The organism is Verrucosispora sp. WMMA2044, assembly GCF_027497155.1.
In the GTDB taxonomy this organism is placed as follows: domain Bacteria; phylum Actinomycetota; class Actinomycetes; order Mycobacteriales; family Micromonosporaceae; genus Micromonospora; species Micromonospora palythoicola.
Genome location: NZ_CP114913.1, coordinates 1,721,160 through 1,951,845 on the forward strand (window position 1 = coordinate 1,721,160; position 230,686 = coordinate 1,951,845).

Genomic DNA, 230,686 nt, shown 5'->3' on the forward strand with positions numbered 1-230,686 from the left:
GGACATCGTCATGGACGCCACTCTCGACTGGGCCCGGATCGAGTGGCTGCGCGAGACGACCAGGCTGCCCATCGTGCTGAAGGGGATCCTGCACCCCGCCGACGCCCGCCTCGCGGTCACGCACGGCGTGGACGCCGTACTGGTCTCCAACCACGGTGGGCGGCAGCTCGACGGGGTACCGGCGAGCATCGACGCGCTGCCGGCGGTCGTGGCGGCGGTCGGGGGACGCATCCCCGTCCTGCTCGACGGCGGGATCCGCCGGGGGACCGACATCCTCACCGCGCTGGCGCTCGGGGCGGTCGCGGTCGGGATCGGCCGACCGGTGGTCTGGGCGCTGGCGGCCCGCGGCGAGCCCGGAGTGCGGCAGCTGCTCGACCTGCTCCGTGCCGAGCTGACCCGGGCCATGACGCTTGCCGGCGCGGTCCGCCCCGCAGACCTGACCCGCGAGATGGTCCTCGACCGGGTACCGGTATGACCCGGCCGCTGGTGCTGTGGTGCGGGCTGGCCGGTCTGCTGACCGTGGGGTGGCTGCTGCCGCGCCGGTTGCCGCCGGCGGTGGTCCGGCTCCGAGAGTGGATCTTCAGGCGGGTCAACGGTGTCGAGGGGATCCCGGTGCCCGGTCCCCGGATCGGGCCCGAGCACTTCGCACGGATCTACGCCCATCCGGCGGCCAGCGGGCGTAGTCGGGGGGCCGGTCTGTCCGACCTGTTCTGGTACTGGCTGGCACCCGGTCCGCAGATGCACCAGGAACACCTGGAGCCGGGGGAGCGCTACCGCACGGTCGCCCGGACGACCAGACGTGTGGTCGCGGTGTCGCAGCGGCGTTCGACCGAGCTGGCCGGTGCGGCGACCCGACGGATTCTCGACGAGTTGCCGGCCGGCCGGACCCGCCGCGTCCGGCTGCGGGACCTGATGATGCCGATCTGGGCGGAGGTCTACTACGAACTCGTCTTCGAGGCGGCGTGCCCGCCGGAGGTACGGGCGCTGATCGTGGCCAACGCCGACGACGTGGTCACCGCGCTCAAGTGCTGCGGGCTGCGACACCTGGATCGGCGCGACCGGCTCACCCGCTATCTGCGCGCCCGGGTCGAGGCCGGCACGGCACCGGTGACGCTGCCGGAACCGTTCACCGCCGAGGAGACCGCCTGGTACCTGCAGGGCACCTTCTTCAACACCGCCGTGGTGCAGATGTCGGAGGCGATGGCACACCTCCTGCTCGCCGTGGCGCAGCATCCGGCGGTGCGGCGTGACCTGGTCGCCGCCCTCGACGACCCCGACGGTGACGCGGCCCTGGACCGGGTGATCGACGAGACACTGCGGGTACATCCGCTCTTCGGGGTGGCGCACCGGATCACGTCCGGCCCGATCGAGGTCGACCCGGAACTCACCATCCCCGCCGGTTCGGTGCTGCTGTTCAACTACCTCGCCTACCAGCGCAGCGGACCGGCGGCCGACGACACGTTCGAGCCGGCCCGCTGGCTGACCCTGGAGCGCGGTGCCGCACACTTCGTCCCGTTCGGCGTCACCGCCAACCGGGCCTGCCCGGCACGCGGCGTGGCGCCGGTGATGATGCGTGCGGTGACCCGGGAGGTGCTGCGCCGGTACGCCCTGGTCTCCACCGTGCGGCACACCCGGTCGTTGCCGAACCGCGGACCGTGTTTCCTCGTCCCGACCGGGGCCAGCCCGCCCGCCCGGTTCCGGCTGGCGGTGATGCGTTGGGGTGACCGCTGGTCCGACGTGTGGCGCAGCCTCGTCCAACTCGTGCTCGGTACCTGGATGGTGCTCGACGCCCGGCGCCAGCGCCTGTGTGCGAGCTACTTCGAGGAGATCCGGCGATGACCACGGCGGACCGACCGGAATGATCTCCGGCGCAACAACATAGAGACATTGGTCACGATCAATACCACGGACGGGTGTGGGATTCTCGACATGTGCTACAGGTAAGCGAGGTATCACCAGGCGTACACCGGCTGCTTCTGGTCGAGGACGACGCGGAACTCGCGGACATGCTCACCGAGGTACTCGCCGACGAGGGCTACCAGGTCGACGTGGCGCGAGACGGACAACGGGGCCTGCACCTCGGCCTCACCCGGCCCTACGACGTGATGGTGATCGACCGGCTGCTGCCGGCGCTCGACGGGCTCAACCTGCTGACCCGGTTGCGTTCCCGCGCGATCGGTGCCCGCGCGTTGCTGCTCACCGCGCTCGGCACCGTCGACGACCGGGTCGCCGGCCTGAACGCGGGCGCCGACGACTACCTGATCAAGCCGTTCGACCTGGACGAACTGAGCGCCCGGATCCGGGCGTTGTGCAGACGCACGTCGGACGGTGCCGAGGCGCTGCCGATCGGTACCGGCCGACTCGACCTCGGCCTGCGCGACGTGGTGCTCGCCGACGGCCGCCGGGTGGCGCTCTCCGCCCGGGAGTTCGAACTGCTCCGCGTGCTCGCCGTCCGACCCCGGTCGGTGCACACCCGCGCCGAGCTGCGCCGCCGGGTCTTCGACGCGGCGGAGGCCACCTCCATCGTCGACACCTACGTGTACTACCTGCGCCGCAAACTCGGCCGGACGGCGGTCCGCACGGTGCACGGCCTCGGCTACCGGCTCGGTGAGTTGTGACACCGTGGCGAAGGGCACGGACGGCGCCCGCCGGCCTCTCCTGGCTGGCGGCCGAGCGGATCGTGGTGGCCCGGGCCCGTCGCCGGGTCGGCCTGCTGGTCGGGCTCGCGGTGACCGTCCTGGTCACGGCGGTCGGCGTGCTCTCCTACGGCATGCTGATCCGTGGCCAGGAGCGCCAGATCAAGCGGGAACTCGCCTACACGGCCAGCCGGGGCGACCCGTCCGGTCCACCCGGTTGCACCTGGCTCTTCCTGCTCCACGACGGTGAGATCTCCGGCGGCGCGGTGCCGGCACCGTCCGGGTTCCCGCTCGCGGCGGCGATGAGCACCACGGCCCGCACCGGAATCCCGTCCGAGACGACGATCGAGCGCCACGGCACGGTCTACTTCGTGCTGACCCAGACCCGTGGCGAGGACGTCGTGCAGGCGATCTTCGACGCCCGGTACCAGCTCGCCGACCGGCGTCACCTGCTCGTCGCGCTCGCCGTCGCGGAACTGCTCGGGCTGGTCGTGGCCGTCGCCAGCGGGGCGGTGGTGGGCCGGCTCGCCGTCGCGCCGCTGGCCGACTCCCTCGCCCGGCAGCGCCGGTTCATCGCCGACGTCAGCCACGAACTGCGTACGCCCATCGCGCAGGTGCACACCCGGGCCCAGTTGCTGGCGCGGCGGGCCCGCGCGGCCGGTGTGCCCGTGGAGTACCAGTCGGAGCTGAACCGCCTGACCGGCACCACCAGACGGCTCGGCGAGGTCGTCAACGACCTGCTGCTCTCCGCCCGGCTGGCCGCGGCGCCGGGTGACGGTGCGGTCGCCGATCCGGTGGACCTGGCGGCCGTCGCCGAGGCCGCGGTGCTCGCCGAGAACGACCGGGCCGGCGAGCAGAGTGTGCTGCTCACCTTCAGCCGCCCGGACGTGCCGGTCCCGGTCTCCGGGGTGGAATCGGCGCTGCGGCGGGTGATCAGTGAGCTGCTGACCAACGCCCTGACCCACACGCCGGCCGGCGGGCGGATCGACGTGACCGTGCGGCTGCCCGCCCACGACGTGGCGGAGCTGATCGTCGCCGACACCGGCAACGGCTTCGATCCGGCCGACCGGATCTTCGACCGGTTCCACAGCGGTGCGGGCCCGGACAAACGGCATACCGGGCTCGGGTTGGCGCTGCTGCGGGAGGTGGTCACCGGGCACGGGGGCACCATCGACGCCCGCAGCCACCCCGGTCGGGGTGCCCGGTTCGCCGTTCGGCTGCCGGTCCGGACGAGCCCGCGACCGGCCGCGTCGACGCCGACGCCCGCATCGGTCTCCGGCGACGCCTGAGCAGGAAGAAAGGGCGTCTGCTCACCGTCCTCGGCCGGGTGCGGCATCCAGGCCGTGGCGACCTCACCGGGGCTGGTCGGGACCGAGCGGTCCAGGACCGGGACGGTCCACCCGTCGGGGCGGCGGCCGGCTGGTATGCCGCGGGAGGCTACGGGTAACGACCGGGAATGAATCGGCTGCATCTGAGCTACGCCCTGGTGGGGGTCCTGGCGCTGTTGCTGGCCTTCTGGTCCAGTGCCGTGCGACGGGCACCGGTCAGTGAGCCGCTGCTCGCGCTGTCGTTGGGTGTCCTCGCCGGTCCGGTGCTCGGCCTGATCGACCTGCCCGCCGACCAGATGACGGCGCTGATGGTGGAGTCCAGTCGGATACTGCTGGCCATCTCGCTGATGGCGGTCGCGTTGCGGTTTCCGCTGTCGGACTACCGGTCGGTGATCCGTCCGGTCGGCGTGCTGCTCGCCGTCGCGATGGTCGGCATGGCGGTGGTCAGCGCCGGTTTGGCCTGGCTCGTCCTCGGCCTTCCGCTGGCCCTCGCGATGCTGCTGGGCGCCTGCGTGACGCCGACGGACCCGGTTCTGGCGTCCAGCATCGTCTCCGGTCGGCCCGCCGAGCGGGAACTCCCGGTGCGGTTGCGGCAGGTCATCAGCGGCGAATCCGGCGCCAACGACGGCCTCGCCTTCGCCTTCGTCGTGCTCGCCCTGTCCGCCGTCACGTCCGGGTCGTCGAGTGGTGCTCTCGTCGAGGTGATCTGGGCGGTCGCCGGCGCGCTGCTGATCGGCGTGGCCGTCGGCTGGAGCGCCGGCCGGGCCATCCTGGCCGCAGAGAAGCGGGAGGACGTGGACCGGGGCTCGCTGCTGGTCTTCACGATCGTGCTCGGCGTCGCCGCGCTGGGACTCGCCCGGCTGGCGTACACGGACGGGATTCTCGCGGTCTTCGTCGCCGGTCTCGCGTACAACGCGATGGTCGGTGGCCGCTCCCGAGCGTCGCAGCAGCGGCTCGACGACGCCCTGACCCGCTACCTGGTGTTGCCGCTGTTCTTCCTGCTCGGCGTCGAGGTGCCGTGGCACGACTGGGTCGAGCTCGGGTGGCCGGTCGTCGCCTTCGCCGTCGCGCTGCTGCTGCGCAGACTGCCGGTGGTGCTGGCCCTGAAACCGGCGCTGGGATTGTCCTGGCGGAGCACGGTGTTTCTCGGCTGGTTCGGCCCGGTCGGGGTGTCGGCGCTGTTCTATCTCACTCACAGTCAGCAGAACGGGGTCGCCGACCCCCGGTTGTGGGCTGCCGGGAGCCTGGCGGTGGTGGCGAGCACGGTGGTGCACGGTGTCACCGCCGCCCCGGGCCGTCGCTGGTACGTCCGGCGGCCGCCGGCTTCCACGCGGTGAACCTGGGTCGGTGGTCGCCGCGACCGCAGCGCCGATGGCCCCGGCCGTCGGGCCGGGGCCATCGGGAACCGCCCCACGCTGGGCGGTCGAACAGGTGCTCAGCCCGCGCTGAGGTCACGCCGGCGGAAACCGGCGACCGCCAGGGCCAGCAACGCGGCGGCGGCCACGCCGAGACCCGCCAGGTGCGCGGGATCGAGGGGCGCGTTCGGGTAGCTGCCGACCCACCAGAACGGCGAGAGGGCCTTGACCGCCGTGGGTAGCTGCAGGACCGATCCGAAGAACCGCTCCACCACGATGATCCCGCAGAACACCCACGCGAGCGCGCTCGCCCGGGGAACCCAGGCGTAGAGCACCGCGGTGAAGGCGATCAGGACCGCGATGCCGAGCGCGAACGCACCGGCACTCTTCAGCAGGATCAGCAGGCTGGTGTCGCCGCCGGAGAGGGAGGCGCCGGCCCACAGCGGCAGGGCACCGCCGGCGACGAGCAGCACGAGCGCGCCGATCCCGGCGACGGCCAGGTGCGCGAGCAGCGCGTTGGTCCTCGACGTGGGCCGGGACAGGCCCAGCCCGAGCCGGCCCTCGTCCTCCTCGGTCCGCACGCGCAGCACCGACGCGGTGGTGAACACAGCCACGGCGAGCGCGTTGTGCAGCATCATGATGGCCAGGAACGCCAGGATCGGGTCGTCGCCGAAGATGGTCTCGGTGAGTTCGTTCTGTTCGGCGATCCGCTGGAGGGCGTCACCGGAGTCCGCGCCGAGGAACAGCCCGGCCGGGCCGAACATCGCCACACACCCCACGAGCCACCACAGCAACGCCGCGCGCTGCTGGCGGACGACGAGCGCGAACGGGCTGGCCAGCGACGGCGCGGCGGCGGCGGGGCCGGGCCTACCGTGCAGGAGGGCACCCCCGAGGTCACGCCGGGATGCCAGGACGGCCCCGACAACCAGCGCCACGACGATCGCCAGCACGCTCAGCCCGAGCGGCCAGAGCCGGACGTCGGCGTACGGTCTGGTCTGCTGCGTCCAGGCGATCGGGGACAGCCAGGACAGCCAGCTGCCGTGTTCCTGCTGGATGTCGCCGATGCCCCGGATCAGCACTGCGGCGGCGAGTGCCGCGAAGGCGAGGCCGGAGGCGCCGCGGCTGTGCACGGTCAGCTGGCTGGTCACCGTCGTGACGGCGGCGAAGACCAGGGCGGTGAGCGCCACCCCGGTCAGGAGGGTGAAGGTGTCCGCCGCGGCGAGTTGCCCGGCGCTGATCATGAGCGCGCTGCCGAACAGGGCGAAGGCGGCGTCGGCGATCATCACCATGAGGAACGCCGCCACGGTGCCCGCGTGTCGCCCGATGGGCAGGGCCCGGACGAGTTCGGTGCGGCCGCTCGCCTCCTCGGCGCGCGTGTTGCGGGCGATCAGCAGGATGTTCATCGTCGCCAGGAGCGCCATCAACCACAGCGCCATCTCGTTGGCGAACATCCTGCCGATGGTGTAGTCCTCCAGCCCGTAACCCGGTCCGGCCAGCAGCGTGCCACCGGCGTTCGCGATCGAGTCGGCCCGGTTCTGCCGGTCGGCGGCGGTGGGGTAGACCGCCGCGATGGCGACCACGTAGTAACCGCAGAACGCCACCAGGGAACCCGTCCAGACCGCCAGTCGGACCCGGTTGCGCCGCAACATGAACCGCAGGAGGTAGCCGGTGCCCGCCAGGGCGGCGGTGGATGCCGGAGTCCGCGCCGTCGCGGGGCGGGCGGGCGGCGCCTGCCGAGCGACGTCGGCGGTCGGCGTGCTCATCGGGTCACCGCCTCGACGTCTCGGGGTGCCGCAGCGGTCGGGTCCGCGCCGTAGTGCCGCATGAACAGTTCCTCCAGCGACGGCGGGGTGGCCGTGAGACCGCGTACGTCCAGCCGCGACAGCGCGGCCAGGACCGCGCCGATCTGGGCGTTGTCGACGGAGAGGTCGACCTTGGTGACGTCACCGCTCGCGGCGGTGGTGACGTCGTGGACACCGGCGAGTCCGGTGATGGCCGCCGGGTCGTCGACCACCAGCGCGCTGACGGTGGTACGGGTCAGGTGTCGCAGCTCGGCGAGGGTGCCGGACTCGACCGTGCGACCGTTCCTGATGATCGTGACGGTGTCGCAGACCTTCTCCACCTCGCTCAGGATGTGCGAGGAGAGCAGCACCGCCCGCCCCGCGTCCTTGACCCGCTGGACGTGCTCGGTGAAGACCGCCTCCATCAGGGGGTCCAGGCCGGAGGTCGGCTCGTCGAAGATGTAGAGCTCGGGGTCGATGAGGAAGGCGGCCACGAGCGCCACCTTCTGGCGGTTGCCCTTCGAGTAGGTGCGTGCCTTCTTGGTCGGGTCGAGCTCGAAGCTGTCCAGCAGGGCGGCTTTGCGCTTTCGGCGCTCCGCCCGGTCGGACGTGTCGTGCAGCCGGGTCAGGTAGTCGATGGCCTCGCCACCGGTGAGGTTGGGCCACAGGCTCACGTCACCGGGGACGTAGGCGAGCCGGCGGTGCAGGGCCACGGCGTCGCGCCAGGCGTCGCCACCGAAGAGCCGGGCGGTACCGGAGTCGCGGCGCTGCAGGCCGAGCAGCACCCGGATCGTGGTCGACTTCCCGGCGCCGTTGGGGCCGAGGAATCCGGCGATCTCACCGGGACGGACGGTCAGGTGCAGGCCGTCGAGCGCTTTGACGGAGCCGAACGACTTGCGCAGGTCGGCGATTTCGACGGGGTTCGCTGTCATTGTCACTCCCAGGGAGAGAGGCGGGTGCCGCGGTGGTGAGCGTTGGCCGGTCGGTGCGGCAGGTGGACCGTGCGGCACCGGCTCGGCGATCAACGTTCGTCGAGCCGGCGCCACGGGGCCGAGGTACCGGAGGTGTTTCGCTCCGGTGGTGCCCGAGCCCAACTACATTGTCGAGGCTCGGTGTGTCACGCCCGCTTGTTGAAGGTGGAGACCGACCACAGGTATCCGATGAACGCCAGCCCGAGACACCAGGCGACGGCTGCCAACGCGCTACCGGTCGAGGGTTGGCCCATCAACAGTCCGCGCAGCGTCTCGATGATCGGGGTGAACGGCTGGTACTCCGCGAACTGCCGCATGCCGGCTCCCATCGAGTCCGCTGGCACGAACGCGCTGCTCAGGAACGGCAGCATGATCAGCGGTACGGTGGCGATGCCGGCCGACTCCACGGTCTTCGCGGCAAGCCCCAACGCCACGGTGAGCCATCCGGCCGCGAAGCCGAGCAGCACGATCACGCCGATCGCGGCGAGCCAGTCGACGGGACCGGCACTGGGGCGGAAGCCCAACCCGAAGGCAACCCCGATGATGGCGGCGCAGGCCACCAGGCAGCGCAGGGTGGTCATGATCACGTGCCCGGTCAGCACGGAACCCCGAGAGACGTCCATGACCTTGAAACGATTGATGATGCCTTTGGTCATGTCGGAGTTCACCTCCGTCGCGGTGGCCCCCAGCCCGTAGCTGACCGCCATCACGAGCAGGCCCGGGGTCGCGTAGTCGATGTAGCTGGAGCCGACGTCGAACGCGCCGCCGAACACCTTGACGAACATCAGCATGATCACGATCGGGAAGAGGATCGCGTTGAACACGGTGGTCGGGTTGCGCAGGGTGTGCCGGAGGTTGCGGCGCAGCATGACGGTCGAGTCACCGAACGCGGTCGCGACAGTGCTCATCGTACGATCGCCTCCTCACGCGGGCGGCTGGTGGCGGAGTGCTCGGTCAGGGACAGGAAGACGTCGTCGAGGTCGGGGGTCCGTACGGCGAACTCCCGGAGATTGATCGACTGCTCGTCGAGGCGGTTGAGCAGGGCCAGCAGCGACCGCGGCTCACCGTCGTGTGGCACCTGCAGGGTCAGTTCGTCGTCGTCCCGGGTGACGGTGCCCAGGATCCGGGCCGCCGCGTCGAGGTCGTGCACCTCGGCGAACCGCAGTTGCAGGTGTGCGCCGGGGACCTGGCGCTTGAGCTGCTCGGGGGTGCCCTGGGCGACCAGCCGGCCCTCGTTGAGGACCGCCACCTGGTCGGCGAGCTGATCGGCTTCCTCCAGGTACTGGGTGGTCAGGAAGATGGTGGTGCCGTCGGCGACCAGCTCGCGGACGATGCTCCACATCGTGCGCCGGCTACGCGGGTCGAGGCCGGTCGTCGGCTCGTCCAGGAAGATGATGTCCGGGTTGCCGACGAGCGTCATCGCCAGGTCGAGCTTGCGTCGCATGCCGCCCGAGTAGGTCGAGGCCAGCTTGTCCGCCGCCGCCACCAGGTCGAAGCGTTCCAGCAACCGCGTGACGACCGTGTCACCGGTGCGCAGGTGCTTGAGGTCGGCGACCAGGCGTAGGTTCTCCCGGCCCGACAGCAGCTCGTCCACCGCGGCGAACTGGCCGGTCACGCCGATGGCCGAGCGCACCTGCCTGGTCGCGGTCGTCACGTCGTGTCCGGCGACGTGCACCGTACCGGCGTCGGCTCGCAGCAGGGTCGTCAGGATGTTCACGGTCGTGGTCTTGCCCGCCCCGTTCGGGCCGAGCAGGGAGAAGACCGATCCCGCGGGGACGTCGAAGTCGATGCCGTCGAGGACCACCTTGTCGCCGTAGCTCTTGCGCAGTCCTGAAACAGAAACCGCTGAACGTCTCACTTCTCCACCGTCCTCGTCGTGTCCGAAACGCAGCGCGTCCGCCGTGATCGGGCACCGGCGTCCCTCTCAGGATGGTTCGGCTCAGCGTCTGCCGAGTAGTAAGCGTATTTGTCGCCAATGCGGTGTCTACGTCCCGAAGCCACCTATAGGGGTTGCCGGCCGAGAATAGGGGCCCGGCCCGGCGGGACCGTTTCTGCGACAGGGGCCCCGTAAATGGTTGGGGGAGAGCCCTCCGGAACAGGGGTATCACCATCCTTGACAGGTATCCGCGGCCGGCGCCTACGATGACCTGGCATTTATTCGGCGGCCGTTGAATGTCGGGCGTCATCTCGATTCGAACCCGAGTCATTTCGCGACGATCTCAAGGACGGTGGCACGTGAGCACGAACCCTTTCGATGACGAGAACGGCAGCTTCTACGTCCTGGTCAACGACGAGGACCAGCACTCCCTGTGGCCGGTCTTCGCCGAGGTGCCGGCTGGCTGGCGGGTCGTTTTCGGCGCGGACGTCAAGGCCGCCTGCCTGGAGTTCGTCGAGCAGAACTGGACCGACCTGCGCCCGCGGAGTCTGCGGGAGGCAATGGCGGCGAACTGACCGTCGTCGTATCTCGCGGAGGAGTGGAGCGTCATGTTTGTGCCCAGCATGTACCGGGAGCCGGACCCACAGTGGATCCGGGAGCTGGTTCGGCGGAATCCGCTGGCGTTGTTGATGACCAACGGTGCCGACGCGGACGGGCCGTTCGGCACTCACCTGCCGGTCATCGCGGATCCGGCCGCGGCCGCCCATGACTCGCCGGACCTGACCGGCACCACGCTGCTCGGTCACATGAACCGGGCGAATCCGCAGTGGAAGGCGCTGCGCACCGGCACGCCCGCGGTGCTCAGCTTCGCCGGCCCGCACGGATACGTCTCGCCGACGCTGTACCCGTTCACGCCCGCGGCGCCGACCTGGAACTACACCGCGGTGCAGTTGCGCGGCGTGATCGAGCCGATCGAGTCCGCGGAGGAGACGCTGTCGGTGGTGCGGGCGACCGCGGGGACTCTGGAGGCCGACTTCGGAAACGGTTGGGACATGACCGATTCGATGGGCCACTTCCGCCGGATTCTTCCCGGGGTTGGCGCCTTTCGTTTCACCGTCACCCGCTCCGAGGCGATTTTCAAGCTCAGTCAGGAACAGAACCGTGAGACACAGGGCCAGGTGTGCCGACACTTCCAGGAAGCAGCCGGGGGGCAGCGCGAGGTGGCGGAATACATGACCAGGATGGCCGAGCGCGGCTGAGACGTCCGGGCGGCGGGAAGTTCGATCGGATGAATTCGCGCCGCCCACCTCTGGTTTCGACAAGGAATGGGGGAAATCAGTGAAGACCGTGGACGAATGCCGAACCAGACCGGTGGGCGCCGGCGGACCCATGCAGCACGATCTCGTGGTCTCGTTCGTCGGCAACCAGGCAACGGTACGGAAGTCGGGAATGGTCTTCCCGCAGGGTCTGTCCGAGCGATCCTGGGAACAGATCGGCAGCAGTCTCCGCGAGCTGGCGAACTCGTCGGCCTGGTGGCTCGCCGACTGGCTGATCTTCGGAGAGGTCACGTACGGGTGGCGGCGGTACCGGGAGGCCATCGAGCGGACCGGCCTGGACTACCAGACTCTGCGCAACTACGCGTGGGTGGCCCGGCGGTTCGAGCAGGGCCGGCGGCGGGACACGCTCAGCTTCGCCCACCATGCCGAGCTGGCCCGCCTGGCACCGGCGGAGCAGGACTACTGGCTCCGCAAGGCCGAGCAGCAGAAGTGGTCGCGCAACGAACTCCGCAAGGCGGTTCGGGCCAGCCTGGCCGAGCGCGGCGCGAACGCCGCACCTCCGGTCGCCGACGGCGACCAGAGTCAGGGCGTCGTGCAGCTGGCAGAGGCGAGCGACGCCGGGAAGCGCAAGGGCTCGACCACCAAGATCACCATTGAGCTGTCCGCGAACCAACTGGACTGCTACTCGAAGTTGGCCGCCGCGCGCGGTCTCTCCGTCGACGAATGGGTCACCCGTGTCCTCGACGCCGTCGATCGGCGCGTCGCCTGACGACGCCGCACCGTCCCCCTCGTGGTGATCCGGCAACCAGGCCGGCCGGCCACCCGTCACATCGGAGTAGGTTGATGATTCTTCCGGGTAAACGAGTACCGCTGCCCTCGGTGCCGGTGGTCCACCATCGATTCGAGGCACACGCCGCGGACACCCCCGACGCCATCGCGGTCCACTGTGCCGGGCAGCGCGTGTCGTACCGGGACCTGAACGCCAGAGCCAACCAGTTCGCGCACCTGCTCGCCGGGCGCGGGCACGGACCTGGCGCCAAGGTCGGTGTCTGCCTCGACTATTCGATCGACATGCTGGTCGCCATCCTGGGCACCCTCAAGGCGGGTGCGGCCTACGTACCGCTGGACCCGGCCTACCCGGCCGCCCGCCTGCGACTGCTGTTGGGGCAGATACCGCAGCTCGCCGCGATCGTCGCCGCGCCCGCCACGATCGAGCTGGTGGAATGCGCGAACGCCCCGGTCATCGACCTGACGCAGGCGTCCGACGAGCTGGCGGCGATGCCGGCGGTCAACCCCGACGTGCCACTCACCGGCGAGGATCTCTGCTATGCGGTCTTCACCTCGGGCTCGACCGGTACGCCGAAGCTGACCGCCGTCCGGCACGAGAACTGGTTCAACCTCCTGAACTGGCTGACCTTCGAGTTCGACCTGCATCGCGAGTCGCACAACCTCGTGGTCAGCGCGTTCGGATTCGACCTCTCGCAGCGCAGCCTGATGATGCCGTTGTTCTGCGGCGCCACCCAGTACCTCATGGCCAGCCGGAACTTCGACGCCGCGATGGCGTACCGGATGTTGTCCGAGCACGAGATCCGGACGGTGAACTGCGCCTCGTCCACTCTCTACGTCCTGGTGGACTGGGAGGTCGCGAGCGGCGGAGACGCCCTCACCCGGCTGGACTACGTGCTGTTCGGCGGGGAGCCGCTGCACGTCGAGCGCGTCCTGGACTGGGCCAGGGCCGAGGGAAACACCTGCACCCTGCTGCACCAGTACGGCGTCGCCGAGTGCGCGGACGTCGCGACCTCGTACGACCTCGCCGACTATCGCAGCGACGAGCACGACATCGCGCCGGTCGGCCGGCCCGGCTACAACACCGACATCCACATCCTCGACGAGCAACTGCGCGGGATACCCACCGGGAAACCGGGCGAGATCTGCATCGCCGGCCGCAGCGTCGGCGCGGGTTACCTGAACGGCTCGGGTCCCGAGTCGGCGCGATTCACCACGATCCAGGTCCACGGCGCTCCGGTGCGCATCTACCGCACCGGCGACCGCGGATACGTCACCGACACCGGTCAGCTCATCGTCCTGGGCCGGATGGACACGCAGGTGAAGGTGCGCGGCATGCGCATCGATCCGCACGAGATCGAACGGGCGTTGGGCCGGCTGACGGGAGTCCGGCAGGCCGCCGTCGTGGTGAGCCCCGACGGCTCCGGCGAGCTGACCGCATTCCTGGTGCCGACCGGTGCCGAGCTGGCCGACAACGACGTGCGTGCCCGCCTGCTGGAGTCCCTGCCGCGGAACATGGTCCCGGCCCGATTCCGCACCATCGCCCGACTGCCGTTGACGCCGCACGGGAAGGTCGACCGCGCGGCGCTGCTCGACGAGCTGCGGACCGGCTCACCGGCCCGATGACCGACGAAGGGAACGTGATGATTACCGAAAGAGTGCACGCGATCTGGCGCCGCGAACTCGGGCGGGACGACGTGGCTGTCGACGACGACTTCTTCGCCCTCGGTGGCCAGTCGGTGATAATGGCCCGAATTCAGCGGTCCCTCATCGTCGAACTGGGTGTCGAGGTGCCCGTGGACCAGCTGTTCCGCAACCCGACGGTGGCATCCATCTCGGCGTACATCGAATCCGCGCAGGCCACTACCGGATAGCGGCACACACCGGCCTGCCGACGCTCGACAGCGACTTTTTCCGCGCTGTGTGAACGCTTACCTCATCCGGCCCCATCCGGGGCCGTGTCAATCGTGAAGCCTGGTTAAGAGAGGCGCCATGTACGACGTCATTGTCATAGGTGCCCGTTGCGCGGGTTCGCCGACGGCCATGCTGTTCGCGCGGCAGGGGTACCGGGTCCTGCTCCTGGAGAAGGCGAAGTTCCCGCAGGACACCCTCTCCTCGCACTACCTGCACTCGCAGGGCGTGGCGCTGCTGGACCGGTGGGGGCTGCTGGACGAGCTGCGGGCCACCGATGTCCAGCCCATCACCCACCAGGTGTACGAGGCACCCGGAGTGCGGGTGGAGGGGTTCTCCCTGCCGATCAACGGCCTGCGGACCACGTACGCGCCCCGGCGGTACGTCCTCGACCCCATCCTCGCGGCGGGTGCCGTGCGGGCCGGGGCGGAGTTCCAGCAGTCGTGCACGGTCAACGACCTGATCTACGAGGGCGACCGGGTCGTGGGGGTCAGGTACACCACGCCCGCCGGCGTGCAGACGACCGAACGGGCGCGGCTCGTGGTCGGCGCGGACGGCATGCGTTCGCTCGTCGCCCGCAAGGTCGGCGCGCCGAACGTGATCGAGCACGCCCGGCTGACCTGCGTCTACTACAGCTACTGGGCCGGGGTGCCGGCGAACTTCGAACTCTACGAGCGGCCCGGTCGCTGGATCGGCGTCGTACCCACGAACAACGACCTGACCCTGCTGATGACCTACTTCCCGCAGGCCGACTTCGGCGATGTCCGCAAGGCGGTGGAGCCCGCCTATCTGGAGGCGTTCCGCACGACGGCACCGGAGCTGTACGAGCGGATGCAGTCCGGCGAGCGGGTGGAGCAGCTGTACGGCACCGGGCACCAGGAGAACTACTTCCGCAAGGCGTACGGGCCCGGCTGGGTGCTGGTGGGCGACGCGGTCAACCACAAGGACTCGATCACCGCGCGGGGCATCACCGAGGCGTGGGTGCAGGCACAGACGCTCACCGATTACGTCGGCAAGGACCTGCACGACGAGCGGGCGCTGCGCTCGGCGCTGCGGCGTTACGAGCGCAGCCTGGGCAACGAGGCCCTCAACCACTACCAGGGCGCTCTCAACGTGGCCGAACTCAAGCCCGAGGGGCGCACGGACATGCTGCGCAAGCTGGTCGGTCACCAGGAGCACATCGATCGCTACTTCTCGACCCTGTCGGGGGCGATCTCCATCGACGACTTCTACAACGAGGAACTTCTGGCTCTGCTCGACCAGGACTGACTGACGTTCTGCTCCCCAGGTTCGCCGATTTGGAGAAACAATGATTCCGTTGTCGTTCGCGCAGCGCCGGTTGTGGTTTGTGGACCGGTTCGAGGGGCCGTCGCCGACCTATAACGGCGCTTTCGCCTTGCGGTTGACCGGTGAGCTGAACGTCGGTGCGCTGGAGTCAGCGCTCCGGGACGTCATCGACCGGCACGAGGTTCTCCGTACCGTGATCGTCGAAGGCGACGACGGGATCCCCTATCAGGAGGTGCTGCCGTCCGGGGCCAGGCCGTTCGACCTGCCGGCCGTGCAGGTCGCGGAGGCGGACCTGCCGGCGGAGGTCGACGCGGTGGCCAAGGAGACCTTCGACCTGGCCACCGACACACCGATCCGCGCCCGGCTGCTGCGCACCGGACCTGATGCGCACACCCTCGTCCTGGTGGTGCACCACATCGCCCTGGACGGGGAGTCGCTGGGGCCGCTGCTGCGCGATCTGAGCACCGCGTACGCGGCGCGTCGCCAGGCACGGGCACCGCAGTGGGAGCCGCTGCCGCTCCAGTACGCCGACTACACGCTGTGGCAGCAGGAGATGCTCGGTGACGAGTCGGACCCGGAGAGTGTGGCCGCGCGGCAGTTGGCGTACTGGCGTGCGGCGCTCGACGGTCTGGCGCAGCCTCTGGCGCTGCCGACGGACCGGCCCCGTCCGCGAGTGATGCGCTCGCACGGCGACCTGGTGGAGTTCCCGATCGAACCCGAGCTGCTCGCGGCCGTGCAGCGACTCGTGGCCGAGCAGGACGTCACGGTGTCGATGGTCATGCACTCCGCGCTGGCGGTGCTGCTGCGCCACCTGGGGTGCGGCGACGACGTGCCGATCGGCGCGCCCATCGCCGGCCGGGTCGACGAGGAGCTGCGTGACCTGGTCGGGTTCTTCGTCAACACCTGGGTGCTGCGGGTCGACCTCAGCGGCAACCCGAGCTTCCGTCAGCTGCTCGACCGGGTGCGTGATCGCTGCCTGGGCGCCTACGACAACCAGGACCTGCCGTTCGAACGGCTGGTGGAGCTGCTGAACCCGGACCGCTCCACCGCGTACCACCCGTTCTTCCAGGTGATGCTCGCCTGGCAGGAACCCCTGGGCGAGCTCAGCTTCGCCGGTCTGCGGACCGAGTCGGAGACCCTGGAGACGGGAACGGCCAAGTTCGACCTGTTCTTCAACATCATCCCGAACGGTTCCGGTGGCGCCGGCGTCCGCCTGGAGTACGCCACCGACCTGTTCGACCGGCACACGGTCGAGGGCGTCGCCGCCCGCTTCACGCGCGTGCTGCGCCAGCTCGTCGCCGACCCGGACCGCGACGTCGACCGGACCGACGTGCTCGCGCCGGCCGAACGCGACAGGTTGCTCACCCGGTTCAACGACACCGCCACGACCGTCGACGAGCAGACGATCCCGGAGCTGGTGGAGCGTCAGACGGCCCGCACCCCGGACGCGGTGGCGGTGGTCTGCGACGGCCGGACGCTCACCTACCGCGAACTCGACGACCGGGCCGACCGGCTCGCCCGGGAACTCCTGCGGCGCGGGGCCACTCCGGAGGACCTGGTCGTGTTGGCGGTGCCGCGCTCGGCGGACCTGGTGGTCGGCCTCCTCGGGATCCTCAGGTCCGGTGCCGGGTACCTGCCGATGGACACGCGGTATCTGGGCGCCCGGGCCGCGGGCGTACTGGCCGAGGCGCGTCCGCGTTTCGCCGTCACCGACACCGCGACCTTGGCGGAGCTGCCCCACGACGACATGTCGGTCGTCAACCTCGACGACCGCGACCAGTGGGCCGCGCCCGACGGGACCACAGCGGTGCGGCCGCCGGCCGCCGACAACCTCGCGTACGTCATGTACACCTCGGGCTCCAGCGGCAGGCCGAAGGGCGTCGCGATCACCCACCGCAACGTCGTCAACGGGGTGCGGGCGTTGACCCGCCGCCTGGACGCGCCACCCGGATGGCGGATGCTGGCCGGCACCTCGGTCAACTTCGACGTCTCGGTCTTCGAGCTGCTGACCACGTTGTCCACCGGCGGCACGGTCGAGGTGGTGTCCGACGCGCTGGCACTCGCCGAGCGTGACGGCTGGGACGGGCACGTGGTCAGCGCGGTGCCGTCGGTGCTCGGCGAACTGGCCGCCCACCTGGACCGGGCACCGAACGTCCGTACCGTCGTCCTCGCCGGTGAGGTGCTGCCCGGCCGCCTGATGCGGCAGATCCGCGAGGTCCGGCCCGACGTGCAGATCGTCAACTCGTACGGGCAGAGCGAGAGCTTCTACGCCACCACCTTCTCCCTGCCGGCGAACCAGGACTGGACGCACAGCGACGTCGCGCCCATCGGCACCCCGCTGGACAACGTGCGCGCCTACGTGCTGGGTCCGGGACTCGTGCCGGTACCGCAGGGGGTGCTCGGCGAGCTGTACGTCGCCGGCGCCTCGCTCGGGCGCGGCTACCACGGTCAACCGGGCCTGACCGCCGAGCGCTACGTGGCCAACCCGTTCGGTCCGGCCGGCGAGCGGATGTACCGCACCGGCGACCTGGTCCGCTGGCGGGCCGACGGCCAACTGGAGTGCGTCGGTCGCGACGACAGCCAGGTCAAGGTGCGCGGTTTCCGCATCGAGACGGCCGAGGTGGAGGCGGCCTGCACGCAGCATCCCGGGATCAGCGAGGCCGTCGTGATCACCCGCGAGGTCCCCGGCGGCGGGCGGCGGCTCGTCGCCTACGTGGTCCACACCGGCGACGGTGGGGTCGGCGACGACGGTGCCGGCGGCATCGGCGACGTCGACGTGCAGGCCGGCGCCTCCGCGGCCGAGCTGCGCGAGTTCGTCGCGGCACGGCTGCCCGACTACATGGTGCCGTCGGCCTTCGTCGCCCTGAGCCGACTTCCGGTCGGCCCGACCGGCAAGTTGGACCGCGCTGCCCTGCCCGAACCGGAGTTCTCCGGTGGAACCTACCGGGCGCCGCGCACCGAGGCCGAGTCCATCATCGCCACGGCGTACGCGGACGTGCTCGGGGTCGACCGGGTCGGTATCGACGACGACTTCTTCGGCATCGGCGGGGACAGCCTGCGCTCGATCCAGGTGGTCGCCCGGGCCCGGGCGCGTAACCTGCACCTGACCACCCGGGAGATCTTCGAGGGCCGCACCGTGGCCCGGCTCGCCGAGCTGGCGAGCGCCCGAAGTGACCGCACCCCCGCGCTCGTCGAGGACGCCGGTGGCGGGGTCGGCCCGATGGTGCTGCCCCCGGTGGCCCGGCAGGTGTTCGAACACGGCGGCGCGATCGACCGCTTCGCCATGGCGATGACGCTCGAGCTGCCGGTCGGCATCGACGCGGACGGGCTGACCGCGACGCTGGACGCCGTCCTCGACCGGCACGACCTGCTGCGTGCGCGGCTGGTCCGCGACGGCGACCTCAGCCTCGACGTCCGCCCACCGGGCAGCGTACGGGCGGGCGACCTGCTGCACCCGGTCGCCTGCGACGGCAACTGGGCGGAACCGTCCGCGCTGGAGCGGGCGCAGTCGGAGCTGCAGGTTGCGCTCGGTCGGCTCGACCCGGAAGCCGGGATCATGGCCGACTTCGTCTGGTTCGCCGCCACCGACGGCACCGGTCGACTGCTCGTCGTGCTGCACCACCTGGTCGTGGACGGTGTCTCCTGGCGCATCCTGATGTCGGACCTCGCCGAGGCGTGGCACCGAATCGGCTCCGGCCGCCCGGCCGACCTGCCCGCGGTCGGCACGTCGGCGCGCCGGTGGACCGCCGCCCTGGCCGACGAGGCGCTCTCCCCGCAGCGGGAGACCGAGTTGGCCTACTGGCGTGACCTGCTGGAGCTACCGAACCCGCCGCTGGGCCAGCGGATGTTCGACCCGACGGTGGACCTGATGGGCACCGTCGAGACCGTGCGACTGCGGCTGCCCGCCGAGGTCACCGACGTCGTGCTGACCGAGCTGCCGGCGGCCTTCCGGGCGACCGGGACCGACGTGCTGCTCGCCGCGCTGGCCCTGGCCCTCGACCGGTGGCGCGGTGCGCCGCTACCCACCGTGGTGCGGCTGGAGGGGCACGGCCGCGAGGAGGACGTCGTGCCCGGCGCGGACCTGTCCCGGACCCTGGGGTGGTTCACCAGCATGTACCCGGCCCGGGTGGCGGTACCCGGGGTCGACCTCGCCGACGTGCTGGTCGGCGGCCCGGCCGCCGGTACGGCGATCAAGCTGGTCAAGGAGCAGTTGCGTGAGGTGCCCGACAAGGGGCTGGGCTACGGACTGCTGCGCTACCTCAACCCGGAGACCGGCGAGCAGCTCGCCGACTACCCGCCACCGCAGATCGGCTTCAACTACCTCGGCCGGATCTCCGACACGGACGTGCCCGAACACCTGCGTGCCCACGGGTGGGTGCCGGCGTCCTGGTCCACCGAACTGATCGCGATGCCCGACCCGGACCTGCCCGCCCTGTCCGCACTGGAGGTCAACTCGGTCGCCGTGGACACCGCCGACGGCACCCAGCTACAGACGATCTTCATGTTCCCCTCCGGGGTGTTGTCCCGGGAGCGGGTCACCGAACTGGCCGACCTGTGGGCCGACGTGCTGCGGGGCATGGCCGCGTACGCCGCCCGTACGCCCATCGGTGGCCTCACCCCCTCGGACGCCCCGCTGGTCTCGGTCCGGCAGGACGAGATCGAGAGCTGGGAGCAGCGCTACGGCCGGCTGGCCGAGGTGTGGCCGCAGGCACCGGGCCAGTCCGGCATCCAGTTCCAGGCCGCGCTCGCCGACGACACCTTCGACGTCTACCACATGCAGTTCGTGCTGCACCTGTCCGGACCCGTCGAACCCACGAGGATTCGGTCGGCCGGACAGGCGTTGCTGCGCCGGTACCCGAACCTGCGCTCCGCGTTCCTCACCGCGACCGACGGCGATCCCGTCCAGGTCGTGCCGGAACACGTCGCCCTGCCCTGGCGGCACATGGACCTGACGGGGCAGGGCGACGCGGAACAGCACGCCGCGCTGGACCGCCTGCTGGCCGAGGACCGGGCCGACCGGCTCGACCCTACCCGGCCGCCGCTGCTGCGCCTGGCCCTGCTCACCTGCGGACCGCAGCGGGCCAAGCTGGTCATCACGGCACACCACACCCTGTTCGACGGCTGGTCGTCACCTCTGGTGATCAAGGATCTGGTCCAGCTCTACGCCGACAACCAGGCGCTGCCGCCGGTGCGCGACTACGGCGACTACCTGGCCTGGCTGTCCCGCCAGGACCGCCAGGAGTCGGCCGCCCGGTGGCAGGCCGAACTCGCCGGCTTCGACCAGCCGACCATCGTGGCACCGGACACCCCGATCGCCGAGGAGGCCTCCGCTCTCGGGCGCGTCGAGGTGCCGTTCTCGATCGACCAGGGACGCGAGCTCGCCGGGCGGGCCGCGCAACTCGGAGTCACCCTGAACACCCTGCTGCAGGGCGCGTGGGCGATCCTGCTGTCGAAGCTGACCGGCCGGCCGGACGTGGTGTTCGGCGCCGCGGTCAACGGTCGCCCGGCGGAGCTCACCGGTTCCGACGAGATGGTCGGCCTGTTCATCAACACCCTGCCGACCAGGGCGTACTGCCGGCCGTACGACAGCATCGGCGAGGTCGTCACCGAGCTGCAGAACCGGCAGGTCGCGCTGCTCGACCACCACTACTACGGGCTGGCCGACATCCAGCGGGGCACCGGGCTGCCCGCCCTGTTCGACACGATCGTCGTGTTCGAGAACTATCCGATCGACCGGGTCGGCATCGTCGAGGCGAACACCGCCGCCGGTTTCACCATCGACCGCATCCGGCCGCTCGCCGGCTCGCACTACCCGCTCACGCTCAACTCCTCCGACCCCTACCTGCGGCTCTCCCTCGACTACCAGACCAACCTGTTCGACCGGGACGCGGCCGAGGTGATCGCCGCGCGACTCGTCCGGGTGCTGGAGCAGATGCTCGACGATCCGACGACCGCCGTCGGCGCCGTGGACGTGCTCTCCGACCACGAGCGGGACTGGTTGCTGCGGAAGGTCAACGACACCGCACACCCGGTGCCCGCGGACACGCTACCCGGCGCGTTCGAGGCCCAGGTGGAGCGCGACCCGGACCGGCTGGCGCTGATCCACGAGCGGGAGAACCTGACGTACGGCGAGTTCAACCGGCGCGCCAACCAGTTGGCGCACTGGCTGGTCGACCAGGGCGCCGGACCCGAGCAGCTGGTCGCGGTGCGGATTCCCCGCTCGGTTGAGCTCCTGGTGGCGATCTACGCGGTGGTCAAGGCCGGCGCGGCCTACCTGCCGCTGGACACCGAGCTGCCGGCCGACCGGGTCCGCAAGGTGTTGGACAGCGCGCGGCCGCTGCTGGTGCTCGACCAGGACCTGCCCGACGTGTCCGGCCACCCGACGGAGAACCCACCGCGCACGCTGTCGCCGGACAACGCCGCGTACGTCATCTACACCTCCGGCTCGACCGGTCTGCCAAAGGGCGTGCAGGTGACGCACCGGGCGATCATGAACCGGCTCAGGTGGGGCCTGGCGCACTTCGACGTCGGCGCCGAGGACCGCGTGCTGCTGAGCACCACCGCGAGCTTCGACGTGTCGGTGCCGGAGCTGTTCGCACCGCTACAGGTCGGCGCCGCCGTGGTGATCGCCCGGCCGGACGGACGCCGCGACCCCGCCTACCTCAGTGACCTGATCCAGCGGGAACGGGTGACCGGCGCGGACTTCGTGCCCTCCCTGCTGGACGCCTTCCTCACCGAGCCCACGGCCAAGGAGTGCGACAGCCTGCGCTGGATGGAGGTCGCGGGGGAGGCGTTCCCCGCCGCCCTGGCCAACGCGGCGGTCGACCTGCTGCCCGGCTGCGAGGTGCACAACCTCTACGGCCCGACCGAGGCCGCGGTCGAGGTCACGGCGTGGCGGCACGTGCCGGGCGCGGACCGGGTGCCGATCGGCGCGCCGGTGTGGAACACCCAGGTCTACGTGCTCGACGGGTCGCTGTGCCCGGTCGCGCCCGGAGTGGTCGGCGAGTTGTACCTCGCCGGCGCCGGGCTGGCCCGCGGCTACCTGGGACAGACCGGGCTGACCGCCGGCCGGTTCGTCGCCTGTCCGTTCGGCGCGCCCGGATCCCGGATGTACCGCACCGGCGACCTGGTGCGCTGGAACCAGGACGGCCAGGTCGAGTACCTCGGTCGGTCCGACTTCCAGGTCAAGGTTCGCGGGTTCCGCATCGAACTGGGCGAGATCGAGCAGGTGCTCACCGCACTCCCGCAGGTCGGCACCGCGGTGGTGGTGCTGCGCGAGGACCGCCCCGGCGACCAACGACTCGTCGCGTACGTCGTACCGGCCGACGCGGCCGGGGACGCCGAGCGGCTGGACCTGACGGCGCTCACCGAGCAGGCCCGGCAGAGCCTGCCCGAGTACATGGTCCCCTCGGCGATCATCCCGTTGGACGGACTTCCCCTGACGTCGAGCGGGAAGCTCGACCGCAACGCGCTGCCCGCACCGGAACAGTCCACCACGGCGACCGGGCGGGGACCGCGTGACCACACCGAGGAGGTCCTCTGCCGGCTCTTCGCCGAGTTGCTCGGAGTGGACGAGGTCGGCATCGACGTCGACTTCTTCGAGCACGGCGGCCATTCCCTGCTGGCCACTCGCCTGATCGGCCGCATCCGCAGGGAACTCAAGGTCGACGTGAAGGTCACCATGGTCTTCCGCAGTCCGACTGTCGCCCAGCTGGCGGCGCAGATCGAGAAGCTCTCCACCTCAAGTCGCCCTCAGCTGCGCCCGATGAACGTGTAGGAGTGCGTCGATGATCCCGTTGTCCTTCGCCCAACGCCGGATGTGGTTCCTCCACCGCCTGGAGGGCGCGTCCGCGACGTACAACATCCCGTTCGTCCTGCGCCTGAGCGGGCCACTGGACACGGCGGCGCTGTGCGCGGCCTTCACCGATGTCATCGCCCGGCACGAGAGCCTGCGTACCCTCATCGTCGAGAACGCGGACGGCACCCCTGAACAGCGGGTGCTGTCACCAGAGGAGGCGGTCTTCCAGAGCCGGTTCCTCACCGTCGCCCGCGACGCCTCGCACGCCGCGGTGCAGGCCGCGGTACGCCAGGGGTTCGACCTGCAGACGCAGATTCCGCTGCGGGCCACGATCTTCCAGGAGGCTCCGCAGGAGCACCTGGTGGCGTTCGTGTTCCACCACATCGCCGCCGACGGGGCGTCGATGGGGCCGTTCCTGCGGGACCTGGTGACGGCGTACTCGACCCGGCTGCGGGGTGCCGCACCGCAGTGGGCCCCGCTGCCGGTGCAGTACAAGGACTACACGGTCTGGCAGCAACAGCTGCTCGGTGACGAGTCCGACCCGGACAGCATCGCCGCCGCGCAGGTCGGCTACTGGCGTACGGAGCTGGCCGACGTGCCGCAACCGGTGAACCTGCCGCTGGACCGGCCGCGTCCGACGGCGGCCAGCCACCAGGGCGGTCACGTCGACTTCGAGCTGGACGAGGAGCTGCTCACCGGCGTCGCCAAGATCGCCGCGCAGCACGGCGCCACGGCCCCGATGGTCGCCCAGGCCGCGCTGGCGGTGCTGCTGCACCATCTCGGCGCCGGCAACGACCTGACGATCGGCAGCCCGATCGAGGGGCGCGCCGACGAGCAACTCGACGACCTGATCGGCTTCTTCGCCAACACCTGGGTGCTGCGCGTCGACCTGTCCGGCAATCCGACGTTCGAGGACCTGCTCAGGCAGGTCCGGGACCGGGCCCTGGCCGCGTACGACAACCAGGACGTGCCGTTCGAGCGTCTGGTGGAGCTGCTGAGCCCGGACCGGACCACCGCCTACCAGCCGCTGTTCCAGGTGATGCTGGCCTGGCAGTTCGAATGGGCGCAGGTCGAGCTGCCGGGGCTGCGGGTCACCCCGGTCCCGGCGGGCACCGGGACCGCGAAGTTCGACCTCTTCTTCAACATCGTCCCGGCACCAGCCGGCGGTGCCTACGGGCGGCTGGAGTACGCGACCGAACTGTTCGACCCGGCCACGGCCGAGCACCTGGTCGACCGCTATCTGCGGGTGCTGCGGCAGGTGGTCGCCGATCCCGCGGCGCGACTCGCGGCGGTGGACCTGCTCACCGACGCCGAGCGGGACCGGCTGGTCCGGCTGAACCGGACGACGGCACCGGTGCCGGACGCCACGGTCGCGGAGCTGGTTGCCGCCCAGGTGGTCCGCACCCCGGACGCGACGGCGGTGGTGTGCGGACCGACCACGTTGTCGTACCGGGAACTCGACGTCCGCGCGAGCCGGCTGGCCGCGCTGCTGCGGCAGCGCGGTGTCGGGCCGGACGTCCTGGTCGCCGTGGCCCTGCCACGATCGGTGGACCTGGTGGTCACGCTGCTGGGCGTGCTCAAGGCCGGCGGTGCCTACCTGCCGGTCGACCCTGCCTACCCGGCCGGGCGGGTCGCCCTCCTGCTCGAGGCCGCCCGACCGGCCCTGGTGGTGACCGACGCCGCGACGGCGGCGGTGGTCGCCGGCGCGCCGTCGGTGCTGCGGCTCGACGACCTGTGCCTGGACGGCCCGGTGGCGCAGCTGCCGCAGACCGGGGTGCGGCCGGAGCATCTCGCGTACGTGATGTTCACGTCCGGGTCGACCGGCGTGCCCAAGGGGGTCGCGGTCACCCACGGCGGTGTGGTCAACGGCGTGTGGGACCTGCGCCGCCGGCTGCGGGTCGAGGCGGACTCCCGGATGCTGGCCGCGACGTCGGTGAACTTCGACGTCTCGGTGTCCGAGACCTTCACCGCGCTGACCACGGGCGCGAGCATCGAGATCGTCCGTGACGTGCTCGAACTCGCCGAACGTGGCGGCTGGTCGGGGACCACCGTGAGTGCCGTGCCCACAGTGTTCGCCGCCCTGCTGGACCAGCTCGGTTCGGACCCTGCGGCGCGCCCCGCACTCGACGTGGAAACCGTCGTGTTCGCGGGTGAGGCCCTCTCGGCGGATCTGGTCCACGAGGTGCGGCGCGCCCTGCCCGGCGTCCGCGTCGTCAACGCGTACGGGCAGACGGAGAGCTTCTACGCCACCACCTACCCGGTTCCGCAGCAGCTGGCCGGCTCCGAAGCGGTACCGATCGGAGCGCCCCTGGCCAACATGCGCGCCTACGTGCTGGGGCCCGAACTCGCTCCGGTCGCGCCCGGCGTGATCGGTGAGCTGTACGTCGGCGGCCGGCTCGCCCGCGGCTACCACCGCGACGGCGGGTCGACCGCCGAGCGGTTCGTCGCCTGCCCCTTCGGCCCGGCCGGTGCGCGCATGTACCGGACCGGCGACCTGGCCCGGTGGGACGACGACGGTCACCTGCGGTACGCGGGACGTGTCGACACGCAGGTGAAGGTGAACGGCATCCGGGTCGAGCCGACCGAGATCGAGACCGTCCTCACCCGACACCCCGAGGTCGGCCGGGCGGCGGTGACCGTGTGCGAGGACCACAGCGGCCGGGCCCGGCTCGTCGGCTACGTGGCGCCGCCGGACAGCGCCACCGGTGGCGGTCCGCAACGGGTGGCCGACGTGTCCCCGGCGCAGCTGCGCGCGTTCGCGGCCGAGCGGCTGCCGGACTACATGGTCCCGACCCAGTTCGTGGTGCTGGACCGGCTGCCGTTGACGGCGAGCGGAAAGCTGGACCGGGGCGCGTTGCCCGTGCCGGAGTTCGCCGGCACCGAGCATCGGGCGCCGCGCAGCGCGGTGGAGCAGCTGCTGGCCGAGGTGTACGCCGACGTCCTGGGCGGCGGGCCGGTGGGGATCGACGACGACTTCTTCACCAGCGGCGGCGACAGTATCCGTTCCATCCAGGTCGCCGCGCGGGCCAAGACGCGTGGGCTGGTCCTCAGCCCCCGGGAGATCTTCGAGCACCGCACCGTCGCCCGGCTCGCCGAACTGGTCGACGGCCGGGCGGACGAGGAGCCGGTGACCCTGGCCGAGCTTCCGGGTGGCGGCGTGGGCTGGGCGCCCCTGCCGCCGACGGCGGCGCACGTGCTCGCGCTGGGCGGGGGTGTCGGCCGGTTTTGCATGTCCGCGATGCTCACCCTGCCCGAGGGCATCGACCGGGCCGGACTCGTCGCGACGTTGCAGGCCGTGCTGGACCGGCACGACGTGCTGCGGTCCCGGCTCGACCGGGCCGGGTCGGGCATCGTCATGGCGGCCGTCGGCACCGTGGACGCCGACGTGTTGCTGCGCGACGTCGTCCTGGGCGACGCCGATGTGCGGGTGGAGTTGGACGCGGCCGCGGACCGGCTGGACCCGGACGCGGGTGTGATGGCGCAGTTCGTGCGATTCACCTCCGACACGGACGTGGACCGGCTGCTGATCGTGCTGCACCACCTGGTCGTCGACGGGGTGTCGTGGCGGATCCTGGTCCCGGACCTGGTGGCCGCCTGGCAGCGGGTCAGTGGCGGCCGGCCCACACCACCGGCGGCGGTGGGCACCTCGCTACGGCGGTGGTTGTCGGGGCTGGCCGATGCCGCGACCAGCCCGCAACGAGTGGCGGAACTGCCCGTCTGGCAGGAGATCCTGCGGGCCGACGAGCCGGTGCTGGGTGCACGTCCGCTCGATCCGGCCCGCGACGTCGCGGCCACCGTGGACACGTTGCGCGTCCAGGTGCCGCCGGAGGTCACGCAGACCCTGCTGACCACCGTGCCCACGGTGTTCCGGGCCGGTGTGGACGCCGGGCTGCTGGCCGGCCTGGCGCTGGCGCTGAGTCGCTGGCGTGCGACGCGGGGCGTATCGGGCGCCTCGACGCTGGTGCGGCTGGAAGGGCATGGCCGGGCCGAACACGTGGTCCCGGGCGCCGACCTGTCGAGCACCGTCGGATGGTTCACCGCGATGTTCCCGGTGCGGCTGGACCTGGCGGGCGTCGACGTGGTGGACGCGTTCGCCGGCGGTCCGGCCGCCGGCCGGGCGATCAAGGCGGTCAAGGAGCAGCTACGGGCCGTGCCGGACAGCGGCACGGGCTACGGCCTGCTGCGTCACCTCAACCCGAACACCGCAGGCGCGCTGGCCGGGACGCGTGAGCCGCAGATCGGTTTCAACTACCTGGGCCGCTCCTCCGGCGCGGACATCCCGGAGGACCTGCGCGGCCTGGGCTGGGCGCCGGACACCGCGTACCGGGATCTGATCGCCGCCCCGGACCCGGACATGCCGGCGTTGTCGGCGCTGGAGATCAACGCTGTCGCCGTGAGCACCGCCGACGGTGACGAGTTGACCGCCTACTTCGGTTTCCCCACCGGCGTGCTCGACCGTGACGAGGTGACCGAACTGGCGGGGCTGTGGGTCGACGCGCTGACCGCCCTGGCGCGCCACGCCACCACCCCCGACGCCGGTGGGCTGACCCCGAGCGACGCGCCCCTGGTCGAGGTGAGCCAGGCGGAGATCGACGCGTGGGAGAGCCGGTTCGGTGCGCTGGCCACCGTCTGGCCGACCACGCCGGTGCAGTCCGGGATGTTGTTCCACACCATGCTGGCCGGGTCGTCGTTCGACGCGTACCACATGCAGTTGGTCTTCCACCTGTCCGGCGCGGTCGATCCGGAGCGGATGCGCCGCGCCGCGCAGGCGCTGCTGGGGCAGCACGCCAGCCTCCGGGCCGCCTTCGTCGACCGCGCGGACGGCGGGGTGGTGCAGGTGGTGCCGCAGGAGGTGTCCCTGCCGTGGCAGTACCACGACCTGACCGCGGTCGACGAGGCGGAGCGGACCGAGAGGTTCGAGCGCTTCCTCGCCCAGGACCGGTCCGCGCACTTCGACGTGGGCAGCCCACCGCTGATCCGGATGGCCCTGGTCGTCACGACGCCCGGCCGCGCGGAACTGGTGCTGACCGCCCACCACGTGCTGATCGACGGTTGGTCCATGCCGCTGCTGATGCGGGATCTGCTGCTGCTCTACGCCTCCGGCGGCGATCCGGCCGGGTTGCCCGCCTCCGGTGACTTCGGTGAGTTCCTGCGCTGGCGCGCGCAGCAGGACGACGAGGAGTCCGCGCGGGTGTGGGCGGCCGAGCTGGCCGGAATCGAGGAGCCCACCCTGCTCGCTCCCGGCTCGGACCAGGTGGCCGTCGAGGGGGTGGGTCAGCTCGCCGTCGCGCTCGACCCGGACGAGGCGCAGGCCCTCGTCCGGCGGGCAGCCGAATGGGGCGTCACCGTCAACACCCTGGTCCAGGGCGCCTGGGCGCTGCTGCTCGGCCAGCTCACCGGCCGCCAGGACGTGCTGTTCGGCGCGACCGTCTCCGGGCGCCCGCCCGCGGTGTCCGGCGTCGACTCGACGGTCGGCATGTTCATCAACACCCTTCCGGTACGCGTCGAGTACGCGCCCGGCGACACCGTCGCGGCGGTCCTCACCCGGCTGCAGGGTCGGCAGGCCCGCCTGCTGGAGCACCACTACTACGGGTTGACCGAGATCCAGCAGGCGGTCGGCCTGTCGTCGCTGTTCGACACGCTCGTCGTCTTCGAGTCCTACCCGGTCGACCGGGACGCGCTCGACGCCGCCACCGACGCCGCGGACGGTGTCGCCTTCACCGGCCTGCGCCCGTCGACGGCCACCAACTATCCGCTGACCCTGATGGCGGCGGCGGATCCGCAGCTCCAACTGCTCCTGCAGTACGCACGGGGCGTCTTCGACCCGGACGCGGTGCAGGCGTTGGCAGCGCGTCTCGCCCGTGTCCTGCGGCACATCGTGGCCACCCCGGGCCTGACCGTCGCGCAGCTCGACATCCTGGACCCGGCCGAACGCAACCTGCTGCTCACCGAGGTCAACGACACGGCCATGCCGACTCCGCAGACCACGATCGTCGGGCTCGTCGAGGCCCAGGCGGCACGGACCCCGGACGAGGTCGCCGTGGTCGCCGCAGGTGAGTCGCTCACGTACCGTGAGCTGACCGCCCGGGCCGCCCGCCTGGCGGACGCACTGTCCGGCCGTGGCGTGGGTCCGGAGTCGGTGGTGGCGGTGTCGCTGCCGCGCTCGGCGGATCTGGTCGTCGCACTGCTGGCGATCCTGCGGGCGGGCGGCGCGTACCTGCCGGTCGACCCCCGGTATCCCAGCGCCCGCACCGCCGCCATCCTCGGCGAGGCCCGGCCGTGCCTCGTCCTGACCGATGCCGCGACGGTCGCGGTGCTGCCGGCGCACGACGCGCCGGACGTCCTGCTCGACACGCTCGACCTGTCCGGCGACCACACCGGCTCCGAACCGCGGGTCCAGGCCCAGCAGTTGGCGTACGTGATGTACACCTCCGGCTCCACGGGCCGGCCCAAGGGGGTGGCCATCACGCACGCGAACGTGGTCAACGGCGTGCTGCGGCTCGCGTCCCGGGTGGGCCTGGCGCCCGGCAAGCGGTTGCTCGCCGGCACCTCGGTGAACTTCGACGTCTCGGCGTTCGAGGTCTTCACGACGCTTGCCACCGGCGGCGTCGTCGAGGTGGTCCGGGACGTCCTGGCCCTGGCCGAGCCGGCGGGCTGGCACGGCAGCGTCATCTCCACCGTGCCGTCCGCCTTCGCCGAACTCGTCGCCGAGATCGCCGGCCGGACCAGTGTGGAGACCGTCGTCTTCGCCGGCGAGGCCCTCCCCGTCTCGCTCGTGGAGAAGACGCGGCAGGCCTTCCCCGGGGTACGTGTGGTGAACGCCTACGGGCAGAGCGAGTCGTTCTACGCCACCACCTGCATCGTCGCCGAGGACGCGTCGAACCCGGCGGGAAGCGTGCCGATCGGCACCCCGCTGGGCAACATGCGCGCCTACGTCCTGGGCCCCGGCCTGGCGCCGGTACCACCGGGGGTGGTCGGCGAACTGTACGTCGGCGGCAGCGTCGGTCGTGGCTACCACGGCCGGGCCGACCTGACCGCCGAGCGCTTCGTCGCCGACGCCTTCGGCCCGCCCGGCGCCCGGATGTACCGCACCGGCGACCTGGCCCGGTGGAACGACGACGGGCAGCTGGAGTACGCGGGCCGGGGCGACGCACAGGTCAAGGTGCGCGGATTCCGGATCGAGCCGGGCGAGGTCGAGACGGTTGTCGGCGCGCATCCGGCGGTCGACCAGGCCGTCGTGGTGTCCCGGCCGGGCGCGGGCACCGGTGCCCGGCTCGCCGCCTACGTCGTGGCCGTGGGCGAGGTCGACGCCGCGGAACTCAGCCGGTACACCGCCGAGCGGTTGCCGGAGTTCATGGTGCCCTCCGCCTTCGTGCTGCTGGACCGGCTGCCGTTGATGGCCAACGGCAAGCTGGACCGGTCCGCGCTTCCCGAGCCGGAGTTCAGCGGGGCCGACTACCGGGCGCCGCGCACCCCGCGGGAGGAGTGCCTGACCAGGCTCTTCGCCGAGGTACTGGGGCTGGAGCGGGTCGGCGTCGACGACGATTTCTTCGATCTGGGCGGGCATTCACTGCTCGCCACCCGGTTGATCAGCCGGGCCCGGGCGGAGACCGGAGCGGAGATCCCCATCCGCACGATCTTCGACCGGCCCACGGTGGCCGCGCTCGCCGACTGGCTGGACCGGGCGGGACCGGAAGCACCGGCAGCTCCGCGTCGCCCTCGCTTGCGCAAGATGACCGTAGAGGAGTAAGCACATGATTCCGTTGTCCTTCGCCCAGCGCCGCTACTGGTACCTGCACCAACTGGAGGGTGGCGAGACCTGGAACATGTCGGCGGCCCTGCGGCTGACCGGGGACCTGGACCTGTCCGCGATGGACGCGGCGATCAGGGACGTGGTCGAGCGGCACGAGATCCTGCGCACCACCTACGTGGTGGACGACCAGGGCGAGCCGTACCAGCGGATCCTGCCGGTGGCGGAGGCGCTGGCCCGGGTGGAGACGCCGGTGCTGGAGGTGCCACCGGAAGAGGTGTCCGGTGCGGTCGACCGCGCGGTCGCGCACACCTTCGACCTGGCGACCGAGGTTCCGTTCCGGACCACCCTGATCCGCTCCTCGCCCCGCGAGCACGTCCTGGTCCTGGCCATCCACCACATCGCCACCGACGGCAGCTCCAGTTTCCCGCTGGCCCGGGACCTGGCCACCGCCTACGGCGCCCGGCGGGCGGGCCGGGCCCCGGAGTTCGAGCCGCTGCCCGTGCAGTACAAGGACTTCACGCTGTGGCAGCGGGAGGTACTCGGTGACCTGAAGGATCCGAACAGCCTCGCCGCGGCGCAGCTGGAGTACTGGCGCAAGGAACTCACCGGGGTACCCCAGCCGCTGAACCTGCCGCTGGACCATCCACGTTCGGCGGACCTGAGCACCGACGGCGACGCGGTGGCCTTCGTGGTGCGGCCCGCCGTCACCGCCGGACTGGAACGCCTCGCCGCCGAGCGCGGCATGACCATGTCGATGATCGTGCAGGCCGCGTTGGCGGTGCTGCTGAGCAAGCTCGGTGGCGGCGAGGACGTGCCGATCGGGTCCCCGATCGCCGGGCGGACCGACGAGGCGCTGGCCGACCTGGTCGGCTGCTTCGTCAACAACCTGGTGCTGCGCGTCGACCTGTCCGGCAACCCGACCTTCCTGGACCTGCTCGCCCAGGTGCGCAACAAGGCACTCACCGCGTACGAGCACCAGGACGTGCCGTTCGACGTGCTGGTCGAGGAGATCAATCCGGACCGTTCGGCCACGTACCGGCCGATGTTCCAGGTGATGTGCGGCTGGCAGAACTTCGCCAAGCCGGTGCTCGACTTTCCGGGGCTCACCGCCGAGTTCCAGCAGGCCCTCACCACGAAGGCCATGGTCGACCTCTTCTTCAGCATGACCCTGGACGACGCGGCGGGCGTGCTCTACGGCGACATCCAGTACGGGACCAGGCTGTTCGACCGGGACACCGTCGAGGCCATGGCCGCGCGCTTCGTCCGCGTCCTGGAGCAGTTGGTCGCCGACCCGAGCCGGTGCGTCGGCGACGTCGACGTGCTCAGCGCGGCGGAGCGCGAGCGACTGCTGGTGGAGGTGAACGACACCGCCGAGCCGACGCTTGACGGCGGGCTGCTGGCGGCGGTGAGCCGCCGGGTCCAGGAGTCACCCCAGGCACTCGCGGTGCTCACCGAGGACGACTCGCTCACCTACCAGGAGCTGGACATCCGGTCGAACCGGCTGGCGCACTGGCTGGTGGAGCGCGGCGTGCGAGCCGAGTCGCTGGTCGCCGTGTGCCTGCCCCGGACGGTGAACCTGATGGTGGCGCTCCTGGCGGTTCTCAAGGCCGGCGGCGCCTACGTACCGCTGGACCCGGAGCACCCACGCTCCCGCCTCGACCACATCCTGGCGCAGGCGAAGCCGGTGCTGGTGCTCGACGACGACACGCTCGCCGGCGCCGACTGCTCGGGCTGTCCGGACCTGCCGCCGGCGGTGGTGGCGCACCCGGCGAACACCCAGTACGTGATCTACACCTCCGGTTCCACCGGCGCGCCGAAGGGCGTGACGATCCCGCGCGGTGCGGTCGCGAACTTCCTGGCCTCCGTCCAGCGGCGGTTCCCGCTGTCGCCGGGGGAACGGATGCTGTTCAGCACGACGGTCTCCTTCGACATGGCGAACACCGAGCTGTACCTGCCGTTCGTCACCGGCGCGACGATGGTGATGGCGGCCAAGGAGACCGTCACCGATCCGGCGGCGGTGCTGGCGTACATCCGCCGCAACGAGGTCAGCGTGGTGCAGGCCACGCCGGGTTTCTGGCAGATGCTGCTCGCCCACGACCCGGACGCCGCGCGGGGGCTGCGCATCATGACCGGGGCGGAGGCGGTGCCCGCCCGCCTCGCCGAGACGCTGGCCACGCAGGCCACCGAGGTGGGCAACTGGTACGGCCCGTCGGAGACGACGACCTGGTCGACCATGGCGCCGCTGACTCCGGGAGCGCCGGTGGCGATCGGCACCCCGATCGGCAACACCCAGGTGTACCTGCTCGACTCGCGCTTCTGCCCGGTGCCGCGCGGCGTCGCCGGGGAGGTGTACCTCGCCGGCGACGGCCTTGCCCGTGGCTACCAGGGCCGACCGGACCTGACCGCCGAGCGGTTCGTGCCCAACCCGTTCGGGCCGGCCGGATCGCGCATGTACCGGACCGGAGACCTGGCGCGGTGGAACCGGGCCGGGCAGTTGGAGTACATCGCGCGCACCGATTTCCAGGTGAAGGTCCGGGGCTTCCGGATCGAGCTGGGAGAGATCGATCACGTGCTGGCCGGGCACCCCGGCGTGGCGCAGGCCGCCGTCGTGGTGCGCGAGAACCAGCAGGGCGACAAGAGCATCGTCAGCTACGTGGTGCCGGCGCCCACCGCCGGTGTCGCGGCGGACCAGCTCCGCACCGAACTCACCACGTACCTGCGCGGACGCCTGCCGGACTACATGGTGCCGGCCACGGTGATCGCCCTCGCCAAGCTGCCGCTCACGCCGAACGGGAAGCTCGACCGTCGGGCGCTGCCCGAGGAGGACACCAGCAAGGCGACCGGTCGACAGGCACGTACCTCCCAGGAACAGCGGCTGTGCGCGATCTTCGGCGAGCTGCTCGGCCGGGAGACCGTCGGGGTCGACGAGGACTTCTTCGCCCTCGGTGGACACTCGCTGCTGGCCACCCGGCTCAGCGTGCGCATCCGCAAGGAGTTCGGCATCGAGTTCCCACTCCGTACGATCATCAAGTTCCCCACCGTGGCCGAGCTGGCGTCGCTGCTGCTGATCGGTCAGCCCGCCGGGGAGATCGCCGACCCGCTCGGCGTGGTGCTGCCGCTCAACATCGACCCCGGCACGGGCAAGCCGCCGCTGTGGTTCTTCCACGGGGGAGGCGGGCTGGGCTGGGCGTACTTCAGCTTCGTGGTGCACGTGCCGGACCGGCCGGCGTACGCCCTGCAGTCGCGCGGCTACAACGGCGTCGGTGAGCTGGTGTCGTCGGTCGAGGAGATGGTCGACGGCTACATCGAGGAGATGCTGAAGATCCAGCCGGACGGTCCCTTCCACCTGATCGGCTGGTCCTACGGTGGCACCGTGGCCCAGGCCGTCGCGGCCGGCCTCGCCCGGCGCGGGCACGAGATCGCCCTGACCGCCATCCTCGACTCGCAGCCCGGCGGGCACGGCTGGACCGAGATCCATGCCAACAAGACCGTCGAGGACTACCGGGACGAGCTGGAGGACTTCTTCGGCCAGTACATCGGCACCGACAACCAGCAGGACTCCATCGACGTCATGGCCCGGGTACTGGCCAACAACTCCCAGCTCATGATGACGTTCGAGTCGCCGGTCTACGACGGTGACGTGCTGTTCTTCAACGCGGTGCTCAAGGACGACCTGTACGCGAACCTGTGGCGGCCGTACGTCCTCGGCGCCATCGAGGAGTACGACGTGCACGCCACGCACCACGAGATGAACCTGCCCGGCCCGGTGGCCGAGATCTTCGAGGTCATCAACCGCAAGCTCGCGGCGCAGTGAACCGACAACCGGCGAAGGACAGGAGCTGATCTGAGATGACAGGGCAGGGCGCGACCGATGAGGCGCGGGAGCGCGGCACGCTGTTGTGCGTGCCGTTCGCGGGAGCGGGTGCTTCCTTCTTCCACCCGTGGCGCGAGCTGGCGGCCGGCCGGTGGCGCGTCACCTCCGTGGAGCTGCCGGGCCGGGAACGGCGATTCCTGGAGGAGCCGTACCGCAACGTGGTGGAAGCGGCCCGGACCGAGGTCGACACCATCGCCGCCGACCTCGGCGCCGGTACCCGGACCGTGCTGTTCGGACACAGCTTGGGCGCGGTGCTCGCGTACGAGCTGGTGCCCCTGCTGAGCAGCCGGGGCATCGTGGTGGAGCGGCTGATCGTCAGCGGTTCACCGGGGCCGTGGACGCAGCGGGAGAGGCGGGCGGCCGGGCTACCGGACGACGAGTTCCTCGCCCGGGTCGAGGAGTTCGCCGGCTTCCGGCACGAGGCGCTCGACCATCCGGAGATGCGGGAGCTGATCCTTCCCGCGTTGCAGGCCGACTGCGAGATGCACGAGGCCTACCTGCCGAGCTTCGACGGGCCGGTACCGGTGCCGATCTGCTCGCTGCGAGGTGACTCCGACGGCCTGGTGACCGCCGCGGAGGCTCGGCAGTGGCAGACGGCGACCACCGGCGAGTTCAGCTACGTGGAGTTTCCCGGCGACCACATGTACCTGGTGGATCAGGGCCGGGAGGTGCTCGACGTCATCGAGCAGGTGAGCACCGGCAGGAGCCCGGCACCGGTCTGAGGCGGACCGCGACCGACGAACGACAGGGCCCCGAGCGACGCTCGGGGCCCTGTACCGATGTCGGGTGCCTCGTCATCGACCAGGTCGGACCGGACCGAACCAGGTGGCGAGGGCGGCCCGTAGCGCCGCGGTGTCCAGCGGCTCGTCGGCGGAGGCCGCCCAGGCGACGTGACCGTCCGGGCGGACGAGCAGCGCGGCCGGGGCGGGCAGCTCGTCGAGGTCCGGGACGATCCAGTGGTCGTCCAGGCTGGTCGCCTCGACCAGGTCGACACGATCTGCCCAGCCGTCGGCCACCGCGGCCACCTCGGTGCTGCCCTGCAGATCGACGAGCACCGGTCGGGCGGCGTGCAGCAACTCGTACATCCGGATGGCGCCACCGGCTGACTTGAGGTCGACGTCGGGAACCCGACGGCCGGCCAGCGGGTGATCGCCGTCGACCGGGTAGCGGAGGTTGAGCGCGGTCAGCTTGCCGCACAGCTGCCGGTTGACGTCGTCGAACTGCAGCAGTTCGCCGAAGACGTCGCGCAGCGCGTCCGTGTGCGGGCCGGGGCGGGCCAGCGCCGACTGCGCCCGGGTGTTGTGCAGCACGCGCTCGCCGACCGGGTGGCGCTCGTGGTGATAGGTGTCCAGCAGGCTCTCCGGGGCCTGGCCGTTGACCACCGCGGCGAGCTTCCACCCGAGGTTGACCGCGTCCTGCACGCCCAGGTTCAGCCCCTGTCCGCCGGCCGGGAAATGGATGTGTGCGGCGTCGCCCGCCAGCAGCACCCGACCGGCCCGGTACCGGTCGGCCTGTCGCGCGGCGTCGCTGAACCGGGAGACCCACCGCGGGCTGCGCATTCCGAAGTCGGTTCCGGCGAGCCTGACCAGCGACTCGCGGAGCTGCTCGAACGTCACCGGCTCGTCGCGGTCGACGACGCGGTCGTACTCGGAGGCGATGACCCGGTACCAGCCCGGCTCGAAGGCGATCACCGAGTAGTCGCCGGTGGGGCAGCGCCGCACCCAGAAGTAGTCCTCGGTCAGCTCCGGGAGCTCGACGTCGCCGATCAGCGCCGTCATCGTCGCCGACGTGCCCACGAAGTCGATGCCCGACAGTTTGCGTACGGCGCTGCGTCCGCCGTCGCAGCCCACCAGATAGCGGGCGTGCAGCGTACGCGTCGGTCCTGCTGCGGTGCCCAGCTCGACGGCCACCCCGGCGCCGTCCTGGCTGATTCCGGTCACCTCGGACGACCGTTGGATACGTACACCGAGCGCGACGGCCCATTCCTCGAGCAGCCGTTCGATGTCGGTCTGCAGGATCATCAACGGATAGGGGTGCCGCGACTCCGCCTCGTCGAACTCCAGATAGAGGCCGGAGAAATGGCCTACGGGTTGCGGAGCGCCGATTTCCGTGAAGCGATCCAGGATCCCACGCTGGTCCAGTACCTCCAGGGTGCGCGAGTGCATTCCGCCGGCCCGCGACTCGCCGGTTCGTTGCGCGAGCCGCTCCACCACCAGCACATCGACACCCGCCAGGCGGAGTTCGCAGGCCAGCATCAGACCGGTGGGTCCGGCACCGGCGATCACCACGTCCGCATCCACGCCGCTGTCTTCCACGTCGTTCCCCTCACGTCCCTGCGCAATGTCGTCGAATTACCGCCACGGTCACCCGCCGATGGCCGTGAGGCAACCGGCGGCGGTGCCGACGCGGCCCGAGTTCGGTCCACCTTGTACTGTCCCGCCAGCGGGACGGCTACGCGTGGCTCACCTCGACCGCACCCTTGGTGAACCCCTGTATTCGCCTTTACCGGTGTTCCCGTACGAAGAATCGCGCCACACTCGAACCGGCCATCAAGGAATTGCCTCGTCGCACGAGGTGACGTCCGGAGTGGCACTTTCCGCACGCCGCATGGTGGTGTCGGCGGTGCTGGCCCGAATCGGGCCGAAAAGGATCGGAAAGGCAATCCCGACCGGCGGATCAAAGGGAGCTGAAGAATGGAATCGTCACCACGGACGGACCACCAGAATGGTGGCGGCGGCGCAGCCGTGGCGCGACCCGTCCCGCAGGCGCAGGCCATCGCGGACCTGTGGTCGGAGTATCTCGGCGCCGAGGCCAAGGAGGACGACGACTTCTTCGCGCTCGGTGGCACCTCGCTGGCCGGAATCAAGATCATCGACCGGATGGCCGACGACTACGGCGTACGGCTGTCCGTTCGGGCCTTCTACCTGGCGCAGACGCCGGCCCGGGTCGCCGAGCTGATCGCACAGGGCAGGGCCGGGACGTGAGGCTCACCCCGGGTCCCGCCCGCGACATCGACCTGGACACCGTCGATCTGTTCGACCTGGACCTCTACTCCCACGGCGACCCGCATCCCGTCTGGGACGTGATGCGGGCCAAGGCGCCGCTGCACCACCAGGTCCTGCCCGATGGTCGGGAGTTCTGGTCGGTGACCCGTTACGAGGACGTCTGCCGGGTGCTCGGCGACCACCGCGAGTTCACCTCCGAGCGGGGTACGGTCCCCACCCACCTGGGCACGGACGACCCGGCGGCGGGCAGGCTGCTCACCTCGACCGACCCGCCGCGCCACACTCGGGTACGCCGCGCCATCGGCGCCAAGCTCACCGCGCGGGCGGTGGCGCCCTGGGCCGAGAGCATCCGTACCACCGTCGTGGACTTCCTCGAGCCGGCGCTCGACGGGGAGGTCTTCGACCTGGCCGACCGGGCGCTGCTGTTGCCGGCGTTGGTCACCGGCCCCCTGCTCGGCATCCCCGAGCGGGACTGGCAGGAGCTGGTGGAGCTGACCGCGATGGTGACGGCCCCCGCCGACCCGCACTTCCAGCACGGCAGCGAGGCGGCGACCCTGGCGATCGCCCACCACGAGCTCATCACCTACGTCACCGAGTGGGTACGGCGGCGGCGGGCGGGCGGGGGCGACGACGGGAGTCTGCTCGACCATCTGATGAACCTCAGCGTGGAGGGCGCGCCGCTGACCGACGAGGAGATCGCCCTCGACGGGTACAGCATCCTGCTCGGCGCCAACGTGACCACACCGCACACCGTGTCCGGCACGGTCGAGGCGCTCATCGAGCGGCCGGAGCAGTTCGCCCGGGCACAGGCCGACCCGTCGCTGATCCCGAACCTGGTGGAGGAGGGACTGCGCTGGACGTCCGCGGCGTGCAACTTCATGCGGTACGCGGTGGACGACGTCCAGATCGGCGGCGGCACCATCCCGGCGCGCGCCGCGGTCGTCGCCTGGATCGGTTCGGCCAACCGCGACGAGTTGCAGTTCCCCGATCCGCACGTGTTCGACATCAACCGCGTTGGCGCGAAGCGTCAGGTGGCGTTCGGCTTCGGCCCGCACTTCTGCATCGGCGCGCCGCTGGCCCGGATGACGCTGCGCATCTTCTTCGAGGAGTTGCTCGACCGGTTCGGTGCCATCGAACTCGCCGGTGAGCCGCAGCACCTGCGGTCGTACTTCATCGCGGGGATGACCCACCTGCCCATCGTTGCCCAGAAACGGCCGACATCATGACCGTCAGCACCGTCTCGCCGTGGTTCATCCGGCAACCGTCCACCGCGCATCCGTCCCGGATCTTCTGCCTGCCCTTCTCCGGGGCCGGGGCCTCGGCCTTCAACGGTTGGCCCGCCGCACTCGGCGACGCCGAGATCTGCCCGGTGCAGTTCCCCGGGCGGGAGAACCGGCTGGCCCATCCGCACTACGGCACCTACGAGAACCTCGCCGACGGCCTGGTCGAGGCGCTGTCACCGACGCTCGACCGCCCGTTCGCGCTGTTCGGCCACTGTGCCGGCGCCCTGCCGGCCTTCGAGGCCGTGGTTCGGCTGGCCGCACGTGGCCTGCCCGGCCCGGAGTGCCTCTTCGTGTCGGGTCAGCCGGCCCCGCACGACGCGTCGCGCGACCGGATGCTCGCGATGAGCGAGCCGGAGCTGCGCCAGGAGGTGGAGACGTTCCTGCGTGGGCGGGGCATCGATCCCCGGCCGGACATGATCGACATGGGTCTGTCGGTGCTGCTCGACGACCACGCCGCCGCCGCGCGGTACCGGCGGTCGGAGCCGGTCAGGCTGGCCTGCCCGATCGTCGTCGTCCACTGGCGGGACGACCCCGAGGTGAGCCTCGGCGAGCTGGCCGGATGGCGCCACTACTCCGACTCGGTGCAGTTCCGGGTCGTCGCCGGCGGCCACTACGACTTCATGGACGCGCCCGACGAACTTCGAGATCTGTTGACCACCTGGCGGTGACGGCGGCACGGCGGGACGAGAGTCGTCCGCCACCCGGAGCGGAAGGAAATCGCATGGTTAGGGCAGGAGCGGACATCGCGGTGATCGGGATGTCGTGCCGCTTTCCCGGCGTGCCCGGCTTGACGGAGTTCTGGCGTCTGCTGGTCAACGGCGAGTCGACCGTCGCGACGTTCCCGGAACACCGGCTGACCGGTTCGACGGTCTCGTCCCACCCGGACGCCGCGACCCTGACGACCGGGTCGTTCCTCGACGCCATCGACGGATTCGACGCGGCGTTCTTCGGCACCGGCGGCGCGGAGGCCGCGGCCATGGACCCCACCCAGCGGCTGGGGCTGGAGCTGGCCTGGGAGGCGGTCGAGGACGCCCGCATTCCGGCGACCGCGCTCGCCGGTCGCGAGGTCGACGTCGTGGTGAGCACTGCGCCCTCCGGGTACGACCTGCTCCGTAAGCTGTCCGGCAGCGACCGCGACGACCACTACGCCGCGCTCGGGTCGAGTGGTGCGTTGATCGCCAACCGGATCTCCAGCCTCCTCGACGTCCGGGGCATGAGCTTCTGCGCGGACTCCGGCCAGTCCTCCTCCCTGGTGGCGCTGGCGTTGGCCTGCGACCGGATCCGCAGCGGCGCGGTCGAGTTGGCCATCGCCGGCGGCGTACACCTGATCACCGACCCTGAGGCGGGTATCAGCCTGGCCAATCTGGGCGCGTTGTCGCCCGACGGCCGCTGCTTCACCTTCGACGACCGGGCCAACGGTTTCGTCCGCGGCGAAGGCGGGGCGATCGTCGTGCTCAAGCGGTTGGATCTCGCCGTCGCCGACGGCGACCACATCTACGCGGTGGTCCGGGGCTGGGGCGTCGCCAGCGGCGGGGCCTCCAGCCGGATGCCGGACCCCAGCCCCGGCGGGCAGGCCGCGGCCACCCTCACCGCGCTGGAGCGTGCCGCCGTCGACTTCGGCGACGTCGACTACGTCGAGGCGCACGGTACCGGCACCCGGCTCGGTGACCCGGCGGAACTGGCCGGCCTGCGCGAGGTCTTCCGGCGGACCGGCCGCACCCGCCCGCTGGCCGTCGGGTCGGTGAAGACCAACGTGGGTCACCTGGAACCGGCCGCGGGGATCGTCGGCTTCGTCAAGACGGCGCTCTGCGTGGACCGGGGGCAACTGGTCCCGAGCCTGAACTTCCGGTCGCCGAACCCCGCCGTCGCCGACTTCGCGCGGGACTTCGAGGTCGCCCGCGTCGCCCAGCCCTGGCCGGGGCAGCCCGGCCGGCCGCGCCGGGCCGGGGTGTCGGCGTTCGGCATGGGTGGCACCACCGCACACGTGATCCTCGAACAGGCACCCGAGCAACCGCCCACGCCCACCGCCGCGCAGACCGCCGGGGTGCTGCCGTGGGTGCTCTCGGCCCGGTCGCCGGAGGCGCTCCGGGCGCAGGCGGGCCGGCTGCGGGAGTTCGTCGCCGCGGACCCGTCGCTGTCGGCGGCCGACGTGGCGTACTCGCTCGTGGCGACGCGGACCATGTTCGCGCACCGGGCGGTGGTGCTCGGTGACGGACGCGAGGCCGCGCTGGCCGGTCTCGACCTGGTGGCCGGCGGACAGAGCGCCGCCCAGGCCGTCCGCGGGGTGGTCGACGGCCCGGTCGGCCCGACCGTCTTCGTCTTCCCCGGCCAGGGATCCCAGTGGCAGGGCATGGGACGGCAGCTGTACGCGGAGTCCGAGGTCTTCGCCCGCGCCATCGACGAGTGCGCCCGGGCCTTCCAGCCGTGGCTCGACTGGTCCCTGGTGGACGTGGTGACCGGCGCCGAATCGGCGGCCTCGCTGGACCGGATCGACGTCATCCAGCCGGCGCTGTTCGCGATGATGGTCTCGCTGGCGCGGGTGTGGCGTTCGCTCGGGGTGGTGCCCGACGCGGTGGTGGGGCATTCGCAGGGTGAGATAGCCGCGGCGTACGACTGCGGGGCGATCTCGCTCGATGACGCCGCACGGATCGTCAGCGTGCGCAGCCAGGCCATGGCCGAGCTGACCGGCTGCGGTGGGATGACCGCGGTGGCGGCGTCGCCGGAGTGGGTCCGGGACCGGCTGGCGCGGTGGTCCGGACGGCTGTCGGTCGCCGCGGTCAACGGGCCCAGCTCCGTCGTGATCTCCGGCGAGGTGCCGGCCCTCGACGAGTTCGCCGAGCTGGCCGGCGCCGAGGGCGTCCGGGTACGCCGGGTCAAGGTCGACCTGGCCGGCCACTCCCACTACCTCGAACCCCTCCGGGACCGGTTGCTCGACGCCGTCGCGGACGTCACGTCCCGGGAGTCGGCGGTCAGGTTCTACTCGACCGTCACCGGCGGACCGTTCGACACCCGGGGGCTGGACAGCGCCCACTGGTACGCCAACCTGCGCTCGATGGTCCGGTTCGGCGAGGTCGTCGAGCAGCTGATGGCGGTGCCCGGGACCGTGTTCGTGGAGGTCAGCCCGCATCCGGTGCTCCAGCTGGCGATGGCCGAGACCGCTGACGCGCTGGCCGCCTCTCCGGTGCTGGTCAACACCCTGCACCGGGACGACGCTGGCCTGCTCAAGGTGTACGGCTCGCTGGCCGAGCTGCACGTGCGGGGCCTGCCCGTCGACTGGAGCGCGGCCTGCGGCGTCCACCCCGCCCGTCGGATCAGCCTGCCGACCTATCCGTTCCAGCGGCAGCGGTACTGGCTGACCGCCGACGACGCCGCCACGTCGCCCGGTGCTCCGGCACCGGCCGACGGCGTGCGCCCGGACAGCGAGTCATCCGCCCTGGGCCTGGTGTGCGCCGAGGCGGCGGCGATGCTGAGCACGACGAAACCGGGGCTGACGCCGGCCGTCCTCACGGCGCGGTCGGCACAGACCTTCCGGGACCTCGGCTTCGACTCCGCCATGGTGGTCGGACTCCGCAACCGGCTGGCCGCGGTCACCGGGCTGCGGCTCTCCGCCACCGTCGCCTTCACCTACCCCACGCCGCAGGCGCTGGCGGCACACGTCTTCGCTCTGGTCGAACCGCCGAAGCCGGACCCGCCGGCCGAGCCGGCGGAGCTCGACGACCGCGCCGACGACGAGCTGTACGCGCTCATCGACCGCGGATACCTGTAGTCACGTCCGTTCTCGTCCGTCCGTAAACGTTAGGGAGGGCCCGGTGGAGGATCTCGACAAGCTCCGGTCCTACTTGCGACGTGCCGTCAGCGACGCGCAGCAGCTGCGCGACCGGGTACGTCACCTGGAGGAGTCCGCTCGCGAGCCGATCGCGGTGGTGGGCGTGGGGTGTCGCTTCCCGGGCGGCGTCGCGTCTCCCGAGGACCTGTGGGACATCGTCTCCGACGGCGTGGACGCCCTGGGCGACCTGCCGTTGGATCGGGGGTGGAACCTGGCGTCGTTGTCCGGCCCGGAACCCGACGCGGCCGGAACGACGTACCCGCGGGCCGGCGGCTTCCTGGCCGACCTCGCCGGGTTCGACGCGCCGTTCTTCGGGATCAGCCCGCGCGAGGCGCTGGCCATGGACCCGCAGCAACGGTTGATGCTGGAGATCTCCTGGGAGGCGCTGGAACGGGCGGGCATCGATCCGACCGGACTGCGCGACACCGACACCGGTGTCTTCACCGGCCTCTACGCCGTCGACTACGGCCCCCGCATGGGCAGCGGCGCCGTCGGCGAGGTCCAGGGGTACACGCTCACCGGGACGTACCCCAGCGTGGCGTCGGGCCGGGTGGCCTACGTGCTGGGCCTGGCGGGTCCGGCGGTGTCGACCGACACGGCCTGCTCGTCGTCGCTGACCGCCATCCACCAGGCGGTGCGTTCCCTGCGCTCCGGGGAGTGCGCGCTCGCGCTGGCCGGCGGGGTGTCCACGATGCCGACGCCCGGCGTGCTCGTCGAGTTGGGCCGGCAGCGGGGTTTGTCGGTCGATGGGCGGTGTAAGGCGTTTGCGGATGCGGCGGATGGTACGGGTTTTTCGGAGGGTGCTGGGGTTTTGGTTTTGGAGCGGTTGTCGGATGCGCGGCGTCATGGTCGTCGGGTGTGGGCGGTGATTCGTGGTTCGGCGGTTAATCAGGATGGTGCGTCGAATGGTTTGACGGCGCCGAATGGGTTGGCGCAGCAGCGGGTGATTCGTGCGGCGTTGGTGGATGCGGGTTTGGGTGTTGGTGATGTGGATGTGGTGGAGGCGCATGGGACTGGTACGCGGTTGGGGGATCCGATTGAGGCGCAGGCGTTGTTGGCGACGTATGGGCAGGGTCGGGGTTCTGCTGGTCCGGTGTGGTTGGGGTCGTTGAAGTCGAATATTGGTCATACGCAGGCTGCGGCGGGTGTGGCTGGTGTGATCAAGATGGTGATGGCGTTGCGGTGTGGGGTGTTGCCGCGGACGTTGCATGTGGATCGGCCGTCGTCGCATGTGGATTGGTCGGCGGGTGCGGTGGAGTTGTTGACGCGGGTGCGGCCGTGGGTTGGTGGTGCGGGTCGGGTGCGGCGTGCGGGGGTGTCGGCGTTCGGCATCAGTGGGACGAATGCGCATGTGATTGTGGAGGAGGCGCCGGCGTTGGAGGGGCCGGTGGCTGGTGGTGGGGTGCCGGTTGTCGGTGGTGTGGTGCCGTGGGTGGTGTCGGGGCGTTCGGAGTCGGCGTTGCGGGCGCAGGCGTTGCGGTTGCGGGATTTTGTGGTGGGTGCGCCGGGTGTGGATGTGGCGGATGTGGCGCATTCGTTGTTGTCGACGCGGTCGTTGTTCGAGCACCGGGCGGTGGTGCTGGGCCGCACCCGCGACGAACTGATCGCCGGGCTCACCGCGACAGCCGACGGAGCCGACGGCCCGTCCGCACCGGCGACGCCGGGTGGCCGGACGGTGTTCGTCTTTCCCGGGCAGGGTTCGCAGTGGGTGGGCATGGGGCGCGAGTTGTGCGCCTCGTCGCCGGCCTTCGCGCGCCGCATGCAGGAATGCGCCGACGCACTGGCACCCCACGTGAGCTGGTCGCTGCTGGACGTCCTCGACGACGCCGAGGCGCTGCACCGGGTGGACGTCATCCAGCCGGTGCTGTGGGCCGTCATGGTGTCGCTGGCCGAGGCGTGGCGCTCCTACGGCGTCGAACCGGCCGCCGTGATCGGCCACTCGCAGGGCGAGATCGCCGCCGCCTGTGTCGCCGGCGCCCTGACCCTGCCGGACGCGGCCAAGGTGGTCGCACTGCGGTCGAGGGCGATTCTGGCGCTGTCGGGTCGCGGCGGAATGGTGTCGGTCGGGCTGCCGGTCGACGCGGTGCGGGCCCGCCTGACCGAAGGGCTGTCGGTGGCGGCGGTCAACGGGCCGTCGTCGGTCGTGGTCTCCGGTGAGGTGGCCGCGCTCGACGCGCTCCTGGCCCGGTGCGACGCGGAGGGGGTGCGGGCCCGTCGGATCCCGGTGGACTACGCCTCGCACTCCGCCCAGGTGGACGATGTGCGCGACGAGTTGGCCCGGGTGCTGGCGGGAATCACCCCGCGACCGTCCGAGGTGCCGTTCTTCTCCACGGTCACCGCCGACTGGCTGGACACCACCCGGCTCGACGCCGAGTACTGGTACACCAACCTGCGGCACACCGTCCGCTTCGAAGAAGCCACCCGGTCCCTCGCCGACCAGGGCTTCACCTTCTTCATCGAGGCGTCCGCCCACCCGGTGCTGACCGTCGGCATCACCCAGACGCTGGACAGCACGGACGTCACCGGCACGGTGGTGGGCACGTTGCGCCGCGACGAGGGCGGCCTCGAGCGCCTGCTCCGGTCGGCGGCCGAGGCGTTCGTGGCGGGCCTGCCGGTGTCCTGGGACGCCGCGCTGCCCGGCCGGGACGGTCGGTGGACGCCGTTGCCGACCTACCCGTTCCAACGACAGCGCTACTGGTTGAACACCCCGCACGACGGTGCCGTCGAACCCGGACCGGACCAGCGGACCGACCGGCTGTACCAGGTGGACTGGCTGCCCCGCGCCGTCGACACTGTCGAGCCGGTCGGGCGGCACGTGGTCCTGGAGCCGTCCGAGACCGCCCTCGCCGGCCTCGACGACCCACCTCCGGTCGTCATCGTCTCGGTCGCGGGTGCGCCCGAGGCGGGCCCGGACACACCGGCGACCGTCGAGGACCACCTGCACCGGCTGCTCCGCTGGTTGCCGCGCTGGCTCGGCGACGACCGGTTCGCCGACTCCCGACTGGCCATCGTGACGCGCGACGCGATCCAGGACGAGCAGGTCCTCGCCCCGGATCTCGTCGCGACCGCGATCTGGGGATTCGTGCGTAGCGCGCAGACCGAGAACCCGGACCGGATCACGCTCGTCGACGTTGACGACCAACCCGCTTCGTGGGAGCTGGTCCCGGCGGCCGTGGCGACCGGAGAGACCCAGATCAAGATCCGGGCCGGCGTGCCGAGCACCCCGCGACTGGCCCACGCCGACGCCCACCGCGCCGCGCCGCACCACCCAGGCCAGCCGCCGTCGTCCCCGGGCGACGCCACGCTCGGAGCCGGAACGGTGTTGATCACCGGCGGCACCAGTGGACTGGGCGCCATGCTGGCCCGCCACCTCGTACGGCGGCACGGCGTCCGTCGACTCCTGCTGACCAGTCGCCGCGGGCCGACGGCTCCGGCCGCGGCAGGTCTACGCCAGGCGCTGACCGAGGCGGGTGCCGAGGTCGAGGTGGTGGCCTGTGACATCACCGACCGGGCCTCGGTGGCCGAGCTGATCGCGGCGGTGCCGGCCGACCACCCGCTGACAGCGGTGATCCACTGTGCGGGGGTCCTGGACGACGGGGTCGTGGTGACCCTGACCGAGGACCAGATCGACACGGTGCTGGCGCCGAAGGTGCGCGGCGCGTGGCACCTGCACGAGCTGACCAGCCATTTGAACCTCTCCGCGTTCGTCCTGTTCTCGTCGATCGCGAGCGTGCTGGGCACCGCCGGGCAGGCGAACTACGCGGCGGCCAACGCCTTCCTCAACGGCCTGGCGGAGGTTCGCCGGGCGGCAGGGCTGCCCGCCAGCTCCCTGTGCTGGGGCTTCTGGGCCGAGCGCAGTGAGATGGTCGCCGAACTCGGCGACGCGGACCTGGTTCGGCTGCGTCGGCAGGGTGTGCTGCCGTTGTCCTCCCACCAGGGCCTCGCGCTCTTCGACGCGGCACTCGACCACGACCGGGCCGTGCTGGTGCCCGCCCGCCTGGCGCAGCCGTCGCCGCACACACCCGACGCCGAACGGCTGGCCTCGCCGCTGCTGCGGGGTCTGCTCGCGGCGTCGGTCGAGGGCACCGACCCGACCGCCGATGCCGCCGCGGAGCCGGCACTCGTGCAGCGACTCCGCACGCTGCCCCCGGACGAGGCGGAGACGGTGCTGCTGGACGCCGTCCGTACCCAGACGGCGATGGTGCTCGGGCACTCCGACATCAAGACGGCCGGTGCCACCACGGCCTTCAAGGAACTGGGCATCGACTCGCTGACCGCGTTGGAACTGCGGAACAAGCTGTCGGCGATCGTCGGCGGCAAGCTGCCCGCCACGATGGTCTTCGACCATCCGAACCCGCGCGCGCTCACCAAGTTCCTGCTCACCCGGATCGCTCCGGACGCCGGTACCGACACCGGCTCTGTCGTCGATCGGCTGACCAGGGAGATCGAGGCGCTGGGCAACCAGCTCGACGACGTGTACCTCGGTCTCGGGCCCGAGGAGCAGGCGAGCATCGCCGCGCTGCTGGGTGAGTTGCGCGGCCGGGTGACGGCGAAGGCGAGCGTTGGCGCACCGGTCGGCATCGTCGATCGGATCAGTTCGGCCTCGGCGGGAGAGCTGCTCTCGCTGCTGGACCACGAGCTCGGCTAGGGGAAGAGCGATGACCAACGACAACAATGCCGATGTCCTGGAATACCTCCGTCGGACGTCCATCGAGCTGATGGAGACGCGCAAGCGGTTGCGTGAGTTGACCGAGGCCGCCAGCGAGCCGATCGCGGTGGTCGGCCTGGCCTGCCGGTTCCCGGGCGGCGCGGTGTCTCCGGAGGCGTTGTGGGACCTTGTCGAGTCGGGCGCGGACGTCATGTCCGACTTCCCCACCGACCGGAACTGGGACCTCGACGAGCTGTACGACCCGACCGCCGGCCGACCCGGCACCTGCTACACCCGTACCGGCGGCTTCCTGAGCGACGCCGGAGACTTCGACGCCGAGTTCTTCGGCATCAACCCCCGGGAGGCGCTGGCCGCCGACCCGCAGCAGCGGCTCCTGCTCGAGGTGTCGTGGGAGTCGCTGGAACGTGCCGGCATCGACCCGCACTCGTTGCGTGGCAGCCGCACCGGCGTGTTCGCGGGCCTGGCCTACTTCGGATACGGAAACCACTTCGTCACCCCCGAGGTCATCTCGGGGTACGCGCAGACCGGATCGCTGGCGAGCGTGGCGTCGGGCCGGGTGTCGTACGTGCTGGGCCTGGAGGGCCCGGCGGTGTCGACCGACACGGCCTGCTCCTCGTCGCTGGTCACGGTGCACCAGGCGGTGCGTTCGCTGCGCCAGGGCGAGTGCGACCTCGCCCTGGCCGGCGGCGTGACGGTCACCGCGACGCCGCAGGTGTTCCGGGAATTTGCCCGGCAGCGGGGTTTGTCGGTCGATGGGCGGTGTAAGGCGTTTGCGGATGCGGCGGATGGTACGGGTTTTTCGGAGGGTGCTGGGGTTTTGGTTTTGGAGCGGTTGTCGGATGCGCGGCGTCATGGTCGTCGGGTGTGGGCGGTGATTCGTGGTTCGGCGGTTAATCAGGATGGTGCGTCGAATGGTTTGACGGCGCCGAATGGGTTGGCGCAGCAGCGGGTGATTCGTGCGGCGTTGGTGGATGCGGGTTTGCGTGCTGGTGATGTGGATGTGGTGGAGGCGCATGGGACTGGTACGCGGTTGGGGGATCCGATTGAGGCGCAGGCGTTGTTGGCGACGTATGGGCAGGGTCGGGATTCTGGTGTGCCGGTGTGGTTGGGGTCGTTGAAGTCGAATATTGGTCATACGCAGGCTGCGGCGGGTGTGGCTGGTGTGATCAAGATGGTGATGGCGTTGCGGTGTGGGGTGTTGCCGCGGACGTTGCATGTGGATCGGCCGTCGTCGCATGTGGATTGGTCGGCGGGTGCGGTGGAGTTGTTGACGCAGGCGCGGCCGTGGGTTGGTGGTGCGGGTCGGGTGCGGCGGGCGGGTGTGTCGGCGTTCGGCGCCAGTGGGACGAATGCGCATGTGATTGTGGAGGAGGCGCCGGCGCTGGAGGAGTCGGTGGCTGGTGGTGGGGTGCCGGTTGTCGGTGGTGTGGTGCCGTGGGTGGTGTCGGGGCGTTCGGAGTCGGCGTTGCGGGCGCAGGCGGTCCGGTTGCGGGATTTTGTGGTGGGTGCGCCGGGTGTGGATGTGGCGGATGTGGCGCATTCGTTGTTGTCGACGCGGTCGTTGTTCGAGCATCGGGCGGTGGTCCTCGGCCACACCCGCGACGAACTGATCGGCGCCCTGGACTCGTTGGCGGACGGTGCGGAGACCGCAGAAGTCGTGCGTGGCGTCGCCACCGAACTCGGCGGCACGGCCTTCATGTTCCCCGGCCAGGGAGCGCGCTGGAGCGCAGTGGCGCGGCAGTGGTACGACGCCTTCCCCGACTTCGCGCGGAGCCTGGACGAGATCTGCGCACGCTTCGACGCGCTCCTCCCGTTCGCCCTCAAGCCCATCCTGCTCGCCGAGCAGCCCGCGGACCACAACCGGACGGACATCGCCCAGCCGGCCCTGTTCGCCCTGCAGGTCAGCCTGTACCAGCTCATCACCCGCTACGGTCCGCGACCGAACTACCTGATCGGTCACTCCGTCGGCGAGATCGCCGCCGCGCACGTCTCCGGGGTGCTCAACCTCGACGACGCCACCAGACTGGTGGCCGCGCGGGGGCGGATCATGCAGACGGTCCGCGAACGCGGCGCCATGCTGGCGGTACGCGCCGACGAGGACACCGTGGGCGAACTGCTCGACCGGTACGACCGCGTCGCCATCGCCGCGGTGAACGGCCCGGACTCGGTGGTGGCCTCGGGCACCCGTGACGACGTGCACGACCTGCGGGACCGGCTCCTCGCCCGCGGCGTGTCGGCGAAGCTGCTCGACGTCGACCACGCGTTCCACTCCCCGCTGATGGACCCGGTCCTGGACGAGGTCGCCGACGCGATCGGCGAGCTGGCGCCGGGCACGATGACGGTGGCGATCGTGTCGACCCGGCTCGGCCGGGAAGCGACCCTGGCCGAGCTGACCTCCGTCGAACACTGGGTGAACCACGTGCGCGAACCGGTCCGCTTCTACGCCGCCGTGGAGCAGGCCCGCGCCGCCGGCGTCGACGTGTTCTTCGAGGTGGGGCCGGGCTCGACGCTCGCGAGCATCACCAAGGACGCCTTCGCCACCGCGAACGTGGACGACGCGCTGGTGGTGTCGTCGGCGCGGCGCGGTCGCGAGGCCGCGGCGGGACTGGCCGACGCGTTGGCGCGGCTGCATGTCCGGGGCGGCGTCGTGGGCTGGGCCGACCTGCTCGGTACGCGCCAGTGGGTCGACCTGCCGACGTACGCGTTCCAGCGTCGACGCTACTGGCTGGACTTCCGGGCCGGGACGACGGCGGACGTGGCGACCGCCGGCCTGGCGGCGCCGGACCATCCGCTGCTCGGTGCCGCCGTCGACCATCCCGACACCGGCGAGGTGATGTTCAGCGACCGGTGGTCGGTGCGGACCCACCAGTGGCTGGTCGACCACACGGTGTACGGCCAGGTGGTCGTGCCGGCGACCGCGTACCTGGACCTGGCGCTGTGGGTCGGCGACCAGGTCGGCTGCGCCGCGGTCGAGGACCTCTCCCTGGAGGTCCCGTTGATCCTTCCGGACGCCGGTGACGTGCGGGTGCGGCTGGTCGCCGGTGCACCGGACGAGACCGGACGTCGTTGCCTGACCGTCTACTCGTGCTCCGGCGACGACCAGCCGGCAGCGGCGTGGACCCGCCACGCCGTCGGCCGGCTGGCTCCGGTGACCGCGCCGCCGCCCGCCCGGACCGTCACGCAGTGGCCACCGGCCGGCGCCCGACGGCTGGAGTTGCGGGATCTGTACGACTCCCTGGCGGACGCGGGATTCGACTACGGTCCGGCGTTCCGCGGGTTGGCCGAGGTGTGGCAGGACGGTGACGACCTGTTCGCCGCCGCCACGCTGCCCGAGGCCGCGACGACCTCGTCCGGTGGCGGGTTCGCGCTGCACCCGGCGCTGCTGGACACGGTGCTGCACGCCCTGGTGGCCGGCGGTGCCATCGAGGTACGGGGCGGGCAGGGCTGGATGCCGTTCGCCTGGTCCGGCGTACGGCTGGCCGGTGACTGCGGACCGTCGGTCCGGGTCCGGCTGTCCCCGGTCGGGGAAGGCGCCTTCTCGGTGACCGTCGCCGACGAGCGCGGCCGTGCGGTCGCGCACGTCGACGCGTTGACGTTCCGGCGGGTCAGTGCGGAGCAGGTGCGCTCGGCCGCCGGCAGTCCGGAGCAGTCGCTGTTCGAGCTGCGATGGCGGCAGGTCGAGGCGCCCGAACGGGCACCCCACCGCGGGCAGTGGGCGGTGCTGGGTGCCGAGGACGGCCTGGCGGGCCGCCTCGGTGGCGCGGACGAGGGCGGCGACGTCACTCGTTACGAGTCCGTCGACGCGGCGATCGAGGCCGGTCCGCCGCGACACCTTGTGATCGGGGTGGACGACCTGCTCGTCGGCGGCGACCCGTTGGCCGAGGTGAGCCACGCGACCACCGGCGTCCTCACGCTGGTCCAGCGATTCCTGACCGAGGAGCGGCTGGCCGCCACGACGCTCGTGGTGATCACCCGGTCGGCCGTGGACACCGGCGACGGGGTCGACAGCCTGCCCGGCGCGTCGGTGTGGGGCCTGATCCGGTCCGCCCAGACGGAGCATCCCGGACGGTTCCGGATCGTGGACGTCGAGGACGAACCGGCCGCACGCGCCTGCTTCCCGGCCGTGCTCGCCGCGGGCGACGAACAACTGGCGGTGCGTGGCGGCGCGTACCTCGTTCCCCGGATGGTGCCGGTCACGCCCGCGGAGCACCAGCTCGCACCGCCACCGGACGACGCCCACCGGCTCGGTATGTCCAGCGCCGGAACGCTGGAGAACCTGACCTGGATCCCGGGCCCGCAGGCGCAGGCCCCCCTGACCAGTGGGCAGGTACGGGTCGCGGTGCAGGCCGCCGGCCTCAACTTCCGGGACGTCACGATAGCCCTCGGGCTGGTGGAGCGAACCGCCTTCGACGCCGGGCTCGGCAGCGAGGGTGCCGGCGTCGTGCTCGAGGTGGCCGACGACGTGACCGGTCTCGCGCCGGGCGACCGGGTGCTGGGCATCTTCCCCGGCGCGTTCGCGCCGGTGGCCGTGGCGGACCACCGCCTGGTCACCGCCATCCCCGACGGGTGGAGCTTCGCCGAGGCGGCGTCGATGCCGAGCGCCTTCCTGACCGCCTACCACGCCCTGTTCCAGGTGACCACGCTCGCGGCCGGACAGCGCATCCTGATCCACGCCGGTGCCGGCGGCGTGGGTATGGCCGCCGTCCAGTTGGCCAAGCACGTCGGGGCCGAGGTCTACGCCACCGCCAGCCCCGGCAAGTGGCCCGCGCTGCGGGCCTTGGGAATCGACGACGAACACCTGGCCTCGTCACGCGACCTGGAGTTCGCCACGAAGTTCTCGGCCACCACGGACGGTCGCGGGCTCGATGTCGTGCTGAACTCCCTCGCCCACGACTTCGTGGACGCCTCCCTGCGGCTGCTGCCCCGGGGCGGCACCTTCATCGAGATGGGCAAGACGGACATCCGGGACCCGCAACGGGTGGCGGCCGAGCATCCGGGCGTCGACTACACGGCCTTCGACCTCTACGAGGCGGGTCCGGACGCGCTCCGGGACATGTTCGAGAAGGTCATGGAGCTGTTCGCCGACGGACGGGTCCGGCTGAACCCGGTCTCGGTGCGCGACGTCCGGGACGCGCGTCGGACGTTCCGGGAGATGAGCCAGGGCCGCCACGTCGGCAAGCTGGTCCTCGACGTGGGCGGCGGCCTGGGCGGCGGCACCGTGCTGGTCACCGGTGGGACCGGGGGAGTGGGCTCGCTCGTGGCCCGGCATCTCGTCGCCGAGCACGGCGTACGTAGTCTGCTGCTGGCGAGCCGTAGCGGCCCGGCGACGCCCGGGGTGCGTGAGCTGGTCGCGGACCTGGAAGGCACCGGCGCGTCGGTCCGGGTCGTGGCCTGCGATGTCGCCGACCGGCAGGCCGTGGCGGAGCTGCTGGCCGCCGTGCCCGGCCGGTACCCGCTGACGGCGATCGTGCACGCGGCGGGTGTGCTGGCGGACGGCACCATCGAGTCGCTCAACCGGGAGAGCCTCGACCGGGTGCTCCGGGCCAAGGTCGGCGGTGCGGTGAACCTGCACGAGCTGACCAGGGATCGCCCCCTGTCGGCGTTCATCCAGTTCTCCGCGCTCGCCGGCACGCTGGGTACCGCGGGACAGGCCAACTACGCCGCGGCGAACGCGTTCCTGGACGGGCTGGCGTCACGACGCCGAGCCGGCGGCCTCGTCGCCACCTCGCTGTGCTGGGGGTGGTGGGAGCAGAGCAGCGGCATGACCGAGAACCTGGACCAGGCCGACCTGTCCCGGCTGCGGCGGATGGGTGTCGGTCCGTTGCCCACGTCCCAGGCGTTGGCCCTCTTCGACGCGGCGTGCGCGCTGGACACGCCGGTGCTGATCCCGGCGCGACTGGACTCCGCGGCGCTGCGCGGCAGGCCCGCCGACGAACTGCCGCCGGTGCTGCGCGAGCTCGCCGACAGCGGTCGACCGGTACGCTCCGGCTCCCGCCGGGCCTCCGACGGTGGCTCCCGTGGGTTGCGCGACCGGCTGGCGACGCTGCACGGCGACGAGGCGCAGGCGGCCGTACGGGAGTGGGTCTGCGAACAGGTCGCGGTCGTGCTCGGCTATCCGGCCGGTGCGGTGGTCGACGCCGAGCAGCCGTTCACCGTTCTCGGGTTCGACTCGCTGACCTCGGTGGAGCTGTGCAACCGCCTGGCGTCCGCGACCGGGCTGCGCCTGCCCTCCACGCTCGTCTTCAGCTATCCGACGCCGGACGAGTTGGGGCGGCACCTCAACGACCTGCTGCGTCCGGAGCCGCTGCCCGACCCGGCCGAGGACGAGGTCGAGGTCGGCGACGAGGCGATCCGTGAGGCGCTGCGCACGGTCTCCATCGACCGGCTGCGTGGCCTGGGCATTCTCGAACAGATTCTGGCCTGCGCCCAACCGGTGCAACCGGACAGTCCGGTTCCGGCGGCCGGTGCCGAGCCGGACGAACTGGCGGAGCTGGACCTGGAGGCGCTGCTGGACCTGGCTCTCGACGGGAGGAACAACTGACATGAGCGACGCCAATGACGGTCCGGCCGTGAGCGCGGGCGGAGACCGGGTGCAACAGGCCCTGCGCGCCCTGCTGGCCGAGCGTGACCGGCTCCGCCAGGAGAACGACGCCCTGAAGGCCGGCCGCGGTGAGCCGATCGCCGTGGTGGCGATGGCCTGTCGCTACCCGGGCGGTGTCTCGTCACCGGAGGAACTGTGGGAGGTGATCCGCGCCGGCCGGGACGTCGTGTCGGATTTCCCCGCCGATCGTGGCTGGCGCGACATCTACCACCCCGACCCCGACACCAAAGGAAGCTCGTACGTGCGGCAGGGCGGGTTCCTCACCGACATGGCCGGGTTCGACGCCGACTTCTTCGGCATCTCCCCGCGCGAGGCCCTGGCCGTCGATCCGCAGCAACGGCTGCTGCTGGAAACCTCGTGGGAGGCGTTCGAGCGGGCGGGCATCGTGCCTGCCGAGGTACGTGGTGCCGAGGTCGGCGTTTTCACCGGGGTGAGCTCGTCGGAGTACGGGACACGACTCCTGGACGGCCCCAGCGAACTGGAGGGTTATCTGCTGCAGGGCAGCACCCTGAGCGTCGCCTCCGGCCGGGTGGCGTACGAGCTGGGGCTGACCGGGCCGGCGGTGTCGATCGACACGGCGTGTTCCTCGTCGCTGGTGGCCCTGCACCTGGCCGCGCAGTCGCTGCGGGCGGGGGAGTGCTCGCTCGCGCTGGCTGGCGGGGCGTTGGTGATGTCGACGCCCTCCATCTTCGTGGAGTTCTCCCGACAGCGCGGGCTGGCGCCCGACGGCCGGTGCAAGTCCTTCGCGGACGGCGCCGACGGGACGGGTTGGGCCGAGGGGGTGGGCGTGCTGCTCCTCGAACGCCTGTCCGACGCCCACCGCAACGGCCATCCGGTGCTGGCCGTGCTGCGCGGATCCGCGGTGAACCAGGACGGCGCCAGCAACGGGTTGACCGCCCCCAACGGTCGGGCCCAGGAGGAGGTCATCCGGCGGGCGTTGGTCAACGCCGGCGTGTCGGCGTCCGAGGTGGACCTGGTCGAGGCGCACGGCACCGGGACGGTGCTGGGCGACCCGATCGAGGCCGGGGCCCTGCTCGCGACCTACGGCCGGGACCGGGCGGCGGGCCGTCCGGTCTGGCTCGGCTCCCTGAAGTCCAACATCGGCCACGCCCAGGCCGCGGCCGGCGTCGCCGGGGTCATCAAGGCCGTGCTGGCGATGCGGCACCGGTATCTGCCGAAGACGCTGCACGTGGGCGCCCCCTCCGGGCACGTGGACTGGTCCTCCGGTGCCGTCCAGCTCCTGGTCGAGGGACGCGAGTGGGAACCGGCGGACGGTCCGCGGCGGGCCGCGGTGTCGTCGTTCGGGGTCAGCGGCACCAACGCCCACGTCATCCTGGAGGAGCCGGCGGCGGCCGAGGCGGACGACCACCGCCCGCGTTCCGCCGTGCCCGGTGGGCTGGTGCCGTGGGTGGTGTCGGGTAAGAGCGCCGCCGCCGTGGCGCAGCAGGCCGCCAGGATGCACGACTTCGTCGCCGGTGATCCCGCCGTCGAAGTCGCCGACGTCGCCTCCTCGTTGATCTCGCACCGCACCCGGTTCCCGCACCGTGCGGTCGTGCTCGGCCGCGATCGGGACGAACTGCTCCAGGGCCTGACTGCGGTGCGCGACGGTGCTGACTCTCCCTCGGTGGTGCGCGGGGTCGCCGGCAACCTCGGCGGGGCCGTCTTCCTGTTCCCCGGGCAGGGCTCGCAGTGGGTCGGCATGGGCCGGCAGTTGTACGACTCCTTCCCGGCCTTCGCCACCAGGTTCGACGAGTGCGCCGCGGCGCTGGCCGAGTGGGTCGACTGGTCCCTGCTGGATGTCATGCGGGGTGTGCCCGGGGCGCCGACGCTGGACCGGGTCGACGTGGTGCAACCGGTGCTCTTCTCGGTGATGGTGTCCATGGCCGCCTTGTGGCAGTCATGGGGGGTCGTGCCGGCCGCGGTCATCGGGCACAGCCAGGGCGAGATCGCCGCGGCCCATGTCTGCGGCGCCCTGTCCCTGCGGGACGCCACCCGGATCGTGGCACTGCGTAGCCAGGCACTTGTGGACCTGATCGGACACGGTGGCATGGGTTCGGTGGTGGCCGGCGTCGACGTCGTGGCGCAGCGCCTGGCCCCGTGGCAGGGTCGGGTGAGCATCGGCGTCGTCAACGGACCTCGCTCGGTGGTGGTGTCCGGCGAGCCGGAGGCGCTCGACGAGTTCATCGACGCGATGAAGGCCGACGACATCCAGGCGCGCAGAATCTCCGTCGACTACGCGTCGCATTCCCACCAGGTGGCCCGGGTACGCGACAAGGTGATCGGTGCGCTGGACGGCGTGGCACCGGTCACCGCCCCGGTGCCCCTCTATTCGACGCTGCACGGCACGCGTCTGGACACCGCCGAACTCGACCGGGATTACTGGTACGACAATCTGCGTGAAAGGGTGCTGTTCGATTCCGCCGTGCGACGCTCGACCGAGGACGGATTCCGCCTTTTCATCGAGATGAGTCCGCATCCGGTGCTGACCGTTCCGGTGCAGGAGATCGTCGAGGACCTCGACGACGCGCTGGTGCTGTCGTCGACCCGCCGGGATCGGGGGGAGGTGGCGGCCTTGCTCGGCTCGCTCGCCCACCTGCATGCCCGAGGCGGACCGGTGGACTGGAGCGCCCTGATCGGGGCGGGCCGCCGGGTGGATCTGCCGACCTACGCCTTCCAGCGGCAACGCTACTGGGTGGACTCCGTACGCCGCGAGGCCGCACCGGAGCTGCCGTCGACGGTGCCGCCGCCGGTCGACGAGCCGCAGGCGCCACTGTCCGACCAGATCTCCGCCCTGCCGGCGGAGGATGCGACGGCACTCGTCCTCGCGCACGTCCTCGACAAGGTCGCCGTCGTGCTGGGCCGCAGCTGCGGCACGAGCATCAACCCGGACCAGCAGTTCAAGGAGATCGGGTTCGACTCACTGCTCTCCATGGAGCTGAGTAAGCGTCTGACCACCTCCACGGGTGTCAAACTCCGGGCGAACCTGGTGCTGCGCCATCCGTCACCACGAATGGTCGCCGGGCACATCGTGTCCACCCTTGCGGCCGGCGACCCGCAGTAAGGCAAAAAAGGGGCTTTCCGGGCTCCGCCGCCGATGCATTGTCCCGCCAGCGGGACGAGGCGGGTAAGGGCGGCGAGCATGCCGCCTCCGCTTTCCAAATGGCTTGTAAAGCTGAATCACCTCACCGAATGTGGGAGGTGGTTGGCGAATTTCTTCGATTCCCGCGCTATTGCTGAGGGGTGATTCGTGTGCGCTCGTTCGATGCGTCGCCCGCACACAAGGGACTGTGGCTGGCGGACGGCATGGCGTCCGCCACGCTCAACCACGCGCTGACGATGTGGGACGTGGCGGGTGAGCTGGACGGGTCAGCCATCGCGGCCGCGTTCCGGCACGTCCTCGACGAGGCGGAGATCCTTCGGGTCACCTTCGTCGACGACGGCGACGGACTGAGGTTGGTACCGCGGGAACTGGACGACTGGCAGCCGTTCTTCCTGGACCTCGCGGACGCGGACGATCCCGAGCAGGCCGCGCGGGACGCCCTGGCCGAAATGATCAGCAAGCCGTTCGACGTGTCGCGCGACCTGCTGTTCCGGCTGGGCGTGGTCAAGCTCGCCGCGAACCGGTCGCTGCTGGTGATCGCCTACCACCACCTCGTCGCCGACGGCTACGGCGCCGGCGGCCTGCTGTCGCGGCGCCTGGCCGAGGTGTACACGGCACTGGTACGGGGGCAGGACATCCCGACGCTGCCGCACCGCTGGGACGTCGAGTCGTTCGCGGCGATCGCCACCGAGTACCTCGCCTCGGATCAGTCCACGGCGGACGCCGAGTTCTGGCGCGACTACCTGAAGGAAGCACCCCCGCCGGCGCAGGTTCCCCGGATCGTCGTCCCCGATGCGCGGCGACCCGCGCTCGAAACCCCGATGAGCAGCGCGGACAGCTGGGCCGAGGTGGCCGGCGCGATCGGCATGGCCAGCCGGACGCTGACCGTCGCACGAGCCGAGGCCGACGCGTGGGCCGCTGCCGCGGAGTCGATGGGCGTGTGGATGTCGTCCATGCTGACCACCGCCGCGGCGGCGTTCCTGCGGCACCGCTGTGACCTGCCCGAGTTCCTGCTCTCCCTGGCCGCCGGCAACCGGAGCGGACCGGCGGGCACGACTCCCGGGCTGGCCGTCAACGTGGTGCCGATGCGGATCCGCGTCCCGATGAGCGCGACCGTCGCCGAGCTGGCCGACGCGATCGTCGAGGAGACCTACGAGATCTCCGGGCACACACTGCGCCACTACTCCGACATCCAACGCGCGATCGCGGTGACTCCCAGCGAACGCGGAAGCTTCGGCGTGGTCATGAACGTCATCGAGTTCGTCGACCAGATCCACTTCGCCGACCACCCGGCACGCTACTCCGGAGCGACGACCGGGAGCTTCAACGAACTCTCGATCGGCGTGTACCGCGACGGAACCCCCGACAGTGACCTGTTCATCCGGCTGGACGCGGCCGCGAGCCTGTACTCGCGGGCGGAGCTGCGCCTGATCGGCGAGGACCTGATCGCGTTCATCCGGGCCGTGGTCGCCGCCGGCGCACAGCCGATCGGCGCGTTGGACGTGGCCGGCGACACCGAGCGGGACCGGCTGCGGACGGCACCGGAGGAGACGACGTCCTCGGCTCCGACGATTTCGGAGCTGTTTGCGCAACGGGTGGCGCGGGATCCCGACGCGGTCGCCCTCGTGACCGGCGACTCGTCGATCTCCTATCGGCAACTGGACGAGCGATCCGCCCGGCTGGCCGCGGCGCTGCGCGGCCGCGGCATCGGACCCGGGACGGTCGTGGCGGTGGCGATGTCCCGCTCGGCGGACCTGGTCGTCGCGCTCCTGGGCGTGGTCCGGGCGGGTGCCGCCTACCTGCCGGTCGACCCGGGCCTGCCGGGCGACCAGCTCCGCTCGCAGCTCGACATGTCCGACGCCGGCATGCTGCTCGTCGACGCCGCGCCGGCCGTCGACCCGACGGTGCCGGTGGTGATGTGCCACGACCTCGAGGCGGCGGCCACCGATGACGCCGAGCCGGCCCGGGCACATCCCGACGGCGCAGTCGCCGTGCTGTACGGCTGCGCCTCGGCCGACCCGGACACGGGCGTCGTGGTCACCCAGCGGAACCTGGCCCGCTTCGTCCTGGACCGACACTGGCCACGCGACAGCCGCGACACCGTGCTGTGGCACACGTCGCCCGCCTCCGACGCACTCGCGCTCGAACTGTGGATGCCCCTGCTCACCGGCGGCCGGGTCATCGTGGCCGAGCAGACCGAGATGGACGGCGACGGGCTCACCGCGATCCGGTCGGCACACGAGATCTCCGTCGTCTGGCTGGGCGCGCGGCTGTTCTCCGCCGTCGCCGCCGAACGCCCCGACGCCCTGGCGGGACTGCGCCAGGTGTGGATCCCGGCCGACCAGGTGACCGCGACCGCCATGCAGCGGGTCCGCGCGGCCTGTCCTGGGCTGTCGATCGTCAACGGTCATGGTCCGGTCGGCGCCACCGCCCTGGTCCGGGGGCGCGGCGAGGCGACCGACGAGCAGCGGCCCGCTGCCGCCGCCGGACTGACCGACGGCGTGGCACGCCACGTGCTGGGCCCCGGGCTGACGCCGGTGCCGGACGGCGTGGTCGGTGAGCTGTACGTCGCCGGCCCGGCCGTCGCGCGCGGATACGCCCGGCGCCCCGGGCACACCGCACAACGGTTCGTGGCCTGCCCGTTCGGGCCGCCGGGCGGGCGCATGTACCGCACCGGGGACCGAGCCCGGTGGGGTGCCGACGGCCGGTTGGAGTACGTGGGCCGGGCCGGTGGTCAGGCGAGCCTCGGCGGTGCCCAGGTCGACACCGGCCACATCGAGGAGGTGCTCGCCGAGCATCCTCGGCTCGCACAGTCGTTCGTGGACGTCGGTGCCGACCCCGCCGGCCAGCAGCGCCTGGTGGCGTACGTGGTTCCGGTACCCGCCCAAGACACGACGGCCGCCGGTGCCCTGGATTCCGGCACCGAAGCCTTCCACGAGGAGCTGAGCCGCTTCGTGGCCGGGCGGGTGCCCGAGTCCCTGGTGCCCTCGGCCTTCATGGTGCTGGACCGGCTGCCGGTCACGGCCGGCGGCCGGGTGGACCGGACCGGGCTACCGGTGCCCGAGTTCCGCGACAGTTCGTACCGTGCGCCGCGCAACCATACCGAGCAGGTCCTGGCGAAGCTCTTCGCCGACGTTCTCGAACTGGACCGGATCGGGATCGACGAGGACTTCTTCGACCTCGGGGGCAACTCGCTGCGGGCGATCAGACTCGTCGGACTGATCCGCGCGGAGCTGCACCTGGAAGTTTCCATCCGCACGTTGTTCGCCGCGCGCACCGTCGCCGGCCTGTCTCAGCGTTGGGAGAACCTCAACAAGTCGAGCAGGCCCGCGCTGCGCCGGCGGACGAAAGGCGGAGCAATCGTCTGAGCGGGCAGCTGCTCGCTCAGCCGGATCACATCCCAGCGACATCGACATGGCGATGGCGCGAAAGTATAGGAGGACGTGGATGCCAATGAGGATTTCTTCGACAACAGCGGCCCTCACCGGCGTGGCGCTCGTTGCCGCGGCGGTGCTGAGCCCGGCCGTCGCCCAGGCCACCGGGTCGTTCGGCTCCTCAGCTCAGCGGGTGGCGCCGACCTCCGCGCTCCAGCCGCTGAAGAAGCTGACCGGTAAGTGGACCTGCACCGGGGCGACGACTCTGCCGGACGGCAGCCAGTTGGCGTTCGACACCCAGTCCACCGCCAAGTTCATCCTCGACGGGAACTTCATGCGGTGGCAGGAGACGAACACCATCGACGGCACGCCGATCGCCTCGGCCGAATACATCTGGGGCTGGGACGCCCAGCAGGGCCTCTTCACGGCGGACCGCTTCGACAACTCCGGTCAGCGTGGCGCGCAGACGACCCCCGGATGGGTCGACAACACGCTCACCTCGACCGGCGTGCTGATCCAGCCGGACGGCACCTCGCTGCCGCTGACCACCACGATCACCAAGACCGCCAGGGACGCCTTCACCGTGCAGGCGACGATCAGCCTGGGGGCGGAGCCGGGCGCAGCCAGCGTGGTGTCCGCATCGTCCTGCGTCCGGTGACGGGCGTGTCGTCACCACTCGACGGTTCCTACCAGGTACCGGGTTTCGCTCACTGACCCGGGGATCCCCGGCGGGCGAACGCTCGCCGGGGATCCCGCAGAGCCACTATTCCCGGCCGACATACGAACAGCGCGTCGTGCGGCCATGCCAGCGGGAGAGTATTCATGACGAATCGTGAACATGAGATCTACGACGTGGTCGGCATCGGGTTCGGACCGTCCAACCTGTCGCTTTCCATCGCCCTGGAGGAGCGCGCACGGGACGAGCCGGAACGTGCGCTCAGCAACCACTTCTTCGAGCGTCAGCCGCGATTCGGCTGGCACCGCGACATGTTGCTGCCCTCGGCGACCATGCAGATCTCCTTCCTCAAGGACCTGGTGACCTTCCGCAATCCGACGTCGAGCTTCAGCTTCATCTCCTTCCTGCACGCGGCGGGACGGCTCTCGCAGTTCGTCAACAACCAGGACTTCTTCCCGACCCGCCAGGAGTTCCACCAGTACCTCGAGTGGGCGCAGTCCCGGGTGGCCGGCCGCGTCTCGTACGGCTCCGCGGTGACCTCGCTCCGCCTGGCACCGGTCGACCCGACGGCGCGACCGGACCGGCTGCGGCTGACCGTCGCGGACGTCACCGGTCAGGTCAGCCGCGTGGTCGAGGCCCGCAACGTAGTGATCTCGACGGGTCTGGTGCCGAAGATGCTCGACGGGGTCACAAGTGACGAGCGGGTCTGGCACAGTTCGGAGTTCCTGCAGAAGTTCCGCCGCATGGACCCGCGCGAGCTGCGGCGGGTCGCGGTGGTCGGGGCCGGCCAGAGCGCCGCCGAGATCACCAGATTCCTGTACGACGAACTTCCGCACGCCCAAGTTTCGGCGATCATCCCGTCGTACGGCTACTCCATCGCCGACGCCACGCCGTTCGCCAACCAGATCTTCGATCCCCGGGCCGTCGACCACTACTACTTCGGCTCCGACCAGACGCGCGAGGCGTTCTGGCGGTACCACCGCAACACCAACTACGCGGTGGTCGACGACGAGGTGATCCGGGATCTCTACCGCAGGGCGTACGACGACGAGGTACGCGGCGTCGACCGGCTCCACTTCCTCAACCTGACCAGGGTGGACGCGGTGAAGCGCTCCGGCGCCGAGACCCGCGTTCTTCTCCGGGGCGGCCCCGGCGGCGAGAAGGACGAGCTCGACGTGGACGCCCTCGTCTGCGCGACCGGCTACGACTCGATGGAGCCCACGGGGCTGCTCTGTGCGCTCGACGAGCACTGTCTGCGTGACGAGGCTGGCCGGCTCCGGATGGAACGTGACTACCGCATCGTCACCACTCCGGACCTGCCCTGCGGCATCTACCTGCAGGGCGGCACCGAGCACACCCACGGCCTCAGTTCCTCGCTGCTGTCGAACATCGCCGTACGCAGCGGCGAGATCGTCGACTCGATCCTCGCCCGGAGTTCCGGACGAAACGACAAGCGCTCCATGTACGCCAGGGCCGCGGGCGGAGTCCGTTAGTCGTCGCGTGCGGCTCGGCGACCTGGAGAGGAGACGGTGTGATGAGAACCCTGACGAAGGACCGGTGGATCCGTCGCTTCCACGACGGCGAGGGGTGTGAGACGAAGCTCGTCTGTTTTCCCCACGCCGGCGGCTGGGCGAGCGCGTACCGCACCTGGCCGGCGAGCCTGCCGAAGGACATCGGCGTGCTCGGCATCCGGTACCCGGGCCGGGAGGACCGCCTCACCGAGCCGTTCCCGTCCAGTATCGAGGCCCTGGCGGACGACGTGACCGACGTGCTCGACGGGCTGGCCGGGCAGCGGCTCGTGCTGTTCGGGCACAGCATGGGCGCGTCGGTGGCGCACGAGGTGGCCGTGCGCCTGCACCGGCGAGGTCGTCCCCCGGCCGCGCTGTGCGTGTCGGCCCGGCTTCCTCCCGCGGCGCTGGTGGACCAGCCACGGCTCAGATACACCGATGACGAGATCATCGCCGAGATCGTCCGCCACGACGCGAGCCGTACCGAGGTCTTCGCCGACCTGGAACTGCGGGAGTTCGCGTTGCCCGCCATCCGCGCGGACCTGGAGCTGGTGAACGACTACCGCGGCGGGCATCGGCCGCTGCTCGACTGCCCGGTGTTCGGGTACCTGGGCGAGCAGGACACCGCGATCAGCCCGGAGACGATGCGGAGGTGGGCGGACGTCACGCGCGGACCCTTCCGGCTCCGGCTGTTTCCCGGTGGGCATTTCTATCTCAGGGACGAGGAGCGCAGGCTGCTGACCGACATGGCGCGGATCTGGGCGCCGTGATGGCGATCCGCGATGACGGCGGCGGCCGCAGAGCACTTACCGAGCGCTGGTCGCGCACGACGGTGAGCAGTTACGGCACGCCGGGTCTGGCGCTGGTCAAGGGCAGTGGCGCGGTGGTGACCGACGACGCGGGTCGGGAGTACCTAGACCTGATGGGCGGCGCCGCGACGAACGTGCTGGGGCATGCCCACCCGGCCGTCGTGAACGCGGTGTCCAGGCAGGCCGCGACGCTCGGCCACGTATCCAGCCGGGACGTGGCCGAGCCGACCGTGCTGCTCGGCGAACTGCTGCTGGCCCTGACCGGGCCGGGGCGGGTGGTGTTCACCGACTCGGGCGCCGAGGCGAACGAGACGGCGTTCCAGGTGGCGCGCCTCACCGGACGGTCCGAGGTGGTCGCGACGATCGGAGCCTTCCACGGCCGGACCATGGGGACGCTCGCGTTCAACGGTCAGCCGGGCAGGGCGCATCCGTTCCGAACGCTGCCGGACGTCGTCACCCATGTCCCGTTCGGTGATGTCGAGGCATTGCGCGGCGCGGTCAGTGACGCCACGGCGATGGTGATCCTGGAGGCGATTCAGGGCGAGAACGGCGTGCTGGTGCCGCCGCCGGGCTACCTCGCGGCGGCCCGCACGATCTGTACGGCGACCGGGGCGTTGCTGGTGCTGGACGAGGTACACACCGCCCTCGGGCGCACCGGGTACTGGTTCCACCACCAGAGCGAGGGGATCGCGCCGGACTTCGTCACCCTGGCCCAGGGCCTCGGTGGCGGCCTGCCGCTCGGGGCCTGCCTGGCGTTCGGGACGGCGGCGGACCTGCTGGCCACCGGTGCCCACGGGACCACGGTCGGTGGCAGCCCGCTCAGTTGCGCGGCGGGGCTGGCGGTGATCCGCACCATCGCCGGCATGGGCCTGCTCGACCACGTCAAGCGGGTCGGCGACCGGCTGCGCGCCGGCATCGAGGCGGTCGCGCACCCGCTGATCGCCGGGGTGCGTGGCGCCGGGCTGCTGCTCGGCATCGCGCTCACCGAACCGGTCGCCGTGCCGGTGACCGACTGGCTGCGGGCGGCCGGCTTCCTGGTCGACGCCGTTCAACCCGCCGTGATCCGGCTCGCGCCGCCCCTGGTGCTCACCGCGGCTCAGGCCGACGCCTTCGTCGACGCGCTCGCGCGGGCACTTGTCGCCGACCCGGGGCCGAGACCTCCGGCGCGGTTGCTGGTGCCGGAGGCGGCCTGAGCGGCACGACTCTTCTCGGCCGGACACCACCGCCCGGGCGGCGTACGCCGACGGTGGTGTCCGCGTACGCCGCCCGGGCGGGGGAGTGGAAAGCAGGGTGGTGGTGCGGGTGGCTCGGCTCGTCACCGCCGGGTCGGCCGTGGCCGGCGACCCCTACAGGCTGCGGGCGGCGATGTCACCGTAGGCGGTGGTCGCGTGGATGTTCAGGCCGGCGGCGGCACCGTCGGTGTTGCGCAGCTCGTTGCGGACGCGGCCGTACGTGGTGCCGGCGTCCAGGGTGGCCGAGCTGTCGCGGGCGGCGCCGATCGTGATGTTGCCCTGTTCGGTGCGCAGCGTGACGGTGCCGGCGACGGCCTCGGCGACGGTCAGGTCGCCCCGCTGGGTGCTGATTTGCCCGGGACCGCCGAGACGGCCGACGGTGATGTCGCCCGACTGCAGGGTCAGGCGGGCCTGCGCGGTCTCGTCGAGCTTCACCACGCCCTCCGCACCGTCGAAGGTGACGTCGCCGAGGCGGCCGACGCCACGGAACTCGACGCTGGCGGCCTCCGCCTCGACCCGTGAACCGGCGGGCAGCTGCACCGTGACCTCGACGGATCCGGACGAACCGAGGATCCGCCGCGCCGGCTCCGCCGCCTGGACGCGCAGGACATTGTCGTCGAAGGTGACCACGACGCGCTCGGCCGCGGTCACGTCGCGGGACTTGCCGGCGTCGGTGGGCAGGATCTCCACGGTCGTGTCGGTGCGGTCGGCGGCAATGATCTGGATGCGTCCCGCGGGGATGTCGAGCACGGCCGAGATTGCGGCGGGGGTGTCGAACCTCTGCATCATGGCTCCTCCTGAATGATGTTTCCGATGTAGGAAACACTACGTTGCTTTCAATAGGGTGGCAACAACTCCGTTGCAAAAGCTAGATAAACCAGCAGCTCAAGATGGCTATTTCGTTGCAATGGCATGGCATTCAATGCAACGCTGCGGGCGGGACCGTTGCAATAGAAGGCAGGTGAACGCTATGCTCGGGGCCGGTGCGGAGCACGGAAGGAGGCCATGATGCCGGGAGGTAGGCTCACTCAACCCGAGCGCCAGCAGATCGCCCTCGGGTTGGCCGACGGCCTCGCCTACGCGGCGATCGCCCGGCGTCTCAACCGGCCGACCTCGACGATCACTCGCGAGGTGATGCGCAACGGCGGCCCCACCGCCTACCGCGCCGACCTCGCTCACCACGCCACCGAGCGACGCGTCCGGCGCCGCCGAAAGGCCACCCCCGGGCGTGCCGACACACCACCACGGGCGCACGGTCGTGACGCCCAGGCCGTGCAGGAGTACGAGGAGACCTTCGCCACGGTCTTCATGCAGTCGGGACTGCCCCGGATGACGGCCCGGACGCTGGCCTGCCTCTACACGACCGACACCGGCAGCCTCAGCGCCTCGGAGCTGGTCGGGCGTCTGCGGGTGAGTCCGGCGTCGGTCTCCAAGGCGGTCGCCTTTCTCGACAGCCAGGGCCTGGTCCGCCGGGAACGTGACGAACGACGTCGGGAACGCTACGTCGTCGACGACGACGTGCTGTACGAGTCGGTGATGGCCAGCGCCCGAGCCACCGCCCACCTCGGCGAGATCGCCCGGCAGGGTGTGGGTGTCCTCGGCCGTGGCACACCGGCCGCCACCCGGCTGGAGAACATCGCCCGCTTCGTCGACTTCGTCTCGGAGAGCATCGCCCGGGCCGCGGGTCAGGCCCGCGAAATCCTGCACACGAAACTCGAGACCACCCGGGGCGACGCTTCCTGAGCGTCGTGGTGCCCGGCCCACCCGGCGTCGGACGGTCCGTGCCCGACCCACCCGGCGCATACCTGTGGCTTCAGCGGGGAGCGGTCGGCACCGCGACGAGCCGGCGCTCGATCTCGGACACGACCGCGTCCCGGTGGGTGGCCACGAAGAAGTGACGGCCCGGGAAGGTCAGACACTCGAAGCTACCGAGGGTGTGCCCCTGCCAGGCGGCCGCTTCGGCGGCGCTGACCACCGGGTCGTCGCGGCCGGTGAGCACGGTGATCGGGCAGTGCAGCGGCGGCCCGGCCGTGACCGGATAGGTCTCCACGGCGCGGTAGTCGGTACGCAGCGCGGGCAGCGCCATGGCGCGCACGTCGGGATCGTTGAGCGCCTCGGCGACGCCGGCGTCGCCGTCGAGTTCCTGCACGTGGGCGACCAGCCGGTTGTCGCTGAGCCGATGGACCGCCTCCGGCCGGCTCGTCGACGGGGCCCGCCGGCCGGAGGCGAACAGGTGTGTCGGCTGGTGGCCGGCCTGTTCCAGCAGCCGCGCGGTCTCGTAACCCACGAGCGCGCCCATGCTGTGGCCGAACAACGCGACCGGTCGCGGGCCGAAGACGGCCACCTGCTCGGCCACCGCCGCGGCGAGCGCCGCCAAGTTGTCGACCTGCGGCTCGTCGTGACGGTCCTGGCGGCCCGGGTACTGCACGGCCACCACGTCGACCGAGCGGGACAGGGCTGCCGAGAACGGGTAGAAGAAGTTGGCCGAGCCACCGGCGTGGGCCAGACAGACCAGGGTGACGGCGGCTTCCGGCCCGCGGTGGTACCGCCGGATCCAGCGCGGATCGGGACCGTTCATGCCGCGCACCCGGCCGGCGGCCGGAACCGGTTGATCGCCGTCAGATGCCGCTCCCGCAGTTCGGGGTCCTCGACGCCGCCGCCCTCGGCGGCTGCCAGGCAGAGCACGCCGACCTTGCCCTGGTGCCGGTTGCGGTGCAGGTCGTCGACGGCCTGTCCGACGTCGTCGAGGGGGTAGGTGACGGACAGCGTCGGATGGATGCGGCCCCGCACGACGAGCCGGTTGGCCTGCCATGCCTCGCGGTAGTTGGCGAAGTGCGTCCCGACGATCCGCTTGAGACTCATCCACAGATGGCGGTTGTCGAACTGGTGCTCGTACCCGCTGGTGGAGGCACAGGTCACCACTGTGCCGCCACGGCGGGCGACATAGACGGACGCGCCGAACGTCTCGCGCCCGGGGTGCTCGAAGACGATGTCGGGATCCTCTCCTCCGGTCAGCTCGCGGATGCGCTGGCCGAACCGGCGCCACTCGCGCGGGTCCTGGGTGGTGTCGTCGCGCCAGAATCGGTAGGCCTCGGCCTCCCGGTCGATGACCGCCTCGGCACCCATGCGCCGACACACCTCAGCCTTCTCGGAGCTGGAGACCACGCATATCGGAGTGGCACCCCCGCACAGCGCGTACTGCACGGCGAACGAGCCCAGCCCGCCGGCAGCACCCCAGATCAGCACGTTGTCGCCGAGGCGCATGCCCGCGCCGTGCGGTGACACCAACTGCCGATAGACGGTGGAGTTGACCAGCCCGGGCGACGCGGCCTCTTCCCAGGTCAAGTGGGTCGCCTTCGGCATGAGTTGGTTCGCCTTCACCAGCGCCAGGTCGGCGAGCCCACCGAAGTTCGTCTCGTACCCCCAGATGCGCTGCTCCGGGTCCAGCATGCTGTCGTCGTGGCCGTCCGGGTGCTGTAGCTGTACCGACAGGCAGTGCGCGACCACACGATCACCCGGGCGCCAACGCTGCACCCCGGGCCCGGTGCGCAGGACGATGCCGGCGAGGTCGGAGCCGATCACGTGGTACGGCTGGGCGTGCCGGGCGGCGAGATCGCCGGTGCGGGCGTAACGGCGCAGGAAGCTGAAGGTGGGCACCGGTGCGAACAGCGCGCTCCACACGGTGTTGTAGTTGACCGCGCTCGCCATCACGGCGATCAGCGCCTCACCGGGCCCTGGCTCCGGGGTCGGCACGTCGCGCACGTGCAACGCCTTGGCCGGTTCGCGCTCGGCGATCGGAATGTCGTCGAACATGTGCTGGTCATCCTCGAGCAGCACGGCCCCTCGGTAGTACTCCGGTACCGGTATGGCGGCCACCGCGGCGGCGTCGGGCGCGGCCACGACCGCCGCGGCGAAGTTCGGGTTCATCGGACACCTCCTGCTGCGGCGTTGCCGGCCATCGCCGTCTGCCGTGGCCGGGTTCGGGGTATCTCACTCAGGAAGCCGGTGCCGGTCTTGCGACCCAGTCGTCCGGCGGCGACCAGCGCGGACAGGACCGGCGCTGGGGCGAAGCAGGGCTCGCCGAACTCGTCGTGGAGCCGGCGCAGAATGGCCAACGACACGTCGAGTCCGATGGTGTCGAGCAGCGCGAACGGGCCCATCGGGTAGCCGAACTCGGCGCGGATGGTGGCGTCGAACTCCTCGGCCTGCACCTCACCGCGCTCCAGCGCGCTGATGGCGCGGTTGAGGTAGCCGAACAGCAGGTAGTTGACGATGAATCCGCACCGGTCGGCACTGTGCACGGAGACCTTGCCCAGGCGCCGCACCAGGGCGTGCGCCGTGGCCACCGTCCGCGCCGAGGTGGTCGCGGTAGCGGCGATCTCGACCAGCCGCATCGCCGGTGCCGGGTTGAAGAAGTGCAGACCGAGCACGTCGGCGGGGCGGCCGGCGGCGGCCGCGCACGCGGCGACGGACAGGCTCGAGGTGGTGGTGGCGAGCACCGTGTCGGTCGGGCAGGCGGCGGCCAGCGCGGCGAACACCCGCCGCTTGGTGTCGGCGTCCTCAGCCACCGCCTCGACGACGACGTCGCAACCGGCGAGGGTGGCCTGGTCGGCCGAGGTGGTCAGGCACTCTTCGGCGGTCATCCGGGTCGGCTCGTCGAGGCGGCCGCGCGACACCGCGGCGGTGAGCGAGCGGCCGATCTGCGCGCGAGCCAGGGCGGCCCGCTCGTCGGTCCGGGCCACCACCGTGGTGTGCAGGCCGGCGACGGCGCCGACCTGCGCGATGCCGCGTGCCATGGTGCCCGACCCGACGACGCCGAGTCGGCGCAGTGGACGCGGCTCACCCGACAGACCGGCATCCCGCGGGGCGCCGGTCTGGCCGGTGTCCGGTCGGTCGTACTCGTAGAAGCCGCGGCCGACGCGGCGGCCCAGCCGACCGTCGCACGCCATCCGGATGAGGATCGCCGCAGGCCGGACTCCGGCGTCGTCGAGCATGGCGATGGCGACGTCGATGCCGAGGTCGTCGAGGTGAGCGAGGGGACCCTGCGGCAGGCCGCAGCCGAGGCGCATGGCGGTGTCGACGTCGTCGCGGGTCACATGCCCCTCGCCGTGGTGAGCGGCGGCACGATTGAGATACTCCACCACGAGAGCTGTCGCCGTTTGATCCTGCATGCCCGCTACGCTAAGAGCGGGTCTGATGCCGGTGGCACCCCTTTTCTCCGCCTGACGAAAAATCCGGGGCTGCTAAGGGTTTGGCGGTGTCCATTCGGGTCGACTACCGCGAATCACCGAGCGGCACTGCGGCCCGTCACTACGCCCACACCGTGTGTCGTTGCACAATCGATTGAACGGACAGTCCTGATAGGACGAATGCTTCGGTAATCGGGTAGCGGCGGCCATGGATGCGTTCGTAATCTCTCAATGTGACACACGGTCGAGGAGTGCATTGTGGTGTGGTCACCGAAAATGGGGCAAATATGCTGATTCGCAGGGCAGGCGTCGACAAGTCGTGAGTATGGCTACCCCATCGGGCCCATCGGGACGAATACGTCACGGTGGCGCAGGGTAGGCGGGTCGATGGAGTTCCGGGTACTCGGTCCGCTGGAAGCGGTCGACGACGACGGCGGCCGGCTCGACCTGGGGGGTCATCGTCAGCAGATCGTCCTCGCCAGCCTGGCCCTGGAACCGCGCCGGGTGATCTCGGTCGGACGACTGGTGACCGCGGTCTACGGCGATCGGCTGCCCAACAGCGCCCGTGCCCAGGTGCAGATCTGTGTGTCCGCGCTCCGTCGGCTGCTGGCGGCCAACGGGCGCCCGGAGGCGATCGCCACGCGGCACCAGGGGTACGCCCTGGAGGTGCCCGACGACGATGTCGATCTGCAACGGTACGAGTCGTTGCTCACCCGGGCGGGCGCGACCGCCGACCGGGACGAGGCCGTGCGGCTCTACCGCGAGGCACTGCGCATGTGGCGCGGGGCGCCGCTGGAGGGCCTGGACAGCGAGCCACTGCGCGCGGCCGCCGACCGACTCGTCGAGCGCCGGCTGACCGCCGTCGAGGAGTGCATCGACTTCGAGCTCGCCCTGGGCCGACACGATGACGTGATCGCCGAGCTGACCGGGCTGGTCGCCGCCCACCCGCTGCGCGAGCGGCTGCGTGGGCAGTTGATGCTCGCGCTCTACCGGTCCGGCCGGCAGGCCGAGGCGCTGGAGTGCTATCGCTCGGCCCGCCGGATCCTGATCGAGGATCTCGGCCTGGAGCCCAGCGAGCGGTTGCAGCGGTTGGAGCGCTCGATCCTCGGCTCCGACATCGGGCTCAGCGCGCCGGTGCCCCCGGCGAGGATCGAGATCGGGCTGCCCGTCGCGGCCGAGCCGGTGGTCATCCCGCCGCCGGCCGCCATCGCCGAGCAGACGACGCACGACGGCGTCGGGCCGCCCCTGCCGGCCGCCGACGGCCCGATCCTGCCGGTCACCGGCGTCGGCGTGCCCCTGCCGGTCACCGGTGGCGGCCCGAGTCTGCTGCCCACCGACATCGCGGACTTCACCGGTCGCACCGAACAGGTCCAGGAAATTCAGGAAAGGCTCGCCGAGGCCGCGGAGAACCCAGCTCAGTTGGCGGTGCCGATCGTCGTGGTCGCCGGCAAGCCCGGCATCGGCAAGACCTCGCTGTGCGTACACGTCGCGCACCGGCTCACCTGGCGCTATCCGGACGGCCAGCTCTTCGCCGACCTGCACGGCGGTACGTCCCGGCAGGCCAGTCCGACCCAGGTGCTGGAACGCTTCCTGCGCGGCCTCGGCGTGCCGGGCAACGCGATCCCGGACGAGCTGGAGGAGCGCGCGGAGATGTACCGCGACCTGCTGGCCGACCGGCGCATCCTGGTCGTGCTGGACAACGCCGGCAGCGAGACGCAACTGCTGCCGCTGCTGCCGGGCAACCCCAGCTCCGCGGTGCTGGTCACCAGCCGGCGGCGCCTGGCCGGGCTCCCGGGCGCGGTGCACATCGAGGTGGACGTCTTCGACTCGGTCCAGTCGATCGCGCTGTTGTCGCGGATAGCCGGGGGCGACCGGGTGCAGGCCGAGGCGGACGCGGCGGCCGAGCTGGCCGAGCTGTGCGGGCAGCTGCCGCTGGCGTTGCGGATCGCCGGCGCGCGGCTGTCGGCGCGCCCGCACTGGACGGTGGAGCAGCTCGCCAGCCGTCTGGAGAACGAATCCCGCCGACTCGACGAGCTCAAGCACGGTGCCCTGGGGATCCGGGTGAGCATCTCGCTCACCTACGACAACCTGGCCGATGAGGCCCGCCGGCTGTTCCGCCGGCTGGCCCTGCTCGATTTCCCGGCCTTCGGTGGCTGGGTCAGCGCCGCGCTGCTCGACCAGCCGCTGGCCGACGCGCAGGACCTGCTCGATGAGCTGGTCGACGCGCAGCTGGTCGAGATCACCGGCACCGAGGGGGGTCCGCGCGCCCAGTACCGGCTTCACGATCTCATCCGGGTGTTCGCTCGGGAACGGCTGGCCGCGGAGGAGTGCGCCACCGACCACAGCGCGGCCTTGGCGCGGGTGCTCGGCGGGCTGCTCTTCCTCGCCGAGCAGGCGCACGAGCGGTTGCACGGTTGCGACACTCGGCAGGTGCACAGTCAGGCCGAGCGGTGGACGTTCGCCCCGAAGGTGGTGGCGCGGATCATCCGTGATCCGCTGGGCTGGCTGGAGCGCGAGCGCCTGAACCTGGTCGCCGCCGTGCGCCAGACGGTCAAGGTCGGCCTGGTCGAGCTGTGCTGGGACCTCGCGTTCACGTCGGTGACCCTGTTCGAGTCGCGGATCTATCTCGACGACTGGCGAGAGACCCACCGGGTGGCCCTGGCCGCGTGCCGATCCGTTGGCGATCAGCGCGGCGAGGCGGTGATGCTGTACTCCACCGGCTCGCTCGGCATCGTCGAGAAGCGCTTCACCGACGCGCGGGAGAATCTGGAGCAGTCCGAGCTGCTGTTCAAACAGCTCGGTGCCGAGCACGGGGTCGCCCTGGTCAGCCGCCAACTGGCCTATCTGGACCGGATCGCCAGCGACTTCGACAACGCGACGCGTCGCTACGAGAGTGCGTTGCACGTGCTGCTCGCCGCCGGTGACCTGACCGCGGCGGCCTACGTGCTGAACAGCATGGCGCAGACCGCGCTGGAACGCGGCAACCCGGAGGAGGCCAAGCGGATATTGCCGCGCGCGTTGGAGCTGAGTCGACAGGCTGGCAGCCGGCGCGTCGAGGCGCAGGTGATGCTCCGGCTGGCCGACGCGCACCTGAGCGCCGGGGACCACGCGGCGGCCGTGACGGCGTTCGACGAGACCCTGACCGTGGTGCGTGACCTGGGTGATCCGATCGGCCAGGCCTACGCGCTGCACGGACTGGGCCTGGCCCACCTGTGCTCCGGCGACCACGAGCAGGCGGGCCGCGCGCTCACCGAAGCGCGGAGGCTGGCGTCCAGCACGGGCGAGCGGATGATCGAGGCGCGGGTCGAACGCAGCCTGGGCGAGTTGGACCTGGCGGTCGGTAAGGCACCGCAGGCGGTGGTGCACCTGAACCGGGCCCTGAGCCTGTTCCGCAGCATCCAGGCGCCGACGTTCGAGGCGCGGGTGCTGGCCATGCTCAGCGAGGCGTACGCCGCCGCCGGTGGTGGCGACCAACGGTACGCCGAGCCGGCGGAGAGCGAGGCGACGGCCACGCCAGCCCACCACGAGATGACCGCGACGTAGCCGCCGCCACGGGCCGGGCGAATGGCCGGCGGTGTCGGCCTTTCCGCTCGGCGGGGCAACCGTGGTGCCGGTTGCGGCACCACAGTTGCAAAAAGACGGTGTGCGGGCGATGAGCCTGCACACCGTCTTTCTGCTGTGGCGGGTCGTTCGGCAGCACGAATCCGTGGTTGTGGGGCATTCCGTCCGGTGCGGCGTCGATCAGGTCCAGGGCCAGTTGTCCAGCGTGGTCGAGCTCACGGTCGTCTCGCCGGCGGAGAGCGTGGTGTCGGCGTGTGCGGCGGAGGCACCGGCCAGGGCGAGCCCGATACCGAACAAACCGGCGACAATGGCCTTGGCGATGTGAGCAGCAGTCGAACGCATGGTTAATCCTCGTTTCTTAGCGGATTACCGGCTGCCTAGAGGGCGGTGCGGCAGCGGTTCTGGAAACGAAGTTATGGCCCCGGTCCATTGGCGCACTATTGAAGTTCTTTCCTGCCTCCAATGGTCGGCATCAGCCGCGACGATAGGCATTCGAATGCATGGCGATAGCACCCCATTCGATGATCGCGGAAACCAGGCGCTCGCGCAGTCGCGGGCTGAACAGGAGCAAAAGTCGATGAAGGTCACTGCACAGGCCCTTGATGTGGTATACGGCCGGCCCGCAGCCGGAGTTCCGGCGCGGCTGGAACGACGTACACCCGAAGGCTGGAAGCCGGTGGCCGGCGTGGGGACCGACGACCACGGCCACATCCTCGACTGGTCGGGCAACCGTCTGGTCAAGGGCGACTACCGCGACGTTTTCGACAGCGGCTCCTACTTCGCCGATCTCGGAGTCGGCACCGTCTACCCCGAGATCGCGGTTGTCGTCGGGCTCCTCGACGACATGGACGTCTGCGACATCCAGGTGCTGCCGGCGCCGTACTCGTGCTCGATGTTCATCGGTGCTCGCAGCTGACATCGAAGGGCGCGCCGCGCGCGCCGTCGTGATGAACGCGCCGCGACGACCACACGCCGCGGCGATGATCAAGGAGGACATCATGCATTCCTTTCACAACGCGGTGAAGCGCTACCGGCCGGCCGTCCATGAGCCGTTGCCGGACCGCACCTGGCCGGATCGGGTCATCGCCGCGGCCCCCCGCTGGCTCTCGACCGACCTTCGCGACGGCAACCAGTCGCTCGTCAACCCGATGGACCCGGCCCGGAAGCTGAGCATGTTCCGGCTGCTGGTGACGATGGGTTACCGGGAGATCGAGGTCGGTTTTCCGTCGGCGAGCAGGGACGACCACGATTTCCTACGGCTGCTCATCGACAAGGACCTGATTCCCGACGACGTACGGATCACCGTGTTGGTCCAGGCGCGGGACGACCTGATCCGGCGCACCGTGCAGAGTCTGGTCGGCGCGCCGCGCGCCACCGTGCACCTCTACAACGCGACCTCGCCGCTGTTCCGCCGGATGGTGCTCGGCGTCGACCGGGACGGGTGCCGGCAGCTCGCCGTGCACGGCACGCAGCTGATGATGAAGTACGCCGAGGAGAGCCTCACCGACTGCGACCTGGGCTACCAGTACTCGCCCGAGCTGTTCAACGACACCGAGGCGGACTTCTCCCTGGAGGTCTGCGAGGCGGTGATGGACGTGTGGCAGCCGGAGCCCGGCCGGCCGATCATCCTGAACTTCCCGACCACCGTCGAACGCACCATGCCCAACGTCTTCGCCGACCGGATCGAGTGGATGGACCGGCATCTGAGCCGGCGCGAGCACCTGTGCCTGTCGGTGCATCCGCACAACGACCGGGGTACCGGGGTGGCCACCGCCGAGCTGGCCGTGCTCGCCGGCGCCGAGCGCATCGAGGGCTGCCTGTTCGGTAACGGCGAGCGGGCCGGCAACGTCGACCTGGTGACGCTGGGGCTGAACCTGTTCAGCCAGGGTGTCGACCCGGGCATCGACTTCTCTGGTCTGGACCGGATCCGGCGCACCGCCGAGCGGTGCACCGACCTGCCGGTGCACCCCCGGCACCCGTACGCCGGGGACCTGGCCTACACCGCCTTCTCCGGTTCCCACCAGGACGCCATCAACAAGGGTTTCGCCGAGCAGAGCCGGGTCGCGGCCGAGCAGGGCGTCCCGGTGGACGAGGTCGCCTGGGAGATTCCCTATCTGCCGATCGACCCTCAGGACGTGGGCCGCGCCTACGAGAGTGTGGTGCGGATCAACAGCCAGTCCGGCAAGGGCGGGGTGGCGTACGTGCTGAGTTCCCGGCTCGGGCTGCACCCGCCGCGGGATCTGCAGCTGGAGTTCGCCGGCCTGGTGCAGTCCTACGCCGATGCCGAGGGCGGCGAGATCGACCCCGAGCGGGTGTGTGCCCTGTTCCGCGACGAGTACGTGTCCGGGTCGCTGATGGTGGTGCCGGTGGCGACGGCCCGTCCGGTGTCCGCGTATCTGCACATCGACGGTGCCGCGTTCACCGTCGGTGGGCAACGCACCGACGAGCTGGAACGGATCGGGCGGGCGCTGGCCCGCTGGGGCGTCGAGGTGCGGGCGGTGCACCGCACCGGCACCGGGCTGGCCGACTCGACCGGCCTGGTCGTCTACGCGGAGCTGCGGGTGGGCGACGAGACCCTGTGGGGCGCCGGCATCGAGGCCGAGCTGCCGGCGGCGGTGTCGGCCGCGGTGCGCTCGGCGGTGGCCCGGGTCGGTCGGACCCCGCTGGCCTCGGTGCCGAGGCAGGACCAGGCGCCTGCGGTCGCACCCCGCTACGCCCGGGTCGGGTGAGCACGATCGACGGATGGCGCGGCGATAGGGGTACGACAGCGGCCGTCCGTAGCGTCTGGAGTACCGGCCGATCCCAGGTGAGCGAGCCGGAGCTGCGATCGTATCGAGAGGATGATCATGAAGTTGGTCGAGCGCGCGGACGCGATCGCCACGCTGGACGGCCTCCTTGCCTCGGCCGTCGCCGGCAAAGGACGGATCGCCGTCATAGCGGGCGCGGTAGCGTCCGGCAAAACCGAGTTGTTGAACACCTACGCCGACCGGGCGGTGGACCGCGACGCCCTGGCGATCACCGCGATCGGCGCGGACGCCGAGCGTGACCTGCCGCTCGGTGTGCTCACCCAGTTGCTGCTCGACGCGCCACTGGTTCCCGAGGAGCAGCGGCGCGCGATGAACCTGCTGTACGAAGGGGTCCGCGCCGACGACTGCGACAACCAGATCGACCCGCAGATCGTGCACGCCCTCTGCACGATCCTGTTGGAGCTGTCCCACCGCTATCCGCTGATCATCGCGGTCGACGACATCGACCGCGCCGACCGGCTGTCGATCGTCTGCCTGTCCTACCTGGCCCGGCGGGCGCGCTTCGCGCCGATGCTGCTGCTGTTCACCCAGACCGAGCAGGGCCGCCGGGACGACGTCGCATTCGACACCGAGGCGTTCTGGCGGCCACCGCACGGCTCGCGGGTCGTCCTGTCGGCCCTGTCGGCCGACGCGATGCGCGAACTGGCGGCCAGCTACGTCGGCGAAGCCGACGCCGAGCGGCTGGCGCCGGCCTGGCAGCAGGTCAGCGGTGGCAACCCGCTGCTGCTACGTGGCCTGCTCGACGATCACCGGGAGGCGTCGGCCGCCGGTGCCGGGGTCGGCGGCGAACCGGTGACCGGGGAGAACTTCGCCCGGGCGGTGGTCTCCTGCCTGCACCGCACCAGCGCCCGGGTGCTGCGGGTGGCCCAGGGGCTGGCGGTCTGCGGCGATCTCGCGCTGCTCGAACAGTTGGTCCCGGACGACGGCGGGCAGATCGGCCCGGCGGTACGCACGCTGACCACGATGGGCCTGCTGTCCGGTGCGGACTTCCGGCATCCGGCCGCTCGCGCGGCGGTGCTGGCCGACATCGACGAGCTGGACCGCGTCGACCTGTTCAGCCGGGCCGCGGTGCTCGCTCATCGCGGTGGCGCGTCCAGCGGCGTGGTGGCCGAGCATCTGCTCGGCGCCGGCGACGTCAACGAGGCGTGGGCCGTGCCGGTGCTCGAGGACGCCGCCCGGCAGTCGTTGCGGGAGGGCCAGGTGGCGGTGGCGGTGCGCTACCTGCAACTCGCGCTGCGCGCCTGCACCGACAGCCAGCGTCGCGCGCGGATCACCGCCGCCCTGGTACGCGCCGAGTGGCGGATCAACCCGAGCGCGCCGACCGGTTACCTGCCCGAGTTGGCCGCCGCCCTGCGTGGCGGGCACCTGCGCGGGGTGGACGCGCTGGTGCTGACCAAGGCGCTGCTCTGGCACGGCCAGTTCACCGAAGCCCGGGAGGCGTTCGAGCTGATCAGCGCGCACAGCGGCAAGGCCGACGCGGAGACCCTCGCCGAGTTGGTCATCACCCGGCCGCTGATGCTGGCGACGTACCCGTCCTTCCGGCCCCTGCTGCACCCGGGCATCCAGCCGCCGGTGGCGATGCCGACGGTGTCGGCCAGTCATCGGCTGTCGGCGGCCACCGCGCTGGCCGGGGTACTCAGCGACGGCCCGTCGGAGCGAGCGATCGCGGTGGCCGAACGGATCCTGGGCAACTCGCGCCTGGACGAGATGAGCCTGGACACCGTGGAGAGTGCGTTGCTGGCACTCACCTACGGTGGCTGCCCGGCCAACGCCGCGGTGTGGTGCGACGCGTTCGTCGACGAGGCGCGGATGCGACGCTCGCCGAGCCGGCAGGCGCGGCTGGCGGCCATCCGCGCGGAGATCTCGATGCGCCTGGGCGACCTGACCGGGGCGCGGCAGCACGCCACCGACGCGCTGACCGTGATGCCGTCGAGCAGTTGGGGCGTCGCGATCGGTGGTCCGCTGGCTGTTCTGATCATGGCGACCACCGCGATCGGTGACATCGGTGCGGTCCGCGACCACCTGGATCAGCCGGTGCCGGAGGAGATGTTCCAGACCCGGTTCGGATTGCACTACCTGTACGCTCGGGGCCGGTACAGTCTCGCCGTCGGTGAGTTGCCGCTGGCGTTGCGCGACTTCAGGCTCTGCGGCCAGCTGGCCGCGCAGTGGGGAATGGACACCCCCGGCCTGGTGCCGTGGCGGGTCGACGCGGCCGAGACGTTGCTGCGGATGAACGCGCCGGAGCAGGCCCAGCAGCTGATCGAGGACCAGCTGAAGCGCTGCGGCGACGGCCAGCCGCGGGTGCGCGCCATGGCCCTGCGCCTGTACGCCGCCTGCGGAGAGCTCCGGCACCGGCCGATGTTCCTGCGTCAGGCCGCCGACCTGCACAATGGCGGTGACGACTACGAGCTGGCCCGCACCCTCGTCGACCTGACCGAGGCGTTCCAGACGCTTGGTGAGTCGCGGCGGGTCCGCCTCATCGCCCGGCGGGCGCGTACCACGGCCGAGAAGGCAGGGGCGCTACCGCTGCTTCAGGCGCTGACCCTGGAGTCCGGCTGGGACGAGGGGGACACCGCGGATGCGATCAACCCGGTCGTGGCGGTGGCGGTCCTGAGCGAGGCCGAGCATCGCGTCGCCGCTTTGGCGGCGGCCGGTTACAGCAACCGGGAGATCTCCGCGAAGCTGTTCATCACGATCAGCACGGTCGAGCAGCATCTGACCCGTACGTACCGCAAGTTGAACGTCGCCCGCCGTGGCGACCTGCCGGCGAGTCTGAGCCCGGACTACTCCGCCAGCGTCTGAGCGACAGGCAGCAGGCCGCACCCATCGGGTGCGGCCTGCTGCCGTGGCGTCGCCAGTCGTGCGGTCCGACCAGCGGTTCAGACGACGGCGTACGCGGGTGCCACCACCGCGATGGCGGTCACGACCAGCCCGTGCCGGGCCAGCCAGCGGCCGTTGAAGCCGGTGAGCCGGCGCCCGTGCAGCTGCGCCCCCGTCACCAGTATCCGGGCCTCGAAGGTGCCGGCCAGCGGGTCGAAGGTGATGTCGGCGTCCTCGAAGTCCAGCCAGCGCCCGGTCAGCGGGAACCAGGCCTTGTAGACGGACTCCTTGGCGCTGAACAGCAACCGGTCCCAGCACACGTCGGGGTGCTCGCGCCGCAGCAGGCCGATCCGCTCCCGTTCCTCAGGCAGCGACACGGCCGGCAGGACGTCGTCGAGCAGCGGTGCGTTCGGCTCGGCGTCGATGCCGATGGTGGTGATGACCTCGGATTCGGCGAGCACCGCGGCGCGGTAGCCGTCGCAGTGCGTGATGCTGCCGATCAGGCCGGCCGGCCAGCGCGGTTCGCCGCGCGGCCCAGGCGGCACCGACGCCGGTGCGCGTCCGAGGCGGGCCATCGCCTGCCGGGCGCACCAGCGGCCGGTGGTGAACTCCCGCCGCCGTTTGTCCACCGCGACGCGGACGACCCTTTCCTCGTCCGGAAAGAGAAACGGGTCGGGCGCCTCGGTGAAGGTGTCGACGGCGACCGTGCCGGCGGGGAGAATCGCCTCGATCATGGCACGCTCCGAACCGGTGACTGTTTCTCCGTTCCCGCCGTCGATGGCGGCGGGGCGCTCTTGTCGACAGTGGGCATGTATCGAATGCTAAAGACCGCCACCGCGTACCGGAATGCGCGGCGGCGGTCTCTCGGGCTCGAGCCGGCACGGTTACGGGAGGACCAGGGCGAGTAGGGGAGGTGGGGTGCGATCCCGACGGGTGGTCAGCGGACCACCAGGCCCCGATCCGTGAACTGGGCACGGACCCGGTCGAGCAGGTCGGGCGTGGGCGGCTCGGTGTCGGCGCACGGGTAGGGCAGCCCCAGCTCACGGTACTTGTGCGCGCCGAGTCGGTGGAACGGCAGCACCTCCACCCGCTGCACCGTGGGTAGAGCGGCCACGAAGTCGGCGACCCCGGCCACGTTCGCCGGGTCGTCGGTGAGACCGGGCACGAGCACGAAGCGGATCCAGATCGGAATGCCCCGCTCGGCGACCCGGTGGGCGAAGCGCAGGGTCGGCGCGACCGCACCGGTTCGGGTGACCCGGCGGTAGGTCGCCGGATCCCAGCTCTTGATGTCCAGCAGCACCAGGTCGGTCGCGTCGAGCAGCTCCGGGGTGGCGCGGTCGCCGAGGAAACCGCTGGTGTCCAGCGCGGTGTGCAGACCCAGTTCCGCGCAGCGTCGCAGGACGGCCGCGGTGAACCGGGGCTGTTGCAGCGGCTCACCGCCGCTAAGGGTGACGCCACCACCGGCCACCTTGATGAATCGCTCGTACCGCCGGATCTCGGTGACCAGGTCGTCCACGGTCATGGCCCGTCCGCTGCGCTGGTACCAGGTGTCGGGGCTGTGGCAGAAGCGGCAGCGCAGCGGGCAGCCGGCGAGGAACGCCACGAAGCGGGTGCCGGGTCCGTCCACTCCGGTGGAGGTGTCGAAGGAGTGGACGGAACCGAGCACCGTACCGGCGGGCACGTAGGACGGGCGCGACGGCCAGGCCATGGCGGTCACAGCCGGCCGTGGACGGTACGGGAGATGACGTCGCGCTGCTGCTCGCGGGTCAACCGGACGAAGTTCACCGCGTACCCGGAGACCCGGATGGTCAGTTGCGGGTACCGCTCGGGGTGGGCCATGGCGTCTTCGAGGGTGGCCCGGTCGAGCACGTTGACGTTGAGGTGGAAACCGCCCGCGTCGGTGTAACCGTCGAGCACTCCCACGAGATTGTCGATCTGCTCGTCACGGGTACGACCGAGCCCGTCCGGGGTGACCGTGGTGGTGAGCGAGATGCCGTCGCGGGCGCTGGCGTACGGCAGCTTCGCCACCGACAGTGCCGCGGCGACCAGGCCGTGGGTGTCCCGGCCGTTCATCGGGTTCGCGCCCGGCGCGAACGGCTCGCCGGCTCGACGACCGTCCGGGGTGTTGCCGGTGTGCTTGCCGTAGACCACGTTCGAGGTGATGGTGAGCACCGACAGGCTCGGCTCGGCACCCCGGTACGTCGGCTGCGCCCGTACCTTCTCCATGAAGCGCTCCACCAGGTCCACGGCGATGGCGTCGGCCCGGTCGTCGTTGTTGCCGAAGGCGGGGTAGTCGCCGTCGACGGTGTAGTCGGTGACCAGGCCGGTGCCGTCACGCAGCACCTTCACCTGGGCGTGCCGGATCGCCGAGAGGCTGTCCACGGCCACCGAGAGCCCGGCGATCCCGGTGGCGAGGAAGCGGTGCACGGGGTGGTCGTGCAGCGCCATCTCCAGCCGCTCGTAGGCGTACCTGTCGTGCATGTAGTGGATGACGTTGAGCGCCCGGACGTAGGTGCGGGCCAGCCAGTCGAGGGTCCGGTCGAAGGCGGCCAGCACGGTGTCGTAGTCCAGCACGTCGTCGGTGACCGGCGGCGTCGCGGGCGCGACCTGCTCACCGGTGATCTCGTCCCGGCCGCCGTTGATCGCGTAGAGCAGGGCCTTGGCGAGGTTGGCGCGGGCGCCGAAGTACTGCATGTCCTTGCCGACGCGCATCGCCGACACGCAGCAGGCGATCGCGGTGTCGTCGGAGTACACCGGCCGGATCAGGTCGTCGTTCTCGTACTGGATGGCGCTGGTGTCCAGCGACACCTGCGCGCAGAAGCGTTTGAAGCCGGTGGGCAGGTCGGGCGACCAGAGCACGGTCAGGTTCGGCTCCGGCGCCGGACCGAGGTTGTACAGCGTCTGCAGGAAGCGGAAGCTGGTTCGGGTCACCAGCGGCCGGCCGCCCGCGTCGACGCCGCCGATCGCCTCGGTCACCCAGGTGGGGTCGCCGGAGAACAACTCGTCGTACTCGGGGGTGCGCAGGAACCGGATGATCCGCAGCTTGATCACGAAGTCGTCGATCAGTTCCTGGGCGGCGGACTCGGTGAGCCGGCCCTCGGCGATGTCGCGGTCCAGGTACACGTCGACGAACGTCGACGTGCGGCCCAGCGACATGGCGGCGCCGTTCTGTTCCTTGGTGGCGGCCAGGTAGGCGAAGTAGAGCCACTGGATCGCCTCGCGGCCGGTGGTGGCGGGCGCGCTGATGTCGTGGCCGTAGCCGGCGGCCATCTCCTTGAGTTCGCCGAGGGCGCGGATCTGCTCGGCCAGCTCCTCCCGGTCCCGGATGACCTCCTCGGTGCCGGGACGGTCGTCCAGGGAAGCCTTGATCGCCGCACGTTCGGCGACGAGGCGGTCGACGCCGTAGAGCGCGACCCGCCGGTAGTCGCCGATGATCCGGCCGCGGCCGTACGCGTCGGGCAGACCGGTGACGATGTGCGAGCGCCGCGCCGCCAGCACGTCGGCGGGGTAGGCGTCGAAGACCCCGGCGTTGTGGGTCTTGCGGTACGTGGTGAAGATGCGGCGCACCTGCGGGTCCATGGCGAAGCCGTACGCGGTGAGCCCGTTCTCCACCATCCGCAGCCCACCATTCGGCATGATCGCCCGGCGCAGCGGCGCGTCGGTCTGCAACCCGACGATCAGCTCGCGGTCCCGGTCGATCCAGCCGGGCGCGTGGGAGGTGATAGTGGCCGGGGTGTGCGGGTCGACGTCGTAGATGCCGCGCTCGCGTTCCACGGTGAACATGTCGCGTAGCCGGTCCCACAACCCGGTGGTGCGCGGGGTGGACCCGGCGAGGAACCGGGCGTCGCCACGGTACGGGGTGACGTTGTCACGGACGAACGCGGCCACGTCGACGGTGTCGCGCCAGGCGTCGCCGTGGAAGCCGCGCCACGGGTCGGACCCGACCGTCGGGTGCTGCTCGGGCCGGACCGCCGTGCTGTGCTGCTGGACCATGTCTCCTCCTGGAAGCTCTCCTCGAGCCTCTCCCGGAGGCGACCGGGCGGTCAGGGGCGAAAGACCCGGTCGATCCGGGCCGCTGGCCACCGGCGTGGCCGCGGGGCATCGGTGACGATCAGAGTGTGACCGGACGACGTGACCGGCACTGACGATCGGAGTATCCGGATGACCGCCGTGCCCGCGACGCGCCTCCTACCCGCCCCGGCCTCGCCGCCGGAGAACGGGACGGCCAGCATGCCCGCGACGCCGATCGACACCCTGGTCGGCAACGGACTGCGGGCCCTGGACGACTACGCCGCCTTCGACCAGGAGCGCGTCGACCGGATCGTGGCGAAGGCCTCGGTGGCGGCGCTGGGCCGGCACGCCGACCTGGCCCGGATGGCGGTGGCCGAGACCGGTCGCGGCGTCTTCGAGGACAAGGCCGTCAAGAACATCTTCGCGTGTGAGCACGTCACCAACCACATGGCGGGCCTGAAGACGGTCGGGGTCGTCTCCCGGGACGAGATCAACGGAATCGTCGAGATCGCCGAACCGGTCGGCGTGGTCTGCGCCGTCACCCCGGTCACCAACCCCACCTCGACGACCATCTTCAAGGCCCTGCTCGGCCTGAAGACCCGCAACCCGATGATCTTCGCCTTCCATCCGGCCGCCCAGCGGTGCAGTGTTGAGGCGGCCCGGGTGGTCCGGGACGCCGCCGTCGCGGCGGGCGCACCCGAGCACTGCATCCAGTGGATCGAGCAGCCCTCCGTCGAGGCCACCGGCGCGCTGATGAGGCACCCGGGCGTGTCCACGATCCTGGCCACCGGTGGCAACGGCATGGTGCGCGCGGCGTACTCGTCGGGCAAGCCCGCCCTCGGTGTCGGTGCCGGCAACGTGCCGGCGTACGTCCATCGCGGCGCGCGGCTGCGCCGGGCGGTGCACGACATCGTGCTGTCGAAGTCGTTCGACAACGGCATGGTCTGTGCCTCGGAGCAGGCGGTGATCATCGATGCCGAGGTGTACCCGGCGGCGCTCGCGGAGTTCCAGCGGCTGCACGCGTACGTGGCCACCCGGGACGAGAAGCGCCGGATCGAGGAGCTGATCTTCGGCGGCGCCGCCGGTGGCGCCGACTGTGCCGGCGGGCGACTCAACCCGCAGGTCGTCGGCCAGAGCGCGGCGTGGATCGCCGAGCGTGCCGGCCTGACCGTGCCGGCCGACACGTCGGTGCTCCTGGTCGAGGTGGACCACGTCGGTCCGGCCGAACCGCTCACCCGGGAGAAGCTCTGCCCCGTCCTGGCGGTGCTCCGCGCGGAGTCCACCGAGGACGGCATCCGGTACGCCGAGCAGATGGTCGAGCTGAACGGCCTCGGCCACAGCGCGGTGATCCACAGCGAGGACGAGCGGCTCGTCGAGGAGTACGGCCGGCGGGTCAAGGCGGTACGCGTCATCTGGAACGCTCCCGCGTCCCAGGGCGGCATCGGCGACATGTACAACGCGTTCCTGCCGTCGTTGACGCTCGGCTGCGGCAGCTACGGACGCAACTCGGTGTCGAACAACGTCACCGCGGTCGACCTGCTCAACGTCAAGCGGATCGGCCGCCGCACCAACAACCTGCAGTGGTTCAAGGTCCCGCCGAAGATCTACTTCGAGCCGAACGCGATCCGCTACCTGGCCGACCTGCCCGACGTGCACCGGGTCACCGTGGTCACCGACCACACGATGACCCGGCTGGGGTACGTCGACCGGCTGATCACGGTGCTGCAGCAGCGACCCGGACGGGTGGCGTTGCAGATCATCGACGACGTCGAACCGGAGCCGAGCGTCGGCACCGTGGATCGGGGCGCGGAGCTGATGCGGTCCTTCCAACCCGACACGATCATCGCGTTGGGCGGGGGGTCGGCGATGGACGCCGCCAAGGTGATGTGGCTGCGCTACGAGCATCCGGAGGTGGTCTTCGCCGACATGCGGGAGAAGTTCTTCGACATCCGCAAGCGGGCGTTCAAGTTCCCGACGCTGGGGGAGCGGGCCCGACTGGTCTGCATCCCCACCACCTCGGGTACGGGCGCCGAGGTGACGCCGTTCGCGGTCATAACCGACACCGCCACCGGCAAGAAGTTCCCCCTCGCGGACTACGCGCTGACGCCGAGCGTGGCCATCGTCGATCCGGTGCTCGCCGCGGACCTGCCGCCCAGAATCACGGCGGACAGCGGCTTCGACGCGCTGACCCACGCCACCGAGTCGTACGTCTCCGTCTACGCCAACGACTTCACCGACGGCCTCGCGTTGCAGGCCATCAAGTTGATCTTCAACTATCTGGAGCGGGCGGTACGCGACGGCGCGGCCGACGCCGAGGCCCGGGAGAAGATGCACAACGCGGGAACGATCGCCGGCATGGCCTTCGGCAGCGCCTTCCTGGGCATCGTGCACGCCATGTCGCACACCCTGGGCGCCACCTTCCACGTGGCGCACGGACGCACCAACGCGATCCTGATGCCGCACGTCATCCGCTACAACGGTGCGACGCCGGCGAAGCTGACCGGGTGGCCCAAGTACGAGCACTACCGGGCGCCGGAGCGGTTCCAGGACATCGCCCGGATGCTGGGTCTGCCGGCCGCCACCCCGCAGCAGGGCGTCGAGTCGTACGCCGCCGCGGTGGAGCGGCTGCGCGACGCCGTCGGCATCGAGCCGTCCTTCCAGGCCGTCGGTGTCGACGAGGAGGCGTTCCTCGCGGCCCTGCCGCAGCAGGCTCTCAACGCCTACGAGGACCAGTGCGCCCCGGCCAACCCGCGGATGCCGATGCTCGACGACATGCAGGACCTGATGCGCAACGCGTACTACGGCAAGTGATCACCGCCGCCGAGTCGCCGTTCGTCGCGGCCATGGGCGGCCGGCGGGGAACCCGCCGAGCGGTGGCGGCGCCCCCCGGTGTCGCCCCTGGCCGCGCCGGGCAAGCGCCCGGTACTCCGGCCGATGCCGTGGGCCACGACCGGTCCGGTCCGCCTACTGTGCGGGCTGGAACAGTTCGATGAGGTTGCCCGCCGGGTCGGAGAGCAGAATCTGCCGGCCGCCCGGCCCGCTGATGGCGTCGCTGCGAAACGTCAGTCCGGCGTCGCGCAGCCTACTGATCTCGGCGTCGAGGTTCTCGACGGGCAGGTGGATCCGGTTGCGTCCGGGGCCGCTGGCGTCAGCCGGCGTGGCGCGTGCACCGGAGCTGGGGGCGCCGGAGAGCAGCAGTCGCAGCCGGCCGCGGACCACGTCGGCGAAGGCGGGCGCGGCGCTCATGTTGACGGTGAAGCCGAGATGGGTGGTGTAGAAGTCGATGGCGGCCTGAACGTCATCGACGATGTACCGGACGCTGGCGTACTTGTCGTCTCCGGTCATGGGCGGGTTGCTCCTTCACATTCGTTGACCAAGTGGCGGCAGGCTCCGGCGTTGCGACGATTCTCTGCGCTACCAGGGCGTCGGATGGAGCCAGGCGCCGTGGCCGTCGGCACGCGCATCGCGATCCTCAAGCGGGCGTTCGACGCGAGCGACGGGCACTTGACTCGGCGGGGCCATGGGACGAACATACGCCAAGCAGGAAGATTACATCAAGCGCATTTGATGAGAATGTGCCAGGAGGTGGCGGATGAGCCCAGAGCGGCCAGTGGGGACAGGATCCGCCGCCGAGCCCGCCAGCCGGCCGTCCGGCCACCGTCCTGATGCGTCCCCGAACACCCTGGTCCGGCGGTTGAGCACGGCGGACGCGGTCGTGATCGGACTGGGGTCGATGATCGGCGCGGGAGTCTTCGCCGCCTTCGGTCCTGCGGCTCGCGCGGCAGGTAGCGGCTTGCTGATCGGCCTGCTGATCGCGGCGCTGATCGCGTACTGCAACGCGGTGGCCTCCGCGCAACTGGCCGCCGCCTCGCCGACCTCCGGCGGCACGTACATCTACGGACGCGAACGCATCGGACAGTGGGCCGGATTCACAGCCGGCTGGGGTTTCGTCGTCGGTAAGACCGCCTCCTGCGCCGCCATGGCACTCACCTTCGCCTCGTACGTCATACCTGAGCCAAGGTGGATCCAACGCGCGTTGGCGGTGGTGGCCGTCGTGGCGCTGGCGGCGCTCAACTACCGCGGTGTGACCAAGACCGTGTTTCTGACCCGGGTGCTGGTCGCCGCGAGCCTGAGCGCCCTGGCCGTCGTCGTGGTGGCGGTCGCTGTCTGGGGGAATGCCGCAGCGGCGAATCTGGGCGGTCGGTCGGCGCTGGACGACGGCGGAGCGTACGGCATCCTGCAGGCCGCCGGCCTGCTGTTCTTCGCCTTCGCCGGCTACGCCCGGATCGCCACGATGGCCGAGGAGGTCCGCGAGCCGGAGCGTGCCATCCCGCGTGCCATCCCGCTCGCCCTGTTCATCACCGTCGCCGTTTACCTGGCGGTGGCGATCACGGCTCTGCTGGCGGCCGGCCCTGACCGGCTTGCCGCCGCCGCGGCCCCACTGGTCAGCGCCGTGCAGTCCGCCGAGGTGCCCGTCGTTGCCCCCGTCGTTCGCGTCGGTGCGGCGCTCGCCTCCCTGGGTGCGCTGTTGGCCCTGATCGCCGGCATCGGCCGTACCAGCCTCGCGATGGCGCGGCACGGCGATCTTCCCCGGTGGTTGGGTGCCGTCCATCCGCGGTACCGCGTCCCGCACCATGCCGAGATCGCGCTCGCGGTCGTGGTCAGCGTGGTGGTCGCGACCGTTGACCTGCGCGGGGTCATCGGTTTCTCGTCCTTCGGCGTGTTGGTCTACTACGCCGTCGCGAACGTAGCGGCCTTCCGCCAGCCTCGGCGCGAGCGGCGCTGGCCACGCTGGCTCAACATGCTGGGCGCCGCCGGCTGTCTGGTTCTGGTGGCGACCCTGCCGTGGCAGTCGGTGATCGCCGGCCTGACCATGTTCGGCCTGGGGCTGGCCGGCCGCGCCACTGTGTTGGCTCGCCGTTCGTCGCGAATGGCCTGAATTGCTGGGCCGATTGAACCAAAACGGATTGATCTAACGAACTGGCTTGATGTAACCTCGGGCTGTGACATGCCGCACCGCCAGAGTTACTCGGCGTGCTGTAGCTGCGCGTCGAGCGGCGAGGCTCACTCACCACGCGCCGTCTCGGCCCGCTCGGGGCGACGTCGGTGCTTCAGGGTCGGCCGCCAGCCGGGGCGCGGCGTCCGGTTGCCGCCCCCTGCTGCCGTACGAGTGGGCTGAGCCAGAGCGGGAGGTGGCGGCGGCGGAGAAGCGCCGGGTGGCCGAGAGAGATGAAGGAGAACGATATGGGTGAGCAGGCAGCCCAGCGAGGTAGCCCCGATCACCAGGTGGGGACCCAGGCAGACCAGTGGTGGCTGGTGATTGCCGCGGGACTTGCTGTTTTCATGGCGTCTGTCGACATGAGCATCGTCAACGTGGCGCTGCCCGCAATCGAGCAGGACTTCGGCATCGCGACGAGCATGACCGAGTGGGTGGTGCTGGCCTACCTGCTGCCGCTCGCCGGACTGGCACTGCCCAGCGGTCGCTGGCTGGACAACGTCGGGCGGCGTCCGGCGCTCGTGTTCTCGTTGGCCGGATTCGCCCTCGCCAGCCTCGCAGCAGGGTTGGCACCCGACCTGACCTTCCTGATCGGTGCGCGACTGGTCCAGGGCACGTTTGGTGCGCTTCTCTTCTCCCTGGTCCCGGCGCTGGTGACGACGGCTGTTCGGCCGCAGGCACGCGGTCGCGCGATGGGTGTGATCACCACGCTCGGCCCGGTGGGGCTCATCAGCGGGCCAGGACTCGGGGGCCTGCTCGTCGATGCCATGGGATGGCCGTGGATCTTCTTCGTCAACCTGCCGGTGAGCGTTCTCGTCATGGCCGTCGGCTTGCGTCTGCTGCCGGCGGGGGCGCCCCTGCGTGCGCCCGACCGTCGGTGGTTCACCGAGGCGCTGCTACTCAGCGGAGCGGTCGCGGCCGTACTTCTCGCCCTGTCCTTCACGGCGAGCGAGGGCGTGGCGTGGATGCTCCTGGCGCTTCTCGCGGTGCCCCTGTTCCTGCTCTGGCTGCGGTTGCCCACGAGTGCGGCCCTGAAGGGCCTGTTCCGTACTCCGGGGGAGGTCGGTCCCCACCTTGCGCTCCTCCTGGCCGCCACTGCTATCGGCACCGTCTTCTTCATCTCTCCGTTCTTCCTCCAACAGGAGCTCGGTGCATCCCCGGCTGCCATCGGCCTTACCGTGCTGGCCTTCCCGGCGGGGATGGCGCTGATGGGGCCCATCGGTGGCTTCCTGGGTGACTGGTGGGGCTCCCGGCGGACCGCCCTGGTGGGAACCTCGCTGTTCACCGTCGGCCTGGTTCTGCTGCTGCCTCTGGACACGTCGTGGGGGTTGGGTGACCTGGCCTGGCGGCTGTTCCTGGCGGGCTGCGGCAACGGTCTGTTCAACGCCCCCAACATGGCCATGGCAATGACGCACGCCCCGCAGCGCCTGCTGGCGACCACGGGCTCCTCGACGAATCTCTCCCGCACCATGGGGTTCGCGTTGGGTCCGGCTCTGGCGACCCTGATGTGGTCGCTGTCCTCCTACGAGATCGGCGGGATGCGGGGCGCCATGATTCTGGCTGCGGTGCTCAGCGCGTTCTCTGTCGTCGCGCTCCTGCGGACCCGGATACCGAAGCAGCCGGCGGAGGCGGTCCGGGAGCAGTCGGGTGTACGCGACGCGGTGCCGTAGATCTGAGGCCACCATCCTCGCCGTCCCGCTACGGCGGGCTCGCTTCACCGTCCCGATCAAAAGCATCGTCACTTTCGACCCAGAGAGGAATCGCAATGAAGATCGAAGTCGACGAGGAGAAGTGCTGCGGCGCCGGGCAGTGCGCGTTGATCGCGCCGGAGGTGTTCGCGCAACGCGACGATCGCACTGTCCTGCTGCTGGTCCCGGTGCCCGACGAGACGCTGCACGCCACGGTTCGCGAGGCGGCCACGGCCTGCCCGATGTCCGCGATCACCCTGATGGAGGACGCCCCCGTCTCCGGCTAAGGCGTGTTGAAGCCGCTGGCCGTCGGCTGGACCCGGCGCGGCCCGGTGAACGCTTCTGAACACCGCACCACCTGCAGCCGTGGCTGGCTTCGATGAAGCCAGCCACGGCTGCAGGTTGCCGCGATGTCACCTCAGCGTCTCAGGCCAATGATCAGCTCCTTGGTCCGCGGCCAGCGTCGCCAGGCCAGGACGCAGACCACAATCAGCCAGGCCAGCGGAACCCAGGGCGGATCATTGACGATGAAGAGATTGGTGTAGACAGCCCCCACCAGCAACGCCGCCAGTCCTGAGGCGGCGATTCCGGCCAACGCGGGGATCAGCACACCGATCCCGCCCACCAGCTCCACCACGCCGATGAAGTACCGGAGCCCCTGACCGCCACCAATGCGGTCGAACAGGTCCACCATCGCCGGCAGGCCGAAAAGCTTCACCAGGCCGCCGATGATGAAATCGACGCCGACAATGGCCTGCACGACCCACAGCACGCGGTTCGCCACGCGCCCCTGGGAGGTGGCCTTGTTGACGGCAACATCGTCGCTCACGCTGTCCACCTCTTTTCCGAGCAATTAGCACCGAATTTCTCGACCAGCACACTCATGTCCCACCGCCCGATTCTGAAGTCGGTTCAGCACGACCCTAATGCGGGCTTGCCGCTCCTGGCACTACCCGGACGAGTGGTGCCACCTCATCCAGGTAATTACGCCAGGGTGGGCAGTCGGATCCCAGCAGGTTCACGCTGTTGTGGCGAACTGGGTGGGCAGCCGCGTCAGTGTTTTTTGCGGGACAATAGATGGTTCACGCCAATGCCTCTCGGTTCCGGCGCCGAGGGTGTTGCTTACTTAGGTAGTTGTCCAGCTTTCGCCGCCGCCGCAGGATCAACTGGGTATCCCCGAATCCATGCGCGTGAAAGGGGCCGGATGTGCTCGGGACGAACTTGGGTATGACAGATCCCGCTGACGTCCTGGCCGGTCTGGGTCAGGACGGATCTGCATTCGCCCTGCTGCACAGGCCGCACTCGCTCTCGGGTTCGTCGGTCGAGGTGCTCGTCGGCGACATCTCGACTGTGGATCGTCTGGCCGACCTTCCACTGCCCGAAACGCCAGGCACGTCAGACGGAGTGGCCGCAGGTCGCGCCGACCTCCTCACGGTGGTCCCCTACCGGCAGATCACCGAGCACGGGTTCGCGTGCCGTGACGACGGGGCCCCGCTGTTGGCCATGCGGATCCGTGACCGCACCGAAATCGACCTCGCCCAAGCCGTGGCGCTCCTGCCGGTGGAGGACGTGTCCGTCGTCGAGGCCGGTTTCGACATCGATGACCCGGAGTATGCGGAAATCGTACGCCGGATCATGCGCGACGAGATCGGCAACGGTGCCGGGTCCAACTTCGTCATCAGGCGCTCTTTCCTCGCACAGGTGCGTGACTACTCGGTCGCCAAAGAGTTGAGTGTCTTCCGGAGACTTGTCACCAGCGAGGCTGGGGCCTACTGGACCTTCCTGATCCACACCGGCTCCGGAACCTTCATCGGTGCGTCGCCGGAACTGCACGTGGGTCTGGTCGGCGGCGCGGTGACGATGAACCCGATCAGTGGCACGTACCGCCATCCGCCCGAGGGTCCCGACCTGCGAGGACTGCTGGAGTTCCTCGGGGACCCCAAGGAGTCGAATGAGCTCTACATGGTGGTCGACGAAGAGCTGAAGATGATGGCACGCATCTGCCCGTCGGGTGGCCGCGCCCGGGGTCCGTTCCTCAAGGAGATGGCGAGCCTGACCCACACCGAATACCTTCTGCAAGGTCCCAGCGACCTCGACGTGCGCGAGGTGCTGCGAACAACCTTGTTGGCTCCCACCGTCACCGGTAGCCCACTCGAGAACGCGTTCCGCGTCATCAGCCGCCACGAGACGACCGGACGCGGATACTACGGCGGGTTCCTCGCGCTGATCGGTCGGGATGGCCTGGGCCAGCGAACCCTTGACTCGGCGATCATGATCCGGACCGCGGAGATCGACGCAGGCGGCCGGCTTCGGCTGGGCGTCGGTGCCACACTGGTCCGGGATTCGGATCCCGACTCGGAGGTGGCCGAGACCCGAACCAAGGTGGCGGGAATGCTCAGGGCGTTCGGCCTGACACCTGGGACACCTGATCCGGTCGTCCGGTCCGTGACGCGGTCTCGCCCGCCGTTGTCCGCCGATCCGCGCGTTCGTCAGTCATTACAGGCCCGCAACAGCACGCTGTCCACCTTTTGGCTCGACGGCGCATATCGCATCGCACCGGACCCGGCGCTGCAGGGGCGGCGCGTGTTGGTCGTGGACGGCGAGGACAGGTTCACCGCCATGCTCGGCCACCAACTCCGGGCCCTCGGCCTGCACACCAGGATCGCCCGGTACGACGAGCCTGTGAGCACGGAGGCCTTCGAGATCATCGTGGTCGGCCCCGGTCCCGGGGATCCGCGTGACACCGACGATCGTCGAATCGGCGCGCTACGCGCGCTCACCCGGGAACTGCTCATCGGCAGCAAGCCCTTCCTCTCCATCTGTCTCGGGCACCAGGTGCTCGCTGCGGAACTCGGCCTCGAGATCGTCCGGCTGCCGGTGCCGAACCAGGGCGTCCAGCGTGTGATCGACTTGTTCGGTCGGCCCGAGCGGGTGGCGTTCTACAACACCTACAGCGCCCGATGCGAGCAGGACCAGGTCTTCCACGCCGGTCTCAGGCAGCGCGTCCAGGTCAGTCGGGACGGCTCGTCCGGGCAGGTGCACGCGCTGCGCGGCCCGCACTTCCGGTCCGTGCAGTTTCATCCCGAGTCGGTGCTGACCCAGCACGGACCGCAGATCCTCAGCGAGTTCCTCGGTGCGCTGGTGCCGGTGCCGGTGCCGCTGACGAGTTGACGCGCGGTCGACCTGTCAGGGGAGACCGGTGGCGGTCATCGCCCGACCGGGCCGGCAACGCGCGTGAGTCCGCAAGGGTGGACGTTTCGCGCTGACGACGTCACTGGCTCGCTCGGCTGTTGTGGCGGCCAGATCCAGGTGACGCAGGCTACCGCCACGGGTGGGTCAACGTTTCCATCGCACGCTCTGACCGATCGTCGCCTCGCTGCTGGGGAAGGTGGGCGAGAGCGTGACGGGCTGTGTAGACGAAGGCGGGCGGCATGTTGTGCCAGACCGCCTTGCTGACGTCCACCTGTCGGAAGCTGCCCCGTAGCAGGCGGTAGAAGCGGCGGGCCGGCGGCGTCCAGACCGCGTGAACGTAGGCGAATGCCGCGAACGTTCCGTTCGGTGCCAGGCTCTCCCGGACGGCGCTCATCATCCGATCCAGCTCACTCGCGGAGAACAGCGCGTAGGGCAGGCCGCTGATGACGGCGTCGGCGAAGCGCACCTGACGTTCGTCGAGGAGACGGCGGAGCTGCGCCGCATCGCCGACAGCCACGTCCACCGAGGGAAACCGGCCTTGCAACTGGGTGGCGAACCGGTCGTTGAGTTCCACGGCCAGGTGCCGGCCACGTGCTGCGAGCCGCCGTTGGATCTCGGCGGTGAAAGAGCCGGTCCCCGGCCCCAACTCGACGACGACGGGATCGTCCACCTCGGGTACGGCGGCGGCCATGCGTCTGCCGACTGCGGCCGCACTGGGGATGATCGACGCGGTACGGGCCGGATTTCTCAGGAACTCGCGAACGAAGAGACCGTAGTCAGTAGCCACGTCGAGCCGTCCTGTTCGTGTGGGGCAGACCGTGTGGAGGTCGCGGTGTCGACATAGTTCGATTCCGGGCGCTCAAGAGCCGAATTTGCGTGAGCCGGATGAACCGTTGGATCGAAACCGGCTCGTGCACGATAAAGATATCGACCACGAAATGGACCGATCTACTACCTGCTTCCGCTAATGACCACTACCCGAACGGGGGCACCGGTGATCGACTTGACGAATCAACGGGGCTCGTGTTCCGATGGCTGATCGTCGACCGAAATAACTCGCTCGACGGACTCGCCAATGGGAATCGTGAGCGGCGGTGCAGCCCGCTCACTATGGTGACGGATACGACTGCAGGACGTAGTTCTCGTGGTCGAAGCGACGTGTCCGTTGGCGGAAGGAACGGGTCATGCTTGGCCAGAGTGTCGTGTTGCGGCCGTTGTCATCGAGATACCAGCTCCGGCAACCAGACGCCCACACCGTACCGGTCATCTTGCTCTGCACCTCCGACACGAATGACGCCTGGGCTTCCGGCCGTACCTCCACCACCGCGACGCCGACCTGCTCCATGAAGCGCACGGCGTTGATCGCATAGTCGACCTGGGCCTCCATCGTCAGCAGCGACGAGTTCTGTCCGGAAACGGTGTTGGGTCCGAGGAGCATGAAGAGGTTCGGGTAGCCCGTGATGGCGGTGCCCAGGTAAGCCTGGGCACCTTGGCGCCACGCATCGGCGAGCAGGCGGCCGTCCCTGCCGCGTAGACGACGGGCTATGGGCATGTTGGCGGGCTCGAAGCCGGTGCCGAAGATGATCGTGTCGACGACCCGTTCAGTGCCGTCCACCGTGACGATCGAGTTGCGGCGCAGCTGCTGGATCGCGCTTCGCACAAGTTCGGTGTTGGCCCGTGTGACGGCGGGATAGAACGTGCTGGAGAGCACGACCCGTTTGCAACCGAACCGATGATCGGGCGTGAGCGCCGCGCGCAGCTCCGGGTCGCTCACCTGCCGGTGCAGGTGGCGCCGCCCCAACCACTCCGCGGGCCTGAGCATGTGCTGGTCGAACCGGAGGCCGAGGATGAAGGACTCGCGCCACAGATAGACAGCCGTCCTTGCGATTCGTTGCGTCTGGGGGAACTTCCGGTAGAGCTTCTTCTCCAGGCCCGTCTTCTTCCGATTCCAGCGGGGGATCACCCACGGAGGAGTGCGTTGGAAGACGTACAACTGGGAGACCGCGGGTTGGATCTCCGGGATGAACTGTACTGCGGAGGCGCCGGTGCCGATCACCGCCACGCGTTTCCCGCTCAGGTCGAAGGTGGGATCCCAGGTCGCCGTGTGGAAGGTCGTGCCGGCGAACTCGTCCAGGCCGGGGATACGCGGCGTGGCAGGCCTGCTGAGTGGACCCGTGGCCACGATGAGGACGTCGGCGGTGATCTTTCCCTGTGAGGTGTCGATGCACCACCGGTTGGCTTCGTCCTGCCATTCGGCGGACATGAGTTCGTGACGGAACCGGAGCTTTGCCTCGAGGCCGAAATCGTTCGCACACCGGCGGAGGTATCGCTGAATCTCGGGCTGTGAGGGGAAGGTACTAGTCCAGTCGGGATCAGGTGCGAACGAGTAGGAGTACAGGTTGGACGGTACGTCGCTGGCCGCGCCGGGGTAGACGTTGTCACGCCAGGTCCCACCGACATCGTCGGCCCGCTCGAGCACGAGGAAATCGTCGATACCCATCTGGGTGAGCCGCATCGCCATGCCCAGTCCCGCGAAACCGGCCCCGACGATCGCGATCCGGATGTGGCGTGTCGAGGCGGACCCGACCAACCCGGACGGTGCTGTCTGCGCCGCGTCGGGTGGGCCCGGCAGGGATTCGGTGACGACGGCGGGTGCGGGTCGGCGTACACGTCGCACCAGGCCCAGGGCCGGTCCCGACGACAGGTATGTGGCGGCCGCGAGTCCGAAGCCGATCCTCGGCCCGGCCATCAGCGCGGCCAGCGGGAGCGGCCAAACCCACCGGGGTAGTGCGACGAGCGGCCCGAACTTGGAGTACGGCAGGGTGGTGACCATCAGGACAGCCAGCGCCCCGGTCAGCCCGACATGGCCGGCGGTCGGTTCGATGCCCAACTGGATGGTGACGGCGAGGATGACGGCGGGCATCGCCGCCGGAAGCCCGGTGAAGTAGCGCCCGTCCTTGGGCAGCACGTTGAACCGGGCGAGCCGGATCATCGCGCAGACGGCCAGCCCTGCGCACGCGGCCGCCACCACGTAGAGCGGAGCGGCACCGCTGAGCCAGTGGTAGGCCAGTAGCGGTGTGGCCAGCCCGAACCCGCACAGATCCGCCAGCGAATCCATCTGTGCCCCGAACGGACTCGTGACGGCGAACCTTCGTGCGAGAGCTCCGTCGATACCGTCGAGGGTGAAGCAGCCGAGAAGGCAGAGGCTGGCCCAGCGCAACTCGCCGTTCGTGGCCAACAGGATGGCGCTCGCGCCGAGGAGCAGTGCGGTCACGGTGCAGGCGTTGACCAGGGCGAACCTCAGCAGCCGTCCAGGCTCCGGTTCGCCGGGCAGGAGTTCACCCAACCATCGTGACGGCGCCCGCGCCGCGAGGGCTACGGCCGTTCGAGACCGTCCTTTGACCGAAAGTTGTCTGCTGGACATGGCAATGCCTCCCAGGCGACAGCGGTCGCTACGGCAACCCGCACTCCGGTCATTCCTTGAATGCGTGTCGCCTGCTTCACGGCAACCTTGCTGAAGGATCTTTTCCAGCCATCGAACTCGTAGTCGAATGGCACTTTATCTTTGCCGGACCTTCGAGCTGTCAGGTGGTCGGGCGAACCCGGTGGACCTTTAGATTCTGCGGCGATGCGTCACCAGAAACAACTACTTGAGCAAGCAACGCTCAACCGGCGCCGGCGAACGCGATCTGGCGTGAACGCGCCATCGTCCGTGCCTAATGCGTCGGAGGTTCCGGTACTCGTTCGTGGGTGTCCGTGTGTCGTGGTCATGTCATGGCCGGGTGTGTGATCCGAGCCGACGTGGCGCGAACACCTGCATGGCCGGACACCACTTGGGTGGGTAGTGCCCAGAGCAGCATCGGCCGATTAATGTTAGGTCCAATCGCTCACAATTTTGAGGCGGTGATGGTGCGTGGACGTTCTTGTTCAGAAATATGGCGGGACCTCTCTGGAGACACTCGACCGCGTTCATCGCGCTGCCTTGCGGATAAGCCGGGAGTGGCGACGAGGGCGGTCGGTGGTCGTGGTCGTCTCAGCCCGTGGTGGCCGGACAGACGATCTGCTGCGGCTCGCGGCGGATGTCGGTCCGGTCGGTCCGTCTCGGGAACTGGACCAGTTACTGGCCGTCGGGGAGTCCGAGTCGGCAGCGCTGATGGCTCTCGCCCTCAACAGGCTCGGCACGCCGGCGACCTCGCTGACGGCGCATCAGGCTGGCCTGCTCACGACCGACCGGCACGGCGACGCGCTTATCGCCAGGATCGCGACGTCATCAGTGCGGTCGGTGTTGAGCTCAGGCAAGATCGCGGTCGTCACCGGGTTCCAGGGGGTCAGCCCGCACGGAGACGTAACCACGCTCGGACGTGGTGGATCCGACACGACCGCAGTGGCCATGGCGGCGCGCCTACTGGCGAACTGCGAGATATACACAGATGTCGACGGAGTGTTCTCCGCCGATCCTCGTGTCATTCCGGCTGCTCGGCGTCTGCCCTGGATCCATCCCACCGTTATGGCGGAAATGGCGTTCGCGGGCGCACGGATTCTGCACACCCGATGTGTCGAGCTGGCGGCTATGGAGGGAGTTGAGGTGTGCATCCGTAACGCACTGTCGGAAGGTCCCGGAACGATTATCAGCGAGCTTCAGGAGAGTCAGCCGCTGGAGACCCGGCAGGCGGTTGTGGCGGTGACACACGACGAGGACGTCGCGCGGGTGCTCGTGCACTGTCGGGACGGTCATGGCGACCTCGCCCCCGCCGTGTTCGCCGCACTGGCGGCGCAGGGGACAGTGGTCGACCTGGTAGCCAGATCCGGGCCGTACGAAAAAGAGTTCCGGATGGGTTTCACCATTCGTCGCAGCGAATCCGACCGGGTCCGAGCCGTCCTACACGAAATCGCGGTCTCGCACAACGGCGGCGTGCATTTCGACGAGAACGTCGGCAAGGTGTCGGTGATCGGCGTGGGGTTGCTCAGCCGCCCGGAGTATTCCGCCCGGCTCATGGCCGCCCTGGCCACTGCCGGGATCCCGACCAGTTGGATTTCCACTTCCCAGTCCCGGCTGTCGGTCATCGTGCCTCAGGAGCGCACGGTCGACACCGTGGACGTGCTGCACCGCGAGTTTCGCCTTGACCGATCCGAGGGGGACTCATCCAGCGCCAACGGCGCTTTGTCGACCGCCGGCCACCCGACCCCGGCCTGAAAGGCAGGAAACAATGGCCCCACCCCACGTCTCGTTCGCCCGTGGCCTCCGTGTGCGGCGCCTTTTCCGGCAGGGCGACGGACGTCTGCTCGTAGTCCCACTCGACCACTCCGTCACCGACGGGCCACTCGGTTGTGGCGGTCTGAATTCCCTCGTGGGTGAACTGGCGGGCACCGGCACCGACGCCGTGGTCCTGCACAAGGGCGTTCTCCGCCACGTCGACCACGCTCACTTCACCGACATGTCGCTGATCGTGCACTTGAGCGCGAGCACGCGACACGCTCCCGATCCGAACGCGAAGTACCTCGTCGCCGAGGTCGACGAGGCACTGCGAATGGGAGCCGACGCGGTCAGCGTCCACGTCAATCTCGGGTCCGACCAGGAGGCACGTCAGATCGCGGACCTGGCCGCCGTCTCGGACGCATGTGATCGATGGAACCTCCCACTGCTCGCCATGGTGTACGCCCGAGGTCCGAAGATCGGCGACTCACGGGCACCGGAGCTGGTCGCGCACGCCGCCTCGCTGGCTGCCGACCTCGGCGCGGACGTCGTGAAGACGGACTACGCCGGCTCACCCGAGCAGATGGCCGAGGTGGTGGCGAGCTGCCCGGTGCCGGTGATCGTGGCCGGTGGGCCGCCGCAGAAGGAGAGCGACCTGTTGGCCTACGTCTCCGACGCGCTTCGTGGTGGAGCCGCCGGCGTGGCCGTTGGTCGCAATGTGTTCCAGGCCGGACAACCCCGGCAAATGGCTGCTGCGATCGCGCGACTCGTCCACGGTGCGTGGTATCCGCCGGGCCCCGAGACGCTCGAGAAGCGGCTGTCCCTGACCAACTGACTGCTAGGGAGACGATCAGTGAAGCTGTGCTGGCTAGACATCCGCAAGGCGGACGGAGCCAAGGAAGCGATCATCGAGGAGGGCATCCACCAGCGGGTGGACGCCATCGTGGCGGCGGACCCGGCCGATCTTGCGGCGATTCCCCCGACCGTCAAGCGGGTGCTGATCCCACACACCGACGCACTGCCGGAGAAGCTCGACGACATCGACCTCGTGGTCGTGGACCCGGCCCGGCACGGGAACCCGGCCGAGCTGGCCCAGCGCCATCCCGACCTGGAGTTCGGCCGGTTCGTAGAGATCGTCGATGCTGCCAGTCTCGATGATGCGTGCCGGTCGGCACGCTTCGATCGATGGAGCGTCCTGTCCTTCCGCGATCCCACGAAGATCCCGTTGGAGATCGTGCTCGCCGCTGCCGCCGGCGCCAAGGGCTCGATCATCACCCAGGTCGCCGACGTCGAGGAGGCGCAGATCGTCTTCGGCGTGCTCGAACACGGCTCCGACGGCGTGATGCTCGCGCCCACCCGTGTCGGTGAGGCCACCAGCCTGAGCGCCGCGGCTGCGGGCGGTGCCGAAGACCTCACGCTGTCCGAGCTGGAGGTCGTCGGACTTCGGCGTGCTGGTCTGGGCGACCGGGTCTGCGTGGACACCTGCTCACAGTTCCGTCCCGACGAGGGCATCGTCGTCGGCTCGTACTCCCACGGCATGATCCTGTGCTGCAGCGAGACCCATCCGCTGCCCTACATGCCCACCCGACCGTTCCGCGTCAACGCTGGAGCGCTGCATTCGTACACCCTCTCGGAGCAGGGCCGCACCAGGTACCTCAGTGAACTCGAGGCCGGCGGCAAGGTGATGGCGGTTGATTCGGCGGGGCGGGTACGCGCCATCACGGTCGGTCGCGTCAAGATCGAGAGGCGGCCGATGCTGGCGATCGACGCGGTGTCCGCGTCCGGCGTTCAGGTGAACCTGATCGTCCAGGACGACTGGCACGTCCGGGTGCTCGGCCCGGGCGGTGCCGTACTCAACGTCACGGAGCTGACGGCGGGTACGAAGCTGCTCGGCTACCTGCCGGTGGAACAGCGACACGTCGGTTACCCGATCGACGAGTTCTGCATCGAGAAGTGAGCGGCCCGCGATGACCAGGCAACGCATCCTGGACTTCCACGTACGCCTTGCTCCGCGCCCCGGTGCCCGGGAGCGGATGCTGGAGACGCTGGACGGGTGTGGGCTGGATCGGGCGGTGGTCTGCGCCGGCGGGGTCATCGATCTCGACAGGTTGTCGCGCCAGCTCATTCTCGCCGGACACGTCGAGACGGACGCGGACAACGACGCGGTACTGGACGCCTGCACGGGCACCGACGGGCGTCTCGTACCGTTCTTCTTCGCGAACCCGCATCGAACGCCGGATACGTACCGTGCTGCGGCTGCGGACTTCCGTGGCCTGGAGATATCGCCCGCGGTGCACGGGGTCGGCCTGGACGATCCACGGGTCGTCGCCCTGGTCGACGTGGCGGCCTCGGTCAACCACAGCGTGTACGTGGTCTGCCTCGCCAGACCGGGCGCGGGCGTGGCGGAACTGGTCACTCTGGCACGCCGCTTTCCCGACGTGTGTTTCGTACTCGGTCACAGCGGCATCGGCAACATCGATCTCTACGCGCTCACCCTGATCGAGGATGTGCCCAACATCTTCCTCGAGACGTCCGGTGGCTACACGTGCGTGGCCGAGGCGGCGCTGCGCCGCTTGGGCGCCGAGCGGGTCGTCTTCGGCTCGGAATACCCGCTACAGCATCCCGCCGTGGAACTGGCCAAGTTCGAATCCCTACGGCTGCCGCCCGAGCTGTGGCGGCGGATCGCCTGGGACAACGCCCACCGACTGCTAGGAGAGGAGACTCCGTGAATCCCGATTCCCGCCTGCCTCAGCTAGGCCAGTGGGAGGGCCTCGAGGACGTGCGGCGCCTGCAGGAGAAGCAACTGCCCCAGACCGTCTCCTGGGCCGCCAACTCGCCGTTCTACCGGTCCCGGCTGGACCCGGCCAACCTGCCGACAAGCATCTCGGACCTCGCCTCGCTGCCGTTGACCACCAAGCAGGATCTACGGGAGAACTACCCGTGGGGGATGTTGGCCGTCCCGAAGGAACGGTTGGCGACCTACCACGAGTCAAGTGGTACCGCGGGCCAGCCGACGCCGTCCTATTACACGCCGGAGGACTGGGTCGACCTGGCAGAACGGTTCGCCCGGAAGTGGATCGGCCTTTCCGAGCGCGACGTCTTCCTGGTCCGTACGCCTTACGCCCTCATGCTGACGGGGCACCTCGCGCACGCCGCCGGACGGTTGCGGGGCGCCACCGTCGTGCCCGGTGACAACCGTTCGCTGGCGATGCCGTACGCCCGCGTGGTCCGGGTCCTGCACGACCTGGGCGTGACGTTGACGTGGGCGGTGGCCACGGAGTACCTGCTCTGGGCCGCTGCGGCTGCCGCTGCCGGGCACCGGCCGGGCGTCGATTTTCCCGCGCTCCGCGCGCTCTTCACCGGTGGCGAGCCGCTCACCGCCGTCCGTCGGCACCGCATCAGCAGGATCTGGGGAGTGCCGGTGATCGAGGAGTACGGATCGACCGAGACCGGCAGCCTGGCCGGCGAGTGCCCGGACGGCCGACTGCACCTGTGGGCAGACCGAGCGTTGTTCGAGGTGTACGACCCGAAGACCGGCACCGTCAAGAGCGAGGGTGACGGGCAACTCGTGGTCACGCCGTTGTTCCGCGAGGCCATGCCGCTGCTGCGTTACAACCTGGAGGACGACGTGTCGGTGTCCTACCGTGACTGCGCGTGTGGCTGGGACCTCCCCACCGTCAGGGTGTTCGGGCGGGCGGCCTTCGGTTACCGGGTCGGGTCGACGACGATCGCCCAGCACCAGCTCGAGGAACTGGTCTTCGTCCTTCCCGACTCGTACGGTGTGCTGTTCTGGCGGGCCCGGGTGGAACCGGATCGCCTGCGTATCGAGATCGAGGTGGCGGAGGAGCACCAGCAGGCTGCCTGCGCGGAGCTGGCCGCATCTGTGCGGTCCGTGATCGGTGTCGACGCCGAGGTCGTCGGACTACCGCCGGGCAGCCTGGTGCCAGCCACCGTGCTGACGTCGATGCCCGACGTGGTCAAACCACGCAGCTTGTTCGGCCCCGACGAAGACTGGGACAAGGCGCTTCTCTACTACTGACCGTCCGGATGGGGCCGACATGCCGCAGATGAACGTGGCCATCGTGGGGGCTGGTATCGCCGGCCTCACGCTCGCCGCCGCCCTCCGCCGTTCCGGCGTCGATGTCGTGGTCTACGAGCAGGCACCCAGGCTGTTCGAGGTCGGGGCCGGAGTGCAGCTGGCACCCAACGCCACCCGGCTGTTGCACCGGCTGGGGCTGGTGGAGCAGCTCAGGGCCGTCGCGGTGCAGCCGCAGGCGATCGTGATGCGTCGTTGGAACGACGGCGAGTTGCTGCGACGTACGCCGCTCGGCGAGTCCTGTCAGGACCGGTTCGGGGCGCCGTACTACACGCTGCACCGGGCCGACCTGCATGCCTGCCTGCTCGGGCTGTCACCACCCGAACAGGTACGCCTCGACGCCCGCTGTGTCGGCGTGACGCAGACCGCCGACAAGGCGCAGCTTCACTTCAGTGACGCCGAGAGCGTCACGGCCGACCTCGTGGTGGGTGCCGACGGCATCCATTCGATCATCCGGGAGCACCTGGCCCTCGACCGGCCGAGGTACTCCGGGCAGACCATCTACCGCGGCCTGGTGCCGGCCGAACGGGTGCCACACCTGGCCGCGGAGCCGGCGGTACGGCTGTGGTTCGGCCCGGACCAGCACTGTGTGTGTTATCCGGTGTCCTCGGGTCGGCAGGTGAGTTTCGGTGCGACCGTCCCGGCGGCTGACTGGCGGGAGGAGTCGTGGACCCTGCGGGGCACCGCAGGGGAGCTGGCGTCCCGGTACCGGGGCTGGCACGGGGACGTCACCCGGCTGTTCGACGCGGCGGACGCGGTGAGCAGGTGGGCTCTGCATGATCGGGAAAGCCTCCGCCAGCTGGTGCGCGGAAGAGTCGTCCTGATCGGTGACGCGGCCCATCCGATGCTGCCGTTCCAGGCTCAGGGCGCGAACCAGGCGATCGAGGACGCCGCCGTGCTCGCTCGGTGCCTCGAGATGGTACGCCGCGACGGGCTGCCTGCGGCGCTGCGGCGGTACGAGCAGGTTCGTCTTCCCCGGACCAACCGGATTCAACAGGAGTCGCGCGCCAACGCCGGCACCCTTCATCTGACCAACGGGACCGCGCAGCAGTTGCGGGACGTGGGCTCCCGCACCTCCTCGGAACTGGACCGGCAACAGTGGCTCTTCGGATACGACGCCGACCGCGCCGCCACCGCACCGGCCGGCACCGTCGATGGCGCAGGCTGACCGCACGAGTGGGAGAACCCAATGGAGCTGTCCGGAATTGAATCGAAGGTCGCGTTGGTGACGGGTGCGGCGCAGGGTATCGGTGCGGCGGTGGCGTTGACGCTGGCGCGTGCGGGGGCACATGTGTGCGCGGTCGACCGCAACGGCGATCAACTCGACGATGCCGTGACCAAGATCGAAGCCGAGAACCTGTCGGTCCGTGGCCACTCGCTCGACGTCCAGGACAGCGCGGCGGTGGAGGCGCTCGTCCGGCGGGTCGAGGACGAGCAGGGTCCGATCGGTATCGTCGTCAATGCCGCCGGTGTCCTGCGCACCGGCAGGGTGGTTGATTTCCCGGACCGACACTGGCGCGAGGTGCTGTCCGTCAATGTCGGCGGCGTCTTCAACGTGTGCCGCGCGGTCGCGCCTCGCATGATTCTTCGCCGCCACGGCGCCATCGTGACGGTGGCGTCCAACGCGGCCGGGGTGCCCCGCGTGGACATGGCGGCCTATGCCGCGTCCAAGGCGGCCTCTGCTCAGTTCACTCGGTGCCTGGGGCTGGAGTTGGCCGACTACGGCATCCGGTGCAACATCGTCTCGCCGGGCTCCACCGACACCCCGATGCTGCGCGCGATGCTCGGCAGCGGCGCCGATCCGGAGTTCGCGGTGGCGGGCTCGCTGGCCGCGTACCGCGTCGGTATTCCGCTGGGGAAGCTGGCTCAGCCCGAAGATGTGGCCGAAGCGGTCGCCTTCCTCGTGTCCGACCAGGCCGGGCACATCACGATGCAGGACCTGTACGTCGATGGCGGTGCCGCGCTGCGCAGTTGAGGTGGTTTTCCCGCAAGAACGCATTCCTGCCGAACTGGAGCCCCGTGATGGCGATGAAGACGATCCCGCCGTACCGTATGCCGGACGCTGCCGACGTGCCACCGGCCACCTTGCCCTGGCGTCCCCGTCCGGACCGGGCGGCGGTGCTGGTACACGACATGCAGCGATACTTCCTGCGGCCCTTCACCCGCGGGCGGTCCCCGTTCAACGAACTGATGACCAACACGCGGATACTGCTCACCGCGGCCCGCCGGGCGGAAGTGCCGGTGATGTACACAGCGCAGCCCGGCGGTATGACCCGTGAGGAGCGGGGACTGCTGTACGACCTGTGGGGCCCCGGGATGAGCGTGGCGGAGACCGACCGTGGCATCGCCGCGGAGATCGCCCCGCAGCCGGGCGAGACGGTGCTGACCAAGTGGCGCTACAGCGCGTTCTACCGCAGCGATCTGGAGGAGCGGCTGCGACGGAGCGGGCGTGACCAGCTCATCATCTGCGGCGTCTACGCCCACGTGGGGTGCCTGATGACGGTCTGCGAGGCGTTCACCCGCGACATCCAGCCGTTCCTGGTGGCCGACGCGCTGGCCGATTTCAGCCTCGAGGATCACGTCATGGCCCTGCGCTACGCCGCACGTCGGTGTGCGGTGCCGCTCTCCACGGCCGAAACGACCATGTGGTTGCAGACTCAACCGGCCACGTCGAGCGCGCCCTCGTCCGCTTCGGAAGCCGAGTAGTGCAGCAGGGTCAGCCGGGCCAGTTCGACCCGTGAACGGATGTCCAGCTTGCGGAAGATGCGGCGAAGGTGGTAGTTCACCGTGTGCGGCGAGCGGAACACGAGGCTGGCGATCTGCTGGTTGGTCAGCCCTTGGCTGACCAGACTCGCAACCATCCGTTCGATGTCACTGAGATCCTCCCACCCGGACGGCCCAGCGGTTGGTTCGGGGCGTCCGACGCGGAGCGGCGGAGAAGGGACACTGGGCGGGAGGTCCTTGCGCTCGGTGCCCTCGTCGACGACGTCGACGGCGAGGTCGAGACGCTCGACGGCGGCTTGATGTTCCACGGCGACCCGTGCGGCGGCGGGCAGCGAGGCGCGCACGCACTGCCAGAACAACGGCTGCCGGAAGGACAGCCAGTCGCCGTCGCAGATCAGGACGTCCGCGGCGATCGCCTCCTGCGCCGGCGCGAGCAGCTCCGCCACTGGCCGACGGAGCAACTTCGCCACGTCGCCCGGCAGGAAACGGATACCGAGCACCGCCCCCACCTCGACGAGCTGGCGACAGTGGACGCCGAGATCCGCCATACACCTGCGGACGCAGGCCTGGACCCGGGCCGGTGGCTCCCCGGGGCTCTGGTCCGGCGCCGCTGCGGGCGTACCGAGGGCCAGTTCGACGGCCATCAACGGGTTGCCGCCGATCGCCCGCAGCAGAGCGGGTCGGCCCGCCAGGGGACTGTTTGTGTGATCCGCCAGCAGCAACGCGACGACCTTGGTGGGTAGCGGCTGAAGATCGATCAGGTCGGCCGCCGGACAGGTCTCGCCGAAGAGCTGTTCTACTGCGGCACCGCCTGCCCGGCGCCGGCGGCTGAGCGCCCAGGCGATCGGCCGGTCTCGCAGCCGCCACAGTGCGGTGCGAAGATTGCGGACGGTCGTCGGATCCGCCTGGTGCAGGTCGTCCAGGGCCACCAGGACCGGCCCGGCAGACGCCGACACGGTCTGAAGAATGCTCGGTTCCGTCGCCGCGGACCAGTCGGCGACGACGTGGAACCCGGAGGCGGCGGCTGCGTCCGCCGCCGCACGCAGCAGACGGGTACGGCCGCTGCCCCACCCGCCCTCGACGTGCAGCACGGCCGCGGTGCCAACCTCCGCGGTCCGCAAGAACCGGTAGACCTGCCGCAGCTCCGCGTCCCGGCCGCGAAGTTCCCCCGTCATTGCTGCTCCGAATCGACTGTGGTGTCCACCTCGGCGGGCCGGTTCCGCCGCCGGATCGAGGAGCCGGCCCGGACGAACATCGTGAGCCGACCGGGCGCCCGCCGGTTTCGCCAGAACTCGCGAGCGACCGGGAGCGCGCCGAGCACCACGACGACCGAGGCCACCAGAAAGGCGTAGCGGATCCCGCCTGCTCCGTACCCGGACAGACCCCACACCAGGGTTGCCACGGCCGGGCCTAGGGCGAAGCCACCCTGCCGGGCGACGCTCGTCGCGGCACCCGCCGTACCCAGGAGAGCCTTCGGCGAGGCCGACATCGCCGCACTCATGTTCGGAGCGTTGAACAGGCCGATCCCGGCCCCGGCGACGGTCAGCCGCCACGCGACGTCTCCGGCGCTCCAGGCCGGACCGGCCGGCAGGAGCAACAGCAGCCCACTGGTCAGTACGACCAGGCCGAGCAGGGTGGTCCGCCGGGGGCCGTACCGGTCCGCCAGCAGTCCCGCGAGGGGACCCAGGGCCGCGGCGCCCAACGGAAAGGCCAGCATCGTGATGCCGGTGAGCGGGACCGACGTCGCCAGGATCGTGACGAGAAGAAACGGGACGATGAAGAAGATCAGTCCACTGGCCACCGCCGTGGCGGCCAGAGCGGCCAGCGGTGCCCGCATGTCGGGCAAGGTGAGCAGGGTGCGCACCGGGACGCTGGCGGGCAGCCGACGCCAGATCAGCAGCAGCGGCACCGCCACCAGTCCCAGGAACAGCCACTGCGGCTGGTTCCCGGTGGCCAGGGTCAGGGCCAGCATGATCGCGATCGTGGAGCCGGCGAGGAATCCCGCCTCCACCACGGCGGCCCGCCCGGGCGGACGAAGCCGTCCGGTGCGCGGGACGTGGACGAGGGCGAGCAGCACCAGGCCCACGCATGCCGGCACGTTCAGGTAGAAGATCCAGGGCCATCCCACGGATGCCACGATCACGCCACCGATCGCCGGCCCGCTGATCAGCCCGAGCATGCCGAGGGTGTCGACCACGCCCATCGCCCGGCCGCGTACGCCCGGCTCGACAGAGGTGGTTATCAGCACCGGAATCAATGCCATCAACGCGGCACCGAACAGTCCCTGAACCATCCGGGCCGCGATGAGCCAGCCGATCTTCGGGGCGAGGCCCGCCGCGAGACTGGCGATGGCAAACCCCGTGCTCGACCAGATGAACACGCTTCGGTGATCGACGTCGTCCAGCCAACGCCCGGTCGGCAGCGCCAGCGCGACCAGCGGGAGCAGGTACCCGAGCACGACCCACTGCGTGATGGCGGTCGGCGCGTCGAGCGCGTCGCGGACCGCCGGCAGCGCCACGTTGACGATGCTCATGTCGAGCGAGGCCAGAAAGACCGCCAGGCCCATTCCGCCGACGACCCACCAACGGTTGACCGGGGAGCGCTGGACCGTCCTGACGTGCTGTGCTGCGAACATCGCGCCTCTAATCGCCGCGGAGATACCGCCGCTACGGTGCGGGTAATGGCAATGCTGAGCCTCACGGTTGACAGCCGGTCGGGGCATCGCCCATTCACGTGGTTCAGCACGGTCGGGTCCGCCGCTCGTGGAGCCCCCCGCCGGCACCTCGCCGTACCAGGGACACCGTGAACACGTGACGAATCGGGGCCAGAGGTTCGGTACGGTCTGCCCGACCCACAAAGCGCAACCCCATGGGGAGGAACAGTGTCCGAGCCTGTCCACGTCGTGGTCGTCGGTGGGACTTCCGGGATCGGGCGGCACGTCGCCGCGTCGTTCGCCGAACGTGGCTGCGACGTGGTCGTCACCGGTCGAACGGACGACCGCGCGAAGAGCGTCGCGGGTGAGATCGGCGGCCGCACCCGTGGGCTGGCGGTGGACCTGGCGGAGCCCGAGTGGATCCCGGCCGCGCTGGCCGACGTGCACCGGGTCGACCGGCTGGTGATCACAGCGCTCGAGCGGGATCACAACACCGTGCGTGACTACCGGCCCGATGCCGCGGCCCGTACGCTGACGATGAAGCTGATCGGTTACACCACCGTCGTGCACGCCCTCTCGTCCCGGATGCCCGCCGACGCCGCGGCGGTACTGCTGGGCGGACTGGCCATGCATCGGCCCTATCCCGGGTCCACGACGGTGACGACCGCCAACGGAGGCATAAGTGCGCTGGTGCGGACGTTGGTGACGGAGCTGGCGCCGATCCGGTTCAACGCCCTGCACCCCAGTCTGGTGGTGGACACCCCGTACTGGCGCACGAAGGCCGACGTCCGCGCGGCCACCATGGCCCGCACTCCGACCAAGCGGCTCGTGACGATGCAGGACTGCACCGACGCGGTCATGTTCCTGTTGGAGAATCCCGCGGTCAACGGCGTCAATCTCAGCATCGACGGGGGAGAACTGCTCGTGTGACGTCGCCGTCGCCGTCGCCGGCTACCGTGCGCTCCGAACGGCTCAGCGGACCGTCGGAGCGCAACCGTCGATCGTCCAACCGCTCCAACGCGCCGTCGCTCCCTGTCCGTGCTCGCGCTCCGCCCGTGAGTAGCGGGCGAGATCACGGGCTGAGAAGAGCGCCATTCCCGCGTGGAAACCCGCTACCGGCACCGGGATCCGCGCCCAGTAGGCCCGCCTACCGTCGACGTACCAGGCCGCCTCGGAACTGTCGGAACGGTAGGTGATGGCGTAGTGGTGCTCGCGCCCGGGCTCGGTGGGTACATCCAGCACCACGCGATGGACGTAGTGCTCGTCCGATCGAACGATCCCCGGCAGGGCCAGCCGTTCGACGACGGCGTAGATGGTGTCGTTGGTTGCCGCCACGTTGAACACGACTCCGGTCTCGAGGTCGAACACATTTACCGTGCCGAATGCATCGAGTAGGTCGTAGGGCACCTGACCGTACGTGCGCACCGCCATGTTCACCTCGAACCGCAACTCACCCTGCGTCGGCACCAGAAAACGCTGAACGGAGCGGTACATCTGTTTGGCGTTGTTCTGGATCGGGCTGGTGTCGTGGAAGCGGCTGAATGGCACGATGCTCATCTCGAAGCCGCCGTCGCCGGAGTGCAGTCGGGCGTTACGGTCCTGGTACGTGTGCAGCACACCGTCGGGCCCTGGTACCCGGAGCAGCTCCCAGCGGTCGGAATCGATCACCGGTGCCGTGAAATCGTCGTAGGTCCAGGCCGTCGGTGCTGGGGTCGTGCTCACTCAACCTCCTCGAACGGGCCGTGTCCTGGCGGCTCTGCCGCACGTCCGGCGATCACACCCCCACCGGACGTGCACCACCTTGACGCGGCGTGGCCGTCGCCGTACATCGCACCATCGCGTGAATCAGGTGCAGCGGCCCACGCCATCTTCCGGCCCTATCCGGAATCCCGTGTATGGGGCATGCCCGTACGGGGCGACATGGCAGATGCTGCCTACCTGCCGTCACGTCACGAGGAGGAGGTGTCATGGCCAAAAGGAACTCCCCGTCGAACAGCGATCGCTATTCCGCGGTACATGACAGCGCTCAGTTCACGGTCCTGCGTCGCAACGCACAGACATTCACGCTGCGTGCGTGCGTGGCGTTCACGGGATGGTGGTTCCTCGCCATCCTGCTCGGCGCCTACGCGCCGGGCTTCTACCGCCGAACGATTGTCGGGTCGTTCAACGTCGGGCTGCTCTTCGTCCTCGTCACCTTCGCTCTCGTACTGGCGATCACGGTGGCTTATCTCAAGTACGCACGGACCCGGCTGGACCCCCTCGCCGACGAGATCCGCGCGGAATTCGAAGGGAACCTTCGATGACAAATGGAACTGCGGTCGCCGTGGGAGTCGCCATCTCCGCCGTCCTCGCGGTGGCACTGCTCGCCACGGTGGTTGCCGCGCGTCGCACCCACACCACGCCGACGGACTTCTACCTCGCGGGTCGTCGGATAGGCACCGGGCAGAACGCCCTGGCGCTGTTCGCCGGCTTCATCCTGTTCACCACGCTGTTCACGATGACAGGGCACATTGCGCTCGGCGGCTTCGACGCCTTCCTCTTCTCGGCGGCGTTCGCGATGTCCTGGCTGATCGCCCTGCTGATCTTCGCAGGCCCGCTGCGCAACATCGGCGGACAGACGATCGGTGACGTGTTCGCGTTGCGCGCGAAGGAGCGGACGGCCCGGGCGGCGTCGATCACCGTGACGCTCCTGCTCTTCGTCACGTACGCGATGGTGATGATGGAGGCTGGCGGCATCGTGGCTCGACTGCTGTTCGGGGTCGACTCGAGCACCGGGCGCGCCGTGATGGTGGCCGGCATGGGTGTGATCGCCACCGTGATCGTGCTCGTGGGCGGCATGCTCGGCACGACGCGCGTGATGGTGGCGAAAGCCCTGCTGGTCATCGCGGTGGTGGCGGTGCTGACCGTCGGCGTGCTGATGAAGTACCGGTTCAACCTGATGCAGCTGCTCGACGACGCGCAAGCCAAGGCGGCGCCCCATCCCGCCGGTTACGACCTGCTGGGCCCAGGCCGCGAGTTCAGCCTCGGCGGCACACCCCTCGGGCACCTGTCGAAGCTGTTCGTCGCGTTCGTCGGGCACGCGGCACTGCCGTACATGTTCATGCGTCACTTCACGGCTACCTCCGGGCCCGAGGCACGCCGGTCCGCCGGCTGGGCAGGCCTGCTGGTGGGCGGCTTCTACCTCTGCGTCGCCGTGCTCGCCTTCGGCGCTGTCGGGCTTATCGGCGGACAGAACATCGGCTTCATCCCGCCCACCCGGGACACCACGCTGCCAATCCTGGCCGACTTCATCGGCGGCTCGTGGTTGGTCGGGCTCCTCGCGGCGACCGCCCTGCTCATCGTGGTGGGGATGCTCGCCGCACTGCTGATCAGCGCGGTGACCTCGTTGACCCGGGACGTCTACGCGATGCGCCCGTCGGATCCGGCCGGTGAACTGCGAGCGGCCCGGCGCAACACGGTGATCGTCGGACTCGCCGCCACGGTCGTGGGCACCCTGTTGCTGCAGGTCAACATCCATGCGCTGCTTCCCGGAACGATCAGCTTCGCCGGTGCCGCCGTCCTGCCGGCGGTGGTCTACTCACTGTTCTGGAAGCGGTTCAACACCGCAGGGCTGCGATGGTCGGTCTTCGGCGGGCTCGGGGCGACCGCGCTGGTGTTCCTGTTCTCACCGCTCATGTCGGGCAGCCCTGTCGCACTTCTCTCCGGCGTGGACTTCCACCTCTTCAACATCGACCCCGCGCTGCTGGGAGTTCCGGCCGCCTTCCTACTGGGCTTCGTGGGCACGATCAGCAGTCGCGAACACAACGACGCCGGCTTCGCCGAACTTCAGGTCCGTGCCCTTACCGGCCTCGACGCAGCTGCCGGCCAGCCCAGTTCGGACTCCGCCCCGGGTAGTCCCGAATCCGACCCCGCCAGACCAGAGATCCGGCTGAGCACCTGAACGGTCCGACGGTGTGTGGGAGCGGCACGGCCGCTCCCACACCTCAGGAGGCAATTGTGGATCCGGCACCGGTTCTCGTGGTGGGCGCGGGCCCTGTGGGCATGGTCGCGGCCCTCACGCTCGCCCACCACGGCGTGTCCTGCGTCCTCGTCGACGCCGCTTTCGAAACCAGCAACCACCCGAAACTTGACTTCGTCAATCCCCGCAGCATGGAGCTGTTCCGACACCTGAACCTTGTCGACGACATTCGATCGGCCGGGGTGGGGGCAGCACACCCGGCCGATGTGGTGTGGTCGACCGGCCTTGCTGGACAGCCCATCACCACGTGGGCGATACCATCCGTCGCCGAGGAGCGGCGACGGATCGTCGAGCGAAACGACGGTACGCAGCCGGCCGAGCCGGGACAGCGGATCTCTCAGATCAACCTCGAACCGGTCCTACGTGACCGCTGTCTGAGTCACCCCTTGATCGACCTTCGTCGTGGCTGGTATCTCGACTCACTCGTGCAGGACGACGACGAGGTGCGCAGCGATCTGGTCAACGTGTTGACCGGCAGCCGCCGCGTGATCCGATCGCGGTACGTGCTCGGCTGTGACGGCGCGTCGAGTCAGGTCCGCAAGGCAGTGGGTGTCGGGCTCGCCGGGTTCGACGTGCCGCAACTTCCCAACGCCTACATGGTGCACTTCAAGAGCACAGATTTGTCCACCCTGCACCGGCACGGGCCGTTCTGGCATTACTTCGCGTTCCGCTACGTCATCATCTCCCAGGACGAGGTGGACACCTGGACCGTGCACGTCAACGGCACGGATCCCACGGAGTTCGATCCGCCACCAGCCGACCCGGCGGCATTTCTCCGCGAAACGATGCAGACGAACCTGACGATCGACAAGGTGCTGTTGACGTCCCGATGGCGTCCCAACTTCCTGCTCGCGGATCAGTACCGGTCCGCCCGGGTGTTACTCGCCGGTGACGCCGTACACCAGATGTTCCCGACCGGTGGGTACGGGATGAACAGCGGCATCGGGGACGCGGTCGACGTCGCCTGGAAACTCGCCGCTGTCCTGAAGGGCTACGGCGGTCCGGGCCTGCTCGACAGCTACGAGGCCGAGCGCCGCCCGGTGGGTCTGCGCAACATGCACACCTCGCATCGGCACCTGGGTGTGCACCTCAAGGCCGGCACGCTCCTGCGTGCCGGTGCCTCGCTGGAATCCGTGGCGTCCTTCCTGGAGGCGGAACGGGGCGAGAACGAGTATCGGGGGATCGAGCTCGGATACCGGTACGACGATTCTCCCGTCATCTGCTCGGACAACACCGTCGAGCCCGAGTGGAGCCCCTGGCGCTACACGCCGACGACCTGGCCGGGAAGTCGTCCACCCAGCCTTCGGCTGCACACCGGTGAGCTCATCTTCGACCACCTCGGCCAGCGCTTCACGCTCGTCGACTTCGCCGGAGACGGCCGGGCCGACGGGCTCCTCAATGCGGCGAGCGCCCAAGGCATGCCGCTGCACCACACGGTGGTGACCGACGACAGCGCGCGGCAGCGCTGGGAACGGGATCTGGTCCTGGTCCGGCCCGACCAGCACGTCGCCTGGCGTGGAAACAGGTCGCCGGTGGATGCGACAGCGGTGGTGCGGCGGATTCTCGGCGTCACTCCTGCCCAGTGAGAACGACATTCGGCGGCAGGCCGGGCGGCCGACGGCGCGTACTGCCCGAGTTTGACAGGAAGGGTGCGGCATGACTGGAGAACGGACACTTGAGCGATTCCGTGAATATCTGGTGGGCCCCGCGAGATTCATGAACGTGCTGGCCTGTTTCGAACTCGGAATCGTCGACGCCCTGCACCTCATCGGCAGCGGGACGGCCGACGAACTCGGCAAGGAGGTGGACGCCGCCCCAGAGGCGATCGAGCAACTGATGCAGCTGCTGGTGAAGGACGATCTCGTCGCGTACGACGAGGAGTCGGGACACTACTCTCTCGCCGGACTCGACGCGCTCGCCGACGACGATCTGCAGCGGGTGCTCGCCATCATGAACATGGTCAAGATGGTCGTGCTCCGGCAGTCCTTCCACCTGACCGAGAGCGTCCGCCGGGGCACGCCGGTCGGCCTCGAGAAGATCTACGGGTACCGAGGCAACCTTTACGGCGCCCTGGCCGAGCACGAGGAACTCCGCCGGTCGTGGAGCGCGATGATGGACGCCGTTACCGCCCACATCGATCCCTGGTTCTTCGACAACATCGACATGGCGGCCGACGCTCGAGTGTTGGACCTTGCCGGCAACACCGGTCTGGGGGCGATCCTGGCCTATCGAGCAAAGGGATCTCGCGATCTGCGGGTGACGACGTTCGACCTGCCCGAGAAGGAGGCGGAGTGCCTGCGGAACTTCGCGGCACACGGGGTCGAGGAGCACTGCTCGTTCATCGGCGGCGACGTCTTTCTTGAGGTGCCGCAGGGCTTCGATGTCGTATTGATCAAACACTTCCTCGACATGTTCGACAAGCCGCAGGTCATGCAGATCCTTCGCAACACCTACCAGGCGCTCAACGCGGGTGGACAGGTGAACATCCTGGGACCGGTCTACTCCGAAGACATCAAGAGCTCCTGCGCGGTGGACTTCTTCCCGACCTATTTCCTTGGCTGTTCGATGGGTCAGGGCGGGCCCCAGAAGCTGTCCACCTACGCCCGGTGGCTCGAGGAGGCCGGATTCACGGTCACGAAGGCGGTCTCCCAGGAACCGGCCGAAATGCCGGCGGATGCTCTTGTCGCGCACGGCATTCTCTGCGCGACGAAGAACCGCTAGAGGCGACGAAGCGCAACAGCGGCTGTCCGTAAGGTTCGTCCTTCTCCGGCGAGACCGGAAGGACGGCACGGAAGGAGAAAAGGTTGAGTGGTCCGAAGCGCCCCTGGCGCTGGCATCTGCGTTCGTGGGGAGCGGTCGCCGCCGCTGTGGTGTTGGCGGTGACGCTCGTCCCGACGACGGCCGTGTCGCAGCAGAAAGCGGCCGGGTTCGACTTCGACAACGGCAACGCCCTCACCGAGGTGATCTACCCCCGGTTCCAGAAGGCGGTCCGTTCGGTGACGCCGGGGGGAGACGACGCCACCCTGGTGGCCGACCACATTCTCATGGTGGAGGTGGCCTGGTTCGACGCCATCGCGCCCTACCATTCGACCGCGGTCGGCATCTACTCCAACCTTGGGCGGCAGCCGCGTAGCGAGGCCACGACGCGCAACCGCAACATCGCCGTGATCTACGCCGCCTACACCTCACTGAACGCCCTCTTTCCCGAGTTCCGGTCCGAGTTCCGGACCATGCTGGAGTCGGTCGGTCTTGACCCGGACGACCCGGCCGAGGATGTGAGCCGTCCGGCCGACATCGGCGTCCGTGCCAGCAAGGCCGTGCTGGAGGCGCGGAAGGACGACGGCTCCAACCGGGACGGCGACGCCGGCGGGCGCAAGTACAACCTGCAGCCCTATGCCGACTACACCGGATACCAGCCGGTGAACACGTCGACGAAGCTACGCAACCCCTCGCGTTGGCAGCCGCTGATCCGGAACTCGAACGGGATCCGACGAGCGCAGGAGTTCGTCACCCCGCACTGGGGTCGGGTGAAGCCGGTCTCGTACCGCACTCCGGCCGAGTTCCGGGTTGTCCCGCCGGTGGCGAGCAACCACCGGAACCGACTCGCGTACAAGCGTCAGGCCGACGAGGTCCTCCGCGCGTCGGCGAACCTGACCGATCGCCAGAAGATGACGGCGGAGTTCTTCAACGACAAGATCTACTCCCTTGGTCGCATCGCCGGCACCGCCGCCTTCCAGCAGGGCAACTTCGACATCGAAAAGGCGGTCCACTACGTCACCACCGTCGACCTTGCCATCTTCGACGTCTCCGTCGCCACCTGGTACTTCAAGCGGAAGTTCGACGCCGTCCGGCCGGTCACCGCTATCCGCTACCTGTACGGGAACAAGGAGCTGACGGCGTGGGGTGGCCCGGGCAGAGGCACTGTCGACGACATCACCGGAAACGAATGGCGCAGCTATCTGCAGACCGCGGACCATACCGAGTACCCGTCCGGATCGTCCTCGTTCTGCCTGGCCTACGCCCAGGCGGCGCGGCGCTTCCTCGGCACCGACCAGCTTGTCATGACCGTTCCCCTCGACAAGGGGTCGTCGAAGATCGAGCCGGGGATCACTCCGGCGAGCGATATGACTCTTCGTTGGGAGAATCTGACGGACATGGCTCAGGACTGCAGCCAGAGCAGGTTGTGGGGCGGAGTCCACTTCCGCGCCTCGACCGAGAACGCGGAGCAGTACGCGCCGAAGGTCGGCGACTCCGTCTACGAGTTCGTCCAGCGGAAGATCAACGGCCGCTGAACACCTTCCCCTAGCCGGCGGCGGCGCCCGATTCACGGGCGCCGCCGCCGGCTGTCGGTGCAGCCGATGTGATGTGTCGTCGGCGAGCAGTGACCCGCGCCGGTGTCGCCGGCGCGAGTGCGCAGGCAGGAGCGCCGTGCGGGTGGGCGGGTCGCGCAGACCGGACACGCCGGTGGACCGGTTCCGCCGTACGGGGAGCGGAACCGGTCCTGCGCCGTGACGTTACCGATCGAGGGGTGCCGGACGAGCCATGTCCGCCTGCGGTGCCAGTGCTGAGCGCACCGCTGCTGCCGTCACGGCACCGTAGTGTGTGGTGAGGTCGGCGATCAGGCGCTCCGGCGCGACCAGGTACTCCTGGGTGCCGTGCTCGGCGATCGCGTAGGCCGCCAGCTGGCAGCCGAGGGCGGCGGCCAGCTCCAGCCGTAGTCCGCGGGTGACTCCGGTGAGGAAGCCGGCACGGAAGGCGTCGCCGCCCCCGGTGGGGTCGACGACCGAGGAGACCGGCACGGCCGGCACCTGCGTGAGCCCATGGCGGGTGCGGAGCCGGACCCCGTCGGCCGCCAGGGTGCACACCACCGTGTCGACCATGTCGAGCAGGACGGCACCCGACACGGCCAGCTTGCTGAGCAGCAGCTCGTACTCGTACTCGTTCGTGAAGAGGTACCGCGCTCCGGTGATGAACGCCGCTATGTCGGATCCCGACATGTGCGCCAACTGCTGAGACGGGTCGGCGGCGAAGGGCGGGCCCATCCGTCGGCAGGTGTCTGCATGCCTGAGCATCGCGGCGGGATTGTCCGGGCCCACGAGGACCAGGTCGACCGGCCCGGTGCCGATGACCGTCGCCAGATCGATTGTTGCCGCCTGGGTCATGGCACCGGGATAGAAGGTGGCGATCTGGCAGTTGTCGCTGTCGGTGGTGCAGACGAATCGGGCGGTGTGCGCGGTGTCGCTGATCAGCACGAAGCCGCAGTCGACACCGTGGCGTTGCAACCACGAGCGGTAGTCGGTGAAGTCCGGGCCGGCCGCGCCGACCAGCACCGGACGCTGGCCGAGTAGTGCCATGCCGTAGGCGATGTTGGCGGCCACACCACCGCGACGGATGATCAGATCATCGACGAGGAATGACAGGGAGACCCGGTCCAGGGCTTCGGCGATGAGCTGGTCGGCGAAGCGACCGGGGAAACGCATGAGGTGGTCGGTGGCGATGGAGCCGGTGACGAGCGTGGTGGGCACGGGCCAGCTCCTCAGTAGCGGTAGTGGTCCGGCTTGAACGGGCCTTCCACGGCGACGCCGAGGTAGGCGGCCTGTTCCTTGGACAGCGTGGTCAGCTTGGCGCCGAGGGCGTCCAGGTGCAGCCGGGCGACCTTCTCGTCGAGGTGCTTGGGCAGCACGTACACGCCGATCGGGTACTCGTCGGTCTTGGTGTACAGCTCGATCTGGGCGATCGTCTGGTTGGCGAACGAGTTGGACATGACGAAGCTGGGGTGGCCGGTGGCGTTGCCCAGGTTCAGCAGGCGACCCTCGGACAGCACGATGATCGCGTGACCGTCGTCGAAGCGCCAGAGGTCGACCTGCGGCTTGATGTTCTCCCGGGTGACATCCGGGCGCTTGGCCAGACCGGCCATGTCGATCTCGTTGTCGAAGTGGCCGATGTTGCCGACGATGGCCTGGTGCTTCATCCGGGCCATGTGCTCGTTGGTGATGACGTCGTAGCAGCCGGTGGCGGTGATGAAGATGTCGGCGGTGGCGACCACGTCGTCCAACGTGGCGACCTGGTAGCCGTCCATCGCCGCCTGGAGCGCGCAGATCGGGTCGACCTCGGTCACCACGACCCGGGCGCCCTGGCCGCGCAGCGACTCGGCGCAGCCCTTGCCCACGTCGCCGTAGCCGAGTACGACGGCCATCTTGCCGCCGATGAGCGTGTCGGTGGCCCGGTTGATGCCGTCGATCAGCGAGTGGCGGCAGCCGTACTTGTTGTCGAACTTGCTCTTGGTCACCGAGTCGTTGACGTTGATCGCCGGAAAGAGCAGCGTGCCGGCGCGGTGCATCTCGTAGAGCCGGTGCACGCCGGTGGTGGTCTCCTCGGTGACGCCCTTGATACCGGCGGCGATCCGCGTCCACCGCTGACCGCTCGCGGCCACCGAGCGGTGCAGCAGGCCCAGGATGACCGCGTACTCCTCGGAGTCAGCCGAGGCGACCGGCGGCACGGCCCCGGCCTTCTCGAACTCGGCACCCTTGTGCACGAGCAGCGTGGCGTCGCCACCGTCGTCCAGGATCATGTTCGGGCCGTCCCCGTCGGGCCAGTCGAGCACCTGCTCGGTGCACCACCAGTACTCCTCCAGGCTCTCGCCCTTCCACGCGTACACCGGCACACCGGACGGGGCGTCGACGGTGCCCTCCGGACCGACCACGACCGCGGCGGCGGCGTGGTCCTGGGTGGAGAAGATGTTGCACGACGCCCAGCGGACCTGCGCGCCGAGGGCCACCAGGGTCTCGATCAGCACGGCGGTCTGGATCGTCATGTGCAGCGACCCGGTGATCCGCGCTCCGGCGAGCGGCTGCGCGTCGGCGAACTCGCGCCGGATCGCCATCAGACCGGGCATCTCATGCTCGGCGAGACGGATCTCCTTACGCCCGAACTCGGCGAGCGACAGATCCGCCACCTTGAAGTCGCCCTCGGTCATCCTCACACCGCCGACTTGAGGTCGGCGGCGCGGTCGGTGGACTCCCAGGTCAGCTCGGGCAGTTCGCGGCCGAAGTGGCCGTAGGCGGCGGTCTGGGCGTAGATCGGCCGCAGCAGGTGCAGATCCCGGATGATGGCGGCCGGACGCAGGTCGAAGATCTCGGTGACCGCCTTCTCGATCGAGGCCACCGGCACCGTCTCGGTACCGAACGTCTCCACGAACAGGCTCACCGGGTGCGCCTTACCGATCGCGTACGCCACCTGCACCTCACACCGCTCCGCCAGACCCGCGGCCACCACGTTCTTGGCCACCCACCGCATCGCGTACGCCGCCGACCGGTCGACCTTCGACGGGTCCTTACCCGAGAAGGCCCCACCACCGTGACGGGCGTAACCACCGTAGGTGTCCACAATGATCTTCCGCCCGGTCAGACCCGCGTCACCCATCGGACCACCGATCTCGAACCGACCGGTCGGATTCACCAGCAACCGGTAGCCCTCGGTGTCCAGACCCAGACTCTCCAACTCCGGAGCGATCACATGATCCCGCACGTCCGGCGTCAGCAGCGACTCCAACGAGATGTCCGCCGCGTGCTGGCTGGACACCACCACCGTGTCCAGACGCACCGGCCGCAGACCGTCGTACTCGATCGTCACCTGCGTCTTACCGTCCGGACGCAGATACGGCACCGTGCCGTCCTTACGCACCGCGGCGAGCCGACGCGCCAACCGGTGCGCCAACGCGATCGGCAACGGCATCAACTCAGGCGTCTCCGAACACGCGAACCCGAACATCATCCCCTGGTCACCGGCACCCTGCGCGTCCAACGCGCTCTCCGAAGACCCGGTACGCAACTCGAACGCGTTGTCCACACCCTGCGCGATGTCCGGCGACTGCGAACCGATCGAGACACTCACCCCACACGACGCCCCGTCGAAACCCTTCTTCGACGAGTCGTAACCAATACCCAGGATCGTCTCCCGCACGATCGTCGGAATATCGGCATACGCCTTCGTCGTCACCTCACCGGCAACATGCACCTGACCGGTGGTGATCAACGTCTCCACCGCCACACGACTGTGCGGATCCTGCGTCAACAAGGCATCGAGAATGCCATCACTGATCTGATCGGCGATCTTGTCCGGGTGGCCTTCCGTGACCGACTCGGAGGTGAATAGACGTCGCATGTTTCGCCTTTCGGTCTGGATGAGGTCAGCGCCGGGTACGGGCCGCGGCGGAGGTTCTCCGCTCGCGGCTCTGGCGCCAGGGCGGACACAGGAGGCGCTGCACGTGTGACGGCCGGCCATAAAGGCACGACGTGGCCGTCGCCGACGAGAAGGTGATCACCGGCTCACCACCCCCTTTGCCCAGGCCTCGATGAGATCGACGGCCTGTTCGAGGTTGAGCCTCGGATCGCACAGCGAGGTGTAGTGGCGAAGCAGATCCTCCTCGCTCTCCACGGAACTTCCGATGCACTCCGTGACGTCACCCGCTGCCAACTCCAGATGGAGCCCTGCGGCGCGCTGGCGGTTCGCTTCCACGATGTCGCGGAACATGAGCGCTTCGGTGATCATGTCGGTCAGGTGCCGCGTCTTGAGCCCGAGCTTGTCTGACAGCAGGGTGTTGCCGTGCATGGGGTCACTCAGCCAGACCACCGGATGACCGGAACTGCTGATCCGTCGGACGATGGGCGGCAGGACCTGTCGAATCGCTGACCGGCCCATTCTCGGTATCAAGATGAGCCGACCGGGTTCGCGCCGCGGGTCGAGGAGCTCGCAGAGCCGAGCGACCTCGTCCGGGGTGGCGCCCGGTCCGATCTTGCAGCCGACCGGATTGGTGACCGTCCTCAGCAGTGCGACGTGTGCGCCGTCCGGTCGACGGGTTCGATCTCCCACCCAGGGTAGGTGCGTCGATGCGAGGTACGGCTCGCCGGTCGCGATTGCCCGGCGGACGAGGCGGCTCTCGTAGTCGATGATCAACGCCTCGTGGCTGGACCACGGCCCCTCGACGGTGGGGCGGAGGCGCTGGCGCTGGCGATGGTCACGCATCGATCGTTGGACCCGCTCGCTCGCGTCGTAGGCCCACAGCATGCGGCGCGGGTTGGCCTGTCGATGTGAGAGCGTGGCGATCTCCGAATTCACCATGTGCCCGCGGAACGCGGGGATGTGGCCGTCGCCATGCCGCTCCGTTGGCCGTGATCTGGGCTTGGCGAACTGCCCGCCCATTCGTCCCACGCAGATGACTCGGGAGCTGGTGAGATCCCGCAGATGCTCGGCCACTTTGTCGAGAACGCGCAGCTTTTCGGCAATGTGTGGACCGCTGGATTCGTAGAAGCTCTCCGCGCAGTCGCCGGCTTGCAGGAGAAGGGCGTCCCCGCCCGGGAGTGTCGAGAGGGACGTACGCAGATTGTTAATTTCTTCGGATGTCACCAGCGGTGCTAGGCTGGCCAGTCTTGTGCATGCCTCGTGATGGTCGGTGTGGTTGTGCCAATCTGGCTGCTGTGTTGCCGGCATGCCCTCCCATGGCCAGGTCTGGACAAACTCCGCAGTAGCGCTGGGTGGTTGCATGTCTAATCCTGTCGCTCAATGTGTTGCTTTGCCCCAAACCAGTCGGTGAGTGGAGCGTGCCGGAGCGCGTCTTACGGGGTTATCGAAGAGCCTCACCCAACCGTCGGCGTCGCACATCACGTCTTCGCGTTGAACGCGCGGCCACCCGCCGGCGATCCCGCACGGTGACGGTCGGTGGCGCCTTCCGGGCACAAAGGCGAAGACGCTCAGGCTCGTCGCCTTAACGTTCGTTTGACTATTTCCGTCCCATTTTGTCCGTTGGCGGTCGGGTATCCCTCAGGGCCTGGTTGTGGGCGCCCTGTCGCCGCGTCTCAGGTCGGCCTCAGCGATGACATTTCCGTCTATTGTGAGCTTTTCCGCCGCATGCAGGGCGGCACGCATGGACTCCGTTGTGCACTAGTTGCGAGAGCGCCTGCGGCATGTCCGCAAGCCCTGCGCAGGTCCGCCGATCGTCACTGCGGCAGCCAGCAGGTCCCATCAGACTGGTTGTCGAAGGTTAAGCACCATGTTTGCGCCTTTTCACCATATGTAGTGAGACGCTTCGATGCTTGAACTGGCGGTCCGGTGGCCCGCTCTTGACCTACATCAATCTGGTTTGATATAACGCGATTACGCCATTGCGTGCGCGAATTGTTGACCATGGATCCATGGGCATGGTTGCGTCGCAGTTAAGGAATACGGCTTCGACCGGGGGGCAAGCATGCATCTGCTAGTCGGGCGCGAACGGAATTATTCGACGCTGGTCAGGCATGTGGAGGCCGTCGCGCAGGGTACGGGCGGATGCATTATCCTGGAGGGCCCGATCGGTATCGGCAAGACCCGCTTGCTGCGGGAAGCGAGCCTTGCCGGCGCCGAGCAGGGTGTCACGGTCAACTATGTGCGAGCGGGGCGAACTGACCGTCCGACGCCGGTGCGGGAATTGGTCAACTTCCTTCGGCACCTGATATCGGGCGGTTTCGGATTCGACGAACTCGTCCGTCCTGACGTCAATCCCTTCCTGCTCGCCGATCGTCTGGCCGAACTGTTCGACAAGGCGGCGTGCAGGCGTCCTCTCCTGGTGATCCTCGACGATATCCACCAAGCGGACGAGGTGAGCGCCCTGGCGTTGCAGAACCTCGTGCAGTCGCTCGCCTCGTCGCCCGTACTGTGGCTTCTCGCCCGTCGGCCAATCCCTGCTCACTCGCTCGCGCAGCAGGCCATCGGCTGGCTGATCGACCGTTCGGCGGTGTCGCTTCGCCTGGGGCCGCTGGACGAGGGCATGGTGGCGAAGCTGTGCGCCGACACCCTGGGGGCCGCACCGGACGAGTCGGTGCTCAGCTGGGCGGCTCGTTGCAGCGGTAACCCCCGACTCCTGCAGATGCTCCTCGATGCGTTGGTGGAAGCAGGTCAGATCGTCGTCGTCGAGGGCAGGGCCTGCACCTCCACCGATCGCCTGCCGGACGGCCTCGTCTCCGCGTTGGATCGCCTGCTGGGCGAGCTACCGGACCGGGTCCGACGTCTGCTCGTCCAGGGCAGGAGCCTCGGTCGGACATTCTCGCTGGCGGAGGTGGCGCCCCTGCTCGGTGACACCGGCCCTGACGTGTCCGCCACGGCTCACGAGGCGGTGCAGTCCGGGCTGCTGACCCGAAGCGGCACCACCATGGCCTTCGCGCACGACCTGGTCGCCGAGGCTCTTCAGCACTCTGCGTCGCGGTCAGCGGAGGATGTCCCAACGCTTGCCAAGAACGGTGTCAGGATGCGGCGCCCCGTGCGGTCGAGGGCGAGGAGCTTCCACGCGGAAGGACGTGCGGCCAAGCGCCCGGTCGCTCGGACAGCACCGTCGCACTCGCCGGTATGCGGCTGTGAAGAGATCCTGGTCCGGGTGGTGAGGTCGCTGATCGGGCAGTTCGACAATGCTCCGCAATCACTGGCTCGTGCCGTCAACCTGCTCGCCGGGGCCGGACGGGCGGTGGAGGCCGGCAGGCTGGCCGGGCCCGTCGTACGGGCCGGTATTCCCCCCGCGGCCCAGGTGCAACTGGTGCTCGATCTTGCCAGCGGGCTCACCGCCGCCGGATGCGCCGGGATGTCGGTCGAGTGGCTGCAGCGCACGTTGGGGCGGCGGGATCTCGACGAATCGGACCGGGTGGCGGTCAAGCGGGCGCTCGCCGACATCACCAGCGGGCCGACCCACCGACTCCCGACGGGTGTGCTCCTGCCCGTCGAGGGTAGATGGGCAGCAGCCGCGGGTCCGGTCCCTGCTGGCGGCGGTGATGGCCCGTCGACCGTCCGGACAGCTCCGGCAGGTGACGCAGGCAGCGCCGAAATCCGGTCGCGTCTCGGCGGCGAAAGGCTCTGTGCGACCTGCTCACAACCGCTTTGGACGTGGCTGATCCGCGCCCTGGTCGCGGCCGATCAGATGCACGCCGCCTCCGCCGCCTGCGCCGCGATCAAAGTGGAGGCACAGCGAGCGGGCCGGGCGTGGTCGGAGCCACGGTGGCACGGGCACCACGCCGAACTTCTGGTGACTGCCGGCCAGCTCAACGAAGCCCGCCTCGCCGCCGAGACCGGGCTTCGCGTCCTGGACCGGTCGGGACCGGAAGACTCGGTGCCGGCACGCGCGCTCCTGGCACGGATCAGCCTGCACCTGGGTGAACCGGACACGGCCAGTGAGCACCTGCGTAAAGCCGAACGACTTGTGCATCAGGACTCCGCCGACCAGCTCAGCTTCAACTGGGCGCTGGCACAGTTCCACGCCGCGAGCGGGCGTCCGAACCAGGGGGTGCAGGCGCTGCTCGGCGCCGGTGCGGCGGCAGGACCGGACAGACTTCTGTTCGCCGAGGCGCCGACCGCAGCTGCGCTGCTGGTGCGCATGGCCCGCAAGGCGGGACTCGCCGCCGAGGCGGAACGCGCGGTGAGGATCGCGCGCTCCCTCGCCGATCGGTATCCGGAGGCGGAGTCGTTGACCGCCGGTGCCGATCACGCGGAGGGACTGCTGCGCGGCGACTTCGCCGCCATGCACCGCGCCGTCGAGCACTATCGCCGCAGTGGCCGTCGGTTGGCGGCGGGTGTCGCGCTGGAGGACACCGCAAAGGAGGAACAGAACGCCCGGAACCAGCCGGAAGCGGCCCGGCTGCTCGAGTCTGCCTTCGACATCTACGAGCAGTGCGGCGCGCGGCGGGATGCGAGCCGGGTGCAGGCGAAGCTTCGTTACCTCGGCCTACCGGCACGCAGCCCGGGCGCCGATCGGCCCACGTCCGGCTGGGAGAGCCTGACGACTGCGGAACTGCGCGTCGTGCGTGCCATCGTGGACGGTCGGACCAACAGGGAGGCGGCCACCATGCTGTTCCTGTCGCCGCACACGGTTGACAGCCATCTGCGACGTGTCTTCGCGAAACTGGGCATCCGGACGCGAGTTGAGTTGACCAAACACTTCATCTCGCACGAGTCGTCGTGAGGCCTCGACGGGTGCTGGCGAGACGTTCCGTCCGGCAAGCATCGCGGCGGAGTGTCGCCCGCCGGGCCGTGGCCAGGAGGCATCACCCGTACAACTCGTACGAAACACCGAACCTCGCCTATTCAACTAACTGATTTGATGTAAAATCCCGCCTGTGTATCCCGTTCTCAATCCAGAGCCACCGGGAGTCCTCCGTCTCACGGCGCACCCGGTACGGTGGCGGTTGCTGACCGAGCTGGCGCGTAGTGACCGACAGGTCCGCGAGCTGATGGAGCTCATCGGCCAGCAGCAGAGCCTGACCTCGTACCACCTTGGGCAGCTGCGAGCAGGCGGATTGGTGACGGTTCGTCGCAGCTCGGCAGACAAGCGGGACAGCTACTACAGCCTCAACCTCCGCGCCTGCCGTGACCTGCTCGCCGAAGCGGGCGCTTCGTTGCACCCCGGTCTGCGGCTTGTTCCGGCCACTCTGGCGCCACCCGGACCGGATCCGGGTCGGCCGGACGGGTCGCCGGTGCGGGTGATCTTCCTTTGCACCGGCAACAGCTCCCGGTCGCAGATGGCCGAGGCGATACTGCAGCAGATGGGCGGCGCCCGGGTAGCCGTGGCCAGTGCTGGAGGCCAGCCTAAGCCGTTGCACCCGAACACGGTGCGGGTCATGGGTGAGAGTGGCATCGACATGACCAAGCGGCGTCCGAAGCACCTGAGCGATTTCCTGGACCAGCGCTTCGACTACGTGATCAGCCTCTGCGATCGCCTCCGCGAGGTCTGTCCCGATTTTCCGCGGGCGGGGACCGTGCTTCACTGGAGCGTGCCTGATCCGGCCGGCGAGGTCGAGACAGCCGAGGAGAGCTACGCACAGTTCCAGCGAACCGCGGAGGAACTCAGGACGCGAGTCGAGTTTCTCCTCCACGCGATCGACCACGCCGCGTCGGCTCCGGAGGGAGCCGACGTTGTCAAGTAGCCCTGCGGAACTGCTCTTCGCAGCCACCGGCTGAAGCCAGCGCACCTCTGTCGCTTCTGGCCTGATCAGTACCGGTGTCTCTGCCATGGCAGCCGCCGTCGTGACCGTGCAGGCACGCCCGGTACGCCCTCGGAGTCGGGCAGGGCGGGTCCGGCCGCAACCGCTTCGGCGGCACCGACGCCGGTCAGCGCCCGTACCTGCATCATGGCGTACTTGGCGTCGTCGCGCTCAGCGCTGATGACGGCGCCGAGGTAGCCCAGGAGGAAGGACACCGGAATGGTCACCAGGCCCACGTGCCGCCACGGCAGGTAGGCGAAATCGGCGTCCGGGAAGAGCGCCAGCGGGTCGCCCGACACGGCAGGGGAGAAGGTGACGAGGACCAGGGTGACCGCGATGCCTCCGTACAGGCAGCAGAGCGCACCCACCGTGTTGAATCTCCGCCAGAACCAGGCGAACAGCAGTGCGGGGAAGACCGACGACGCCGCGATGGTCACGTCGAGCGACATGAGGAACGCGAGGTTCGCGTCCACCAACAGGATGGCACCGCCGGCCAGCAGCAGGCAGATGACCATCACCGCGCGGCGGGACACGGCCACTTCGTGCTGTTCCCCGCCACGCAGGCTGTTGGCGAGGTTCAGATGGATGTCGCGGGTGAAACTGGCGGCGGCGACAAGTACGAGTCCGGCGGTCACCGCGACGATCGTGGTGAAGACGACGGACGCGATGAACACCCGCATCGGCACCCCACCGAGCTCGCCCGCCAGCAGGGACACCGTGGGTGAGCGTTGCCCGGAGGGCGCCACGAGCCCACCCAGGGGCACCAGAGCGGCGGCGCCGAAGCCGATCAGGACGATGAGCAGGTAGTACGGGGTGATCAGCCAGATCGACCAGGAGACTGAACGTCGGACGTCCCGGGTGTTAGGCACGGTCAGGAAGCGGATGAAGAGGTACGGCAGCACGGCGTGCCCCACCATGATGGTGAGTAGCTGGGAGGAAAGCTCCAGCGGCTGCGGCGTGCCGTCTCCAGCCAGGCTCGGCCCCGACAGATTTCTGCTGCTCGCTGTCGCACCGTTCACCGCGTCACCGAACAGCCTCGCCACGTCGAAGCGGTAGTCGGCCAGTAGCGCGCCCGCGAGCACGAGCACGGCCGCGAGCAGCAGGACCGCGTTGATGATCTGGGTCCAGGTCGTTCCCCGCATTCCGCCGTAGTACACGGTCATGGCCGTGAGGCCGGCGACGGTCAGGACGATCAGTGCCCGAGCCGCCCCTGTCTCCAGACCGAGTAGCAGCGCGAGCAGGTTGCTCGCAGCTACCAGTTGGATCGTCATGTAGAAGAAGGACACCACGAGCGTGACGGTCCCGGCAGCCACGCGGACCGGTCTCGCCCTCATGCGTAGGCTCAGGGTGTCACCGAGGGTGTAGCTGCCGGTGTTCCGCAGCGGCTCGGCGACCAGCAACAGTGTGACCAGCCACGACACGGCGAAGCCGGCGGCCAGCAGGACGCCGTGACGGCCGTGGAATGCGATCTGGTCGCTGAGCGCGACGAACGACGTCATCATCGTGAACGTGCCGAACAGGGCGAGACCGTTCTGTCGAGGGGTGAAGTTCCGGTCCCCGACGTAGAAGTCCGAGCAGGTGTCACGGGCGCGCCCCAGGCGCGAGACCACGAGCAGAATGATCAGGCTAAAGATCATCAGGACGGCCGCGCCCGATGTGACGGGCCGAGCGTCATCGTCGGCTCCTGTCGAACTGCGCCCGGACGATCTCGGCGAGGGGATCAAGACGACGGCCTGCGTAGCGCAGGTGGATGACGGCGACGACGCAGGGAAGTACGAGCAGGCCGGCGGCCAGCACAGTGGGCACATCGATGCCGACGCCCTGCCCATGGAGTGGTTCGGGCGTCCAGGTCATGAGCGCGATGATGGCGGTGAACACGCCGAGGAACAGGGCGGCCATCGCGGTGAGGTACCGACGCGATCGGGACCGCAGCCGGGTGAACGCGAGGCTTTGCTGCAGGTCGACGTAGGCCTGTGTGTCGTCCGACGAGACCGCGCTGCTGCCGTGCGGGTCCGCCGGGGTCGACCTGATGCCCTCCTGCGTGGCCATCGAGCTTCCCTTCGTCGGGGATGGGCAGGCGCCGGCCGTCCGCTAGGCCAGAGGCGTACGCGCCGCACGTGTTCGCTGTCCGACGGTGACGGTGGGAGTGACATCTGGAGGCAGATACACGTCGACTCGGGAGCCGAACCGGATCAGCCCCATGCGCTCGCCCCGCCGGACCGCCTCGCCGGCTGACCGGTAGGGCACGATCCGTCGCGCCACGGTGCCGGCGATCTGTACGAATTCCAGTTCGCCGAGCGTGGTGTCGAGACGCCACACGACGCGCTCGTTGCGCTCGCTGTCCTTGTTGAAGGCGGGAAGGTACCCGCCCGCCACCCGCTCGACCGAGACCACGAGGCCGTCGCACGGAGCGCGGTTGACGTGGACGTCCAGCGGGCTCATGAAGATGGAGATCCGGGTGCGGCCGTCCGGGCGGGAGTCGATGCGCTGTACGAAGCCGTCAGCGGGGGAGAGTACGAGGCCCTGGGCCGGCTCCCGCTCAGGATCGCGGAAGAACCACAGCATCAGGCCGGTCAACGTGGCAAGGGGAGGTGCGGCGAGGGCGCACGTCCGCGACCGCCGCGACGCGGCCACCGTGACAGCGGTCAACGCGACCGCCGGGACGAGCCAGGGACTCGATCCCTTCGCCAGTCGCGGCAGACCCCGCTCGACCATCGCACCGCCTCCGCCCCGAACACCAGGGCGGCCTGGCTGCCCGTCCGCTGTTTGGTCCGACGGGTTCATCCGCGCGCCTGCAACTCGACGATCGCCATCTCGGGCGGGATTCCGGCGCGCACCGGCGGACCGAAGAAGCCGGCGCCCCGGGTGACGAAAATCGAGGTGTCCTGCTTTTTCGCCAGGCCCGCGACGACCGGCTGTTGCAGCCCGACGAGCCGGTCGAAGGGCGCGGTCTGTCCACCATGGGTGTGCCCCGACAGTTGCAGGTCGACGCCGTACTTGACGGCCGTGTGCAGTTGCACGGGCTGATGTGCCAGCAGGAGCGAGAAGCGGGCCGGATCCCGGCCGTCCAGCGCGCTGGCGAAGTCCGGACCCTGCTTGTCGTACATCGGAGCCATGACGTCGTTGACGCCAGCAAGGTCGAAGGCGGCGCCTCCGGACGTGATCTCCACCCGCTCGTTGAGCAGAGGTCGTATCCCCAGTTCACGCACCTGATCGACCCACTCCTCGACGCCGGAGGAGTACTCGTGGTTGCCGGTCACGAAGTACGTGCCGTGGCGGGACCGCAGCTGCCGCAGTGGTTCGGTGTCGCGTCCGATCTCCGCTACCGTGCCATCGGCGAGGTCGCCCAGAATCACCACCATGTCGGGTTGTTCTCGATCGACGATGCGGACGATTCGTTCTGCCATCTCCCGATGGATGAATGGGCCGAAGTGGGTGTCACTCACCACTGCGATACGAAAACCGGAAAGGCGTGGATCGAGCGTGGCCAGCGGGATACGGACCCGCGTCGTACGCAGGTCGCTGAACGCGGTGCGTAGACCGTAGCCGGTGACGCCCGCCGCCACCGTGCACGCCGTGAGCGCGCAGACGCGAGAGAGCAACAATCGGCGCTCCGGGTTGGCGGGCCCGGAACGCCGATGCGCAGCTTCGGTCTCCTTGGTCTGCCGGGGACTCGTCGTCGCTCCTCCGACCGGGCGCTGCGGTGTTGGTGAACCTACCGTCGCGGTCGCCACCGAGGTCGACGGCGACGCGGACCGCGGCCGGGGCACCTCGGTCCTGGCCCCTGGGTCGCTCCCGCGCCACCACAGCGTGAGCACCAGGCGCGGGATCTCCAGCACCAGTAGGGCGAGCAGCAGGTAGAACATCAGGGCGATCCATCCGTAACCCGCCCACGCCAGCCACCAGGCGTCTACTCCGACAGTCCGCGTGACCGCGAAACCGATGACGCCGACGAGCCCGAGTGTGACGATCACCCCCGTGCCGACCCGGCGCCATCTGCCGGGGGAGGTGGTGGACCGCACGAGTCGTGCCCACAGATAAAGGTGAATCGACAACGCAAGCAGAGCAATGATTGCGAAAAAGATAGCCGGATTGTCCGTCAGCATTTACACACCTGCTCGTGTTGATTCGAAAGCGGCGTTCATCCTGCTCGGCATATACTAAAAGCGCTGGCGGTGCAGGCAATGACGTGTCTACGTGATCCGGGCCGAATGGTGGGCCTTGGCCGCAGCAAGCCGCGCCGGCAACGGCGCGAATGCGTGGTACCGGCCGGCAATGGGTGCTGGGAATCTCCCTGGTAGCGGAGAGAAGCCTGGTGGCTCTCGGAGGAGAAGACCCGCGGGGAGCGAGCCGATGATGACGCCTGAACGTCCGCCGACCGCGCCGGTACGACCACGGCGACGTGTGCTGACCGTGGCACTCTGGTGCCTGCAGGCGCTCCTGGCGGCGATCTTCGTTTCGGTGGCGGTGGCGAAGCTGACGGGTGCTCCGTCGTCCATTCGAACGTTCGATCTGATCGGCCTCGGTCAGTGGCTTCGGTACGTCACCGGCGTCGTCGAACTGGCCGGCGGGTGCGGCCTGCTGATCCCTCGGCTGGCCGGATTCGCCGGCCTCGGCATGGCCTGCGTCATGGCCGGCGCCAGCGTCGCCAACCTCATGGTCCTGTCACCGGCCATGACCTCGGTGACAGTGTTGCTCGGCATCGCGTGCGCCGTGGTCGCGGCCAGACGCTGGCCCGCTGGATCCAGTTCGCGATGAGCCGCTGACCTCCTTGCTGCCGCCACCCGACCGGCGTCGCTGTCGGACAGCTCCACGATGTGGCCCCGAGCTAGCCATCGCAAATGACAACCGTTATCGTCTGGTGGTCGGGGATCCCCTGAACATCGGGAGTGCGCGGTGGGACATGTGCTGATGGTCGAGAGCTGGGTCGGTGCGATGAGCACCCTGCTGCCCCGGGCGATCCGGGAAGCAGGACACCGGTTCACCTTCCTCACCAGGAACCTGCACCACTACCTGCGCCAGGACAGCGGCGACGGGGTGCACCCGCTGCTCACCGCGGACAACGTGCTCACCGCCGAGACCAACGACCCGGCCATGCTGCTGCCCCAGGTCCAGCGACTGCACGAGGTGCTGCGCTTCGACGGGGTCGTCACCTCCTGCGACTACTACCTCGGCGCGGTTGCCCGGCTGGCCGCGCACCTGGGTCTGCCGGGTGCCCGGCCGGAGGCCGTCGAGCACGCCTGCCGCAAGGACCTGGCACGGCACCGGATGCGGGTGGCCGGCCTGCCCGGTCCGGCGTTCGCGGTCGCCGAGGACTGGCCGGCAGCGCAGGCCGCCGCGCGTGCGTTGGGCTTTCCGCTGGTGGTCAAGCCGGTCGACCTGTGCGCCGGGATGCTCGTCCGGCTGGTGACCGACCCGACCGAACTGCGCGAGGCCTTCGACGCCCTCGACGCGTTCCCGGTCAACGCGCGTGGCCAGCGGCGCGCACCGCAGGTGCTGCTGGAGGAGGTGCTGGTCGGGCCGGAGGTCAGCGTCGAAACCGTCACCGTCGACGGCGCCACGACGGTGCTCGGCGTGACGGACAAGAGCCTGGCCGGCGAACCGTGGTTCGTCGAGACGGGACACATGTTCCCCGCCGCGCTGGACGCCGCGACGGTCGCCGCGGTGTGCGACATGGCGGTCGCCGCCCTGGCCGCGGTCGGGTTCGACCGAGGGGTGGCGCACACCGAGCTGCGGCTCACGGCGGCCGGGCCCCGGGTGGTGGAGATCAACCCTCGGCCCGCGGGCAACCAGATCACCGAGTTGGTGCGGCGGGGGACCGGGGTGGACCTGCCCATGGTGTACACCCAGCTCGCCCTCGGTGAACAGCCGGACGTCACGGTGGTCGACACGGGCGTACGTAGCGCGGCCATCTCGTTCCTGCTGCCGCCCCGCGCCGGCATCGTCGCCGGGATCGACGGTGACGCCACACTCGCCGGGGCGCCCGACGTCGTCGACTGGGCGGTGAAGCCCGCCGGGCACCGCACCGGCGACGCGGTGAGCAACAACACCTACCTCGGCCACGTCATGACCGTGGACACCACCGGCCTCGGCGCCCGCGCCCGGGCCGAGGAACTGGTCGCCGGCCTGCGGGTGCGCTACGCCGACGAGTTCGTCGGAGCGCTGGCGTGACGACACCGGCACCGGTGGGGACCGGTGCGCCGTTCACGTCGGTGACGGACCTGATCGAAGCCGTCAGCGCGGGCCGTCTCGGTCCCGACCCGACCACCGAGCAGGTGAGCGTCGCGTTCACCACCCGGCAGGGTGCCCGGCACGCCGGGCGCGACCGCAGCTACCGCAACCAGGTGCTGAGTCTGCGGGTGGACGCCACCGTCGGATCCTGCGCGACGGAGCCGGACGAGCTGACCGACGACGTCGCGTACGACTGCGTGGGCCGCAGCGTCGCGGAGCTGCTCAACCACCCGGTGCCGGCGGTCCGCGTCGCGGCCCTGGACGCCTACCTCGCCGCCGCCCGTCCGCACGCGCGCACCGCCGACGACGCGGTCACCATCCCCGCCGGCACCTCGCTGGCCAAGTCGACCGCCAGGGCCGCCGCGGTCGTGGACCTGCTGGCGGTGACCCCGGGACAGCACGTCCTGGTCGTCGGTGTGGTCAACTCCCTGCTCGGGCAGCTGCGCCAGCGCGGCCTCAGCTACCTGCCCTGCGATCTGGCGGGCGGCAGCACCGAATGGGACGAGCCGTGCCTGCCGGACGCCGCCGCCCTGCTGGACCGCTGCGACGCGCTGCTGGTGTCCGGCATGACGCTGGGCAACGGCACCTTCGAGCCGCTGCTGCGGCACGCGCGCGCCACCGGCAAACCGATGGTGGCCTTCGCACAGACCGGCAGCGCCGTCCTGCCCTGTCTCCTCGGCGCCGGCCTCAGCGCCGTGTCCGCCGAACCGTACCCGTTCTTCTGGCTCGACGGTGGACCGACGACGCTGTACCGCTACCGCGCCGCCGGCAGGCCGTCATGCTGACCGACCCCGCGCCGACGACGTGCGCACCGCATCTGTTGGGTCTGCTGGGCCGCTCCCCGGTGGCGTTCGTCGACACCCCGCTGCCGCACCCGCACGGCGGCTTCCACGCCAAGGTGGAGTATCTGAGTCCCGGCGGGATGAAGGCCCGCGCCGCCGTGGCCATGCTCCAGGCCGCCCGGCAGCGCGGCGACCTGCGGCCGGGAGCCACCGTGGTGGAGTCCACGAGCGGCACCCTCGGCGTCGGGCTGGCGTTCGCCGGCCAGGCACTGGGCCACCCGGTCGTCCTGGTGGTGGACCGCGAGATCGAGCGACCGATGCGGGCGCTGCTGACCGCGTACGGGGCGGTGGTCGAGCAGGTCGACCGGCCGCACCCGGTCGGCGGGTGGCAACAGGCCCGCCTGGATCGACTGCACGAGATCCTGGCGCGCACCCCGGACGCCTACTGGCCCGATCAGTACCACAACCCGGACAACGTCGCCGGATACCACGCCCTCGCCGCCGAACTGAGCGGGCAGGTCGAGGCCGTCGACGTGCTGGTGTGCAGCGTCGGCACCGGCGGGCACAGCGCCGGCCTGGCCCGGGCGCTGCGGCGGCACTGGCCACGGCTGCGGCTCGTCGGCGTCGACACCGTCGGATCGACGATCTTCGGACAGCCCGCGCGACCACGGCTCATGCGCGGGCTGGGCAGCAGCATCTTTCCCCGCAACGTCGACTACACCGCCTTCGACGAGGTGCACTGGGTCGGCCCGGTGGAGGCGGTGGACACCTGCCGCCGGCTGGCCCGGTCAGCCTTCGTCACCGGCGGTTGGAGCACCGGCGCCGTCGCCCGGGTCGCCGCGTGGATCAGCCGCATGCAGCCCGGCGCCCGGGTGGTCACGGTCTTCCCGGACGGCCCGCACCGCTACCTCGACTCGATCTTCGACGACGCGTACTGCGCCGCGCACGGGCTGTTCGGTCCCGCTCCGGGTCACCCGATCGAGATCCCCCACCCGAACGCCGTCGAGGTCACCCGGTGGAGTCGCTGCCGGACCGTCCTCGACCCGTTGCGCCGGCTGGCGGTGCCGGCATGAGACTCGACTGGCGCAGTTACCCGCTGCGGCTCCGTGAGCCGTTGCGGATCTCCCGCTCGACGATGTCGGGCCGTGACGCCGTCCAGGTCGACCTGTCCCACGACGGCGTCACCGGCCACGGCGAGGTCGTCACCAGCGCCTACTACGGCCTCGACCGGGCCGCGATCCTCGATCTGCTGGCCGGTATCGGCCAGCGGGTGTCCGGCTACGGCGAACCCGAGACGCTGCTCGCGGAGCTGCCCGCGCTCGCCGCCGAACTGCCCGCCGGGGTGCTGGCGGCCCTGGACGCGGCCGTCCACGACCTGCTGGGTCGTCGCGCCGGGATGCCGGTGTACCAGTGGCTCGGCCGGCCGGATTTCTCCCCGGTGCCCACGGCCCACACCATCGGCCTGGTCGGGCCGGAGGACGCTGCGGCCACCGCTGCGGCGCTGGCTCGGCGCGGCTTCCAGCTCGTCAAGGTCAAGTGCGGTGACGCCGCTGACCCGGACCGGATCGCCGCCGTACGGGCCGCCATGCCGCAGGCCCGGCTGGTGCTCGATCCCAACGGCGCCTGGACACCGGAGCAGACCGTGCGGCTGCTCGACACGCTCCGGCCGCACCGCATAGACGCCGTCGAACAACCCATCGCGCCCGGCTCACCGCGGCTGCTCGCCTGGATCAGCGCCCGCTCCGAGGTGCCGGTCATCGCCGACGAGGACGCCGCCACCGTGGCGCATCTCGACGCCCTCGCGGGCGCGGTCGCCGGCGTCAACGTCAAGATCGCGAAGTGCGGCGGTATCCACGCCGCAACGCGGATCGCCGCCACGGCCCGCGGGTACGGCATGGATCTCATGCTGGGGTGCCTGGTGGCCAGCTCGCTGGGCATCGCGCCGGCGGTGCACCTCACCGGCGAAGCCCGCTGGATCGACCTGGACGGACACCTGCTGCTCACCGACGACCCGTGGACCGGTATCGACGGCCACGACGGTGTCCTGCGGCTGACCGACGAACCCGGCCTCGGCGTGCGGGCGGCCCGATGAGCACGTGGGCCACCCTGCGCAGCTTTCCGCTGCCGATCCGGCTGCTGGTGGTCAACCAGTTCGGCGTCAACGTCGGCTTCTACCTCCTGCTGCCCTACCTCGCCGCTCATCTGGCCGACGACGTCGGTCTGTCCGCCGCCGTGATCGGCATCGTGCTCGGCGTGCGGAACCTCAGCCAGCAGGGGCTGTTCCTGCTGGGCGGCTCGGCCGCCGACCGGCTCGGTGCCCGTGGCGTCATCATCGCCGGCTGCGCCATGCGGGCCGTCGGCTTCGGACTGTTCGCCTTCAGCACCTCGCTGCCGTCGCTGCTGGCCGCGTCGATCCTGTCCGGGTTGGCCGGGGCGTTGTTCAACCCGGCCGTTCGCAGCTACGTGGCGCAGGCCGCCGCCGACCGGCGCGCCGAGGCGTTCGCGTTGTTCAACGTGTTCGCCAGCGCCGGCGCGCTGCTCGGACCACTGCTCGGGGCCGCACTGCTGCTCGTCGACTTCCGGGCTGCCGCGCTGAGCGCCGCGGCGGTGTTCGCCGCGCTCACCGTGGCGCAGGCGGTGTGGCTGCCCGCCCAACCGGTGACCGCCAGCGAGGCCACCGTCTGGCACGACTGGCGCACCGCCGTCACCGACCGCCGGTTCCTGGCGTTCAGCACGGCGCTGGCCGGCATGTTCACCTTGCAGACCCAGCTGTACCTGATCCTGCCGATGCAGGCGGAACACGTCACCGGGCAGCCCGTGGCGGTGGCCGTGCTGTTCGTCGTCTCCACTGTCGTGACCCTCACCCTGCAACTGCCCCTGACCGGCTGGCTGCATCGCCGCGTCAGCCGTGGCGCGAGCATCACCGCCGGCATGGCCGTCATGGGAGCCGGTTTCCTGCTGCCGCTGCTGCGGGTGGACTCGGCACCACCGGTGTTGCGACTGCTGCCCGTGCTGGCCGCTGCCGTCCTGCTCACCGTCGGGGTGATGATCACCCAGCCGTTCGTCCTGGAGCTGATCCCCGCCTTCGCCGGACAGCGACTGACCGGCACTTATTTCGGCCTGTTCTACCTGGTATCCGGAATTCTCGCCGCCGGCTGCACCGCCGCCGTCGGCGCGGCGGTGGGCAGCTCCACCGGCGTGCCCACCACGGCGTGGCTGCTCACCGCCGGCGTCGGGCTGGCGTCGGCCGGCGCGGTGTGGCTGCTGCGCCGTGGCGGCCTGCTCACGCCCGCAGCGGCTACGGCGCCGGTGGCTGTGTCGTGAACGGCCAGAACTTCCTCACCGACAACCCGGAGCTGTACGAGCAGCAGTTCCCCGACCCGGAGCACCTCGCCGCCCGCTTCGTCGACGACCTCGTCCGCCGCTTCGCCGACCGCGTCGTCGCCACGCCCCGGTTGCTCGACGTCGGATGCGGCACCGGCCGCGACGCCGGGCACCTGGCGACCCTCGGCTACACCGCCACCGGGTTGGACACGTCGCTGCCGATGCTGACCCACGCGCGGCGCCGCCATCCCGCCGTCCGGTTCGTCCACGCCGACCTGCGCACCTTCGACCTGGCCGACCGCTTCGACGTCATCACCTGCCTGGACAGTGCGTTGCTGTACTGCCACCGCAACGCCGACCTGACCGCGTTCCTGGGGCGCTGCCACCGGCACCTGCGCCCCGGTGGGTTGCTGCTGGCGGAGATGCGCAACGGTGCGTTCTTCCTCGGCAACACCGAACTGCTCGACGGCATCCGCACCCGCACCGTGACCTGGCGCGCCGTCACGTACACCTCGGCGACCCGGTTGTGGATCGACCACCGGGAGCAGTTGCTGCGCCGCGAACGCGTCTGGACCTGGCCGGCCTGCCCGCGACCGCTGGTGCAGACCTCGGCCTGGCGGCTGCTGTTCCCCGCCGAGCTACGGCACCTGCTCGCCACCGCCGGGTTCGACGTCGTGGCCCTGTTCGACACGCCCGGCCCCCGTACCGACCCGCCCTGGCATCCGGCAGCGGCGCTGTCGGACGTCCTGTCCGGCGACCGGCTGCACCTGGTCGCCCGCCGCCGCGACGACGCGGCGTAACGCTCACCTGTGCATCGAAAGGAAATCCATTATGTTCCATCAGTCAGTCGCCGTGCCGCGCGTGTCGCGCCGCGGCCTGCTCGGCGGCGCCGCCGCCGTCTCCGCCGCCCTGCTGACCGGCTGCGGCCCGAGCGGGGACCCGGCCGGCACCTCGGCCGGACAGCCCCGGCGTGGCGGTAGGTTGCGGGCGGCGTTCGCCGGCGGCGGTGTCAACGAGACGCTGGACCCGCACCTGGCGAACCTGTTCAACGAGGCGTCGCGCGCCAAGGCGATGTTCGACAAGCTCGCCGACTACGGCCCGGACGTCTCCATCCAACCTCGTCTCGCCGAACGCTGGGAGCCCAGCAGCGACCTCACCCGCTGGCGGATCACCCTGCGGCAGGCCACGTTCCACGACGGCAGGCCGGTCCGCGCCGCCGACGTGCTCTACAGCTATGCCAGGATCACCGACCCGAAGCGGGCGTTCCGTGCCAAGGCCAGCCTCGACCTGCTCGACCTGCCCAACAGCCGCGCCGTCGACGAACGCACCCTGGAACTGGTCCTCAAGCGGCCCTTCGCCGAGTTCCCCAACGCGTTGGCCGCGTTCGGCGCGTACATCGTCCCGCAGGACGCCGACAGCTTCGAGCGGCCCGTCGGCTCCGGACCGTTCACCTTCGACTCCTGGCAGCCCGGCCGGTCGCTGCTGCTCAAGCGGTACGACGGCTACTGGGAAGGCGCCGCGCACCTCGACGAGCTGGAGTACCTGATCAGCAACGAGGAATCGGCCCGGGTCAACGCCCTGCTCGCCGGGCAGGTGGACTACGCGCACGACATCACCCCCACAACCGCCCGTACCCACGCCGACGGTGGCCGGATGGCCGTCACCCGGATGCCGAACAGCACCATGCAGTCGCTCGCCATGAAGGTCGACCGGCCGCCGTTCGACAACCGCGACCTGCGCGAGGCCATGTTCCTGCTCACCGACCGCCAACAGCTGGTCGACACCGTCCTCGCCGGTTCCGGGCAGGTCGGCAACGACCTGTTCGGCAAGGGCTACCAGTACTACGCCGACGACATCCCCCAGCGCACCCCCGATCTCGACCGGGCCCGGTTCCTCGTCGACAAGGCCGGCGCCAAGGGCCTGCGGATCCCGCTCGACACCGCGTCGGTGGCCAGTGGTTTCGTCGAGGCCGCCAGCGTTCTCGCCGAGCAGGCCAAGCAGGTCGGGCTCGTCATCGAACCCGCACTGGGCAACAAGGACACCTACTGGAAGGACATCCTCAACTCCGGTGTGCTGGCCTCGTACCGCTCCGGTGCCATGCCCATCGAAACGCACATCTCCCAGCGGCTGCTCACCAACTCCACCACCAACGCCACCCGGTGGGCCCGACCCGAGTTCGACGCCCTCTACACCAAGGCCGTCTCCAGCGCCGACGAGGCGACCCGCCGGCAGGCGTACGGGGACATGCAGCGCACCCTGCACGCCGAGGGCGGATTCCTGATCTGGGGCTTCGCGGACTTCCTCGTCGCCACCGCGCCCCGCGTCGGTGGGGTGTCCGCCGACGCCCCGGCCAACACCCTCGACTGGGCCCGCTTCGACAAGGTCTGGCTGGGGTGAGTCTGCCCCGCTACGCCGCCGGGCGGCTGCTGCTCGGCCTGGGGCAGGTCGCCGGGATCACCACGATCGTGTTCGTGCTCACCGAGGCGCTGCCCGGTGACGCCGCCGTGGTGATCGCCGGCGACCATCCCGACCCGGCCCGCATCGCCGCGATCCGGGCGCAACTGGACCTCGACCAGCCGGCCTGGCAGCGCTACCTCGACTGGCTGACCGACCTGCTCCGGGGCGACCTCGGCGTCTCGCTGATCTCGCAGCGGCCGATCGTCGAACGGCTCGCCGACAGTGCGGCCGCCACCCTGCTGCTGGCGGCGGTCACTCTGCTCGTGCTGGTACCGCTCGCCGTCGCACTGGGCATGCTGGCCGCCCGCCGGGAAGGCGGGCGACTGGACCGGGTGGTGTCCGCGGTGTCGGTCGCGCTGTACGCGGTACCCGAGTTCGCCCTGGCGATCCTGCTCATCGCCGTCTTCGGCGTCCAACTCGGCTGGCTGCCACCCACCGCGTTCGGTGCCGACCTGCTCGCCCGACCGGCCGTGCTCGTGTTGCCGCTGCTGGTGCTGCTCGCTAGGCCGATCTGCACCATCAGCCGCCTCACCCGTGCCGGCATGCTCGACGCCCTGCGCGGCGAGCACGTGCGCCACGCCCGACGGCTCGGCATCACCGGCAGCCGGCTCTGGCTTCGTCACGCGCTCCCCGGCGCGCTGGCGCCGGTGGTGCAGCAGCTCGCCCGGACCACCGACTGGCTGCTCGGCGGCGTCATCGTCGTCGAGGCGGTGTTCGTCATCCCCGGACTCGGCACCGCCCTCGTCGACGCGGTGTCCACCCGCGACATCCCCACCGTGCAGGCGCTGTGCGTCCTCGTGGCCGTCACCACCGTGGTGGTGAACCTGGTCGCCGACCTGGTGGCGTTCCGTCTCGCACCCCGCACCGGGGGCGTGCGGTGAGGCGGCTGCGCACCCTGACCGGAGCGGTGCTGCTGGCGGTGCCGCTCGCGCTGGCCGTGACCGGCCCGTGGTTGGCCGGCGAGCCGGGTGAGCGCACGTTCCCGTTCGCCGACGACGGCCTGCTGGGCACCGACTTCATCGGCCGTGACGTGGCGCGGCAGGTCCTGCTCGGCGGCCGGTCCGTCGTCGTGGTCGCCGTCAGCGCGACGTTGCTGGCCTACCTCCTCGGCGTGCCGGCCGGTCTGCTGGCCGCCGCCACCCGCCGCCGGTGGGTCGACGAGCTGCTCATGCGCCCCCTGGACCTGGCGCTGGCGGTGCCGTCGCTGCTGCTGCTGATCCTGCTGGCCGCCACCGCGCCGCCCGGCCCGCTCACCCTCGTCGGGATCGTCGCGCTGATCGGGCTGCCGGAGATCACCCGGATCACCCGGGCCGCCGCGCTGCCGCTGGCCCACGGGCCGGCCATGGAGGCGATGCGCCTGTACCGCGAGACCTGGTGGCGACGTGGTCCCGGCTACGTCGGCACCGGCATCCGCCGGGTCCTGCTGGCCGACGCCGGAGTCCGGTTCATCGGCGCCATCTACCTGGTGGCCACCGCCAGCTTCCTGGGCATCGGCGTGGCACCCGACGCCGCGGACTGGGCCGTCATGGTGGACCGCAATCGCACCGGCCTGTTCCTGCAACCCTGGTCCGTCGCCGTGCCGGCCGCGCTCATCATCTGCCTGGCCGTCGGCTTCAACCTGGTCACCGATCGGATGCTGCACACCACTGCCGTCCCCAGCCCGGCACCGCCACCCGCACCGGCCACGACCGGCGACCGCGCGCACGCGCCCGACGCCCTCCTCCAGGTGCGGGAGCTGGCGGCCACGACCGCCGACCGGACGCTTGTCGACGGCGTCTCCTTCAGCCTGCGAGCCGGCGAGATCCTCGCCGTCATCGGCGCATCCGGCAGCGGCAAGACCACCACCGCCCGCGCCCTGCTCGGCGAGGTGACCCCCGGCGTCACCCACACCGGCTCCATCACCCTGGCCGGTCGGCCGGTCACGACTGCCAGCCCGCCGGAACCCGGCACCGTCGGCTACGTACCTCAGCAACCCGGTGCCGCCCTGCACCCCGTACGCCGCATCGGTGCCGTGCTCCACGAGATCGCCCGGCACCAGGCACCCGGCGCCAGCCGCGGCGCCCGCGGACGTACGGTGGCGGCCACCCTCGCACGCGTCAGTCTGCCGACCGACCGCCGGTTCCTGCGCCGTTTTCCCCACCAGCTCTCCGGCGGACAGCAGCAACGCCTCGTCATCGCCCACGCCCTGCTGGCCCACGCCGTCCTGCTCATCGCCGACGAACCCACCACCGGACAGGACGCGCTCACCCGCGACGCCGTCGCCGCAGAGCTGACGAAACTCGCCCGCGCCGGCATCGCCGTCATCCTGCTCAGCCACGACCTGCACCTCGTCAGGGCCGTGGCCGACCAGATCCTCGTGCTGCACCGAGGCGCCGCCGTCGAATCCGGCCCGGCCACCGAGGTGCTCGCCGTACCGCGCCACCGGCACACCGGGCAGTTGCTCGCCACACCACCGGCCCGGCCACCGGCGACGGTCCGACCGGACCGGTCGCTGCTACGCCTCACCAACCTGAGCGCCGCCCACCGCGACGGCGGTCGGCAGCGCGACGTGCTCCGCGACGTCAACCTGGCCGTGGCCGCCGGACGCTGCCTGGCCGTGGTCGGCCGGTCCGGAAGTGGCAAGACCACCCTCGCCAGGTGCATCGCCGGCCTGCACCCGGTCCACACCGGCCAGGTGTCCCTCGCCGGGCAGCGCCTCGCCGCGCACCTCGACCGACGCCAGCCACACGAGCTCGGCGCCATCCAGTACGTCTTCCAGGACGCCCGGGCCAGCTTCGACCCCTACCGGCCGGTGGTGGACCAGATCGGCAGGCCCGCGCGACGCCTGCGCGACGCCACGCCGGAACAGGCCCACCACACCGCCCGGCACCTGCTCGACCGGGTAGGTCTGGCCCAACACACCGCGACTCGGCGTCCCGACCGGCTCTCCGGCGGCGAACTGCACCGCGCGGCGCTCGCCCGCGCGCTGGCCAGCGGACCCCGCGTGCTGATCTGCGACGAGACGACCGCCGGGCTCGACCGCATCACCCGGCACGGCATCCTCACCCTCCTCGACGAGCTGCGACGCGACCTCGGGCTGACCGTCGTCGTGATCAGCCACGATCGCGACGTCGTGGCTCACCTCGCCGACCACATCGTCGTTCTCGACGACGGAGTTGTCGTCGACAGCGGCCCGGCCGACGCCCTGCTCCACCACGCACACCACCCGCTGACCCGCGCGCTGCTGCACATCGACCCGGCGACCGCCACGGCACCGTCCAACCCATGACCGGAGGAACCATGCAGTACCCGCACAACGTCGGCCCGTACGAGGTCCAGCCGGCCGACCGCCGGCACCTCGACGGCGCCCGCGGCGTCATGCTCGACACCTTCTACCGCGACTTCGGCTACGGCTACCGGCCCGACTGGCACCGGGATGTCATCGACCTGGACGGCACCTACCTCGCGCCGGAGCGGCACGCCCTGTTCGTCGCCACCAAGGGCGACGAGGTCGTCGGCACCACCGCGGTACGCGCCGGCGGGCCCAAGAGCCCACCGCACCCGGGCTTCCTCGCCCAGCGCTACCCGGACGACACCACCGCGCAGCTGTTCCGGGTCTACGTCCGACCGGAACACCGACGCTGCGGTCTCGCCCGGGCACTCGTCGGCCTCGCCGTCGACTTCGTCACCCGGCAGCCCCGCTACCGTGCGCTCTATCTGCACACGGACCCGCGCGTCGACGGCGCCGAGCCGTTCTGGCGGAGCCTGGCCACGCCGGTCCACGACCCGCGTGCGGGCGACGACGACACGTACCGGACCGTGCACTTCGAGATCGCCCTGCCCGGCCGCGCTCGGTAGCCGCCATCGGGCACCCGGGCTACGCCGGGCGCTCGGCGGCGGCCGGTCCCGGGCCCGGCTGGGCCTGAAGCAGCCGCCGACGGCTGTTGTTGCCGAGCCACCGGTGCGATCCGGGCCTGCGGGCCTCCCGGGTGAGGTGCCCGACGGCGAATCGGTAGGTGAGGGCCTTGAGTCTCGCGCCGAGGCGGCCGCCGACGAACATCCTGTTCGCGATGTCGTCGCGGCCGGCGAGCTGGTAGATGCCGGCATGCGAGCCCAGGCCGACGCACATGGCGCCGAAGAAGACACTCGCCGGTTCACAGGTGGTGCCCGCGATGCGCCGCAGTACCGTGTCGGCGGCGTGCGCGCCGAGGCAAATCGCCGTGTACGCGCTCATCCGGTACGGCACGCCGGACGGCGCGGCCGAGTCCCCGGCCGCGACGATGCGCTCGTCGTCGACGCTGGTCAGCGTCTCGTCGGTGATCAGGCGTCCGATGGCGTCGGTCCGCAACCCGCTGCGCGTGGCCAGATCCGGCACCCCGAAGCCCGCGGTCCAGACGGTGATCGCACTCGGCAGCGTACGACCGTCTTCGAGCCGCACCGCGTCCCGCGTGACCTCGGTGACCTCGGTGCCGGGACCGGCCAGGACGTCCACGCCGATCCTGGTGAGCGACCTGGCGGCGGCACGCCGTGCCGTCGGGTGCAGGTACGCGCCGAGCGCGTCCCCGCAGACCAGACTGACCCGGTGGCCCCGCTCGGCCAGTTCGGCCGCGGTTTCGATGCCGGTGGGCCCGGCTCCGACGACAGTCACCGGGGTCGCCGGAGGCCGGTCGTCGAGGATCGCACGCAGCCGCCGCGCCGCCTCGAGTGTGGCCATCGGGTGGGCGAACTCGGCCGCGCCGGGAACACGTGGTTCGGCACTCGCACTGCCTGCCGCGTAGACGAGGTAGTCGTAGCCGAGGGTGCCGCCGCCCAGCAGCGTCACCCTGCGCTGAGCTGCGTCGACTGCCGTGACGGTGTCCTGGACGAGCCGAACGCCCTCGGCCAGCACCTGTCGGTACGGCGCGACCGCGTCGTGGACGCCGGCGACCACGTGGTGCAGCCGGAGCCGGATGACGAAGTCCGGCCGTGGATTCACCATGGTGACGGCGACGTCGTCGCGTTGCGTCAGCCGATTGGCGGCCATCACGCCGGCGAATCCGCCGCCGATCACTACCACCCTGGTTCCTGCTGCCATGTCTGACTCCCTTCGCGGACGGTTGCACCCCCAGGACACCGACAGAACCCCGGATGTGACCGTCGCGGTTCTCCCGGCTCCGGCCGCCACCGTCCGGACCGGGCTGTGCCGGCGGTGCAACGGCGTGATCCCCTGACGGACCGATCTGCCGTCAGGGGATCACCGAGGAGCGGACTCGGGTCAGGGCACCGCCACCGGCGCGTCGTTGTTGCCCGGCAACCGGGTCACGCTCGGCAACGGCGCAATGGTCACTGCCGAACGGCTGCCCGCCTCGTCGGCCGGGCAGATCGCGGTGCCCAGCAACGTGTTCCAGGCGATGTCGATCGGGTGCGGATCGGGCAGGCCGACCTGGTAGTGGCTGATGTTGATGCCGGACGACAGCTGACGGGCGCCGTCGCGGCTGTGCAGTGAGATCGTCAGGTGGCCGATGACCGCGCCGTCGTGGCCCCAGAACTCGCCGCACGGGGTCGGCAGCGAGTAGATGCCGAGACCGTAGCTGCCGGCGGCGGGCTGTTCGGGCAGCATCGGTACGGCGGTGAGCATCTCGTCGAGAGTGGCCGGGCTGAGCAGGTCGCCGCCGAGCAGTGCCCGGAAGAAGGTGTTCAGATCCGCCGTGGTGGCGATCATCTCGCCGGCCGTCCACGCCCAGCTCATGTTGAACTCGCTGAGATCACGCACTCCGAACGGGGCGAAGTAGGCGCCACTGTGTGGGCCACGGATCCGCGCGTCGGTGCCCGGGAAGAACGTGTCGGTGAGTTTCAGTGGTCGCAGAATGCGCCGCTGGACCTCGGCCGCCGCGTCGTTGCCGGTGATCGTCTCGATCAGCAGTCCGGCCAGGAGGTAGTTGGTGTTCGAGTAGCTGAACCGGGCACCGGGAGCGTTTGTCGGTGGCAGGGCCAGGCCGATGGCCACCAGGTCGGCCGGAGCGTACGTGGTGACCCGCATCTGGTCGATCGCCGCGTACGAGTTGATCATGGCGTTGGTGTAGTTGCCGATGCCGCTTGTGTGGTTGAGCAGCATCCGGACGGTGACCTCGGTGCCGAGCTCGTCCGGCACGATGTCGGGCAGCCACCGCCCGATCGGGTCGTCCAGGCCCAACCGGCCCTCGTCGACGAGTTGGAGCACGGTGGTGGCGACGAACGTCTTGGTGATGCTGCCGATCCGGTGCCGCATCTGCGGCCGCATGGGTTGAGGTCTGGTCAGGTAGGCCTGGCCGGCGGCGTCACGCCAGTCGCGCCGGCCCTCGCGCACGGCGACCAGCACGCCCGGGGCGCCGGCTTCGGGTACCGCGGCGAGGGCGGCGCGCAACGCGGCGCGATCCGGCCCGCCGGTGGCCGGCCGCGCCGCGGAATCCGGCTGCGCGGTGGCGGATGCGGGTACGACGGCGATGGTGGCCACCAGCGCGACGCTGGTGGCCACGATCTTCAGTGTCCGATGAGTACGCGACATACCGACATGCTCGCCGGGACCCGGGTGGGACACATCCGGCTCAGGCGGGAGACTCGCCTCCCACCGTGGCACGAGCCGGGGTCAACCGCTCGACGCACGATGCCAGGGCAGGCAAGGGTTTGGCGGCCCGGACGCCGGGGGTAGAGAGCGATCCGCCCATCGTCCCACCCCCGAAGGAACACACCATGTCGGTACAGGCATTCCTCTATGTCGTCGCGGTCATCCTGCTCGTGCTGGCCGCGCTGCCCATCTCCACCCGGGGTGTCTCGCTCGCCCTGCTCGGAGCGGCGTTCGCCCTGCTGGCCTATGCCTGGCCAGTGATCACCGAATAGGTGCCGGACGTCGTCGGTGCGCACCTGAGCCGGCCTGGCGCGGTCTGCGGCGCCCGGTCGTCCCGTCGCCGGGCGCCTCCGGTTGCGGATACCCGGCCGTCTGCCACGGACACTGTTGATCTGGGTTCAGCCAACGGGGACCGGCTGTCCCCGGTCCCCCTGTGTCCGGTCGCCCTGAGCGGGTAGACGGTGCCGAAGGGAGGCTGAGGTCATGCGCATCCCGCGAGGCATTCTCGACGATCTCCGGTGGAGTATCGTCGCGCCGTCGACCCCTGAGCACGCCGCGGACCGGCTCGTGCTGCGGCCGGCGGAACGCGAGGATCTTCCGGCGACGTCCCGCGCCCATGTCGAGTTGCTTCCGATCGGGCTGTTTCCGTCGCTCGGTGCCCGCTTCGTGCGTCGCTGGCACCGTACGATCCTGACATCGCGGTACGGGGTGGGCGTGGTCGTCATCGACGCCGCTGCCCGGCAGGACGAGATTGTCGGGTTCGTGCTGGGCACCGCCGATCATGCCGGGTACACCGCCGAGTTGGCGAGGGACCGGCGTGCCATGGCGTCCCTCGCCCTCGCCGGCCTGGCCGCGCTGGTTCTCCGGCCCCGGGTCGCCCTGCGTGTCGTGCGGACCCGGTTCCGGCCGTGGGCCCGTCGGGTGTCACGTCGTCGGGCGGCCGTGCGCTCCCGGGAGCGAGCCGAGTCGGTGTCGGCACCACAGGTGGCGGTCATGACCGCGCTGGCGGTGCGACCGGACTGGCGCAAGAGCGGCGTCGGAATGCTGCTGGCCGAGCGGTTCGTCGAGCTGGTCGCCAGCACCGGTGCCAGGTGGGTCGAGGCGCAGACCTCTACCGGACCTCTGGGGGCGACCGGGTTCTACGAGCGTCTGGGGTGGGATGCGGGCCAGGCGCGACCCACACCGGACGGCGACACTGTGCGTACCTACCGCCTGGACCTCGGTGGTGCCGGCCGGACCTCGACGGCCTGACCCGCGCCGGTCGAGGCCCAGCCGGCGTACGCCCCGGTCAGCTCAACCGGAAGGTGACGTTGTCGACGTCGAAGGCCGTGGCTCCGTTGCCGGCCGTCTCGCTGGCGAAGAAGCTGACCGTGGCGGTGCGCTCGGTCGCCGCGATCCCGGTTGACATGGAGTACTGTCGCCACTCCGGTCCGCCGTCGAAGGCCGGCGAGAACCGGGTCTTCGGGGGAATCCCGGTGACCGCCAGCCCGACGTTCAGGTAGTCGCCGCGGCTGGTCTCGGTGGTGATGGTCCGGACCCAGAAGCGGACCGTCAGGTCGCAGTTGGCCGGCACCGTGACGGTGGTACGCAGCAGGTCGGAGCGGGTCACGTCCAACCCGCCGAAGGTGGCGTACGCGCGACCGGTGCGCGCGGGGCGGGTCGTGTCGCCGAGCACGACGATGCGGGGGCCGGCCTCCCAACCGTCGGTGCCACGCTCGAACCCCGGGTTCGGGTGGATCTGGCCGGTGCAGGACGGGTCGGCCGCCGGCTGGTCGGCGGGCGCGCTGCCGGGGGTCAGCAGCAGCAGAGCGGCGACGAGGGTGGTGGTGATGAAGGCCTTCATCAGTGCTCCCCGTGGTCAAGGCATTCGAGAGTGTCAATCGACGATGCTTCATGGCGGTTGGCGCGTCAAGCCCTTCCCACCCAGGGACCGCGGACCCCGCGACACGCGGACCGAGCCCGGTGATGAGTTGTCGCGCTCGTACCCGTCATACCTACGACGGGACACGACGACGTGAGGATGACGTGATGAACGCGGACACGCGGCCGAAGGAGCTCGGTGTGGGCGGCCTGGGGGACATCGACGAGCCGGCATTCTCGGGGCTGGCGCAGCGGCACCGGCGGGAACTGCACGTGCACTGTTACCGGATGCTCGGGTCGTTCGAGGATGCCGAGGACACCGTGCAGGAGACGTTCCTGCGCGCCTGGCGGCGGCGGGAGACCTTCGCGGGTCGGTCCACGTTCCGGGCCTGGCTGTACCGGATCGCCACCAACGCCTGCCTGGATCTGCTCGCCAGGTGCCGCCCGGAGCCGGCGTCCGGCGGCGAGATGCGGTGGTTGCAGCCCTACCCGGACCGGCTGCTCGACGAGCTGGCCGCCGGCGTCGAGGACGAGCCGGAGGTCGTCGCCGTCGCCCGGGAGACGATCGAGTTGGCGTACCTGGTCGCGGTCCAGCACCTGGCGCCACGCCCACGGGCCGTGCTGATCCTGCGGGACGTGGTCGGCTGGCCGGCGAAGGACGTCGCGGAGCTGCTCGGCGACTCGGTCCACTCGGTGAACAGCGCGCTGCAGCGGGCCCGCGCGGGCATGCGGGAGCATCTGCCCGCCGAGCGGCAGGACTGGACCGGCGGTGGGGAGGACGCCGGGACGCGGGAGCTGGTGCGCCGCTACACCGAGGCCAGCGTGGCCACCGACATCGACGGTCTCGCCGCGCTGCTGCGCGAGGACGTGCGCTGCTCGATGCCACCCACCCCGGGTCTGCACGTCGGCCGCGACGTGGTGGTCGAGGACTGGATCAGCAGCGGCTTCGTGGGCATGACGGGCCTGCGCGCCGTCGAGACCCGGGTGAACCGGCAGCCCGCCGTCGCCTTCTACCACCTGCGCAAGCGGGAGGGCGCGTACCTGCCGCTGACCATCGACGTGCTGCGGGTCACCGGCGGGGCGATCGCCGAGATCGTCACCTTCCACGACGACCAGTTCCCGCGGCTCGGGCTACCGGACCGCCTGCCCGCCGACGGCACCGAATGAACCGTCTGCCGGACCAGGCTGGACGCCGTGGCCGCGTACCAGCGGGAACCGGCTGCGCCATCAGCTCGACAGCACCGGTGCACCGGTTCGGCCTCACCGGACCGGACGGACCGCAGGTTTCGCTGACCGCCACGCCCGGGTAGCGCAGGGCGCATGAACCGCAATCTCGCCAAGGGCCTCCAGGTTGCGTGGGGCATGCCGGAGTTCCGGGGCGGGTTGCGACACCTCATCGATCTCGACGAGGTGTCGGTGCTGCTGGCCACGCTGTCCGTCCCCGATCACGACCGCGAGGTGGAACGCAGCCTGCTGAGGCTGCTGCGATCCGGTCTCGACACGGTCGAGATCCGCGAGGCCGTGTTGCTGCTGCTGGAGCAGGACGACGTGCGCCGGCCGCTCGTCGCGGCGGTGCGGCCGAGCGTCGAGCGACCGGATCAGGCGGCGGCCATCGCATCGGCGGCCGAGGATCCCGTGGTGCGGCGCGAGGTGCGGGCGGTGCTGGACAGCGCCAAGGTACGCGAGCTGATCTGGCAGGCGATCGACAACCAGTTCAGCGACAAGCGGCTCGGCCTGATCCGCCGGGCGGCGGTGCTGTTCGTGCGGCATTCGAGCGTCCGGCGCCTCGCCTGGGCCCTGCGCCGACACGGCGTGCTGCGCGCGCTGCGTCAGCGGCCGTGACCGGTGGCGGTGGAGGCGGGCTTCGACCGGCGCGACGCCGACGAGCCGGCGTTTATTCGGCGGCGTCGCGATGGTGCCGGTGGCTACTCTGCCACCTCGTGGGCAGCGCGCACCTTCGCACCGAACGCCTCGAGCTTCGTCCCGTGCGAGACGAGGACATCGACCGCATGCTGGAATACCGCAACCTGCCGGAGGTCACCCGCTGGCTGCTGCGCACCGAGGTCGACCCGGTGTCCTTCCGGGCGGCCTGGCGGCGCGCGGCGCAGGACCCCGACGACCACAGTGTCGCGGTGACCCTGGGCGGCATGGTGATCGGGTCCGTCTCGCTCGACGTGGTCGACGGCATGGGGCAACCCGGCATGCCGGCGCGGACCGAGGCCCAGCTCGGCTACATCTTCGACCCGGCATACGGTGGGCAGGGCTACGCGACCGAGGCGGTCACCGCGATGGTGGCGTACGCGTTCGACCGGCTGGGCGTACGCCGGATCACCGCCGGCTGCTTCGCGGACAACCTGGCCTCCGTGCGGCTTCTCGAAAGGATCGGCATGCGTCGTGAGCAGCACGGTGTCGGCGACTCCTGGCACGCCGAGCTGGGCTGGGTGGACGGCTACACCTACGGCCTGCTCGCCGGGACGTGGCGCCAGGGCAGGCCGTCAGGTGGCGGGCAGGCGTACCTCGAACCGGCAGCCTCGGTCGGTGTTGGCGACGTTCACCCGGCCGCCGTGCGCCTCGACGAGACCGCGCACGATGGCCAGGCCGAGTCCGCCGCCGCCACCTGAGTCCGCCGCCGCGGGGGTGCGGGCCCGTTCACCTCGGAACGCGACGTCGAAGACCCGGTCCAGGTCCTCACTGGGGATGCCGCCGCAGGTGTCGGAGACGGCCAGCCACACGTTGTCGGTCTCGTGGCCGGCGGCGATGTGCACGCTGCCGTCCTCCGGTGTGTAACGGACGGAGTTGATCAGCAGGTTGCTGACGATCCGGGCGAGTTCGCGCTCCCCGGCCCGGACGTCCGGCCAGCCGCTGTCGGCCGCCACCAGGTGGATCCGGCGGCGGGCGGCCAGCGGCGCGACGCCGGCGATCGCGTCGGACACCACGTCGCCCAACGGCACGGTGGTGGGCATGAGCCGCAGCGCACCGGCGTTGATCCGGGACAGCTCGAACAGGTCGTCGACGAGCTGGGCCATCCGGTCGGTCTCCACCCGGATACGCCGGTGGTAGTCGTCGACGACGGCCGGGTCGTGGATGATGCCGTCCTCGAGGGCCTCGGCCATGGCCCGCAGCCCGGCCAACGGGGTCCGCAGGTCGTGCGACACCCACGCCACCAGTTCGCGACGGCCGGCCTCCAGCCGCCGTTCGCGTTCCCGGGCCGCCCGGGCCCAGACCGCGGCGGCGGCGAGTCGCCTGCCGAAGATGGCGCCGACGGCGAGGCTGATCACCGCCGAGGCGCTGACCGTGACGAGCACGACCCACAGGTCGTGCGCGGACAGGAACATCGCCTGCGCGACGGTGGCGACTCCGGCGACCACGGCGAGGACGGTGACGGTGAGCAGCACCAGGATGTGCACGAGAATCGACCGGCCCCGCAACAGCCGTAGCGCCGCGGCACCGGCCAGGCCGACGACGCCTCCGGCGGCGAGGGCGTAGAGCCCGATGAGCAGCGTGTCGGTCACCGGGCCGCTTCCTCGTCGAGCGGGTCGTAGCGGTATCCGACGCCCCAGACCGTGCGGATCCGCTGCGGATCGGCCGGATCGTCCTCGATCTTCTCGCGCAGCCGGCGGACGTGGACGGTGACCGTCGACTGGTCACCGAACTGCCACCCCCAGACCTTGTCCAGCAGGTCGGTGCGCGACCACGCCCGCCCCGGATGGCGCATGAAGAAGATCAGCAGATCGATCTCCCGGGCGGTGAGCGACAGCGGTGCACCACCCAGGGTGGCGACGCGGCGGGCACTGTCCACGGTCAGCGTCGCGTCGATCAGCTTCGCCGAGACGGTGGGCGCAGTGGGGTGCGCGGCGGTGCGGCGCAGCACGGAGCGGATCCGCAGCACCAGTTCCCGGGGGGAGAAGGGCTTGGTGACGTAGTCGTCGGCACCGACCTCGAGCCCGAGCACCCGGTCGGCCTCCTCACCGAGCGCGGTGAGCATGACCACCGGCAGGTCGGGCAACTGCCGCCGGATCCGGCGGCAGACCTCGAGGCCGTCGATGCCGGGCATCATGAGGTCGAGGACCACGAGATCGGGGCGCTGGGCGGCGATCGCGGCGAGGCCGTCGGCGCCGTCGGCGGCCAGCTGGACCTCGCAGCCGGCCTGCTCCAGGTAACGTCGCACGACGTCACTGACCGTCGGGTCGTCGTCGACCACTAACACCCGGTGTCCCATCCCCATCACGCTAGCGACCGGGCGTCACCGTACGCCGCTCGGAGGGTCTTTCGGATTCCTTACGGCCTGTCGCCGCCGGACCACGCACACCAGCAGCGTCGTGGCGGCGACGGCGAGCAGGACGGCGACCAGGTTGCGACCGTACGGCAGCGGCAGCACCGAGGTGTTGTCGGCCACGCGTCCGAACCCCAGGGCGAGGGGGAGTCCCACCACGGTGACCGCGGCGACGGTGATCACGGCCGCCCGGATCGTCGGACGGTACCGGGACGGGACGCGGGTCAGCGCGACACCGACGGCCAGCACCGCCGCCATCCAGACGACGTCGTGCACCACCAGCACCGCGGCCAGGAAGAGCAGCACCCCGCCCGGCGTCAGGTCGGCGTCGGTGAGAGCGCCGACGACGGCGTACGCCATGAGCAGGCAACCGCCGACGACCAGCACGGTCCGGGTCTTCATCCGGTCCCCGCCACGGTGATCCGGCTGAGCCACTTGGTCTGCAGCACGCCGGGCCGGTTGGGCGCGATCAGCCGCGCCGGATAGCCGTGGTCGAGGTGCAGGGGCTCGCCGCCCAACCGCAGCGCGACCAGGGTCAGCGGATCTCCGACGTGTTCCGGTGGCACCGTGCAGGCCCGGTAGGCGCCGTCGACCTGCAACGACTCGACCCAGGCCGACGAGCGTCGGGGATCGGCACCCACGAGCGCGACCAGATCGCCCAACCGGACGCCGGTCCACGTCCCGGTGGCGCTCCAGCCCTCCACGCAGGCGATCGGCAGCTCCGCGGTGTACTGCGGAAGCCGGTTGAGGGCGGCGAGGTCCAGGCTGACGCTGCGGCCCTCTCCGGTGACCCGTAGCCGGTACGCCGGGTCGAGGGCCGCGGCGCGCACTCCGGCACCGGCCGCGGTCCGGTTCACCGGTAGGCCCTGCGGTCCGACGTCGGGGTGGCGTGGGGCGAGCACCGCGAGGCCTGTCAACGGTCGGATCGTCTGCCCGACCGTGGTCAGGGTGACCAGCCCGGACGCGGCGGCGACACCGCCGAGCAGCGTGCGCCGGTTCAGCCCGTCCTGCCGTGGCTCGCCGACGGGGCGGGCGAGCGCGGCGCGGACCGCCGGCAGGTGCACGCCGATGTGCACCAGCAGCCCACCGACGGCCAGCCAGGCCACCCAGTAGTGCCCGGCGGTGAAGAAGAACGGCATCGGCGCGTACCAGCGGGAGATGTTGAGCACGCCGCTGACCAGCAGGAACAGTGCCGCCGCGACGAGCAGACCGAGGCTCGCGCGTTCGGCCGCGTGGGCGATCGAGCGGACCGGCGGCCAGCTGAACAGGCGGGGGTACACCGACCACAGCTTGGCGCCGAGCAGCGGGATCGAGGCGAGCCCGGTCGCCACGTGCAGACCCTGGGTGAACCGGTAGAGCCCGACCGGTCGGGCCGGCCACCAGAACCAGCCCGGCGGGTGCTGGATCAGGTGGCTGAGCAGACCGGTGGCGAAGCAGATGGCGAACGCCACGCCGAGGGCGACGCCGAGCTGACCGGTCAGCCGGGTCGACCGCAGTCGGGACCGGAACACCCCGGGGCGCAGCGGTCCGCGCCGCAGCGTCACCGGTGGTGCCGGCAACGGTGCCAGGCACCACCGGGCGAGGCGCCGCAGCACCGTCGCGCGGCCGGTCATCGGGGTGTCAGGGTGGCGAACCACCGCCCCGCCTCCGTCCAGGTGTCGAGCACGCGCATCGCGGTGGCGTCGGCCAGTTCGGGAAGGTCGTCGAGGGGTACGCAGGCCCAGGGCAGTGTGCGGTCGGCACCGTCCGGGGTCTGCACCGTCGCGGTTCCGGACCAGGCCGGCGTGCCCGCCGGTGCCAGTTCCGCGTGGAGGCGTCCGTCGACGACCAGCAGTTGACGACACCGGCGGAGCAGCCGGGGCGGGTCACCGCCGATGCCGATGTTGCCGTCGGCCAGCAGCAGGTGCCGCCAGCGGCCGGCGCCGGGCACCGGGCCGAAGACGTCGCGTTGCAGGGCGGCCGCGCCCCGGCGGCGGGCCAGCAGGACCGCGCTGGCGCTGACGTCGATGCCGAGGGCGGGGCGGCCGGCGTGGCTGAGGGCGCTGGTGAGCCGGCCCGGGCCGCAGCCGACATCGAGGGTGTGACCGGTGCAGCAGCCGATCAGCGCGTCGTCTCCGGCGATCGCGTCCCGGCACCAGGCGGCCGGGTCGAAGCGGTAGACCTCGCCGCTGGCGTGCCGGGCCGTGAAGGCGGCCGGGATGCCGGCGGCGGCCCGGTCGATCGCGGTGTCGAAGACCGCGACGGCGTTCACCGGGCGACCGGTGCGGGCTGCGGCACCTCGGCGGCGACGGCGCGGGCGAACCGGCTGTCCGGCGGGCACAAGCTGGCCACGGCGTGAGCGTCGGCGGCGGTGTCCACGTCGGACAGCCAGGGCAGCAGGCGTACCCGCAGGCCGCGCCGACGCAGCGCGACCACGGTGCGGTGGCCGGTGGTCGTCGTGGAGGTGGCGATGGTCCGCAGCACGGTGGCGTGACCGGGGTCGCGCAGCCCCAACGTCCACCAGCCGCCGTCGGTGGCCGGGCCGAGCACCGCGTCCGGCCCGTCAACCGAGGCGAGCAGATCCCGGGCCGTGTCGAGGTGCTCGACGACGAGCTGCGGGGTGTCCATGCCGATCAACACCGCGGGTGTGCCGGGTGTGCGGGCGTCGGCGAACGCGTTGGCGAGGCGGTCGCCGAGTGAGTCGCCGCGCTGGGGGAGCGTCGCCCAACCCGGCGGGGCGGGGTGGTCGCCGTCGAGGACGAGCACGCCGGCACCGGCCCCGGCGGTGACGGTGTCCAGGGTGTCGGCCAGGGCGGCGGCGGCGACCCGGGCCGCCTGCTCGGGGGTGCAGGGTGGGCAGAGTCGCGTCTTGACGCGTCCGGGTGTCGGCGCCTTGGCCAGCACCAGAACCTGGGCGGCGCTCACCGGGTCAGCACCGCGCTCATGTCGCGTACGGCACGGGCGGTGCCGAGCAGGGTGCCGGTCACCTTCGAGCGGGTGCCGGCCGCCCGGGGACCGTAGTCGACGTCGATCTCGACCACCCGCCACCCGGCCCGGTCCGCCGCGATCAGCAACTCCAACGGGTAGCCGAACCGCCGGTCGCGCAGCCCCAACGCCAGCAGGTCGTCGCGGCGTACCGCCCGCATCGGGCCGATGTCGTGGACGTCCAGGCCGGTCGTGCGGCGCAACCGGTGGGCGAGGAATGCGTTGGCGGCCCGGGCGTGCAGCGGCCACACCCCCCGTCCGACCGGGCGGCGCCGGCCGGTGGCGAGCTGCGCCTGACCGGTGCGTACGCACCCGGCCAGCCGGGGCAGTTGCGTCGGGTCGAAGGAGCCGTCGGCGTCCATCACGCACACCACCCCGTCGATGGGGTCGGCCGCCTCGACACCGGCGTGCACGGCGGCACCGTAGCCGGGCTCGGCGACGCTGATCACCTCCGCGCCGTGGGCCCGCGCCACCTTGGCCGAGTCGTCGGTCGAGCCGTTGTCCACCACGATCGGCCGGTAGCCGGCCGGTATCCGGGCCAGCAGGCCGGGCAGTGCCGCTGCCTCGTTCCGGCAGGGAAGTACCACATCGGTCATGTCGCGGACGCTAACCAGCATCGAGCCGGGCAGGTATTACCAGCCGATGATGAAGTCTTACGAGACGCTGACGGCTGTCCGTCACGGCCGCCTGCGGCGCCCGGCTGGCTCTAGCGTCGGCGCGTGACCCACGTACTCGTCACCGGCGGAGCCGGCTTCATCGGGACCCATGTCGTCGCCGCGCTGCACCGGGCCGGCCATCAGGTGTCCGTCGTGGACGCCGGTCACCCGGGCGCGCACCGCGCACCGCTGCCGGACGCCGTGGCCGGCGCCCCGCTGCGCCAGGCCGACCTGCGCGACCGGACCGCCGTCGCCGCCGCCCTGACCGGCGTCGACGTGGTCGTGCACCAGGCGGCCATGGTCGGGCTCGGCGTGGACCTCGACGACCTGCCCGAGTACGTCGGCTGCAACGACCTCGGCACCGCAGTGCTCCTCGCCGAAATGGCCCGCGCGGGCATCCACCGGCTCGTGCTGGCCAGCTCGATGGTGGTCTACGGCGAGGGTGCCTACACCTGCCTCCGGCACGGTGCCGTGCGCCCCGCCGCACGCGCCGCCACCGACCTGGCCGCCCGCCGCTTCGAGCCCGCCTGCTCCGCCTGCGGTGCCGACCTGGAGCCGGGACTGATCGACGAGGAGGCGCCACTGGACCCGCGCAGCGTGTACGCCTCCACCAAGGTGGCGCAGGAGCACCTCACGGCGGCCTGGTGCCGGCAGACCGGCGGCACCGTGGTGGCGCTGCGGTACCACAACGTCTACGGGCCCGGCATGCCGCGCGACACGCCGTACAGCGGCGTCGCGGCGATCTTCCGTTCCGCGCTGGCGGCGGGACGGGCCCCGCGCGTGTTCGAGGACGGCCGACAGCGACGCGACTTCGTCCACGTCGACGACGTGGCGGCGGCCAACCTCGCCGCGGTGACCGCCACCGGCCGCCGCACCGGCTGGCGGGCCTACAACGTTGCCTCCGGCCAGCCGGCCAGCATCGGCGAGATGGCCGCCGAACTCGCCCGGGCCGCCGGCGGGCCCACGCCGGTGGTCACCGGCGAGTTCCGGCTCGGCGACGTACGCCACGTGGTCGCCTCACCGGCCCGTGCGCAGGACGAACTCGGGTTCCGCGCGGCGGTCCGCCTCGCCGACGGAGTCCGACAGTTCGCCCACGCACCACTGCGCGGATGAGCACGGTGCCCCTCGCCCGACTGCGGCGTACCACCGGCCGGGCCGACCTGATCGCCGTCGGCGTCGCCGTCGCACTGTTCGCCGCCGCCGCCGGTGTCGGTGGCCTGCTGCACCTGCTGGGACGCCCGGTGCACGCCAGCGCGGCACCGCTGTTCGCGCACTGGCGACCGCACGTCGGCCCCGGCACCGCGCTGGCGGTGGCGGTGGCCGTCCTGGTCTGCTGGCGTGGACCCGCCCTGGCGGCCCGGCTGCCATGGCGGCGGCTGCTCGTCCTGTCCTACGCCACCGCGCTGGCCTGGACGCTGTCCCTGGCCCTGGTCGACGGCTGGCAACGCGGCATCGCCGGCCGGCTGACCACCCGCCACGAGTACCTGCACGAGGTCCCCGGCGTCACCGACATCCCCGTCATGCTGGGCACCTTCACCACCCGGATCCTCGACTTCCAACCGGACTCCTGGACCACCCACGTGTCCGGACACCCGCCCGGAGCGCTGCTGGTGTTCGTCTGGCTGGACCGGGTCGGGTTGGGCGGCGGCGGCTGGGCGGGGACGCTGTGCATCCTGACGGCGGCGCTCACCGCCGTCGCGGTGCCGTACACCGTGCGGCTGCTCGGCACCGACGACGCGGCGCGCGCGGTGCTGCCGTTCGCGGCGTTGTTCCCGGGAGCGGTCTGGTCCGGCGTGTCCGCCGACGGCCTGTTCGCCGGGGCGACCGCCACCGGCGTCGCGCTGTTGGCGTACGGCGTCACCCGGGGCAGCGCGCTCGGCGCGCTCGGCGGCGGCGCGCTGCTGGGCTTCGGCTGCTACCTCTCCTACGGGCTGGTGCTGATGGTCCCGATCGCGGTGGCCGTGGTGATCCTGGGCCACCGGCACCGGTTCACCGCCGGGTGGGCGCTCGGGGGTGCGGCGCTCGTGGTGGGCGCGTTCACGGTCGCCGGCTTCGACTGGCTGACCGGCTACCACCTGGTCGTCGAGCGCTACTACCAGGGCATCGCCAGCCGGCGCGCGTACGGCTACTGGGTCTGGGCGAACCTGGCGATCGTCACCGTCGCCGCCGGCCCGGCGGCCGCCGTCATCCTGCGCCGCGCGGCGGTCGCCGGTTGGCGGGCGGTCTCGTCGTTGCGGCCGCGCGACGGCCTGCCGCGACCGCAGCACGGCACCCTCGGGCACGCCTGCTGGCTGCTGCCTCTCGCCGCGGCGGCGGCGATCGTCGCCGCGGACCTGTCCGGCTACAGCAAGGCCGAGGTCGAACGCATCTGGCTGCCCTTCACCGGGTGGCTCATGGCCGGTGCCGCGCTGATTCCCGCGAGCGGCCGCCGTACCTGGCTCACCGTGCAGGCAGCGGTGGCCCTCGCCGTCAACCATCTGCTGCTGACCACGTGGTAGGCCGTGACTCGGCCGGAGGAAATCGGAGGTGAGTGTGTCCCCATCCGCAGAAGTCGCCGTCATCGGTGGCTCGGGTCTCTACGCGCTGCTCGACGGTGCCACCGAACACGTTGTCCAGACGCCGTACGGCGCGCCCTCCGACGCGGTGACGATCGCTGAGGTCGGCGGCCGTTCGGTGGCGTTCCTTCCCCGGCACGGCCGCGATCATCGGCATCCCGCGCACCGGATTCCCTACCGGGCCAACCTGTGGGCGTTGCGGTCGCTCGGGGTACGCCAGGTGCTCGCGCCGTGCGCCGTCGGTGGCCTGCGGCCGGACCTCGGGCCCGGCACGTTCGTGGTACCCGACCAACTCGTCGACCGGACCAGCGGCCGGGTGCAGACGTACTACGAGCAGGGTGCGGTGCACGTCTCCTTCGCCGACCCGTACTGCCCGGTCGGTCGGCGTACCCTGCTGGCGGCTGCCACCGGCCGGTCGGTGCCCGCCCACGACGGCGGGACCATGGTGGTGGTGGAGGGGCCGCGCTTCTCCACCCGCGCCGAATCCCGGTGGTACGCGGCGGTCGGCGGTGCGGTCATCAACATGACCGGCCACCCGGAGGCGGTCCTCGCCCGGGAACTGGCCCTCTGCTACAGCTCCATCGCCCTGGTGACCGACCTGGACGCCGGTGTGGACAGCGGTCACGGAGTGACCCAGCAGGAGGTGTTCCGGGTCTTCGGTGAGAACACCGAGCGGCTGCGCGGGCTGCTGCTCGACGCGGTCGCCGCGCTCCCGGTCGACCGGGGCTGCCCGTGTCCGCACAGCCTGGACGGCATCGCCCTCCCGTTCGAGCTGCCCTGACTGCGGCTCAGCGGTGGAAACCGCGCCCGCCCGGCTGAGCCGGCCTTCTCCTGCCGTAGGGTGGGCGACCGGGTGACGCCGGGCCGGGGAGATCAGACCAATTCGGAGATCTCGGGACGGGTGTGCGGGTCGGTGAAGCGAAGTCGGTAGACCGCGGGCATCGGCATCTGTCGCACCGTGGCCCATTCGACCGGCACGCCGAAGCCGGCCAACGCCCGGCAGATGAAGGTACCGTGGCTGCCGACGAGCACCACCCGGCCGGGGTGGTGCCGGGCGAGCGCCCGCAGGGCGGCGACGGCACGGATGCCGAGCTGCTCGAGGCTTTCACCGCCCGGGCGTGCGTAGGACAGATCCGTCCAGCTTCTGACGTAATGCGACTCCCAGACCTCGGTGAAGGCGAGGCCGTCGTCCCACTCGCGCAGCTCGGTCCGGGTGCGGACGGGCAGACCGAGCGCGTCGGCGGTCGGCTGGACGGTCTGGATCGCCCGCCGGTACGGGCTGGACCAGATCGCCGCCGGCCGCGGCTCGCTGAGTGTCGTCACAAGTTCCTCCGCCTGCCGCAGCCCGCGGGTGGTCAGCGGGCGGGTGAAGTCGTCCGGACCGTCGGCGGTCGGCGGGACGGACCGGGCGTGTCGGACCAGCAGGATCTCGGTGGGCGTCCGGATGCCGCTCACCCCCGACCCCAGCGGTCGTGGGGATTCCTGCCGGGTCGGAAGCCGTACGCCTGCGCCAGCTGAGCGGCCTCGCCGAAGCCGTGCCCGACGAAGGCCGGCAGGTGGGCGTCGCTGCCGAAGGTGATCGCGTCGCCGCCCTCCTCGTGCCACCAGCCGAGCACGGTCGAGTGCAACGGCAACCGGGTGTTGACCTCCAGCGCCCGACCGGACAGCGCGGTCACCCGCAACGCCTCGCGGAACTCGTCCTCGAAGACGCTGGGATCGAAGGGGCCGACATCCTCGGTCGGCCAGGAGCGGACCGGATAGTCGATGTGCGCCAGGACGTCGAACGTGTCGCTGGTGGTGACCATGGTGGCGACGTCGGCGAGGTACGCGCGGACCACCTCGTGGGGATCGCGGTGCGGGTAGATCGCCCAGGGTTCGGCGAAGCCGTCCTGATCGGCAAGGGTGTGCAGGGAACCGAGGAGACGGTCGAATCGGCCGGCGGACAGCACCCGCGCGATCTGATCGGCGTGGCGATGGGGTTCACCCAGCTCGAGACCGCTGAGGATGCGCAGCTGGGGGAACCGCTCCCGGCAGCGTTGCACCGCTGCCAGGTATCCGGCGGCGTCGAACGCGGGCGGCGTCAGTATCCCGCTCGGGTCGGCCAGCGAGGTGAGGTGGTCCGAGACGTACGGGCCCTCGGTGGCGACCCGCCATGCGGTGTGGTCCAGATGTTCGGTGAAGGCGATCGCCGGCAGACCGATTTCGACGGCCCGCGCGCACGACCCTTCCATGTCACCGACCCGGGTGTCCCACGACCACTCGCTGTGCACATGGCTGTCCGGGGGCAGCGGCATCAGACGACCTCCGTTGTCGGTGGTGTCGGCGGGTGTCGGGACGCGGTCGGCACCTGCCCGGTCGGCCGATCGGACGGTCGAACCGGACGGTCGGCCATTTCCATGTGCGACGGGCGTCCTGCGCCGCATAGGAAGAAGCCATGGCCAACGAGGTGACCGTACCCCTGCTGCCGTGTCCATCCATCGACGACGTTGTCGCCTTCTATCGGGTGCTGGGCTTCGACCCGACGTACCAGCAGCGCAGACCCAACCCGTACGTGGCGTTGCGGCGCGAAGACCTGCACCTGCACTTCTTCGAGATCGCCGGTTTCGACCCGGAACAGTCGTACGGCTCCTGTCTCGTCCTCACCGCCGACATCGAGGGACTGCACCGGGCGTTCGCCACCGGCATGCGGGCCGCGTACGGCAAGGTGCTGGTGTCCGGGACACCGCGGATGACCCGGCCCAGAGCGCGGAAGAACTACGACGGGCTGAGTGGATTCAGTGTCATCGACCCGGGTGGCAACTGGATCCGCGTCGTGCACAACGTCGAGACCGTTCCCGCGCCGCAGCGCACGTCGACGGGGCGGCTGGCCAGGGCGGTGGCGAACGCCGTCGTGCAGGCCGACTCCCGGGGCGAGCTCCGACAGGCCGTGCGGATCCTGGACAGCGCGCTGGCCCGCCCGTCGTCCGACGACGACCCGGTCGAGCTGGTGGAGGCCCTGGTCTACCGCGCCGAACTGGCCGTGGCGCTGGACGACCCGGAGACCGCGACGGACCTGCTCAACCGCGCGGAACAGATCGTGCTCACCGACGACGAGACCGTACGGGCGGCGCCGGCGTTCGAGAACGCCGCCGACCTCGCGGCGGCGCTACGCTGACCGGCCGCCGTACGGGTTGTGTCAACGGCCCAGCGGAACCGTTGAATCGTGGGCAGGCAGGGCGGCTCACTCGTGCAGGAGCTGCTCGCGGAGGATGTCGGCGTGCCCGCAGTGCTGGGCGAGTTCGCGCAGCACGTGCAGATACACCCACCGCAGTGGCAGCGGGCCGCGCCGGTTGCCGGGCAAAATGTCGTCCAGCCCCAGGGACGACGTCGCCTGGCGTGACGCCGCGCAGGCCTCGCGGTGCGCCTGCTGGACGGTGGCGATCGTGTCGCCGTCGTCGAGGACGAACGATTCGTCCGGCGTCGCCGGGATGCCGATCTCCGCACGTGACCGGCGGGTGACGGCCTCGTCGAACCAGACCTTCTCCACGAAGGTCGCGTGCTTCACCAGACCCAGCAGCGTGGTCCGGGAGACCACCAACGACCGGCGTGCCTGTTCCTCGGTCAGCCCGTCCAGGCAGCTGGTGAGCGCCCTGCGGTGCTCGTCGATGAACGCCTCGAACTGGGCCTTCGCCGGCTGTGCGACGACCTGGTCGGCGAAGGTGGTTGGATAGGACGGCATGCAAGAAGCATCCCATCCCCGGGTCGACTAAGCATCGCCGGTGCCCGAGGCCGACCCGGTCCGGCTGGGCAGCGTAATTCGGTCGCGTGCGGCTTCACCTGCGAGGACGATACGGCGATGCCCGGTGCGCCTGAGGGATTCACCTACCGCCTCCGCAAGAACGGTGACGTGGAACTGCTCCATCACGGCCGCCCCGCCGTGGTGCTTCGGGGCGCCGCCGCGGCCCGGTTCCTGCTCGACGTGCACGAGGAAGATCCGCAGGAGTTGATGGCGCGGCTCACCGGCAACTACCGACGCGGCAACGAGCGGGCGGCCAAGAATCACCCCCGCAACCGACGCCGGTAGAGCGCGTCGGCGCGCGGCTGACATCTTCGGCACCTGCTCCTGGCCGAGGAGCCGGAGTCCGGGAATCTGTAGCCGGGTCGTCAGACGTCGGCTTCGAGGGCGAAGGTGTTGCCGTCCGGATCCTGGAACCACGCGATGCGCCCACCGCCGGCCCGCGCGGTGATTCCCCTGGCGTCATGGTCCAACTGGTCGTACCGGATGATCTCGACGCCGGACGAGACGAGCTCGTCGACGATCTGGTCGATGTCGTCGACGTACCAGGTCGCCAGGGTCGCCGGGCTTTTCCCGGCAGTGACCGACTGGTAGACATTCAGCGCCAGCCTGCCACCGCAACCATAGATGCGGCTGCCGTCGGGGATCTGGGCGCTGGGGCCGGAATGTAATGCCTGAAGGCCGAGCTTGCCTTCGTAGAACCCGATTGCCCGTTGGATGTCAGACACCGCGATCGACGCTCTGAGGTCGTACCTGCTCAACGGCATGAACCACTGTCGCACAGAACCGGGTGGCGCGTTTCGCGGCAGCATCCTGTGCTCATTCGGGATGGCCGACCAGCGGACTCATCAGCAGGGTCTTGCGTCTCGGGTCGGCGAACAGCCATCCCGTTGCCTGCTCGCCGGGAAGCAGCGCCGTCCAAGAGATCTCCGCACGCGCTCGCGCGCCTCGGCCGATGCGCAGCACGAACCGCCACGGCTCCTGGCCGCTGGGCCCGCACCAGGCCCGGCCACGGATGCACGGTTCGGCGGTCAGCAACTCGTACTGCTCGGCTACCAGACCATCGCACCAGTACCACCGTAGGTGTCGGTCCTCGAAGCCCTGGAACTCCGCGCAGATGCGGAACTCCAGCCGTGCCCAGAAGTCCTGCTCATCCATGGCGGCCTCCACCGACGACCGGCTGCCACCGCACCGTACGCCACGTTCGCGTCAGAGGAGACCCTGGTGGGCGGTGTCATCAGCAGTCCATGATCGATGGGCTACTGTCGCTCGCGTACCGCGCGCTCAGATCCCGATGGTCAGACGAGGACGGTTCAGTGACTGATGTTCCGGATCTCGGCCCCCTGCCGCAGCGCATCGCCGTCGACGCGGAACAGGTGCGTCGGCTCGTCGCCGACCAGTTCCCGCACCTGGCCGACCTCCCGATCGAGCCGGTGGCCAACGGTGGCTGGGACAACTGGACCTTTCACCTCGGCTCCGACATGCTCGTCCGCCTGCCCAGCGCCGCCGAGTACGCACTGGCGGTCGACAAGGAGCATCGGTGGCTACCCATCCTCGCCGATCGGTTGCCGCTGCCCATCCCGATCCCGGTGGCGAGAGGCAAGCCAGACGCGGGCTATCCCCACCCTTGGTCGATCTACCGGTGGCTCGACGGCGAGCCGGCCAGCCTGGACCGCATCGCCGACCCGGTGCGATTCGCGATCGACCTGGCCGAGTTCCTGGCTGCCCTGCAGGCCGTCGACACCGCCGACGGCCCGCAGCCGGGTTTTCACAACTGGTTCCGAGGCGCCACCCTGCGCACCTACGACAAGGAGGTCGAGCGCGCGCTCGCGGAGTTGGGCGACCGCGTCGACGCCGAACTGGTGCGCGAGACCTGGGCGAGGGCACTCGACGCCCGCTGGGACGGTGTCGACCGCTGGTTCCATGGCGATGTCGCCCAGGGAAATCTGCTGCTTGCTGACGGCCAGTTGGCGGCCGTCATCGACTTCGGGACATGCGGCGTCGGCGATCCGGCCTGCGATCTCGCGATCGCCTGGACGTTGCTGACCGCCGAAGGCCGGCAGGCATTCCGCACCCGGCTGTCGGTGGATGACGCGACGTGGGCGCGTGGCCAGGGCTGGGCCCTCTGGAAAACCCTCGCCACCTGCTCGTACACGTTCGACGCAGCAGAGTTCGCGTGCGCGCACCGCATCCTTGCCGAGATCCTCTCCGAGTACGCGGCCAGCACTGTCACCAGGCCTCGCCCGTAACAGTGATACCCGCCCTGGCACTGCCTCGGCCCTGGCCGGAGCACTAGGTTGGATGAGATGCGCACCATCGCGAGCGATCGCCTGCTGCTGCGTCCCTGGCGCGAGGAGGACGCCGACTTTCTCCTGGATCTCGAGTCGCGCTGGGAGGTGGTGCGGTTCCTGGGCGCGCAGCCGACACTCATGAACAGCCGCGAGGACGCCCTCGCCTCGATTACCCGTCGACGCGCCATCGACCATCCGATCCACGGCATCTGGGCCATCACCACGGCGACGGGCGGTCGGCTGGTGGGAAACCTCCTGCTCAAGCCGATTCCCCTGTCGGCCGGCGGATTTGCCGGCGGGCCGAGCGATGTCGAGATCGGCTGGCACCTGCATCCGGACGTCTGGGGGCACGGCTATGCCACCGAAGCGGCGGCGGCGGTCCTGGACGACGCGTTCGACCGGGGTTTGGTGAGGGTCATCGCGGTCACGAACCCGGACAACCGTGCCTCCCAGGCTGTCTGCCGGCGGCTCGGCATGACGCACCTCGGCCGGACGACGAGGTACTACGACACGACCAACGAGCTCTTCGAGAAGCTGGCCGGTTGATCGGCACATCGACCCGTCGCCGGGCTGCACGAGAAGATCGCGGCGGAGTAGCCGGGCCTCCGGCACCCGGCCGGTACCTCGCGCAAAGCTGGCGTCACGGCTGTGGTCAGCGCGGTGACCAGGGCGCGGAATCAGGTGGATGACGGCCGGGCGGATCGGCGATGATCTCGGGCGTGGACGTTCGGGACAGGCAGGTTCGGGCTCGGTACACCGCCGACACCGTCACCGTCTACCAGGCGTACCCGCCGGAGATCGCGGTGCCGGCGCTGGCGGCCGGGCGGTTCGTGGCGCCGTTCAAGCGGGGCCGGATGACATGGATCAAGCCGTCGTTCCTGTGGATGATGTATCGGTGCGGGTGGGCCTCCAAGCCCGGCCAGGAGCGGGTGCTGGCGGTCGAGATCCGGCGCAGCGGCTTCGAGTGGGCCCTGGCGGCAGCCGGCCTGAGTCACTTCGACCGAAGCGTGTACCCGGACCGTGCCGCGTGGACGCGGCGGGTGCAGACCAGTCCGGTGCGTGTGCAGTGGGATCCCGAGCGGTCGCTGCGGCTCGGACCGCTGCCGTACCGGTCGTTGCAGGTGGGGCTGTCCGGCGAGGCGGTCGACCGCTACCTCGACGAGTGGATCGTCGCCATCACCGAGGTGACCGGCCTGGCACACGCGATACGTGATCGACTTGTCGCCGGCGATGACCCCGGTGCCGCAGCCCTGCTACCCACCGAGCGGGCCTATCCGCTGCCGGCCGAGATCGGGGCCGTGATCGGCGCCGATCCGTCCGGTGCCGCCGACGGCGGCTCGCCATGAGCCACGCCGAGACGCTGCGCGCCCGGTTCCGCGCCCCGGCGGTCGGCCCGCCGCCACCACCCTGGCACCACCCTGCGGCCGCGCCCGACGGCCTGGCGGTCGGTGCTGATCGCCTCCAGTTGCGGCATCACCATTCTCACCCGAGCCTGACCCGGACCTTGGTTAAGTCCTCTTTGGACCTTCCCGAGTGCCGTCCCTGGGCGTCGATCGTCGCTCGCTACGGTGCCGGTTCCAGCACGACGACCGGGATCTGGCGGCTGGTCTTCCGCTCGTAGTCGGCGAAGAACGGGTACGCCGCCTTCTGCGCGCTCCAGATCCGCTCCCGCTCGTCTTCGGCGGCGACCCGGGCGACCAACTCGACCGTGTCCGTGCCGATCTCCGCTCGCGTGCGCGGATGCGCGAGCAGGTTGTGATACCAGTCGGGGTTGGTGGGCGCGCCGGCCTTGGAGGCGAACACGGCATAGCCACCGTCCACCTTCTGGTACATCATCGGGTGTACGCGGGGCTGGCCGCTCTTGGCGCCGACCGTGTGCAACAGCAGCAGCGGCTGGCCAGCGAAGTGGCCGCCCACCTGCCCGCCGTTGGCGCGAAACTCGGCGATGACCTTGTCGTTCCAGTCGCTCATGTCTTCCCCTCGACCAGTTCCGTACCGGCTCGTTGAGTCCGATTCTGACAGTCCCGCCGCACCATGACACTGACAATCGCCCCTCGACCGTGGCGCCATCCACGCCGCAGCCGGCCGCAGCCGCACTCTTTCCCGCAGCAGCGCGCTGGTTCGATCCGACGGGCTGGGCATCCGCTTCGCGCCGGTACGGTGTGCCGGTGGAGACCTTGGCCCAGGTGCCCTCCGAAGCCACGCTCGATCGGTTGCTCTGCCACCCCAGACTGCCGTTGATCGCCAGCTGGGACGCCGACCGCCCGGCGATCCGGATCTGGGAGTACGCGGTCGGGCAGTTGCGTGAGGTTGGCGGCTTCGGCGCGGACTCGGCCGGCTACGACGCCGTCGGCCATGACCGGTCCGAGCGGACACCGTCTGCCGCCTGGCATCCCGATGAGCCGCGGCTGGTGGTAGTGGATGGCGCCAGCACGGTCTGCTGGACTCCCTCGGGCACCACTGCGATCGACGGCGTTGCGCCGACCGCACACCAACGGGATGTGGCGTTCAGTCCGGACGGTCAGAGGCTCTGGCTGTCGCCCGGCGGCGGCGAGGACGGCTGGGGCTCCTCCATCGCTCTCGACATCGCCTCCGGCGCAACCACGGTCGGCCCGCAATGGGACACCGGAGTCGCGGCGCACCCGGGCGGCGGCCTGGTGGCCACCCTGCAGAGCGATCAGGGCGCCACCCTGGTGCTCTTCTGCCGGGACACCGAGGCTGTGCTGCGGCCCATGCGGCGGGCGCTGATCCTCGACTGCGACGGCTACGAGACGCCGATCTTCAGCCCGGACGGGCGGCATTTCGCGGTACGGGGCAACGCCTACGACAACTCACTTGAACTGTTCGAGTTCCCGTCGCTGCGCCGGGTGCTTGGCCTGGTGCTCGGCGAGCCCAGTCCGGGGTACCCGTACCCGCAGGAGTGGCTGGACGGAATGCACGCCTGGTCGCGCCAGAACGTCGCGTTCGGGCCGGGTGTTCTCTGGATCGGTACGCCGGAGGGTGCCGTCGTCGAGTTCGAGATCGACGGACAACAGGTGACCGAGCACGAGGTGCTACCCGGGTCGAGGGTGACCGCCCTGGCGGCCTTCACCACCGGCGAGCTGATCGTCGCCGGCGGCGGCACGCTTCTGGTGCTGTCGGGGAGACGGACCAGCCCAGCCGGGGCGTCAGCCGCCGCGGTCACCGAGTTCCTCGCCGGGACCGTTGAGGCCCCGGTCATCGAGGTGGACCAGCTTGACCTGACCGACGGAATCCGGACCTGGCAGTCGGATGATCTGGAGATGGTCACCGACGCGTCAGACAGCGACCCGTCGTGGCTGCGGATCCGGGCTGCCATGAACGGGCGCAGCTGACCGCGACGCGGAGGCGTCAGGCGACGAGCAGGCGGAGACCGAGCTCTGCCGTGTCGAGGGCGAGCAGGTCTCGGTTGCGCTCAGCCCACCGACCCGAGGACAGGTCGTCACGGAGTCCGCTGACCGCCCGCTGCTCGGCCTGCGGCCCGACCCTGGTCCACACCGACACCGCGCGGCGGACGTGTTCGTCCAGGTACGCCTCGGGCCGACGCCAGTACGCCTCGAAGAACCCGTCGACGCAGTCCCACGGCACCAGCACCGGCTCGGCGCGTCCGCCGATCGCGCCGGTCAGGTCGGCCAGGGACGGCCAACCGACGAGCAGGTCAGCGAATTCGGGCAGATAGTCGCGGGTGAGCCAGAACCGCTGCCGCCAGCGGGTGTCGTCGGCGTCGTAGGTGAAGACCACCACGCGGCGGGCCACCCGTCGCATCTCGCGCAGCCCGGCGACCGGGTCGGGCCAGTGGTGGACGGTGCTGACCGCCATCGCGGCGTCGAAGGACTGGTCCTCGAACGGCAGGCGCTCCGCGGCCGCGGCCACGCACGGTGCCGCGCCCGGGGGACGCTGCGCCCGCATGACCGCCGACGGTTCCACTGCTGTGACCTCGCGGTCGGGTGGTTCGTACGAGCCGGTGCCGGCTCCGACGTTCAGCACCGTCCGGGCGTCACCCAGGGCAGCCCAGATGCGCGCGGCGATCCGTGGCTCGGTGCGCCGGGTCGCCGGGTAGGCGGATCCGATGGCGTCGTACAACTGCGTCCCGAACACTCTCAACTGCTCCTCTGGCGTCGTCCTGATTCCCCTGGCTCGTGCGTCCAGTTCCCGGTCGATCGCGCTCACCATGGCGGCAGCGCGATCGCGCTGGTCCAGCAGCAGGCCCCGCAGTCGGCACAGGTGCGCGACCGCGTCGGTGGCCGGATCGTCGACCAGCTCCGCGATCTCCCGCAGCCCGAAGCCGAGCCGCCGGTAGGCGAGCACCTCCCGGAGCCGCTCCACATCGTCGGCGGAGTAGGCGCGGTGCCCGGCCGAGGTGCGGGTGGACGGTTCGAGCAGGCCGATCTCGTCGTAGTGGTGCAGGGTGCGGACGCTGACGCCGGCCAGTTCCGCCACCCGCCCCACGGTCAGGTGCTCCGTCATGGCACTGACTATCGGACATCACGTCGCGTGAGCAACCAGGCTTCACCGCCGCACGATTCTCCGCGCTGCCCACCCGGAAGCCGTCATGCCTACCCTGGTCGCATGGAAGCTCGGAGGGTCAGCGTCTGGCGGAGCCGTTACGTGGTGACGGACCGAGGCCGGGAGATCGCCGTCTGGGACAGCTCGGTGTGGCGCAGCGGTGGCGAGTTCGAGCTGGACGGGCGGCGTTTCCAGGTCCGCTCCAACGCCTGGGGCACCAGGTACACCATGGTCGACGAGGCGGGGACGCTGGTCGCCGCGGCCGACCGGGTGGGTCGTAAGCGGTGGACTGTCGAGGCGGCCGGGCAGACCTACCACTTCCGGCGTGGGTCCATCTGGGGCGGCGAGCAGGAACTGGTCCTCGGCGACACCCGGGTGGGCTCGGTCCGCAAAACCAGCTTCTGGCGCGGTGACGTCGCGATCGAGTTGCCGGGGCTCGCGACGCCGTTGCAGCTCTTCGTGTTCGGCGTGGTCGTCAGCGTGTGGGACGCGCAGGCCGCAGCCGGGGCCGCCTGAGGCTCCGCGACATGACGGTACGGGCTCAGCGTGGGCGAACCAGGTGAACGGAGTCGACTGCTTGCCGCGTCAGGAGCACATGGCGGTCTGTGCGCGGATACGGCCGTATTCGGCCAGAGCGTGGAAGGCGGCCTTCGGCGTCCACGAACCGTCCGGCAGCACTCGCACGATCCCGCGTGCGGCCAGGTCGTAGTCGTGCGCCGGGTCTTCCGTGGTCGGTAGGTGCCGGTTCGCGAACGTGTACACGAACGCCGCCTGCACACCACCACGCTCGTAGTCGCGCAGCAGGTCCAGCAGGTAGCGGGCCTGGCCCTGCTCGTCACGTTCCAGTTCGGTGGTGAGCTTCGCGGCGCGGCCGTGCTCGTCGTATGTCACCGGCTCCGTCGCGCCCGCCACGTCGGCCGCGCCGTGGAAGGTGCAGCAGCCGAACTCGGTCACGGCGTACGGCTTGCCCTGCCCCACCGCTGCGGCCAGGGTCTGCGGAAACACTGCGGCGTTTGTCGCGTCACGGTAACCGGCGTCGCTGGCGCTGATGTCGAACGGTGTCCAGTCGACACCCTCCAGCGGGATCGAGGCGTAGCCGACGAGGCCGCCGAACCGTTCCCGCACCGCCGGCACCACCTTGGCGAGAAAGTCGTGTACGGCGGCTCGGGCAACCGGGACCGCCTCCCGCATCCGCATCGGATCTGCGAACAGTGCCATCCGCTCGGCCAGGTCACGACCGGGCAGGAAACCGTCGGTGAACAGGGAGATCTCGGAGCCGGTGAGGAACACGACCGAGGCGCCGGCGCGGCGGAGCCGCTCGGCCCGCTCGGCGCCGTCGAGCAGGAACGCCATGAGTTCGTCGCGGTCAAGGCCGTTGGTGAAGGGGGAGTACCACACCTCGAGCCCCGCCTCGGCGGCGAGTCGTGCGGCCAACTCCAGTCGATCCTGGACACCGCCGGTGAGGCGTACCGCGTCGCAGTGCAACTCCTCGCGGATGACACGCAGGTCGCGGCGCACCGTCTCGGGGTCGAACGGCTCGTGGGTGGTGGACCCGGCGCTGACGAAGCCGGTGTCGTAGTTCATGCCGTAGACGCGCACGGGTAGCTCTCCTCGCCTTTAGGGTACGTGGAGTACCTTATACGGTACGTCCAGTACCCTGCAAGGCATGGGCACCAGACGCCGGGGCGAGGAACTGGAAGGGGCGATCCTCCAGGCGGCGGCGGAGGAACTGCGCCGGTCCGGCTACGCGGGGATGACCATGGACCGGGTCGCCGCCCGGGCCGGCACCAACAAGAACGCCATCTACCGCCGATGGCCGCACCGGGCGGCGTTGGGCATCGCCGCGTACCGCCACCTCTCCGACATCGCGATGCCGCACCCCGACACCGGCACGTTGCGGGGCGACGCGCTTGAGATGCTGCGGAAGGCGAACGAGACGTGGTCCTCGCCGCACGGGGCGGTCCTGCGCAGCCTGCTGGCCGCGGCGGCGGACGACCCGGCGCTGCTCGACCTGATGCGCGAGCGATCAGGCGCCGACACCATGGACCGCGCCTGGCTGACCATGCTCGACCGGGCGGTCGCCCGAGGTGAGGCACCGCCGACGGCCGTGCACCCGAGGGTCGCGGCAACGCCGATGATGCTGCTGAGAGCCGAGTACGCGATGCGCGGCACCCCGTCGGTCCCCGACGAGACCCTGGTCGAGATCGTCGACGAGGTCTTCCTGCCGCTCGTCCGCGGTCGCGTCTGACCCCCTCGACGGCGGTGGGCCGACGCGGGCTGAACCGGGCCGGGGCGGGGCTACGCTGACCGGGTGCGGTTGGTCATCATGGCAGACACCCACCTGCCGAAACGCGCCCGGGACCTGCCGCCCGGGCTGTGGGCCGCCGTCGACGCCGCCGACCTTGTCATCCACGCCGGCGACTGGGTCGGCGTCGAGCTGCTCGACGACCTGGAGCGGCGCAGCGCCCGGCTGATCGGCGTCCACGGCAACAACGACGGTCCGGACCTGCGGGCCCGACTGCCGGAGATCGCCCGCGCGGACGTCGCCGGGGTGCGCCTCGCGGTGGTGCACGAGACCGGGCCGGCCAGCGGCCGGGAGCGGCGGTGCGCGGCTCGCTTCCCCGACTGCGACCTGCTCGTCTTCGGCCACTCCCACATCCCCTGGGACAGCGAGGCCCCCGGTGGCCTGCGGTTGCTCAACCCCGGCTCGCCGACCGACCGGCGCCGCCAGCCCTACGCGACGTACCTCACCGCCGAACTGGCCGACGGTCGGCTCGACGCCGTCCGGCTGCACGAGGTCCCGCGCTAGCGCCGCGTCCTTGGACGTCGATGGCGAATCCACCGGTCAACCGTTGCCGACGAGGCGCCAGCGGCCGCCGGGGCGCGGGCCGACCTAGTCTGGGAGCATGCCGAAAGCCATCTGGAACGACCTGGTCATCGCCGAGAGCCCGGACACCGTCGTGGTCGAGGGCAACCACTACTTTCCCCGTGCCGCGCTCCGCGACGACCTGCTGCGGGACTCCGACACCCACACGGTCTGCCCGTGGAAGGGCACCGCGTCGTACTACACGCTGGAGCACGACGGGCAGACCAGCGTGGACGCGGTCTGGTACTACCCGCAGCCGCTGCCCGAGGCCGAGATGATCCGCGACCGGGTCGCGTTCTGGAAGGACGTCAAGGTCGTCGGGGACGACTGACCTCGGGCTCATCGTCGCGTGCCGTCCCGTCCGCCGGTCCGGAGGCTGGCGCGAACGAGGCCGCGTGCCAGGTCAGTGCTTTCCGCGAGGGTGTCGAGGGCGAGTGGTTGGGTGGCGAGAGCGCCCTCGTGCAGCACCAGGAGTCGGGTGGCGAGGGGAGCGGGGTGTGCGCAGCCCGCCGCGGTGGCGAGTTCCCTGAAGAGATCCAGCAGCCAGTGCTTCTGGTCCGCGGCGACGCGGTGGGCGGGATGCGCCGGGTCCGGGAGTTCGGCCAGCGCGTTGACGAAGGCGCACCCTCGGGTGTTCGTCCTGCCCCAGGTCCGCAGCGCGGCGAACGGTGCGGTGACCGCCTCGACCGGATCGGCGCACGCGTCGACGGTGTCGCGGACGAGCGTGCGCCAGCGCTGGTCGCGCTCGGTGAGATAGGCGGTCACGAGGTGGTCCTTCGAGCCGAACTGGTTGTACAGGGTTCGTTTGGTCAGCCCTGAGTGCTCGGCGATGAGATCCACGCCGACGGCGGTGATCCCACGCTCGTAGAAAAGCTCCTCGGCGGCCGCCAGAATGCGCTGGCCAGCCGGGGTGCGGGACCGCTTTTCCGGCATGCGGGGCTCCTTCTCGCCGATCGCTGTACGCTGGGTGGTTCACAGATCAGTGTACTTCTGGAGGGGGCAGCTGATGGCGGTGCCTACAACAATGCGTGTCATGCGGATCGCCCGGCACGGTGGACCGGACGTGCTGACCGAGGCGGAGGTGCCCGTGCCCGCCCTGGCGGCGGGGGAGGTGCTGGTCCGGGTCAGCGCGGTGGCGCTGAACAACACCGACCTGTGGACCAGGGAGGGCGCCTACGGTCGCCCGGGGGACCCGACGGCGTTGTCGGGCTGGCGGGGGCCGATCGAGTTTCCCCGCATCCAGGGCGCCGACGTGGCCGGCCGGGTCGTGTCGGTGGGCCCCGGCGTGGACGCCGGCCTCGTCGGCCGCCGCGTGGTCGTCGATCCGGCGATCTACGACGCCGACGGGCCGGACGCGAACCCGGTCGGCCTGATGGGCAGCGAACGCGACGGTGGCTACGCCGAGTACGTGACCGCACCGGCGAGGCAGGTGCACGACATGACCGGCTCGCCGCTCGCGGACGACCAACTCGCCGCGTTGCCGACCGCGTACGGCACGGCGCTAGGCATGATCGAGAGGGGCCGGCTGCGGGCCGGGGAGACCGTCCTGGTCTCGGGCGCCTCCGGCGGCGTGGGGCTGGCGCTGGTGCAGATCGCGCGGGCACGCGGCGCGCGGGTGCTGGCCATCAGCAGCGGAGAAAAGATCGACTCGGTGCGCGCGGCGGGGGCGCACGACGTGGTGGACCGCGCGAAGGACGTCGTCGAGCAGGTCCGCGCCATCGCCCCGGACGGCATCGATGTGGGGCTCGACGTCGTCGCCGGCGACCTCGTGAGCGAGGGCCTGCCCCTGTTGCGCGACGGTGGCCGGTGGGTCATCGCCGGTGCGCTCGGCGGCTACCGGGTGGACTTTGACGTGCGCCGCCTCTACCTGCACAACGCGCAACTGATCGGCTCCGCGATGCATACCCCCGCACACTTCGAACTCCTGATGGACCTGGCCCGGCGGGGTGAGATCGCACCCGTCATCGCGACGACCTTCCCGCTGCATCAGGCCGCTGACGCCCAGGAGGAACTCGCCCGTCGGCAGCACGTGGGAAAGATCGTCCTGGTCCCGTAGGTCCGTCAGCGGCGACATCCTGCCGGTCGGCCTTCACGCCGGTCGGCGGTGCAGCTCCAGGACGCCCCGGTCGAGGACCAGCCGGCCCTGACCGTCGACCGCCTGGAAGAGCGCACCACCCGGCCGCCGCCACACCAGCACGGTGAGGGTGTCGCCGGGGAACAGTGGTGCGCTGAACCGGGCGCTGATCCGGTGGATCAGGTCGGGATCCCCGTCGGCCACCGCGTGCAGCAGCGTCCGGGCGGCGAAGCCGTACGTACACAGCCCGTGCAGCACCGGACCGGGCAGCCCGGCGGCGCGGGCCACGGCCGGATCGGCGTGCAGCGGGTTGCGGTCGCCGCTGAGCCGGTAGAGCAGGGCCTGATCGGCGCGGATCCGGTGATGGGCGGTGTGGTCGGGCTGTCCCGCCGGCCGCTGCCCGGCGGTGACCGGCGCGCGCGGTCCGCCGAAACCGCCGGCGCCGATGACGAACATGGCCCGCTCGACCGTGGCCAGCGGAGCACCGTCGATGCCGTGGATCTCCGAGCGGTGGTGGACCAGGGCCCCGCTGGTCTGGTCGTACACGCCGGTGACGGTGGCGGTGACGCGGGCCTGACCGGCGGGCGGAAGCGGTCGGTGCAGGGTCAGGGTCTCGCCGGCGTGCCGGACGACGGCCGGTTCGCCCAGCCGTGGCGGTTCGGCGGCGAGCAGGGTGGCGAAGGTCGGGAGCGCGGCGGGCCGGTGGCCGGTGGAGTTCTCGGTGGTGAACCGGAGTTCGTCGGTGGGGTCGGCCTGTCCGGCGCCGACGCCGAGGGCGTAGAGGATCGTGTCGCTGACGGTCCACGCCCGCTCGGTCGTCGTTCGCGGGTAACAGTTCGGTGATCGGACGCGGGCCGCCTTCGCCCGTCCGACACGTTCCGTTACTAGATCGGGCGGCGTCGTTTCTGGCCGAGATTTCGGATTCGCCGCATCAACTGGGTTGTTCAGGCACTCCACGGTCGGTGTCTCCTCGATGCGAGGCAAGCGAGCTGGGGCCGCCCGGCCGAATCTGGCTACTGTCTGTGTCGAGAGGCCATTGGCCGAAAGTCTTGACGTTGTAAACCGCCTCACAGTAGCGTCCCATATTAAGCAACCAAGACCACAATATGAGCCGCTGAAGTCTGGGGTAGCCATGAGAATGCGAGTGCGGGCCGCGGCCGCAGCCCTGTTGATGACCGTCGCCGTGGCGGGGTGTTCCGAGAACCAGTCCTCCGGGGAGCCCGACGGCGACACCGCCGCCCCGTCCGCCGCCGTCAACTTCGGTGTCGGCGTCGACCCGGCGTACTCGCCGATCTACCTCGCCAACCAGGAGAACCTCTTCGAGCAGGCCGGCCTCAACGTGACCGTCACCCAGTACCAGGAGGGCACCGGCGGGCTCGACGCCATCCTGGCCAAACAGGGCCAGGTCACCGCTAGCACCGAGTCGAGCCTGCTCAACCGGGCGACCCGGGGCGACATCAAGGGACTCGCGGTGTTCTCCCAGTCGCCCAGCTTCATCAAGCTCGTCGCCCGGTCCGGTATCACCGACGTCGCCGGCATCAAGAAGTACGGCGTCGTGCCGGGGACCGTGAACGAGTACGCCACCAACAAGGTGCTCGACAGCGAGGGCATCAGCCGCGACGCGGTCGAGTTCGTCAACGCCTCGCCCGCCGAGATGCCGGCACTGCTGCAACGCGGCGACGTCGACGGCTACATCATGTGGGAGCCGTGGCCGTCGCGTGGCGTCGCCAACGGCGGCACGGTGCTGCTGACCAGCGGGGACATCGGGTACGTCTACAACCTGATCATCGGCGTGGACGGCGCCTGGTACGAGGCCAACAAGGAAACCGCCAAGAAGGTCGTCGACACCATCGCCGAGGCGTGCGAGCAGATCACCGCCGACCCGGCCAAGGCCGGCACGGTCACCGAGGCGGCGATCAAGGTTCCGGCGGCCGAGGCGCAGTCCCTCCTCGAGGGCGTGCAGTGCCAGGTTCGGGACTTCACCGACGAGGACATCGCCCGCTACAACGAGATCGCCCAGTTCCAGCAGGAGAGCAACATCGTGGACCAGAAGGCCGACCCGGCGGCGGTCATGGTCAGGGGAGTGGTGTGAACCGCTCCGGCTCCCCGGTGTCCGTACGCGACGTCGATATCCGCTTCGACGACTTCGTGGCGGTCCGCCAGGCGAACCTGGACATCGCCGGTGGGGAGTTCGTCTGCCTGCTCGGCCCGAGCGGCTGCGGCAAGTCGACGCTGCTCAACGCGATCGCCGGATTCGTCAAGCCGGTCGGTGGGGAGGTGACCTGCGCCGGCGCGCGGGTCACCGGCCCCGACGTGTCGCGCGGCGTGGTGTTCCAGAGCGCCGAGGCCCTCTTCCCGTGGCTGACCGTACGCCAGAACGTCGACTTCGGTCCGCGCATGCGCGGCGTCGGCAAGGCGCAGCGAGCCAGCGCGGTGGACCGCTACCTGGCCATGGTCGGACTCAGCCACAGCGCCGACCGGTTCCCCGGCCAGCTCTCCGGTGGCATGCGCCAGCGCGCCCAGCTGGCCCGGGTGCTGGCCAACGAACCGTCGGTCGTGCTGATGGACGAGCCGTTCGGCGCGTTGGACGCGCAGACCCGGCTGGTGATGCAGGTCGAACTCGACCGGATCTGGCGGGAGACCGGCGCCACCATCGTGTTCGTCACCCACGACATCGGCGAGGCGATCCTGCTCGGCGACCGGATCGTCACCATGACCGCCGGTCCGGCGGCGGCGATCAAGAACGTCTACCCGTGCGAGCTGCCCCGGCCCCGCGACCTGACCGACCCGGCGAGCGCCGCGCTGTTCCGTCGGTTGCGCGAGGACATCGGCGCCGAGGTGGCCCGGACCCTGCGCGCCCAGGGCCTCGACGAGGGGCACGACGGGCCGGATGCCGGGCAGGACGCCAGCGGCAACGGCGGCCGGGCCGCCGACGATGACAGGAGGACGCGACGATGAGCGTGGACGTCCGTACCGTCGCGGAGCGGACCGCCCGGGCCGAGCCCGGTCCGGCCCGTCGACGCCGGACCCGCCCCCGGCTGACCCGGGTCGGGCTGTCGGTCCTGTCGGTGGCACTCGGCATCGTCATCTGGGACCTGGTCAGCCGCAACTACACCGCGTTTTTCCTGCCGTCACCGTTGCTCACCTGGCGCGGCGCGGTCGAGCTGGTCCAGGACGGCACGCTGTGGAGCTCGGTGAGCGCCTCGTCGACCCGGATCCTGACCGGTTGGGGACTGGGCGTGGTGATCGGCGTACCGGTCGGGCTGCTGATGGGCTGCGTGCCGTGGCTGCGGCTGATGCTGGACCCGTACATCCAGTTCTTCCGGTTCGTGCCGCCGATCGCCTTCGTCACGCTGGCGATCATCTGGCTCGGTCCGGGCGAGGCGTCGAAGGTCGCCCTGATCTTCTACACGACCGTCTTCATCGTCGCGCTCAACACGCTGGCCGGGGTCCTGTCGGTCGACGAGCTGCGGCTGCGGGCGGCCCGGGCCCTCGGCGCCGGTCCGGCCCGCACCCTGGTCTCGGTGGTGCTGCCCTCGACCGTGCCACACGTGGTGACCGGCGCTCGGCTGGCCATGGGCAACTCCTTCCTGACGATCGTCTCCGCCGAGATCGTGGCGGCGCAGAGCGGCCTCGGTTCGCTGATCTGGACCGCCCGCAACTACGCCAAGACCGAGTGGGTCTTCGTCGGCATCATCGCCCTGGGCGTGCTCGGCTACCTCTTCGACTGGATCCTGCGGGCCGTCACCAGCAGAACCCTGCGCCGCTACGGCGTCACCTTCTGACCGGGCCGCCCCCGGCGACCCGGCCACGTCCCGCCCGACTCGGCGCACCCACCACTACCGAAAGGCTCGCCATGCTGTGCATCGGCGTCGACATCGGTGGCACCTTCACCGACGTCATCGTGTACGAGCCGGCCACCGCCCGGCTCGCCGAGGCCAAGACCCTCTCCACACCGGACGACCCGGCGGCGGCCATCTTCGAGGGCCTGGCCAAGCTCGGCGTACGCCTCGACGAGGTCGACCGATTCGTCCACGGCACCACCCGGGTCACCAACGCGCTGCTGGAAGGGTCCGGCGAGCCGGTCAGCGTGGTGGCCACGGAGGGCTTCCGTGACGTGCTGGAGATGGGGTTGGGGCACCGGCCGCAGCTCTACAGCGTCAAGGAGGTGGGGCGGGCGCCGTTGACCCCGCGTCGGCTGCGGCACGTGCTGCGGGAGCGGATCGGCGCCGACGGCAGCGTGGTGCGGCCGCTGGACACCGCTGACCTCGACGCCGTGCTGGACCGGGTGGCCGCCGCCGGGCCGAAGGCGGTCGCCGTCTGCCTGCTGCACTCCTACCGCAACCCGGCGCACGAGCGGGCGGCGGCGTCCCGGCTCGCCGAGCGCTACCCCGGTCTGGTCTGCACGATCTCCTCCGACGTCGTGCCGGAGCAGGGCGAGTACGAGCGGTTCACCACCACCGTGCTCAACGCGAGCGTCCGGTCGACGGTCGCCGACTACCTGCGCGGGCTCGGCACCACGCTCGCGGCCGGCGGCTACGCCCAACCTCTGTCGATCATGACAAGCAGCGGTGGGATCGTCTCCACCGAGGAAGCCGGCCGGCTGCCGATCAACCTGGCGCTGTCCGGTCCGGCCGGCGGAGTGGCCGCCAGCGTCCACGTCGCCGGACTGGCCGGCTATCCGAACGTGATCACCTGCGACATCGGTGGCACCAGCACCGACGTCTGCCTGATCAAGAACGGCACCCCGTTGATGACGAACGACGGGAAGATCGCCGGCTACCCGAACCGCACCTTCCAGGTCGAGATCAACACGATCGGTGCCGGCGGCGGCTCGATCGCCTGGCGGGACCTGGGCGGTGAACTGCGGATCGGACCACGCAGCGCCGGCTCGACCCCCGGCCCCGCCGCGTACGGCCGGGGCGGCACCGAGCCGACGACCACCGACGCGCACCTGGTCGTCGGCCACCTCGACCCGCGGCAGAGCCTCGGCGGCGAGGTACGCCTCGACGTGGCCGCGGCCCGGGCCGCCGTGGGCCGGCTCGCCACCGAGTTCGGCCTCGACGACCTGGCACTGGCCCACGGCATCATCACCATCGCCACCACCAAGATGACCAGTGCGATCAAGGAGATCTCGGTCGCCTGCGGTCACGACCCTCGGGACTTCGTGCTGATGCCCTTCGGCGGTGCCGGCCCGATGCACGCCACCGTGCTCGCCGACGAACTGGGTATCCGCCGGGTGCTGGTGCCACCGGTGCCGGGCAACTTCTCCGCGCTCGGCTTCGTCACCGCCCAGGCCCGGCACGACTACGTGCGTACGGTGCTGGTGCCCGCCGACGAGGCGGGGCTGGGCGCGGTACGCGCCGTGGCGGCCGAACTGCGTGACGTCGCGCGGGCACAGCTCAAGGCGGAGGACGGTGTCGAACCCGATCAGGTCACCTTCGGCCTGTCGGTCGGCATGCGGTTCCGGGGGCAGTCCTTCGACCTCGCCGTACCCGTCGAGGAGGTGCCGGCGACCGCCGAGGAGCTTGTGGCGATGTTCCACGCCGCCTACGCCGAGCGGTACGCGTACGCCCGGTCCGGGCACCCGGCCGAGATCGTCAACTGCCGGCTGACCGCGTTCGGTCCCCGACCCGCCGTCCGCTTCGCGCCCCCGGCCGGTGCGACGCCTCGACCCGGAAGCACCCGGATCTACGGTTCGGACGGCTGGGTCGACGCCACCGTCTGGCGGCGTACCGAGCTGACCACCGGCGGCGCGGTGCAGGGCCCGGCGGTCATCCGGGAGAACGGCAGCACGACGGTGGTCGGCGCCGGCTGGACCGCCGGCGTCGACGACCACGGAAATCTGCTGCTCGTCAAGGAGTGACCCGGTGATCCCCTTCGCCCTCGACGCCCTCGTCCTGGACCGCGCCGCCCGGGAAGCGGACCGCCCGCTGTACGCCTTCGACGAGCGGAACGAACCGGTGTCGGCGGGTGAGTTCGCCGACCTGGCCGGCCGGGCAGCGGCGGTGCTGGCCACGCTCGGGGTCGGTCGTGGCGACCGGATCGCGGTGTGGGCCGAGAACAGCCTGGGTTGGCTGGTCCTGCTCGCCGCCGCGGCGTGGCGGGGTGCCGCGCTGGTGACCCTGCATCCCGGCCTGAGCACCCCGGAGCTGAGCGCGGCGCTGGCCCGCAGCCGTCCGCGTCGGCTGTTCGTGGCCAACCAGGTCCGCGACCGCGACGGCCCGGCCACCGCCGCGCAGGCCGTCGCCGGGCTGCCGCCGGCCAGCCGTCCCGACGGCTGGTACGCCTTCGGCGACGACCTGGCCGTACTGCCCGGCTGGACCGACGCGGCCCCGGCCCCGGCGGTGACCCCGGACGCCACCCTGAACATCCAGTTCACCTCGGGCTCGACCGGTCCGGCCAAGATGGTCTCGCTCAGTGCCCGCAACCTGATCGTCAACGCGCGGTGGACGGCCGACGCCGCCGGACTCGGCGCCCGCGACCGGATCGCCTCGCCGCTGCCCCTCGCGCACGCGGCCGGTCTCGGCAGTGGCGCCGTGCTGGCCCTGGTCACCGGGGCGCTGTGGGTGTCGGTCCGCCGGTTCCGGTCCGGCCCGGTGCTGGCCCAGGTCGCCCGGCACCGGTGCACCGTGCTCCAGGCCGTACCGACGATGGCCACGATGCTCGCCGACACCGTCGAGGCCGAACCGGACCGGTTCGACCTGTCGTCACTGCGGGTCGGCTTCCTCGGCGGGGCGCCCTGCGCGCCGGCGCTGCTCGCCCGGACCCGGCGGGTGCTCGGGCTGGACCGCGTCGCCGTGATCTACGGGCAGACCGAGGCCGGACCGACGATAAGCGTCGACCCCGGTGACGGAAGCTGCGGCGACCCGGGCGAGACGGTCGGCCGGATCGTGCCGGACCTGTGCGCCGTCGTCGTCGCCCCCGGCACCCGGACCGAGGTGCCCGCCGGCCGACCCGGTGAGCTGCTGGTGCGCGGCGAGTCGGTGACCGCCGGCTACGTCGACGACCCGACCGCCACCCGCGCCACGGTCACCTCCGACGGCTGGCTGCGCACCGGGGACCTGGGCGCGCTCGGCGCCGACCGGATCTTCACCCTCACCGGCCGGGTCAAGGAACTGATCATCCGAGGCGGCGAGAACGTCAGCCCGGCGGAGGTGGAGGCGGTGTTGCTCGACGATCCTGCCGTGGCCCAGGTGTGCGTACTGGGCGTGCCGTCGCCACGGTGGGGCGAGGAGGTCGGTGCCCTCGTCGTCGCCGTCGCGGGCACCGAGATCGACCCCGACCGGCTCACCGGGGTGGCGACCGCCCGGCTGGCCCGGCACAAGGTGCCGACGCTGATCCGTACGGTTCCGGGCCTGCCACTGCTGCCGTCCGGCAAGGTCGACCGGCGCGCCGCGCTCGACCTGCTCGCCGGTGAGGAGGACCGCTGATGCAGCTCGGCTCGTGCTTTCTGGACTCGTTGACCGTCACCAGTTTCTTCGGCAACGCCGAGATGCGTGGGATCTTCAACGACCGCCAGCTCATGCAGTCCTGGCTCGACGTCGAGGCGGCCCTGGCCCGTGGCCAGGCCGGCCTCGGCCTCATCCCGTCGGCGGCGGCTCAGGCGATCACCGACGCGGCCCGGCTCGACCGGCTCGACACCGCGGTGCTCGCCGCCGGGGCCGCGGACACCGTGCACCCGCTCGTGCCGCTGGTCCGGGCGCTGACCGACGCCTGCTCCGGCGACGCCGGCCGCTACGTCCATCTCGGCGCCACCACGCAGGACGTGATGGACACCGGCTTCGTGCTGCGCGCCCGGGCCGGCCTGGACGTCGTCCAACGCCAGGTCGACGACCTGGTGCGGATCCTGCGCCGGCTGGCCCTGCGCCACCGGGCCACCCCGATGCCGGCCCGCACCCACGGCCAGCAGGCGCTGCCGACCACGTTCGGCCTGCGCTGCGCGGTGTGGCAGAGCGAGCTGCAACGGCACCGGGCCCGGCTGGCCCAGCTGCGCGAACGACTGCTGGTGACCAGCATGGGTGGGGCGGCCGGCACGATGGCCGGGTACGGACCGCAGGCGTTCGCCCTGGAACGCGCGGTGGCCGACGAACTCGGTCTCGGTGTCGCGGACACCCCGTGGCACGCCACGTCGGACCGGTTCGTCGAGTGCCTGATGGTCCTCGGGCTGGTCGCCGCCAGCGCCGAGAAGCTGGCCCGGGAGGTCTACTTCCTCGGTCGTACCGAGGTCGGCGAGGCGTACGAGCCGCAGCGGGCGACCCAGGTCGGCAGCAGCACCATGCCGCACAAACGCAACCCGATCCGGTGCGAGGCGGTGATCGCCGCCGCCGGTACGCTGCGCGCCCAGGTGCCGCTGGCCCTGCAGACCATGGTCGCCCAGGACGACCGCGACATGGGCGTCGGCATGACGCTGTGGAAGCTGCTGCCGGAGTGTTTCATCCTCATCGGCGGTGCCCTGGAACGGCTGATCGAGGTCTTCGGTGACCTCGGCGTCAACCCGGACCGGATGCGGTCCAACCTGGACATCACCGGCGGGCTGGTGCTGTCCGAGGCGGTCATGCTCCGCCTGGCCGAACCGCTGGGCCGCGAGCAGGCCCACCACCTGGTGATGCGGATCGTCCGCGACAGCCTGGAGCAGAACCGGCCGTTCGCCGAGGTGCTGCGGGCCGATCCGCAGGTGGCCGCCGCCCTGCCCGGCACCTCCCTGGCCGGGTTGCTCGACCCGGTGTCGTACGTCGGCCATGCCGCCGCGCTGGTCGACCGAGCCCTTCTGACCTCGGAGTCAACATGACAGGTGACCAGTCCGTGCTGGTGCACCGCTCGGGCCGGTTGGCCCGGGTGACGCTGCACCGGCCGTCCCGGCGCAACAGCTTCGACCTGCGCATGCTCGCCCGTCTCGAGGACGTGCTGCACGAACTCGGCCGCGACCGCACGGTCGAGGTGGTGGTGCTCACCGGCGACGGCACGGTGTTCTGCGCCGGCACCGACCTGCACGAGCTGGCCGGCCTCGACGCCGAGACCACCATGTACGTCCAGCGGCGCACCGCCGAGCTGGTGGAGCGCTGGTACCGGCTGGAGCAGACCACCGTCGCGGCCTTCAACGGCCCGGCGATCGGCTCGGGCGCCGTCCTCGGGCTCGCCAGTGACCTGCGGGTGGCCGCCGACAGCGCCTACTTCACCTTTCCGGAGGTGACCTTCGGCATCCCGCTGACCTGGAGCGGCATGGCGATCCTCGCCGATCTGGTCGGCGCCGACCTGGCCAAGCGCTGGCTGCTGCTCGGCGAGCGGGTGGAACCGGCCGACATGCTGGCGCTGCGCCTGGTCACGGCCGTCGTCGACGTCGACGGACTGCCGGCCGCCGTCACCGGCATCACCGACCGGCTGCTCGCCACTTCGGCGGTCGGCCGGTCGATGACCAAACGTGCCGCCCGGCTGGCCGGTCCACGGTTCGACGCGGTGGCCAACGACTCGTACCTCGGCGCGCTGAGCGTGGCGCTGCGCCCGCCCGGCGGCTACCTGGACGGGGGTGCGCGGTGAAGGTCTTCGAGGCGATCGCCGACGCGGTGGTCGCGCACGGTGTCGACACCGTCTTCGGCCTGCTCGGCGACGCCAACATGTTCCTCGTCGCCGACCTGGTGAACCGGCACGGTGTGCGGTTCGTCGCGGCGCGCAACGAGAACGCCGCGGTGATGATGGCCGACGGGTACGCCCGCACCACCGGCCGGTGCGCGGTCGCCACCGTCACCCAGGGGCCCGGGCTGGCGGTGGCCGGGGCGGCGCTGACCATCGCCCGGCAGGCCCGCACCCCGTTGGTGCTGATCGCCGGCGACACCCCGCCCGGCGACCCGCTGCACGTGCAGCACTTCGACCAGCAGCCGTACGCGTTGGCCACCGCGGGCACCTTCGTGCCGGTCACCGCCGCCCGGACCGCGGTCCGCGATGTCGGGTTGGCGTTCCGGGCGGCCCGCGAGCTGCCCGGCCCGGTCGTGTTGAACGTGCCGATCGACCTCGCCGACGAGGCGGTGCCGGCCGGCGCGGTCGTGCCGGTGCCGGTGCCACCCCGGGCGCCGCGACCGCTCGGGCCGAATTCCGACGACGTCGACGCGCTGGCCCGCCGGCTACGTACGGCGCAACGCCCGGTGCTGCTCGCCGGCCGGGGCGCCGAGTCGGCCGCTACCGCGATCCGGGAACTCGCCGACCGCAGCGGGGCCCTGCTCGCCACCACGCTGATGGCCGCCGGCCTGTTCACCGGGCACCCGTACGACCTCGGGGTGGCCGGCGGGTTGTCGCGCCCGCTGACCCGGCGGGTGCTGGCCGGGGCGGACCTGGTGGTCACCTTCGGCGCCGGGCTCAACCGGTGGACCGCCGACCACGGTGCCCTCTTCCCGGACGCGGTGGTGGTCAGCGTGGACGTCGACCCGGCGGCGATCGGGGCCCGCTGGCCGGTGGCCGCCGGTGTGCTCGGCGACGCGGGTGAGACGGCCCGGGCGGTGTCGGCGGTGCTGGCGCCGGTGCGCCGGCCGTGCTGGCGCAGCACTGACCTGTCGGCCGAGTTGGCGGCCGCCGACCCGTTCGCCGGCCTGGCCGTCGAGTCCACGGCGGACCGGATCGACCCACGCGCGTTCATCCGGATCTGCGCCGGCCGGCTGCCGCGCGAACGGACCACCGTCGTGGGCGTCGGTCACTTCGGCGGCTGGCCCAACCTGCTGCTCGACTCGGCCGCCACCGACCGGTCGTTCGTCGCGCCCTGGGAGTTCGGCAGCATCGGCGTCGGGCTGCCGTTCGCGGTGGGTGCCGCCGTGGGTCGTCCCGACCGGCCGGTGGTCGCCTTCGAGGGCGACGGCAGCCTGCTCACCGGGCTCGGCGAGTTGGACACTCTGGCCCGGGTCGGCGCGCCGGTGCTGCTGGTGCTGCTCGACGACGCCGCGTACGGCGCGGAGGTGCGCAAGCTCGCCCCGCGCGGGGTCGACCCGGACCTTGCCCGGTTCCCCGAACGGGACCTCGCCGCGGTGGCCCGCGCGCTCGGGGTGCCGGCGTGGACCGTCACCGACGAGGCGGGCGCGCAGGCCGCCTTCGACGAGGTGCTGCCGCTGACCGGGCCGGCCGTGCTGCACGTGCGGGTACGCCCCGACGTGGTGCAGGAGAAGTTTTGACCGGGTCAGTCGCCCCAGACGTCGCCGAAGCCGTACCCGAGCTGCCGGGACAACTCGTCGGCGGTCCGGCAGGCCGCCGCGGCGAGTTCCGCCACCCGTGCCTCGTCGAGCCGGAAGATCGGGCCGGACACGCTTATCGCGCCGGTGACCCGGCCGTGGCGGTCGCGGACCGGCGCGGCCACGACCCGCAGTCCCTCCTCGCTCTCCTGGTCGTTGAGGGCCCAGCCCTGCTGCCGGACGGTCGCCATCCGGGCGACGAACGTGTCCAGGTCGGTGATCGTGTTGGCGGTCAGGGCGGTGAACGGTGCGCTGGCCAGCGTGCTGCGCAGGTGCGCCTCGTCCTGGTCGATCAGCAGGGCCTTGCCGGCGGCGCTGCACCACAGCGGGATGCGGCGGCCGAGCCGGGAGACGAGCTGCAGGTTGCGGGTGCCCTGCACGACGTGGATCGAGATCGCGTCGAGGCCCTCCAGGACCGACAGGTTGACGCTCTCGCCCTCCTCCTCGGCCAGCCGGTGCACCAGGGGGCGGGCGACGGCGTGCAGGTCGAGGCCGGCGAGGTAGCGGGCGCCGAGTTCGAAGACGGTGACCCCGAGGCGGTAGTTCCCGTTCTCCTCGTTGCGCTGCAGGAAACCGGCGTCGGCGAGGGCGCGGAACAGCCGGCTGGCGGTCGACTTGTGCAGACCGAGTTCGCGGCTGACGTCACTGACCTTGCGCTCGGTGTCGGTGCCGCGGAAGGCGAGCAGCACGTTGAGCGCGCGGTCCAGCGCCTGCGTGCCGGACTCGCGGGGGGCCGGTCCGTCCTCCGGGCCGGGGTCAGTGGCGTACGACATCTTGCTTCCCACCCTCTCGGTTGCTAGGTTTCATAATATAACCCTAGGACCACAATATGGTCCAGTCCACCGGGATCGAGCCGGAACCAGCGAGGCATCCGCATGACTGTGAACCCGATCGACCTGGAAGTCGTCACCGAAGGTCTCATCTCGATCGTCCGGGAGATGCGACAGACGATCTTCCGTACGGCGCACTCGCCGGTGATCGCCGACGCGCAGGACTTCTCCTGCGCGCTGTTCGACCCGCAGGGTCAGATGGTCGCCCAGGGCCGGGACATGCCCGGTCACGTCATCGCCATGCCGGCCTCGGTCGCCGAGATCTTCGCCGACTTCGCCGACGAGATGCGCCCCGGTGACCTCTACATCGTCAACGACCCCTACCGCGGCGGCAGCCACCTCAACGACGTCACCCTGATCAGCCCGGTCTTCGTCGACGGGAAGCTCTTCCTCTTCCCCTGCGTACGCATGCACTGGGCGGACATCGGCGGGATGACCCCCGGCAGCGTCTCCGGCCAGGCCACCGAGATCCTCCAGGAGGGGCTGCGGATCCCGCCGATCAGGCTGATCGAGCAAGGTCGGCCCAACCGGGCCGCGTTCGACATCGTGTTCGCCAACGTGCGGATGGCCGAGGAACGCCGCGGCGACCTCGAATCCAGCATCGCCGCCTGCCACACGGCCGAACGCCGGCTGCGGGAACTCGTCGCCCGGCACGGCGTCGACCTGATCGGCGAATCCGTCGCGGCCAACATGGACCGGACCGAGCAGCGGCTGCGCGCCATGATCCGGGCCCTGCCCGACGGCACCTACCGCTACGAGGACTACCTTGACCTCTACACCGACGGCCGGTACGACGCCGCCATCGTCCGCTGTGCGCTCACCGTCGACGGCGACGAGATCGAGGCCGACTTCCGCGGCTCGTCGGGCCAGGTGGCGGCCGTGGTGAACTCCTCGCGGGCGATGACCGTGGCGGGCGTCTTCATCGCGGTCAAGTCGGCACTGGACCCCGGTGGCCTGGTCAACCACGGCGCGTTCCGGCCGCTGCGGGTGCTCACCGAACCCGGCACCGTCGTGCACGTCAGCTACCCGGCCCCGGCCAACGCGCACAGCGAGGTCCGCAAGCGGGTCATCTCGGCCGTGATGGCCGCCCTCAGCCAGGTGGCACCCGACCTCATCGCCGCCGACCAGTTCGGCACCACCTTCCAGAACCTCATCGGCGGCGTTGACGAGCACACCGGGCGGCCCTACCTCTACTACGACTACCCCGCCGGTGGCAACGGCGGATTCCTCGAATCCGACGGGCCCAGCGCGATGAACCCGGTCGACCTCGGCGACATCTCCACCATCCAGTCCGTCGAACGGCTGGAGACCGAGATCCCGATTCTCATCGAGGCGTGCGAGCTGCGGACCGGCTCGTGCGGCGACGGGGTACGTCGCGGCGGGCTCGGCAGCCGCCGGGAAACCCGCCTGCTGGCCAGCGGTGGCGCCTACTCGGTGCAGACCGACCGGACCACCGTCCCGCCGTACGGGCTGCGCAACGGCGGACCCGGCGCACCGACGGTGACCCACATCCGGCGCGCGGACGGCGAGCGCGTCGACTTCGCCACTCCCGGCAAGGTCGCCGGCTTCCCGATGCGCGCCGGTGACGTACTGGTCATGGAGTCGGCGGGCGGTGGCGGCTGGGGCGACCCGCTGGAACGGCTGCCCGAGGACGTCGCCGAGGACGTCGCCCAGGAGTACCTGACCGTCGTCGAGGCCCGGCGGCGCTACGGCGTCGAACTCGACCCGGCCGGCGACGTCGACGCCGCCGCGACCGTCGCCACCCGGCAACGGTTGCGCGACGAACGGCGCTGGCTGCGGACCACCGTCACCGCCAACCCGGCCTACACCGGGCAGCGGGGGCGGCGACGTCTGGCGTACGTCGCCGCCGACAGCGACCTCGCCGAGGGCACCCTCGTCGAGGTGCACGGCGCACACCCGGCCCCGCTGCGGGCCTGGATCCGGCACGACGCGGCACTGGCCGCTGACGAACTCGCCCTCGACGACGACGGGCTGCGGATTCTCGGCACCGCCCCGCACGACCGAACCTACGTGCGGGTGCTCGCCGGGGAAGGATGGTCATGAGCAAGGTCTTCCGGGTGCCGCTGCCGCCGACCCGGGGCGGCGCCACCACCGCCGCACGGGCACCACAGCCGACCGCCACCCCGCCGCGCTGCGGCATCGTCGCCGGCTGCCTCAGCCCACACCCACCACACCTGATCTACGCCGAGAACCCGCCGCAGAACGAGCCGCGCTCCACCGGCGGCTGGGAGACGCTGCGCTGGGCGTACGAGCGGCTGCGGACCCGCATCCGTGAGGTGCACAAACCGGACGTGCTCATCGTGCACGCCCCACACTGGATCACGATGGTCGGTCACCACGTCAACTGCGTACCGAACCCGCGCGGCATCTCCGTCGAGCCGATCTTCCCGCACATGTTCCGCTACCGCTACGACTTCCGTACCGACGTCGAACTCGGTGAGGCGATCGCCGACGAGGCCGCCGGACTCGGACTTGTCACCCGCACGCTGCGCGACCCCCGGGTACGCGTCGACTACGCCACCATCGGCGCGCTGCACCTGGCGAACCCGGCCTGGGACATGCCGGTGGTCTCGCTGTCGGCCAACAACAACCCGTACTTCTACTCCGACGCCTCGCTGGAGGAGATGGAGGTGCTCGGCGAGGCCACCCGGCGGGCGGTCGAGGCCACCGGCCGGCGGGCCGTCCTGCTCGCCTCCAACTCGCTGTCGCACCTGCACTGGCACGAGGAACCGGAGCTGCCCGAGGACATGGAACGGGAACACCCGTACAACAACCACCAGTACCGGTGGGACATGAAGCTGCTGGAGGCGATCCGGTGCGGGCCCACCGCACCGTTGCGCGAACTCATCCCCGAACACATCGAGGCCACCGCCTCGGAGACCAAGGCCGGCAGCCTCACCTGGATGCTCGCCGCGATGGGCTGGCCCAAGGTCGGCGGTGACGTGCTCGGCTACGGCACCATCATCGGCACCGGCAACGCGGTGGTGGAGTGGCTGCCCGAGGGGAGCCACCATGGCTGACCGGACCGGGATCCTCGCCGGGGCGCTGCTGCCCGGCATGCCCCAACTGCTCGCCGACCAACCGGCACCGAGCTGGTCGGCGCTCGCCGACGCGGCCCGGGACGTCGGTGCCCGGCTGCGCCGCCTCGAACCCGACGTGGTGCTGCTGCTGTCGACGCAGTGGTTCACCGTCCTCGGTCACCAGTTCCAGTGCGACCCCAACCCGCGCGGCCAGCACGTCGACGAGAACTGGTACGCCTACGACTACGGCCTGCTCGACTACGACCTGCGGTTCGACGTCGACTTCACCGAACGGTGGGCCGCGCGGGTGCAGGCCGGCGGAATGCAGGCCCGGCGGACCCGCTACGACGGGTTCCCGATCGACACCGGCACCATCGTCACCTCCGCCCTGCTCGATCCGGAGCGAAAACTGCGCTGGGCGCAGGTCTCCTGCAACCTCTACGCCGACGCCGAGACCCTCGCCGACGTGGGTCGGGCCGGTGCCGCCGCCGCCCGCGACGCCGGCCTGCGCGCCGCCGTCGTCGTGGTGACCGGGATGTCCTCCGGGCTCATCCAACAGTGGATCGACCCCGGCCAGGACCGCATCGGCGCACCCGGCCACGAGCAGTGGAACACCCGGATCCTCGACCTGCTCACCGCCGGCAAGGTCGACGAGGTCCTCGCCGTGCGCGAGGAATTCGCCCGGCAGGCGCAGGCGGACAGCCAGTTCCGGGCACTCGCCTTCGCCACCGGTGCCGAGGCGGCCATCGGTCCGGCGCACCTGCACGCCTACGGCCCGATCTGGGGCACCGGCGGCGCCGTCGTGTCCTGGAACCTGCCAGACCACCACTAGAGGAGAGAGCATGCGGAACATGGCCGTGGGCTTCGTCGAAGCCGAAGGTTTCACCCCCATCTTCGACGCCGTCGACGCGATGGTGAAGGCCACCGAGGTCGAGGTGACCAAGGTGGTCCGGCTCGGCGGCGGGATCGTCGCCGTCGCCGTACGCGGTGACCTCGCGACCGTCGAGGAAGCCGTCGACATCGGCGAGGAGACCGCCCGGGCCAAGAGCCGATCGGTGCGTTCGATCGTCTTCGCCAGCCCCTGCGACGCCGTCAGCGCGCTGGCGGCCGACCCCCAACTCGTCGGCAACTGACCCACCGGTAAGGAGAATCAGACATGTCCTCCGACATCGCGATCGGAATCGTCGAGACCCGCGGCGTCGTGGCCCTCTCGGCCGGCATCGAAGCCATGATCAAAACCGCGGACGTACGGTGCGTCGGCGTCGAACGGGTCACCAGCGGCTACCTGGCCGTCGCCGTACGCGGCACGCTCGCCGCCGTACGGCAGGCCGTCGCCGCCGGCGAGACCGCCATCCGCGCCCACGGCGAGCTGCGCAGCTCGCAGGTCTATCCCAAGCCGCACCCGAACACTGCGGCGCTGCTCGACAACCCGGAAACCGCCCGGATCCGTGAGGTCATGGCCGCCCTGCCCGGAGCGAGCTGATGGTGCTCGGTGAGGTCGTCGGCAAGGTGTGGGCCGACCGGATCCTGCCGTCGTTGCAGGGCCGGCGGCTCGTCCTGATCCGGGTCCGGCCGGACGGCCCCGACCTGGTGGCGGTCGACCCGCTGAACGTCGGCGTCGGCACCACCGTGCTTGTCGTCACCGACGAGGCCGCCGCCGCGGTGGCCGGCGAGCCCACCGTGGACGCCGCTGTCGTCGCCCTGGTCGCCGAGACCGGGACCGCCGAGGCCGCCGACACCGCGTCCATCACCGCCTGACCGAAAGGTACGCCTGATGACCGACGGGCTCTGGTCCCCCAGCCTGCTCGCCGGCCGGCCGGCCGGCGAGCCGACCGTGCTGCCGAACTTCGTCAACGGCGAGTTCGACACGTCCGGCCCGCACTTCGCAAAGGTCTCCCCGGTCACCGGAGACACCATCCGGTACGTCGCCGAGGCCGACGAGTCCACCGTGGACGCCGCCGTCGCCGCGGCCCGGTCGGCGCTACGTGGACCGTGGGGTCGGATGGGGGAGCGGGAGCGGGCTGCGGTGCTGTACCGGGTCGCCGACGAGCTGGAGCGTCGGTTCGCCGACCTGGTGGCGGCGGAGGTCGGTGACACCGGCAAGGCGATCACGCAGGCGCGGACCCTCGACATCCCACGCGGCGCGGCGAACTTCCGGACCTTCGCGGAGATCGTCTCGACCGCGCCGACGGAGTCGTTCACGACGGCGACACCGAGCGGCGGACGGGCGCTGAACTACGCGGTGCGCAAACCGGTCGGCGTGGTGGCGGTGATCGTGCCGTGGAACCTGCCGCTGCTGCTGTTGACGTGGAAGGTCGCCCCGGCGCTGGCCTGCGGTAACGCGGTGGTGGTGAAGCCGTCGGAGGAGACGCCGTCGTCGGCGACGTTGCTGGCGGAGGTGATGGCGGCCGCCGGGGTGCCCGACGGCGTGTTCAACGTCGTGCACGGGTTCGGGCCGGGCTCGGCGGGGGAGTTCCTGACCCGGCACCCGGGAGTGGACGCGATCACGTTCACGGGCGAGTCGGCGACCGGCGGTGCGATCATGCGGGCCGCAGCCGACGGGGTGAAGGCGGTGTCGTTCGAACTGGGTGGCAAGAACGCCGGTCTGGTCTTCGCGGACGCGGACCTAGATACTGCGGTCGCCGGCTCGGTCCGGTCGTCGTTCACCAACGGTGGTCAGGTGTGCCTGTGCACGGAACGGCTGTTCGTGCAGCGGCCGGTGTTCGACGAGTTCGTGACCCGGCTGGCGAAGCGGGCCGACGAGTTGGCGTACGGCTGGCCCGCCGACGAGGCGACGGTGACCATGCCGCTGATCTCCCACCAGCACCGCGACAAGGTGCTGGGCTACTACGACCTGGCTCGCGCGGAGGGTGCCACGGTGCTCGCGGGCGGCGGTGTCCCCGAGTTCGGCGACGCCCGCGACGGCGGCGCGTACGTCCAACCGACCGTGCTGACCGGCCTGAAGCCCGACGCCCGGGTCAACCGGGAGGAGGTCTTCGGTCCGCTCTGCCACGTGGCGCCGTTCGAGGACGAGGACGAGGCGTTCGCGCTGGCCAACGACAGCGAGTACGGCCTGGCCGGCACCGTGTGGACGCGGGACGTCGGCCGGGCGCACCGGGCCGGTGCGCGGATCGACGCGGGGATCGTGTGGGTGAACACCTGGTTCCTGCGGGATCTGCGCACGCCGTTCGGTGGTGTGAAGGCGTCGGGCGTCGGCCGCGAGGGCGGCGTCCACTCGCTGAACTTCTACTCGGAACTGACGAATGTCTGTGTGGATCTGTCATGACTGATGTCGCCCGGGCCGCGGCCCTGCTGCGCGCCGCGTACGAGACCGGGAAACCCGTGCCGCCGCTGCGCGGCGAGGTGCTGCCGACCGGGGATGTCGACGCGGCGTACCAGGTGCAGCAGGCGCAGGTCGTCGCGTGGGAGGCGGCCGGCCGCCGCCGGGTCGGCGCGAAGGTCGGCCTGACGTCCGCGGCGGTGCAGCAGGCGTTCGGCGTCTTCCAGCCGGACTTCGGGGTGTTGTTCGCCGACATGGCTGTCCCGGACGGCGCCGAGATCGACCGCGGTCGGCTGCTGCAACCTCGGGTGGAGGCCGAGGTCGCGTTCGTGCTGGGTGCGGACCTGCCGTTCGAACAGGTGACGGTCGCCGACGTGATCCGGGCGACCGACCACGTGCTGCCGGCGATCGAGGTCGTGGACTCCAGGATCGCGGGCTGGGACATCTCGATCGTGGACACCGTCGCCGACAACGCCTCGTCGGGCCTGTTCGTGCTCGGTGACCAGCCCCGCAGGCTGTCGGACGTGGACCTGCGGCTGGCCGGGATGGTGCTCGAACACGCGGGCGAGCCGGTGTCGGTGGGGGCCGGTGCCGCCTGCCTCGGCAATCCCGTGCACGCGGTGGCCTGGTTGGCGCAGACGCTGGCCGTCGCGGGCGCGCCGCTGGTCGCCGGCGACGTGGTGCTGTCCGGGGCGCTCGGGCCGATGGTGCCGGTCACCGCCGGCGCGTCCTACGAGGCACGGATCTCCGGCCTGGGTTCGGTCCGGGCCTGCTTCGAGGTGGGGGAGACGGCATGACCACGGGCGTGGCGGTGATCGGGTCGGGCAATATCGGCACCGACTTGATGATCAAGGTGTTGCGGTTGTCGGAGTCGTTGCGGATGGTGGCGATGGTCGGGGTCGATCCGAACTCCGACGGCCTGGCCAGAGCCCGCCGGCTCGGGGTGGCCACCACCGCCGACGGGATCGACGGGCTGCTGGCGATGCCGGAGTTCGCCGACGTGCGGGTGGTGTTCGACGCGACGTCGGCAGGGGCGCACCACCGGCACGCCGCGCTGTTGCGGGAGCACGGCCGGCTGGTGGTGGACCTGACCCCGGCCGCCGTCGGCCCGTACGTGGTGCCGCCGGTGAATCTGGACGAGCATCTGGACGAGCCGAACGTGAACATGGTGACCTGTGGCGGTCAGGCCACCGTCCCCGTCGTCGCGGCGGTCGGCCGGGTGACGCCGGTGCGGTACGCCGAGATCGTGGCCTCGATCGCGTCCAGGTCAGCCGGTCCGGGGACGCGGGCGAACATCGACGAGTTCACCGAGACGACGGCACGGGCCATCGAGGTGGTCGGCGGTGCCCACCGCGGCAAGGCCATCATCGTGTTGAACCCGGCGGAGCCACCGATGATCATGCGGGACACGATCTACTGCCTGTGCCCCGACCGGGACGTGGACCGGGCGGCGGTCGCGGCGTCGGTCGAGGCGATGGTGGCCACCGTCGCCGGATACGTGCCCGGCTACCGGCTGAAGCAGCGGGTGCAGTTCGACGAGGTCGACGCGTACGTGCCCGCGTTGGGTGCCCGGTTCGCCGGGGTGCAGGTGTCGGTGTTCCTGGAGGTGTCCGGAGCCGGGCACTACCTGCCGGTGTACGCCGGGAACCTCGACATCATGACCTCGGCCGCGCTGCGCACCGCCGAGCGGATGGTGGCCTCCCGGGTCGGACGGGAGGTGTCCGCGTGAGCGGGCTGTACATCCAGGACGTGACCTTGCGCGACGGCATGCACGCCGTACGGCACCAGTTCACCGTCGACCAGGTCCGGACCATCGCCGCGGCCCTCGACGCGGCCGGTGTCGCGGCGATCGAGGTCGCGCACGGTGACGGCCTGGCCGGGTCGAGCGTGAACTACGGGCACGCAGCCGCCTCCGACGCGGACTGGATCGCCGCGGCGGCGGAGACGGTCACCACCGCGAAGCTGACCACCCTGCTGCTACCCGGCATCGGCACCATCGCCGACCTGAAGGCCGCCCGCGACCTGGGGGTGACAAGCGTACGGATCGCCACGCACTGCACCGAGGCGGACATCTCCGCCCAGCACATCGGGTGGGCGCGCGACAACGGCATGGACGTGTCCGGATTCCTGATGATGGCGCACATGACCGACCCGACGGCGCTCGCGCAGCAGGCGAAGCTGATGGAGTCGTACGGCGCCCACTGCGTCTACGTCACCGACTCCGGTGGCCGGCTGCTGACCCGGGACGTCGCCGAGCGGGTCGACGCGTACCGGCAGGTGCTCGACCCGGGCACGCAGGTCGGTATCCACGCCCATCACAACCTGTCCCTCGGCGTGGCGAACAGCGTCGCGGCGGTCGAGCACGGCACCACCCGGGTGGACGCGTCCCTGGCGGGGCACGGCGCGGGTGCCGGGAACGCGCCGCTGGAGGTCTTCGTCGCCGTGGCCGACCTGCACGGGTGGGACCACGGCTGTGACGTGTTCGCGCTGATGGACGCCGCCGACGACCTGGTCCGGCCGATGCAGGACCGACCGGTCCGCGTCGACCGGGAAACGCTCACCCTCGGCTACGCCGGGGTCTACTCCAGCTTCCTCCGGCACGCCGAACGGGCGTCGCAGCGCTACCGGGTCGACGTCCGGTCGATCCTGGTCGAACTGGGTCGCCGCGGCATGGTCGGCGGGCAGGAAGACATGATCGTCGACGTCGCCCTCGACCTGGCGACCGCCACCACCGGCACCGGAGGAAACCGATGAGCACCGTCGACCAGTTCGCCGTACGCCTCGACGACGCGGTGACCAGCCGCATTGCGATCCCGTCGTCGGGTGCCGGGACCGGGCTTGACGTGCCGACCGCCTACCGGGTGCAGCAGGCGGTGGTCGACCGCCGGCTGGCCCGTGGCGAACGTGCCGTCGGGTTGAAGCTGGGGCTGACCAGCCGGGCCAAAATGACGCAGATGGGCGTCGACGAGGTCATCTGGGGCCGGCTCACCGACGCCATGCGGATCCCGGACGGCGGCACCGTCAGGCTCGACGACCACATACACCCGAAGGCCGAACCGGAGGTCGCCTTCCTCGTCGAGGGCGGTGCCGTCACGGCGGTCGCCCCGGCGATCGAGGTCATCGACTCCCGGTACGTCGACTTCCGCTTCACGCTGCCCGAGGTCATCGCCGACAACACCTCGGCCAGCGGCTTCGTGCTCGGCGCCTGGCAGCCGATACCGGACGGCATCGACAACCTCGGCGTGCTGCTAGAGGTCGACGGGCGAGCGGTCCAGGTCGGTTCGACGGCCGCCATTCTCGGCGATCCCCGCCGGGCGCTGTCGGACGCCGTCCGGCTCGCCGACGTCAACGGTGTGGACCTGGCCGACAACTCGATCCTGCTCGCCGGTGCGGCGACGGCCGCCGTACCGTTGCGCGCCGGATCGTACGTGCGGGTCACCGTCGAGCGGCTCGGCACGGCGTCGCTGCGGGTCGGGTCGTGACCGACGGCGGCGAGGCGACCATGCGCCACGAGGGAGTCGTGCCGGGCATGGCCACGCCACGCGGCCGGTTCCCGCACGTCAAGCTCGCCGGCGACCTGATCTTCGTCTCGGGTACGTCGAGCCGCCGGCCGGACAACACGATCGCCGGCGCGACGGTGGACCCGATGGGCGTCACCGACCTCGACATCCGCGCCCAGACCCGCGCCGTCATCGACAACATCCGCGACATCCTGCACTCGGTCGGAGCGGACCTCACCGACCTCGTCCAGCTCACCACCTACCTGGTCAACATGAACGACTTCGGTGGCTACAACGAGGTCTACGCCGAGTACTTCGACGAGACCGGCCCGACCCGCACCACCGTCGCGGTGCACCAGTTGCCGCACCCGCACCTGCTGATCGAGATCCAGGCGGTCGGCCGGCGTCGGTCCTGACCACCGCCGGTCCGCGGCGCGACCCGAGGTAGTGGATACCATCATCCTAGGATGCCTTAGCGGTTGTGGGTGGTGTCACGCCAGGTGGCGCAGACCGGGATACCTGCGCGAAGTTGGGCCGGGGCACGGCAACGGGTCATCCGCGACGGCCGGAAGGGGCGGTGGCGCGGCCCTGGGTCCAGGCACCAAGCTGATCTCCAGTGGCAAGCGGAGGAGCGCTGATGACGTCACGACCCGGCATGCAGCGGGCGCTGATCGCCGCCGTCCAGGTGCTCGGCCTGGCGGTGTGGTTCTCGGCCTCCGCCGTGGTGCCGGCGCTACGCGAGTCGTGGCAGATCAGCGCCGCCGCATCCGTCTGGCTGACCGCGTCAGTGCAACTCGGCTTCGTCGCCGGTGCCGTCACCTCCACCGTGTTGAACCTGGCGGACCGGATCAGGCCACACCTGTTGATGGCCGGCAGCGCGACGCTCGCCGCCGCCTGCACCGGCGTGTTCGCCCTCACCGTCGACGGGTTGGCCGGGGCCATCCCGCTGCGCTTCCTCACCGGGGTCTTCCTGGCCGGGGTGTACCCGGTCGGCATGAAGCTGACCGGGTCCTGGGCGCCGCCGGCCCGCCGGGGGCTCGCGTTCGGCGTCATGATCGGCGCGTTGACCCTCGGCTCGGCGCTGCCGCACCTGATCGGCGGGCTGGGCGACCTGCCATGGCGCGGCGTGATGGGCACCGCGGCCGGCTGCGCGCTGCTCGGCGCGGTGCTGGCCGTGACCCTGGTGCGGGAAGGTCCGCAGTTCGCCCCGGGCACGCCGCCACGCCCGCACCCCCGGTACGCCCTGGCGATGTTCGGCCAGCGTGGTCCCCGCCTGGTGAACCTGGGCTACTTCGGACACATGTGGGAGCTGTACGCGCTCTGGACCTGGCTGCCCAGCTTCCTGATCGCCGGCACGGCGGCCCGGACCGGTGACGGCGACGCGGACGTCAGCCTGCTCGCGTTCCTGGCCATCGGGGTCGCCGGGGTCGCCGGATGCCTGGTCGGCGGCTGGGCCGCCGACCGGTTCGGGCGACCCCGGGCCGCGTTCACCGCCCTGGTGGTCAGCGGCGCCTGCTGCCTGGCCTCACCCCTGTTCTTCACCGCGCCGCCCGGCGCCGTCGTGCTGCTGGGTGTGGTGTGGGGTGCCGCGGTGATCGCGGACTCCGGCGTCTTCTCGACCGCCCTGAGCGAGGTCGCCGACAAGCGGTACGTCGGCACCGCGCTCACCGCGCAGACGGCCATCGGTTTCGCCCTGACCGTCGTCACCATCCAACTCGTTCCCGTCCTGGCCGACGCGGTCGGCTGGCGCTGGGCGTTCCTGCTGCTCGCCCCGGGCCCGGCCGTCGGCGCGCTCGCGATGCGCGCGTTCGGCCGCCAGCCCACCCGCGCCTGAGCGAGTCGCCCACTCCGAGCGGAGGCGGGGTGACACCCTCGACCGGATCATGTCGAACCACGCCGGTGGGGGCCACCGGGGCAGCCGAGCGCACGCCGCACTCCGGCAATCGGTACGAATCAGAGTTCGGCTGAGGTCGTTTCGCGCAGAATGACCGGGTGAGCGCTCCACCGCAGCTGCGCCGGTCCCGTTGGCTCAGGCCGGTCATGCCCGGCTCTCGGGTCACCCGATTGGAGCTCTTCTTCGACCTGATCTTCGTCTTCGCGTTTCTCAACGTGGCCGGCCTGGTGTCCGTCGAGGTCACCACGCAGGCGGTGCTGTCCGGCGTGGTCGTGCTGGCTCTGCTCTGGTTCTGCTGGACGACGTTCGCCACGCTGGGCAACCTGGTCCGCGCCGACTACGGACTGCTGCCGCTGCTCGGGTTCGGCGTCATGGCCGCCGCTTTCGTGCTGGCCATCGCCATCCCCCAGGCGTTTCTCAACCAACCGGACGACCTGACCGGTCCGGTGGTGTTCGCCGTCGCCTACCTGGTCCTGCGCGGGCTGACCCTGGTCACGTTCCTGTACGCGCTGAGCGCCGCCGACCGCAACCGCCGGCAACTCGTGGTGATCAGCGTTCCGGCGGTGGTGGCGGCAGTGCTTGTCGGGTTGGCGGCCACCGCGAGCAACTGGGCACCGGCCGAGGCCGTCGTCGACGTGCGTCTCGCGCTGTGGGTCGCCGCCCTGCTGGTCGAGTACTCGGTCGGACTGTTCCTGCCGTACGCCCGCTGGGCCGTCGCCTCGGCCGGGCACTGGGCGGAGCGGCACTCGCTGATCGTCATCATCGCCCTCGGGGAGGCGGTGATCTCGCTCGGGCTCGGTCCGGGCCGGTTCGACCGACTCGCCCTGACCGCGCCGGTGATCACCGGGGCCGTGCTCGGTATCGCGTTGCTGGCGACGCTGTGGTGGCTGCACTTCGACACCCTGCTGCCGAGCGTCGAGCAGGCGATGCACGGCACCCGGGGCCCGGAGCGGATCGCCCTGGCCCGCGACGTCTTCTCCTACCTGCACTTCGTGACCATCGTCGCGATCGTCGGGACCGCCCTCGGGCTGAAGCTCGTCCTCGAAGTCGTGGCCATGCGCGAGGCCGAACCGCTGCCCTGGCCGGCCGTGTCGGTCCTGTATGGAAGTGTCGCTCTCTATCTCTTGATGGGGGTGGCCGTCGCGGCGCGTACGTTCCGTCGGCTGCGCGCCACCGCCCTGGCTGCGGCGGTCGTCGTCAGCCTGCTGGCGGTGCCGGCGGCCGCGCTGACCCCCCTCGTGGCGCTGGCCGCGCTGGTCGCGGTCTGCGGTGTCCTCGTGGTGATCCAGCGATACAGCGCCGCTGACGCGCGGGCGCGGATCAAGGCGTCGGTCCACGCGGAGGAACGGGTGGTCGAGGAGGCCACCAGTGAGTGGCGCCGCCAACATCTCTGACCCGGCAGCGCTGATCCGACGTCGAGCCCACGGCGACGACGCGCGCTGCGGTCACGACCCGATCGAGGGCGACGCGCCCGAAGAGGGTGATTTGGTGGCGATCTCGGGGGTACCCGGTCAGGATGGCACGAGCACCTTCGCCGGAGGACATCTACGACAGCGCCCGCGCCGAGGGCGAGCGGCGACTGTCCAGCAGCGCTCTGGAGCAGGCCTCCACCGGGTTCATCGCCGGGGTCACGATAGTTTTCGGCATCGTGGCGCTGGGCGTGGCCCGGGAACTTGCCGCACCCGACTTCGCCTCCGGCGTGGGGCAGCTTGTCGGCGCGCTGGCCTTCGGCGTCGGTCTGGTCTTCGTGGTGGTCGGGCGCACCGAGTTGTTCACCGAGAACTTCTTCGACCCGGTCGCCGCCGCGGTGGCCCGTCGGCGGCTCGTCGCGCTGTGGCCGTTGGCCCGGCTGTGGTTGCTGGTGCTCGTCATGAACTTCGTCGGCGGGGCGGTGATGGCCGCCGTGTTCACCGTCCACGGCACGCTGCCCGGTCGCGCCCACCACACCCTCGCTCTGGTGGCCGAGGAGATCGCCGCCAAGGATGGGCTGGCGACCTTCACCCGGGGCATCGCCGCCGGCACCCTGTTGACCCTGCTGTCCTACCTGCTGCACGCCGTCGGATCGGCGGGCAGCCGGATGCTGCTGGCGTACGTGGTGGGGTTCTTCCTCGCCCTCGGCCCGTTCGACCATGTCGTGGTCTCCGGGCTGCAGCTGCTGTTCGGTATCTGGCTGGGCGCCCCGGTCTCCTATCCGGATCTCGGGCTCAACATCGTCCTGTCCGGTGCCGGAAACCTCCTGGGTGGCCTGCTCCTGATGACCCTGACCCATGCTGTCCAGGTCAAGGGCAGCGGCCGAGGTCGGTGATCGGCCTGTCCCGTCCCACGCCGTCGCCGGCACCACGCACGGGCGCGGGCAGTTGTCGGGGGCGGCTGCTCGGCCGGTGTCGACCGCCGGGCGCTCACCCGCTCAGCTGCTGCCCCAGGGCGTGGTCGGTTGCAGGACGGCTTCCTGCAGGGCGACGGTTCGCCAGGTGGTGACCTGCTGGTACTCCGGGTCGGCGACCATCCGGCTGAACGCCGCGCGGCTGGGATACCGCACCAGCAGCACCGCGTCCCACTCCTGGCCCTGCTCCGCGACCAGGGCCGGCCCGCCGTCACCGGCGTAGAGCACCTTGCCGCCGTACCGGGGGAGAAAGGTCTCGCGCAGCGCGGCGGCGTACCGCTCGTACGATTCCCGCCCACCGTCGGCGAAGCGCAGCAGGTTGAGCATCACCACGGGCGCCTCGGGGTCGGTGGCGAGGAACTCCTTCAGATCCTGACCGGTCGGGTCGACGGCCATGTTCGCGTCCTTCCTGCGAGGGTGGCGACATCAGACCACAGAGCTCGGTGACGGGGAAGCCACCGGACGACCCGGCGAAGGGTGCCAGCGGGCTCAGGGCCGACCCGTAGCGGGCGCGGCGGGCTGGGTGGAAGCTCCTGGTGGCGGTGGACGGACCGTGATGTCCTGGGTCACCGAGGCGACCCGGAGGCCGTTCTCGGCGAACCGGTCGAGCACTCGCCTGGTGACCTCGTCCTTGACCTGTCGGGCGGCGCGTACCGGCACCACGAACCGGGCGGACAGTTCTATCCAGTTCGGGGTGGCGCGGATGAAGACCCGAGGATCCACCTCGGCGTCGGCGACCGGGTAGCGGTGGCGCATCTGCTCGATGGCGTGCTGCGCGTCGGCGGTGGCGGAGATGTTCTGCGCCTCCTCACACAGGATGCGTTCGGCCAGATGCCAGTCCGCCTCGTAGGGGACCGGCAGGGTCAGTTCCTCCCACAGATGGTCCAGCACGGTGCTGCTGTTGAACACCGGCGCGGTGAACACGAACCGATTCGACAGTGAGACCACTCGCCCCGTGTACTGGCGGCCCCGGATCCAGGACTCCGGATCGGACGAGGATCCGCTTTCCAGGATCCGGGTCCGTAGCGGGGTGATGTCCAGGACGTCGCCGCGTACGCCGCACATCTGGATGCGGTCGCCGACCCGGAACTGCCGGCCGGTGAGGATGCTCACCCAGCCGGCGAAGGCGCCGAGGACCTCCTGCAGGGCCAGCGCGAGGCCGGCGGCGAGCAGGCCGACGACCACACCGATGCGACCGGCGAACGGCCGCCACAGCAGGGCAAGGGCGAACAGCAGCGCCACCACTGTCAGGTAGTGCACCGCCTTGCGGAGGTAGTAGCGGTTGGTGGTGTCCTGCACCTTGATCGTGGCCAGCCGGCCGGCCAGGACGGCGACGACGAGAGCCAGCAGGGCCAGCACCACACTGGTCACGAGGCGACCGTTCACGCTGCTCGTGTCCCACAGTATTTCCAGGAACCGCGCCATGGTGCTGCCCATCGTTCTCGGCGGCCGACCGGTGGTGTCCGTCGCGTCTTCACCTTAGGCAGTCACCGCCGGGGGAGTCGCGGAATGCGCGACACACCATTCGGGCCGGTGGAGCCCGCGCCCGGCAGCGCGCTCAGCGGGTGGTGCCGATGCGGCGTGGGGGCCGGCCGTGCGGAGGGCAGGCCGGCCCCGGCTGTGCTGCGACCTCAATCGCCGTGGTCGGGTCCGTCGTGGGTTTCGGCCTCCTCGGGCTCGACGATCGGCGGTGGCGGCGGCACGGGAGTCAGCGCCGCGGCGACCGGTGCCGGGCCGGTGATCCGCTGCCCGTTGCCGAAGTCGAAGGTGACGGTGGCGTTCTGTCCCGAACGCAGGGACTCGTCGAGGTCGAGGAGCTGAAAGTGCCGGCCGGCCTGTGCGTTGAACCGGACGAAGCTCAGCGGGGGAAGGTCGATCCGGGCCGGCTCGGTCCGCTGATCCGGCGTGGCGTCACCGGGCGATCCCAGGGCGGGGGAGGCGTCCGTTGCCGCCGGGCTGGCGATGGTGGGGCTGCGCGCAGCGGACGTGTCCGACCGGGGAGGGATGGGTCGGACGGCATCGACGATGACGATGTCCCGGGCGTCCTGCGTGGTCACGGTCACCGTGACGGCATCCTTCGAGTCGTTGTAGATGACGGCGCTGAGCAGCGCGTCCGCTCCGGCGCGGTAGCCGTCAGCGCCGGGAAACTCGATGAGCAGACCGCGCACGGCGTACTCGCCGTTGTCGGTCATCAGGTTGACACCCTGGATGGAAGGTTCCTTCTCGGCCGTCTCCGCGATCTGACCCGCGCCACAGCCGGCGAGCAGCGACACGGCAAGTGCCGCGCCCGGCAGCGACAACCGCCGGAGTGCTCGGGTCGGTCGTGTCACGGTGTCTCCTCGCGTGTTCCGCACTCCGTCTCGGGAGGGCGTCAGGGGCGCTCCCAGAAGTCAGGACCGATGGGCTCGCGATAGTCGGAGCTGGCGACGAAGAAGCCCTCGTCGTCGACCTCGATGGGCAGCTGTGGCAGGGGCCGGCTGGCGGGCCCGAAGATGGGTCGCGCGTTGTCGGTGATCAGGAACTGGGACTGGTGGCACGGGCAGAGCAACCGGTTGGTCTGCTGCTCGTAGAGGCTGGCGGGGCAGCCGGCGTGGGTGCAGATCTTGGAGTAGGCGATGAAGTCACCCCACATCCAGTCCTGTTTGCCGGCTCGACGGTTGTTCTCCCGCGCGGCGAGGGCGTCCTCGGCGCGCAACCGGATGAGCAGCGTGACCGAGTCGGCGTACTGGTTGCTGACGCCGTGCGGGATACCCGGGAACACGGTGACCTGGCCGCCGGGCAGCAACTCCAGCGGCCGGACGGGCCGCCGGTCCTCCCGGACGAGGCGGATCCTGGTGACGGCGCCGTTGTCGTCGGCGGGGGCGAAGCCGGTGCGGAACAGTTCCCGGTTGTCGTGCGGATCCTTGATGAGGCCGCCGACCAGGGGGGCGGCGACGACCGCCCCGACCGGGGCGAGGCCCGCGAGCAGGGACACCCCGAGCAGGGGACGCCTTCTCACGCCGAGCTCGTCGGCCATGTACAGCATGGTCTGGCCGGTGATGCGCCGATCGTCGGCGGGTACCGGCCCTTCGTGCCGGTCCTGGATCGACACCTCCTTCGGCAGCAGCCGCTTGCCCCAGACCAGGACGCCGAAACCCAGCGTGAGCAGCGCGACGCCGAGGGTCAGACCCAGCAGCGGGGTGTAGTACTCCTCGATGTCACCGACCAGCCGATAGCGCCACGGCCACCAGATGTAGACGACGAGAAAGCCGGTGGCGGACAGCCCGGCGACCAGGAAGAGAGCCGCCACGGTGCGGACCATCCGCCGCTCGGCCTTGGAACCGGCGGTGACCTGCGGCTCGTAGTGGACGATCTCGATGTCGTCGCGGCGGGCGCCCTCGCGAACCACCTCGAAGCGGGTCACGCCGGGGTCGTTGACGTCCGTCGGCTCGCGGCCGTGTCGTCGGGGGCCGGTCGTCATGACTTGCCCGCGATCCACAGGCTCGCGAAGACGAGCGCGACGATGCCGACCAGGAAGATCGTCAAGCCCTCGGTGGACGGGCCGTAGCGGCCGAGGTTGAACCCGCCCGGGTCAGGGCCGTCCTGCACGACCTGCTGAATGTAGGCGATGATGTCGGCCTTCTGCTCCGGGGTCAGTTGACTGTCGCCGAACACCGGCATGTTCTGCGGGCCGCTGAGCATCGCCGCGTAGATCGTCCGATCCGACGCCGGGTACAGGCTCGGCGCGAACTTGCCGGAGGACAGGGCGCCTCCGCCGCCGCCGAAGGCGTGGCACTGCGAGCAGTTGATCCGGAACAGTTCCCCGCCCCGGGCCAGATCGGCGTCGGCCAACTGCTGCTCGACGGTGTCGGGCACCACCGGGCCTCCGCCGATCTCCTGGATGTAGGCCGCCAGCTGACGGATCTCCTCGTCGGTGTACTGCGGTGGCTTGCGTAAGGCCTGCGCCTCCTGCCGCGCCAGTGGCATCCGCCCGGTGCCGACCTGGAACTCGACCGACGCGGCGCCCACCCCCACGAGGCTGGGCCCGCGCCCCTCGACACCACCGGCGCTGCGCCCGTGGCAGGTGATGCATCCGACGTTGAACAGCGCCTCACCCTCCGCGGCCGCGCCGCTGAATCGCGGCTCCTCCTGCGCCCGCGCCGCCGGCGCGAAGGTCGCGTACACCCCGCCGGCCAGCACCAGCGCGGTCAGCAACCGCACGACGGCCCCGACCCGCCGACGGGTGCCGCCCGTCGGGTACCCGGCGACGCGGCGGTGCGGCGTTCGCCAGCGGGGTCGGCCGCCACGGTCAGCTGCCACGCCGTCTCCTCCTGGTCGAAGTGAGGACCGGTGACCCGATCATGGGGCGAGCAGAACCGGCCTTTCCGCAGACTATGGAGTCGGCAGCGGACGTACGCTCGATTCGGGGCATTTGGTGGTCCCGGCGGCAGAATCGTCAACCCGACGGTGCGAGCCGTGGCGGACGATCGCCCAGTGCTCGTCGGCGGGGAGGGTCAGTAGCGGTCGTCGAGGATCTTCTTCATCTGATCGATCTCCTCCTGCTGTGACCGGACGATCTGGTCACACAGCCGGACGATCTCGGGGTCGGTGATCTGGGACTCCTGGCACACGAGGATGGCCCGGGAGTGGTGGGGGATCATGGATTTGAGGAACGCCTCGTTACCCACGAACGGCTCCGTACGCACCGCCGCGAACCCACCCACGAAGAGCACGCCCAGCGCGATGTAGAGGGCGATGTTGAGGCGCCGCGCGGCGAACATCTGGTGCATGACGCCCATCATGATGAGCCCCATGGCGGCCACCATGATCAGTGACATGTAGAAGTTGCTCAGATTCAGGTAGAAGTCCGACCAGTCGCGGATCTGGGACAGGGTCAGGACGAACATGACCGCCAGGCTGATCGCCAGGACCAGCCCGAACCGTAGGTAGTTCTGCTTCATCTCGCCTCCGCCAGCTCGCTGGGTATTTCGATCGCTATGACGTGGTAAGTCACCATACGCGGCTCCCGGTAACCGGTCCGGCCGACGACCAGCCGGACCAGGTGCGGCGCAGTCCCCGGCTCAGAGTGCGACGTTCACGTCCGCTACCGCTGGTCGGGGTCGACCCAACGGTGGTAGGCGGCCATGTCGACGTTGCTGCCGCACACGATGGTGACCACGTGTCGGCCGGCGAAGCGGTCGGGGTTTTCCAGGATCGCGGCGATGCCGAGCGCGGCGGACGGTTCGGCGACGAGGCCGGCCTGGTCGAGCAGCATCCGCATACCGCGGATGATCGAGGCCTCCCGGACGAGGATGGCGTCGTCGGCGACCAGGAGCAGGTCGTCCAGGACGGCCGGGATCGGTCGCCGTCCGGCGACGCCGTCCGCGATGGTGTTTGTCGATTCGGTGGTGACGACGCGCCGCAGGTGCCAGGAGCGGGTCATCGCCGGTGCGCCCAGCGGCTGGACGCAGAGCACCTCGACGTGGGGTGTTTGCTCCTTCAGCACGTGACCCACACCGGTGGCCAGCGCCCCGCCGCCGAGCGCGATCAGCACGGTGTCGACAGCCGGCGCGCTGTCCACCAGCTCCAGGCCGATGGTGCCCGCGCCTTCGCAGGTCTCGATGTCCAGGCTGTCTTCGAGCAGCCGGATACCGCGCTGCTGCGCGATGGCTGCCGCCCGGTCGCGGGCGAGTTCGTGGTCGCCGTCGACCAACTCCAACGTGGCGCCCAGAGCGCGGATGCGGTCGAGCTTGGCGACGGTCGCGTGGCGGGTGGCCACGACCGTGACGTCGATTCCTCGACGACCACCGGACCAGGCGAGGGCCTGGCCGAGGTTGCCCGCGCTGGCACACACCACCGCGGACGGCCCGCCGTCGGCGAGACGGCTCGCGACAAGTTCGGTGCCACGCGCCTTGAAGCTGCGGACCGGGTTCGCTGTCTCGAGCTTGATGCTCACGGCACACCCCAGGTCGGGTTCCAGTGCCGCACATCGGTACAGCGGGGTGTCGAGGAAGACCGGGTCGATGATTCGGCGGGCCGCCCGGATCCGGGCGGTGTCGAGCCGTGTTCTCAGCACGACCGGGCAGCGTAGCGATGACCGGCCACCGGCGGCGCCGGTTCCGGCCGGTCGGCCGGGCCTCCGGAAACCCGCAGCGCCGACGCCGCGGCCTGCCGGCCGCCGCAGGCACTATCGTGCTGGCGTGCACATCCGTTTCGACGTACCGGCCGATCCCGGCTACCCGGGCCGCGTGGCCGCCGCCCTCAGCAGTGCCCAGCTGCGGAAGTACAGCCTGATCGGCGCGGCGCTGGCGGCGGTCGGCGCGATCGGTCTCGTCATCTCGTCGGGGTTCGGGTGGGGCGAGCAGACACTACCGGTGTGGATGACGATGGTCCTGGGTGGCCTGTTGGCGATGCTGTACTGGCCGTGGCTGCGGTGGCGGGCTCGGCGTCGTTCCGGTGGCTACGCCGTCGAGGGCGGCTACGACATCACCGAGGACAACATCATGATGCGCAGCGGCTCGGAGTCCGGCGGCATCGCCTGGGACGGCGTCACCCAGGTGAGGACCACCTCCGAGTTCTGGGTCGTGTACGTGGGTCGGATGCCGGCGACGGTGATCCCACGCCGCCTGATGTCCGCCGCGGACGCGGAGACATTGCGCGCCTGGATGGGCGGTCGCGGGCTGCTCCGGTCGTGACTTGATCCGTGGTGCGCCGTCGGGGCGGTGGTGCCCGGGGCGGATGGTATTGGTGGGTCTGATGGTGACGCCATCTGCCGCGATTCGCTGAGAACGTTCACCCACCGGATGGGTCTAGCCCGCGCGGTCTGCCCATGTACGTGCGACAGCGACAGGTGACTGCGTCGACCAGCAGAAACGGCGGGCGGGTTATCGACGGAAGTAAATCGACGCTTGAGAGCATGGGAGCGCTCCCGTAATATACGCGACGCAGCTGTTAACGCTCACCTAACACCGACGACCGCCAATGCATGACCGTCACCCCGTCCGGAGGATGCCCCATGGCTAGATCAAGATACGTCAATACAATTTTGGCGTCATTCGGTGCCGCGCTGCTGGCGTCGACGGCGCTCGCCGTGGCCATGCCCGCGAATGCGGCGGCGGCGGGTTGTTCGGTGAACTACGCGGTGTCCTCGCAGTGGCCGGGCGGCTTCGGCGCCAACGTCACCATCACCAACCTCGGTGACCCGTTGACCAGTTGGACGTTGACCTGGTCGTTCGGTGCCGGGCAGACCGTCACCCAGTCATGGAACACCACCCTGACCCAGAGCGGCACCGCCATCACCGCCAGGAACGTCAGCTACAACGGCGCCATCCCCACCAACGGCACCACCTCGTTCGGCTTCAACGGCTCCTGGACCAGCAGCAACCCCACCCCCACCGACTTCGCCCTCAACGGCGTGACCTGCACCGGCGGCGTCACCCCCACCACCCCATCCACCACCACCCCACCGACGACCACCCCGCCCACGACCACCCCGCCGACGACTCCGCCGCCGTCGGGTACGTGCAATCTGCCGTCGTCGTACCGGTGGTCGTCGACGGGGCCGCTGGCGCAGCCGCGGTCGGGGTGGGTGTCGTTGAAGGACTTCACGCACGCGCCGTACAACGGTCAGCATCTGGTGTACGGGACCACGCACGACAACGGCACGTCGTGGGGGTCGATGAACTTCGGGCTGTTCTCGAACTGGAACCAGATGGGTTCGGCGAGTCAGAACGCGATGCCGTTCTCGGCGGTCGCGCCGTCGTTGTTCTACTTCGCGCCGCGTAACGTCTGGGTCCTGGCGTACCAGTGGGGTGGGCCGGCGTTCTCGTACCGGACGTCGACGAATCCGACGAACGTGAACAGTTGGTCGGCGCACCAGACGTTGTTCACCGGGTCGATCTCGAACTCCAGCACCGGTCCGATCGACCAGGCGTTGATCGGCGACGACCAGAACATGTACCTGTTCTTCGCCGGTGACAACGGCCGGATCTACCGGGCCAGCATGCCGATCGGGAACTTCCCCGGCAGCTTCGGCTCCAACTACACCACGATCATGACCGACACCACGAACAACCTGTTCGAAGGTGTCCAGGTGTACAAGCTCCAGGGTCAGCAGCGGTACCTGATGATCGTCGAGGCGATCGGTTCGCAGGGCCGCTACTTCCGCTCGTTCACCGCGACGAGTCTGGGCGGTAGCTGGACCCCGCAGGCCACCAGCGAGAGCAACCCGTTCGCCGGCAAGGCCAACAGCGGCGCCACCTGGACCAACGACATCAGCCACGGTGAGCTGATCCGGACCAACGCCGACCAGACCATGACCATCGACCCCTGCAACCTGCAGCTGCTCTACCAGGGCCGTGACCCCAACTCCGGTGGCGACTACGGTCGCCTGCCGTACCGGCCCGGCCTGCTCACCCTGCAACGCTGACGACACTGGGAACTGGTCCGGACCCGACAGGGGGTCCGGACCAGTTCTCGTCCGGCGAGCCCGTTCTGATGACCAGCGGTCGTCAGGTGACGGGTCACGTCGGCGGTGCCGGCCCCGGTGAACAGGCCGAGCGGCGGGGTGCGAATCCGCTCCGTACCCCGCCGCCGGTTCGTCGTACTGTCAGGGGTTGGTGATGCCCAGCGAGTAGCTGCCGGAGCCGCTGTACGCGTGCACCTCGAAGCGGTAGTAGCCCGCCGTGCCGTTGTAGCTCAGCGACTCGTCCGGCCCGGAGGTGTACGAGCCGGCCACGTCGACCCAGGACGATCCGCTCCACTTCTGCAGGTAGAGGTCGAAGTCCACACCGGTCGGACCGTCCAGGCAGCCCCGGTGGGTGCCCGAAGAAGACGAGTAGTAGTAGCTGCCGTTGGGCTGGTACCGGCTCTGGCCGGAGGAGATGCTGCCGGTGTAGGTCGCCTCGTAGCCGCTGCACCCGGTGGGCGGCGGCGGCTCGTTGCCGCCGCCACTGGTGCGCAGCGTCAGGCCGTACGCCGAGAGGATCTCGTTGACCGGCTGGAAGTAGGTGGTCCCGCCGGAGGAGCAGTTACCGGAGCCGCCCGAGGTCACACCCTGGGCCTGCTGGCCGGACAACCACGACCCACCCGAGTCGCCCGGCTCGGCACAGGCGTTGGTGCGGGTCAGCCCGCTGACCGAGCCCTCAGCGTAGTTGACGGTCTGGTTCTTGGCCTGGATGGTGCCGCACCGCCAGCCGGTGGTCGAGCCGGAGCGGCAGACCGCCGCACCCACGGCGGCCTCGGTGGAACCGGCCACCGTCACGTTGCCGCCGGAGTAGTTGTTGACCCACGGCTGCGGCGTCCAGTTCGAGTTGGTCTGCACCCAGCCGTAGTCGTTGCCCGGGAACGACGAGCCGCGGAAGGTGCCCTGGGCCACCTGGTTGTAGCCCTGGGTGGCGGTGCCGGTACGGCCGCAGTGCCCGGCGGTGACGAAGCCACCGGTCACCGAGAACCCGACCGAGCAGCGTCCACCCATGTAGTAGGCGTCGCCGCCCCGGACGTCGTAGAGCAGCCGGGGAGCCTCGGTGGTGCTGACCACCCGGACCGCGGTGGCGTCGACGCGGCTGGTGCGGACGAACTTCGCAGCCGCGGTGGTGTTGCCGCTGGCGAGGACCACGACGGTGTTGGTCGTGACGTCGACGTACCAGCCGGGGACCGCGCCGGCCGGGGCCTTGGCGGCGTGTCGGTCCAGAGTCGCCTTGATCCGGTCCAGTTCGGCGCCGTTGCGCTCGACGATCGTCGCCCGCGCACCGGCAGCCTTGACCCGGTTGGCCGCGGCCTTGCCGGTGACGGCGACGACGAGGCCGTCGGCGGTCATCCAGCCACCGGCGTACGCCGAGCCCAGGGACCGGCGGAGGCTGGCGTCCGTCCGGGTGCCCTTGTCGTCCCGGGCGATCCGGGTGCGTGCCTCGGTGGGGGTCAGATCGAGGTCGCGCTGCATCGCGGCGAGCATCTCCGACGACGCGGCCGCCGTGGCGGTGCCGGGGTCGGGCAGTGGGGCCGCTGCGGCGGGGGTTACCGCGACGGCGATGGCACCGACGGGCAGCAGGATCGCTGCTGCCGCGAGGGTGAGAACTCGTCTCATCTATTGCCTCCTGTGGAAACGGCGGCGCGGAACGGGGGTGCGCCGCGATCGGGGCGGGGGGTGTCCCGCCGCGCTCCGCCCTCGGGGTTTGGGCGACGGTGCTGCGGGCGCCGCAGCCCGTTGACCTGGCCGGTGCCGCTGCCGGGCGCCTCGGCGGGGCGCCAGCCTGGTCAGGTGGGCCATCGCCAACCTAACCGGAATCGATAGGCTCTGATCTATATCAGTTGACTCATATTAAGGCGAATGATGCTCGACTCCTGCTGTCGCACGGCACACCGGCCGAGCAGCTCCCCGACGCTGACGGTCGGCCGTCGCCGGCTGTCTCAGGCGGACTTGACCGCGTGCACGCGTTCGACGGTGCCGGCCTTCAATCGCTCGGCCTCGACGATCGTGAATCCCGCCGCACGCACCAGTGGAAGCTGGCGGCGGGTGAAGTACTCACCGGCCACGCGGACGGTGACCCGTTCAAGGAGCCACTGGGTGGCGCGCACCGGCGGCCAGGTGCTCGCGACGTGGTCGAGGAGGAGCAGTCGGCCACCGGGTACGAGGACGCGTTTCATCTCGTCGATCGCCTGCGCCGGATGCGGAATGGAGCAGAGCGAAAGAGCGCAGACCACGGTGTCGAACGACGCGGACGCGAAGGGCAGCCGCTCCGCGTCGCCCTCGCGCAGGTCGACCGCCCGGCCCAGCTCGGCGGCACGGCGACGCGCGATATCCAGCATCGCCGGACTCAGCTCGACACCCGTGAGGGTGGCGTCGGCGGGATAGTACGGCAGGTTCCGGCCGGTGCCGATGGCCACCTCCAGCACCCGGCCACGCACCCGGTCACCCAACCACTCCCGGCCACCCGCGAACTGCACCCGCTCGAGGAACGCGATCTGCCTGTCGTAGCTCGGTGCGGACCTGTCCCACACGCGTCGCTGCTTCGCGGTCGGTGACTCGCTCGGGCTTCTCCTGGCAGGGTTGCTCACGATGGCGGTTCTTCCGGTTCGGCGGGTTCGGGAAGGGCGCTCTGAGCATCGCACGCTACCGTCCGGGTAGGCCCAGATCCACGATGGCCCTGATCGTACGCATCCATCCGGGAGCGCCCGGCCCCGGTGGCGGCGGAAGGTTCCACCGCCAGCCGGGCCCGGTCAGACCGTGAGGGAGCTGGCCGTGCCGGGGGTGAGCCAGCGCAGGCTCGCCCGGACCGTGGCCGGGGCGGCGGCGAAGGCGGCCTCGACAGCCTGCCGGCCCTCGCTGAAGTGACTCCAGCCCTCGTAGTGCACCGGCAACACCGAATGGGCGCCGACCAGCCGGCACAGTTCGGCACCCTCGGCGGCGGTCATCGTGTAGCGCAGCGCACCGGTGCGGCCGAACCGGACCGCTCCGAGGTGCAGCACGACGGTGCCGATGCCGAACCGGTCGGCGACCTGACGGACTCCGTCGTAGAGAACGGTGTCGCCGGTGATCCAGAGCGGCCCGTGCCGCTGGCCGGCCCAGCGCAGCACGAACCCGGTCACCTCGCCGACGACCGGCCGGCTCAGCGGCGGGCCGTGCCGGCACGGGGTCGCGGTGACCTCGATGGTCGGCCGACCGGGTGCGGTGAGAGTGGTGTGCTGCCACGGCGCCAGACCGATGGTGCCGGCACCGAGCCGTCGGCTGCCGGCCACGGTGGTGACGACCCGACCCGCCGTCGGCAACAGGACCCGGCCGGCGTCGTCGAGGTTGTCGGCGTGGTGGTCGTGGGTCAGTAGCACCGCGTCGAGGTCGCCGAGCGACTCCGCCGGCAGCGCCGGGCCGGTGAGCTTGCGTGAGGCGGTGCCCCAGCCGAACCGGTAGGTCCGGCCGGGCGCGTCGAACGTCGGATCGGTGAGCAACTGCCACCCGTCGACCTCGATCAGTAGGGTCGGACCGCCGATGTGCGTGACCCGTACGTCGGTCATTCCGCGTGCCGCACGGCCCAGTCGAGCACCTCGTCCGCGATCCGCTCCCATCCCTGCTGTGCCGGCAGCAGGTGAGCGTAGCCGGGGTACTCGCGGCGCTCGGTGACGGTGTTGGACCGGTAGTGCTCCGCGTTCGACTTCTGCACGGCGGGCGGCATGATGTGGTCCTCGCCGCCGGACACGAACAGCAGGGGCGCGCGGTCGTCGTTGTGGTAGTCGACCCAGGTGTCCTGATGGCCGGGCTGAAAGTTGGCCAGGACGCCGCCCCACACGATGCCCCCGGGGGCGGGGATGTGGTAGCGCTGGTAGAGGGCCCGAGACTCCTCGTCGGTGAACGTGTTGGTGAAGGCGTACTTCCACTGCTCCGGCGTCAGGCCGACCGCCTTGTGCCGGTTGGCGGGGCTCTTGAGCACCGGAAAGGTGGACTTGACCTGGGACAGAGGCACCACGCGAACGCCCTCGGTGGGGGCCGAGTTGAGCGCCACACCGGCCGCGCCGTAGCCGTGGTCGAGCAGGATCTGGGTGAACGCGCCGCCGGCGGAGTGGCCGATGATGATCGGCGGCTCCGGCAGTGCCCGCACGACCTCTTCGAGATGGGCGATGATCTGCGGAACCGTCACCTGCGCGATCGGGGCCGGATCGGCGTTGAGCGCCTCCACCTCGACCTCGAACCCCGGGTACGCGGGCGCCACCACCTGGTGACCCTTGCTCTCGTAGTGGGTGATCCAGTTCTCCCAGCTGCGGGGCGTCACCCAGAAGCCGTGCACCAGAACGATTGGTTTCATGGCTGGTACTCCTCGAGAAAGGCGAGCAGGTCGTCGCCGAGCCGCCGTTTGTGAGTGTCGGTGATGCCATGTGGTGCGCCCGGGTAGACCGTCAGCCGGGCGCCCTTGACGCGGGAGGCGGACGCCTTGCCGCCCACCTCGAACGGCACGACCTGATCGTCGTCGCCGTGGATGACCAGGGTGGGTACGTCGATCGCGTCGAGGTCCGGACGGAAGTCGGTGGCGGAGAAGGCGGCGATGCACTCGTAGGCGTTGCGGTGTCCGGCGGCCATGCTCTGCAGCCAGAATACGTCCCGGACTCCCTGCGAAACGTCGCTTCCCGGTCGGTTGTGGCCGAAGAACGGGCCGTCCGCCAGATCCTTGTAGAGCTGCGCGCGGTCGGTCAGCGAGTCGGCGCGAATGCCGTCGAACACCTCGGCGGGTACCCCGCCGGGGTTGTCGTCGGTCTTCAGCATGAACGGCGGCACCGCCGAGACGAGGACGACCTGGGCGACCCTGGCGGTGCCGTGTCGGCCGATGTAGCGGGCGACCTCGCCGCCGCCGGTGGAAAAGCCGACCAGGGTGGCGTCGCGCAGGTCGAGCGTGTCGACCACGGCGGCGAGGTCGTCGGCGTAGGTGTCCATCTCGTTGCCGTGCCAGGTCTGGGTCGAGCGGCCGTGGCCGCGTCGGTCGTGGGCGATCACCCGGTAGCCGCTCGACGCGAGGTGCAGCGCCTGGGCCTCCCAACTGTCGGAGTTGAGCGGCCAGCCGTGGGACAGGACGACCGGGCGGCCGCTGCCCCACTCCTTGTAGAAGATCCGGGTGCCGTCGCTGACGGTGACGAAGGGCATGGTCCACTCCTCACGGTGGGCTGCCAGGGTGTCAGCAGTTCAGGGAGCAATGTCGCACCTTCGCGACAGCGTGAGTTTTCTGCGGACGCACGGTTCTGACGTCTGTGTGCACCGTTCACTCTGGCGGCGCGGTGGCGACGGTTTTCTGCGCGGTGGCCATCTGTCGTGGGGTGACTCCGAATGCCTCACGGAACTTGTTCGTGAAGAAGCTCGGGTTGGCGAAGCCCCAGGCGCGGGCCGTCGCCGCGATGGACGTGTAACGCGGGCGGGCGGCGGTCAGGTCCGCCCGTGCGCCGTGCAGGCGCTGCTCGATGATCGACTGCTCCAGGCTCTGACCCAGTGACTCGTAGAGTTTGTAGAGCGTACGCAACGAGATGGCGTTGGCCGCGGCGATCCGTGCCGGTGTCAGCTCCGGATCTCGTAGGTTGCTGCGGACGTAGGCCTGTACCCGCGCCTGCATCGAGGAGTGCATTGTCTCGCGTAGCCGTCGGCCGTCGCCGGCAGCGGTGAGCACCAGCGCGCGCATCAGCTCGGCGGAGGCGGTGCCCAGCTCGGGCCCCGCACCGCTGCCGATGAGGTCGTCGGCCTGTCCGGTCAGGTGCGCGACGTGACTGCGTACGAGTTCGTAGAGCGGACTGACCCGCAGTTCACGCGCGGCCCGGTGGATCGCATCCCGGGGAACGCCCAGGTGATCGGCGTCGACGTGCAGTGCGTAGGAGGCCCCACCGCCTCGCCAGCCATAGACGTACGGCAGGGAGAGGTCGACAAGCATGAGGTCACGCGGTCCGAACACGCGTCCCTCCCGCGCCCACATCAGATGGTTGTCGGTTCGCATCGGCAACGCCAGAACGATCGACGACTCGTCCGAGGCCCGGGCGATCCGGGGGGTGCGGCGCAGGGTCGTGCCGGAGGCCTCGATGTTGAACACCTTCGCTCGGCCGAAGTCGAAGACGGTCATCTTCGCCTCGATCGCGGCCGGATCCTCGAACGAGGCCATGCTGGCGGAGCAGTTACCGCTGACCGTGGCCTGAAACGCCTCCGCGCGCTCTCGTGGGGGCAGCGACCGCGTGTCGAGAACGAGCATGACTTCCCATCCGATCCTGAGCGGTTGCGTGCCGGCGCGTAACGCGGCGGCAACTGGGCCGTATCAATAGCCGCGAAGATGGAGAAACCCCGCTGCTCCGATCGCTGTCATGGCACAACGGCGAATGGAACGACGAGGTCGGATTCAGTATGCGCCGCGCCGAGGTCCAGGACAACGCCAGCCGCGAGGGGGTGCGTCCCACAAGGAGATTGAACTTCTGCTATATATGGGAGCGCTTCCGCCGTAGCCCCCGTCACGCTGCGGTGGCGGGAAAGCAGTCGATGGAGGAAACATGCGCAACCTACTTGCCGCGTTGACCGTTCTGATGGTCGGCGCCACGGTCGGCAGTGTCCCGACCGACGCCGCCGGTGCCTCCCACCGCGGCTCCTGCACCCGCCACCTGCTCTTCTGCGAGGACTTCGAGCGCCTGCCGCCCGGCGGTGCGAGCACCCTGGACTGGGGCATCGACACGCGCAACGGCACGCTCACCGTCGAACGTGCCCGCCGCGGCAATCAGGTGCTGCACATCCACACGGTCGACAACGGCCGTGCCTTCCTGCGCGTCGACGACTTCGCCGCGCCCGGCAACCGCTTCTACGGCCGGATGCGGCTGCGCGTCGACGCCTTTCCCACCGGCCCCGACTGGGCGCACTTCACCCTCGTGGAGGCGACCGGCACCGGCAGCTCGGAGATCGTCCGTCCGATCGGCGGCCAGTACGCACCCACGGTCCCCGGAATCTTCTGGGGCGTCGGCGCCGACGGCGGGCCGACCGGCGACTGGACCAACTGGCGCGAGTCCGCCCCGGTGGTCGAAGACACCTGGCAGTGCTTCGAGTGGCACCTGGATCCGGCGGACAATCGCGTCGCGGTGTGGATCGACGGGGTGGCGAACCCGGAACTGACCGCATCCACCACCGAACACGGCGGCAACGACGTGCCGTTCGTCCTGCCGACGGTGAACACCGTGAAGATCGGTTGGCAGCTCTACCAGGGTGGCACCACCCCGGGCGAGTTCGACCTCTGGATCGACGACGTCGCCCTGTCGACCAGGCGCCTCGGCTGCTGACCCCTGCTGGCGGGACATGACCGGAGGATCCTGCCGGCGCCGGCACACCTCTGCTCCCGCGCTACCGGCCGAACGGCCGGTCGGGGTCTGTCGCCGTGCACAGACCGTGCCGGGTGTCGCCGAATATTCGGCGACGCCCGGCATCGAGTTCCCCTACGCTCCACCCGAACGGCGGCGGCTGGCGAGCTGCCGACGGTGCTCAGCCGACGATCGGGGAATGCGATGTCCTGTCAGTTGGTCGCCGTCTGTTTCGACGCGAGCCAACCGATGCGCCTGGCGCGGTTCTGGGCCGGCCTGCTCGACCGGCAGATCGTCCATGATGGCGGCGGTGCGTCTCTCCCCGGCACTGACACGCAGCTCGGCCTCCGGTTCGTGACGAGCCACGCGAAGCGTGTCGGGCAGAACCGGCTGCACCTGCACCTCACCAGCGCCAGCCCGGCCGACCAGCGGCAGACGGTGGCCACCGCGCTCGCCCTCGGTGCCGCCCACGTCGACCTCGGGCAGCGTCCGGAGGAAGGACACATCGTCCTGGCCGACCCCGAGGGCAACGCGTTCTGCGTGATCGAGCCGGGCAACAGGTTCCTCGCCGGCTGCGGCTTTCTGGGTGAGATAGCCTGCGACGGCACCCGGGAGGTCGGCCTCTTCTGGAGCGCCGCGCTCGGCTGGCCACTGGTGTGGGACCAGGACCAGGAGACCGCCGTGCAGGCACCGGGCGGCGGCACGAAGGTCGCCTGGGGAGGTCCGCCCGTGGCACCGAAGCAGGGGAGGAACCGGCAGCGCTTCGACCTGGCGCCGCCGGCTGACGGTCATCAGCGGTCGGAGGTCGACCGGCTGGTGTCCCTCGGCGCCACGTGGATCGAGGCCGGCGAGGATGGCGCGGTCGTGCTGGCCGACCCCGACGGCAACGAGTTCCGTGTCATGAGGCGTCGTTAGTCCGGTCCCGACCCGCCGGTCCCGGCGACCGTCCGGCTGTGGAGCGGTCAGGATGCGGCGGCGGACTTCGCGGCAGGGCCGGCGGAGCCGGTGTCGTGGGTGGGACGGCGGGTCAGCACCCGGGGGCCGGAGGCCGTGATGGCGACCGTGTGCTCGGAGTGTGCGGTGCGGGAACCGTCGGCCGACCGGATCGTCCAGCCGTCCTTGTCATACCTGATCTTGTCGGTGGAGCCACAGAGCCAGGGCTCGATGGCGATGGTGAGGCCGGGCTCCAGTTTTAGGCCGCGACGAGGGCGGCCACTGTTGGCCACATGCGGGGCTTCGTGCATGGTACGGCCGATGCCGTGGCCGCCGAACTCGCCGTTGACCCGGTAGCCGTAGGAGTGGGCGACCTCGCCGATCGCGGCGGAGATGTCGCCCAACCGGCCGCCGGGCTGGGCGGCGGTGATGGCAGCCTCCAACGCGACCTCGGTGGCCTCGATCAGCCTCAGATCGGCCGGGTCCGGGGTGCCGACGATGACGGACAGCGCGGAGTCGGCGACCCAGCCGTCGATGCCGACCGCCATGTCGATGCTGAGCAGATCGCCGTCCCGTAGGACGTAGTCGTGGGGGAGACCGTGCAGCACCGCGTCGTTCACCGACAGGCACAGCACGTTGCGGAACGGACCACGGCCGAACGAGGGGGCATAGTCCCAGTAGCAGGACTCGGCACCGCGTTCGGCGATTCGACGGCGAGCGTGGTGCTCAAGGTCCAGCAGGTTGACGCCGACCGCCGCGACACCGCTCAGCTCGGCCAGCAACTCGCCGACGAACCGGCCGGTCACTGCCATCCGCTCGATTTCCTCGGCCGACTTGAGTTCGATCATGAAAGCCTCCCTCGCCCCTGTCGGTATTTTTATACCACGTCACGGTGGGGCCGCCCGGAAGGGGCTATCCTCCTTCGCATGGTCCGCCAACCACTCACCGCCGAGCAGATCGCCGCAGGGCAGCGCCTCGGCGCCGCCCTGCGAGCCGCCCGGGCCGGCCGCAGCCTCGTCGACGTGGCCCTGGCCGCCGGCATCTCGCCCGAGACGCTCCGCAAGATCGAGGCGGGCCGCCTGCCCGCGCCGGCGTTCGGCACCGTCGTCTGCCTCAGCCAGGCCCTCGATGTCCCCCTCAGCGACCTGGCCGAGGTCTGGCGGGCCGACCTGCCCGTCCGCCAGGCGTCCTAGGGTCCCTTCCGACCTCGTGCGTCCGTTGAATCCCCACCGCGCGGGACGGCCCGACGTACCCGTCATCTTCCTGGACCTCGACGGCGTACTGAATCCCTTCGCGGCACCCACCCGTCCCGACGGCTACCAGGAACGCGTCCTCTTCGACGGTGAAGATCCGCAGCGCTACTGCGTGGCGCACGCCGACTGGATCCGGGACCTGGCCGCCGCCGGTGAGCTGTGGTGGGCAACGGGTTGGGGCGAGGCGGCCAACGACGTCTACCTGCCGCTGCTCGGAGTCGCGCCGCTGCCGGTGGTCGGCTTCCCACCGGTGCCGTTCGATCCTGAACTCAAGGTGCCGGCCGTGGATGCCGTGGCCGCCGATCGACCGGCAGCGTGGCTCGATGACAACCACACCGCCGTCGGCCGGCGGTGGGCCGCTGCCCGTTCGGTACCGACCTTGCTCGTGTCGATCGATCCCGCGATTGGTTGGACCCGAGCGGACGTCGAGCGCGTGCTCACCTGGGCGGCATCCCTGCCCAGGTGAACACGGGTCGCACGGAGTCCCGAGAGGCCCTCTGTCCTACCTCACCGAGCCGTGATCCGGTCGACCGCATACCCACCCGTCCCGGATCGGGCCGTCAGTGTCCGGCGCAGCTCGCGGACGGTGTCGAAGGCCCGGTTGTCGTCGTCGGCGAATGCCTCCTGCCACAGGTCGTGCCATTCGGAATTCGCGGACATGATCCGGTCGAGCGCGTTCGCGGCCAGCGCGGGCAGGTCGGCGGGCAGGTCGAGTCGGCCGCCGTTGCGGAGGACCTCCGGCGCGTACGGTGAGCTGATGGGTTGCCCGCCGGGCAGATGCGCGGCCACGATCGCGGCTGCGGCGATCGCCTCGCAGGCGATGTCGGCGTCGAGGTAGTCCTGCTCGACGGCCGCTCGGTTCAGGGCCGTGCGGACCAGCACCGGCCGCTGGGCGGCGTCGGCGTCATCCAGCTCGCCACACCAGTCGGCGGCGGTGTCGTTGTCGAACGGTCCACTGTCCCAGGCACCCATGAAACCTCCCTCGATCGGTCGCGCCGCATTCTGGCACCGGCCACCGACAGGCTTCGACCCACGCGATTCGGCGTACCCTGCGGTGACGGATGGCGGGTGACGGACAGGGGGCAGCGGTGGTCGAGAAGACGCTGACCGGGACGACGGTGGCGCAGGTGATGGCGGAGTTGGCCGAGCTCGCGGACCCGAGGACGCGCGAGGTGAACGAGCGGCACGGCGATGATCACGGGGTGAACCTCAGCAAGTTGCGTGCCCTTGCGAAGCGGTTGAAGACCCAGCAGGACCTCGCGGAGCAGTTGTGGCAGACCGGCGACACCGCGGCGCGCCTCCTGGCGATCCTGATCTGCCGCCCGAAGGCGTTCGAGCGCGACCAGTTGGACACCATGCTGCGCGAGGCGCGTCGACCCAAGGTGCACGACTGGCTGGTGAACTACGTGGTGCGGAAGAGCCCGCACGGCGAGGAGCTGCGCCGGGCGTGGTTGGCCGATCCGGATCCGGTCGTCGCCAGCGCCGGCTGGGCGTTGACCACCGACCGGGTGGCCGCGAAGCCTGCGGGCCTCGACCTCACCGCGCTGCTCGACGTCATCGAGGCGGAGATGAGGGACGCTCCGGATCGCCTGCAATGGGCCATGAACCACTGCCTGGCGCAGATCGGGATCGAGCATGCCGGGCACCGCGCCCGCGCAATCGACATCGGGGAACGTCTGGGTGTGCTCAAGGACTACCCGACCTCACCGGGCTGCACCTCACCGTACGCGCCCACCTGGATCGCGGAGATGGTACGCCGACAGCACGAGGCCGAGGCGGACCGGCGCGAGCGCGCTGTCGAGGTGACCATTTAGGATGGTCGGCGGCGTCGGCCGCGGGATGTCGAGCAGGTGCGGCGGCACGCCGACCGATCCTGCTTCGACGTTGGACCACCCGCAGTCCGGCGCTCGGCCCAAGCGGTTCGGCCGACCGTGATCCGGTGTGGACGAGGAGACGAACTGTGGCGAACGAAGAGGTGGCGCCGGCCGGGGTCGACATGAGCGTGCCGAGCATCGCTCGGGTGTACGACTACATGCTCGGCGGCAAGGACAACTTCGCGGTGGACCGCGCCGTCGCCGAGCACGCGCTCCGGATCACGCCGGACGGCCCGCAGGCGGGCCAGGCGAATCGGGCCTTCCTGCGTCGGGCGGTGCGCGTCCTCACCGAGCAGGGCATCGGGCAGTTCCTCGATCTCGGTTCCGGTCTGCCCACCCAGGGCAATGTGCACCAGGTGGCCCTGCGCCACGACCCGCAGGCGCGGGTGGTCTACGTCGACAACGATCCGATCGTGCTGGCGCACGGTCGGGCGCTGCTGGCCGACGCCGGAACCGCGACGGTGGTCCAGGCCGACATCCGGTCGCCGGAGGCCATCCTGGAACACCCGGAGGTCCGCAGGTTCCTGGACTTGGACCGCCCCGTCGGGCTGTTGCTCTTCGCTATTCTGCACCACCTCACGGACGACGAGAACCCGAAGGCGGTGGCGGCGAGGTTGATCGACGCCCTGCCGTCGGGCAGCTACGTGGCGATCTCCCACTTCCGTGATCCCGGCGACCGGCACCCCGACGCCTCCCGAAAGGCGCGTGAGGTCGAACGCATCTTCAACGAGTCCCTCGGCACCGGTCGTTGGCGTACCGACGAGGAGATCCTCTCCTTCGTCGAGGGCCTGGAGTTGCTGGAACCGGGCCTGGTGCCGGTGGCCGCGTGGCGACCGGACCCGGACGAGGCCGCGCCGGAGCAGAGCGACACCTACCACACCTTCGTCGGGCTCGTCGCGCGCAAGCCGTGATGCCGCGATCGGCCTCCTCCGGGTGGCCGCATCTACCGCGGCCGGCTACTCCGGGTGCCGTCACCGCCACACGGTGACCTGACTGGCCACCAGCGCCTTCTGTCCTTCGAACGTGCGGTAGGCCGCCGGGTCGGTCAGGTGGTGGCGGGCCGCGAGGCGGCGGTACGAGAAACGGACCACGGTCCCTTCCGCGCTGAGCAACTGCGGCGGGGTCGCCTCCACTGGCCGCCGGGTCAGGACGAGCAGGCTGCGGTCGGCCAGGTCGACGTCCCGTACGACGAGCGCCCGCTCGTCGACGACCTGATCCACGGTCGCGGTCACGGTCAGTGCGTCACCCACGTCGACCTTGGCGAGGGTGTTCGGCGGGCTGGTGCCGGTGGACGGTGGTGGTGGTTCCGCCTCCGGCTCGGGGGCGCAGCCGGTGACGGCGAGCACAGCTGCCAGCGCGGTGGCGAGTGCTGCGTGCCGGACGCCGTACGGAACGTCGCTCATGTCGTCGCCTCCTCGAAACGGTGCCTGTGCTCAGAGATGCCCCGTGGGATGACGAGCGCCGCGCGAACGTGTGACGGTCGCATGACATCGCGAGTCGACCTTCTCCAACTGATTGACCAGGGGTTTTCCCGCCTCCGGCTGGGGGTAGCGCGTTAGTCGACAGGGGCGGTGACCGGACACGATCCGCCCACCGGACACCCCGGCGGGGGTGCGCGACCGGAGCGGGAGGTTGTGCTCGTGCGATGCCTGCAGCGGCGTTACCGGCTCGACGAACCGGTCGGCCGGGGCGGCATGGCCACCGTCTGGCGCGGCTACGACCTGCGCCTGCAGCGCACGGTCGCGGTGAAGCTGCTGTCGGCACCGCTGCTGGGCGACCCCGCCGCCCGGGACCGCATCCGCCGCGAGGCGCTGGCCGCGGCACGGCTCGACCACCCCGGAGTCGCCCGGGTCTACGACTACGGTGAGCAGCGGCATCTGACCCGGACCCCCACCCCGTTCCTGGTGATGGAGTTTGTCGCCGGATCGACGCTGGCCGCCCGCCTCCGGGCCGCCGGCCCGTTGCCGCCGGACGAGACGCTGCGGATCGGTCAGCAGGTGGCGGCGGCCCTCGCCGCCGCCCACGAGCAGGGCATCGTGCACCGGGACGTCAAGCCCGGAAACATCATGCTCACCGAGAGCGGCGTGAAGGTGGTCGACTTCGGCATCGCGGTCGGCGCGGGCGACGACCCGGCGGAGCCGGACGGGCAACTCTGGGGCACCCCCAGCTATCTGCCGCCGGAGTTGACCGCCGGAGCGGAGGCGGTACCGGCGGGCGACGTGTTCGCCCTCGGCGTCGTCCTCACCGAGTGCCTCACCGGGCAGTCACCACAGCGGTCCCCGCACGAACCGGTGTCCGTCCCCGACGTCGGGGGACTGTCCGCCTCCCACGCGCACCTGATCGGTCGGTGCCTGGCGGCCGACCCGGACCGGCGTCCGGACGCGGCCGACCTCGCCGAGGCGCTGACCGGTGCGACCCTGGCCGTGCGGCCCGCGCCGGGTGCGGTGGCCACCCGGGTCGCCGTACCCACCCAAACGGTCGCCGGCCCCACCAGGCCGGCCGACGGACCTGCCCGGCGGTCGGCGGTCGCCCGGCGGCGGCGCGGGCTGCTGTTCGCCGCCCCCGCCGCCGCGGCGGCCGCGCTGGCGGGGATCCTGCCCGGGCTGCTCGCCGCCGAGGAAGGGTCGGCCGACCCACCCGCCGCCGAGGCCGGCTGCACCGTGCAGTACCGGGCACAGCAGGCGGCCGACGGACGCTTCCTGGCGCGGATCAGCGTGACGGGAACCGGGCGACCGGGGACCGGGCAGCGGGCGCTGACCTTCACCCTCCCGGCCAGTCAGCGCCTTCTCGACGTGCGCGGTGCTGCCTGGACGCACCAGGAGCGGCGGGTCACCCTCCGGCTGGACGCGCCGGCGGAACCGGGTACGGACGCGACGGCGACCCTGCACGGCCGGGTGGAGTCCGGTGGGCACGAGACACCGGAGCGGTTCAGCCTGGCGGGCGTCGCCTGCGAGCATGCCGACACCCACGTTCGGACAGCGGTGCTGGCTTCCGCGTCGGCCGAGCCGGCGGCATCGACGGAGGGGACCACCCGGGTCCGATCGGGTACGCCGGAACGGGACCGCCCGGCTCCGGACGGCGGCGGAGGCGGATCGGGTCGGTCCGACGCCCAGCCGTCGGACGAACCGTCGGCGACGCCGTCGGACACGCCGGCCACCTCGACACCGACCACCTCGACACCGACCACCTCCGCTCCGCCGCCCACGCCGAGCCCGTCGGCGACCACCAGCCCCACGGCCAGCCCCTCGGCGACGTCGAGTCCGACGGCGACCGCGCGCCCGTCCACCCCGCCCCCGCCGGACCCGACCTCGCCACCGACCACGGAACCCGCCGAGACCACGGCGCCCACCCCCACACAGACGTCTCCCACCACCTCGGTGACCTCCACCACGTCGGCGGCGGACGAGGACGGCGGCACCGACGACACGAACTCCTGATCCACCCGAAAACTTGATTGATTCCAGAAGAGTCGAGTAGGTTCGTCGGCATGACGGCCGACTTCGAGGCGCAGCTGCGGGCGGTCTCGTTGCGCGTGACCCGGCCCCGCGTGGCGGTGCTCGCGGCGCTGCGCGACCACCCGCACGTCGACACCGACACCGTGATCCGGCTGGTCCGTGCCGATCATCCCACCGTGTCCCACCAGGCGATCTACGATGTGCTGCGGGCGCTCACCGACGCCGGTCTGGTGCGCCGCATCCAGCCCACCGGCGCGGTCGCCCGCTACGAGTCCCGGGTGGGAGACAACCACCATCATGTCGTCTGCCGCTCCTGCGGTGTGATCGCCGACGTGGACTGCGCCGTCGGCTACGCCCCCTGTCTGACCGCCTCCGACGACCACGGTTTCGCGGTCGACGAGGCGGAGGTCGTCTACTGGGGCATCTGCCCCGACTGCGCGACCGCACGCACCACAAGTGAACCGCCAGGTCGGAAGGAAGCACATTGAGCAACGCAGAGCACGACGCCCCGTCCAGCGCCCAGGGCGTGGACGCCAAGGCGGCGGCCGGCTGCCCGGTCGCGCACGACTCGGTGACCGCCCACGGAAGCGAGAGCGAGAACCCGGCGATCGACTCGCCGACCCCGAAGACCGGCGGTCGTCCGCGGACGAACCGGGACTGGTGGCCCAACCAACTGGACCTCTCGGTGCTGCACGCCCACTCGTCGAAGGGCAACCCGCTGGGGGAGGACTTCAGCTACGCCAAGGAGTTCGCCAAGCTCGACGTCGAGGCGCTCAAGCGGGACATCACCGAGGTCCTGACCACCTCGCAGGACTGGTGGCCGGCCGACTTCGGCCACTACGGCGGCCTCATGATCCGGATGAGCTGGCACGCCGCGGGCACCTACCGCATCGAGGACGGACGCGGTGGCGCCGGTGACGGCGGTCAGCGCTTCGCCCCGCTCAACAGCTGGCCGGACAACGCCAACCTGGACAAGGCCCGTCGCCTGCTGTGGCCGGTCAAGCAGAAGTACGGCCAGCAGATCTCCTGGGCCGACCTGCTCGTGCTCGCCGGCAACGTGGCCCTGGAGTCGATGGGCTTCAAGACCTTCGGTTTCGGCTTCGGCCGCGAGGACGTCTGGGAGCCCGAGGAGATCTTCTGGGGTCCGGAGGACACCTGGCTCGGTGACGAGCGCTACGTCTCCGAGCAGGAGATGTCGCAGGGCGTCGGCGCGACCGAGATGGGTCTGATCTACGTCAACCCCGAGGGCCCGCGCGGCAACGCGGACCCGCTCGCCGCGGCGCACTTCATCCGGGAGACCTTCGCCCGGATGGCGATGAACGACGAGGAGACCGTCGCGCTGATCGCCGGTGGTCACACCTTCGGCAAGACCCACGGCGCCGGTGTCGCCGACGACCACGTGGGCCCCGAGCCCGAGGGCGCGCCGCTGGAGTCGCAGGGCCTGGGCTGGCTGAGCACGTACGGCAGCGGCAAGGGCGCCGACACCATCACCAGCGGCCTCGAGGTCACCTGGACCGACCGGCCGACGCAGTGGAGCAACCGCTTCTTCGAGATCCTCTTCGGCTACGAGTGGGAACTCACCACCAGCCCCGGTGGCGCCAAGCAATGGGTCGCCAAGGACGCCGAGGCGATCATCCCGGACGCCCACGACCCGTCGAAGAAGCACAAGCCCACGATGCTCACGACCGACCTGTCGCTGCGCGTCGACCCGGCGTACGAGAAGATCTCCCGCCGGTTCCTGGAGAACCCGGACGAGTTCGCGCTGGCCTTCGCCAAGGCGTGGTTCAAGCTGCTGCACCGCGACATGGGCCCGGTCAGCCGGTTCCTCGGACCGTGGGTGCCGGAGCCCCAGCTGTGGCAGGACCCGGTGCCGGCCGTCGACCACGAGTTGGTCGGTGACGCCGACATCGCGGCGCTGAAGGCGAAGGTGCTGGACTCCGGCCTGACCACCGCCCAGCTGGTCAGCACCGCCTGGGCCTCGGCCGCGAGCTTCCGGTACACCGACAAGCGCGGTGGTGCCAACGGCGCCCGGATCCGCCTCGAACCACAGCGCAGCTGGGAGGTCAACCAGCCGGAGCAGCTCGCCACGGTGCTCAGCACCCTGGAAGGCATCCAGCAGGAGTTCAACGCGGCGGGCGGGGCCAAGATCTCCCTCGCCGACCTGATCGTGCTGGCCGGTTCGGCCGCCGTGGAAAAGGCCGCGCGGGACGCCGGTGTCGAGGTCACCGTCCCGTTCCACCCGGGCCGCACCGACGCCAGCCAGGAGCAGACCGACATCGAGTCGTTCCGGGTCATGGAGCCGCGCGCCGACGGGTTCCGCAACTACCTGCGTCCGGGTGAGAAGACCCAGCCGGAGGTGCTGCTGATCGACCGGGCGTACATGCTCAACCTGACCGCGCCCGAGATGACCGTCCTGATCGGCGGCCTGCGTTCCCTCGGTGCCAACGTCGGCGACAGCCGGCACGGCGTGCTCACCGACCGGCCCGGCGCGCTCACCAACGACTTCTTCCGCAACCTGCTCTCCACGGGCACGCGGTGGAAGGCGTCGGAGTCCGAGGAGCACGTCTACGAGATCCGTGACGTGACCACCGACCAGGTGAAGTGGACCGCTACCGCGGTCGACCTCATCTTCGGCTCCAACTCCCAGCTCCGGGCGCTCGCCGAGGTCTACGCCAGCGACGACGCGCGCGGCAAGTTCGTGGCCGACTTCGTGGCCGCCTGGACCAAGGTGATGGAACTCGACCGGTTCGACCTCGCCTGATCCGACATCCACCTGACGAGCCCCGGGCGATCAGCGACGATCGCCCGGGGCTCGCCGCACCTGAGGTCCGCGAGGGTGCGCGTCAGCCCTTCAGGCCGGTGTGGGCCAGGCCCTCGATGAACTGCCGTTGCGCGATCACGAAGATCACCAGGATCGGGATGGCGGTCATCGACGCCGCCGACAGCTGTACGTCCCACATCGGCCCGCCGTAGGCGTCCACGAACTGGGTCAGCGCCTGCGGAAGGGTGAACTTCTCCGGTGTGGAGAGGAAGACGATCGGCTCCAGGTACAGGTTCCAGCTGTGCAGGAAGGTGAAGATCGCCACCGCGCCGAGCGCCGGGCGGGCCAGCGGCAACGCGATGCGCCAGAAGGTGGCGAACCGGCCCAGCCCGTCCACCCGTGCCGCCTCCTCCAACTCGGCCGGCAGGGTGATGAAGAACTGCCGCATGATGAAGGTGGCCAGCACGCTCGGCGCGCCCAGGATCGGCACCAGGATCAGCGGCCAGTGGGTGTCCACCAGGCCCCAGGAGTTGAACATCCGGAACAGCGGGACGATCGTCACCTCACTCGGGATGAGCAGCCCGACCAGCACCACCACGAACAGCACCTGCTGGCCCCGGAAGCGGATCCGGGCGAAGGCGTACCCGGCCAGCGACGACACGGCCAGGGTGCCGACGGTGACCACCGCCGCGATGTACCCGCTGTTGAGGTACTGCTGCGCGAAAGGTTGCAGCTCGAAGACCCGACGGTACGCCGAGAGGCTGGCCTCGGTCGGGATCAGCGACGGTGGAAAGGCGAAGATGTCGCCTACCGGTTTCACCGACGAGGTGACCATCCACCAGGTGGGGAAGACGAAGGGCAGGGCCAGCAGGCAGAGTGCGCCGTAGAGCGCGACCCTGGCCCGTACCGAGAGCCTACTGTTCATGGAAGACCCACCTCCTGCGCATCCGCCACTGCACGACGGTGAGCACCAGCACGATCAGGAAGAGCAGCACCGACAGCGTGGCCCCGTAGCCGAACTGGTGGAACTGGAACGCCCGCTGGTACAGGTAGTAGACGAGCACCGTGGTCGAGGTGCCCGGTCCGCCCTGGGTGAGCACGGCGATCTGGGCGAACACCTGCAACGACCCGACCACCGTGATGATCGAGGTGAGCAGGATGGTCGGGCTGATCAGCGGCACGGTGATCCGCCGGAACCGCGTCCAGGCGTTCGCGCCCTCGACCCGGGCCGCCTCGTACAGCTCCGCCGGCACGCCCTGCAGGGCGGCCAGGAACAGCACCATGTTCAGGCCGACGTTCTTGACCACCTGCACCACGATCACCGACAGCAGGGCCGTCCAGTCGCCGCGCAGCCAGTTCGGCCCGTCCACACCGGCCACGCCCAACGCCCCGTTGACACCGCCGATGTCCTGGAGCAGGAACCCCCACACGATCGTCCAGGCGACAAGCGAGACGACCACCGGGGAGAAGAACAACGTCCGGAACACGACGGTGCCGCGTAGCCGCTGGTTCAGCAGCACCGCGAGCAGCAGGGCCAGGCTGAGGTTGAACATCACCAGGCCGACCGAGAACAGCGCGGTGACCCGCAGCACCGACGGCAGGTTGGGGTCGTCGGCCATGGCCTGGTAGTTGCCCGCGCCGACGAACTCGAAGGTGCCGGCGAGCACGTTCCACTCGTGCAGGCTGTACCAGAAGACCAGCCCGAGCGGGATCAGCACGAACAGCACCGAGCCGACAAGCTGCGGCGCGACGAAGAGCAGCCCGGCGAGCTGGTCGCGGCGGCGGGTCGTCCACCAGCCGCGCCGCCGGTGCGGGGTGGCCCCGCCGGGGGCGGACCGGTCACCGGCCCGCCCCACGCTGTCCCTGGTCAGGACCGACATCGAGGATCCCTACTTCGCCAGCAGCGGGTTGATCGCGGTGCAGACGCCGTCGAGTTCGCCCCGCACGTCGGCCTCCGGCCGCCACAACGGGTCCAGCGCGGCCCGGACCGCCTGGTTCAGCTCGGCCTGCCCGGTGTGGCTGGGCTTGACCACCCCGTCGGCGATCCCGTCGATCACCACTTCCTGCAACTGCTCCGGGCTCAGCAGCGGGTTGGTCTTGGCGAGGGTCTCGGCGGTGAGCAGCGAGGTACGCGGCGGCGGGAAGAACTGCGCCAGCTTCGCCGAGTTGGCCGGGTTGGTCAGGTACGCCAGGAAGTCGGCGGCGGCCTCGGCGTTGCGGCCCTGCTTGAGCACGCCCATGCCGCCCTGGCCGATCACCGCGTACTCGCCCTTCGGGCCGGCGGGCAGCGGCACCAGGTCCCAACCGAACTTCTGCCCGTCCAGCAGCGACGCGCGGGAGATCTGGGTGATGGTCATGCCGGCGTCACCGGCGAAGAAGTCGGCGGTGGTACCCGGGCCCGGCAGCGCCTTGTCGACGAAGATCCCCCGGTGCAGGACGGTCATCGCCTCCACCATCTCGGGCGAGTTGAAGCCGCAGGTGCGGCCGTCCGCGCTCCATGCCTGCGCGCCCCAACCGGTCCACACGGTGGACAGGAAGTCCCAACCCTTGTAGTCGAAGTCGCGGACCACCAGACCCGCCTTGCCGGTCTCCGCCCGCACCGCCTTGGCGGTGGCCAGCGCGTTCTGCCAGGTCCACTGGCCGGCAGCGATCAGCTCGGCCGGGCTGCGCGCGCCGGAGGACTTCACCAGATCGGTGTTGACGAACACCCCGAACGGCGAGGTGGAGAAGGGGTACGCGTACAGCTTGCCGTCGGCCTGCCACAGCTTCGTCGCGGCCGGGGCGAGCTCGTCGAAGCCGTACCCCTCGGTGCCTTTCAGGGTGTCGTCAAGCGGCACCAGCGCGCCCGAGGTGACGAAGTCGGGCGCGGAGTTCTCCAGCACCCAGGCCAGGTCCGGTGGGTTGCCGCCGGCGATCTGGGTGGTCAGGGTGGTGGTGTAGCTCTCGAACGGGATCGGGTCGAAGGTGACCCCGGCGACGTCCGGGTTCGTCGCGGTGTACTCGGCGGCGATCTCGTCGAACAGCTTCAGGTGGGCCTCGTTCGCCGACCAGGTGGTCATCCGCAGCGTGACCGGGCCGTCGGACTCGGCGGCGTCGCCGCCGCAGGCGGTCAGGCCGAGCAGCGCGGTGAGCGCGACGACGGCCGTCAACCGGTTCCTCATCAGGTTATGTCCTTCCTCAGTAGCCGGCGATGTCGGGCCAGCGCAGCTCGACACCGGAGTCGGCGAGGCGGTTCTGGAAGTCGGCCAGCAGGCCGGGGGTGTAGCGCACCGCGCGGGGGGTGACCCGCCGGGCCAGGCAGAAGTCCGCGAGCAGACCGGCGACCTCGCCGACGTTCCACTCCACGGGGTGCAGGCGGTAGGAGCCGTTGGTGATGTGTGTGGTGCCGATGTTCTTGCCGGCGGGCAGCAGGTTCTCCACCCGCCGGGGGATCAGCGCGCCGAGCGGGATCTCGAAGGGGCAGGAGGCCACGTCGATGTAGTTGTCGCCGCCGGTGGAGGGGTGCAGGTCGATGCGGTACATGCCGACCCCGACCGAGTCGGCGTAGCTGACCGCGCCCTTGTCGCCCCGGATCTCCAACGAGAGGTCCTGCTCGACGACGGTGTACTCGGCGCGGATGCGGCGCGACTCCCGGATGTAGGGCGCCTGGGCCAGACCGCTGTGGGTGACGTCCCCGCCGGTGGCTGCGGTGCCGGTGCCGGTGACGTCGCCGCGCAGCCGCAGGCTGGGGAAGCCGGTGCCGCCGTCGGCGCGGGGCGCCTCGGTCTGGAGCCAGTAGAGCACCGACAGGGACAGCTCCCGGGCCGCCGTGATTTGCGCGTCCGGATCGGGTACGTCGATGACCGGCTGCTCGAAGTAGTCGAGCATCGGCCAGTTGACCAGGCAGATGTCGCTGTCGTACGAGCCGGGGACGAAGTTGCGCCGGGCGGCGATCCGGCGGAACGTCCACAGGTTCCCGTCGCCGGGACTGACCCGCTGGTCGGCCTGGACCAGCCAGGGATCGTCGTCCGGATTCGGGGTGAAGCTGCGTTCGGAGATCGCCAGGGTGCGCGGGTTGGGGGAGCGGAACGACAGCATCCGGTCCCCCCAGAACGGCGGCCGGTACGCCCGCCAGAAGTCGTAAGCCGCCGGTTTGTCGATGGTGTGGTCGCCGTCGACGTGGTCGACCGCGAAGCACACCGACACCGCCTGCATGTTCGTCGGCTGTGCCTGCTCCGGCGCGCTCGGTTCACCGGTGTCGGCGCGGGACTCGAAGCCGGTGACGTACTCGGTGCCGGTCAGCGGCAGCAACTCGCCGGTCTCGGTGGCGTCCAGCACGTACGGCGCGGTCAGGAACAGCCGCTCCCCGGTGTGCCGGTGCGCCACGGTGACCCCGGTGACCCGGTCACCGTCGGTCTCGGCGGCCACCGGCCGGTACGGCTGGAGCACCCGCAGCCGCCCGGATCCCCGGTACGGCCCCAGCATGGCTTCCAGCACCCCCACCGCGACCCGGGGTTCGTGGCAGAGTCGACTGACGTGCCCGGCGCCCGGATTGAGCGCGGTGGTGCGCCGCGCCCGGTCGGTGAGCGGATACCAGCGCCGGTAGTGCTCCCGGATGCCGTCACGCAGCGCCCGGTAGCTGGCGGTGACGCCGAAGCGCTCCACCCAGGAATGCTCGTCCGGCGGCACGGCCTGGCTGGTGAGCTGCCCGCCGAGCCAGTCGTACTCCTCGGTCAGCAGCACGCTGCGGCCGGCGCGCAGCGCGGCCAGGGCGGCGGCGACGCCACCGAGCCCACCGCCGACGATCAGTACTTCGGCCTGCATCTCGGGCACGGTCGGTCCTCTCATGAACGGTCAGCGCCGCCAGTGACGGCATGGCGACGGGGGGGATCAGGGTCGGGGTGGCAGGAGGGTTACGCCGTCGACCGGTTGGCACGGCAGCAGCCGCTGGGTCACGGTGCCGGGCATCGCGGCGAGCAGTCCGGTGAGCACCTCGACGGCCTGCCACCCCATCTCGCGGCGGGGGATCCGGAAGCCGGTGAACTCCCGGTCGCTGGTCGTCGGCCGGGTCGGGTCGCCCAGGGCCAGGATGGACAGGTCGGCGGGCACGGTCAGGCCGCGCTCGGCGGCGACGGTGGCCAGGGCGACACCGTCGGCGTACTCCTCGACCACCACGGCGGTGACCCCGGCGTGCAGCAGCGCGTCGAGCAGGTCGGCGGGGGAGCGGTCGGTGGGTTCGTGCCGGGCCGGCAGCCGCGCCGCGTCGAGGGCGGCCCGGTAGCCGGCGAACCGGTCGGTGTGTGACTCCGGGCCGGCACCCTGGCCGAGGTACGCCAGCCTGGTGTGGCCGGCGTCGAGGGCACGCCGGACCACGTCGGCGGTGGCGGTGACGTAGTCCGCCCCGACGTACGGCACCGGTCCGCCCGCGTCGTCGCGTCGACCGACGGAGACGAACGGATGCCCCTCGGCGACCAGCCGGCCCAGCTCGTCGCGGTCCAGCGAACGACCGAGCAGGACACAGCCGTCGGCCAGCCGCAGCCGGTTGTCGTCGTGGAAGATGCGCCGCCGGCCGTCGGTGACGGGGGCGCTGGTGAGCAGCAGCAGGTCGCAGCCGAGGCGTTCGGCGGACTCCTCGATGCCGACCAGGAACGGGTGGTAGAAGTCGCCGG

At 70.6% G+C, this 230,686-nt stretch carries 186 protein-coding genes and 1 pseudogene (2 of these 187 only partly in view); 117 read left to right on the plus strand and 70 right to left on the minus strand.

Translation table 11 applies throughout. From position 1 onward, the window contains the following. The 5 genes from O3597_RS07855 to O3597_RS07875 all read left to right on the plus strand — a co-directional run. Positions 1-475, plus strand: partial view of an alpha-hydroxy acid oxidase gene (locus O3597_RS07855; RefSeq protein ID WP_281603672.1) — the final stretch only. The gene continues 629 nt to the left of window position 1, outside the view; 475 of the gene's 1,104 nt are visible here — the last part of the coding sequence; its start codon lies beyond the left edge, outside the window; the stop codon is at positions 473-475. Continuing rightward, entirely contained in the window at positions 472-1,839 is a 1,368-nt protein-coding gene (locus O3597_RS07860; RefSeq protein WP_164449089.1) for a cytochrome P450, read from the plus strand. The genes O3597_RS07855 and O3597_RS07860 overlap by 4 nt, the downstream gene beginning before the upstream one ends. A 92-nt stretch (positions 1,840-1,931) precedes the next feature. After that, complete coding sequence (locus tag O3597_RS07865; RefSeq protein WP_281603673.1) at positions 1,932-2,618, plus strand: response regulator transcription factor; 687 nt, start codon at positions 1,932-1,934, stop codon at positions 2,616-2,618. Continuing rightward, a complete protein-coding gene (locus O3597_RS07870) occupies positions 2,615-3,925 on the plus strand; it encodes a HAMP domain-containing sensor histidine kinase (RefSeq protein WP_208020987.1) in 1,311 nt (436 codons plus the stop codon). The genes O3597_RS07865 and O3597_RS07870 overlap by 4 nt, the downstream gene beginning before the upstream one ends. A 167-nt stretch (positions 3,926-4,092) precedes the next feature. Further along, positions 4,093-5,301, plus strand: coding sequence for a sodium:proton antiporter (locus tag O3597_RS07875; RefSeq protein WP_281603674.1), 1,209 nt, complete (start codon positions 4,093-4,095; stop codon positions 5,299-5,301). A 98-nt stretch (positions 5,302-5,399) separates the two neighbouring features. Here the strand turns inward: O3597_RS07875 and O3597_RS07880 are convergent, their stop codons facing one another. The 4 genes from O3597_RS07880 to O3597_RS07895 form a co-directional block, all read right to left on the minus strand. Continuing rightward, positions 5,400-7,082 (minus strand): hypothetical protein, encoded by a 1,683-nt coding sequence (locus tag O3597_RS07880; protein ID WP_281603675.1) that lies wholly within the window; start codon positions 7,080-7,082, stop codon positions 5,400-5,402. After that, positions 7,079-8,032 carry an ABC transporter ATP-binding protein gene (locus O3597_RS07885; RefSeq protein ID WP_281603676.1) on the minus strand — a complete coding sequence of 318 codons (954 nt, stop codon included), beginning with the start codon at positions 8,030-8,032 and terminating at the stop codon, positions 7,079-7,081. The genes O3597_RS07880 and O3597_RS07885 overlap by 4 nt, the downstream gene beginning before the upstream one ends. A gap of 185 nt (positions 8,033-8,217) precedes the next feature. Next, entirely contained in the window at positions 8,218-8,979 is a 762-nt protein-coding gene (locus O3597_RS07890) for an ABC transporter permease (RefSeq protein WP_281603677.1), read from the minus strand. Further along, on the minus strand, positions 8,976-9,929 hold the full coding sequence (locus tag O3597_RS07895; RefSeq protein WP_164449085.1) for an ATP-binding cassette domain-containing protein: 954 nt from the start codon (positions 9,927-9,929) through the stop codon (positions 8,976-8,978). The genes O3597_RS07890 and O3597_RS07895 overlap by 4 nt, the downstream gene beginning before the upstream one ends. Before the next feature lie 377 nt (positions 9,930-10,306). Between O3597_RS07895 and O3597_RS07900 the strand changes: the two genes are divergently transcribed. The 10 genes from O3597_RS07900 to O3597_RS07945 all read left to right on the plus strand — a co-directional run bounded on the left by O3597_RS07900 (position 10,307) and on the right by O3597_RS07945 (position 35,355). Next, the gene (locus tag O3597_RS07900; RefSeq protein WP_164449084.1) at positions 10,307-10,522 is read left to right on the plus strand and encodes an MbtH family protein; all 216 of its coding nucleotides are present in this window, start codon (positions 10,307-10,309) and stop codon (positions 10,520-10,522) included. A gap of 33 nt (positions 10,523-10,555) precedes the next feature. Then, positions 10,556-11,206, plus strand: coding sequence for an FMN-binding negative transcriptional regulator (locus O3597_RS07905; protein WP_164449083.1), 651 nt, complete (start codon positions 10,556-10,558; stop codon positions 11,204-11,206). A gap of 130 nt (positions 11,207-11,336) precedes the next feature. After that, positions 11,337-11,993, plus strand: a complete 657-nt coding sequence (locus O3597_RS07910) for an LmbU family transcriptional regulator (RefSeq protein ID WP_164449082.1) — start codon at positions 11,337-11,339, stop codon at positions 11,991-11,993. A 74-nt stretch (positions 11,994-12,067) separates the two neighbouring features. Further along, complete coding sequence (locus O3597_RS07915; RefSeq protein ID WP_164449081.1) at positions 12,068-13,636, plus strand: amino acid adenylation domain-containing protein; 1,569 nt, start codon at positions 12,068-12,070, stop codon at positions 13,634-13,636. A 17-nt stretch (positions 13,637-13,653) separates the two neighbouring features. Then, on the plus strand, positions 13,654-13,884 hold the full coding sequence (locus O3597_RS07920; protein ID WP_166458962.1) for a phosphopantetheine-binding protein: 231 nt from the start codon (positions 13,654-13,656) through the stop codon (positions 13,882-13,884). 118 nt (positions 13,885-14,002) lie between these two features. Further along, a complete protein-coding gene (locus O3597_RS07925; RefSeq protein WP_281603678.1) occupies positions 14,003-15,190 on the plus strand; it encodes an NAD(P)/FAD-dependent oxidoreductase in 1,188 nt (395 codons plus the stop codon). Positions 15,191-15,230: 40 nt separating this feature from the next. Further along, entirely contained in the window at positions 15,231-22,985 is a 7,755-nt protein-coding gene (locus tag O3597_RS07930; RefSeq protein WP_281603679.1) for a non-ribosomal peptide synthetase, read from the plus strand. Positions 22,986-22,995: 10 nt separating this feature from the next. After that, the gene (locus tag O3597_RS07935) at positions 22,996-30,756 is read left to right on the plus strand and encodes a non-ribosomal peptide synthetase (protein WP_281603680.1); all 7,761 of its coding nucleotides are present in this window, start codon (positions 22,996-22,998) and stop codon (positions 30,754-30,756) included. 4 nt (positions 30,757-30,760) lie between these two features. Then, positions 30,761-34,573, plus strand: a complete 3,813-nt coding sequence (locus O3597_RS07940) for a non-ribosomal peptide synthetase (RefSeq protein ID WP_281603681.1) — start codon at positions 30,761-30,763, stop codon at positions 34,571-34,573. 35 nt (positions 34,574-34,608) lie between these two features. Next, complete coding sequence (locus O3597_RS07945) at positions 34,609-35,355, plus strand: alpha/beta fold hydrolase (protein WP_164449076.1); 747 nt, start codon at positions 34,609-34,611, stop codon at positions 35,353-35,355. Positions 35,356-35,427: 72 nt separating this feature from the next. Here O3597_RS07945 and O3597_RS07950 read toward each other — a convergent pair whose 3' ends face one another. Continuing rightward, positions 35,428-36,948, minus strand: a complete 1,521-nt coding sequence (locus tag O3597_RS07950; RefSeq protein WP_281603682.1) for an FAD-dependent monooxygenase — start codon at positions 36,946-36,948, stop codon at positions 35,428-35,430. A gap of 378 nt (positions 36,949-37,326) precedes the next feature. On the opposite strand from O3597_RS07950, the gene O3597_RS07955 reads away from it, so the two are divergent. The 12 genes from O3597_RS07955 to O3597_RS08010 all read left to right on the plus strand — a co-directional run bounded on the left by O3597_RS07955 (position 37,327) and on the right by O3597_RS08010 (position 64,677). Continuing rightward, positions 37,327-37,617, plus strand: coding sequence for an acyl carrier protein (locus O3597_RS07955; RefSeq protein ID WP_210823779.1), 291 nt, complete (start codon positions 37,327-37,329; stop codon positions 37,615-37,617). Next, positions 37,614-38,864, plus strand: a complete 1,251-nt coding sequence (locus tag O3597_RS07960) for a cytochrome P450 (RefSeq protein WP_281603683.1) — start codon at positions 37,614-37,616, stop codon at positions 38,862-38,864. Before O3597_RS07955 ends, O3597_RS07960 begins: the two co-directional genes overlap by 4 nt. Continuing rightward, entirely contained in the window at positions 38,861-39,589 is a 729-nt protein-coding gene (locus O3597_RS07965; protein ID WP_281603684.1) for an alpha/beta fold hydrolase, read from the plus strand. The genes O3597_RS07960 and O3597_RS07965 overlap by 4 nt, the downstream gene beginning before the upstream one ends. Positions 39,590-39,642: 53 nt before the next feature. Continuing rightward, positions 39,643-42,687 carry an acyltransferase domain-containing protein gene (locus tag O3597_RS07970; protein ID WP_281603685.1) on the plus strand — a complete coding sequence of 1,015 codons (3,045 nt, stop codon included), beginning with the start codon at positions 39,643-39,645 and terminating at the stop codon, positions 42,685-42,687. 43 nt (positions 42,688-42,730) lie between these two features. After that, positions 42,731-47,395: a type I polyketide synthase gene (locus O3597_RS07975; RefSeq protein ID WP_281603686.1), complete on the plus strand. Its 4,665-nt coding sequence runs from the start codon at positions 42,731-42,733 to the stop codon at positions 47,393-47,395. Between the two features lie 10 nt (positions 47,396-47,405). After that, entirely contained in the window at positions 47,406-53,957 is a 6,552-nt protein-coding gene (locus tag O3597_RS07980) for a type I polyketide synthase (protein ID WP_281603687.1), read from the plus strand. Position 53,958: 1 nt separating this feature from the next. Further along, entirely contained in the window at positions 53,959-57,078 is a 3,120-nt protein-coding gene (locus O3597_RS07985) for a beta-ketoacyl synthase N-terminal-like domain-containing protein (protein WP_281603688.1), read from the plus strand. Between the two features lie 188 nt (positions 57,079-57,266). Beyond that, the gene (locus O3597_RS07990) at positions 57,267-60,485 is read left to right on the plus strand and encodes an AMP-binding protein (protein WP_281603689.1); all 3,219 of its coding nucleotides are present in this window, start codon (positions 57,267-57,269) and stop codon (positions 60,483-60,485) included. A gap of 79 nt (positions 60,486-60,564) precedes the next feature. Further along, positions 60,565-61,149: a DUF1579 family protein gene (locus tag O3597_RS07995; protein WP_164449068.1), complete on the plus strand. Its 585-nt coding sequence runs from the start codon at positions 60,565-60,567 to the stop codon at positions 61,147-61,149. 164 nt (positions 61,150-61,313) lie between these two features. Next, positions 61,314-62,660 (plus strand): SidA/IucD/PvdA family monooxygenase, encoded by a 1,347-nt coding sequence (locus O3597_RS08000; RefSeq protein ID WP_164449067.1) that lies wholly within the window; start codon positions 61,314-61,316, stop codon positions 62,658-62,660. A 41-nt stretch (positions 62,661-62,701) separates the two neighbouring features. Next, positions 62,702-63,445, plus strand: coding sequence for an alpha/beta fold hydrolase (locus tag O3597_RS08005; protein WP_164449066.1), 744 nt, complete (start codon positions 62,702-62,704; stop codon positions 63,443-63,445). Continuing rightward, complete coding sequence (locus O3597_RS08010) at positions 63,445-64,677, plus strand: acetylornithine transaminase (RefSeq protein WP_281603690.1); 1,233 nt, start codon at positions 63,445-63,447, stop codon at positions 64,675-64,677. The genes O3597_RS08005 and O3597_RS08010 overlap by 1 nt, the downstream gene beginning before the upstream one ends. A gap of 153 nt (positions 64,678-64,830) precedes the next feature. Here the strand turns inward: O3597_RS08010 and O3597_RS08015 are convergent, their stop codons facing one another. Further along, positions 64,831-65,505 (minus strand): DUF4097 family beta strand repeat-containing protein, encoded by a 675-nt coding sequence (locus O3597_RS08015; RefSeq protein ID WP_348650336.1) that lies wholly within the window; start codon positions 65,503-65,505, stop codon positions 64,831-64,833. 219 nt (positions 65,506-65,724) lie between these two features. Between O3597_RS08015 and O3597_RS08020 the strand changes: the two genes are divergently transcribed. Further along, a complete protein-coding gene (locus O3597_RS08020) occupies positions 65,725-66,459 on the plus strand; it encodes a helix-turn-helix domain-containing protein (protein WP_164449063.1) in 735 nt (244 codons plus the stop codon). A gap of 70 nt (positions 66,460-66,529) precedes the next feature. Here the strand turns inward: O3597_RS08020 and O3597_RS08025 are convergent, their stop codons facing one another. From O3597_RS08025 to O3597_RS08035, 3 genes are read right to left on the minus strand one after another with little or no spacing between them, the layout of a single operon-like run. After that, positions 66,530-67,294, minus strand: coding sequence for an alpha/beta fold hydrolase (locus O3597_RS08025; protein ID WP_164449062.1), 765 nt, complete (start codon positions 67,292-67,294; stop codon positions 66,530-66,532). Then, positions 67,291-68,643 carry a crotonyl-CoA carboxylase/reductase gene (gene ccrA, locus O3597_RS08030; protein WP_164449061.1) on the minus strand — a complete coding sequence of 451 codons (1,353 nt, stop codon included), beginning with the start codon at positions 68,641-68,643 and terminating at the stop codon, positions 67,291-67,293. Before ccrA ends, O3597_RS08025 begins: the two co-directional genes overlap by 4 nt. Beyond that, positions 68,640-69,887: a 3-hydroxyacyl-CoA dehydrogenase NAD-binding domain-containing protein gene (locus tag O3597_RS08035; protein WP_281603691.1), complete on the minus strand. Its 1,248-nt coding sequence runs from the start codon at positions 69,885-69,887 to the stop codon at positions 68,640-68,642. Before O3597_RS08035 ends, ccrA begins: the two co-directional genes overlap by 4 nt. Positions 69,888-70,292: 405 nt before the next feature. On the opposite strand from O3597_RS08035, the gene O3597_RS08040 reads away from it, so the two are divergent. Beyond that, positions 70,293-73,448 carry a BTAD domain-containing putative transcriptional regulator gene (locus O3597_RS08040; RefSeq protein WP_164449059.1) on the plus strand — a complete coding sequence of 1,052 codons (3,156 nt, stop codon included), beginning with the start codon at positions 70,293-70,295 and terminating at the stop codon, positions 73,446-73,448. A gap of 198 nt (positions 73,449-73,646) precedes the next feature. Here O3597_RS08040 and O3597_RS08045 read toward each other — a convergent pair whose 3' ends face one another. Further along, the gene (locus O3597_RS08045) at positions 73,647-73,808 is read right to left on the minus strand and encodes a hypothetical protein (protein ID WP_164449058.1); all 162 of its coding nucleotides are present in this window, start codon (positions 73,806-73,808) and stop codon (positions 73,647-73,649) included. Between the two features lie 154 nt (positions 73,809-73,962). On the opposite strand from O3597_RS08045, the gene O3597_RS08050 reads away from it, so the two are divergent. The 3 genes from O3597_RS08050 (at position 73,963) to O3597_RS08060 (ending at position 79,075) form a co-directional block, all read left to right on the plus strand. Further along, complete coding sequence (locus O3597_RS08050) at positions 73,963-74,382, plus strand: hydroxyisourate hydrolase (RefSeq protein ID WP_281603692.1); 420 nt, start codon at positions 73,963-73,965, stop codon at positions 74,380-74,382. 82 nt (positions 74,383-74,464) lie between these two features. Beyond that, on the plus strand, positions 74,465-76,195 hold the full coding sequence (locus O3597_RS08055; RefSeq protein WP_208020985.1) for a 2-isopropylmalate synthase: 1,731 nt from the start codon (positions 74,465-74,467) through the stop codon (positions 76,193-76,195). 117 nt (positions 76,196-76,312) lie between these two features. Then, positions 76,313-79,075: a LuxR family transcriptional regulator gene (locus O3597_RS08060; protein ID WP_281603693.1), complete on the plus strand. Its 2,763-nt coding sequence runs from the start codon at positions 76,313-76,315 to the stop codon at positions 79,073-79,075. A gap of 77 nt (positions 79,076-79,152) precedes the next feature. Here O3597_RS08060 and O3597_RS08065 read toward each other — a convergent pair whose 3' ends face one another. The 3 genes from O3597_RS08065 to pflB form a co-directional block, all read right to left on the minus strand. Then, the gene (locus tag O3597_RS08065; RefSeq protein WP_164449055.1) at positions 79,153-79,827 is read right to left on the minus strand and encodes a 4'-phosphopantetheinyl transferase superfamily protein; all 675 of its coding nucleotides are present in this window, start codon (positions 79,825-79,827) and stop codon (positions 79,153-79,155) included. A 203-nt stretch (positions 79,828-80,030) separates the two neighbouring features. Next, on the minus strand, positions 80,031-80,801 hold the full coding sequence (pflA, locus tag O3597_RS08070) for a pyruvate formate-lyase-activating protein (RefSeq protein ID WP_281604501.1): 771 nt from the start codon (positions 80,799-80,801) through the stop codon (positions 80,031-80,033). A 5-nt stretch (positions 80,802-80,806) separates the two neighbouring features. Further along, positions 80,807-83,086, minus strand: coding sequence for a formate C-acetyltransferase (pflB, locus tag O3597_RS08075; protein ID WP_281603694.1), 2,280 nt, complete (start codon positions 83,084-83,086; stop codon positions 80,807-80,809). Positions 83,087-83,254: 168 nt separating this feature from the next. Between pflB and adhE the strand changes: the two genes are divergently transcribed. Further along, positions 83,255-85,915 (plus strand): bifunctional acetaldehyde-CoA/alcohol dehydrogenase, encoded by a 2,661-nt coding sequence (adhE, locus tag O3597_RS08080; protein ID WP_281603695.1) that lies wholly within the window; start codon positions 83,255-83,257, stop codon positions 85,913-85,915. 153 nt (positions 85,916-86,068) lie between these two features. Here the strand turns inward: adhE and O3597_RS08085 are convergent, their stop codons facing one another. Then, the gene (locus tag O3597_RS08085; protein ID WP_281603696.1) at positions 86,069-86,449 is read right to left on the minus strand and encodes a VOC family protein; all 381 of its coding nucleotides are present in this window, start codon (positions 86,447-86,449) and stop codon (positions 86,069-86,071) included. A 349-nt stretch (positions 86,450-86,798) separates the two neighbouring features. Between O3597_RS08085 and O3597_RS08090 the strand changes: the two genes are divergently transcribed. The 3 genes from O3597_RS08090 (at position 86,799) to O3597_RS08100 (ending at position 90,075) form a co-directional block, all read left to right on the plus strand. After that, complete coding sequence (locus O3597_RS08090; protein ID WP_281603697.1) at positions 86,799-88,043, plus strand: APC family permease; 1,245 nt, start codon at positions 86,799-86,801, stop codon at positions 88,041-88,043. A gap of 290 nt (positions 88,044-88,333) precedes the next feature. Continuing rightward, a complete protein-coding gene (locus tag O3597_RS08095) occupies positions 88,334-89,770 on the plus strand; it encodes an MFS transporter (protein ID WP_281603698.1) in 1,437 nt (478 codons plus the stop codon). Positions 89,771-89,865: 95 nt separating this feature from the next. Continuing rightward, positions 89,866-90,075: a ferredoxin gene (locus O3597_RS08100; RefSeq protein WP_281603699.1), complete on the plus strand. Its 210-nt coding sequence runs from the start codon at positions 89,866-89,868 to the stop codon at positions 90,073-90,075. 131 nt (positions 90,076-90,206) lie between these two features. On the opposite strand, the gene O3597_RS08105 is transcribed toward O3597_RS08100, so the two are convergent. Further along, positions 90,207-90,617 (minus strand): DoxX family protein, encoded by a 411-nt coding sequence (locus tag O3597_RS08105; protein WP_281603700.1) that lies wholly within the window; start codon positions 90,615-90,617, stop codon positions 90,207-90,209. A 398-nt stretch (positions 90,618-91,015) separates the two neighbouring features. Between O3597_RS08105 and O3597_RS08110 the strand changes: the two genes are divergently transcribed. Then, the gene (locus O3597_RS08110; protein WP_281603701.1) at positions 91,016-92,959 is read left to right on the plus strand and encodes an anthranilate synthase family protein; all 1,944 of its coding nucleotides are present in this window, start codon (positions 91,016-91,018) and stop codon (positions 92,957-92,959) included. Between the two features lie 148 nt (positions 92,960-93,107). Here the strand turns inward: O3597_RS08110 and O3597_RS08115 are convergent, their stop codons facing one another. Next, entirely contained in the window at positions 93,108-93,767 is a 660-nt protein-coding gene (locus O3597_RS08115; RefSeq protein WP_281603702.1) for a methyltransferase domain-containing protein, read from the minus strand. A gap of 321 nt (positions 93,768-94,088) precedes the next feature. Further along, positions 94,089-96,404 (minus strand): NAD(P)-binding domain-containing protein, encoded by a 2,316-nt coding sequence (locus tag O3597_RS08120; protein ID WP_348650337.1) that lies wholly within the window; start codon positions 96,402-96,404, stop codon positions 94,089-94,091. Positions 96,405-96,893: 489 nt separating this feature from the next. Between O3597_RS08120 and O3597_RS08125 the strand changes: the two genes are divergently transcribed. The 8 genes from O3597_RS08125 to O3597_RS08160 are packed head-to-tail and all read left to right on the plus strand — an operon-like array spanning position 96,894 to position 104,976. After that, entirely contained in the window at positions 96,894-98,174 is a 1,281-nt protein-coding gene (locus tag O3597_RS08125; RefSeq protein WP_281603704.1) for an aspartate kinase, read from the plus strand. 13 nt (positions 98,175-98,187) lie between these two features. Beyond that, positions 98,188-99,009 carry a 2-amino-3,7-dideoxy-D-threo-hept-6-ulosonate synthase gene (locus O3597_RS08130; protein ID WP_281603705.1) on the plus strand — a complete coding sequence of 274 codons (822 nt, stop codon included), beginning with the start codon at positions 98,188-98,190 and terminating at the stop codon, positions 99,007-99,009. A gap of 18 nt (positions 99,010-99,027) precedes the next feature. Beyond that, complete coding sequence (locus tag O3597_RS08135; protein ID WP_281603706.1) at positions 99,028-100,131, plus strand: 3-dehydroquinate synthase II; 1,104 nt, start codon at positions 99,028-99,030, stop codon at positions 100,129-100,131. A 10-nt stretch (positions 100,132-100,141) separates the two neighbouring features. Then, positions 100,142-100,903 carry an amidohydrolase family protein gene (locus tag O3597_RS08140; protein WP_281603707.1) on the plus strand — a complete coding sequence of 254 codons (762 nt, stop codon included), beginning with the start codon at positions 100,142-100,144 and terminating at the stop codon, positions 100,901-100,903. Next, positions 100,900-102,213, plus strand: a complete 1,314-nt coding sequence (locus tag O3597_RS08145; RefSeq protein WP_281603708.1) for an AMP-binding protein — start codon at positions 100,900-100,902, stop codon at positions 102,211-102,213. Before O3597_RS08140 ends, O3597_RS08145 begins: the two co-directional genes overlap by 4 nt. Positions 102,214-102,232: 19 nt before the next feature. Next, the gene (locus tag O3597_RS08150) at positions 102,233-103,438 is read left to right on the plus strand and encodes an FAD-dependent monooxygenase (protein ID WP_281603709.1); all 1,206 of its coding nucleotides are present in this window, start codon (positions 102,233-102,235) and stop codon (positions 103,436-103,438) included. A gap of 21 nt (positions 103,439-103,459) precedes the next feature. Then, on the plus strand, positions 103,460-104,245 hold the full coding sequence (locus O3597_RS08155; protein WP_281603710.1) for a 2,3-dihydro-2,3-dihydroxybenzoate dehydrogenase: 786 nt from the start codon (positions 103,460-103,462) through the stop codon (positions 104,243-104,245). A 47-nt stretch (positions 104,246-104,292) separates the two neighbouring features. After that, entirely contained in the window at positions 104,293-104,976 is a 684-nt protein-coding gene (locus tag O3597_RS08160; protein ID WP_281603711.1) for an isochorismatase family protein, read from the plus strand. Here the strand turns inward: O3597_RS08160 and O3597_RS08165 are convergent. Both O3597_RS08165 and O3597_RS08170 read right to left on the minus strand, forming a co-directional pair. Continuing rightward, positions 104,928-106,169, minus strand: coding sequence for a LuxR C-terminal-related transcriptional regulator (locus O3597_RS08165; RefSeq protein ID WP_281603712.1), 1,242 nt, complete (start codon positions 106,167-106,169; stop codon positions 104,928-104,930). The two genes, O3597_RS08160 and O3597_RS08165, sit on opposite strands and share 49 nt — an antisense overlap. Next, entirely contained in the window at positions 106,166-107,629 is a 1,464-nt protein-coding gene (locus O3597_RS08170) for an MFS transporter (protein ID WP_281603713.1), read from the minus strand. The genes O3597_RS08165 and O3597_RS08170 overlap by 4 nt, the downstream gene beginning before the upstream one ends. Positions 107,630-107,875: 246 nt before the next feature. Between O3597_RS08170 and O3597_RS08175 the strand changes: the two genes are divergently transcribed. Continuing rightward, positions 107,876-108,577, plus strand: a complete 702-nt coding sequence (locus tag O3597_RS08175) for an SDR family oxidoreductase (RefSeq protein WP_281603714.1) — start codon at positions 107,876-107,878, stop codon at positions 108,575-108,577. A 42-nt stretch (positions 108,578-108,619) separates the two neighbouring features. Here O3597_RS08175 and O3597_RS08180 read toward each other — a convergent pair whose 3' ends face one another. Further along, positions 108,620-109,369, minus strand: coding sequence for a DUF6081 family protein (locus O3597_RS08180; RefSeq protein ID WP_281603715.1), 750 nt, complete (start codon positions 109,367-109,369; stop codon positions 108,620-108,622). Between the two features lie 245 nt (positions 109,370-109,614). Here O3597_RS08180 and O3597_RS08185 point away from each other — a divergent pair, with 245 nt between their 5' ends. The 5 genes from O3597_RS08185 (at position 109,615) to O3597_RS08205 (ending at position 115,957) form a co-directional block, all read left to right on the plus strand. Then, entirely contained in the window at positions 109,615-109,950 is a 336-nt protein-coding gene (locus tag O3597_RS08185; protein ID WP_281603716.1) for a DUF485 domain-containing protein, read from the plus strand. Then, positions 109,947-111,587 carry a hypothetical protein gene (locus O3597_RS08190; protein WP_281603717.1) on the plus strand — a complete coding sequence of 547 codons (1,641 nt, stop codon included), beginning with the start codon at positions 109,947-109,949 and terminating at the stop codon, positions 111,585-111,587. The genes O3597_RS08185 and O3597_RS08190 overlap by 4 nt, the downstream gene beginning before the upstream one ends. Before the next feature lie 56 nt (positions 111,588-111,643). Beyond that, a complete protein-coding gene (locus O3597_RS08195) occupies positions 111,644-113,251 on the plus strand; it encodes an FAD-dependent monooxygenase (RefSeq protein WP_281603718.1) in 1,608 nt (535 codons plus the stop codon). 70 nt (positions 113,252-113,321) lie between these two features. Next, on the plus strand, positions 113,322-114,386 hold the full coding sequence (locus tag O3597_RS08200; RefSeq protein ID WP_281603719.1) for a methyltransferase: 1,065 nt from the start codon (positions 113,322-113,324) through the stop codon (positions 114,384-114,386). An 83-nt stretch (positions 114,387-114,469) separates the two neighbouring features. Beyond that, positions 114,470-115,957, plus strand: a complete 1,488-nt coding sequence (locus O3597_RS08205) for a vanadium-dependent haloperoxidase (protein WP_281603720.1) — start codon at positions 114,470-114,472, stop codon at positions 115,955-115,957. Positions 115,958-116,179: 222 nt separating this feature from the next. Here the strand turns inward: O3597_RS08205 and O3597_RS08210 are convergent, their stop codons facing one another. From O3597_RS08210 to O3597_RS08225, 4 genes are all read right to left on the minus strand, one after another. Next, positions 116,180-117,145 (minus strand): carbohydrate kinase family protein, encoded by a 966-nt coding sequence (locus O3597_RS08210; protein ID WP_281604502.1) that lies wholly within the window; start codon positions 117,143-117,145, stop codon positions 116,180-116,182. 56 nt (positions 117,146-117,201) lie between these two features. After that, a complete protein-coding gene (gene ahcY / locus O3597_RS08215) occupies positions 117,202-118,641 on the minus strand; it encodes an adenosylhomocysteinase (RefSeq protein WP_281603721.1) in 1,440 nt (479 codons plus the stop codon). A 2-nt stretch (positions 118,642-118,643) separates the two neighbouring features. After that, complete coding sequence (metK, locus tag O3597_RS08220) at positions 118,644-119,828, minus strand: methionine adenosyltransferase (protein ID WP_281603722.1); 1,185 nt, start codon at positions 119,826-119,828, stop codon at positions 118,644-118,646. Between the two features lie 156 nt (positions 119,829-119,984). Beyond that, the gene (locus tag O3597_RS08225) at positions 119,985-121,208 is read right to left on the minus strand and encodes a 3-deoxy-7-phosphoheptulonate synthase (protein ID WP_281603723.1); all 1,224 of its coding nucleotides are present in this window, start codon (positions 121,206-121,208) and stop codon (positions 119,985-119,987) included. Positions 121,209-121,908: 700 nt separating this feature from the next. Between O3597_RS08225 and O3597_RS08230 the strand changes: the two genes are divergently transcribed. Continuing rightward, positions 121,909-124,641 (plus strand): LuxR family transcriptional regulator, encoded by a 2,733-nt coding sequence (locus O3597_RS08230; protein WP_281603724.1) that lies wholly within the window; start codon positions 121,909-121,911, stop codon positions 124,639-124,641. Between the two features lie 154 nt (positions 124,642-124,795). Then, entirely contained in the window at positions 124,796-125,602 is an 807-nt protein-coding gene (locus tag O3597_RS08235; RefSeq protein WP_281603725.1) for a MarR family transcriptional regulator, read from the plus strand. Between the two features lie 65 nt (positions 125,603-125,667). Here the strand turns inward: O3597_RS08235 and O3597_RS08240 are convergent, their stop codons facing one another. The 4 genes from O3597_RS08240 to O3597_RS08255 form a co-directional block, all read right to left on the minus strand. After that, positions 125,668-127,296 (minus strand): cation acetate symporter, encoded by a 1,629-nt coding sequence (locus tag O3597_RS08240; protein WP_281603726.1) that lies wholly within the window; start codon positions 127,294-127,296, stop codon positions 125,668-125,670. Between the two features lie 34 nt (positions 127,297-127,330). Continuing rightward, positions 127,331-127,708 (minus strand): DUF485 domain-containing protein, encoded by a 378-nt coding sequence (locus O3597_RS08245; RefSeq protein WP_281603727.1) that lies wholly within the window; start codon positions 127,706-127,708, stop codon positions 127,331-127,333. 42 nt (positions 127,709-127,750) lie between these two features. Next, the gene (locus O3597_RS08250) at positions 127,751-128,374 is read right to left on the minus strand and encodes a phosphatidylserine decarboxylase (RefSeq protein ID WP_281603728.1); all 624 of its coding nucleotides are present in this window, start codon (positions 128,372-128,374) and stop codon (positions 127,751-127,753) included. 65 nt (positions 128,375-128,439) lie between these two features. Beyond that, positions 128,440-129,765 carry a metallophosphoesterase gene (locus O3597_RS08255; RefSeq protein ID WP_281603729.1) on the minus strand — a complete coding sequence of 442 codons (1,326 nt, stop codon included), beginning with the start codon at positions 129,763-129,765 and terminating at the stop codon, positions 128,440-128,442. 298 nt (positions 129,766-130,063) lie between these two features. Here O3597_RS08255 and O3597_RS08260 point away from each other — a divergent pair, with 298 nt between their 5' ends. The 11 genes from O3597_RS08260 (at position 130,064) to O3597_RS08310 (ending at position 142,290) form a co-directional block, all read left to right on the plus strand. Beyond that, complete coding sequence (locus O3597_RS08260; protein ID WP_281603730.1) at positions 130,064-130,417, plus strand: DoxX family protein; 354 nt, start codon at positions 130,064-130,066, stop codon at positions 130,415-130,417. A 138-nt stretch (positions 130,418-130,555) separates the two neighbouring features. Further along, positions 130,556-131,830: an ATP-grasp domain-containing protein gene (locus O3597_RS08265; protein WP_281603731.1), complete on the plus strand. Its 1,275-nt coding sequence runs from the start codon at positions 130,556-130,558 to the stop codon at positions 131,828-131,830. Continuing rightward, entirely contained in the window at positions 131,827-132,675 is an 849-nt protein-coding gene (locus O3597_RS08270) for a DUF364 domain-containing protein (RefSeq protein WP_281603732.1), read from the plus strand. The genes O3597_RS08265 and O3597_RS08270 overlap by 4 nt, the downstream gene beginning before the upstream one ends. Beyond that, a complete protein-coding gene (locus tag O3597_RS08275; RefSeq protein ID WP_164449049.1) occupies positions 132,669-133,745 on the plus strand; it encodes a PLP-dependent cysteine synthase family protein in 1,077 nt (358 codons plus the stop codon). The genes O3597_RS08270 and O3597_RS08275 overlap by 7 nt, the downstream gene beginning before the upstream one ends. Further along, positions 133,742-134,764, plus strand: a complete 1,023-nt coding sequence (locus O3597_RS08280) for an enolase C-terminal domain-like protein (protein WP_281603733.1) — start codon at positions 133,742-133,744, stop codon at positions 134,762-134,764. The genes O3597_RS08275 and O3597_RS08280 overlap by 4 nt, the downstream gene beginning before the upstream one ends. After that, positions 134,761-135,996, plus strand: a complete 1,236-nt coding sequence (locus tag O3597_RS08285) for an MFS transporter (protein ID WP_281603734.1) — start codon at positions 134,761-134,763, stop codon at positions 135,994-135,996. The genes O3597_RS08280 and O3597_RS08285 overlap by 4 nt, the downstream gene beginning before the upstream one ends. Beyond that, on the plus strand, positions 135,993-136,796 hold the full coding sequence (locus tag O3597_RS08290; protein ID WP_164449046.1) for a class I SAM-dependent methyltransferase: 804 nt from the start codon (positions 135,993-135,995) through the stop codon (positions 136,794-136,796). The genes O3597_RS08285 and O3597_RS08290 overlap by 4 nt, the downstream gene beginning before the upstream one ends. A 31-nt stretch (positions 136,797-136,827) precedes the next feature. Beyond that, on the plus strand, positions 136,828-138,393 hold the full coding sequence (locus O3597_RS08295; RefSeq protein WP_281603735.1) for an ABC transporter substrate-binding protein: 1,566 nt from the start codon (positions 136,828-136,830) through the stop codon (positions 138,391-138,393). Beyond that, a complete protein-coding gene (locus O3597_RS08300) occupies positions 138,390-139,334 on the plus strand; it encodes an ABC transporter permease (RefSeq protein ID WP_281603736.1) in 945 nt (314 codons plus the stop codon). Before O3597_RS08295 ends, O3597_RS08300 begins: the two co-directional genes overlap by 4 nt. Next, positions 139,331-141,721 (plus strand): ATP-binding cassette domain-containing protein, encoded by a 2,391-nt coding sequence (locus O3597_RS08305; RefSeq protein ID WP_281603737.1) that lies wholly within the window; start codon positions 139,331-139,333, stop codon positions 141,719-141,721. The genes O3597_RS08300 and O3597_RS08305 overlap by 4 nt, the downstream gene beginning before the upstream one ends. After that, complete coding sequence (locus O3597_RS08310; RefSeq protein WP_281603738.1) at positions 141,718-142,290, plus strand: GNAT family N-acetyltransferase; 573 nt, start codon at positions 141,718-141,720, stop codon at positions 142,288-142,290. Before O3597_RS08305 ends, O3597_RS08310 begins: the two co-directional genes overlap by 4 nt. A 19-nt stretch (positions 142,291-142,309) precedes the next feature. On the opposite strand, the gene O3597_RS08315 is transcribed toward O3597_RS08310, so the two are convergent. Continuing rightward, positions 142,310-143,506 (minus strand): FAD-dependent oxidoreductase, encoded by a 1,197-nt coding sequence (locus O3597_RS08315; protein WP_281603739.1) that lies wholly within the window; start codon positions 143,504-143,506, stop codon positions 142,310-142,312. 180 nt (positions 143,507-143,686) lie between these two features. After that, positions 143,687-144,925, minus strand: coding sequence for a serine hydrolase domain-containing protein (locus tag O3597_RS08320; protein ID WP_281603740.1), 1,239 nt, complete (start codon positions 144,923-144,925; stop codon positions 143,687-143,689). Between the two features lie 215 nt (positions 144,926-145,140). Between O3597_RS08320 and O3597_RS08325 the strand changes: the two genes are divergently transcribed. Next, positions 145,141-145,287 carry a hypothetical protein gene (locus O3597_RS08325; RefSeq protein ID WP_166458961.1) on the plus strand — a complete coding sequence of 49 codons (147 nt, stop codon included), beginning with the start codon at positions 145,141-145,143 and terminating at the stop codon, positions 145,285-145,287. Between the two features lie 211 nt (positions 145,288-145,498). Beyond that, the gene (locus O3597_RS08330; RefSeq protein WP_281603741.1) at positions 145,499-146,266 is read left to right on the plus strand and encodes a GNAT family N-acetyltransferase; all 768 of its coding nucleotides are present in this window, start codon (positions 145,499-145,501) and stop codon (positions 146,264-146,266) included. Between the two features lie 37 nt (positions 146,267-146,303). Here O3597_RS08330 and O3597_RS08335 read toward each other — a convergent pair whose 3' ends face one another. Then, positions 146,304-146,858 carry a hypothetical protein gene (locus O3597_RS08335; protein ID WP_281603742.1) on the minus strand — a complete coding sequence of 185 codons (555 nt, stop codon included), beginning with the start codon at positions 146,856-146,858 and terminating at the stop codon, positions 146,304-146,306. Between the two features lie 185 nt (positions 146,859-147,043). Between O3597_RS08335 and O3597_RS08340 the strand changes: the two genes are divergently transcribed. From O3597_RS08340 to O3597_RS08350, 3 genes and pseudogenes are all read left to right on the plus strand, one after another. Then, positions 147,044-148,042 (plus strand): RNA polymerase subunit sigma-70, encoded by a 999-nt coding sequence (locus O3597_RS08340; protein ID WP_281603743.1) that lies wholly within the window; start codon positions 147,044-147,046, stop codon positions 148,040-148,042. Between the two features lie 153 nt (positions 148,043-148,195). Further along, positions 148,196-148,717 (plus strand): hypothetical protein, encoded by a 522-nt coding sequence (locus O3597_RS08345; protein WP_164449040.1) that lies wholly within the window; start codon positions 148,196-148,198, stop codon positions 148,715-148,717. A 98-nt stretch (positions 148,718-148,815) separates the two neighbouring features. Next, positions 148,816-149,370: pseudogene (locus tag O3597_RS08350) on the plus strand (GNAT family protein); the annotation flags it as partial. On the opposite strand, the gene O3597_RS08355 reads toward O3597_RS08350, so the two are convergent. The 7 genes from O3597_RS08355 to O3597_RS08385 are packed head-to-tail and all read right to left on the minus strand — an operon-like array spanning position 149,371 to position 154,708. Beyond that, the gene (locus tag O3597_RS08355; protein ID WP_164449038.1) at positions 149,371-150,387 is read right to left on the minus strand and encodes a HAMP domain-containing sensor histidine kinase; all 1,017 of its coding nucleotides are present in this window, start codon (positions 150,385-150,387) and stop codon (positions 149,371-149,373) included. It abuts the pseudogene before it with no gap. Beyond that, a complete protein-coding gene (locus O3597_RS08360) occupies positions 150,384-151,094 on the minus strand; it encodes a response regulator transcription factor (protein WP_164449037.1) in 711 nt (236 codons plus the stop codon). Before O3597_RS08360 ends, O3597_RS08355 begins: the two co-directional genes overlap by 4 nt. Positions 151,095-151,118: 24 nt before the next feature. Next, entirely contained in the window at positions 151,119-151,550 is a 432-nt protein-coding gene (locus tag O3597_RS08365; protein ID WP_281603744.1) for a hypothetical protein, read from the minus strand. After that, positions 151,547-152,761 (minus strand): molybdopterin-dependent oxidoreductase, encoded by a 1,215-nt coding sequence (locus tag O3597_RS08370; RefSeq protein ID WP_281603745.1) that lies wholly within the window; start codon positions 152,759-152,761, stop codon positions 151,547-151,549. The genes O3597_RS08365 and O3597_RS08370 overlap by 4 nt, the downstream gene beginning before the upstream one ends. Further along, positions 152,758-153,399 carry a class I SAM-dependent methyltransferase gene (locus O3597_RS08375; RefSeq protein WP_281603746.1) on the minus strand — a complete coding sequence of 214 codons (642 nt, stop codon included), beginning with the start codon at positions 153,397-153,399 and terminating at the stop codon, positions 152,758-152,760. Before O3597_RS08375 ends, O3597_RS08370 begins: the two co-directional genes overlap by 4 nt. Then, positions 153,396-154,052: a DUF2064 domain-containing protein gene (locus O3597_RS08380; protein WP_281603747.1), complete on the minus strand. Its 657-nt coding sequence runs from the start codon at positions 154,050-154,052 to the stop codon at positions 153,396-153,398. The genes O3597_RS08375 and O3597_RS08380 overlap by 4 nt, the downstream gene beginning before the upstream one ends. After that, a complete protein-coding gene (locus O3597_RS08385) occupies positions 154,049-154,708 on the minus strand; it encodes a glycosyltransferase family 2 protein (protein WP_281603748.1) in 660 nt (219 codons plus the stop codon). Before O3597_RS08385 ends, O3597_RS08380 begins: the two co-directional genes overlap by 4 nt. 123 nt (positions 154,709-154,831) lie before the next feature. Here O3597_RS08385 and O3597_RS08390 point away from each other — a divergent pair, with 123 nt between their 5' ends. Genes O3597_RS08390 through O3597_RS08400 form a run of 3 tightly spaced genes read left to right on the plus strand, consistent with a single transcriptional unit; the run spans position 154,832 to position 158,104 of the window. Continuing rightward, positions 154,832-155,881, plus strand: coding sequence for an NAD-dependent epimerase/dehydratase family protein (locus tag O3597_RS08390; RefSeq protein WP_281603749.1), 1,050 nt, complete (start codon positions 154,832-154,834; stop codon positions 155,879-155,881). Further along, positions 155,878-157,266 (plus strand): hypothetical protein, encoded by a 1,389-nt coding sequence (locus O3597_RS08395; protein WP_281603750.1) that lies wholly within the window; start codon positions 155,878-155,880, stop codon positions 157,264-157,266. The genes O3597_RS08390 and O3597_RS08395 overlap by 4 nt, the downstream gene beginning before the upstream one ends. Positions 157,267-157,300: 34 nt before the next feature. Beyond that, positions 157,301-158,104, plus strand: coding sequence for an S-methyl-5'-thioadenosine phosphorylase (locus O3597_RS08400; protein ID WP_164449136.1), 804 nt, complete (start codon positions 157,301-157,303; stop codon positions 158,102-158,104). 92 nt (positions 158,105-158,196) lie between these two features. Here O3597_RS08400 and O3597_RS08405 read toward each other — a convergent pair whose 3' ends face one another. Both O3597_RS08405 and O3597_RS08410 read right to left on the minus strand, forming a co-directional pair. Beyond that, a complete protein-coding gene (locus O3597_RS08405; RefSeq protein WP_281603751.1) occupies positions 158,197-158,778 on the minus strand; it encodes a histidine phosphatase family protein in 582 nt (193 codons plus the stop codon). After that, the gene (locus tag O3597_RS08410) at positions 158,775-159,617 is read right to left on the minus strand and encodes a PHP domain-containing protein (RefSeq protein ID WP_281603752.1); all 843 of its coding nucleotides are present in this window, start codon (positions 159,615-159,617) and stop codon (positions 158,775-158,777) included. The genes O3597_RS08405 and O3597_RS08410 overlap by 4 nt, the downstream gene beginning before the upstream one ends. A 140-nt stretch (positions 159,618-159,757) precedes the next feature. On the opposite strand from O3597_RS08410, the gene O3597_RS08415 reads away from it, so the two are divergent. Beyond that, positions 159,758-160,477, plus strand: coding sequence for a VOC family protein (locus tag O3597_RS08415; protein WP_281603753.1), 720 nt, complete (start codon positions 159,758-159,760; stop codon positions 160,475-160,477). A gap of 66 nt (positions 160,478-160,543) precedes the next feature. Here the strand turns inward: O3597_RS08415 and O3597_RS08420 are convergent, their stop codons facing one another. Further along, positions 160,544-161,041 (minus strand): DinB family protein, encoded by a 498-nt coding sequence (locus O3597_RS08420; protein ID WP_281603754.1) that lies wholly within the window; start codon positions 161,039-161,041, stop codon positions 160,544-160,546. A 117-nt stretch (positions 161,042-161,158) separates the two neighbouring features. Between O3597_RS08420 and O3597_RS08425 the strand changes: the two genes are divergently transcribed. Continuing rightward, positions 161,159-161,386: a hypothetical protein gene (locus O3597_RS08425; RefSeq protein WP_164449029.1), complete on the plus strand. Its 228-nt coding sequence runs from the start codon at positions 161,159-161,161 to the stop codon at positions 161,384-161,386. Between the two features lie 80 nt (positions 161,387-161,466). On the opposite strand, the gene O3597_RS08430 is transcribed toward O3597_RS08425, so the two are convergent. Both O3597_RS08430 and O3597_RS08435 read right to left on the minus strand, forming a co-directional pair. After that, a complete protein-coding gene (locus tag O3597_RS08430) occupies positions 161,467-161,865 on the minus strand; it encodes a VOC family protein (protein ID WP_164449028.1) in 399 nt (132 codons plus the stop codon). Between the two features lie 52 nt (positions 161,866-161,917). After that, positions 161,918-162,256: a hypothetical protein gene (locus O3597_RS08435; protein ID WP_281603755.1), complete on the minus strand. Its 339-nt coding sequence runs from the start codon at positions 162,254-162,256 to the stop codon at positions 161,918-161,920. Between the two features lie 158 nt (positions 162,257-162,414). On the opposite strand from O3597_RS08435, the gene O3597_RS08440 reads away from it, so the two are divergent. The 3 genes from O3597_RS08440 (at position 162,415) to O3597_RS08450 (ending at position 164,735) form a co-directional block, all read left to right on the plus strand. Further along, on the plus strand, positions 162,415-163,347 hold the full coding sequence (locus O3597_RS08440; RefSeq protein ID WP_281603756.1) for an aminoglycoside phosphotransferase family protein: 933 nt from the start codon (positions 162,415-162,417) through the stop codon (positions 163,345-163,347). Positions 163,348-163,404: 57 nt separating this feature from the next. Beyond that, the gene (locus O3597_RS08445) at positions 163,405-163,935 is read left to right on the plus strand and encodes a GNAT family N-acetyltransferase (protein WP_281603757.1); all 531 of its coding nucleotides are present in this window, start codon (positions 163,405-163,407) and stop codon (positions 163,933-163,935) included. Positions 163,936-164,108: 173 nt separating this feature from the next. Next, on the plus strand, positions 164,109-164,735 hold the full coding sequence (locus tag O3597_RS08450) for a DUF4291 domain-containing protein (protein WP_281603758.1): 627 nt from the start codon (positions 164,109-164,111) through the stop codon (positions 164,733-164,735). Between the two features lie 217 nt (positions 164,736-164,952). Here the strand turns inward: O3597_RS08450 and O3597_RS08455 are convergent, their stop codons facing one another. After that, a complete protein-coding gene (locus O3597_RS08455; RefSeq protein WP_281581424.1) occupies positions 164,953-165,360 on the minus strand; it encodes a nitroreductase family deazaflavin-dependent oxidoreductase in 408 nt (135 codons plus the stop codon). 197 nt (positions 165,361-165,557) lie between these two features. On the opposite strand from O3597_RS08455, the gene O3597_RS08460 reads away from it, so the two are divergent. Beyond that, the gene (locus O3597_RS08460; protein WP_281603759.1) at positions 165,558-166,742 is read left to right on the plus strand and encodes a hypothetical protein; all 1,185 of its coding nucleotides are present in this window, start codon (positions 165,558-165,560) and stop codon (positions 166,740-166,742) included. Positions 166,743-166,758: 16 nt separating this feature from the next. Here O3597_RS08460 and O3597_RS08465 read toward each other — a convergent pair whose 3' ends face one another. Beyond that, positions 166,759-167,874 carry a MerR family transcriptional regulator gene (locus O3597_RS08465; protein WP_281603760.1) on the minus strand — a complete coding sequence of 372 codons (1,116 nt, stop codon included), beginning with the start codon at positions 167,872-167,874 and terminating at the stop codon, positions 166,759-166,761. Positions 167,875-167,976: 102 nt separating this feature from the next. On the opposite strand from O3597_RS08465, the gene O3597_RS08470 reads away from it, so the two are divergent. Then, positions 167,977-168,429, plus strand: a complete 453-nt coding sequence (locus O3597_RS08470; RefSeq protein ID WP_166458958.1) for a hypothetical protein — start codon at positions 167,977-167,979, stop codon at positions 168,427-168,429. 69 nt (positions 168,430-168,498) lie between these two features. Here O3597_RS08470 and O3597_RS08475 read toward each other — a convergent pair whose 3' ends face one another. Further along, positions 168,499-169,512 carry a hypothetical protein gene (locus tag O3597_RS08475; protein WP_164449020.1) on the minus strand — a complete coding sequence of 338 codons (1,014 nt, stop codon included), beginning with the start codon at positions 169,510-169,512 and terminating at the stop codon, positions 168,499-168,501. 67 nt (positions 169,513-169,579) lie between these two features. On the opposite strand from O3597_RS08475, the gene O3597_RS08480 reads away from it, so the two are divergent. From O3597_RS08480 to O3597_RS08490, 3 genes are all read left to right on the plus strand, one after another. Further along, positions 169,580-170,161: a TetR/AcrR family transcriptional regulator gene (locus O3597_RS08480; protein WP_281603761.1), complete on the plus strand. Its 582-nt coding sequence runs from the start codon at positions 169,580-169,582 to the stop codon at positions 170,159-170,161. A 63-nt stretch (positions 170,162-170,224) separates the two neighbouring features. Continuing rightward, complete coding sequence (locus O3597_RS08485) at positions 170,225-170,722, plus strand: metallophosphoesterase (protein ID WP_164449018.1); 498 nt, start codon at positions 170,225-170,227, stop codon at positions 170,720-170,722. Between the two features lie 97 nt (positions 170,723-170,819). Next, a complete protein-coding gene (locus O3597_RS08490; RefSeq protein WP_093408718.1) occupies positions 170,820-171,110 on the plus strand; it encodes a DUF427 domain-containing protein in 291 nt (96 codons plus the stop codon). Positions 171,111-171,118: 8 nt separating this feature from the next. On the opposite strand, the gene O3597_RS08495 is transcribed toward O3597_RS08490, so the two are convergent. Beyond that, on the minus strand, positions 171,119-171,712 hold the full coding sequence (locus O3597_RS08495; protein ID WP_281603762.1) for a TetR/AcrR family transcriptional regulator: 594 nt from the start codon (positions 171,710-171,712) through the stop codon (positions 171,119-171,121). A 100-nt stretch (positions 171,713-171,812) separates the two neighbouring features. Between O3597_RS08495 and O3597_RS08500 the strand changes: the two genes are divergently transcribed. Then, positions 171,813-172,835 (plus strand): zinc-binding dehydrogenase, encoded by a 1,023-nt coding sequence (locus tag O3597_RS08500; RefSeq protein ID WP_281603763.1) that lies wholly within the window; start codon positions 171,813-171,815, stop codon positions 172,833-172,835. Between the two features lie 33 nt (positions 172,836-172,868). Here the strand turns inward: O3597_RS08500 and O3597_RS08505 are convergent, their stop codons facing one another. Then, complete coding sequence (locus O3597_RS08505; RefSeq protein WP_281603764.1) at positions 172,869-173,810, minus strand: MaoC/PaaZ C-terminal domain-containing protein; 942 nt, start codon at positions 173,808-173,810, stop codon at positions 172,869-172,871. A gap of 175 nt (positions 173,811-173,985) precedes the next feature. Between O3597_RS08505 and O3597_RS08510 the strand changes: the two genes are divergently transcribed. The 8 genes from O3597_RS08510 to O3597_RS08545 all read left to right on the plus strand — a co-directional run bounded on the left by O3597_RS08510 (position 173,986) and on the right by O3597_RS08545 (position 184,006). Then, positions 173,986-174,945: an ABC transporter substrate-binding protein gene (locus tag O3597_RS08510; protein WP_164449014.1), complete on the plus strand. Its 960-nt coding sequence runs from the start codon at positions 173,986-173,988 to the stop codon at positions 174,943-174,945. Continuing rightward, positions 174,942-175,811: an ABC transporter ATP-binding protein gene (locus tag O3597_RS08515; protein ID WP_281603765.1), complete on the plus strand. Its 870-nt coding sequence runs from the start codon at positions 174,942-174,944 to the stop codon at positions 175,809-175,811. The genes O3597_RS08510 and O3597_RS08515 overlap by 4 nt, the downstream gene beginning before the upstream one ends. Further along, positions 175,808-176,638 carry an ABC transporter permease gene (locus O3597_RS08520; RefSeq protein WP_164449013.1) on the plus strand — a complete coding sequence of 277 codons (831 nt, stop codon included), beginning with the start codon at positions 175,808-175,810 and terminating at the stop codon, positions 176,636-176,638. The genes O3597_RS08515 and O3597_RS08520 overlap by 4 nt, the downstream gene beginning before the upstream one ends. 71 nt (positions 176,639-176,709) lie before the next feature. Continuing rightward, on the plus strand, positions 176,710-178,719 hold the full coding sequence (locus O3597_RS08525) for a hydantoinase/oxoprolinase family protein (protein WP_281603766.1): 2,010 nt from the start codon (positions 176,710-176,712) through the stop codon (positions 178,717-178,719). Between the two features lie 4 nt (positions 178,720-178,723). Next, positions 178,724-180,286, plus strand: a complete 1,563-nt coding sequence (locus O3597_RS08530; protein WP_281603767.1) for a class I adenylate-forming enzyme family protein — start codon at positions 178,724-178,726, stop codon at positions 180,284-180,286. Then, positions 180,286-181,644 (plus strand): adenylosuccinate lyase, encoded by a 1,359-nt coding sequence (gene purB / locus O3597_RS08535; RefSeq protein WP_164449010.1) that lies wholly within the window; start codon positions 180,286-180,288, stop codon positions 181,642-181,644. Before O3597_RS08530 ends, purB begins: the two co-directional genes overlap by 1 nt. Next, positions 181,641-182,390, plus strand: a complete 750-nt coding sequence (locus O3597_RS08540) for an enoyl-CoA hydratase/isomerase family protein (RefSeq protein ID WP_166458957.1) — start codon at positions 181,641-181,643, stop codon at positions 182,388-182,390. The genes purB and O3597_RS08540 overlap by 4 nt, the downstream gene beginning before the upstream one ends. Beyond that, positions 182,387-184,006 (plus strand): thiamine pyrophosphate-binding protein, encoded by a 1,620-nt coding sequence (locus O3597_RS08545; protein WP_281603768.1) that lies wholly within the window; start codon positions 182,387-182,389, stop codon positions 184,004-184,006. The genes O3597_RS08540 and O3597_RS08545 overlap by 4 nt, the downstream gene beginning before the upstream one ends. A 5-nt stretch (positions 184,007-184,011) precedes the next feature. On the opposite strand, the gene O3597_RS08550 is transcribed toward O3597_RS08545, so the two are convergent. Then, positions 184,012-184,836 carry an IclR family transcriptional regulator gene (locus tag O3597_RS08550; RefSeq protein WP_166458956.1) on the minus strand — a complete coding sequence of 275 codons (825 nt, stop codon included), beginning with the start codon at positions 184,834-184,836 and terminating at the stop codon, positions 184,012-184,014. A gap of 102 nt (positions 184,837-184,938) precedes the next feature. Between O3597_RS08550 and O3597_RS08555 the strand changes: the two genes are divergently transcribed. The 15 genes from O3597_RS08555 to O3597_RS08625 all read left to right on the plus strand — a co-directional run bounded on the left by O3597_RS08555 (position 184,939) and on the right by O3597_RS08625 (position 198,913). Then, positions 184,939-186,957, plus strand: a complete 2,019-nt coding sequence (locus tag O3597_RS08555; protein WP_164449008.1) for a hydantoinase B/oxoprolinase family protein — start codon at positions 184,939-184,941, stop codon at positions 186,955-186,957. Beyond that, a complete protein-coding gene (locus tag O3597_RS08560) occupies positions 186,954-187,934 on the plus strand; it encodes a tRNA U-34 5-methylaminomethyl-2-thiouridine biosynthesis protein (protein ID WP_281603769.1) in 981 nt (326 codons plus the stop codon). The genes O3597_RS08555 and O3597_RS08560 overlap by 4 nt, the downstream gene beginning before the upstream one ends. Next, positions 187,927-188,766 carry a 2-amino-5-chlorophenol 1,6-dioxygenase subunit alpha gene (locus O3597_RS08565; protein WP_164449006.1) on the plus strand — a complete coding sequence of 280 codons (840 nt, stop codon included), beginning with the start codon at positions 187,927-187,929 and terminating at the stop codon, positions 188,764-188,766. The genes O3597_RS08560 and O3597_RS08565 overlap by 8 nt, the downstream gene beginning before the upstream one ends. Before the next feature lie 10 nt (positions 188,767-188,776). Then, positions 188,777-189,067, plus strand: coding sequence for a BMC domain-containing protein (locus tag O3597_RS08570; protein WP_093408679.1), 291 nt, complete (start codon positions 188,777-188,779; stop codon positions 189,065-189,067). 23 nt (positions 189,068-189,090) lie between these two features. Continuing rightward, on the plus strand, positions 189,091-189,417 hold the full coding sequence (locus tag O3597_RS08575) for a BMC domain-containing protein (protein ID WP_164449005.1): 327 nt from the start codon (positions 189,091-189,093) through the stop codon (positions 189,415-189,417). Continuing rightward, positions 189,417-189,692 carry a EutN/CcmL family microcompartment protein gene (locus tag O3597_RS08580; RefSeq protein WP_164449004.1) on the plus strand — a complete coding sequence of 92 codons (276 nt, stop codon included), beginning with the start codon at positions 189,417-189,419 and terminating at the stop codon, positions 189,690-189,692. Before O3597_RS08575 ends, O3597_RS08580 begins: the two co-directional genes overlap by 1 nt. A gap of 16 nt (positions 189,693-189,708) precedes the next feature. Further along, the gene (locus tag O3597_RS08585; protein ID WP_164449003.1) at positions 189,709-191,220 is read left to right on the plus strand and encodes a 2-hydroxymuconic semialdehyde dehydrogenase; all 1,512 of its coding nucleotides are present in this window, start codon (positions 189,709-189,711) and stop codon (positions 191,218-191,220) included. Beyond that, positions 191,217-192,011 (plus strand): fumarylacetoacetate hydrolase family protein, encoded by a 795-nt coding sequence (locus tag O3597_RS08590; protein WP_281603770.1) that lies wholly within the window; start codon positions 191,217-191,219, stop codon positions 192,009-192,011. Before O3597_RS08585 ends, O3597_RS08590 begins: the two co-directional genes overlap by 4 nt. Then, positions 192,008-192,943 carry an acetaldehyde dehydrogenase (acetylating) gene (locus tag O3597_RS08595; RefSeq protein WP_164449001.1) on the plus strand — a complete coding sequence of 312 codons (936 nt, stop codon included), beginning with the start codon at positions 192,008-192,010 and terminating at the stop codon, positions 192,941-192,943. The genes O3597_RS08590 and O3597_RS08595 overlap by 4 nt, the downstream gene beginning before the upstream one ends. Beyond that, positions 192,940-193,968: a 4-hydroxy-2-oxovalerate aldolase gene (dmpG, locus tag O3597_RS08600; RefSeq protein WP_164449000.1), complete on the plus strand. Its 1,029-nt coding sequence runs from the start codon at positions 192,940-192,942 to the stop codon at positions 193,966-193,968. Before O3597_RS08595 ends, dmpG begins: the two co-directional genes overlap by 4 nt. Continuing rightward, complete coding sequence (locus O3597_RS08605; protein ID WP_281603771.1) at positions 193,965-194,696, plus strand: 4-oxalocrotonate decarboxylase; 732 nt, start codon at positions 193,965-193,967, stop codon at positions 194,694-194,696. The genes dmpG and O3597_RS08605 overlap by 4 nt, the downstream gene beginning before the upstream one ends. 20 nt (positions 194,697-194,716) lie before the next feature. Further along, the gene (locus O3597_RS08610; RefSeq protein WP_164449131.1) at positions 194,717-195,130 is read left to right on the plus strand and encodes a RidA family protein; all 414 of its coding nucleotides are present in this window, start codon (positions 194,717-194,719) and stop codon (positions 195,128-195,130) included. A gap of 221 nt (positions 195,131-195,351) precedes the next feature. Beyond that, positions 195,352-196,548, plus strand: coding sequence for an MFS transporter (locus O3597_RS08615; RefSeq protein WP_164448998.1), 1,197 nt, complete (start codon positions 195,352-195,354; stop codon positions 196,546-196,548). Positions 196,549-196,706: 158 nt separating this feature from the next. Beyond that, on the plus strand, positions 196,707-198,002 hold the full coding sequence (locus tag O3597_RS08620) for a low temperature requirement protein A (protein ID WP_281603772.1): 1,296 nt from the start codon (positions 196,707-196,709) through the stop codon (positions 198,000-198,002). Between the two features lie 122 nt (positions 198,003-198,124). Continuing rightward, complete coding sequence (locus O3597_RS08625; RefSeq protein ID WP_281603773.1) at positions 198,125-198,913, plus strand: formate/nitrite transporter family protein; 789 nt, start codon at positions 198,125-198,127, stop codon at positions 198,911-198,913. 102 nt (positions 198,914-199,015) lie between these two features. On the opposite strand, the gene O3597_RS08630 is transcribed toward O3597_RS08625, so the two are convergent. From O3597_RS08630 to O3597_RS08660, 7 genes are all read right to left on the minus strand, one after another. Continuing rightward, a complete protein-coding gene (locus tag O3597_RS08630; protein ID WP_164448995.1) occupies positions 199,016-199,387 on the minus strand; it encodes a DUF1330 domain-containing protein in 372 nt (123 codons plus the stop codon). Between the two features lie 93 nt (positions 199,388-199,480). Continuing rightward, a complete protein-coding gene (locus O3597_RS08635) occupies positions 199,481-200,362 on the minus strand; it encodes a mechanosensitive ion channel family protein (RefSeq protein WP_164448994.1) in 882 nt (293 codons plus the stop codon). A 260-nt stretch (positions 200,363-200,622) separates the two neighbouring features. Beyond that, a complete protein-coding gene (locus O3597_RS08640) occupies positions 200,623-201,321 on the minus strand; it encodes a hypothetical protein (protein ID WP_281603774.1) in 699 nt (232 codons plus the stop codon). Between the two features lie 41 nt (positions 201,322-201,362). Next, the gene (locus O3597_RS08645; protein WP_164448992.1) at positions 201,363-202,451 is read right to left on the minus strand and encodes a Rieske 2Fe-2S domain-containing protein; all 1,089 of its coding nucleotides are present in this window, start codon (positions 202,449-202,451) and stop codon (positions 201,363-201,365) included. Beyond that, positions 202,448-203,191, minus strand: a complete 744-nt coding sequence (locus O3597_RS08650; RefSeq protein WP_281604503.1) for a cytochrome c — start codon at positions 203,189-203,191, stop codon at positions 202,448-202,450. Before O3597_RS08650 ends, O3597_RS08645 begins: the two co-directional genes overlap by 4 nt. 293 nt (positions 203,192-203,484) lie before the next feature. Next, positions 203,485-203,931 carry a DUF305 domain-containing protein gene (locus tag O3597_RS08655; protein WP_281603775.1) on the minus strand — a complete coding sequence of 149 codons (447 nt, stop codon included), beginning with the start codon at positions 203,929-203,931 and terminating at the stop codon, positions 203,485-203,487. Between the two features lie 143 nt (positions 203,932-204,074). Next, positions 204,075-205,046 carry a pyridoxal-phosphate dependent enzyme gene (locus tag O3597_RS08660; RefSeq protein WP_281603776.1) on the minus strand — a complete coding sequence of 324 codons (972 nt, stop codon included), beginning with the start codon at positions 205,044-205,046 and terminating at the stop codon, positions 204,075-204,077. Positions 205,047-205,170: 124 nt separating this feature from the next. Here O3597_RS08660 and O3597_RS08665 point away from each other — a divergent pair, with 124 nt between their 5' ends. Together O3597_RS08665 and O3597_RS08670 are read left to right on the plus strand one after the other, a co-directional pair. Then, positions 205,171-205,665: a YcxB family protein gene (locus tag O3597_RS08665; protein WP_281603777.1), complete on the plus strand. Its 495-nt coding sequence runs from the start codon at positions 205,171-205,173 to the stop codon at positions 205,663-205,665. Between the two features lie 320 nt (positions 205,666-205,985). Beyond that, a complete protein-coding gene (locus O3597_RS08670; RefSeq protein WP_281603778.1) occupies positions 205,986-207,398 on the plus strand; it encodes a non-reducing end alpha-L-arabinofuranosidase family hydrolase in 1,413 nt (470 codons plus the stop codon). A gap of 180 nt (positions 207,399-207,578) precedes the next feature. On the opposite strand, the gene O3597_RS08675 is transcribed toward O3597_RS08670, so the two are convergent. From O3597_RS08675 to O3597_RS08700, 6 genes are all read right to left on the minus strand, one after another. Beyond that, positions 207,579-209,054: a S1 family peptidase gene (locus O3597_RS08675; protein WP_166458954.1), complete on the minus strand. Its 1,476-nt coding sequence runs from the start codon at positions 209,052-209,054 to the stop codon at positions 207,579-207,581. Between the two features lie 323 nt (positions 209,055-209,377). Further along, the gene (locus O3597_RS08680) at positions 209,378-209,968 is read right to left on the minus strand and encodes a methyltransferase domain-containing protein (RefSeq protein WP_281603779.1); all 591 of its coding nucleotides are present in this window, start codon (positions 209,966-209,968) and stop codon (positions 209,378-209,380) included. Between the two features lie 219 nt (positions 209,969-210,187). Then, positions 210,188-210,979, minus strand: a complete 792-nt coding sequence (locus O3597_RS08685; RefSeq protein WP_164448985.1) for an MBL fold metallo-hydrolase — start codon at positions 210,977-210,979, stop codon at positions 210,188-210,190. Next, on the minus strand, positions 210,976-211,764 hold the full coding sequence (locus O3597_RS08690) for an alpha/beta hydrolase (protein ID WP_164448984.1): 789 nt from the start codon (positions 211,762-211,764) through the stop codon (positions 210,976-210,978). Before O3597_RS08690 ends, O3597_RS08685 begins: the two co-directional genes overlap by 4 nt. Beyond that, complete coding sequence (locus tag O3597_RS08695) at positions 211,761-212,594, minus strand: alpha/beta hydrolase (protein ID WP_281603780.1); 834 nt, start codon at positions 212,592-212,594, stop codon at positions 211,761-211,763. Before O3597_RS08695 ends, O3597_RS08690 begins: the two co-directional genes overlap by 4 nt. Before the next feature lie 115 nt (positions 212,595-212,709). Beyond that, entirely contained in the window at positions 212,710-213,678 is a 969-nt protein-coding gene (locus O3597_RS08700) for a helix-turn-helix domain-containing protein (protein ID WP_281581394.1), read from the minus strand. Between the two features lie 292 nt (positions 213,679-213,970). On the opposite strand from O3597_RS08700, the gene O3597_RS08705 reads away from it, so the two are divergent. Together O3597_RS08705 and O3597_RS08710 are read left to right on the plus strand one after the other, a co-directional pair. Then, on the plus strand, positions 213,971-214,744 hold the full coding sequence (locus tag O3597_RS08705) for a hypothetical protein (protein ID WP_281581393.1): 774 nt from the start codon (positions 213,971-213,973) through the stop codon (positions 214,742-214,744). 222 nt (positions 214,745-214,966) lie between these two features. After that, entirely contained in the window at positions 214,967-215,677 is a 711-nt protein-coding gene (locus tag O3597_RS08710; RefSeq protein WP_281581392.1) for a VOC family protein, read from the plus strand. 47 nt (positions 215,678-215,724) lie between these two features. On the opposite strand, the gene map is transcribed toward O3597_RS08710, so the two are convergent. Further along, on the minus strand, positions 215,725-216,543 hold the full coding sequence (gene map / locus O3597_RS08715; RefSeq protein ID WP_164448978.1) for a type I methionyl aminopeptidase: 819 nt from the start codon (positions 216,541-216,543) through the stop codon (positions 215,725-215,727). A gap of 78 nt (positions 216,544-216,621) precedes the next feature. On the opposite strand from map, the gene O3597_RS08720 reads away from it, so the two are divergent. Together O3597_RS08720 and O3597_RS08725 are read left to right on the plus strand one after the other, a co-directional pair. Beyond that, complete coding sequence (locus O3597_RS08720; RefSeq protein WP_164448977.1) at positions 216,622-216,888, plus strand: helix-turn-helix transcriptional regulator; 267 nt, start codon at positions 216,622-216,624, stop codon at positions 216,886-216,888. Between the two features lie 16 nt (positions 216,889-216,904). After that, the gene (locus tag O3597_RS08725; RefSeq protein WP_281603781.1) at positions 216,905-217,414 is read left to right on the plus strand and encodes an HAD domain-containing protein; all 510 of its coding nucleotides are present in this window, start codon (positions 216,905-216,907) and stop codon (positions 217,412-217,414) included. Between the two features lie 41 nt (positions 217,415-217,455). On the opposite strand, the gene O3597_RS08730 is transcribed toward O3597_RS08725, so the two are convergent. After that, a complete protein-coding gene (locus tag O3597_RS08730; protein WP_281603782.1) occupies positions 217,456-217,920 on the minus strand; it encodes a DUF4259 domain-containing protein in 465 nt (154 codons plus the stop codon). An 89-nt stretch (positions 217,921-218,009) separates the two neighbouring features. Here O3597_RS08730 and O3597_RS08735 point away from each other — a divergent pair, with 89 nt between their 5' ends. Then, entirely contained in the window at positions 218,010-218,762 is a 753-nt protein-coding gene (locus O3597_RS08735) for a DNA alkylation repair protein (RefSeq protein WP_166458952.1), read from the plus strand. A 146-nt stretch (positions 218,763-218,908) separates the two neighbouring features. Continuing rightward, positions 218,909-219,733, plus strand: coding sequence for an SAM-dependent methyltransferase (locus O3597_RS08740; RefSeq protein WP_164448975.1), 825 nt, complete (start codon positions 218,909-218,911; stop codon positions 219,731-219,733). A gap of 60 nt (positions 219,734-219,793) precedes the next feature. Here O3597_RS08740 and O3597_RS08745 read toward each other — a convergent pair whose 3' ends face one another. Then, positions 219,794-220,225: a hypothetical protein gene (locus tag O3597_RS08745; protein ID WP_164448974.1), complete on the minus strand. Its 432-nt coding sequence runs from the start codon at positions 220,223-220,225 to the stop codon at positions 219,794-219,796. Positions 220,226-220,462: 237 nt separating this feature from the next. Here O3597_RS08745 and O3597_RS08750 point away from each other — a divergent pair, with 237 nt between their 5' ends. From O3597_RS08750 to katG, 3 genes are read left to right on the plus strand one after another with little or no spacing between them, the layout of a single operon-like run. Then, positions 220,463-222,259: a serine/threonine-protein kinase gene (locus O3597_RS08750; RefSeq protein WP_281603783.1), complete on the plus strand. Its 1,797-nt coding sequence runs from the start codon at positions 220,463-220,465 to the stop codon at positions 222,257-222,259. 50 nt (positions 222,260-222,309) lie between these two features. Next, complete coding sequence (locus tag O3597_RS08755; RefSeq protein ID WP_164448972.1) at positions 222,310-222,765, plus strand: Fur family transcriptional regulator; 456 nt, start codon at positions 222,310-222,312, stop codon at positions 222,763-222,765. After that, positions 222,762-225,038 carry a catalase/peroxidase HPI gene (gene katG / locus O3597_RS08760; protein WP_281603784.1) on the plus strand — a complete coding sequence of 759 codons (2,277 nt, stop codon included), beginning with the start codon at positions 222,762-222,764 and terminating at the stop codon, positions 225,036-225,038. The genes O3597_RS08755 and katG overlap by 4 nt, the downstream gene beginning before the upstream one ends. 82 nt (positions 225,039-225,120) lie before the next feature. Here the strand turns inward: katG and O3597_RS08765 are convergent, their stop codons facing one another. The 5 genes from O3597_RS08765 to O3597_RS08785 form a co-directional block, all read right to left on the minus strand. Further along, positions 225,121-225,963, minus strand: a complete 843-nt coding sequence (locus O3597_RS08765) for a carbohydrate ABC transporter permease (protein WP_281603785.1) — start codon at positions 225,961-225,963, stop codon at positions 225,121-225,123. Continuing rightward, the gene (locus tag O3597_RS08770) at positions 225,953-226,918 is read right to left on the minus strand and encodes a sugar ABC transporter permease (protein ID WP_281603786.1); all 966 of its coding nucleotides are present in this window, start codon (positions 226,916-226,918) and stop codon (positions 225,953-225,955) included. Before O3597_RS08770 ends, O3597_RS08765 begins: the two co-directional genes overlap by 11 nt. A 9-nt stretch (positions 226,919-226,927) precedes the next feature. Then, a complete protein-coding gene (locus O3597_RS08775; protein ID WP_281603787.1) occupies positions 226,928-228,199 on the minus strand; it encodes a sugar ABC transporter substrate-binding protein in 1,272 nt (423 codons plus the stop codon). Positions 228,200-228,215: 16 nt separating this feature from the next. Then, positions 228,216-229,841 carry an FAD-dependent oxidoreductase gene (locus O3597_RS08780; RefSeq protein WP_281604504.1) on the minus strand — a complete coding sequence of 542 codons (1,626 nt, stop codon included), beginning with the start codon at positions 229,839-229,841 and terminating at the stop codon, positions 228,216-228,218. A 66-nt stretch (positions 229,842-229,907) separates the two neighbouring features. Beyond that, positions 229,908-230,686, minus strand: the 3' portion of a protein-coding gene (locus O3597_RS08785; protein WP_281603788.1) for a LacI family DNA-binding transcriptional regulator. It continues 232 nt past the right edge of the window; the window shows 779 of its 1,011 coding nt (coding positions 233-1,011); its start codon lies beyond the right edge, outside the window; its stop codon occupies positions 229,908-229,910.

Excerpts from the sequence above, each read along its gene's own strand:
- O3597_RS07860 (WP_164449089.1), top strand. The coding sequence starts at position 472 with ATGACCCGGCCGCTGGTGCTGTGGTGCGGGCTGGCCGGTCTGCTGACC.
- O3597_RS07875 (WP_281603674.1), top strand. The coding sequence starts at position 4,093 with ATGAATCGGCTGCATCTGAGCTACGCCCTGGTGGGGGTCCTGGCGCTG.
- O3597_RS07880 (WP_281603675.1), bottom strand. The coding sequence starts at position 7,082 with ATGAGCACGCCGACCGCCGACGTCGCTCGGCAGGCGCCGCCCGCCCGC.
- O3597_RS07885 (WP_281603676.1), bottom strand. The coding sequence starts at position 8,032 with ATGACAGCGAACCCCGTCGAAATCGCCGACCTGCGCAAGTCGTTCGGC.
- O3597_RS07890 (WP_281603677.1), bottom strand. The coding sequence starts at position 8,979 with ATGAGCACTGTCGCGACCGCGTTCGGTGACTCGACCGTCATGCTGCGC.
- O3597_RS07905 (WP_164449083.1), top strand. The coding sequence starts at position 10,556 with ATGTTTGTGCCCAGCATGTACCGGGAGCCGGACCCACAGTGGATCCGG.
- O3597_RS07910 (WP_164449082.1), top strand. The coding sequence starts at position 11,337 with ATGCAGCACGATCTCGTGGTCTCGTTCGTCGGCAACCAGGCAACGGTA.
- O3597_RS07915 (WP_164449081.1), top strand. The coding sequence starts at position 12,068 with ATGATTCTTCCGGGTAAACGAGTACCGCTGCCCTCGGTGCCGGTGGTC.
- O3597_RS07920 (WP_166458962.1), top strand. The coding sequence starts at position 13,654 with ATGATTACCGAAAGAGTGCACGCGATCTGGCGCCGCGAACTCGGGCGG.
- O3597_RS07925 (WP_281603678.1), top strand. The coding sequence starts at position 14,003 with ATGTACGACGTCATTGTCATAGGTGCCCGTTGCGCGGGTTCGCCGACG.
- O3597_RS07930 (WP_281603679.1), top strand. The coding sequence starts at position 15,231 with ATGATTCCGTTGTCGTTCGCGCAGCGCCGGTTGTGGTTTGTGGACCGG.
- O3597_RS07935 (WP_281603680.1), top strand. The coding sequence starts at position 22,996 with ATGATCCCGTTGTCCTTCGCCCAACGCCGGATGTGGTTCCTCCACCGC.
- O3597_RS07940 (WP_281603681.1), top strand. The coding sequence starts at position 30,761 with ATGATTCCGTTGTCCTTCGCCCAGCGCCGCTACTGGTACCTGCACCAA.
- O3597_RS07945 (WP_164449076.1), top strand. The coding sequence starts at position 34,609 with ATGACAGGGCAGGGCGCGACCGATGAGGCGCGGGAGCGCGGCACGCTG.
- O3597_RS07955 (WP_210823779.1), top strand. The coding sequence starts at position 37,327 with ATGGAATCGTCACCACGGACGGACCACCAGAATGGTGGCGGCGGCGCA.
- O3597_RS07965 (WP_281603684.1), top strand. The coding sequence starts at position 38,861 with ATGACCGTCAGCACCGTCTCGCCGTGGTTCATCCGGCAACCGTCCACC.
- O3597_RS07970 (WP_281603685.1), top strand. The coding sequence starts at position 39,643 with ATGGTTAGGGCAGGAGCGGACATCGCGGTGATCGGGATGTCGTGCCGC.
- O3597_RS07980 (WP_281603687.1), top strand. The coding sequence starts at position 47,406 with ATGACCAACGACAACAATGCCGATGTCCTGGAATACCTCCGTCGGACG.
- O3597_RS07985 (WP_281603688.1), top strand. The coding sequence starts at position 53,959 with ATGAGCGACGCCAATGACGGTCCGGCCGTGAGCGCGGGCGGAGACCGG.
- O3597_RS07995 (WP_164449068.1), top strand. The coding sequence starts at position 60,565 with ATGCCAATGAGGATTTCTTCGACAACAGCGGCCCTCACCGGCGTGGCG.
- O3597_RS08000 (WP_164449067.1), top strand. The coding sequence starts at position 61,314 with ATGACGAATCGTGAACATGAGATCTACGACGTGGTCGGCATCGGGTTC.
- O3597_RS08005 (WP_164449066.1), top strand. The coding sequence starts at position 62,702 with ATGAGAACCCTGACGAAGGACCGGTGGATCCGTCGCTTCCACGACGGC.
- O3597_RS08010 (WP_281603690.1), top strand. The coding sequence starts at position 63,445 with ATGGCGATCCGCGATGACGGCGGCGGCCGCAGAGCACTTACCGAGCGC.
- O3597_RS08015 (WP_348650336.1), bottom strand. The coding sequence starts at position 65,505 with ATGATGCAGAGGTTCGACACCCCCGCCGCAATCTCGGCCGTGCTCGAC.
- O3597_RS08020 (WP_164449063.1), top strand. The coding sequence starts at position 65,725 with ATGCCGGGAGGTAGGCTCACTCAACCCGAGCGCCAGCAGATCGCCCTC.
- O3597_RS08025 (WP_164449062.1), bottom strand. The coding sequence starts at position 67,294 with ATGAACGGTCCCGATCCGCGCTGGATCCGGCGGTACCACCGCGGGCCG.
- ccrA (WP_164449061.1), bottom strand. The coding sequence starts at position 68,643 with ATGAACCCGAACTTCGCCGCGGCGGTCGTGGCCGCGCCCGACGCCGCC.
- O3597_RS08035 (WP_281603691.1), bottom strand. The coding sequence starts at position 69,887 with ATGCAGGATCAAACGGCGACAGCTCTCGTGGTGGAGTATCTCAATCGT.
- O3597_RS08040 (WP_164449059.1), top strand. The coding sequence starts at position 70,293 with ATGGAGTTCCGGGTACTCGGTCCGCTGGAAGCGGTCGACGACGACGGC.
- O3597_RS08045 (WP_164449058.1), bottom strand. The coding sequence starts at position 73,808 with ATGCGTTCGACTGCTGCTCACATCGCCAAGGCCATTGTCGCCGGTTTG.
- O3597_RS08050 (WP_281603692.1), top strand. The coding sequence starts at position 73,963 with ATGCATGGCGATAGCACCCCATTCGATGATCGCGGAAACCAGGCGCTC.
- O3597_RS08055 (WP_208020985.1), top strand. The coding sequence starts at position 74,465 with ATGCATTCCTTTCACAACGCGGTGAAGCGCTACCGGCCGGCCGTCCAT.
- O3597_RS08060 (WP_281603693.1), top strand. The coding sequence starts at position 76,313 with ATGAAGTTGGTCGAGCGCGCGGACGCGATCGCCACGCTGGACGGCCTC.
- O3597_RS08065 (WP_164449055.1), bottom strand. The coding sequence starts at position 79,827 with ATGATCGAGGCGATTCTCCCCGCCGGCACGGTCGCCGTCGACACCTTC.
- pflA (WP_281604501.1), bottom strand. The coding sequence starts at position 80,801 with ATGGCCTGGCCGTCGCGCCCGTCCTACGTGCCCGCCGGTACGGTGCTC.
- pflB (WP_281603694.1), bottom strand. The coding sequence starts at position 83,086 with ATGGTCCAGCAGCACAGCACGGCGGTCCGGCCCGAGCAGCACCCGACG.
- adhE (WP_281603695.1), top strand. The coding sequence starts at position 83,255 with ATGACCGCCGTGCCCGCGACGCGCCTCCTACCCGCCCCGGCCTCGCCG.
- O3597_RS08085 (WP_281603696.1), bottom strand. The coding sequence starts at position 86,449 with ATGACCGGAGACGACAAGTACGCCAGCGTCCGGTACATCGTCGATGAC.
- O3597_RS08095 (WP_281603698.1), top strand. The coding sequence starts at position 88,334 with ATGAAGGAGAACGATATGGGTGAGCAGGCAGCCCAGCGAGGTAGCCCC.
- O3597_RS08100 (WP_281603699.1), top strand. The coding sequence starts at position 89,866 with ATGAAGATCGAAGTCGACGAGGAGAAGTGCTGCGGCGCCGGGCAGTGC.
- O3597_RS08110 (WP_281603701.1), top strand. The coding sequence starts at position 91,016 with ATGACAGATCCCGCTGACGTCCTGGCCGGTCTGGGTCAGGACGGATCT.
- O3597_RS08120 (WP_348650337.1), bottom strand. The coding sequence starts at position 96,404 with ATGTCCAGCAGACAACTTTCGGTCAAAGGACGGTCTCGAACGGCCGTA.
- O3597_RS08130 (WP_281603705.1), top strand. The coding sequence starts at position 98,188 with ATGGCCCCACCCCACGTCTCGTTCGCCCGTGGCCTCCGTGTGCGGCGC.
- O3597_RS08140 (WP_281603707.1), top strand. The coding sequence starts at position 100,142 with ATGACCAGGCAACGCATCCTGGACTTCCACGTACGCCTTGCTCCGCGC.
- O3597_RS08150 (WP_281603709.1), top strand. The coding sequence starts at position 102,233 with ATGCCGCAGATGAACGTGGCCATCGTGGGGGCTGGTATCGCCGGCCTC.
- O3597_RS08155 (WP_281603710.1), top strand. The coding sequence starts at position 103,460 with ATGGAGCTGTCCGGAATTGAATCGAAGGTCGCGTTGGTGACGGGTGCG.
- O3597_RS08160 (WP_281603711.1), top strand. The coding sequence starts at position 104,293 with ATGGCGATGAAGACGATCCCGCCGTACCGTATGCCGGACGCTGCCGAC.
- O3597_RS08165 (WP_281603712.1), bottom strand. The coding sequence starts at position 106,169 with ATGACGGGGGAACTTCGCGGCCGGGACGCGGAGCTGCGGCAGGTCTAC.
- O3597_RS08170 (WP_281603713.1), bottom strand. The coding sequence starts at position 107,629 with ATGTTCGCAGCACAGCACGTCAGGACGGTCCAGCGCTCCCCGGTCAAC.
- O3597_RS08185 (WP_281603716.1), top strand. The coding sequence starts at position 109,615 with ATGGCCAAAAGGAACTCCCCGTCGAACAGCGATCGCTATTCCGCGGTA.
- O3597_RS08190 (WP_281603717.1), top strand. The coding sequence starts at position 109,947 with ATGACAAATGGAACTGCGGTCGCCGTGGGAGTCGCCATCTCCGCCGTC.
- O3597_RS08200 (WP_281603719.1), top strand. The coding sequence starts at position 113,322 with ATGACTGGAGAACGGACACTTGAGCGATTCCGTGAATATCTGGTGGGC.
- O3597_RS08210 (WP_281604502.1), bottom strand. The coding sequence starts at position 117,145 with ATGCGTTTCCCCGGTCGCTTCGCCGACCAGCTCATCGCCGAAGCCCTG.
- ahcY (WP_281603721.1), bottom strand. The coding sequence starts at position 118,641 with ATGACCGAGGGCGACTTCAAGGTGGCGGATCTGTCGCTCGCCGAGTTC.
- metK (WP_281603722.1), bottom strand. The coding sequence starts at position 119,828 with ATGCGACGTCTATTCACCTCCGAGTCGGTCACGGAAGGCCACCCGGAC.
- O3597_RS08225 (WP_281603723.1), bottom strand. The coding sequence starts at position 121,208 with ATGCAACCACCCAGCGCTACTGCGGAGTTTGTCCAGACCTGGCCATGG.
- O3597_RS08230 (WP_281603724.1), top strand. The coding sequence starts at position 121,909 with ATGCATCTGCTAGTCGGGCGCGAACGGAATTATTCGACGCTGGTCAGG.
- O3597_RS08240 (WP_281603726.1), bottom strand. The coding sequence starts at position 127,296 with ATGATCTTTAGCCTGATCATTCTGCTCGTGGTCTCGCGCCTGGGGCGC.
- O3597_RS08245 (WP_281603727.1), bottom strand. The coding sequence starts at position 127,708 with ATGGCCACGCAGGAGGGCATCAGGTCGACCCCGGCGGACCCGCACGGC.
- O3597_RS08250 (WP_281603728.1), bottom strand. The coding sequence starts at position 128,374 with ATGGTCGAGCGGGGTCTGCCGCGACTGGCGAAGGGATCGAGTCCCTGG.
- O3597_RS08255 (WP_281603729.1), bottom strand. The coding sequence starts at position 129,765 with ATGCTGACGGACAATCCGGCTATCTTTTTCGCAATCATTGCTCTGCTT.
- O3597_RS08275 (WP_164449049.1), top strand. The coding sequence starts at position 132,669 with ATGCTGACCGACCCCGCGCCGACGACGTGCGCACCGCATCTGTTGGGT.
- O3597_RS08280 (WP_281603733.1), top strand. The coding sequence starts at position 133,742 with ATGAGACTCGACTGGCGCAGTTACCCGCTGCGGCTCCGTGAGCCGTTG.
- O3597_RS08285 (WP_281603734.1), top strand. The coding sequence starts at position 134,761 with ATGAGCACGTGGGCCACCCTGCGCAGCTTTCCGCTGCCGATCCGGCTG.
- O3597_RS08295 (WP_281603735.1), top strand. The coding sequence starts at position 136,828 with ATGTTCCATCAGTCAGTCGCCGTGCCGCGCGTGTCGCGCCGCGGCCTG.
- O3597_RS08310 (WP_281603738.1), top strand. The coding sequence starts at position 141,718 with ATGACCGGAGGAACCATGCAGTACCCGCACAACGTCGGCCCGTACGAG.
- O3597_RS08315 (WP_281603739.1), bottom strand. The coding sequence starts at position 143,506 with ATGGCAGCAGGAACCAGGGTGGTAGTGATCGGCGGCGGATTCGCCGGC.
- O3597_RS08325 (WP_166458961.1), top strand. The coding sequence starts at position 145,141 with ATGTCGGTACAGGCATTCCTCTATGTCGTCGCGGTCATCCTGCTCGTG.
- O3597_RS08330 (WP_281603741.1), top strand. The coding sequence starts at position 145,499 with ATGCGCATCCCGCGAGGCATTCTCGACGATCTCCGGTGGAGTATCGTC.
- O3597_RS08335 (WP_281603742.1), bottom strand. The coding sequence starts at position 146,858 with ATGAAGGCCTTCATCACCACCACCCTCGTCGCCGCTCTGCTGCTGCTG.
- O3597_RS08340 (WP_281603743.1), top strand. The coding sequence starts at position 147,044 with ATGAACGCGGACACGCGGCCGAAGGAGCTCGGTGTGGGCGGCCTGGGG.
- O3597_RS08345 (WP_164449040.1), top strand. The coding sequence starts at position 148,196 with ATGAACCGCAATCTCGCCAAGGGCCTCCAGGTTGCGTGGGGCATGCCG.
- O3597_RS08360 (WP_164449037.1), bottom strand. The coding sequence starts at position 151,094 with ATGGGACACCGGGTGTTAGTGGTCGACGACGACCCGACGGTCAGTGAC.
- O3597_RS08365 (WP_281603744.1), bottom strand. The coding sequence starts at position 151,550 with ATGAAGACCCGGACCGTGCTGGTCGTCGGCGGTTGCCTGCTCATGGCG.
- O3597_RS08370 (WP_281603745.1), bottom strand. The coding sequence starts at position 152,761 with ATGACCGGCCGCGCGACGGTGCTGCGGCGCCTCGCCCGGTGGTGCCTG.
- O3597_RS08385 (WP_281603748.1), bottom strand. The coding sequence starts at position 154,708 with ATGACCGATGTGGTACTTCCCTGCCGGAACGAGGCAGCGGCACTGCCC.
- O3597_RS08395 (WP_281603750.1), top strand. The coding sequence starts at position 155,878 with ATGAGCACGGTGCCCCTCGCCCGACTGCGGCGTACCACCGGCCGGGCC.
- O3597_RS08410 (WP_281603752.1), bottom strand. The coding sequence starts at position 159,617 with ATGCCGCTGCCCCCGGACAGCCATGTGCACAGCGAGTGGTCGTGGGAC.
- O3597_RS08415 (WP_281603753.1), top strand. The coding sequence starts at position 159,758 with ATGGCCAACGAGGTGACCGTACCCCTGCTGCCGTGTCCATCCATCGAC.
- O3597_RS08420 (WP_281603754.1), bottom strand. The coding sequence starts at position 161,041 with ATGCCGTCCTATCCAACCACCTTCGCCGACCAGGTCGTCGCACAGCCG.
- O3597_RS08425 (WP_164449029.1), top strand. The coding sequence starts at position 161,159 with ATGCCCGGTGCGCCTGAGGGATTCACCTACCGCCTCCGCAAGAACGGT.
- O3597_RS08430 (WP_164449028.1), bottom strand. The coding sequence starts at position 161,865 with ATGCCGTTGAGCAGGTACGACCTCAGAGCGTCGATCGCGGTGTCTGAC.
- O3597_RS08435 (WP_281603755.1), bottom strand. The coding sequence starts at position 162,256 with ATGGATGAGCAGGACTTCTGGGCACGGCTGGAGTTCCGCATCTGCGCG.
- O3597_RS08445 (WP_281603757.1), top strand. The coding sequence starts at position 163,405 with ATGCGCACCATCGCGAGCGATCGCCTGCTGCTGCGTCCCTGGCGCGAG.
- O3597_RS08455 (WP_281581424.1), bottom strand. The coding sequence starts at position 165,360 with ATGAGCGACTGGAACGACAAGGTCATCGCCGAGTTTCGCGCCAACGGC.
- O3597_RS08465 (WP_281603760.1), bottom strand. The coding sequence starts at position 167,874 with ATGACGGAGCACCTGACCGTGGGGCGGGTGGCGGAACTGGCCGGCGTC.
- O3597_RS08470 (WP_166458958.1), top strand. The coding sequence starts at position 167,977 with ATGGAAGCTCGGAGGGTCAGCGTCTGGCGGAGCCGTTACGTGGTGACG.
- O3597_RS08480 (WP_281603761.1), top strand. The coding sequence starts at position 169,580 with ATGGGCACCAGACGCCGGGGCGAGGAACTGGAAGGGGCGATCCTCCAG.
- O3597_RS08490 (WP_093408718.1), top strand. The coding sequence starts at position 170,820 with ATGCCGAAAGCCATCTGGAACGACCTGGTCATCGCCGAGAGCCCGGAC.
- O3597_RS08495 (WP_281603762.1), bottom strand. The coding sequence starts at position 171,712 with ATGCCGGAAAAGCGGTCCCGCACCCCGGCTGGCCAGCGCATTCTGGCG.
- O3597_RS08500 (WP_281603763.1), top strand. The coding sequence starts at position 171,813 with ATGCGGATCGCCCGGCACGGTGGACCGGACGTGCTGACCGAGGCGGAG.
- O3597_RS08510 (WP_164449014.1), top strand. The coding sequence starts at position 173,986 with ATGAGAATGCGAGTGCGGGCCGCGGCCGCAGCCCTGTTGATGACCGTC.
- O3597_RS08520 (WP_164449013.1), top strand. The coding sequence starts at position 175,808 with ATGAGCGTGGACGTCCGTACCGTCGCGGAGCGGACCGCCCGGGCCGAG.
- O3597_RS08525 (WP_281603766.1), top strand. The coding sequence starts at position 176,710 with ATGCTGTGCATCGGCGTCGACATCGGTGGCACCTTCACCGACGTCATC.
- purB (WP_164449010.1), top strand. The coding sequence starts at position 180,286 with ATGCAGCTCGGCTCGTGCTTTCTGGACTCGTTGACCGTCACCAGTTTC.
- O3597_RS08540 (WP_166458957.1), top strand. The coding sequence starts at position 181,641 with ATGACAGGTGACCAGTCCGTGCTGGTGCACCGCTCGGGCCGGTTGGCC.
- O3597_RS08550 (WP_166458956.1), bottom strand. The coding sequence starts at position 184,836 with ATGTCGTACGCCACTGACCCCGGCCCGGAGGACGGACCGGCCCCCCGC.
- O3597_RS08555 (WP_164449008.1), top strand. The coding sequence starts at position 184,939 with ATGACTGTGAACCCGATCGACCTGGAAGTCGTCACCGAAGGTCTCATC.
- O3597_RS08560 (WP_281603769.1), top strand. The coding sequence starts at position 186,954 with ATGAGCAAGGTCTTCCGGGTGCCGCTGCCGCCGACCCGGGGCGGCGCC.
- O3597_RS08565 (WP_164449006.1), top strand. The coding sequence starts at position 187,927 with ATGGCTGACCGGACCGGGATCCTCGCCGGGGCGCTGCTGCCCGGCATG.
- O3597_RS08570 (WP_093408679.1), top strand. The coding sequence starts at position 188,777 with ATGCGGAACATGGCCGTGGGCTTCGTCGAAGCCGAAGGTTTCACCCCC.
- O3597_RS08575 (WP_164449005.1), top strand. The coding sequence starts at position 189,091 with ATGTCCTCCGACATCGCGATCGGAATCGTCGAGACCCGCGGCGTCGTG.
- O3597_RS08580 (WP_164449004.1), top strand. The coding sequence starts at position 189,417 with ATGGTGCTCGGTGAGGTCGTCGGCAAGGTGTGGGCCGACCGGATCCTG.
- O3597_RS08585 (WP_164449003.1), top strand. The coding sequence starts at position 189,709 with ATGACCGACGGGCTCTGGTCCCCCAGCCTGCTCGCCGGCCGGCCGGCC.
- O3597_RS08590 (WP_281603770.1), top strand. The coding sequence starts at position 191,217 with ATGACTGATGTCGCCCGGGCCGCGGCCCTGCTGCGCGCCGCGTACGAG.
- O3597_RS08595 (WP_164449001.1), top strand. The coding sequence starts at position 192,008 with ATGACCACGGGCGTGGCGGTGATCGGGTCGGGCAATATCGGCACCGAC.
- O3597_RS08605 (WP_281603771.1), top strand. The coding sequence starts at position 193,965 with ATGAGCACCGTCGACCAGTTCGCCGTACGCCTCGACGACGCGGTGACC.
- O3597_RS08610 (WP_164449131.1), top strand. The coding sequence starts at position 194,717 with ATGCGCCACGAGGGAGTCGTGCCGGGCATGGCCACGCCACGCGGCCGG.
- O3597_RS08615 (WP_164448998.1), top strand. The coding sequence starts at position 195,352 with ATGACGTCACGACCCGGCATGCAGCGGGCGCTGATCGCCGCCGTCCAG.
- O3597_RS08625 (WP_281603773.1), top strand. The coding sequence starts at position 198,125 with ATGGCACGAGCACCTTCGCCGGAGGACATCTACGACAGCGCCCGCGCC.
- O3597_RS08630 (WP_164448995.1), bottom strand. The coding sequence starts at position 199,387 with ATGGCCGTCGACCCGACCGGTCAGGATCTGAAGGAGTTCCTCGCCACC.
- O3597_RS08645 (WP_164448992.1), bottom strand. The coding sequence starts at position 202,451 with ATGACGACCGGCCCCCGACGACACGGCCGCGAGCCGACGGACGTCAAC.
- O3597_RS08655 (WP_281603775.1), bottom strand. The coding sequence starts at position 203,931 with ATGAAGCAGAACTACCTACGGTTCGGGCTGGTCCTGGCGATCAGCCTG.
- O3597_RS08670 (WP_281603778.1), top strand. The coding sequence starts at position 205,986 with ATGGCTAGATCAAGATACGTCAATACAATTTTGGCGTCATTCGGTGCC.
- O3597_RS08675 (WP_166458954.1), bottom strand. The coding sequence starts at position 209,054 with ATGAGACGAGTTCTCACCCTCGCGGCAGCAGCGATCCTGCTGCCCGTC.
- O3597_RS08685 (WP_164448985.1), bottom strand. The coding sequence starts at position 210,979 with ATGACCGACGTACGGGTCACGCACATCGGCGGTCCGACCCTACTGATC.
- O3597_RS08690 (WP_164448984.1), bottom strand. The coding sequence starts at position 211,764 with ATGAAACCAATCGTTCTGGTGCACGGCTTCTGGGTGACGCCCCGCAGC.
- O3597_RS08695 (WP_281603780.1), bottom strand. The coding sequence starts at position 212,594 with ATGCCCTTCGTCACCGTCAGCGACGGCACCCGGATCTTCTACAAGGAG.
- O3597_RS08700 (WP_281581394.1), bottom strand. The coding sequence starts at position 213,678 with ATGCTCGTTCTCGACACGCGGTCGCTGCCCCCACGAGAGCGCGCGGAG.
- O3597_RS08705 (WP_281581393.1), top strand. The coding sequence starts at position 213,971 with ATGCGCAACCTACTTGCCGCGTTGACCGTTCTGATGGTCGGCGCCACG.
- O3597_RS08710 (WP_281581392.1), top strand. The coding sequence starts at position 214,967 with ATGTCCTGTCAGTTGGTCGCCGTCTGTTTCGACGCGAGCCAACCGATG.
- map (WP_164448978.1), bottom strand. The coding sequence starts at position 216,543 with ATGATCGAACTCAAGTCGGCCGAGGAAATCGAGCGGATGGCAGTGACC.
- O3597_RS08720 (WP_164448977.1), top strand. The coding sequence starts at position 216,622 with ATGGTCCGCCAACCACTCACCGCCGAGCAGATCGCCGCAGGGCAGCGC.
- O3597_RS08730 (WP_281603782.1), bottom strand. The coding sequence starts at position 217,920 with ATGGGTGCCTGGGACAGTGGACCGTTCGACAACGACACCGCCGCCGAC.
- O3597_RS08735 (WP_166458952.1), top strand. The coding sequence starts at position 218,010 with ATGGCGGGTGACGGACAGGGGGCAGCGGTGGTCGAGAAGACGCTGACC.
- O3597_RS08745 (WP_164448974.1), bottom strand. The coding sequence starts at position 220,225 with ATGAGCGACGTTCCGTACGGCGTCCGGCACGCAGCACTCGCCACCGCG.
- O3597_RS08755 (WP_164448972.1), top strand. The coding sequence starts at position 222,310 with ATGACGGCCGACTTCGAGGCGCAGCTGCGGGCGGTCTCGTTGCGCGTG.
- O3597_RS08765 (WP_281603785.1), bottom strand. The coding sequence starts at position 225,963 with ATGAACAGTAGGCTCTCGGTACGGGCCAGGGTCGCGCTCTACGGCGCA.
- O3597_RS08770 (WP_281603786.1), bottom strand. The coding sequence starts at position 226,918 with ATGTCGGTCCTGACCAGGGACAGCGTGGGGCGGGCCGGTGACCGGTCC.
- O3597_RS08775 (WP_281603787.1), bottom strand. The coding sequence starts at position 228,199 with ATGAGGAACCGGTTGACGGCCGTCGTCGCGCTCACCGCGCTGCTCGGC.
- O3597_RS08780 (WP_281604504.1), bottom strand. The coding sequence starts at position 229,841 with ATGCAGGCCGAAGTACTGATCGTCGGCGGTGGGCTCGGTGGCGTCGCC.